This is a genomic window from Pseudomonas mandelii, from assembly GCF_900106065.1.
GTDB classification, from domain to species: Bacteria; Pseudomonadota; Gammaproteobacteria; order Pseudomonadales; family Pseudomonadaceae; genus Aquipseudomonas; species Aquipseudomonas mandelii.
This window is the reverse complement of sequence record NZ_LT629796.1, coordinates 1,455,349-1,686,034: the sequence shown is the minus strand read 5'-3', so window position 1 is coordinate 1,686,034 and position 230,686 is coordinate 1,455,349. Positions and strand designations below refer to the sequence as shown.

The window sequence follows — 230,686 nt, the reverse complement described above, 5'->3', positions numbered from 1 at the left end:
ATTGGTTGATTGCTGAGAGTTGATGGCTGATCAGATGGATTGATGGCGTCTGATCGGACGCCTTCGCGGGCAAGCCTCGCTCCTACAGGGATCGATATCTGAGCACAATTTTGTGATCGACATAAATCCCTGTAGGAGCGAGGCTTGCCCGCGAAGCTTTTCAGGGCCCGAGAGTTAGATCGGGCAGGTAACGCCCGTACCACCAATCCCGCAATACCCTTCAGGGTTCTTCGCCAGGTACTGCTGGTGATACGCCTCGGCGAAGTAGAACGTCGGCGCTTCTTCGATTTCGGTGGTGATTTCGCCTTTCCCGGCCTTGGTCAACTCAGCCTGGAACACGTCCTTGCTGTGCTTGGCGGCGGCCAGTTGCGTCGGGTTGGTCGCATAGATCACCGAGCGGTACTGAGTGCCGATGTCGTTGCCCTGACGCATGCCTTGCGTCGGGTTGTGCAATTCCCAGAACATTTTCAGCAGTTCTTCGTAGCTGACTTTGGCCGGTTCGTAGACCACCAGCACCACTTCGCTGTGGCCGGTCAGGCCCGAACAAACTTCTTCATAGGTCGGGTTCGGGGTAAAACCGCCGGCATAACCCACCGCCGTGCTGACCACGCCTTCACGTTGCCAGAACTTGCGTTCCGCGCCCCAGAAGCAGCCCAGGCCGAAGATCGCGAAATCCACGTCCATCGCGAACGGGCCCAGCAGTGGGGCGTCGTGGACGAAGTGTTTTTCCGGCACGGTCATCGGGGTTTCACGGCCGGGCAGAGCTTGTTCTTTGGTAGGTAGCACGTTTTTGTTCACCAGGATTTCCGAGCGCAAGACCATCATCAGTCCCCTCAGTCAGGTTGAATGTAAATTGTCAGACACGCAGTTTGCCCAATGCCGGCCGGTTACGCACTACCCCTGTGCGAGCGTGCCTGCTTGCGATAGCGGCGGGACATTAAACATTGATGGCGACTGACACACCGCTATCGCGAGCAGGCTCGCTCGCACAGGGGATTACGGTGTTCCACAGGGATTTTGTGGTGTGCTGTCAGACGAGCGGGCCGCGTGGGTAGCGCTTGAGCTTTTCGATCAGCTCGGCGCCGGGGATGGGGCGGTCGAACAGGTAGCCCTGGCCGACATCGCAGCGGTGGCGACGCAAGAACGCAAGCTGCTCGGCCGTCTCGATCCCTTCCGCCACAACTTTGAGTTTCAGGTTGTGAGCCATGGCGATCACCGCGGAGGTGATTTCCATGTCGTCCTGGTTGTCCGGGATTTCGTGGATGAAGCTTCGGTCGATCTTGATGATGTCGATCGGGAATTTTTTCAGGTAACTGAGCGACGAGTAACCGGTGCCGAAATCGTCCATGGCCAGGGTCAGGCCCAGGCGCTTGAGTTGATCGAGCTGCAAGTGGGTGTCTTCGGTGGCTTCCAGCAGCAGGCCTTCGGTCAGTTCCAGCTCCAGCAGGTTCCCCGGCAGCGCTTCTTCCTTGAGGATGTTGGCGATGGACGCCACCAGGTCCGGGTCGGAGAACTGCTTGGGCGACAAGTTGATCGCCACTTGAAGATTGCCCAGGCCGGCGGCGGTCAGGTCTTTGCTCATGCGGCAGGCCTGGCGGGCGATCCATTTGCCGATCGGGATGATCAGGCCGGTTTCTTCGGCAACGCTGATGAACTGGTCCGGGCGGATCATGCCTTTTTCTGGATGGTTCCAGCGCAGCAGCGCTTCCATGCCCAGCAGGCGACCACTGCGCAGGCACAGTTTGGGCTGATAGAACACGTCCAGCTCATTCTGGGTCAGGGCGCGGCGCAGGTTGTTTTCCACGAACAGCTTGTAGCTGGCCTCGGCGTTCAGTGCTTCGGTGAACACTTGGACCTGGTGTTTGCCATTGGCCTTGGCCTTGTGCAGCGCCAGGCCGGCGTTGCGCATTAATGTCTGTGGATCGCGACCGTGCAGCGGCGCGCAGGCCAGGCCCACGGAGCCGGTGACGCTGATCAACTGGTTGTCGACGAACATCGGCTTGTCGAGGGTCGCCAGCAATTGGTTGGCGACGTGCTGGCCCATCGCGAGGTCGGTGTTGTCCAGCAGCACGGCGAATTCGTTACTGGCGAATCGCGCCAGGCTGCCGCTCGGGCTCAGGCTGTTGCGCAGGCGCCGGGCCAGGCTGATCAGCAGTTTGTCGCCGGTCTGGTGGCCGAGGCTGTCGTTGATGCGCTTGAAGTTGTCGATGTCCACCAGGAGCAGGCTGATCGGCGTATCGCTGTCCCGGGCGAAGCGTTCGTCGAGGTTGCGGATGAACGCCGGGCGGTTGCCGAGGTTGGTCAGATTGTCGGTGTAGGCCAGGCGCTCGATGCGCTGCTGGGCGAGCTTGGTCTGGGTGATGTCTTCGTAGATGCCGATGTAGTGCGTCAGCTCTCGGTTGTCGCCATAGACCTTGGAAATCGACAACTGGCCCCAGTAGGGTTCGAGGTTTTTGCGCCGGCTCTTGAACTCGCCCTGCCAGCTGTTGCTCTTGGCCAGCGCCGACGGTGCGTCGAACAGCAGTTCGCTGAGGTTCTCCAACGCAGGCAGTTCCGATAGCCGCTGGCCGTGGACTTCCTCGGTGGTGTACTGGGTGATCGCCGTGAAGCTCGGGTTGACGTATTCCACCACGCCATCGCAATTGACCAGCAAAAACGCGTTGGCGCTTTGCTCGACCGCCCGCTGGAACAAGTGCAAGGCACTCGTGGCGGTGCGGCGGTTGTGGTTGTTGATGACTTGGGCGAACTGATCGGCCAGCTCGCCGGCGAAGGCGATTTCATCCGACTGCCAGGCACGGGTCGCGCCAGTCTGTTCCAGGCACAGCACGCCGACCACTTGGCCGTCGACGCGGATACTGGCGTCGAGCATGGCGTTCACATCGCGCGGGCGCAGGTGTTCGGCCATTTCCCGGGTACGCGGATCGCGAATGGCGTTGTGCGCATCGATGGCGCGGCTGCCGTGCAAGGCGTCGAGGTAATCCGGGAAGCCGCTGACGTCGATCGGTTCCGGCAGCTGATATTCCCCGGAGGTGCGGTGATAGGCCGAGATCGGCACCAGCAGCGAGCCTTCGAGGTTCCACAGGCTGGCGCAGTCGATTTCATAGATGTCGCAAGCGCTGCGGGTAATCAGTTCGGCGGCTTCTTGCAGGGAATTGTTGGTGCTGTAGCGCTGGCGGGTCAGCAGCAGGATCAAGTCTTGCTGGGCGCGGACCCGATCCAGATGCTGCAGTTGTTCCAACTGGGCGCGCTGATTGAGTTCCAGGGCGATTTGCAGGCGCGAGTTCTGGGTTTCCAGGTCCAGCGACGGCAGCAGCGGTTCACCCTCGAACAAGCCGTCCACGACCATCAGGTAACCGCGCAGAAGGTGTCGATTGTGTTGTCGGTAGGCTTCGCCCAGTTCGAGCAGGCTCAAGGAGCCTTTGGCGGTGTGCAGGTTGTAGCGGATCAGGTAATGCGGGCTCTCTCTGAGTTGCTGCTGAATCGCGTCGTGCAGTTGATAGCGCGCTTCAGGCTCCATCAGGCTGGCATAAGGCGAGTCGACCAAGGCACAAAGCTCCACGGCCGGCAGACCAAATTGTCGTTCGCAATTGGGATCGAGAAACAGGAGTGCCCAGCTAGCTTCATTCAGCCGTTCGAAACGCAGCATGCCGAGCCGCGAGGGCACAGGCAATTGCGTCACTACCTCGGCCACCATACGGCTGGCGGCATCAGGTTGGCTTTTCATTGAGGGAAACTCGCTTCGAATGTGCTGATCGCGCCGGGCTCTCGCCCTCTTTACTGTTGCCTGCGGCAAGGTTGCATCATTGCGACACTGACTGACAAGAGACATGAAGGCCAAGTGCTATAAGAATATGTCGGCAGGGGCGAGGATTTCTCCAGCCAGGGCCGAAAACTAATGCATTTGGCCTTCATTTTCCTTAGTGCAGCGGGATGTTGATCGATTGCAGGCGCCGGCCGTTCCGGTCGTGGTAACTGACCTGAATCTGCTCCCGATCCACCACCAGATGAGCAAAGTTGTCTTCGCTGACCACCTTGCTGGTCAGTTCATGTCGATAATCTCCCGCTGCGGTACGTGCCAGCGCCTGGTTCAGAATGAAGGTGGACTCGGAGGCATAGGGCAGCAATTTGCTGTTGCACAGCGGGGACGAGACGATGGTGTGCACGTCGAAGTCCGGATCCTCGCTGTGGGTCAGGCGACTGGTCAGTGAGCCGTGGACATCGCCGGAAACGAAGATGACGTTCTTGATGCGATGCGTGCGAATCGTCTCCAGCAACCGCAGGCGTTGTTCCGGGAAGGCTTTCCAGGCGTCATCGCCGTTGAGTTTGCGGTCGGGGTAGAACATCACGCTGGTGACCACGAACTTGACCCGGGCCGGGCTGTGGATCAGCCATTTGCACAGCGCCTGTTCCTGCTCATCGTCGAGGATGCGTCGATCATTGGGCGACAAGTTACGACGGGTTCGGCTGTCGGTGACAAACCATTCAATATCGCCTTCGGCGAACTGATACCAATACTGTTCCAACTTTCGGCTTACTTGACCGTTGGGTAATAAGTCATGCGCCGGACTGTGGCTGGCTTGGTATATCTCATAGGCTGCCATGGCGTTCTTATATAAATAGGCATCGGCCTTGCTTTCGTTGGCGGGCCAGTTGTCTTCTATTTCATGATCGTCGAGGATCATATAAGTCGAGGTGTTGGACATTAATCGGGCGATGTTCGGTTGGGAAAACGCCGCGCGATATTTGCTGAGTATTTCCTTGTATTCCCGGTCGGGAGCAATAACGTTCAGATCATCGACGTAAATTTGATCACCCGTCATTAACATCGCGCTGATGGGCGGCTCGGCCTGCTGCGCAAGTTCGGTGATCGAGGCAAAAATACGGTCGCCCAGATGAGGCGCCGAAGGGATGCCTGCGGTCATGCGCAGGTAGCGGCATGAGCCGACGATGTACGCCCTCGGTGTGTTGGCCTTGCTGGACAGGGTGCGAAAGCGATAAATCTCCCGTGGCCATTGCAGCGGCAGTTCCTGAACGGTCTCCACGGTGTGCACCGGGCTCATGGGGCTGAACCATCCGGCCTGGTATTCATAGTCGGTATCGGTGGCGAGGTTATTGAGTGCAATCACATCGGACATATCGCGCAAGATCGACAGTTTGGCAAAGACACCTTGCGACCAACGCTCTTCCCCCGCGCGCCGATAACGAATGCCGGCAAATACCAGCGAGTTGTCTTGACGTTCTCCCCGCAAAAAAATACGTACGTGGTTAGTTGTAGTGTGGCCAATAATAGGGCCGACAGTTGGTTTAAACATGTTCGAATCCGTTCGAAATAACGTTAACTAAGCAAATGAGGTTTTCAGTATTTAAAAGAAAATGCTGTCGAACTAAGCCTAGTTATTAAACGGCAAAAAATATCGAGCGAAAGCCGCCATGAGTTGTGGGCGATGTAAGCCACGACTGTAGGAAATTACTTTGTTCAAGGCAAAAAAAGCCCCGCCAAATTGGCGGGGTTGAGGTACGAGCGTGGCGCTCGGAAAACATGGAACGCGACGGGCCCTCCGATGAAGGAGGGCCGGCCGGTGTTACAGCAGGATGGTACGGATGTCCGCCAGCAGGCTGCTCAGACGCTGGGTGAAGCGTGCAGCAGCAGCGCCGTTGATCACGCGGTGATCGTAGGACAGCGACAGTGGCAGCATCAGTTTCGGCTGGAAGGCTTTGCCGTCCCAGACTGGCTGGATGGTTGCCTTGGAAACACCGAGGATCGCCACTTCCGGCGCGTTGACGATCGGCGTGAAGCCGGTGCCGCCAATGTGGCCGAGGCTGGAAATGGTGAAGCAGGCGCCTTGCATGTCGTCAGCGGTGAGCTTTTTGTCGCGGGCTTTGGCGGCCAGCGCAGCGGCTTCGGCTGCCAGTTGCAACAGGCTCTTCTGGTCGACGTTCTTGATGACCGGTACCAGCAGGCCTTCAGGGGTGTCGACGGCGAAGCCGATGTTCACGTACTTCTTGCGGATGATCGCCTTGCCGCTTGGCGCCAGCGAACTGTTGAAGTCCGGCAGCTCCTTGAGCAGGTGCGCGCACGACTTGAGCAGCAGCGGCAGGATGGTCAGCTTGACGCCGGCCTTCTCTGCGACTGCTTTCTGAGCGATGCGGAACGCTTCCAGGTCGGTGATATCAGCCGAATCGAACTGAGTCACGTGCGGGATGTTCAGCCAGCTGCGGTGCAGGCTCGACGCGCCGATTTGCATCAGGCGAGTCATCGGCACTTCTTCGGTTTCACCGAAGCGGCTGAAGTCCACGACCGGAATCGGCGGGATGCCCGCGCCGCCGGTTACGCCGGCAGCAGCGGCCGGTGCTTCCTTGGCCTTCTGCATCATCGCTTTGACGTAAACCTGCACGTCTTCTTTGAGGATGCGACCGTGCGGGCCACTGGCGCCGACGGCGCTCAGCTCGACGCCGAATTCACGGGCCAGTTGGCGTACAGCCGGGCCAGCGTGAACCTTGGCGCCCGGCTTGGCCGGTGCAGCCGCGGGTGCGGCAGGTGCCGGAGCAGCAGGTGCTGCGGCGGCCGGAGTAGGAGCGCTCGGTGCAGCAGCGGCTGGAGCCGGAGCAGCGGCCGGCGCAGCGCCTTTGACTTTCAGCTTCAGAATCAGGTCGCCAGTACCGACTTCGTCATCCAGCTTGATGGAAACGCTTTCCACCACGCCAGCGGCAGGCGATGGAATTTCCATGCTCGCCTTGTCGGATTCCAGTGTGATCAGCGACTGGTCGGCGGTGACGGTGTCGCCGGCCTTGACCAGTACTTCGATGATCTTGGCCTTGCCCGACGAACCGATGTCCGGGACATGAATGTCCTGGACGCTATCGGCAACCGGTGCGGCCGGGGCCGCAGCGGCTGGCGCCGGAGCAGCGGCAGCAGGCGCAGCAGCCTGGGCTGGCGCGGCAGCAGCAGGGGCCGCAGCACCCGCCACTTCCAGATCCAGAATCAGGTCACCCGTACCGACTTCGTCGTTGAGCTTGACGCTGATGGCCTTGACCACGCCAGCGGCAGGCGATGGGATTTCCATGCTGGCCTTGTCGGATTCCAGGGTGATCAGCGACTGATCAGCCTCGACGGTGTCGCCGACCTTGACCTGGATCTCGATGATCTGGGCCTTGCCCGCCGAACCGATATCCGGCACGTGCACTTGCTGAACCGAAGCGGCAGCAGGCGCGGCTGCTGGCGCTGGAGCAGCGGCGGCGGCAGGCGCAGCAGCCGGTTTCTCTTCAGCTTTCGCAGCCGGCGCAGCGGCAGCCGCAGGGGCCGCATCAGCGGCACCTTCGACTTCCAGCTCCAGCAGTTCGTCGCCTTCTTTCAGGCGATCGCCCAGCTTCACTTTCAAACTTTTGACGATGCCGGCCTTGGGAGCAGGGACTTCCATGCTCGCCTTGTCCGATTCCAGCGTCAGGATGCTCTGTTCGGCTTCGATACGGTCGCCGACCTTCACAAACAGTTCAATTACTTCACCTTCACCGCTGCCGATGTCAGGTACGCGAATGAGTTCGCTCACAGAGTGTCTCCTCAGCAGTCCAGTGGGTTGCGTTTTTCCGGGTTGATCCCGAACTTGGCGATGGCCTCGGCCACCACTTTAGGTTCGATGTCACCACGGTCAGCCAAGGCTTCCAGGGCTGCCAACACCACGAAATGACGGTCGACTTCGAAGAAGTGACGCAGCTTCTTGCGGCTGTCACTGCGGCCGAAACCGTCGGTGCCCAGGACTTTGAATTCCTTGGACGGGACCCACTGACGAATTTGCTCAGCGAACAGCTTCATGTAGTCGGTAGACGCGATGACCGGACCTTTACGGCCGTTCAGGCACTCTTCGACATAGCTCAGTTTAGGCTTCTGGCCCGGATGCAGACGGTTGGTGCGCTCGACGGCCAGGCCATCGCGACGCAGTTCGTTGAAGCTGGTAACGCTCCAGACGTCGGCGGCAACGTTGAACTCTTCACGCAGAATCTTCGCCGCTTCACGGACTTCACGCAGGATGGTGCCGGAGCCCATCAGCTGAACGTGGTGCGCCGCTTCGCGGGTGTCTTCTTCGAGCAGGTACATGCCCTTGATGATGCCTTCCTCGACACCGGCCGGCATGGCTGGCTGCTGATAGGACTCGTTCATCACGGTGATGTAGTAGAAAACGTCCTGCTGCTCTTCGGTCATCTTCTTCATGCCGTCCTGGATGATCACCGCCAGCTCGTAGCCGTAGGTTGGATCAAAGGTGCGGCAGTTCGGGATGGTGGCAGCCAGGATGTGGCTGTGACCGTCTTCGTGTTGCAGGCCTTCGCCGTTCAGCGTGGTCCGGCCGGCGGTGCCGCCGATCAGGAAGCCACGGGTACGGCTGTCGCCTGCAGCCCAAGCCAGGTCGCCGATGCGCTGGAAGCCGAACATCGAATAGAAGATGTAGAACGGCAGCATTGGCTGGTTGTGGCTGGAGTACGAAGTACCGGCTGCAATGAAAGAGCTCATGGCGCCCGCTTCGTTGATGCCTTCTTCGAGGATCTGGCCCTTCTTGTCTTCCTTGTAGAACATCACCTGGTCTTTATCGACTGGCTCGTAGAGCTGGCCGACGGACGAGTAGATGCCCAACTGACGGAACATGCCTTCCATACCGAAGGTACGGGCTTCGTCCGGGATGATCGGGACGATGCGTGGGCCGATTTCCTTGTCCTTGACCAGCTGCGCGAGGATCCGCACGAAGGCCATGGTGGTGGAGATTTCACGGTCGCCCGAACCATCAAGAATCGCCTTGAGGGTATCGAGTGACGGCGTCGGCACGCTGAAGCTTTGCGCGCGGCGCTGTGGCACGAAACCGCCCAGTGCAGTGCGGCGCTCGCTCAGGTAGCGGGCTTCGGCGCTGTTTGGCTCTGGCTTGAAGAACGGCAGGTTTTCCAGCTCTTCGTCTTTGACCGGAATGTCGAAGCGATCACGGAACAACTTCAGGCTGTCGACATCGACTTTCTTGGTGTTGTGCGCAGTGTTTTTCGCTTCGCCGGCACCGGTGCCATAACCCTTGATGGTCTTGGCCAGGATGACGGTCGGTTGTTCTTTGTGGTTGACCGCTTCGTGGTACGCCGCGTAGACCTTGTACGGGTCGTGGCCGCCACGGTTGAGTTTCCAGATCTCGTCGTCGGACAGATCAGCAACCATCGCCTTGAGTTCTGGCGAGTTGAAGAAGTGTTCACGCACGAACGCGCCGTCTTTGGCTTTGTAGTTCTGGTACTCGCCGTCGATGACTTCGTCCATGCGACGTTGCAGGATACCGTCGACGTCTTTGGCCAGCAGTGGGTCCCAGAAACGGCCCCAGATGACTTTGGTCACGTTCCACTGAGCACCGCGGAACACGCCTTCGAGTTCCTGGATGATCTTGCCGTTGCCGCGAACCGGGCCGTCGAGGCGCTGCAGGTTGCAGTTGATGACGAAGATCAGGTTGTCGAGCTTCTCGCGGCCAGCCAGCGAGATCGCGCCCAGGGATTCTGGCTCGTCGCACTCGCCGTCGCCCAGGAAGCACCAGACTTTCTGTTTGCCTTCAGGGATGAAGCCACGGGCTTCCAGGTACTTCATGAAACGTGCCTGGTAGATCGCCTGGATCGGGCCTAGACCCATGGATACGGTCGGGAACTGCCAGAAATCAGGCATCAGCCAAGGGTGCGGATAGGAAGACAGGCCTTGACCATCGACTTCCTGGCGGAAGTTGTTCATCTGGTCTTCGGTGATGCGGCCTTCCATGAACGCACGGGCGTAAACGCCTGGCGAGGTGTGGCCCTGGAAGTAGATCAGGTCGCCGCCGTGTTCATCGGTCGGGGCCTGGAAGAAATAGTTGAAGCCGATGTCATACAGGGTGGCGCTGGAGGCGAAGCTGGAGATGTGACCGCCCAGGTCCGAATCTTTCAGGTTCGTGCGCATCACCATGGCCATCGCGTTCCAGCGTACCAGCGAGCGAATGCGGCGTTCCATGAACAGGTCGCCAGGCATGCGTGCTTCGTGGGTAACGGGAATGGTGTTGCGGTATGGCGTGGTGATGGCGTAAGGCAACTGCGAACCGCTGCGGGTTGCGAGTTCGCCCATACGGGTCATCAGATAGTGAGCGCGGTCTTCGCCTTCTTTGTCGAGAACCGATTCCAGGGCGTCCAGCCATTCCTGGGTTTCGACGGGATCGAGGTCTTGCATGGCTTGCTCCAGGGCGGAAAGGCTTCCAGAATCGGTTGCCTGAGTTTGCGACTGGCCTTGTGGGCAGACGATATAAATTCTTGGATTGCCGAGTGGTAGGTTCCGGCGGCGTGTAGTTTTACTACAAATCATCGGGCATTTCAGCTATCTGGATGTATATACGAGTAGTAAAACTACAGATGAGCGGCTTGTGGCCTCCGGCTGCGTTGTGAGAATAATCGTTAAGGTTGGTCTTTTGCCAACCGAAAAAGGTGAAAGCTTGATGCTGCCTGCCAAAAACAAAGAAATTTCAGCTATTTCTAACCTTTGTTCGACAGTCGATCACGTAGTGCGTTTTGAAAAATCACTACATGCCGCCCTCTTCACGCCGATCAAGGATAGACCATGAGCCTCCCACCGCTTGCCGAACTGCCCGGCATTCTCCTGCCGTTTGTCACCCGCGCCGAGCAGTCGTTCCGTACCGCCGTTGCCGAGTTGGAAGATGACCATGGCCTGTCTGCCTGGACAGCTGAGCGCTGGGCGCAATTCGCCCGCGTCACCGCCGCCAGCGATTTCGTGACCGAACAGAGTGTGCGTGACCCCTTGATGTTGCTGGCGCTGGTGCAGTCCGGCGAACTGGATCGCAGCTTCGCACCGGGCGAGTTGTGCGGGCAGATCGCGGCAGCGGTGAATGCGGCCGAAACCGATGACGAGCTCGGTCGCGCCTTGCGCCGTCAGCGCACGCGTCAGCAAGTGCGGATCATCTGGCGCGACCTGACTCGTCAGGCTGATCTGGTCCAGACCTGCCGCGACCTCTCGGACATGGCCGATGCGAGCATCGATCAGGCCTATCAGTGGTTGTACTCGCGGCATTGCCAGCAGTTCGGCGTGCCCACCGGCCGGCGCAGCGGCGAGCCGCAGCAGATGGTCATCCTCGGCATGGGCAAGCTCGGCGCGGTGGAGCTCAACCTGTCATCGGACATCGACCTGATCTTCGCCTACCCCGAGGGTGGCGAAACCGTCGGCGTGAAACGCTCGCTGGATAACCAGGAATTCTTCATTCGTCTCGGCCAGCGCCTGATCAAGGCGCTGGACCCGATGACCGTCGACGGTTTTGTGTTCCGGGTCGACATGCGTCTGCGGCCTTACGGCTCGGCCGGTGCCCTGGTGTTGAGCTTCAACGCGCTGGAGCAGTATTACCAGGACCAGGGCCGCGACTGGGAACGCTACGCGATGATCAAGTCGCGGGTGGTGGCTGGCGATCAAGTGGCCGGCGCGCAACTGCAAGAGATGCTGCGCCCGTTCGTTTACCGGCGTTACCTCGACTTCTCGGCGATCGAAGCGCTGCGCACCATGAAGCAGCTGATCCAGCAGGAAGTGCGGCGCAAAGGCATGGCCGACAACATCAAGCTCGGCTCGGGCGGCATCCGCGAAGTGGAGTTTATCGCCCAGGCGTTCCAGCTGATCCACGGCGGTCGCGACCTGAGCCTGCAGCAACGCCCTCTATTAAAAGTACTGAGCACCCTGGAAGGTCAGGGTTACCTGCCGCCGGCGGTGATCAGCGAGCTGCGCGAAGGCTATGAATTCCTGCGGTACACCGAGCACGCGATCCAGGCGATTGCCGACCGCCAGACCCAGATGCTGCCGGACGGTGCGCAGGATCAGGCGCGCATTGCCTTTATGTTGGGCTTCGCTGACTGGGAGGCTTTCCATGCGCAGCTTATGTATTGGCGAGGCCGCGTGGCCTGGCACTTTGGACAAGTGATCGCCGATCCCGATGAAGAGGAAGGCACCGAAAGCGAAGTGGTGGTCGGCGGTGAATGGCTGCCGCTGTGGGAGGAGGCCCAAGATGAAGAAGCCGCCTGCCGCCAGTTGGAAGAGGGCGGTTTTGCCGATGCCACCAAGGCACTGAAAGCGTTGGCCGGTTTGCGCAGCAGCCCGCAGTTGCGCGCGATGCAGCGTTTGGGGCGCGAACGCCTCGATGCATTTATTCCGCGTTTGCTGGCTCAGGCGGTCGAGCATGCCAATCCGGATCTGGTACTTGAGCGTGTGCTGCCGTTGGTTGAAGCGGTGGCCCGTCGCTCGGCGTATCTGGTGCTGCTGACCGAGAACCCCGGCGCGCTGCGACGTTTGCTGACCTTGTGCGCGGCAAGCCCATGGATCGCCGAGCAGATCACCCGCTTCCCGCTGCTGCTCGACGAATTGCTCAATGAAGGTCGATTGTTCAAGCCCCCACTGGCGCCGGAACTGGCCGCCGAGTTGCGCGAGCGCCTGACGCGGATTCCCGAAGACGACCTCGAACAGCAAATGGAAGCCCTGCGCCATTTCAAACTGGCGCACCGCTTGCGGGTCGCCGCTTCGGAAATCGCCGGCAGCCTGCCGTTGATGAAAGTCAGCGATTACCTGACCTGGCTGGCTGAAGCGATCCTCGCACAAGTACTGGCCCTGGCCTGGCGCCAGACCGTGGCCAAATATGGCACGCCATTGCGCACCGACGGCACCTTGTGCGATCCGGGTTTCATTATTGTCGGTTATGGGAAAGTCGGCGGACTGGAATTGGGGCATGGTTCGGACCTGGACCTGGTGTTCATCCATGACGGTGATCCGCAGGCGGAAACCGACGGAGCGAAACCTATCGACGGCGCGCAGTTTTTCACCCGGTTGGGGCAGCGGATCATTCATTTGATTACCACCCAGACCAACTCTGGCCAGCTGTATGAAGTCGATATGCGCCTGCGGCCGTCCGGCGCCTCGGGGTTGCTGGTGAGTTCGGTCGGGGCGTTTGCCCGCTACCAGGAAAACGAAGCCTGGACCTGGGAACATCAGGCACTGGTGCGGGCCCGGGTGCTGGTGGGCAGCCAGGATGTCGGCCAGGCATTCGAGAAGGTGCGCGCGACGATATTGGGCAAACACCGGGACCTGGCGACCTTGCGTCAGGAGGTGAGCGAGATGCGCGCCAAGATGCGCGATAACCTCGGTAGCAAGAGCACCGCAGCCGGCACGGCGGCAAATGCCTTCGAGGCCACGGCGCCATTCGATCTCAAGCAGGACGCCGGAGGTATCGTCGATATTGAATTTATGGTGCAATACGCGGCCCTGGCGTGGTCCGAAACACACCCGCCATTGCTGCGCTGGACGGATAACATCCGCATTCTGGAAGAGCTGGAACACGAAGGGCTGATGCCTGCCGAAGACGCCAGCCTGCTACGCGAGGCCTACAAGGCCTACCGTTCCGCCGCCCACCGGCAGGCCTTGCAGAAGGACCCCGGGGTGATACCGGGTGACCAGTTTGTCGATGAGCGTCGGCAGGTATTGCGGATCTGGCGTGAACTAGGGTTAAGCTGAAACGCGCGAGTTGAAGCAACAAGATTCAAATGTGGGAGCGAGCCTGCTCGCGAAGGCGGGGTGTCAGTCGCCATCGATGCTGGATGTGACGGCCCCTTCGCGAGCAGGCTCGCTCCCACAGTAGATCTGCTTTGTATCGCAGAACGATGCACACCAAATCCCAATGTGGGAGCGAGCCTGCTCGCGATAGCGGAGTGACAGTCGACAGCAATGTTGAAGGTGATGACCCATCGCAAGCCGACAGGCTCCCGCAGTGATTCTCGAGGCGGGGAGGCGTATGCCTCCCCGGTTCGTTTATGGAAACCACATGAAAATTCTGATCGTTGGGCCCAGTTGGGTCGGTGACATGGTGATGGCGCAGACACTGTTTCAGTGTCTCAAGCAACGCCACCCGCAATGCGAAATCGACGTCCTGGCCCCCGAATGGAGCCGGCCGATCCTGGAGCGCATGCCCGAAGTCCGTCAGGCCTTGAGCTTTCCGCTCGGCCATGGCGCCTTGGAGCTGGCGACGCGTCGGCGCATCGGCAAATCCCTGGCCGGCCAGTACGATCAGGCGATCCTGCTGCCAAACTCCTTGAAGTCGGCGCTGGTGCCGTTCTTCGCCGGCATCCCGAAACGCACCGGCTGGCGCGGCGAGTTCCGCTACGGCCTGCTTAATGACGTGCGCACGCTGGATAAAGAACGTTATCCGCTGATGATCGAGCGCTTCATGGCGCTGGCATTTGAGCGCGGTGCCGAACTGCCGACACCGTATCCACGGCCAAGCCTGCAGATCGACCCGGTCACCCGCGAGGCGGCGCTGGCCAAGTTCGGCCTGACCCTCGACCGCCCGGTGTTGGCCCTGTGCCCAGGTGCAGAGTTCGGCGAATCCAAGCGCTGGCCGTCCGAGCATTACGCCAAGGTCGCCGAAGCGAAGATCCGCGAAGGCTGGCAAGTCTGGCTGTTCGGTTCGAAAAACGATCACGCGGTCGGCGAAGACATCCGCGCACGGCTGATTCCCGGCCTGCGCGAAGAGTCGGTCAACCTCAGCGGCGGCACCTCCCTGGCCGAAGCTATCGACCTGATGTCCTGCGCCGATTCGGTGGTGTCCAACGACTCCGGCCTGATGCACGTCGCCGCTGCGCTCAACCGCCCGCTGGTGGCCGTCTACGGTTCGACATCGCCGGGCTTCACGCCACCCTTGGCCGAGCACGTCGAGATTGTGCGCCTGGGCCTCGAATGCAGCCCGTGCTTCGATCGCACCTGCCGCTTCGGTCATTACAACTGCCTGCGCCAGCTCATGCCGCAAGCGGTGAACGAAGCCTTGCAGCGGTTGCAGGGCACTGTGGTCGAGGTCAAATAGCTTGCGCGTTCTGTTGATCAAGACATCTTCGCTGGGCGACGTGATTCACGCGTTGCCCGCGTTGACCGACGCGGCGCGGGCGATCCCCGGCATCACGTTCGACTGGGTGGTGGAAGAAGGCTTCGCCGAGATCCCGACCTGGCACCCGGCCGTGGGCAAGGTGATCCCGGTGGCGATCCGTCGCTGGCGCAAGAACCTCTGGCAAACCCTCAAGAGTGGCGAGTGGAAGCGCTTCAAACAAAGCGTTCGCGCCACCCGATACGATCTGGTGATTGATGCCCAGGGCCTGCTCAAAAGCGCCTGGTTGACGCGCTATGTCAAAGCGCCGGTCGCCGGGCTCGACAAGGACTCGGCGCGCGAGCCCATCGCCGCACGTTTCTATTCCCGTCGTCTGGCCGTGGGCCGTGGACAACACGCGGTAGAGCGGGTGCGTCAATTGTTCGCTCTGGCCTTGGGCTACGACCTGCCCAAAGGCCTGGGCGATTACGGCTTGAACGTCGAGCGCCTGGTGGAACTGCCGCGCAAGAACCCTTATGTGCTGTTTCTGCACGGCACCACGTGGGACACCAAGCACTGGCCGGAAGCCTATTGGCGCGAACTGGCCGAGCGCGTTGGCTATCTCGGTGTTGCCGTGAAGCTGCCGTGGGGCAATCCGGTCGAGAAGGCCCGGGCCGAACGCATCGCCGCCGGGTTCCGGCATGTCGAAGTGCTGCCCAAACTGAACCTGGCCGGTGTCGGCAAAGTATTGGCTGGCGCTCAAGCCTGCGTGGCCGTGGACACCGGCCTCGGTCATCTGGCCGCCGCGCTCGACGTACCGACCCTGTCGCTGTTCGGTCCGACCAACCCGGGCCTGACCGGCGCCTACGGCAAGGCGCAGATTCACATCGCCAGCGATTTCCCCTGCGCGCCGTGCCTGCAAAAGAAATGTACGTATCAACCGACGGCCGAAGATGCCCGTCAGTTCGACCTGAAACGCGAGTGGCCCCTGTGCTTCACGCGTCTGAATCCCGAGCGTGTCGCGACCCGACTGAGCACGTTGTTACTGGCTGAGGAGCTGCGCTGATGCAATTGGCATTCGTCTTGTACAAGTACTTTCCGTTCGGGGGGTTGCAGCGCGATTTCATGCGCATTGCCCTGGAGTGCCAACAGCGCGGCCATCAAATTCGCGTCTACACGCTGATCTGGGAAGGCGATGTCCCGCCGGGTTTCGAAGTGCTGGTGGCGCCGGTCAAGGCGTTCTTCAATCATCGCCGTAATGAAAAGCTCAGCGAGTGGATGGAGGCGGACCTGGCCAAGCGTCCTGTGGACCGTCTGATCGGCTTCAACAAGATGCCGGGCCTGGACGTTTACTACGCCGCCGATGGTTGCTTTGAAGACAAGGCGCAGAACCTGCGCAACTCGCTGTACCGTCGTTGGGGCCGCTACCGGCACTTCGCCGAGTACGAGCGCGCGGTGTTCGCCAAGGACGCCAAGACGGAAGTGCTGATGATTTCCGAAGTCCAGCAGCCGCTGTTCATCAAGCATTACGACACACCGCTGGAACGCTTCCATTTGCTGCCGCCGGGGATCTCCCAGGACCGTCGCGCACCCGCCAATGCCGCCGAAATCCGAGCCGATTTCCGTCGTGAATTCAACCTCAAGGACGATGAGCTGCTGCTGGTGCAGATCGGCTCCGGGTTCAAGACCAAGGGGGTGGATCGCAGCCTCAAGGCGCTGGCCGCGTTGCCCGCTGATCTGAAGAAACGCACCCGGCTGTTTGTAATTGGCCAGGATGACCCCAAATTATTCCAGATGCAGAGCGCCACTTTGGGGCTCGGCGACAACGTGACGTTCCTCAAGGGGCGCAGCGATATCCCACGTTTCCTGCTGGGTGCCGACCTGCTGATTCATCCGGCGTATAACGAAAACACCGGGACTGTGTTGCTCGAAGCCCTGGTGGCCGGGTTGCCGGTATTGGTGAGCGCGGTCTGTGGTTACGCCCATTACATCGCCGAGGCCGACGCCGGCCTGGTGTTGGACGAACCGTTCGATCAGGCGCAACTGACGCAGTACCTGACCGGCATGTTGAACGACGCTCAAGCACGGGCGGCCTGGAGCCGCAACGGTCTGGCCTTCGCTGAGACGGCCGACCTCTACAGCATGCCGCAGCACGCGGCCGATGTGATTCTGGCGGAGCACGCTTAATGAAGTTGATGCTGGCTGAACCGTTCAAGAGCCTTTGGGCTGGGCGCGATGCGTTCACCGAAGTCGAAGGCTTGCAGGGCGAGGTTTACCGTGAACTGGAAGCGCGCCGGACCTTGCGCACTGAAGTAAACGGCAATGGCTTTTTCGTGAAGATCCACCGTGGCATCGGCTGGGGCGAGATCTTCAAGAACCTGCTGACGGCCAAGCTGCCGGTACTCGGCGCGGGTCAGGAGTGGAAGGCCATTCAGCGCCTCAAAGAAGTCGGCGTACCGACTATGACCGCCGTCGCTTATGGCGAAAAGGGCAGCAACCCGGCGGATCAACACTCGTTTATCGTCACCGAAGAACTGGCGCCCACCGTCAGCCTCGAAGACTTCAGCATCGACTGGATCAAGAACCCGCCCGAGCCCAGACTCAAGCGCGCGCTGATCGCCGAAGTCGCGCGCATGACCGGCATGATGCACCGCGCCGGGGTCAACCACCGCGACTGCTACATCTGCCACTTCCTGCTGCACACCGATAAACCGGTGACGGCTGAAGACTTCAAGCTCTCGGTGATCGACCTGCACCGCGCCCAGACCCGCCCGGCCATTACTCAGCGCTGGCGCAACAAGGATCTGGCGGCGTTGTACTTTTCGGCCCTGGACATCGGTCTGACCCAACGCGACAAACTGCGATTCCTCAAAGGCTACTTCCAGCAGCCATTGCGCCAGATTCTGGCTGAAGAAGCGCCGCTGCTCGCCTGGCTTGAAGGCAAAGCCAACAAACTTTACGACCGTAAACAGCGATACGGGGATGCGCTCTGATGCCCGGTTGGAAGCTGGAACCTGCTTACAGCGATCTGACGGAAGATTTTGGCAGCCTGGAAGCAGTGTTTGCGCTTCAGGGTGAACGCCTGACCCGCGACCCGTTGTCCGAGGTCATCCGCGTCAATCGCAACGGCGTCAATTATTACGTCAAGCGCTACGTGGGTGCCGGCAAAGGCCTGCGCCGCTACCTGGGCAAACCCCGGGTCAAGGCCGAATGGCAGAACCTCAAGCGCTTCGCCAAGTGGGGCATTCCGACCGCTGAAGTGGTTGCCTGGGGGCTGGAGCGGCGAGGCGCGGCGTATGCTCGTGGCGCGATGATCACCCGCGAACTGCCCAACACCGAAGACTTGTCGGCCCTCGCCGACCGCCACGATCCCAAGCTGGCGGACCGCGCCTGGGTCGATTCCGTCAGCCGTCAGTTGGCCGGTTACACCCGGACCATGCACGACAACCGTTTCACCCATAACGATTTGAAGTGGCGTAATCTGCTGATCGACGATGAGGCCAAGCTGTTCCTGATCGATTGCCCCAACGGCGATTTCTGGCGCGGCTTCTGGCTCAAATACCGGATCACCAAAGACCTGGCCTGCCTCGACAAGGTGGCGAAATATCACCTGTCGGCCACCCAGCGCCTGCGCTTTTACCTGCAATACCGCCAGCGTGACCGGCTGAATGCCGACGACAAAAAACGCATCCGGCACGTGGTGAGATTTTTCGAGGGGCGCGAATGACTGATTTCCTGGCCGCTGAAGACCGTGCGCTGCTTGAGCGCCATGGCCTCGGCACGTTCGATGCACTCTGGGACAAGCAACTTGAGGCGGTGGATGAGCCCAACACCGTCAGTGGCGGCTGGAGTAGCGTGTTTCGGCTGGATCTGGAAGGTCATGGCTACTACCTCAAGCGCCAGAGCAACTACCTGACGCGCACCTTCCATGCGCCGTTCGGCGAACCGAGTTTTGCCCGCGAGTTTCGCAACATCAGTCGTTATCAGAAGCTGGGTATTCCGGCGCTGAAAGCGGCGTTTTTTGGTGAGCGCAAAGTCGATGGGGAAGTGCGGGCGGTTCTGCTGACCCGTGCGTTGGACGGTTGGGATGACCTGGATTCGCTGTTACAGCGCTGGTCGGACCTGAGCGAAGCGCAACACACGGCCATCATGAAAGCCTGTGGCGAGCTGGCGCGGCGCCTGCACGGCGTGCGCCAGCTTCACGGCTGTTTCTACCCCAAGCACATTTTCCTCCAGGCCACGGGTGAGGGTTATCAGTCGCAGTTGATCGACCTGGAAAAAACCCGGCCGTTGCTGTTCGGCCAGCGTGACCGGGTCAAGGACCTGGAACCGTTGCTGCGCCGCGCGCCGGAGTGGACCGAAGCGCAGTTGCGCGAATTGCTGGCGGTTTATGTGGATCAGCCACGGGACAGTTCGCTGGTGGACAGTTGGGTTTCGCGCCTCACCGCGCGACGCAGTCACAAGGAGGCGCGCTGATGCGTTTGTCCGAATTGAAAGGCGCGGGCCGCAGCCCGAGCCTGCCGATGAGCATTTCACTGGCCGATGCTGCCGGTCCCGCCGAGTTGCAGTTGCTGAGCTTGTTGCGCGTATTGCCGGGGCAGCGTTATGTCGGCGCCGGCGTGTGGCGCGGCCGGCCGGTGCTGGCCAAGTTGTTGGTCGGCGGCAAGGCGGCGCGGCATTTTCAGCGTGAACTGGACGGCGTGCGTTTGCTCGCCGATCAAGGGCTGACCACGCCGCAGTTGCTGGTGGACGGCCTGAAAGAGGGCGAGGGCGGTTGGCTACTGTTCGATTTCCTTGAAGGCGCCGAGAGCCTGGGGGAGACCTGGAAAAAAGTCGAACACTTGCCGGTGCTGGCTGATATGCAAGGGGCCGTGCTGGCCGAGGCGTTGGGCGCTATCGGCCAAATGCATCGCAAGGGGCTCTGGCAGGAAGACCTTCATCTGGACAATCTCCTGCGTCAGCGAGGTCGGCTGTACCTGATCGATGGCGGCGGAGTCTGTGCTGAGACCCCGGGCCAGCCGCTGTCTCGGCAGAAAGTCCTGGAAAACCTCGGCGTGTTTTTCGCCCAGTTGCCCAAGTCTTTGGAACCGTTCACCGAAGAATTGCTGGTGTATTACCTGCTGAGTAACGGCGAACACGCCTTGCCGATGGAAGCGTTGCAGAAGCAGATCGACAAGGTTCGCAGCTGGCGCTTGAAGGACTACCTGATCAAGGTGGGGCGCGAGTGTTCGTTGTTCAGCGTCCAGCGCGGGCCTTTTGGCTTGCGGGCTATTCGTCGTGAAGAAGAGGCGGCGATGCTGCCGGTGCTGGAACAGGCCGATGCCTTGCTCGATCAGGGCCATCTGTACAAGACCGGCGGTGCAGCGAGTGTAGGAAAAGTCGAGGTTGGTGGTCGGACGCTGGTGATCAAGCGCTACAACATCAAAGGCTTTGCCCACTGGCTCAAACGCTTCTGGCGCCCGAGCCGTGCCTGGCACTCGTGGCGCGAAGGCAATCGCCTCGCGTTCCTCGGCATCGCCACGCCCAAACCGCTGGCGTTGCTGGAGAAGCGTTTTCTCTGGCTGCGCAGCCGGGCGTACTTGATCACTGAGTATCTGCCGGGGCCGGACATCATCGAGCGCTTTGCGCCGTACGTTGAAAAGGGTGATGCGCCCGAGGCTGAATTGGTGGCGCTGGATCATTTGTTTGCCGAGCTGATCCGCGAGCGCATCAGCCATGGTGATTTCAAGGGGCACAACCTGTTCTGGCAGCAGGATCGCTGGGCGCTGATCGATCTGGATTCGATGTGTCAGCATGGCTCGACAAGCAGCTTTGCCCCGGCGTATGCGCGGGACCGGGCGCGGTTCATGCGTAACTGGCCCGAGAGCAGTGCGCTGTATCAGGTCATTGACCAGCGTCTGCCCAAAGACATCTCTGGCGCGGCCTGAATCGGGTCTTCGACCCTATCGTCGGAACGCCGCCCGGAGCCGGCTCGCTCCCACAGGGGCTCTGTGTTCACCGCAGATCAAATGTAGGAGCGAGCCTGCTCGCGATGGGGCCAGAACAGACACCCGAGATTAAGAGGACAAGTTCTTGTGAACCGTCCTACATGATCCACAGACCCCGTGAACTGTGCGCTGAAGAGCCGCGATGCTAGTTTCGCCTGACGTTCACGGAGGGCAAACCTTGACCATAAAAACGGCTGTTGCAATCGGTACATTCTCACTGGCTTTATCGGGATGCGGGACCGCGCTGACGGTGCTGCAAGATGACGAAGACGCCGCTCGCGGCCTGCGAAAACAAAAAACCTACTGCCAGTCCATCCCCCGCATCTACAGCGGCCTGGCCTACGACTTCTGCATCCTGAATGCCCCGCCAGATCCCACCGGCTTCCTCGTCCCCTTTGTGTTGCTGGACCTGACCCTGTCAGGGGTCATGGACACCGTTTCCTTGCCCTATACGATTTACCGCCAGGCTATCGACGGCAATCTGAGTATTTACTGGCGAGCAGGCCGCGGGTAGCGCTTTTGTAATCCGGCGGGTGATGTGTCTAGTCCTGAAACAGGTTTTCCCTGTTTCAGAAAGCGAAAAGCCCCGATGAACTCACCGAGGCTATAGCGCCGACCGGGATCTCCCAGTCCATTTGAGCAGGAGCCTATGTCGACGTCTTTCTGCTGTCAACGCGTGAGCTTGCTGCTTGCCACTTCCCGCTAGAGGCTTGCCGTCGCTTTTAAGCTATAATCCCGCCCTTTAGCTGTCTCTCGCCCCTTGCGAGGGGCACATCAATTTTTGAGGCGCTTGTCGCCTGCATGCAGACTAAAGAGGCTAGACCCCTGTGGCATTGACGATTCTTGGCCTGTCCGGCGCCCTTAGCCATGATCCTTCAGCAGCCTTGTACATCGACGGCAAGCTGGTCGCGGCGGCTGAGGAAGAGCGCTTCGTACGCGATAAACATGCAAAGAACCGCATGCCTTACGAATCGGCGAAGTTCTGCCTGGAGCAGGCAGGCATCAAGCCGTCCGACGTTGACGTGGTCGCGATTCCGTTCGCCCCGATCAGCATTTTCGGCAAGGCTCGCTGGCAGTACGCCAAGCGTTACTGGTACGCCCCGGACCGCGCACTCGACGCGATCCTGATGGGCAACCGTCGCTACAAGCGCTATCGCAACAAGATCGTCTGGTGCCTGGAGCAACTGGGCTTCGATCCGAAGAAAATCAAGATCGAGCCGGTTGAACACCACCTGGCCCACGCTTCCAGCGCTTATCACTGCTCGGGTTTCAAAGAGAAAACCGCGATCCTCGGCATCGACGGCAAGGGCGAGTACGCCACGACCTTCTTCGGTTATGGCGAAAACGGCAAGATCCACAAGATCAAGGAATTCTTTGATCCGGACTCCCTCGGCGGCCTGTACGGCGCGATCACCGAGTTCCTCGGTTTCGACATGCTGGACGGTGAGTTCAAGGTCATGGGCATGGCGCCGTACGGCGATGCCAGCAAATACGATTTCTCGCGTCTGGCCTCGTTCGAGAACGGCGAACTGGTGATCAACACCGACTACGCCAACGTGATCGGCCTGCGCCGTTATAAAGAGAAGGGCAAGGGTTACTACTTCTCGCCGAAGCTGATCGAGTGGCTGGGGCCGAAGCGCGAAGGCGACATCGCCGACGAGCCGTACATCCACTACGCCGCCAGCATTCAGGCGCTGTTCGAAAAAATTGCGCTGCAGATGATCGACTACTACCTGGGCGACGTGCTCAAGGAAACCGGCAAACTGGCCTACGCCGGTGGCTGTGCGTTGAACGTCAAGCTCAACCAGAAAATCATCGCCCGTGACGACGTCAAGGAGCTGTTCGTACAGCCTGCTTCCGGCGATGCCGGCACCGCAGTCGGCGCAGCAGCCTACGTGTCCAATGCCCGTGGCGTGCCGGTCGAGAAGATGGAACACGTCTACCTCGGCCCGTCGTACAGCAACGAAGACGTGGTCGCCGCGTGCGCCCGTCATCCGAGCAAGCCGGTCTGGCGCAAACTCGAAAACATGCCGGAAAACATCGCCAAAATCATGGTCGACGGTAACCCGGTAGCCTGGTTCCAGGGCCGCATGGAGTTCGGTCCGCGGGCCTTGGGCGGTCGTTCGATCATCGGTTGCCCGAGCGCTGTCGGCGTGGCTGACCGGATCAACCACCAGATCAAGTTCCGCGAGCGCTGGAGGCCTTTCTGCCCGTCGATGCTCGACACCGTGGCCCCGCAGATGATCAAGATCGATCACCCGGCGCCGTTCATGACCTTCACTTTCGAAGTGGCTGAAGAATGGAAGACCCGCGTGCCGGAAGTCGTCCACGAAGACGGCACGTCCCGGGCCCAGGTGCTCAAGCGCGAATACAACCCGCGTTATTACGACATGATGAAGGCGCTGGAAGTGCTGACCGGCAACGGCGTGTCGCTGAACACCTCGCTCAACCGTCGTGGCGAGCCGATGATCTGCTCGCCGACCGACGCGCTGAACATGTTCTTCGGTTCCGATCTACAGTATCTGATCATGGAAGACATCCTGGTGGTCAAAGAGGGCGCCAACGCTTATGACACGCTCGGCTGAACGCCATGTGTTGCAGTTCTGCCACGGCTATGACGGGCCGTTCCTGGACTGCGCCCGGCAGTACGCCAGCCTGTTCGCGGGGACCGGTTATCGGGTGACCACGGTCTTTTTGACCGGGGCCGCCGATAGCGAAGTCGCCGCGAACTGCGCTTCCGATGAAGTGCTGTTCATGGAATACAGCTCCAAGGCCATTCGTGGCCTGAAGCTGGGCGCCATCAGCGATCTGCGCAAGATCGCCGCCTCGCGCAATTTCAGTTTCTGCATTGCTCACCGCTTCAAGCCGATCTACATCGCCTTGCTCGGCACCTCGCTGCCGGTGATTGGTGTGCATCACGCGTTTGGCGATTACAAACGCGGCACCCGCAAACTGTTCGCGCATATTTTCCGCAAGCGCCTGAGCCTGCTCGGGGTCTCCGATGCGGTGCGTGACGACATGCGCCGTTGCCTGCCGAAATGGCCGGCCGGGCGGATTCAGACGCTGTATAACCGTGTCGATGTGCCGGCGTTGCAAACCAGCCAGGTGTCGGTGCGCGAGGCCCGGGAAACCCTCGGCCTGTCGGCGGATGCCTGGATTGTCGGCAACGTCGGACGGCTGCACCCAGACAAAGACCAGACCACGCTGCTGCACGGATTTGCCGAGGCATTGCCGGGCTTGCCGGGCAACAGTCAACTGGTGATCCTCGGCAGTGGTCGCCTGGAGGAGGACCTCAAGGCTCTGGCCCGGGAACTGGGTATCGGCGACCGCGTGTTGTTCCTCGGTCAGGTGCCGGATGCCCGTCGTTATTTCCGTGCCTTCGATGTGTTTGCCCTGAGTTCTGATCACGAACCGTTCGGCATGGTGCTGCTGGAAGCCATGGCCGCCGGTGTACCGTTGCTCGCCACCGCGTGCGGTGGGGCCAAGGAAGTCGTCGAAGGCGTCGGCATTCTGTTCCCGTTGGGCGATGCCGAACGCCTGGCCCAAGGGCTGCAACACCTGGCCGCGATGGACGACCAGCAACGTCACCAGTGTGCCGAGCTGATGCTCGATCGCCTGCGTGAGCGTTTCTCCGACCGCGCGGTACGCGATGCTTTCTGGCATTTGCCGCACGTCACTGAACTGGCACCGAGGGGCTGATGCTCAACCGATTTCAAGGCTGGCGCGAACGGGGCTGGGCGGTGGTCGACGCCTCGACTTATGCACAGGCCTGGCAACGTTTTGGCGGCAGCGTCGCGACCCATCCTCTGGTAGTTGAACGTCTGGCACAGTTGGCCGGGATCCCGGTGCGTTACCTGGCCTGGGAAAAAAACGGTGAAGTTAAAGCCGCCATCCCGACCTGGGGCCGCGACCTGGCGCTGTCCAAAGACGTACTCAAGCGCCGTGGTAAAAAAGGCTTGTTCGACCTCGGCAATGCCGAGTTGATCCTGCCGGCCGCCGCCGATGCGCAGGCGCCGCTGCGCCATCGCGGACGTTATTTGTCGGCGCTCAATGAAGGCCGTTTCACCGGCATCAAGCTGCAGACTGAGCAACTGGCGATGGCCCGCACGCCCGAAGAGTTGTCGAAGAAGTTTCGCTACAACCAGCGCCGTGAATTGCGTCTGCTGGAAGAGGCGGGCGGGGTGGTGCGGCCGGTCGCCGAGTTCTCCAGCGCTGAGCTGGGCGCGATCTATTGCGACCTGTTCCAGCGTCGCTGGGGCTTCCCGGCCACCGGCGCCGAGCGCATGGGCGAGGTGATCGAGCTGCTGCGGGACTTGCTGATCGGCTCGGTGATTTTCCTCAACGATGCGCCGATTGCGATTCAACTGGTGTACCGCGTCGAGGCGCCGGAGTGGATCAGCGTCGAGTACATCAATGGCGGTGTCGATCCCGAAACGCGCGAGTTCAGCCCCGGCAGCGTGCTGAGTTTTCTCAATACCCAAAGTGCCTGGGAACACGCCCGCGCCCTGGGTAAACCCTTGCGGTTCTCCTTCGGCCGCGCCGACCGGGAATACAAGGACCGCTGGTGCAATCCCGTGCCGGTCTTCACCGTGTGAGTGAACCCATGAGCCGCAAACAGCAACTGCTCAAGCGCCATCGGCGCAACAAACGCATCGGCCTGTTGATCGCGCTGGTGCTGTTGATTGCCATCGGCGTGCTGGTGGCGTGGTGGTTGCCGCTGGTACTCGCGGTGCTGGGCTGGATTGCCCACGAGGCATGGTTCGCCGACCATTTGTTCTATTCGCCCAAAGACGATTACCAATACAGCTTCCCGCCCTACACCCCGCAGCCCAAGGTGCATCTGGACGGTGAGCGGTTACGCCTGGACGAAGGCGTGATGCTGGTCGACGACGCAACGCTGGTGTTGGCGCTGCGGGTAAAAAGCACGTGGCTGGGGCGCTTTATCGACCCGGTGGTCGAGTTGTTGGGTGGCGACAATCCGGACCGGCAAACCTTTGAGCGCGGTGTGAATGGCCTGCGTTACCTGAACCTCAGTGGTCAGGCGCAAGTATTGTCGCGGGGCGAGTTGCGCCTGCACGGACGCTTCTGCCGCTTGCTCGGTGAGCCTGTGCTGTGGGCGCTGGAACAACCGAATTACCGCCGCCAGCGCGTAATGGTGATCGCCCCTCATGCCGATGACGCCGAACTGGCCGCCTATGGTTTATACAGCCAGGCCGATGAAGCCTGGATCGTGACCCTCACCGCCGGTGAAATCGAAGCCGAGCATTATCAGCAGATCGGCCTGAACAAGGTCGAGGCGGCGCGGCTCAAGGGCCGTTTGCGCGCCTGGGACAGCATCGCTGTGCCGCGTTGGGCTGGCGTGCCTGAAGCGCATTGCGTGCAACTGGGTTATTTCTGCCTGCAACTGGCTGCGATGCAGGCCGCACCGGCGAAGCCGATGGGTTCCCGTGAAGCCGAATTGAGCGACACCCGCGTGTATCGCCAGTTGAATCCATTTGCCCTGCCGGGCGACGTCGACGGTGCTCCGACCTGGAACAACCTGCTGGCCGATCTGCGTGAACTGATACTGCGCGCGCGCCCTGAAGTGATCGTGCTGCCGCACCCGACGCTCGACCCGCATCCCGATCATCTCTGTGCCCAGCAAGCGGTCCTCGAAGCCTTGCGAGGCCTGGAATGGCAACCGACCACCTTGCTCGGCTACGCCAATCATCTGCACGATAACGATCGCTGGCCGATGGGCGATGCGGGGCATGGCATCGCGCTGCCGCCGGCCTTCGACTCGACCACACCGATGCAGCCTTGCTGCCTGCCGCTGTCGCTGGACCTTCAGCGTGATAAAGCCATGGCACTGGGCATGATGCATGACCTGCAACCGCCCATGCCGTTCAAGCGACGTTTGCGTCGGTTGATACAGCGTCTGCTGGCCCGTAGAGTGCCGCCCCTTTATGGCGAAAACGAATTTTTTCGCAAGGCGGTCAGACGTCATGAATTGTTATGGCTTTTGAATCATGATGAAACATCTCGACAGCAGAAATGAAGCACTTCGCTGTCTAGCATGGCCGCGTCTTAAACCACTGCAGTGATTCTTCTGTGATCAACCCACGCCCGCGTATTGTTTTTCTGATTCCGTATTTCGGCCAATGGCCGTTCTGGATGCCGTTTCTCCTGGAAAGTTGTCGTCGCAATGCCGATATCGACTGGTTGCTGTTCAGCGATTGCGGCACGCCCGATAACCTGCCACCCAACGTCACCGTCGAGTTCATGACGTTCAGCGAATACTGCGGGTTGGTGTCAAAACGGCTGGGCATCGATTTTGCACCGGATACAGCTTACAAGCTTTGCGACATCAAGCCGGCGCTGGGGCATATTCATGCCGACCGCTTGCAAGGCTATGACTTCTGGGGGTTCGGCGATATTGATCTGGTGTATGGTGACCTGCGAAGTTACTTCACCCCTGATCGTCTGGCCGGTTATGACCTGTTCTCGACTCACGAGCGGCGGGTAGCAGGGCATCTCTGCCTGATGCGCAACAACGCCCGCAAACGTGAGTTGTTCATGCAGATGAAGGACTGGCGAAAGCGCTTCACCGATCAGGAGCATCATGCGCTGGACGAGGGCGCATTCAGTCGGATCTTTCTCTGGCGCAAGAATTTCCCCGAGCCTTTGTTCACTTTGGTGGGCAAGTTCAATCCGTGGCGTCGGCGCAGCGAATTCACCGAGGCGTTCAGCACGCCGGGTGGCTGTATCAAGTGGCACGACGGCACGGATGATTTTCCGCAACGCTGGTATTGGCGTAATGGCTGTTTGAGTAATGATCGCGATGGCGATCGCCGGTTTCCGTACTTTCATTTCGTTTGCTGGAAACGCAACGAGTGGTCACGGTTGCCTCCACCCGATCCAGCCGAGGTCAGGCGTATTGCCGCCGAACCGGCCTGGGTCATCGATGCGACAGGTTTTCACCGGGGAGAGTTATGAGTCAACGGTCAAAGGTTCTGCAATTGCAGCCTGACTACAACGTCAAAGCCCATGATTTTGCCGACCTCGCGGAGCAGATCGTCAAGGCGCTGCCGAGTGATCGCTATGAGGTCACGGCGGCATTCCTGCGTGGCAAACCCGGGCCGGGCGAGGCTGTGAGCCGGGCCGACCGTTCGGTGTACTTCGAGTTTTCCGACAAGTCCCTCAAGGGCATGCGCCTGCGGGCGATGTGGCAGCTGTACAAGTTTTGCCGCGCAGAAAAATTCGACGTGGTGATTTGTAACCGCTTCAAGCCGGTAAACATGATGCTGACGCTCAACCGCTGGTTGAAGGTCCCGCTGTGCATCGGCATTTCCCACGGTTTTGGCGAGTACGACCGGTTTTACCGGCGTCGCCAGACCCAGCGCCTGATCGATCGTCACTGGCGCTTCGTCGGTGTGTCGCCGGCGGTCAAGCAGTACCTGTTGGACTGTGACTGCGGTTTCACCGACCAGAATACCTACGCCATTACCAACGCCATCGACATCGAGCAGGCCGAAGGCTTGCAGCACAGCCGCGAGCGTGCCCGTGAACTGCTGGGCATCGATCCGTCGGTGCGCTTGATCGGGGCGCTGGGTCGCCTGGTGCCGGTCAAGGGTCACACCTATCTGTTGCAGGCGTTTGCTGCCCTCAAAGACAAATACCCCAATACCCAGCTGGCGATCATCGGTGCCGGCCGCGAAGAGTCGCGCCTGAAATCCGAAATCGAAAGCCTGGGCCTGACCGGTCGCGCGCACCTGCTGGGCTTCAAGGAAATCGCCTTGCAGTACATTCGCGCGTTCGACATCTGGACCATGCCGTCCCTGGCTGAAGGCCTGGGACTGGCGCTGCTCGAAGGCATGAGCGGGCATCTGCCGGTGATCGCCTCCAACGTGCCGGCCATGCTGCCGTTGATCGAAGGTGCCGGCGGGTTGTCGATTACGCCAAAAGACGTGCCGAGCCTGATCACGGCACTGGATAACTACCTCGGGCTGTCGGATGACGAGCTCAAGGTCAAGGGCGAGCAGTCCTTCCGTTATCTCCAGGAACAACATGACATCGAGGTGTTCCGCCAGGAATACCTGAACCTGATCGACTCCGGCCTGGAACAGGCCCGCAAGGAACAACCATGAGCGACGCGCAACCTCTCGTAACCGTCATCATCGCGTCGTACAACCACGCTCGCTACATCGAGGAAAGCATTCTCAGCGTCCTCAACCAGACCTATAAGAACATCGAGCTGCTGGTGGTCGACGACGGCTCCAAGGATGACAGCGTCGAGCGGATCAAGGTGTTGCAGGCGCAGTACGGTTTCGATTTCCAGGTTCAGCAGAACCAGGGGCTGACCAACACGCTCAATGGCGCCATTGCCCGTTCAAAGGGCAGCCTGATCGTGCCATTCGGTTCCGACGACATCATGCTGCCGGAGCGCATCGCGACTCAGGTGGCGTACATGGATGGCAAGCCCGAGGTCGGTATCTGCGCCGGCAACATCGAGCTGATCGACGCCGACGGCAATCTGTATCCCGAGAAGCGTCAGCGCCGTGATGTGCCGTTCCGTCGTCTGGATTTCGATGACATGTTCCTGGAGCGCAAACCCTATCCGCCCGCGCCAACCCTGATGATCCGCCGGGAAGCGCTGGACAAGGTGGGTGGGTTCGATCCGAACATCCGACTGGAAGACTTGCTGATCGAGCTGAAGGTGACCCGTGCCGGTTACTTTATCGATGGCCTGAATGTGCTGATGGCGCGCTATCGCAAGCACGCCACCAACTCCTACAAGAACCACCGCTTCATGGTCGACAACATCCTGCGCTCCTACGCGCTGTTCAGCGATCATCCGCTGTACGACGAGGTGCGTTACAAGTTCCTCAGTTCTATGTTCCTCAAGACCGCCAACCGTGACCGCAAGCTCGCCCGCGAGCTGCTGGCGCAGATCCCGTTCAGGGCCTGGAACAAGAAGACCTGGCGCGGTCTGGGGCGGCTGTATTTCTCGCCGCTGGAAAAAGACTAAGGTCGTATCGCGATCTGTGCAGCAGCTGGCGAAACCTGCGTCCGGTTTTGCCAGCTGCTACGGAGGATGCGTTATCAACTTTGGAAAGGGGGCTGTTCGCTTCAGCGAGCGACCTTCTCCGTCAGGCTCTTTTCGGCCTTTTTGCCTTGGCGCAGCCACTGCAAGAGTTTGCGGCCGGCCGACATGCCTGGCTTTTCTATGTACAAGAACGTCAGGCTACTGATGACAATCAGCAGGCACGTGCATACGGCCAGCAGCGACAGATAGGTCCAGGTGTCACGAGCGTCCAGGTCCATCACGAGCGGCAGGCGTTGCACCATCACCCAAAGCACGAACCCGTGCAGCAAATAGGTGCTGTAGCTGATTTCCCCGAGCCAGCGGATGCTGCGCGGCTTGAGAGCGCCGAACAGGGTGTTTCCAGAGGCCACGATGACAAAAAACAGGGAAAGCAGCAGCAGTGGCAGCAGGTTGAACGCGCGGTTGAATGCCGTAAAGGCAATCGCCAGCGCCAGCAACGCGATAATCCCCGCCTGTCGCGTCTGACCCCAGGCCATCAAGTGTGGGCGGCGTATCCAGTACGCCGCACCAATGCCGCCCAGGAAACTCGCCAGAAAGTGCTTCTTCAGTGAGTGCTCCCACCCGACCAATTGGTACAGAGCGTAAATGCCGATCAGGCACAGCACCACTTGCAGCCAGCTGCCGCGATAAATGAAGACCATGCCGGCCAATGGCAGCGCCAGATAGAAAAACACCTCGTAGCCCAGGGTCCAGGTGACGTTGGAGATCAGCATGCCGGTTTGGTGGTACTGGTTGACGTCCGGCCGGTCGAACGTCAGCCAGGCCAGTATCTGCCCGGCCAGTCGGATGCCGGGGTCCTTGAGTTCCCAGTCCTGCAAATAGAACACCGTGACAAATACAATCAGCATCAACGGCAGGTACAACGGGTAGAGGCGAAACACCCGAGAGACTGCGAAGGCCAGCCAGTCGTGTTGACGTCCCTGAGTGAGCAATCGGTTCCAGAACAGAAAACCGGTGATCATGAAAAACAGCGCGACGCTTCCCTGGCCCAGCTGCGAGTAGAAGTTGCTTGGCGGAAATTCGATAACGCCGGTGCGCAGGAAGATCCAGGTGATGACCGAATGGTGCACGAACACACCAAACGCCAGATAGCCGCGTAGTCCGTCAATGCTGGCATAGCGGCTTTCGCCGGAATGCTCCAGGTGACGGGTGATTTTCGGAACGGCGCGCAACAACAGGGCGGCGGTCACGATGGCCAGCAGGTAGGCTGCCAGCGCAATGAACGGATTGGTTTCAGTCATCAATGAGTCCGAGCCGGGGAACTCCCGGCCAGCACTTGCCTGTGCAGGTTATCGACAGCGGATTTCGACGCCATCATGGCGTATCCCTGGAGCAGTGCTTCGAAATGGTCTTCGAACAACCAGCGCTTATCCACCGTGTAGCGCTGCATATGGCGCAGATTACGCTGACGCAGGGACAGGCTCAGCGACGAAGGATAGATGCGCATGTCGGCGACATCGATCAGGCCGAACTCGCCATCTTCCAACACCAGCACGTTACCCAGATGCAGCGAGCGGAAATAGACGCCCTGTTCATGCAGTTGCGCCATGAACTTGCCGAACCGCTCCACCAGCGCCTGGCGTACCGCCGGTGCGGTAATGCCTTGCAGCACCTGACGCAACGTATTGCCCGGCAGTGGCGAGTAGTGCACGGCGCTGCTGCCATCGTCGAGCCGATACAGGTCAAGGATTTGCGGGGTGGGAATGCCGAGGTTGCGCAATTGCTCACTGTTGACCGCAAAGCGTTCGGAATAGGGGTTGAAGTTACCCGAGGTGTACCAGCGGCGGCGCCGGAACAGCTTGAGGAAGCTGCCATCGACCAGACGCAGCACTTTGGGGCCCAGACCATCTTCTTCAATCACCTGCGCATTGGCAGTCATCGTATGCATGACGGTCGATTTCAGTGACTTGACCGGCATCGCCAATAAACGTTTGGCGCGCTGGTTAATGCTCAGCGCAGCGATCAGCGCCAACGGAATCCACAGCAGGAACCAGTGTTCCTTCGGTCGGGAAATGATCCCGCCACCTTCGGTCAAACCCGCGCCGATGCCGAATACCAGCCAGGTGGATGCAATGATGAACAGCGGTTGCACGCGATGGCGCCAGCTGCTCAGCAAACCCCAGGCTTGAAAGAACAACCACGGCAGAAGGCCGAGAATGCCGACGTAATAGAGCACGCCCAATACAAAGCTGTGAGGCTCCTGAAAATTCGTACCAACCCCAGGGTCGATGGCCAGGTCCGCGTTATAGCCATGCCCGATCCACGGGTGATCAGCAATTTTGTTCAGGGCCAACTGCCAGATTTCAAAGCGATAGGAGTCGCCGCGTTCGATGATCATCTGCGAGAACAGTACGGTCACCGTTGCCCCACTGATGAGCAGCGCGCCGAGCAAGACCACGGACCTGCGACCCCAACAAATGAAACTCAGCCACAGTGACGCCAACGTCAGTGCAACCAGAGGCGTTCTTGACCCCGTTTCAAGCACCGCAGCGAACATGATGACCATCGCCGGGATGCTCAGCCAGAGCACTTTCCGGCACTTGCAGGTCATGCTCAAACTCAGCCAGTACGCGCAAAAAAAGCCGAAGATGTGAGAACTGAGCAAAGGATTGTCGAACGCGCCGCCACCTATCAGCCGCAGCCCGGGCTCGTAGACTCGAGCAAAGAGGCATAAGTAGTAAGCCGTGCCGATCAGGGCGACCATCGAGGCGCTGAACAACAGCGGCTGAACGATTTCACTGCGATAACGCACCAGCAAGTAACAGCCTGCAAACAACAACAATGTATGCAGTGGCGGCTTGAACTGACCGATGCTTTTGTTTTCAGGGCCCCAGCACAAACTCACCAGCGCCCAGGCTGCGAACACCAGCACTGCGACGAAGATCGGTTCGCGCAGCAATTCCTTGAATTCACGGGGCCGCAAGCAAAGGGCAATCAGCGCTGGAATGCTGAACAGGCCATAAAAAAGCTTGTGATGCAGACTTCGTCCCGGCAGGAAAAACAGCGCGCACAAAAGCAAAAAGTAGCCGACCGGAAGAATCCAGAGGCAAATGAAATCGAAGACTCGATTGGATACGCTATTGAAACCGCTGAGTTGCATGCTGAGAGATTCAATCCTGAAGTTGATCGGCCATTTTGGAGCGATGGCTATTTGATGCTTAATCTGACGCGTAACAATAACAGCCTTTATGCGATTGCCAGAACCCTGAGGAAGCTGTGCTAAAGTCAGCGTCCTTTTTATCGACATTCGCGTGATATGACCGACTCCAGTCTCTCCGCAAGCCCTTCGAGCTTGAAAATCTACTTCCGCCTGCTCGGCTATGTCCGGCCGTATATCAGCCTGTTTCTGATCAGCATCGTCGGTTTTCTGATTTTCGCTTCGACGCAGCCAATGCTCGGCTACATCCTCAAGTACTTCGTCGACGGCCTGTCCAACCCCGAGGCAGTGCTGTTTCCAACCGTGCCTTACCTGCGAGACCTGCAACTGCTGCAGGCGGTGCCGTTGCTGATCATCTTGATCGCCGCATGGCAGGGGCTGGGATCTTATCTGGGCAACTACTTTCTGGCCAAGGTTTCCCTCGGGCTGGTCCATGATTTACGTGTGCAGTTGTTTAATAACCTGCTGGTTTTGCCCAATCGGTATTTCGACAAGCATAACTCGGGTCATCTGATTTCACGTATCACCTTCAACGTGACGATGGTCACCGGGGCGGCAACAGATGCGATCAAGGTCGTAATCCGAGAAGGCATGACGGTCATCTTCCTGTTCGCCTCGCTGCTGTTCATGAACTGGAAGCTGACGCTGGTGATGGTTGCGATCCTGCCGTTGATCGCGGTGATGGTGCGCACCGCGAGCAAGAAATTCCGCAAGCAAAGCAAGAAAATCCAGTTGGCCATGGGCGACGTGACGCATGTGGCTTCGGAAACCATCCAGGGCTATCGCGTGGTGCGCAGCTTCGGCGGCGAAGTCTACGAAGAAAAGCGCTTTTACGAGGCCAGCCAGGGCAATACTGACAAACAACTGCGCATGACCCGTACCGGCGCCATCTATACGCCGTTGCTGCAACTGGTGATCTACAGCGCCATGGCGGTGCTGATGTTCCTGGTGCTGTACCTGCGCGGCGATGCGTCGGCCGGTGACATGGTCGCCTACATCACCCTGGCCGGCCTGCTTCCCAAGCCGATCCGTCAATTGTCCGAAGTCAGCTCGACCATCCAGAAAGGTGTGGCCGGTGCCGAGAGCATCTTCGAGCAGCTGGACGTCGCGCCGGAAATCGATACCGGCACGGTCGAGCGTGATGCCGTCAGCGGTCGTCTGGACGTGCGCCACTTGAGCTTCACTTACCCGGACACCGATCGCCAGGTACTCGACGACATCAGTTTCTCGGTCGAGCCGGGGCAAATGGTGGCACTGGTCGGGCGTTCGGGCAGCGGCAAGTCGACCCTGGCCAACCTGATTCCGCGTTTCTATCACCACGACAAAGGCGAGATCCTGATCGATGGCGTTGAAGTGGAGCAGTACAAATTGCTGAACCTGCGCAAGCACATCGCCCAGGTGACCCAGCACGTGACCCTGTTCAGCGACACCGTGGCCAACAACATTGCCTATGGCGATCTGGCGGGGGCGCCCCGTGAAGACATCGAAAAAGCGGCAAGAGACGCCTATGCGATGGACTTTATCGCGCAGTTGCCCGAAGGCCTGGACACTCAGGTCGGCGAGAACGGCGTGTTGCTGTCCGGCGGTCAGCGCCAGCGCCTGGCGATTGCCCGTGCGTTGTTGAAGAACGCTCCGTTGCTGATTCTCGACGAAGCCACTTCGGCCCTCGATACCGAGTCCGAGCGGCATATTCAGGCGGCACTGGACCAGGTCATGAAAGGCCGGACCACACTGGTGATCGCTCACCGCTTGTCGACCATCGAGAAGGCGGACCTGATTCTGGTCATGGACCAGGGCCGGATCGTCGAGCGCGGCACCCATGCCGAACTCCTGGCGCACAATGGCTACTACGCCCGACTGAATGCCATGGGCCTCGACGCCCCGGCGGAAGACATCGCCTGACCCTTGTTCACCGGGCATGCAATGCGCCCGGTGATTTGTATCAAGACCTTTACCTTCCTTGACCAAACCTGAATAAAACTACGCTTCGCGCTTGTTAATGTTCCTGAACGAACCTTGACTTCAATCGAGAGGGCCATCCCTTTCGCGCGGGTGCTTTCATGTTGCAACGTTATCTCTGGAAACTCCTGCCCAAGCCGCAACGGGCTTTCCTGCTGGGGCGCCTGTCGGTGGTCGACCGTCAGGTGGTGAACAAGTCAATGTCGGCCAACCTGCATTTTCCCAAGGCCTTCGAACAGCGCTCCTGTCTGTTCATTCATGTCCCCAAGTGCGCCGGAAGCAGCGTCTGCGCGGCGCTGTTCGATAACTGGAGCCCGGGTCACTTGCCGCTGTACTGGTACGAACAACAGTTTCCCGAGCAGTTCGCCGCCTGTTTCAAATTCGCTTTCGTTCGCGACCCGTTGGAGAGGGCCTATTCCGCCTACGCGTTTTTGCGAGGCAACGCGTTGGGACCGCGCGATCACGCGGCGCAGAAACTGGTCAGCCATTACCGCGACTTCGACGACTTTGTCGGTCGCTGGCTGCACCCTGAAACGATCCGCCAGCAGCTGCATTTCGCCGCGCAGACGGATTTTCTCACCGACTCCCTGGGGCATCTTGCGTTGGACTTCATGGGTTACCAGGAGCATCTGGAGCGGGACTTCCAGCTGGTCTGCGAGCAATTGGGACATTCGGCGTTGCTGCCGCACGTCAACAGTTCCCGGCAGCGGCAGTCGATGCCGGCCCGTGACTTCTGCTCGGTTCGGACCCGTCGGCTGGTACGGCGGGCGTACCAGCGTGATTACGAGCTGCTTGGTTATGAATGAGGTGCTATCCATGCCCGCTTGCGCCATCAGACCTTACAATTTGTCGCTGTCGAATGAAGCCCGGGCCTCGATCAAGTCCCAGCGACCGCGCTGCCTCTGGCTGACGGGGTTGTCGGGGGCGGGCAAGTCGACCCTGGCCAACGCCCTTGAGCTGCGGCTCAATCAGTTCGAGCTGCACACGTTTCTACTCGATGGCGATAACTTGCGCGCTGGTTTGTGCCGTGATCTGGGGATGGGAGCGGATTGTCGCCGGGAAAACATCCGGCGCATGGCCGAGGTGGCGCGGCTGATGGTCGATGCCGGCCTGATTGTGATCGTTGCGGCGATCTCGCCCTTTCGCGCCGAGCGTGAGGCCGCACGTCGTTTATTCGCCAAAGGCGATTTCATCGAGGTGTATGTCAGCACGCCGTTCGCGGTGTGCGCGCAACGCGACCCGAAAGGTTTGTATCAGGCTGCACGGGAAGGGCGCATCAAGGACTTCACCGGCATCGACAGCCCGTACGAGGCGCCGCTGTCGGCCGAGTGCGAGATCGATACCGAGGCACTGGGCCTGGCAGACGCTTGCCTTCGACTGACGGCATTTTTGCTCAATAATTGATCAGATTTACCTGTCGAATCATCCCGTTGCAGCCGTCGCGCAAGCCTGCGCCAACCCTGTGGTAATATCGCGCCCCTGTTCATTTTGTATGTGGGTTGCTCCATGAAGTTGTCCATGCCGCGATTCGATCAAGCCCCTGTCTTGGTGGTCGGCGATGTCATGCTCGACCGTTACTGGCATGGTGGTACCTCACGGATTTCCCCTGAGGCGCCGGTGCCGGTAGTCAAGGTCGAGCAAATCGAGGACCGCCCGGGCGGTGCCGCCAACGTTGCGTTGAACATTGCCGCCCTCGGCGCACCGGCCTCGCTGGTTGGCGTGACCGGCGACGATGAAGCTGCCGACAGCCTGGCCAATAGCCTCAAGGGCGCTGGCGTGCGGGCGTTGTTCCAGCGCATTGCGCACCAGCCGACCATCGTCAAGCTGCGGGTCATGAGCCGTCACCAGCAATTGCTGCGTATCGACTTCGAAGAACCCTTCGCCACCGACGCCCTGGCGCTGGGCGAGCAGGTCGACGAACTGCTCGAAGGCATCAAGGTGCTGGTGCTGTCCGACTACGGCAAAGGCGCACTGAAAAACCATCAGGTGCTGATCCAGGCCGCCCGTGCCCGTGGCATTCCGGTGTTGGCCGATCCCAAGGGCAAGGACTTCTCGATCTACCGTGGCGCGAGTTTGATCACGCCGAACCTCAGCGAATTCGAAACCATCGTTGGCGGTTGCGCCGATGAGCATGAGCTGGTCAGCAAGGGCGCGCAGTTGATGCACGACCTTGACCTCGGCGCGTTGCTGGTGACCCGTGGCGAGCACGGCATGACCTTGTTGCGCCCGGACCATCCGGCGCTGCACCTGCCGGCTCGTGCGCGTGAAGTGTTCGACGTGACCGGTGCCGGCGACACGGTGATTTCCACGCTGGCGGCCGCGATTGCCGCGGGCGAAGAGCTGCCACACGCGGTGGCCCTGGCCAATCTGGCGGCGGGCATCGTCGTCGGCAAGCTCGGTACGGCGGCGATCAGTGCCCCGGAACTGCGTCGTGCCATCCAGCGCGAAGAAGGTTCCGAGCGCGGTGTGCTGGGCCTTGAGCAGTTGCTGCTGGCGGTCGACGATGCGCGAGCACATAAAGAGAAGATTGTTTTCACCAACGGCTGCTTCGACATCCTGCACGCCGGCCACGTGACCTACCTCGAGCAGGCACGCGCCCAAGGCGATCGTCTGATCGTTGCGGTCAACGACGATGCCTCGGTCAGCCGCCTGAAAGGGCCGGGTCGTCCGATCAATAGCGTCGACCGTCGCATGGCCGTGCTGGCCGGTCTGGGCGCCGTGGATTGGGTGATCAGCTTCCCTGAAGGCACCCCTGAAAACCTGCTGCGCGAGGTCAAGCCGGACGTGTTGGTCAAGGGCGGGGATTACGGGATCGACCAGGTGGTCGGCGCGGACATCGTGACCGCTTACGGCGGAACCGTGAAAGTACTGGGGCTGGTGGCAAACAGTTCGACTACCGCAATAGTCGAAAAAATCCGCAATAACTGAAGACGACGCGGTCACTGTGGTGAGGGAGCTTGCTCCCTCTGGGCTGCGAAGCGGCCCCAAAACCATACACCGCGTGATTTCAGGGAATACTCGTTAGCCGGTGCGGCTACTGCGTAGCCGAGCGGGAGCAAGCTCCCTCGCCACACAAGCACTCTTGTTCCTATCGCACTGCCTTACGCGGCACAATCTTCTTCAGCAATTGCTTCGCCTTCCCGCGTAACCGGGCCAGACCCGAATCCTTCCCCGGCGGGCTCAACCCCTGCTGCCGTACCCAATCCTTCCAGCGAATCCGCTCATCGCGCACCAGCCAGCCTTCCTGCTGGGCAAAACTCTCTGCCAGGTACAGCCCGCGCGTACTCGCCGGGTACAGCTGATCCTTTTTCAAGGTATACAGCTCGGCCATCGGCTGGCCGTCCTGCAGCGGCATCAAATACAAATCGGGGCGCTTGCGATCGAGCCGGGCCACCAGCTGATCGCCCTCCAGTCGCTCATCGACATGAAACAGGCTCAGGGACTTGGCTTCCTTGGGTACGTCCAGGCGCAAGTCATAAATCAATTGCAGCGAAGCCGTCGGCAAATGCACGTAAGCCCGCGGACGTTCGATCAACTGCATCTTGGCGCAACGCACAGGCCGCGCGGAGCCGGACAACGGCGTCAGGCGAAAGGGTAATGCCTCGCGATAATGCAGCGCCGAGGAGTAGGGCGCCGGCAGCCAGGTGTCATTGAAGCGTCCACCGAGCCAGCCTTCGGGGGTTTCCAGCAGGCACTCTTCGGCGATCTCCTGGATCGCCGTATGCAGTGGCAGGTTCAGCTCGTGGGCTGGCACGTAACCGGAGATTAACTTGAGCACCACATCGCCGCGGTCTTGCCGGCGTTGACGCACCAAGACCCAGTAATCGCGATTCTGCCAATGCAGGGTCAGGCGCACCGAGACCCCAAGGTTGGCCAGTTCCAGCGAGAAGCGCTCAGTGTCGGGCACCGTCACCGGGCGGCGACGTTGCAGGGTCTGGGAGAAATTGAGCGGCATCCCGACGCTCTGATAGCTCAAGCCTTCGGGAGTCGCTTCGACGTACAACGGCAGGGTCTTGAAGTTGCTCGGGTTCTTTCTTATGAGCGTGCGCGGCATGTCGGCTCCTGCTTAAGGCCGCGTGGGCGGCATCAGTTTCTACGTAGGACCTGGGCAACGGTCGCGACGTTGTGGGCGAGGTGCAGCGGATTGATGGTCCCGACAATAGCACTGGCAACACCCGGATGTTCAAACAACAACTCGAAGCTGGCGCGCACCGGGTCCACGCCCGGACTCAGGCAGACGTGACCGCTGGCGAGGGCTTTTTTGACCAGAATGGCTTTGCCGTGAGCAGCAGCATAGTCAATGACCGGCTTCTCGCTCTGTTCGTTCAGATTGTAGGTGACCATGGCGCAATCACCCTGTTCCAGAGCCTTCAAACCCCCTTCGACGGTTTTGCCGGAAAAACCGAAGCCGCGAATCTTGCCTTCGGCCTTGAGCGCGGCGAGGGTCGCGTAGACCTCGCTGTCGTTGAGAATTGCCAGGTCGTTGCCGTCGGAGTGCACCAGCACCAGATCGATAACATCTGTTTCCAGGCGTTGCAGGCTGCGCTCCACTGAACGTCGAGTATGGGCGGCGCTGAAGTCGTGACTCGACTGGCCGTCGGCAAATTCTTCGCCGACCTTGCTGACGATTACCCAGTCCTCACGCTGACCACGCAACAGCGGGCCGAGGCGCTCTTCACTGCAGCCATAAGCCGGGGCGGTGTCGATCAGGTTGATGCCCATATCGCGCGCGAGTTTGAGCAGCATGCGCGCTTCGTCATCGCCGGGAATCTGGAAACCGTTGGGGTATTTGACGCCTTGGTCGCGGCCCAGTTTTACCGTGCCCAGGCCCAGGGGCGAAACCATCAGGCCAGTGCTGCCTAGGGGGCGGTGCAGGTCGTGCAGGGTCTTTATGCTCATGGCAGCAGTTGCTCCCAGGCTGGAACGCAAATCGGTGGTTTTGGCAAGTCGGGCAGCGGCGCTGGATGGCTTGGCTGGATGCCGTCACGCTGTAAAGACGCGATGACCCGGTCGGCGAAGTCCGGCGCCAGTGCCAGTTTGGTCGGCCAACCGACCAGCAGCCGGCCTTCTTCGGCAAGGAAGGCATTGTCTGGGCGCGTCAGTCCCGATTGCAGCGGTTCGGCGCGATCCACACGCAAGGTGGCCCATTGCGCGGTGCTCAGGTCGATCCATGGCAGCAACTGGCCGAGTTCTTTCTGCGCTGTGGCGATTTGCTCGGCGGGTTCACGGGCAACCCCTTCGGCTTCAGCGATATCGCCGCCCATGTACCAGACCCATTGGCCATCGGCGGCAGGATGGGTGGTCACGGTCAGGCGCGGTTTGGTGCCGCCGCCCAGGCAGTGGGCATACAGCGGTTTGAGGCTCGGGCCTTTGGCGATGATCATGTGCAACGGCCGGCGCTGCATGGCGGGCTGGCTCAGCCCCAGGGCGTCGAGCAGCGTCGCGGTGCCGGCACCGGCGCTGAGCACGATGCGCTGGGCGCGGATCTCACGTCCGTCGACCTTCAGGCCCACCAGAACCCCCGCCTCCAGCAACGGTTCGATCTTCTGACCGGCGAGCAGGCCATCACCGGCCAGGTCGGCCAGGCGCTGGATCAGGCTCGGCACGTCGATGACCAGTTCCGCCAATCGGTAAACCTTGCCCTTGAAGCGCTTGTCTTGCAGGGCCGGCGGCAGTTGGTCGCCCTTGACCTGATCGACACGGCCACGCACGGCTTTGCTGGCGAAGAAACTGGTGAGGTTGCCAGCGAGGGTGCCAGGGGACCAGAGGTAATGGGCTTCGGACAGCAAGCGCACGCCGGTCAGATCCAGCTCGCCGTCGCCGGCAAGGGCTTCACGCCAGCGGCGTGGCATGTCGGCGATGGCTTCCGAGGCACCGGTCAGGGCGCCATGCAGCGCGTACTTGGCGCCGCCGTGGATGATGCCCTGGGACTTCACACTCTGCCCGCCGCCGAGGCTGGCGCTTTCCACCAGCACGGTCGAAAAACCCTGGCGGCGCAGGCGCGCATTCAGCCAGAGGCCGGCGACACCAGCGCCGACAATCAGAACGTCGGTGGAAATAACGGATGGCATGCAGCGACCTCAGTGTTCAAGACGAGGGCGCAGTATACAGACTCGAAGATTGGAGGTTTTATTGCTGATCAACAGAGGCTATACGCAGGACCTGTGGCGAGGGAGCTTGCTCCCGTTGGGTCGCGAAGCGGCCCCCAAATCTAACGATGCGGTTATTCAGATAAACCGCATCAGGCTATTTACGACTGCTTCGCAGCCGAGCGGGAGCAAGCTCCCTCGCCACAGGGGATGGGGGTGACAGTCAGTGGCCAGCGGTTTTGGAGAAGAGCTGGATGACGACGACGCCCAATACGATCAACGCCATCCCCAGCATCGCCGGTACATCCAGTTTCTGCCCGTAGATAAACAGCGCCGCGATGCTGACCATCACGATGCCCAAACCGGCCCACACCGCATAAGCGACGCCCACCGGAACGCTGCGCACCACCAAGGTCAGCATCCAGAAGGCAATGCCGTAACCGACAATCACCAGAATCAGCGGCAGCGGGGTGCTGAAGCCTTTGACGGCTTTCATTGAAACGGTCGCGATCACTTCGGCGCAGATGGCAATGGCCAGGTAGTAGTAAGCGGTCATAGGTGCATCCTCGTGTGAAGTGTTGCTGTCTGAGTTCGGCATTCTAGAGATTCTCCAGATGCGGTAAAGTCATTACCTATCTGTTCTGAAGATGGGTTGACTCATGAGCATGCAATGGAATCTGGAGCAGCTGCGCCTGTTTGTCAGCGTAGCGGAGCAGCGTTCGTTTTCTGCCGTAGCACGGGTTCAGCGCAAGGCGCAGTCGGCGGTCAGCAGTTCGATTGCGCTGCTGGAGGAAGACCTCGGCGTCAGCCTGTTCGACCGCAGCAGCGGCCGGCAGCCGAAACTCACCGAGGCCGGCAATGCCTTGCTGGAGGAGGCGCGGGAAGTCTTGCGTCAGTGCGAGCGCCTGAACGGCCGGGCGCTGGCGATGATGCGCGGACAGGAAGCGCGTTTGCGCGTGGCTCAGGATGAGGCGATGCCCTATCAGCCGATCATCGAAAGCTTTGCAGCCCTGGCCGACAAATTTCCCAGCCTTGAAGTGCAGCTGACCAGTGCCGCTCAAGGTGATGTGGCGCGCAAACTGGTCGAGCGTCGGGCCGATCTGGGACTGTTGTTTTATCACGACCAGATCCCCGAAGCGCTTGAGCGTCGGGTGCTCGGCAGCGTCGAAATGCTCACCGTATGCGGCGTGCGTCATCCCCTGGCGAAACAGGCGCACGTTGATTGTCAGCAACTGGCGCAGCACCGTCAGTTGCTGATGTCCACGCAGTCCAGCGTCTATCCCGGCAGTGAGCCGGCCAGTCCGCAGGTCTGGCGGGCCGACAGCTTCTACGTGATGGCCGAATGGCTGGTGCGCGGCCTCGGCTGGGCCTGGCTGCCGCGGCACGTGGTGCAGTACCCGGCGTATCAGGACCTGATGGTCGAACTGGACAGCGAATGGACCCCGCCGGCGCTGGTTGTTGAACTGGTCTGGCGCCGTGATGAACCCCTCGGCCCGGCGGCTCGTTGGCTGGCAGAACGTTTTGCCGTGCATTTGCGGGCGATCGGCGAAAAAACCGATAAACTCCGCCGCCATGAATAGAACTCTCTACACCGCGCTGTTTTACTTGGGGCTGCCATTGGTAGCTATTCGGCTGTGGCTGCGTTCGCGCAAGGCGCCGGCGTATGCCAAACGCATTGGCGAACGCTTCTCCCTCGGCCTGCCGACGATGAAGCCGGGCGGCATCTGGGTGCACGCGGTGTCCGTGGGCGAGAGCATTGCCGCAGCGCCGATGATTCGCGCCCTGCTGCAACGTTATCCACAGCTGCCGATTACCGTGACCTGCATGACCCCGACCGGTTCGGAGCGCATCCATGCCCTGTTTGCCAACGAGCCGCGCATCCAGCACTGCTATTTGCCTTACGACTTGCCGTGCGCGGCGGCACGGTTTCTCGATCGGGTCCAGCCGAAACTGGCGGTAATCATGGAGACCGAACTCTGGCCGAACCACATCCATCAGTGCGCCAAGCGCGGGATTGCGGTGGCGTTGGCCAATGCGCGATTGTCCGAACGTTCGGCCAAGGGCTATGGCCGCTTCCGGAAACTCACCCAGCCGATGCTTGCCGAGATGAGCCTGTTCGCGGTGCAGACCGAAGCCGAAGCTCAGCGCTTCCTTAACCTGGGTGCGCGTGCGGACACTGTCGAAGTGACCGGCTCGATCAAGTTTGACCTGACCATCGATCCGCAATTGCTTCTGCGCGCCACCGAATTGCGCGCGCAATGGCAGGCGCAGGAACGCCCGGTGTGGATCGCCGCGAGTACTCACGAAGGTGAAGACGAAGTGGTGCTGGCGGCCCATCGTCAGTTGCTGGCCAATCATCCCGATGCGTTGCTGATTCTGGTGCCGCGTCATCCAGAGCGTTTCAACTCAGTGTTCGCCTTGTGCCAGCAGCAGGGATTCGCCACGGTGCGTCGTTCCTCCGGCGAGCCGGTCACGGCTAATACGTCGGTGTTGCTGGGCGACACCATGGGTGAGTTGCTGTTTCTTTATGCCTTGGCGGACAGCGCGTTTGTCGGCGGCAGCCTGGTGCCGAACGGCGGGCATAACCTGCTGGAACCGGCGGCGCTGGCCAAACCGGTGCTGTGCGGCCCGCACCTGTTCAACTTCCTCGAAATCGCCGCACAATTGCGCAGCGCCGGGGCGTTGCAGGAAGTGGAGGATGCCGAAGGCCTGGCGCTGGCGGTACAGCGGCTGTTCGAATTGCCGCGCGATGCGCAGCGAATGGCGGAGGCTGGGTTGAAAGTGATGCGCACCAATCAAGGCGCGTTGCAGCGGCTACTGGATGGGTTGGGGCGGTTGATCGACTTGACTTGATACCTGTGGCGAGGGAGCTTGCTCCCGTTCGGCTGCGAAGCAGTCGTCAGTCCGGCTTTCTCGGTGTGTCAGGAAACTGCGAGTTGCAGGAGTTGGGGCCGCTTCGCAGCCCAGCGGGAGCAAGCGGCCTCACCACAGAACCGGTTTTTACTGCGTTGGATTTGCCTTCAACTGCGCCGCCGCAGCCTTCGCCAGATCCGGTGGCAGGAAGTCCTTGTCCGGGTTGTAGTCGGCCTTGAGATAACGCGCCAGGTCCTGCAAATCCCCCGGGTTCAACGTGCCGGCAGCCTGCTTCAAACGCAGGTTGTCGAGGATGTAGTCGTAGCGGGTGTTGTTGTAGTTGCGCACCGAGGTGTACAGCTGACGCTGGGCATCCAGCACGTCAACGATATTTCGCGTGCCGACCTGATAACCGATTTCAGTCGCTTCCACCGCACTCTGGTTGGAGATGATCGACTGTTTGCGTGCCTGCACCTGCTCGACGTCGGTGTTCACCGCCCGGTGCAGGTTGCGGGTGCTTTCCACGATTTGCCGGCGCAGGGATTCACGTTGCTGCTCGGACTGGTCCAGTTGCGCATACGATTGGCGCACCTGGGAGTTGATCAGGCCGCCACTGTAGATCGGGATGTTCACTTGCAGGCCCACCGTCGTTTGTTCGACGTTGCCGCCATACGGCTGGCCAAAGGCGTTCGGGTTGCCGAAGCCCAAGGCGTCGTTATCACCTTTTTCGTACTTCGCCACGGCATCGAGGGTCGGTGCATGACCCGCCTTGCGCTGCTTGAGTGTTTCTTCGGCAGCACTGACAGCGTAGTTGCTGGCCAGCAAATTAAGGTTCTGCTTCGCCGCGGTATCGACCCAGGCCTTGGCATCATTCGGTGATGGCGGCAGGATCGGCAGTGTGTGGACAATGCCCTGGATCGAGTTGTATTGGCGGTTGGTCAGGGTGATCAACGCTTCGAACGCATCATCCACCTGGCGCTGGGCGAGGATCCGGTTGGCCCGTGCCGTGTCGTAGCTGGCTTGCGACTGCAGCACGTCGGTCTTGTCCGACAGGCCGACATCGAAGCGCTCGTTGGACTGGTCGAGCTGGCGTTTGAACGCCGCTTCCTCGGCCTTGGTCGAGGCCAGGTTGTCCTGGGTGCGCAGAACGTTGAAGTAGCTTTCGGCTGTCTGCAGGATCAGGTTCTGTTCAGTTGCCGAGAGTTGCAACGCGGCCTGTTCGTTGACGTCCTTGGCGGCCTGGAACTGGAACCAGCGATCGGCACGGAACAGCGGTTGTGCCAACGTCGCTTGATAGGAATGAGCGTTACGGTTGGCGGTGGCCGAAGGCTGATCGATCGCGGTGCGCACGTTGGCGAGCTCGGCGCCGCCCGAGAGATTGGGCAGCAGCCCGGCGCGGGCCTGGGGCACCACTTCTTTCTGGGCACCGTATTGGGCGCGGGCGGCAGCCAGGTCGGCGTTGTTGTCCACCGCTTCCTGGTAGACGCTGACCAGATCGGTTTTGGTCGATAAGGGCGCTTCTGCTGCCCAGGCCATTCCATTGGACGCACAAGACACGGCAAGGGCCAGTGATAGGTTGCGCAGCATGAGGCCATCCCTAAAATTACGCTGATAATTTGAGCGCCAAGGCTACGGCGCGGCCCATACAGCGTCAAGGCGCAGCATGGCTTGGCGAGTGTAATTGTCGCCAAGCACGGCAACAATCCGGTAATTGCGCCATTCATCATGGTGTTTACCGCGGTGTTGGCGTTCTTTGCCAGTTGTGTCTAGACTGGCCGGGTTCTTGTCGGGGTGCCTTGCTATGAGGCTGAGATCGAATAATTTCGGATCCCGTTGAACCTGATCAGGTTAGCGCCTGCGTAGGGAACAAGATTTCTCGTCACCCGGCGAGTCCTCTTGTGCTTCGTCCGGGATGTTGTTCGACAATCGAACACCCCTCGAGCACTGAGCACAGCACCAACGGCTTCGTTATGGCTGATTGGTCGCGTCCATTCGTTACAGGTTCGCTCCGACAAAATTCCACTGCCTGGATGCTGTCTGGAGAGCCCGTGATGACGATAAAACTAAAAAACACTACGAACCTGAGTGACTCGGCCCAAGTCGATCAACAATCGGTTCAGCCGTTTACTCGCTCGCAAAAAATCTATGTCCAGGGTTCCCGCCCGGACATCCTCGTGCCGATGCGCGAAATCAGCCTCGACGTGACCCCGACCGACTTCGGCGGCGAGATCAACGCGCCTGTCGTTGTGTACGACACCTCGGGCCCGTACACCGACCCCAACGTCATCATCGACGTGCGCAAGGGCCTGGCTGATGTGCGCTCGCCTTGGATTGAATCCCGTGGCGACACCGAGCGCCTGCCCGGCCTGAGCTCGAACTTCGGCCAGGAACGCCTCGCCGACGCCGAACTCACCAAGCTGCGTTTCGCCCACGTCAACAACCCGCGCCGCGCCAAGGCCGGGGCCAACGTCAGCCAGATGCACTACGCCCGCAAAGGCATCATTACCGCCGAGATGGAATACGTCGCCATCCGCGAAAACATGAAGCTCGAAGTGGCTCGCGCCGCCGGGCTGCTGGACCAGCAACATGCCGGTCACAGCTTCGGTGCCAGCGTGCCGAAAATCATTACGCCTGAATTTGTCCGTGACGAGATCGCCCGCGGTCGCGCGATCATCCCGGCCAACATCAACCACACCGAACTGGAACCGATGATCATCGGCCGTAACTTCCTGGTGAAGATCAACGGCAACATCGGCAACAGCGCCTTGGGTTCGTCCATCGAAGAAGAAGTGGCGAAACTGACCTGGGGCATTCGCTGGGGGTCGGACACGGTCATGGACCTGTCCACCGGCAAGCACATTCACGAAACCCGCGAGTGGATCATCCGCAACTCGCCGGTGCCTATCGGTACCGTGCCGATCTATCAAGCGTTGGAAAAAGTCGGCGGCGCCGCCGAAGACCTGACCTGGGAGCTGTTCCGCGACACGCTGATCGAACAGGCCGAGCAGGGCGTCGACTACTTCACCATCCACGCCGGCGTGTTGCTGCGCTACGTGCCGCTGACCGCCAAGCGCGTCACCGGGATCGTTTCCCGTGGCGGCTCGATCATGGCCAAGTGGTGCCTGGCCCACCACAAAGAGAACTTCCTCTACACCCATTTCGAAGACATCTGCGAAATCATGAAGGCCTACGACGTCAGCTTCTCGCTGGGTGATGGCCTGCGTCCGGGCTCGATTGCCGACGCCAACGACGCCGCGCAATTCGGTGAGCTGGAAACCCTCGGCGAGCTGACCAAGATCGCCTGGAAGCACGATGTGCAATGCATGATCGAAGGCCCTGGCCACGTGCCGATGCAGTTGATCAAGGAAAACATGGACAAGCAGCTCGAGTGCTGCGACGAGGCGCCGTTCTACACCCTTGGTCCGCTGACCACTGACATCGCACCGGGATACGACCACATCACCTCGGGTATCGGTGCGGCGATGATCGGCTGGTTCGGTTGCGCCATGCTTTGCTACGTGACGCCGAAGGAGCACTTGGGCCTGCCGAACAAGGATGACGTGAAGACCGGGATCATCACCTACAAGATCGCCGCGCATGCCGCCGATCTGGCCAAAGGGCATCCGGGCGCACAGATCCGCGACAATGCCTTGAGCAAGGCGCGATTCGAATTCCGTTGGGAAGACCAGTTCAACCTGGGCCTTGATCCCGACACCGCTCGTTCGTATCACGATGAGACCTTGCCGAAGGATTCGGCCAAGGTCGCGCATTTCTGCTCAATGTGCGGGCCGAAATTCTGTTCGATGAAGATCACCCAGGAAGTCCGCGAATACGCGGCTAACCAACGGATCGAAACCGTCGACGCCGAAGTCGCCCAGGGATTGGCGGACCAGGCTGAGCGGTTCAAGCAGGAAGGCAGTCAGCTGTACAAGAAAATCTAGCCACGAGCGACAAGCGACAAGCTGCAAGAAGAAGCGGATTGCTTCTAACTTGTAGCTTGCAGCTTGAAACTTGTCTCTGCTCTTATTTGAGATAACACCCTTGAGCATTCAACCCAGCACTTATTCCCCCGACATCGCGGTGCCCATGGACAAACGTGTCTTTGGCGGTCGCGATCTGTTTTCCCTGTGGTTCTCCCTCGGCATCGGCCTGATGGTGCTGCAGACCGGCGCCTTGCTCGCGCCAGGCCTGGGCCTGTCCGGCTCGTTGCTGGCGATCTTCCTCGGCACGCTGGTCGGCGTTCTGCTGCTGGCCGCCGTCGGCGTGATCGGCAGCGACACCGGCCTGTCGTCGATGGCTGCGCTCAAGCTCAGCCTCGGCAAACGTGGCGCGAGCCTGCCGGCCGTGCTGAACCTGCTGCAACTGATCGGTTGGGGTTCGTTCGAAATCATTGTGATGCGCGACGCTGCCAGTTTGCTGGGTGCGCGGGCGTTCAGCGAAGGCAGCCTGCTGTCGAATCCGCTGCTCTGGACCGTGTTCTTTGGTGGTTTGGCGACCTTGCTGGCCGTCAGCGGTCCGTTGACGTTCGTGCGACAAATCCTGCGCAAGTGGGGTATCTGGCTGTTGCTGGCCGCGTGCATCTGGCTGACCTGGAACCTGTTCGCCAAGGCCGATCTGACCGCGTTGTGGGCACAGGCCGGTGACGGTTCGATGCCCTTCGCCGTGGGCTTCGACATTGCCATTGCGATGCCGCTGTCGTGGCTGCCGCTGATTGCCGACTACTCACGCTTCGGCAAGCGTGCGAAAAACGTGTTCGGCGGCACCGCGCTGGGCTTCTTTATCGGCAACTTCTGGCTGATGAGCCTCGGCGTGGCCTACACCCTGGCGTTCGCGCCGAGCGGTGAAGTGAATGCCTTGTTGCTGGCGCTGGCGGGTGCAGGCCTGGGCATTCCGCTGTTGCTGATCCTGTTGGACGAGTCGGAAAACGCCTTCGCCGACATTCACTCGGCGGCTGTCTCCAGCGGGATTCTGTTGCGCTTGAAAGTCGAGCACCTGGCGTTGGCCATCGGCGTGATTTGCACACTGATCGCGTGCCTGGCGCCACTGGCGCAGTACCAGAACTTCCTGCTGTTGATCGGTTCGGTGTTTGCGCCGCTGTTCGGCGTGGTGCTGGTGGATCACTTCATTCTGCGCAAACGCAGTGCTCAGGTGGCGTCAGCCGCGTTGCGCTGGCCGGCGCTGCTCGCCTGGTTGGGCGGGGTGAGCACCTATCATTTGTTGGCCAATCTGTATCCGGACATCGGCGCAACCCTGCCGTCGTTGATTCTGGCAGGGTTGCTCCAGCTAGTGCTGGGCCGGGCCTTCAGTTACGGCCGGGAAACAGCTCGGGCTTGAGAATGCCGTTCAGGCGCGGGTAGGGGATCTTCAGTTCGACGTGGCCCAGCGCGTAAGGTGCGATGGTGCTCACTTCGTACTTGAGGATCACCCCGCCGTAGGTCAGCGCCACATTCTGGGTTTTCTGGAACGGCCACTGCTTCACGAACTCCGGTTCCTGATCGAGCTTGGTGCTGATCAGCCAGCTGTTGTGCGCCACTTGCGCGGCTTTCCAGAACGCCTCTTCCTGACCCGGCACCAACATGTCGGACAAGGTCAGCACTTTATGCTGCTGGCGCGAATAGTTGATGAAGCCGCGGCCTGGTGTGCCATGTGCGCCGCCGGTGTCCAGGTAGCTGGAAAACTCGACGATCACCAAGCCGTCATGCTGCTCACGTACCTTGGCTTGCAGGTAGCTGCTGTTACGCGGGCCAGCGGTGCGCAAAAACTCATCGCGATAGGCCGCCAGCGTCGGTGCCGCAGGGGCTTCGGGCGAGGTGCGGGTCATTTGCAGCAGGCGCTTTTCGACAATACCGTCAAGCTGAGGCTCGGCCGGGAAGCGCAGCGTATCGATGTTCACTAGCGGGCAGTCAGGCGTCGTGCAACCCGGTTTCAGCGTTTCGGTGGCGTCGCGGGTAGTTTCCAGCGGAGCTCGGTAGTTGGGTTGGAACAAACTCTGGCAGGCACCCAGGGTCAGGGCAATTGCGGCCACGGAGGCGATTTTAAAAAGCGACATGGGCGTCCTTCGTAAAACAGGGAAAGGCAAAAAGTTATCCGCTTCGACTCTCAACGAAGCAGTCAGTTCGCCACTAAGCTAATTAGAGTTGGTTTCGCCCTCACCGTCTATCTCGCTGACGGGAAAGGGGCTGCATCAAACGGCGCGGGCGCGTTAGGATGGCGCGAAGTCGAGGTTGGAGCCTCTTCATGGATTTGCAGTAAACGAGGATTGTCATGACTGATTTTGCCAACGCCATTCCGACCGCCGTTGATATCGTTCGGCGCGAAAAGTGCTACGAGGGCTTCTACAAGCTCGATCGTGTGCACTTGCGCCATGAGTTGTTTGCCGGTGGCATGAGTCGCGAGATCAATCGTGAAGTGTTTGTTCGCCATGATGCCGTGTGCGTGTTGCCATACGATCCGCAGCGCGATGAAGTGGTGCTGATCGAGCAGTTTCGCGTGGGCGCCATGGGCAAGACCGACAACCCGTGGCTGATCGAGTTGGTCGCCGGTCTGATCGACAAGGATGAAGTGCCGGAAGAAGTTGCTCACCGCGAGGCGCAGGAGGAAGCTGGGCTTGTGTTCGGGGCGCTCTGGCCGATGACCAAATACTTTCCATCGCCGGGCGGCAGCAACGAATTTGTGCACTTGTACCTGGGGCGTTGCGACAGCACCGGAGTCGGCGGCCTGCATGGGCTGGAGGAAGAAGCAGAAGATATCCGCGTTACGGTCTGGGCGTTCGAAGATGCCTTGCAGGCCGTCCGCGACGGACGTATTGCCAACGCGCCAAGCATCATTGCCTTGCAATGGTTGGCCTTGAACCGCGCTGAAGTGAGGGGGCTATGGTCGTAAACAAGCTGCGCGATCGTTACAGGGTGGACCTCGTGGGGCTGCAAGCCTCCTGCGAGGCCAACTACGCGCGCCTCATGCGACTGCTGCCGGACATGCGCAACGAACCCGAGGCGCGGCGCATTGCCGTGACCCACGGTGACCAGATGCTCGGCGTACTGGCTCTCGAAGTGCTGCAGGTCTGTCCGTACACCACGACCCTGCAAGTGCGCCAGGAACACAGCCTGCCGTGGCTGCCGGTGCCGCAACTGGAAGTGCAGGTCTACCACGATGCGTGCATGGCCGAAGTGGTCAGCGCCGAACATGCACGACGCTTTCGCGGCATCTATCCTTACCCGAATGCCTCAATGCATCAGCCGGATGAAAAGGCCCAGTTGAATATGTTCCTGGGTGAATGGCTGAGCCATTGTCTGGCGTGTGGGCATGAGTACGCCGTTGTGCGCTGAGTGTGAACTGCGTCAGATTCACAGGTTTCCTCTTTTGATCGTCCCCCAGCATAATTGCGGTACTCATCCAATCCCGTGATTCAGCCTGGGAGAACGCCTTGCCGAGCGTATCCACATTGACCACCGCCGATTCGGCGTTGCTGGTGCAACTGTCCGACAGTCATCTGTTTGCCGAAGCGGACGGGAAGTTGCTGGGCATGAATACCCGGGACAGCCTGCAAAAGGTCATTGAGCTGGTGCGCCTGCAGCAGCCGCAGATTGACCTGATCGTTGCCAGCGGTGATCTGTCTCAGGACGGGACGCTGGAGTCTTATCAGCTGTTTCGCGACCTGACCCGGCAGCTCGATGCGCCGGCGCGCTGGATTCCTGGCAATCATGATGAACCGCGGATCATGGCCGAGGCGGCGGTGCAAAGCGCGTTGCTGGAGCCGGTGGTGGATGTCGGTAACTGGCGGGTGACTTTGCTGGATTCGGCGGTGCCGGGGTCGGTGCCGGGCTATTTGCAGGATGAGCAGTTGCAGTTGCTGGCGCGTTCGTTGAGTGAGGCGCCGGAGCGGCATCATCTGGTCTGCTTTCACCATCATCCGGTGTTGATCGGCTGTTTGTGGATGGAGCCTATCGGCTTGCGTAATCCTGAGGCCTTGTTTGCGGTGCTGGATCGCTTTCCGCAGGTGCGTGCTGTTTTGTGGGGGCATGTGCATCAGGAGGTTGATCAGGTGCGCAAAGGGGTGCGGTTGATTGCTTCGCCTTCGACTTGCATTCAGTTTGAGCCTGGGAGTGATGATTTCAAGGTTGGGGAGCAGGCACCGGGGTATCGCTGGTTGCGGTTGTTGCCGGATGGGCAGATTGAAACGGGTGTTGAGCGGGTCACCGGGTTTGATTTTCAGGTTGATTTCGGGTCGAACGGGTACTGACTTTTCATCTTGGACTTGGCGGCCTGATAGCCGACCATGTTGCTGTTGACCGGGTGTATATCCATTCCTGTGGTAACGGCGGCTGGCGGTTTCGCCCTTACGGCGAGTCCCTTTTGTCAAACGCCACAAAAGGAACCAAAAAGTCTCGCCCCAAGCGTCCGGCCCCTCGCTAAGGCTCGGCGTACCTTCGCTCCGGTATCCATCCGGGGACACTGCCCTCCGGTCTGCTTCGCGACGACCTACATGCAGCGTGTTCGACTGCGTCGAACGGCGCTGCGCGCCACTCCCCGGATGAACACCTCCACTCAGCCTCCCGAAAGGGGCGGGTAGATCAAGATCAAGAGCTGCAGGCGAGCTAACGCTCGGCCTGATGAGTGGTGAAGAGCGAAGCGTGTACAGCGAACCCCTTGTAGGAGCGAGGCTTGCCCGCGAAGGCGGCCTGACAGCCGACCAATCTCTTGCAGGTACCCACACTCCACTGTAGGAGCGAGGCTTGCCCGCGAAGACGGCCTGACAGCCGACCAATCTCTTGCAGGTACCCCCATTCCACTGTAGGAGCGAGGCTTGCCCGCGAAGGCGGCCTGACAGCCGACCAATCTCTTTTACAGGTACCCCCATTCCACTGTAGGAGCGAGGCTTGCCCGCGAAGGCGGCCTGACAGCCGACCAATCTCTTTTACAGGTACCCCCATTCCACTGTAGGAGCGAGGCTTGCCCGCGAAGACGGCCTGACAGCCGACCAATCTCTTTTACAGGTACCCCCATTCCACTGTAGGAGCGAGGCTTGCCCGCGAAGACGGCCTGACAGCCGACCAATCTCTTGCAGGTACCGACATTCCCCAGTAGGAGCAAGACTGCCCGCAATGGCGTCTACCCAGCCCCTCATGCCCGCCATGCATATCCCGATCCCCCCGACTCCCTGTAAACTCCGCGTTCTTTACCGACGCACAGGGAGCTCAAATGTCCGGTTCGATCCTTTATATCCACGGCTTCAACAGCGCGCCTTCGTCAAAAAAGGCCACGCAGTTGGTGCAAGTGATGGACCGCCTGGGTTTGAGCGATCAGTTGCGCGTTCCTGCCTTGCATCACCACCCGCGCGAAGCCATCGGTCAGCTGAACAAGGCGATTGAAGAGCTTGGGCGGCCACTGCTGGTAGGCAGCTCACTCGGCGGCTACTATGCGACTCACTTGGCCGAGCGCCATGGCCTCAAGGCCCTGTTGATCAACCCTGCCGTCAGTCCGCACCGGATGTTTGACGGGTATCTGGGGACGCAGAAAAACCTGTATACCGATGAGGCCTGGGAATTGACCCACGACCACGTGACGGCCCTGGCCGAGCTGGAAGTGCCGGCGCCCCAGGATCCGCAGCGGTATCAGGTGTGGTTGCAGACCGGCGACGAAACGCTGGACTATCGCCTCGCCCAGCAGTATTACCGCGCCTGTGCCTTGCGCATCCAGGCCGGCGGCGACCATAGTTTCCAGGGTTTTGCCGCGCAACTGCCGGCAATGCTGAGTTTTGCCGGTATCGGCGCAGATTTGTATCAGGCGATCGATTTCACAGCACTGTGAGTCGTCGTCTCTTTTTCACAGAACACTTTTTTGACAGGCGGACGACGAGACCCCATGGCCACTCCCAGCGCTAGCTCTTATAACGCAGACGCCATCGAAGTCCTCTCGGGCCTCGACCCGGTGCGCAAACGCCCCGGCATGTACACCGACACCAGTCGGCCGAACCACCTCGCCCAGGAAGTCATCGACAACAGCGTCGACGAAGCCTTGGCCGGGCACGCAACGTCGGTGCAGGTCATCCTGCACGCCGATCACTCCCTGGAAGTCAGCGATGACGGCCGTGGCATGCCGGTGGACATTCACCCGGAAGAAGGTGTGTCGGGCGTCGAGCTGATCCTCACCAAGCTTCATGCGGGTGGCAAGTTTTCCAACAAGAACTACCAGTTCTCCGGCGGTCTGCACGGGGTGGGTATTTCGGTGGTCAACGCTTTGTCGACCGAAGTCCGGGTGCGCGTGAAGCGCGACGGCAACGAATACCAGATGACTTTCGCCGACGGTTACAAGAAAACCGAGCTGGAAGTGATCGGCACCGTCGGCAAGCGCAACACTGGCACCAGCGTGTTCTTCGCCCCGGACCCGAAGTACTTCGATTCACCGAAATTCTCCATCAGCCGCCTCAAGCACGTGCTCAAGGCCAAGGCCGTTCTGTGCCCGGGGCTACTGGTCAGTTTTGAAGACAAGGCCACCGGCGAGAAAGTCGAATGGCATTACGAAGACGGCCTGCGCTCCTACCTGGTTGACGCCGTCAGCGAATTCGAACGCCTGCCGGACGAGCCGTTCTGCGGCAGCCTGGCCGGTAACAAGGAAGCGGTCGATTGGGCGCTGCTGTGGTTACCGGAAGGTGGCGACAGCGTGCAGGAAAGCTACGTCAACCTGATCCCGACGGCGCAGGGCGGCACTCACGTCAACGGTCTGCGTCAGGGCTTGCTCGATGCGATGCGCGAGTTCTGCGAATTCCGCAGCCTGTTGCCGCGTGGTGTGAAGCTGGCGCCTGAAGACGTCTGGGAACGCATTGCGTTCGTGCTGTCGATGAAAATGCAGGAACCGCAGTTCTCCGGCCAGACCAAGGAACGTCTGTCGTCCCGTGAAGCGGCGGCGTTCGTTTCCGGTGTGGTCAAGGATGCGTTCAGCCTGTGGCTCAATGCTCATCCGGAAACCGGCATGCTGCTGGCGGAACTGGCGATCAACAACGCCGGCCGTCGTCTCAAGGCCAGCAAGAAGGTCGAGCGCAAGCGCATCACCGCCGGGCCAGCATTGCCGGGCAAACTCGCCGACTGCGCCGGGCAAGACCCGATGCGTTCCGAGCTGTTCCTGGTGGAAGGTGATTCCGCCGGCGGTTCGGCCAAACAAGCGCGGGACAAGGAATTCCAGGCGATCCTGCCGTTGCGCGGCAAGATTCTGAACACCTGGGAAGTCGACGGCAGCGAAGTGCTGGCCAGTCAGGAAGTGCACAACATCGCCGTGGCCATCGGTGTCGATCCGGGCGCGGCGGACATGAGCCAGCTGCGTTACGGCAAGATCTGCATTCTCGCCGACGCCGACTCCGACGGCCTGCACATCGCCACCTTGCTTTGCGCTTTGTTCGTCCAGCATTTCCGCCCGCTGGTGGATGCCGGTCACGTTTACGTCGCGATGCCGCCGCTGTACCGCATCGACCTGGGCAAAGAGATTTACTACGCCCTCGACGAAGCCGAGCGCGATGGCATTCTCGATCGCCTGGTGGCCGAGAAGAAACGCGGCAAGCCGCAGGTCACCCGATTCAAAGGACTGGGTGAAATGAACCCGCCGCAACTGCGCGAAACCACCATGGACCCGAACACGCGGCGTCTGGTGCAGTTGACGCTGGACGATTTCGAAGCGACCTCGGAAATGATGGATATGCTGCTGGCGAAGAAACGCGCCGGTGACCGCAAATCCTGGCTGGAATCCAAAGGCAACCTCGCCGAGGTTCTTGGCTGATGCGGGCTGGCTTTGCCCTGGCGTGTGCGTTACTTCTGACCTCCGTTTCGGCGCTTTCCGAACCGGCACCGCAGTTGCGCCTGTTGTCCGAGCATCCCGTCGACGGCATGCGCGGCGGCAATCTGTCGGGGCTGGCCCAGTGCGGCAAAGACTTGTGGACGGTCTCCGATCGCGACGATGACCAGATCTACCGTCTCGATACCCGCGACACGGTCTGGCAGGCCGAAACCGTGGGCATCGGCGTGCCGGCGGTGCCGGACAGCGGTTTGCCCTGGGGGTTGCGTTCGCGGGCCTGGGTCGCGGCGTTTGTACGGGGCGGGGACCTGGATTTTGAAGGCATCACTTGCGACAGCGCGGGTAATCGCTACATCGTCAGCGAGTCCCATGCCGCGATCCTGCAAGTGCCGCCCGTTGGGCCGTCGTCCTGGCTGAAGATCTCGCCGATGCTGGTTCGCGAAGCTCGGGCCAGTGGCATGCTGTTGCAGTTCAATGCGCTGTTCGAGGGGCTGGCGATCAATCCGGCGGGCGATCAATTGTGGCTCGCCGCCGAGCGTCAAAGCCGTGGCTTGTTGCTGATCAAGCGCAAACAGACGGTGTGGGATTGCGACGGTGGTTGCGTGCTGCTGAGCGAGGCGGGGAAAGAAATGCAGCCGGCACAGTTTCCACGGGCCAAAGCCGTGACTCGGGACTTTGCCGATGTATCGCTGTTCAACGGCAAGCTGTTTACCCTTGAACGCAACGCTTACCAGATCTGCCGCCGCGACCCGGAGACGGCCAAGGTCGAGCGCTGCTGGTCATTTGCCGATGAAGCCTTGCAGGAACACCGCCGCTATCAAAATCCGTTTGGTCTGACTGAAGCGTTGATTGTCGACGCCGAGGGTGCCTGGGTCGGCACCGACAACAACAACGATGCCCGCGCCGATGGCGAGGTTCGCCCGGTCGTTTGGCGCTTCGCCGCGCCTGAAGGTGGCTGGAGTGCCAAGCCGTGAGCCAGCAAACGCCGGGAAAGCGTGCCGGTCGGGTGTTCATGGTGCTGGCCTGGTGCGCGGCGCTGTTCCTGGCGACGCGGTTTTTCGGCCAGTGGGAGGATCGGCAGCAAAATCCCAATGTGGTCGTCAGCTCGGAGCAGGGCGAAGGTTTTATTGAAGTGAAACTGGCCAGCAACACCCAGGGGCACTTCGTCGCCAGCGGCCAGATCAATGGCCAGCCGGTGGATTTCATGCTGGATACCGGGGCAACCGATGTGGCAATCCCGGCGCAAATGGCCGAACGGCTGAAACTGGAACAAGGCTTCGGGGTGACCCTGAGCACCGCCAACGGTCGTACCGAGGGTTATCGAACCCGCGTCGACCGGCTGCAACTGGGCGACATTGTGCTGCGTGATGTGCGCGCCATCGTCGTGCCAGGCCTGGATGGCAAGCAAGTGCTGCTCGGTATGAGCGCGCTGAACAAACTTGAATTTACCCAGCGCGGTGGCACCATGCTGCTGCGCCAGACAACGAACCGATGAGGCCCGCATGAGCGACTCCCTTGATCTCAGCCTGGACGGTGTAGAACGCCGGTCACTGGCTGACTTCACCGAAAATGCCTACCTCAACTACTCCATGTACGTGATCATGGACCGTGCCTTGCCGCATATCGGCGACGGCCTGAAACCGGTACAGCGGCGCATCATCTATGCGATGAGCGAGTTGGGGCTGGACGCCGATTCCAAGCACAAGAAATCGGCGCGTACCGTCGGTGACGTGCTCGGTAAGTTCCACCCGCACGGCGACTCGGCGTGCTACGAAGCCATGGTTCTGATGGCCCAGCCGTTCAGCTATCGCTACACGCTGGTCGACGGCCAGGGTAACTGGGGTGCGCCGGATGATCCCAAGTCCTTCGCCGCCATGCGTTACACCGAGGCGCGGCTGTCGCGTTATTCCGAAGTGCTGCTCAGCGAACTGGGCCAGGGCACGGCGGACTGGGGGCCGAACTTCGACGGTACACTCGACGAGCCGCTGGTGTTGCCGGCGCGTTTGCCGAACATCCTGCTCAACGGCACCACCGGCATCGCCGTGGGCATGGCCACCGACGTACCGCCGCACAACCTGCGCGAAGTCGCGACAGCCTGCGTGCGCTTGCTCGATGAACCCAAAGCCACGGTCGAGCAGCTCTGCGAGCACATTCAGGGCCCGGATTACCCGACCGAAGCGGAAATCATCACGCCTCGTGCCGATCTGCTGAAAATGTACGAAACCGGCAAGGGGTCGGTGCGCATGCGCGCCGTGTACCACATTGAAGACGGCGACATCATCGTCACCGCGCTGCCGCATCAAGTCTCGGGCGCCAAGGTGCTGGAGCAGATCGCGGCGATGATGCAGGCCAAACCGTCCAAAGCCCCGCAGATCGCTGACCTGCGCGACGAATCCGACCACGAGAACCCGTGCCGGATCGTGATCATTCCGGGCGCGCGGAAGAATTTCGACCACGATGCGCTGATGCAACACCTGTTCGCCAGCACCGAGCTGGAGTCGAGCTACCGGGTCAACATCAACATCATTGGCCTGGACGGCAAACCGCAGCTGAAGAACCTGCGTGCGCTGCTGGTGGAGTGGCTGGAATTCCGCGTTCAAACCGTGCGTCGTCGTCTTCAATTCCGCCTCGACAAGGTCGAGCGTCGCCTGCACCTGTTGGACGGTTTGTTGATTGCCTACCTCAACCTGGATGAAGTGATTCACATCATCCGTACCGAGGAACACCCGAAAGCCGCGCTGATCGCACGGTTCGCCTTGAGCGAAATCCAGGCCGACTACATTCTCGACACCCGTTTGCGTCAGTTGGCGCGACTGGAAGAGATGAAACTGCGTGCCGAGCAAGATGAACTGCTCAAGGAACAAGCCAAGCTGCAAGCCCTGCTGAGCAGCGAAGCCAAGCTGAAAAAGCTGGTACGTACCGAGCTGATCAAGGACGCCGAAACCTACGGCGACGACCGTCGTTCGCCCATCGTCGAGCGCACCGAAGCCAAGGCCCTGACCGAGCACGATCTGCTGCCGAACGAGAAAGTGACTGTCGTGCTGTCGGAAAAAGGCTGGGTGCGTTCTGCCAAAGGCCACGAGATCGACGCCACCGGGCTTTCCTACAAGGCCGGGGATGGTTTCAAGGCGTTGGCACCGGGTCGCTCCAACCAGTTTGCAGTGTTTATCGACTCCACCGGTCGCAGTTATTCGGTGGCGGCCCACACACTGCCATCGGCCCGTGGCCAGGGCGAGCCGTTGACCGGCCGTCTGACGCCGCCGCCAGGGGCGAGTTTCGAATGCGTGCTGATGCCGGAAGACGATTCGCTGTACGTGATCGCCTCCGATGCCGGATACGGCTTCGTGGTCAAGGGTGAAGACCTGCAAGCCAAGAACAAGGCGGGCAAGGCGTTGTTGAGCTTGCCGAACAACTCGAAGGTCATTCTTCCGCGCCCGGTGACCGATCGCGAGAACAATTGGCTGGCCTCGGTGACCACCGAAGGTCGCCTGCTGATCTTCAAGATCAGTGATCTGCCACAATTAGGTAAGGGCAAAGGCAACAAAATCATCGGGATCAACGGTGAGCGTGTGGCCAGTCGCGAAGAATATGTCACGGACATCGCCGTACTGCCGGAGGGCGCCACGTTGGTGCTTCAGGCCGGAAAACGTACGTTGTCGCTGAAAGCGGACGACCTCGAACACTACAAAGGTGAGCGTGGTCGTCGTGGTAACAAACTGCCACGTGGCTTCCAGCGGGTCGATGCGCTGCTCGTCGAAAACCTCAATTAAGCGGCCTAGAGCGCTCGATCTACGATTTAACGCGTAGATCGACGCTTTGCCGCTGGAGTCGGAACGCATATTCACGGATGATATGGCCTTTCAAGCGCCGGCGTGGCCGAGCGTTCTTCATATTTATTGAGTATTTTCACTGTGGTTAGCCTTGTGGCAACCACCTGGATGGGACGATGACTGCTCTGCGCCTTCCTTTTATTTTGATGCTCGCTGGCGTTCTTGGCCTGGCGGGTTGCAGCGTTCACCAGCCGGTGTCGCTGTATCAGCTGGACAGCGGAAGTCCGGTTCAGCCTGCGCAAAGCGCCGGCATGGCGGTATTGCTCGGCCCGGTAACGCTTGCGGATTACCTGCAACGCGAAACCTTGTTGCAGCGACAGCCGGATGGCAGCCTTCAGGCGTCGACCGACGGTCGTTGGGCTGGAAGCCTGTCGTCGGACGTTGATCAGCTGTTGCTGCGTCAGGTGGCGGGCCATCTGGACAGTCAGCGGGTTGTGCTGGCGCCTGCGACCCTCGGCTTCACGCCGGATGTCCAGGTGCTGCTGACGATTACTCGTCTGGACTCGGGCGAATCGCAACCAGCGATCCTGGATGCGCAATGGCGCCTGATCGACCGTCGTGGCCAGGTTCGCGATAACCGCATCATTCACCTGCAGGAGCAGCACGCAGGCGGCACGGCGGCTCAGGTTCAGGCTCAGGGGGTGTTGCTGCAGCGTCTGGCCGAGCAATTGTCCGTGGCGCTCAAGCCACTGGCTAATCAACCGCCGATCGCTGAAGCACCCAAAAAGCCTGCTCCGAAGCCAGTGGCTCCCGCGGCAGAGCAAGAGAAACAGCCGAAGATCCCGATGGCCTCGCCGATCCGGACCGATATGGAAGTGTTCAGGTTCTAAGCCTGGATTGATCCAAGAACAAAGCCCGCAGTGATGTGGGCTTTGTTGTTTCTGCAGGGTGCAGATATCTGTCGCTTGTCCTGGCCTCTTCGCGAGTAGGCTCGCTCCCACAGGCCCTGCGTCGTTCGCGCGATAGGTGTACGACACAAAACCTGTGGGAGCGAGCCTGCTCGCGAAGAGGCCGGGACACAGGCAACAAAAAAGCCCGCAGACGATCACTCGTCTGCGGGCTTCTTCACTTCTGGGGTTTAAGGCTTACGCCCGACGCTCATGCATCCGCGCCAGTTGTCGCTCCAGCATCGACGGATAAGGCTCCATCAACCGCTCCACACAGCACGCACCCTCAGGGCTGGCAATCGGGCGGATCCGCGCACGCTGGCGTATCAGCGCGTCGTCACCGATCTTGCGCTCCACCAGCAGCAGGTTGCGGCTGTGTTGCGACAAGGCCAGGGCATCCTGAGCGGCTTCGGTCAGCAGCAGGTCGATCTGGCTCAGACCGAATAGCTCATCACCCAGCGTCAGGCCCAGCTGCAATTGCAGGGTGATGCCGCTGTCTGCAACTTCAATCTGCAACTGATGACCCAAGGCTCGCAGCAATTCACCGCAGCAGATTGCGTTGGTCAGGTAGTCATCGCCGCTGTCTTCGGTGTGGAACAGCATCAGCGTGCTGCCATCGTTCAGGGTGTGCAGTTCGCTCTGATAGAGCGAAGCTGCCTGATCGAGGCAGTCGCGATAGCGTTTCAGCAGTTCTTCCAGGCGGGTGCGAGGCAGACGACGCAGTTGATCTTGAGCGCCCAGTTGCACGGCCAGTACGGCGCTGTGCTGCGGCACGTTCGAAATCACCGGTTTGGCGAGCGGTTTAGGCGCAACGTCGGCCGATTCATCACGCAAGTCAGCAAACGCATCGTCGTCATCGTCGTCATCGTCGTCTTCAACGGTGCTGACACTGCGCCGTGGCGCTGGCTTGAGGCCAGCCACAGGTTTGCTTTCATCGAAACTCGGATCCCGCAGGTTGCGCACTTCGAAGGACGGCTCGTTATCGTCGGCGTCTTCATAGTCGCTGTCGTCGTATTCCGGCTCCGGCACGGGTTCCGGTTCGGCCGGCTCCGGCGCGAAGTTGGCGTGCAGCTGACGGGCCAGGTCGCCGATCTCGTCCTGGCGCTCGGTGGCCGGGGTGTATTCGTCGATATTGCGCAGCCACACGCGCAGTTGCAGCAGCGGCGTGGAGATGTGCCGGCCCAGGCGCAGGCTCAAGGCCAGGGACAGGGCCAGCAGAATCGCACTCAAAATGCCCATGCTTTGCAGGCTGATGGTCATGGGCTGCTGGAACTGATCCATGTCCAGGCTGATGCGCAGTTGCCCGGCGGTGACGTCCTGGAACGTGATCTTGCTCTGGTACATGCCCTCGGCTTCGCCCAGCAGGCTGTGCTTGGGGCGCTGACCGGCTTCGGCGAGGATGCGGTTATCCACGCTGTAAATGGCGGCGTGGGCCACCAGCTTGTTTTTGGTCAGGTTGTTGAGCAGCACGTTGAGGCTGAGGATGTCGTTGGACACCAACAGCTCCGTGGCGGACGTGGCAGTCTGCGTGGTCAGGCTTTCACCCAGCGCATCGGCCTGCTCGTGCATGGCCTGCTTGAACTGCAAACCCATCACGCAGGCGTAGATCACCAGGGCCAGAGCGACCAGGATCACGTTATGGCTGGCGATGCGCAATGCAATCGGTACACGGCGGTGGCGCAGTGCACGGAAGATCAGCAGAAAGAAGTTATCGGTTTTTACTGGCGTGGGCCGGTTCACTTGAGCTCGGCTCTTTTGTCCGTGAAGTTGACGCGCAGTATAGCGACAGGCCCTAGACCGGCAAAGCGCTCACGGTGCCCGATGGTCACTGAAAGTGGGTAGAATGCGGTTTTTTTCCACTTGCGGGGGTGCGCCTTGCGCGAAATCGTCCTGATAAACATCACGGGAGTCGACCGACCGGGTCTGACTGCGGCCATTACCGGCGTTCTGGCCCAGGGTGGTGTGAACATTCTCGACATTGGTCAGGCGGTGATCCACGACACCCTGTCGTTCGGCATCCTGGTTGAAATTCCTGATACCGAGCAAGGCAAGTCGGTGCTCAAGGACATCCTGTTCAAGGGGTACGAGCTCGATCAGCAGGTGCGATTCACCCCGGTGTCCGAAGGGGATTACCAGCAGTGGGTCGGCAATCAGGGCAAAAAGCGCCACATCGTGACGCTGTTGACCCGCAAAGTAACCGCCGGACAGTTGCAGGCCGTGAGCTCGATCACCGCCAAATATGGCCTGAACATCGACCACATCGATCGCTTGTCCGGGCGCATGCCGCTGGACACCCCGGCCGACAAGGGCAAGGGCTGCATCGAGTTTTCCGTGCGCGGCGAAGCGGCTGACCCGCAGGCGCTGCGGGCTGAATTCCTCAGCGTCGCCCAGGAACTGAACGTCGACATCGCCTTTCAGGAAGATTCGCTGTTTCGCCGTAACCGCCGCCTGGCGGTATTTGACATGGACTCGACGCTGATCGAAGCCGAAGTCATCGACGAACTGGCCAAGGCCGCAGGCGTGGGCGATCAGGTGTCGGAAATCACCGAGCGAGCGATGGCCGGTGAACTGGATTTTCGCGCGAGCTTCAAGGAACGCCTGGCCTTGCTCAAGGGGCTGGACGTCAGCGTGCTGGATTCGATCGGTGCTTCGTTGCGCCTGACTGAAGGCGCCGAAACCCTGTTTGCCGAGCTAAAGCGCCTGGGCTACAAGACCGCGATCCTGTCGGGCGGCTTCACCTACTTCGCCAAGCAATTGCAGGCCAAGTTGGGCATCGACTATGTGTTTGCCAACGAGCTGGAAGTGGTCGACGGCAAGGTCACCGGTGTGGCGGTCGAGCCGATTGTCGATGCGCAGCGCAAGGCGGATCTGCTGAAGGAGCTGGCGCACAAGGAAGGTTTGCGCCTGGAGCAGACCATTGCGGTCGGCGACGGTGCCAACGATTTGCCGATGCTGGCAATTGCCGGCCTGGGCGTGGCGTTCCGCGCCAAGCCGCTGGTGAAGCAGTCGGCAAAGCAGGCGATTTCCACCCTTGGATTGGATGGCGTGCTGTATCTGCTGGGCTTTCGGGATCGCGACGGGCAGCTCTGAGTCTCCCCAGGGCTGAAAGGCGCTTGTGGCGAGGGAGCTTGTCGGATCGCCGCACCGTCCCGCTGGGCTGCGAAGCGGCCCCGAAAAAGGACTGCTACGCAGTCCATACGGGAGCAAGATCCCTCGCCACAGGTATTGGATTCATCCTCAGAGCGACTTCCACAACGAATCGAAATCCTCCTCGACGCCGCTCCCCGCGGCGTTGTCGTTTCTGCTCGCCTCCAGCGAACGGTAGGCAAACTGATTGAAGCTGTTGGTGCTCGCCACCCGCCGATCCAGCCCGGCGCGGCGTTCCTGGCCGTTGGTGTTGATCAGCACTTTGCTGCCTTCCTGAAAGGGCAGGCGCGGAGCGAGCAACGTGGCGGGCAGGTCGATGGCGCTGATTTCCGGCAGCAACAGGCCGCGCAGATATTGACTGTGGTCGTCCCGCGTTCGCACCAGTTGCAACCCGCAAGGCTCGGCGTAAGGCGCGACCTGCTCGATCCCCATTTGCGTCCCGCCGCCGCGCACCTGACGAATCCAGCGCACCACCGCAATACTCCAGCCCTGATTGGCAGAGTCCTGGATGCCGATCATTTCGCCAGCCTGCAACTCAGCGGGCACTGCGTCGGGCCACGCCAGGCAATAACCGCCGGGGCTGTGGTTGATGACCGGCAGGGCGTAAGTCGGAAAGTGCCGATTGTTATCGGCCGCCTCCTGGCCGTCGTCGCTCTGGAGGTGCGGGTATTCAATTTCTTCGTAGGGCAGCAAGGTATCGGCGCTGCCGTGGGGGGCGGCGTCGAACGCGTGGTGCCATTGGTCCTTTCCCTGGTTCGTCGGGGACGTTGCCGAGAACTGCGCGAGTCGAGTACCGGGGTTTTTCAGAATATCGCTGAACGAACGTTGCCCGCCCAGGTAGAAGTGCAATGCGCTCATGCCCACACACAAGGTCAAGGTGCCTTGGCCAACCGTGCGCTGAAAACTGCGCTCGGCCGCCTGGCCCCAGGCAGCGTGCAGGTGTTGCAGGGTATCCAGGCTGAGCCCGGTCGGTACCGGCAGCGGCGGTGTGCCGTCATTGCCTTGCAGATGCGCTTCGATGGCGGCGACCAGCGGCTGCGGATCAATCCCCAGCAAACCGGCCTGCTGCTCGGCCCTGAATTTCGAACGATAGCGCGGCCCGGTGTCGAGGTCCGCCGCGACGGCAAACAATCCGTCTGCGGGTTGGCCGGGTTGCAACTTTATCCATTGGCTCCAGGGCTCCAAGACCTCGGCGAGCCGGGCGATCTGGTTCTGGCGCAGTTGATTGCAGCGGGAGGCGCCCAGCAGCAGGGCGGTTACATAAGTCTGTTCGACGCTCAGGGTTTTGGTCTGGCTGGCCAACTCATCGCGCAGGCTCAGGTGCTGGAGTTTGAGTGCGCAGGCGATCCGATACAGCTGATGCAGCTCCAGCCACAGGCCTTCCGGTACCGGGCAATACAGTTGAGTCGAGCGAATCAGCGGCCCGTTCAGGCAATGGATCGCCCGCTGCAACGCTTGGGTCAGCAGCGATGCTCGGTCCTTGCTGAAGCGCGGGGTGATGCGCACGACGATCTGTTTGTAACCAATCGCCAAGTGATTTTGCAGGGCCTGGCAGAGGTTGGCGATCTTGCGCGAACGCTCGTCGAGCACTATCGCCTGGTGCAGGAAATGCCGTTCCAGGTGTTTGCAGACGTAATACACCTCGGGTCGCAACAGTTCGAGCAGTTGCAGGCGATTGTCGCTGGGGGTGAGCAGCTGGTTGAGTTCGCTCAAGCCTTGATAGAGCAGGCGAGCGGTTTCACCGATGTTTGCTTTGGGCAGGTTGGCGATCCAGCGCTTGAGGTCGCGTGGCGTCGGTTCACAGAATGTCAGGCGCAATTGAGCCGGGATCGGGGCGCGTAGCAGCAGGTGAGGGCTGGTTTCATTCATGCCGTAGAAAAACTCCAACCGGGAAATGGGCAGTGAATGATCTGACTGTAGCAGTTACGGATGTCGACCGTTTGTCTGTCAGTCGAGTGCTGCCCGGGCGTACTACTAATCTGACACACGTGCGACTGGATACGCACGGTCGTGCGGCCTGCTGCCTACGCAGGGCAGGTCTCTTGTAACTTCAAGGAGATGAGGTTCATGTCTAGATACGTAGTGGCAAATCAATGGGGCGGTAGTTCGGCACCCTGGCATCCGGGCGGAGACTGGACGTTGGGTGCGAGGGACAACCAGAACGTGGTCGCGATCGAGATCAAATCGGGCGATGGCGGGAAGAGCTTCACCGGCACCATGACTTACGCGGGTGAAGGTCCCATTGGCTTCAAGGCTCAGCGCACGGGCCAGAACCAGTACAACGTGGAAAATCAGTGGGGCGGCAACGACGCTCCATGGCATCCGGGTGGCAAGTGGGTCATCGGCGGCCGTGATAATCAGAACGTTGTGGCGTTGAGCGTCACCTCCAGTGATGGAGGGAAAAACCTCAGTGGCACCAATACCTACGCCAACGAAGGGCCGATCGGCTTTCGTGGACAGATAGAGTAACGGCGCTACCGAAATGTCCGCCCCTTCGAAGACGTTCGACGGGGCGGATTAGCCAATCAGGCTGTTGGCAGGCCCAGTGCCTGGCCCATTTGTACTGGCGACAGGGCGCCGAGCCCTTCAGCCCACTTCACCTGATCCGGTCCGAACAGCACCACAGCGGTCGAACCCAGCTTGAAGCGACCCAGTTCCGCACCTTTTTCCAGATGGATTGGCGCGCGGGCGGCTTCGTCGTAACGGAAGGTTTTCAGCTCGCGTTTCGGCGGCGTCACCAGCCCGGCCCACACGGTTTCAATCGACGCCACGATCATCGCGCCCACCAGCACCACGGCCATCGGCCCGCGCTCGGTGTCGAAAATGCACGCCACACGTTCGTTGCGGGCAAACAGTTCCGGCACGTTTTCGGCGGTGGTCTGGTTGACCGAGAAAATCCGGCCCGGGATGTAGACCATCTCGCGCAGGGTGCCGGCCAGCGGCATGTGCACGCGGTGGTAGTCTTTCGGTGACAGGTAAATCGTCGCAAAGTCGCCGCCCATGAACGGCGCAGCATTGGCGGCATCACCGCCCAGCAATTCCAGCACGCTGAAACTGTGGCCCTTGGCCTGGAACACGCGGCCATGTTCGATCGGGCCGAGTTGGCTGACCGCACCGTCGGCCGGGCTGAGAATGGCGCCCGGGGTTTCATCGAGCGGGCGAGCGCCGTCTTTCAAGGCGCGGGTGAAGAACGCGTTGAAGTGCTCGTAAGCCGTCAGGTCTTCGACCAGCGCCTGGGACATGTCCACCTGATAGCGCTTGGCGAACCAGGCGGTAAAGGCATTCTTGAACCAACGCACGCGGCATTCGGCAATGCAGCCGGCCAGTCGCGAGAGCAAGTGGTGAGGCAGCAGGTATTGGCTGAGGATAAACAAACGCTTATTCATGGACTGTCCTTAAAAACCTTAAATCTCTACGGGCGTATCGGGGTGGTTGCCCCATTCGCCCCAGGAGCCGGCGTAGCCTTTGACCCGCGGATAACCGAGGGATTTGGCCACCAGATAAGTGAAGCCAGAGCGATGGTGAGTCTGGCAGTGGGTAATGACTTCTTTGTCTTTGGTGATACCGAGTTGTTCCAGGATCTGCGGCATGTCCGTGCGGATGCGCAGGTTGCGCGCTTGATCCATGCCGGCCGTCCATTCGAAATTCACCGCGCCGGGAATGTGCCCGGCCTTGGCTGCCAGGACTTTCTCGCCGGAGTATTCCAGTGGGCCACGCGCGTCCCAGATCGCCAGGTCGGCGGCACCGAGACGGCTTTGCAGGTATTCGCGGGTGGCGGTCGGCTCGTCGTGCAGGGTCAACGCAATCGGGCCGCCAGCGGGGGCCGGGATCTGGATCGACATGGGCATGCCTTCTGCCAGCCAGGCTGTCAGGCCGCCGTCGAGATAGTGGTAGTTGCGATGGCCGATGACATCGAGCAGCCAGATAAAGCGCCCGGCCCAGCCGCCGCCTTCGTCGTCATAGACCACGTAGGTGGCATTGGCGTTATGTCCCAACTCACCGAACAACGTTTCGAGTGCCGCTTGCGGCGGCATCAGCCCAGGCGCAGGCGCCTGGCCGAGTTGTGTGCGTTTGGGATCGACAAAGCGTGCACCGGGAATATGCCCTTCGGTATAGCGGGCACTGCTGGTCAGGTCCACCAGAATCAGTTCGCGGGACTCAAGGCGAGGGAGCAAGTCGCTCGGCTCGATGACCAGCGCCAAGCCAGAGAAGTCAGACATGTGAGGTCTCCAGAGCACAAAAGGGAGGATTGTAGCGCAGCATTCATTGACCGCGCTGGCTAAAGCTATGGAGTGCCTTTTCAATGCACTGCGCGGTTTTGCCGAAGGCTTGCACGGTGATTTCCGAGAACGGCCCGCCGCCCTGATCCGCCACAACGACCATGATCACCCGACCATTGTTGACCAGCGAGCGCAGCAGCAGGTGTTCGCCGCGAAACTGCGCACGCAGGCTGGCGGGTAGCAGCGCCGAGAACTGGGCGTTGTTGGCCGGGGTCAATCGCACCTGGGCCTGTTGCGAGAGCAACCGTTGCAGCACAGTGCTCTGACTCACGACCAGGTTTAGCCCCGCCGCTTCCTTCGCCAGCCCGGCCGTTTGATGCGCACGCAAATTGGCGTGGGTGCGGTCAGCCATCAATATCATCACTCGACGCATACCGCATGCGACCAGTGCGTCCCGGGCCGACGTGGTCAAGTGCATCGCATTGGTGAAGCGGCTCGGCTCAACCAGCAGTTCAGCACATTGTTTACGCCATGCCGTCAGGTTTTCGGTGGTCGGCGCCGGTGCCGGCAGCAACCCGGCGTGAATGCGGTTCACGCCCGAGGGCCAGATCAACGCTACGGCGGGGTGCCAGATGTCCGGCATGGCGTGCTGGTGCGCGCTGTTCACGGCTTGTTGATGCAGTTGTTGCTGCACGTCGCTCATCGGCATTTGCAGGTAAAGGCTGGTCAGGTATTGCCAGCGCTCGCTGTGCGGGCTGTCCCAGGCCTGTTGCGCCGACAGTGCCAGGCCATTGGCCAGCAACACGGTATTGGCCGGTTGGTTGAGCCAGCGACGCAAGGTCGGATCGTCATCGAGGCGATTTTGCTGGCGCAAGGGATGCTCGCTGTCCCGGGCAATACGCAGGACTTTGACCAGTTCGCGCTGCTCGTTGAGCAGCAGGCGATAACCTTGCTGCACCCAGATTGGCAGGCGCCAGATGTCCACCAGCGCCTGGCAGATGTCCAGCAGGCGAACGCCGAACAGGTCCTTTTCGACTTTGCGCGCTGACTCGCCTTTATGAATGACCCGCAGTTCCCATTCTTCGAGCAACTGCGGATGAGTCAGCGCCATCGGCCAGAGCGGCGAGAGAAATAGCAGGCTGCCCCAGTGGATGTCCTGCCAGAGCCGCGCCAGGCGAGCGGCAAAAAAACCGTTGGCCTGTTGGGTCGCGTGCTGGCTGATCATCTGCAGCTGACGCAACGCCACCGGGATCTGTGATTGCGGTTCGGCAGGCAACCGGGCGAGCAATTCCTCGGTGCGTTTCAACCCGAGACGATTGATCGCCACCTCAAGGTTTTCCGCCGGGTCGGTCATGCTGCCGTGGGTATGACGATTGGCTTCACGAATCACGCTCAAGGCCAGGGCCGGGCTGTCCTGCAACAATTCGGCGATGTCGCGAATCGAGCTGCGGTTGTCGGCGAGGGCCTTGCAGACACGGTCGTGACTGTCTTGCGGAACCGGCAGACGCACGCCATCGAGAAGCTTGACCCAGCCTTCAAGAGTGGTTGGTTTTGGGATCGGGGTGTTCGTTTCGTTAGCCATGGTTGGACGTGATCATCGTCTGCATTACCTATGCCCAGAGAGGGCTAAATTAGCTTTTCGCTTGAACTGGCTATAGTCTGGCGCAGTTTTGCCGATAAGTAGAAGAAGAGATTTTTTAACTTCCGAATATGACCTTGAACCCGACTCAGTAAGTGCTCTCCTACCTATGGCTAAAATAATCGGCATCATCGTCGTATTCGCGAGCGTGCTCGGCGGATACGTGCTTTCCCACGGCAAGATTGCCGCCCTGATTCAACCTTTCGAGGTGTTGATTATCGGTGGTGCGGCCCTCGGTGCATTCCTGCAGGCCAACCCAGGTCACATGTTCAAACTCGTTCTCAAGAAAGCGCTGGGAATGTTCAGTTCGCGGTTCAACCACACGTTCTATCTGGAAGTGCTGGGCCTGATCTACGAGATCCTCAACAAGAGCCGCCGCGAAGGCATGATGGCGATCGAAGGCGACATCGAAGACGCCGCCGCGAGCCCGATCTTCGCCAAGTACCCTGCGGTTCTGAAAGATGACCGCATGACCGCCTACATCTGCGATTACCTGCGCATCATGTCCTCCGGCAACATGGCGCCCCATGAGCTCGAAGGTCTGTTCGACATGGAACTGACCAGCCTCAAGGAAGACCTCGATCACCCGTCCCACGCCGTGAACGGCATCGCCGACGCCATGCCTGGCTTCGGTATTGTCGCGGCCGTATTGGGTATCGTGGTGACCATGGCCTCCCTGGGTGAAAGCGATCAGAAAATGATCGGCTTACACGTGGGTGCGGCACTGGTAGGTACTTTCTTCGGTATTCTCGCCGCCTACGGCTTCTTCGGCCCGCTGGCCCATGCCCTGGCCCACGAAGCCAAGGAGGAGCTGAACGTCTACGAAGCCATCAAGGCTTCGCTGGTTGCTTCGGCTTCCGGCATGCCGCCATCGCTGGCAGTGGAATTCGGCCGCAAGGTTTTGTACCCGGCGCACCGTCCTAGCTTCGCTGAGCTGGAACAAGCGGTTCGCGGTCGCTAAGTCATGGAAAACAACCAGCCGATAATCATCAAACGCGTAAAAAAATACGCGGCCGGACATCACGGGGGCTCCTGGAAAATCGCCTTCGCGGACTTCGCGACGGCGATGATGGCGTTCTTCCTGGTGCTGTGGTTGCTGTCTACCGCCACGCCGGAACAGAAGATTGCCATCGCCGGTTACTTCAAGGACCCGGTCGGTTTTTCCGAAAGCGGCACGCCATACATCATCGATCTGGGCGGCTCCCCGACCCTGGCGCCGGAGAACACCCTCAACCCTGAGGTGAAGTCTCAGCCGCAGCCGGACCGAGTCACCGTCGACACCGACCAGGTCGAAGGCATGGCCGAACAGGTGGAGAAGGAACGCCTGGAACTGTTGTTGCAAGAATTGCAGAACAAGGTTGATGAAAACCCGCAGCTGCAAAAATTCAAGGACCAGATCCTGTTCGAAATCACACAGGACGGCTTGCGCATCCAGATCATGGACGCGGAAAACCGGCCTATGTTCGACTCAGGCTCAGCGCGTCTGAAACCGTATTTCGAAGACATCCTGCTGGCCATGGCCGACACCATCAAAGCGGTGCCGAACAAGATCAGCATCAGCGGCCATACCGATGCCAAGCCGTACTCGGGCACCGGTGATTTTGGTAACTGGGAACTCTCAGCCAACCGTGCCAACGCCGCCCGCCGTGCCCTGGTCGCCGGCAGCTATCCGGATCAGCAAGTGGCGCGGGTGGTCGGTTATGCCTCGTCCGCGCTGTTCGATCGCGAGAACCCGTTCAACCCGGTCAATCGCCGGATCGACATCGTAGTGCTGACCAAAAAGGCCCAACGCGCCATCGAAGGTTCGCAAGGCGTTGAACCGGCACCTGCGCCAACGCAAGGGCAGGGCGGTCCGGGCGAAGTGCCGGCCACGCCGGTCGATCCGAACGCATTGCCGGCGGATAAACAACCGCTGCCGGCCCATGAGCTTCGTGAGCGATTGAATATCTTCGAAGACCCGGCACCGAAACCGGTGGAGCCGCCGAAGCAGTGACCCATAACAATCAAGCCGACAGAGATGTCGGCTTTTTTGTGCGGCTTTCACGGGGTTGGCCGTCTCTGCATTTTTAGCGTGGGAATGGTCCCTGTGGGAGCGAGCCTGCTCGCGAAGGCTTTGTGTCGGGCGACGGGGGGAGGGCGGTGTACATATCCGTTTCTGCGGTAACGGCCGCCTATGGTTTCGCTCTTGCAGCGAGTCACTTGGAAAATCCCCAAGTAACCAAGGGCTCTTGCCCCTGATGTTCGGTGCCTCGCCCAGGCTCGGCATGCCCTCGCTCCGGTCCTGCTCCGCGGGCCCGCCGCCATCGGCCATTCATGGCCAGGGGCGGCTAACCCGGCATCCATGCCGGGTTGCCCACTACGCAGAACCTCCACTCGGCCTCTCGAGGGGGCGTGCACCGCAACAGCGCCGCGAGGCGGCCTGATAGCCGACCTGATTGTCAGGAGGTGTTTCCCTGTCGGAACCGGTTTGCTGGTGAGATTAGAAGTTGTAGGAACGGTCTGAAATTTTGTGGCGGGGTTCTCAGACTTGCGGGCGTCTGCCTATAGTTTCGCTGTCGCCGACAAATCGGTGATCGACTTTAGCCGGTCGTATCAGATGATGCACAAGCGCCCGTATAATCGCGGCGTTTTTGCTGCCTGGCATCTATGTCTATGGTGGCTGTGCGTGGGACACCTCAGGGTGTGCCGGGTTCATCTGTCCGGTCGGCTAACCCGCGCACAGCTACCACCCCAATTCGTTTAGCCGCGAAAGGGTGGGAGTTTCACCTATCAGATGAGATTCAAGTCATGTCCAAATATCACCCGCTCCAAGGCAATTTCAGCGTCGGTCCGACGCTGTTCATCGACACCGAAGCCAAAGTTTCCGACCTTTTGGAAACCGCTACTCACCGAATCAAAGCCGCCCGTAACCTGCTCAACAGTGTCACGTGCCTGTGCGTCAAAGACGCCGAAGGTCACGACCTAGAGCATTTCGCCAATGCTGCGCATATGTTGTTGCAGGATGGGTGTGACGCCTTGGATGCGTTGGGCTGGAGGCTGGAAAAAGCAGCCCCCTGAAACCAGAAAGCCGCGAGATGATCGCGGCTTTTTTGTGGAGCATGCCTTTTGAGTACGACTTTTATTATTCGTAGCGCAGAGTAATCCTCTGGCTTAGCGACGATGGCAGAATGCACGATTTTATGATTGGAGATATGGAATGAATTCTACGCAAGTGGTTGACGCTGTTACGGCTCAAGTCCAATCGGCCAAAGATCGTGGACATCAAGAAGTCACTATCGAGAGCTTAGAAACCTACCTTGAAGCCCTAAAGCAGCACATTGAAAGCCAAGCGCCGTTGATGCAGGCAAACATCGATTTTCAAAGGCAAGCCAATGAATACGCTCATCAGTCAGAACAAGAGATGTTTCGCTCTGTGATTGTCAGTGGGCAGATTGCTTTAAAAACAAGTCTTTTGATCGGCGGTGGTGGAGCAGCGGCACTGCTCGCTTTCGCCAGTTCTGCTTGGAAAAGCTTAAAGCCAGAAGGGCTGGAGCTTCTTGGATTGACGGTGTTTCTTCTTGGGGTTGGGGTGCTGCTCGTAGGGATTGCAGCTGGCACGACTTATCTTTCCCAGAGTTTTTACCACGACGGACTAGGCAAGCCGGATAAGTGCTTGGAAGATAAAATCGCTGATCGACTTAGAGTGGCGGCTTGCGCCTTTGTTGTTTTGTCTTATTTGGTGTACGGGTGGTCGTGCTGGAACATATTTCGGATGATGAAAAGTTTTTCGATTGAGGCATTCATTCCTGTGAGTTGAGTTCTCCATTTTTGGAACACAATCGTTAAACGAGGATGACTCCGATCTGAAGTGTCAATTCGTCTACTCGATTGAGCCAAATCTTTGCTGGGGTGATTTGGTAGGACGAGGCGAAGTTCCACTGAGGCAAAAAAAAGCCGCGGGATAATAGCGGCTTTTTTGTGCCTGTCAGTAACCGCGACGAATGCGGTTTTTGAGCTGGTCGTGGAACAGGTCGGCATTACTCTTGTAGGTACCTCGAGCGGATTCACTGAAGGACTCTATTCCTGTCGAGCGCTCCAGCATGGCCTCTTTGCGGTACGCATCGATAAAAAAGTCGAGATCGGTATCACCACTCAGCTTCGGCCATTTATCGAGGTATAGCGGCAGCGCGCTGGCCCCGATCTTGTAAGAGCAGATCCTGCGATCACTGATGGTCGCCTCACCGATTTCGAACGGCACCCACCAGGACATGGCGGTCTCCTGCGAGACCACCGCCAGCAAGTGCGTGCATTCGGTAATGTTGCGGGTGATGACGGCGGTAATGTCGTCGGTCTGCTGGGATTCTGTGTCCAGCACATCGAGATAGGTCTTGATATTCGCCAGTTTCAGGCGCGCATTGATGGCCATCGCCTGGACGCGGTCGGTGTGGCGGTAACTAATAAATACAGGCATCAGAAATGTCCCTTGATCGCGAGTTCGCGGTAATAGGCGCCGAGGGCCGTGAGGCGGCAGCCGGTGGAATGGATGGCGGCGTAGTACATGTGCTCGGCGTCCACCGGTTCGATCAGGCTGTGGCGATTGCACTTTTGCAGCTGGGCGAAGACTTCGCCGTGGTCCGGGTCAAACGATGTTTCGGTGGGTTCGTAGCTGGGGTCGAGCGCAAAGACATGGCTGGGCTCCGGGAACCAATCCTTGAGTTTGCGCAGGGTCTCTTCGGCGATCAGTGGCGTGACCTCGCGCAAGGGGACAAATTGCGAGACGTTGGTCTTGAACACCGGCCGTTGTTCCCACGCCCCCAGCGCATTGTCGACGAACGAATACACGCTGCCGGGAGTGACCTTGCCCAGTACGTTGGCGGCCCCGCCGTGCAGTGCTTGCAGCAGCAGATCGGTAAACACGCCGTGACCGCGTCCTTCGAGCGCAACCTGGTCTTTTTTGCAGGCGGTGAGGATGGTCATGCCTTCGCCGATGACGCTGCTGCCGCCGCGTAACCCGCGCATCGCGGCGGCTGCGCCGGCCTGGCAGCAGTCGAGGATGATGATTTTGTTCTTGATGTGAGGGGCGTTGTCCGCCCAACTCAATATGTCGCTGATACGAATGCCATCGCCACCCGGTGCAAAGTCCTGAGGAATCAGCAGTCCTTCGTCGATGCTGGTATCGAACTGGCCGTGGCCGGCGAAATACAGCAGCGCCACATCACAATCGCCGGAAAACAGACTTTGGATGTGCTGCTTCATGGCCGTCAGCGAAAGGTCATCTTCGGCTGAGGTCAGCACCTTGCTGCTGAAATTCGGTCGCCCGTTGGCGTGACGCTCCAGCACTGAGGCCATGGCCATCGCGTCGTTGTTGCATCCGCTCAATGGGGAGACGTGGGCGTAATGGTTGATCCCGATGAACAATCCCTTGCGCATGGCTCATCCCGCCGCGTGAGTGCGAATGGCACTGATGATGCTGTTGGTGTTCCAGGCACACTCAGCATGTGCGGCCTGGCGTACTACGGCAGAAATCCGCTCTGCACCAAAGGGTTTGACCGCAATGATCACCTTGCCCATGCGCCGGGCGATCTCGATTTCCTTGTTGATCCACTTGCTGTAGGTGGAATACATACCCGCCATGATCAGCACCGCCGAGCAAGGCCTGATCTTGTTCTCGATGGCTTCTTCCAGTTGTTTATCGGTCTGGGCGCCGATGATCGGGTTGTCCGTCGGCACTGAAAAATTTTTGAACGTGAAGCCGGGTTTGGCGTTGAGCAGGCGCACGAGGTTGTCGTGGGCGTGGGGATAACTCCACGAGTGGCTGATGAACAAATGATAGGTTTGCATGGATGTCCCTCGGTATCGCCGGAATGCGAAGAGGGCTTGAATGTATGCACTTGGATGGCCGCAACAAGGGCTGCGCGGTTAAAGAGACGGGTCCTTCAAGCAGGCGCGCAAATGCCCTACAGAGCTGTCTGACGTTTAAAAGGCGGGGGATTTTCAGGGCGCAACGAACAATCCGCCGCCCCGTGTGCATCGGAGCGGCTGGACTGTCTGTTTAGTAGCTGGTTTCGGGCAGGCTGGCGATGATCGAGCGATAGCTGTTCATCCGCTGCTGCTGCACGCGGCCTTCTTCCAGCGCCTTGAGCAGGGCGCAACCCGGCTCGCGGTCGTGCTTGCAGTCGCGGAAGCGGCAGGTGCCGATCAAGTCGTTGAACTCGATGAAACCGGCTTCGACGTCGGCACGGCTGACGTGGCCCAGACCGAATTCGCGGATACCCGGGGAGTCGATCAACTCACCGCCACCGGGGAAGTGGAACAACCGCGCGGTCGTGGTGGTGTGGGTGCCCTGGCCGGACAGCTCGGACAGCGGGCCGACACGGGCTTCGACTTCCGGCAGCAGGCTGTTGACCAGCGAGGACTTGCCGACGCCGGACTGGCCGACGAATACGCTGATGCGTCCGTCCAGCTGTTTTTGCAGCTGTTCCATGCCGTTGCCGTGGTGCGCCGAGACCTCCAGCACCGGGTAACCCAGCGTGCGGTAAACCGCCAGCAAGGCATTCAGCGCCGGGGCGTTCTGCTCGTCGATCAGGTCGAACTTGTTGAGCAGCAGCAGCGGACGAATCCCGGCGTGCTCAGCAGCGACCAGGTAACGGTCGATCAGGTTCGCGTGTGGCTCGGGCAGCGGGGCGAAGACGATGACGATCATATCGACGTTGGCTGCAACGGGCTTGAGCTGGCCACGGCTGTCCGGACGGCAAAGTTCGGTTTTACGCGGCAGTTGCGCCACGATTACCCCGATGCCTTGGTTGCCGGCACGCCAGACCACCTGATCACCAGTCACCAGCGCCGGCAGGTTGGCGCGCAAATGGCAGCGGAACACTTCGCCGGCCAGTTCGCCCTCAAGGGCTTCGACTTCGACCTGCACACCGAAGTGCGCGATCACCAGGCCCGTCTGTTCCGGACCCAGGTCGCCGCCCTCAAGTGCCTCGACAGCCGAGGACTCGCGTTTGGCGGCGCGGGCAGCGCGTTCACCTTGGATCTTTTCGATGCGCCAGTTTTGACGACGATTGAGTTGGCGTTTGGCCATGGGTGTTCCGTATCAAGAATGCAGCGATTAGGTAAAACGGCCGCGAGTTTAGCACGCCCGGGCGCCGCCCTAGGCTAAACTGCGCAGCATTGCCTAGGAGCCGACACATGCAAAACCCGCAGAATCTGATCTGGATCGACCTGGAAATGACCGGTCTGAACCCTGATACCGACGTCATCATCGAAATGGCGACCATTGTCACCGACAGTGACCTGAACACCTTGGCCGAAGGGCCGGTGATCGCCATTCACCACAGCGACGAGATCCTCGCCGGCATGGACGAGTGGAACACCCGTCAACACGGCGGCTCGGGCCTGACCCAACGGGTGCGCGACAGCCGCATCAGCATGGCCGAAGCCGAAGCCGAGACCATTGCCTTCCTGGAGAAATGGGTGCCAAAGGGCAAGTCGCCGATCTGTGGCAACAGCATCTGCCAGGACCGTCGCTTCCTTTATACCCACATGAAATCCCTGGAAAGCTACTTCCACTACCGCAACCTCGACGTGTCGACCCTGAAAGAGCTCGCCGCACGCTGGGCACCGGACGTGCGCGACAGCTTCAAGAAAGGCAGCACCCACCTGGCCCTGGACGACATCCGCGAATCCATCGCCGAGTTGCAGCACTACCGCAAGCATTTCATCAAGTTCTGAAGGGTGTCGGGCCTTTGTGGCGAGGGAGCTTGCTCCCGCTCGGCTGCGAAGCAGTCGTAAAACCTGCAAATGCGGTGTGACTGGAAGAATGCCGGGGAGCGCTTCGCGCTCCAGCGGGAGCAAGCTCCCTCGCCACAGGTTGCGTGTAATGCGTTCTCTTGCCCTCTTTTGGTGCCGGGACTAAATGGCTAGACTGCGCGCCTTTCTGCAAGGACCGCCACCATGTTGCTGATGCTCTACCTGATCGCCATCACCGCCGAAGCCATGACCGGTGCCCTGTCCGCTGGTCGTCGCGGCATGGACTGGTTTGGTGTGGTGCTGATCGCCTGCATTACGGCGTTGGGCGGCGGTTCGGTGCGCGACGTGCTGCTCGGTCACTACCCGCTGACGTGGGTTAAACACCCGGAATACCTGGTGCTGACATCGATTGCAGCCATGTTCACGGTTTTCGCTGCGCGCTGGATGCGTCACTTGCGCTCACTGTTTCTGGTGCTCGACGCCGTGGGGCTGGTGGCATTCACCCTGATCGGCTGCATGACCGCCCTGGAAATGGGTCACGGCATGCTGGTGGCCTCGGTCAGCGGCGTGATCACCGGGGTGTTCGGCGGCATCCTGCGCGACATCTTCTGCAACGACATCCCGCTGATCTTCCGCCGCGAACTCTACGCCAGCGTCTCGTTCGCTGCGGCGTGGTGCTACATGCTGTGCATCTACCTGCAATTACCCGGCGAACAGGCGATTTTGATCACGTTGTTTGGCGGTTTCCTGTTGCGGTTGCTGGCGATTCGTTTCCACTGGGAAATGCCGAAATTCGTTTATAACGACGAAGCCTGACGCTCGGCGTGTTGTTTCAGCGCCCACTCGACGTGTTCCCGCACCAGTTCCGACGGATAGTCGCGCCGCGCTTTCAATGCTTCCAGCACCGGAATGCTCGAGGGTGCGTTCCCTAGCCCGACGGCGAGGTTACGCAACCAACGCTCGTAACCGGCACGGCGCAATGGTGAACCTTCGGTGCTGCTGAGGAACCTGTCCTCATCCCACATGAACAGTTCGGCCAGTTCGGCGTTGTCCAGGTTATGCCGTGGCTTGAAGTCGCTTTCGCCGGACGGGCGGGCGAAGCGGTTCCACGGGCAGACGATCTGGCAGTCATCGCAACCGAACACCCGGTTGCCGATCAACGGGCGCAAATCTTCGGGGATCGCGCTTTTCAGTTCGATGGTCAGGTAAGAAATGCAGCGCCGGGCGTCCAGCACATAGGGGCCGACGAAGGCGTTGGTCGGGCAAATGTCCAGGCACGCAGTGCAGCGTCCGCAATGTTCGGTGCTGTGCGGTGGATCGACTGGCAGCGGCAGATCGACAAAGAGTTCGCTGAGGAAGAAGTAACTGCCGGCCTTGCGATTCAACACCAGGGTGTTTTTGCCGATCCAGCCCAGGCCGGCCTTTTCTGCAATGGCCTTTTCCAGCACCGGCGCGCTGTCGACGAAGGCGCGGTAGCCGAACGGCCCGATGACCGCCTGAATTTTTTCTGCCAGTTGTTGCACACGTTTACGGATCAATTTGTGGTAATCGCGGCCCAAGGCATAACGCGATACGTATGCTTTTTCCGGTTGGGCCAGTAATTGCGCCATTTGGGTATCGCCGGGCAGGTAGTCCATGCGCAGGGAAACTACGCGCAACGTACCGGGGACAAGCTCTTCGGGATGCGAGCGTTTGCTGCCGTGGGCGCCCATGTAATCCATTTCGCCGTGGTAGCCGGCCGCCAGCCAGCGCTCCAGGTGCTGCTCATGCTCGGCCAGGTCGAGGCCGCTGATGCCGACTTGCTGAAAGCCAAGCTCGCGGCCCCAGTCCTTGATGGATTGGGCGAGGGCGGGCAGGTCTGTAGTAATAGCGGGCATGAGGCGAGAGAAACCGGAGCTGAGGTGCGTATAATTCTGCCAGACATCGGAGCCCGAAGACGCATGCCGCACACTAAAGATGATTTACCCGACGCGCTGTACAGCGCCGCGCACGTGCGAGCCCTTGATGCGAATCTGATCGCGGCCGGCACGCCGGGCTTCGAATTGATGCAGCGTGCAGCGCGAGCGACCTGGCGTGGACTCGTCCGTCAGTGGCCGTCGGCGAATGAATTGACAGTCGTGGCCGGTCGCGGCAATAACTCCGGTGACGGTTATCTGGTGGCGGTGCTGGCGCGACGTGCCGGTTGGCATGTCCGGGTCTTGGCGGCTGGCGATCCCCAGCGTTTGCAGGGGGACGCGGCGCTGGCCCATGCCGCGGCGGTGTCCGAGGGCATTGCGGTTCAAGCCTTCACTGCGCAGTCGGAATTGCGTGGAATCGTGCTCGACGCCTTGCTCGGTACCGGTTTGACCGGCGAAGTGCGAGAGCCCTTCGCCAGCGCGATCACCGCAATCAACGCCAGTGGACTGCCGGTGGCGGCGGTGGATATCCCTTCGGGTTTGTGCGCCGATACGGGGCGCATATTGGGCACGGCTGTCCGAGCTGATCTGACCGTGACCTACATTGCCTTGAAGGTGGGATTGTTCACGGGGGACGCCGCGGATGTGGTCGGCGAGCTGGTGTTCAACGATCTGCAAGCCAGCGCCGAGTCGTTTAACGGGGTCGACATTGATGCACGGCGCCTGACAGCCGGTAATTTGCCGCGTCTGGCAGGCCGCGTGCCAACCGCCCATAAAGGCAAATTCGGTCACGTCTTGCTGATCGGCGGTGATCGTGGCTTCGGCGGTGCCATTCTACTGAGCGCGCAGAGCGCATTGCGCAGTGGTGCGGGGATGGTGTCCGTGGCCACACGCAGTGAACATGTGCCTGCGGCGTTGGCGAGAATTCCTGAAGCGATGGTGTTGGGCACTTCCTCGGCCAATCAACTGATGGAACTGCTGCAAAAGGTTTCCGTGTTGGTGGTCGGCCCGGGCTTGGGTCAGGCTGCCTGGGGGCGCAGTCTTTTGTCGGCGGCGGCCAACGCGCCGTTGCCGCAAGTCTGGGATGCCGATGCGTTGAATTTGCTGGCTTCAAACCATGTGAGCTTGCCCAAGGACTGCGTGATCACGCCGCATCCGGGTGAAGCGGCGCGGTTGCTGGGGATCAGCACCGCCGAAGTCCAGGCTGATCGCCCGGCGGCAGCTCATGCATTGAGCAAAAAATATACAGCTGTTGTGATTCTTAAAGGCGCCGGCAGTCTGATCGCCAGCCCCGACGGGCGCCTGGCGTTGTCTCATCAAGGGCATCCGGCCATGGCCACCGCGGGTTTGGGTGATGTGCTGGCCGGTCTGGTCGGCGCGTTGCTGGCCCAAGGCATGGACGCGTTCAACGCTGCTTGTCTGGCGGTCTGGCTGCACGCCAATGCCGGCGAGCAACAAGGTAAATCGGGCCGCGGGCTGGCGGCCAGTGATTTGATCCCAGCCATTCGTCAGTTGTTGGAGGAGCAAGCACCGTGTCTGAAGTAACCCTGTACCTGGCCGATGAAGAGGCGATGACCGCATTTGGCGCACGCATCGCACAAACCACCCAAGGGCACGGTCTGATTTTTCTGGAAGGCGATCTGGGGGCGGGGAAAACCACGCTGTCACGGGGCATTATCCGTGGCCTGGGGCATGTGGGGGCGGTAAAAAGTCCGACGTTCACCCTGGTCGAGCCTTACGAAATCGGCGACATCCGGGCCTTCCATTTCGACCTCTATCGACTGGTTGATCCGGAAGAACTGGAGTACCTCGGTATCCGCGACTACTTCGAAGACGACGCGCTGTGCCTGATCGAATGGCCCCAGAAGGGTGCAGGCTTTTTGCCAAAGCCCGACCTGACCATTACCATTAGCCCGCAAGACAGCGGGCGTTCGCTGAAAATTTTGTCCCAGGGCTCGCGCGGCGAGTCGTGGTGTGCCGCTTTGGCATTGGAATCCAATTAAATGATGGGGTCAGGTATGCGCTTTCGCGCGATGGTAGCTGCCGTAGGGATGTTGTTTTTGGCGGTGACCGTCGACGCTGTGGCCGAGACTAAGGTCAACAGCGTTCGCCTGTGGCGGGCGCCGGATAACACACGGTTGGTGTTCGACCTGACCGGGCCGGTGCAACACAGCGTTTTCACCCTGACCTCCCCGGATCGGCTGGTGATCGACATCAATGGCGCCTCCCTTGGCTCGCCGCTGAACGTCAACACCTCGAACACTCCGATTACCGCCATGCGCTCGGCCCAACGCACGCCGACCGATTTGCGGGTGGTCATCGACCTGAAAAAAGCTGTTACGCCAAAAAGCTTCACCCTGGCGCCAAATGCCCAATACGGCAATCGACTGGTGGTCGACCTGTTCGATAACGCTGCCGATGCCGCGCCAATACCGGCGCCAACCAACGTCGCGACGGTGGCCCCAGTGCCGGTCACGCCGGTAGAGCCTCCGGTGAAGCTGCCGCCTGCGCCTGCCGGCAAACGCGACATCATCGTGGTGATCGACGCCGGCCACGGCGGCGAAGACCCGGGTGCCTCGGGGTCTCGCGGTCAGCGTGAAAAAGACGTGGTGCTGGCCATCGCCCGCGAATTGCAACGCCAGGTCAACGGCATGAAAGGCTTCCGCGCCGAACTGACCCGTACCGGCGACTACTTCATTCCATTGCGCGGCCGTACCGAAATCGCCCGCAAGAAAGGCGCCGACCTGTTCGTGTCGATCCACGCCGATGCCGCCCCTTCGGCTGCGGCGTTCGGTGCGTCGGTGTTTGCCCTGTCTGATCGCGGCGCCACCTCGGAGACGGCCCGTTGGCTGGCCGATAGCGAAAACCGTTCCGACTTGATCGGCGGTGCCGGCAACGTCAGCCTCGACGACAAGGACCGCATGCTCGCGGGCGTGCTCCTCGATCTGTCGATGACGGCTTCCCTGACGTCCAGCCTGAACGTTGGCCAAAAAGTCTTGAGCAACATCGGTCGCGTCACGCCGCTGCACAAACAGCGCGTGGAGCAGGCCGGGTTCATGGTGTTGAAGTCGCCGGACATCCCGTCGATCCTGGTCGAAACCGGGTTCATCTCCAACGCCAACGAAGCGTCCAAACTGGCTGCCGCGAACCACCAGCAGGCGCTGGCGCGTTCGATCAGCAGTGGCGTGCGCCAGTTCTTCCAGCAGAACCCGCCGCCGGGCACCTACATCGCCTGGCTGCGTGATTCCGGCAAGATCGCTCAAGGCCCACGTGACCACAGGGTAAACCCGGGTGAGACGCTGGCGATGATTGCCGTGCGTTACCAAGTGTCTCCGGCCACATTACGCAGCGCCAATAACCTGAAAAGCGACGAGCTGAAAATCGGTCAGACCCTGACCATTCCCGGCACAGAACTGGCGTCCAAAGAATGAATCAGGTGTTGACCCATGCGGCTCGCATCGAGCTGCTCAGCCCGCGACTGGCGAACCAGATTGCCGCCGGTGAGGTGGTTGAACGCCCGGCCTCGGTGATCAAGGAGTTGCTGGAGAACAGCCTCGACTCCGGCGCCAAACGCATCGACGTCGATGTGGAGCAGGGTGGCGTCAAGCTGTTGCGGGTGCGCGATGACGGCAGCGGCATTTCGGCCGATGACCTGCCGCTGGCCCTGGCGCGACATGCCACCAGCAAGATTCGCAACCTGGAAGACCTCGAGCAGGTCATGAGTCTCGGGTTTCGCGGTGAAGCCCTCGCCTCGATCAGCTCCGTGGCGCGTCTGACCCTGACGTCCCGGACCAAGGATGCCGACCAGGCCTGGCAGGTCGAGACCGAAGGCCGGGACATGGCGCCCCGGGTTCAACCCGCTGCCCACCCGGTGGGCACCTCGGTTGAAGTGCGCGATCTGTTCTTCAACACCCCGGCGCGGCGCAAATTCCTCAAGACTGAAAAAACCGAATTCGATCACCTGCAAGAAGTGATCAAGCGTCTGGCGCTGGCGCGTTTCGACGTGGCGTTTCATTTGCGTCACAACGGCAAAACCATCCTCAGCCTGCACGAAGCCCATGACGACGCGGCCCGTGCGCGGCGAGTGGCAGCGATTTGCGGTTCAGGTTTCCTGGAACAGGCGCTGCCGATCGAAATCGAACGCAATGGCCTGCATTTGTGGGGTTGGGTCGGGTTGCCGACGTTCAACCGCAGCCAGGCGGACTTGCAGTATTTTTTTGTGAACGGCCGTGCCGTGCGCGACAAACTGGTGGCCCACGCGGTGCGCCAGGCGTATCGCGACGTGCTGTTCAATGGTCGGCACCCGACGTTCGTGCTGTTTTTCGAGGTCGATCCGGCCGGTGTCGACGTCAACGTGCACCCGACCAAACACGAAGTGCGCTTCCGTGACGGGCGTATGGTCCACGACTTTCTCTACGGCACCTTGCACCGCGCCTTGGGCGATGTGCGACCGGATGATCATCTGGCTGCACCGGTGGCGACGGCGATCGTTCGACCGACCGGCATAGACGCCGGTGAATTCGGTCCCCAGGGCGAAATGCGCCTGGCGGCCAATGCCCTGCTGGAGCAACCTCAGGCGCAGCCGTCGTTCAATACGACGGCAGGCTCGGGCGCTGGCGCCGGTTATCAGTATCAATACACGCCGCGTCCCCAGTCCGGCGTGCCAGCGGCTGAAGCCCAGGCGGCGTACCGGGAGTTTTTTGCACCTTTGCCAGAGGCAAATGCCGTCGCGCTCCCGGCCGGTCAGGATGATATTCCTCCATTGGGCTATGCATTGGCGCAGCTCAAAGGTATCTACATTCTCTCGGAAAACGCCCAAGGCCTAGTGCTGGTGGACATGCACGCCGCCCACGAACGGATCATGTACGAGCGCCTGAAAATCGCGATGGCCAGCGAAGGCCTGAGCGGCCAGCCGCTGTTGGTGCCGGAATCGTTGGCGGTTAGCGAACGCGAAGGCGATTGCGCCGAAGAAAACGTCGCGTGGTTCCAGCGTCTGGGCTTTGAACTGCAGCGCCTCGGCCCGGAAACACTGGCGATCCGGCAGATTCCAGCCTTGCTCAAGCAAGCTGAAGCGAATCGATTGGTGAGTGATGTGTTGGCCGATCTGATGGAATACGGCACCAGCGACCGTATCCAGGCGCACCTCAACGAACTGCTTGGCACCATGGCCTGCCACGGCGCTATTCGGGCAAACCGGCGTCTGGCGCTGCCGGAAATGAACGGTCTGCTGCGGGACATGGAAAACACCGAGCGCAGCGGTCAATGCAACCATGGCCGACCGACCTGGACCCAATTGGGCCTGGACGATCTGGACAAACTGTTCTTGCGCGGTCGTTGATGAGCCAGCTGCCACCTGCGATTTTCCTGATGGGCCCGACCGCAGCGGGCAAGACTGATCTGGCCATCGAACTGACCAAAGTGCTGCCTTGCGAGCTGATCAGTGTCGATTCGGCGCTGGTCTACCGCGGCATGGACATCGGCACCGCCAAGCCTTCGAAAGAGATTCTGGCCGAGTTTCCGCACCGTTTGATCGATATTCTTGATCCGGCCGAGAGCTATTCGGCGGCGGATTTTCGCCGTGATGCGCTGGAGGCGATGGCCGAGATCACTTCGCGAGGCAAAATTCCGCTGCTTGTAGGCGGCACGATGCTCTACTACAAGGCTTTGGTCGAAGGACTGGCAGAAATGCCGGCGGCGGATCCCGAGGTTCGTGCGCAGATCGAAGAAGAGGCTGCACGCCTTGGCTGGCAAGCCCTGCACGAACAATTGGCGCTCGTAGACCCGGTTTCGGCGGCGCGAATTCATCCGAACGATCCGCAGCGACTCAGTCGAGCGCTGGAAGTTTATCGCGTCAGCGGTCAGAGCATGACCGAGCTGCGGCTGAGACAAAGTGCGCAAAGTACTGAAGCAGCCGCTTCGGGACTGCAACAATTGCCCTATACTGTCGCGAACTTGGCCATTGCTCCGGCAAATCGCCAGGTACTGCACGAGCGAATTAAACAAAGATTCACAGTTATGTTGGAACAGGGATTCATTGACGAGGTCGTAGCCCTGCGTAAGCGAAGTGACCTGCATTCCGGGTTGCCGTCTATACGTGCGGTAGGCTACCGACAAGTCTGGGACTACCTGGATGGCAAGCTGACCCAAGCCGAGATGCAGGAGCGTGGAATCATTGCCACGCGCCAATTGGCAAAGCGTCAGTTCACCTGGCTGCGCAGCTGGGCTGATTTACACTGGTTGGACAGCCTGGATTGCGACAATCTGCCGCGCGCCTTGAAATACCTGGGGACCATCTCCATATTGAGCTGAGTCCTTGCAATTGCCGTCTATCCTTGGGGGTGTGACGGCCACAAGCCATCTGTTTACCTATTTTTTATATTGAATCCTTAAAGGAGTGCGGCACATGTCAAAAGGGCATTCGCTACAAGACCCTTACTTGAATACTTTACGTAAAGAGAAAGTTGGGGTGTCCATCTACCTGGTGAACGGGATCAAACTGCAAGGCACGATCGAGTCTTTCGACCAGTTCGTTATCCTGCTGAAAAACACCGTCAGCCAGATGGTTTACAAACACGCTATCTCTACAGTGGTGCCGGTTCGTCCAATTCGTCTGCCTAGCGCAACCGAATCCGAAGCAGGTGACGCTGAGCCAGGTAACGCCTGATAGGAGTCTCCTTTGTTCTTTGAGCGCCACGGTGGTGGTGAGCGAGTGATCCTCGTTCACTTGGATGGACAGGACCCTGAGGCGCGCGAAGATCCGCAGGAGTTTCAGGAGTTGGCTAATTCGGCTGGCGCCGAGACCGTTGCGTTTTTTAACGTGCCGCGTCATCGGCCAACCGCCAAATTCCTGATTGGCAGCGGCAAGGTCGAGGAACTTCGCGACCTGGTCCATGCCGAGAAGGCAGATCTGGTGATCTTCAATCACATCCTCACGCCCAGTCAGGAACGTAACCTCGAACGTGTTTTCGAGTGTCGCGTGATCGACCGCACGGGTCTGATTCTCGATATTTTCGCCCAGCGCGCCCGTACCCATGAAGGCAAGCTCCAGGTAGAACTGGCCCAGCTTGACCACATGAGCACCCGGCTGGTTCGTGGCTGGACTCACCTTGAGCGTCAAGGTGGCGGTATCGGCATGCGTGGCCCGGGTGAAACCCAGCTGGAAACCGACCGCCGTTTGCTGCGGGTACGCCTGCGACAGATCAAGGGCCGACTGGAAAAAGTGCGCAGTCAGCGCGAGCAGTCACGACGCGGCCGTTCGCGTGCGGATATTCCTACCGTGTCCCTTGTGGGCTATACCAACGCCGGCAAATCCACGCTCTTCAATAACGTGACGAAATCCGACGTGTACGCGGCTGACCAGTTGTTTGCCACGCTGGACCCGACCTTGCGCCGTCTGGAGCTCGACGACCTGGGGCCGATTGTCCTGGCCGATACGGTGGGTTTCATACGCCACTTGCCTCACAAACTGGTTGAGGCATTTCGGTCTACGCTCGAAGAGTCGAGCAACTCAGACCTGCTGTTGCACGTGATCGATGCGGCCGAACCGGATCGCATGTTGCAGATCGAGCAGGTGATGGTGGTGCTGGGCGAGATCGGTGCCCAGGACTTGCCGATCCTCGAGGTCTATAACAAACTCGATTTGCTTGAAGGCGTTGAGCCACAAATCCAGCGCGACGAAAACGGCAAGCCCCAACGGGTCTGGCTGTCGGCGCGTGATGGCAGTGGTCTGGAATTGCTTGAGCAAGCCATTGCCGAGTTGCTGGGCGGTGATTTGTTTGTTGGCACCTTGCGCTTGCCGCAACGTTTTGCTCGACTGCGTGCGCAGTTTTTCGAACTCGGTGCGGTGCAGAAAGAAGAACACGACGAAGAAGGCATCAGCCTGCTGGCCGTTCGCTTGCCACGGGTTGAGTTGAATCGACTGGTGAGTCGCGAAGGTCTGCAACCGATGGAATTCATCGAACAACACACTTTGCAATAAAAGCCTGAAAAAGCGGTTGTGCCGCGGTGACAGGCATTCTGTAGCATTGGTCGGCGCGCCGTGGGTGCGTCTTTGCTTTATCAGATGGAGAGCGCTATGGCTTGGAATGAGCCGGGTGGCAACTCGAATAATCAGGATCCTTGGGGTGGCAAGCGCCGCAATAACGGCGACCGCAAGGGACCACCGGATCTCGACGAGGCCTTCCGAAAGCTGCAGGAAAGCCTGAACGGGTTGTTCGGTGGTGGTAAGAAACGCGGTGATGACGGCGGTGGTTCGGGCAAGAGTGGCGGCTTCGGCGGCCTGCTCGGCATCGGCCTGGTCGTGTTGGCGGCCGTATGGCTGTACAGCGCGGTCTACGTAGTCGACGAGCAGGAGCAAGCCGTGGTGCTGCGCTTCGGCAAGTACTACGAAACCGTCGGCCCGGGTCTGAACATCTACTTCCCGCCGATCGATCGCAAGTACCTGGAAAACGTCACGCGTGAGCGTGCCTATACCAAGCAGGGTCAAATGCTCACTGAAGACGAGAACATCGTCGAAGTGCCGCTGACCGTGCAGTACAAGATCAGCAACCTGCAGGACTTCGTGCTGAACGTCGATGCGCCGGAAATCAGCCTGCAGCACGCGACCGAAAGTGCCTTGCGCCATGTGGTGGGTTCCACCGCGATGGACCAGGTGCTGACCGAAGGTCGTGAGTTGATGGCCAGCGAAATCAAGGAGCGTCTGCAACGCTTCATGGATACCTATCGCACCGGTATCACCATCACTCAGGTGAACGTACAGAGCGCAGCGGCACCGCGCGAAGTACAGGAAGCCTTCGATGACGTGATCCGTGCCCGTGAAGACGAGCAGCGTTCGCGCAACCAGGCTGAAACCTACGCCAACGGCGTCGTGCCGGAAGCCCGTGGTCAGGCCCAGCGTATCCTCGAAGATGCCAACGGCTACCGTGACGAAACCGTCTCGCGTGCCAAGGGTGAGGCTGATCGCTTCACCAAACTGGTGAGCGAGTACCGCAAGGCCCCTGAAGTCACCCGCGAGCGTCTGTACCTGGACACCATGCAGGAAGTCTTCACCAATACCAGCAAGGTCCTCGTGACCGGCAACAAGAATGGCCAGAGCAATCTGCTGTACTTGCCGCTGGACAAGATGGTCGAAAGTGGTCGCAACACCAGCACTCCGGTGACCGGTGCGGCAGCCACCAGCAATGAAGCGAATGCGCGTGCGGCAGCTGATCTGCAGCAACAGCAAGCACGTACCAGGGAGAGTCGCTGATGAGCAATAAATCGCTGATCGCCCTTATTGTCGGCGTCGTCGTGGCCATCGCTGCCTGGAACTGCTTCTACATCGTGGCTCAGACCGAGCGTGCGGTGCTGCTGCAGTTCGGTCGGGTGGTCCAGGCCGATGTTCAGCCGGGCCTGCATGTGAAAGTGCCTTACGTTAACCAGGTGCGCAAATTCGACGCACGCCTGATGACGCTGGATGCACCGACGCAACGCTTCCTGACGCTGGAAAAGAAAGCCGTGATGGTCGATGCCTACGCCAAGTGGCGCGTGAAAGATGCCGAGCGCTTCTACACCGCGACTTCCGGCCTCAAGCAGATTGCCGATGAGCGTCTTTCCCGTCGTCTGGAGTCGGGCCTGCGTGACCAGTTCGGTAAGCGTACGCTGCACGAAGTGGTGTCCGGTGAGCGTGATGCGCTGATGTCCGACATCACTGCCTCACTGAACAAGATGGCGGAAAAAGAGCTGGGTATCGAAGTTGTCGATGTCCGGGTCAAGGCCATCGATCTGCCGAAAGAAGTAAACCGCAGTGTGTTCGAGCGTATGAGCTCCGAGCGTGAGCGTGAAGCTCGCGAGCACCGCGCCAAGGGTAACGAGCTTGCAGAAGGCATTCGTGCCGACGCCGATCGTCAACGCCGTGTGCTGCTGGCTGAAGCCTATCGTGAATCTGAAGAGGTTCGCGGTGATGGTGATGCCCAGGCCGCTGCGATCTACTCCAAGGCCTACGGCCAGGATCAGGAGTTCTACGGTTTCTACCGTAGCCTGCGCGCCTACCGTGAAAGCTTCGCGAACAAATCCGACGTCATGGTCCTGGACCCAAGCAGCGACTTCTTCCGTTACCTGGAAAAAGCCAAGCCTTGATACGACGTTGACCTGAATCATCCCCCGCCTGGCGGCTAAAGCCTCGGGCGGGGTGATCCTTTGGGAAAACGTGTGTATGATGCGGCAGCCGGGAAATTCCCGGCTTTTTTGCGTCTGCACGTTTGATTGCTGTTTTTAGCGGGCGCCCGAGTTGAATGACTCGACAGGTTTTTCGAGGAAAGTGGTTGGCGAAGCCGGTTTCAGGCTTTTCGCCACGTTGTTTATGCGCGTGGTTTGCACATGCGCCGACCATTTTCTGCTTCACTCAAGGCTCGCCCAACGGCTGGCCGCCCGGATCATAGGGGAATGGCGTAATGGCAACGGTAGACCGCTGGCTGCTGCCAGATGGCATCGAAGAAGTACTGCCACCAGAGGCGGCGCGCATTGAAGTCGCGCGTCGTCAGGTGTTGGATCTGTTCCAGAGCTGGGGTTACGAGTTTGTCGTGACTCCCCATATCGAGTACCTGGAATCCCTGCTGACCGGCGCGGGCTCGGACCTCGATCTGCGGACCTTCAAGGTCATCGACCCGCAATCGGGCCGGCAGATGGGGTTCCGTGCCGACATCACGCCGCAAGTGGCGCGCATCGATGCGCACACCCTGCGCCGTGAAGGCCCGAGCCGCCTGTGCTATGCCGGCAGCGTGCTGCATGCCCAGCCGCGCGCCCTGTCGTCCTCACGCAGCCCGATCCAGCTGGGCGCCGAGTTGTATGGCGATGCCAGCCCGAGCAGCGACGTGGAAGTCATCAGCCTGATGCTGGCCATGCTGCAACTGGCCGATGTGCCGGATGTGCACATGGACCTCGGTCATGTCGGCATCTACCGCGGCCTGGCCCGTGCGGCCGGTCTGTCTGGCGAAGTTGAGCAGCAGTTGTTCGATGCGTTGCAACGCAAGGCCATCGACGAGGTCATTACCTTGACCGAAGGCTTGCCTGCCGATCTGTCGGGCATGTTGCGCGCGTTGGTCGATCTGTGTGGCGGCCGTGAAGTATTGAGCGCTGCTCGCGAGCGTCTGGCGCATGCGCCAGCGCCGGTTCTGGCGGCGCTGGACGATTTGCTGGCGATTGCCGAGCGTCTGTCCACGCGTTTCCCGGAGTTACCGCTTTATTTCGACCTGGGCGAGTTGCGCGGCTATCACTACCACACCGGTGTGGTGTTCGCGGTGTTCGTACCGGGTGTTGGCCAGTCCATTGCCCAGGGCGGTCGTTACGACGACATCGGCGCCGACTTCGGTCGCGCTCGTCCGGCAACCGGCTTCTCCACCGATTTGAAAACCCTGGTGACCCTGGGGCGTGCTGAGATCAAGCTACCGTCTGGCGGTATCTGGATGCCTGACAGTACGGATGCGGCACTCTGGCAGCAGGTTTGTCAGTTGCGCAGTGAGGGTCAGCGTGTCGTTCAGGCGTTGCCTGGACAACCTTTGGCCGCCGCCCGTGAAGCGGACTGCGACCGGCAATTGATTCAGCAGAACGGGCTTTGGCAAGTATCGCCACTGGCTTCTTGAGTTTTCCTGTCGGCTGCGGCCGGCACCAAGTTTGCGCGAATGAGGACAAGTGTTATGGGTAAGAATGTCGTAGTCCTGGGCACCCAATGGGGTGATGAGGGCAAAGGCAAGATCGTTGATCTGCTGACCGAACATGCTGCCGCCGTAGTGCGCTACCAGGGTGGCCACAACGCGGGTCACACCCTGGTGATCGACGGCGAAAAAACCGTCTTGCACCTGATTCCGTCGGGCGTGTTGCGCGAAGGCGTGCAGTGCCTGATCGGCAACGGCGTGGTGGTTGCACCCGACGCTCTGCTGCGGGAAATCATCAAGCTGGAAGAGAAAGGCGTACCGGTGCGTGAGCGCCTGCGTATCAGCCCGTCCTGCCCGCTGATCCTGTCCTACCACGTCGCGCTGGACCAGGCCCGTGAAAAGGCCCGTGGCGAGCTGAAGATCGGTACCACCGGTCGCGGCATCGGCCCGGCTTATGAAGACAAGGTTGCACGTCGCGGTCTGCGCATCGGTGACCTGTTCCACCGTGAGCGTTTCGCCGCCAAGCTGGGTGAGTTGCTGGATTACCACAACTTCGTCCTGGTCAATTACTACAAAGAGCCTGCGATCGACTTCCAGAAAACACTCGACGAGTGCATGGAATACGCCGAGCTGCTGAAGCCGATGATGCTCGACGTCACCGCCGAGCTGCACGAGTTGCGTCGCGCTGGCAAAGACATCATGTTCGAAGGCGCCCAAGGCTCCCTGCTGGACATCGACCACGGTACCTACCCGTACGTCACCAGCTCCAACACCACCGCGGGCGGCATCGCTACCGGTTCGGGTTTTGGTCCGATGTACCTGGATTACATCCTGGGCATCACCAAGGCGTACACCACTCGCGTGGGTTCGGGTCCGTTTCCGACTGAGCTGTTCGACGACGTGGGTGCATTCCTGGCCAAGCGTGGCCACGAGTTCGGCGCTACCACCGGTCGTGCCCGTCGTTGCGGCTGGTTCGATGCCGTCATCCTGCGTCGCGCTATCGACGTCAACAGCATCTCGGGCCTGTGCCTGACCAAGCTGGACGTGCTGGACGGTCTGGAAACCATCAACATCTGTGTTGGCTACAAGAACCAGGATGGTGCAGTGATCGACGCGCCGACTGACGCCGACAGCTACATCGGCCTGGAGCCGGTGTACGAAGAGATGCCAGGCTGGACCGAATCCACCGTCGGTGCCAAGACGCTGGAAGAGCTGCCGCAAGCTGCTCGCAACTACATCAAGCGCGTCGAAGAGTTGGTCGGTGCGCCGATTGACATTATTTCGACGGGCCCGGACCGCAACGAAACCATCGTTTTGCGTCACCCGTTCGCTTAATAAGTTGTTGATGTAGAAAGCAAAGGGCCCTTGATTGGGCCCTTTGTCGTTTATACCTGCCGGACGGCATGACCTTTGCTGTGATGTTGAATAAAAGCATCGCTTCCAGTGCGCCATCAATTTAATGGCGCCAAAGCAGAGGGATTCCAAGTGTCGGCCGTTCTCTCATTGTTACAAAGCCGTTTGTTGCGGCCTGTGTTCGTTACCCTTGGTATCGCCCTTTTGGTGCAGGTGCTGGTGGCTGTTGCTCTGACTCGGAGCACGGTGACTGCGCTTGAGGCTGATCTTGGTGTGCGTCTGGGTGTCGACAGCCAAAAACTGTCTGGAGAGCTTGAGCAGGCGGGGCGTGAAGTCACGTCGAGCCTGGACAACCTCTCTACCAGCACCCGTCAGCGACTCACTGCCGGCTTGTCTACGCGATTGAAAGACGAGCAGGTGCAATTGCGTGCAACGTTGGAAAAGGATCTCAAGGATTCGGCCAACGACATGGCGCAACTGCTGGCCTCGGTCGCTCCGCGTGCCATGTGGGACAGCGACGTTCCAACCCTGTCCGAATTTGCCCGCCGGGCCCAGCGCAATCCCAACGTGTTGTTCGTGGTGTATGACGACGCGACGGGTCAGCACCTGACGCGCTACCTCAACCGCGAAAACCCGATCAACAAGGCGCTGCTGGAGAAAGGCCAGGGCGAGCGTGCGCTGGACAAAGTGCTGGACGCGGCGAAGAACGATCCATCGGTCTACTACCTCGAAGCATCGATCAACCCCAACGGCGTGGAAATCGGCAAGGTCTTGATGGGTGTCTCGACCGCCTCGGTGGAAACTGATCTGGCGGCCCTGGATAAACGTTTTGCGGCGCTGATCGCCAGCGGAGATCAACTGGTTGGCGACAGCCTAAAAGGCGCGGCCGCCGACAGCGCCACGGCGATGCGTGCGCGTCTGACGTCTGCGCAGGCTACGGCCTCTGAAATGAAAGCCAACACCACCAGCACCGTGCAGGAAGCTGCGGCGACGTTACGCTGGCGCATCGGGATGTTTCTGGCGCTGGTCGGTTGCGGTGTGCTGCTGTTGCTCGCGGTGGTGCTGGGCCGTCGCGTGGTCAATCGCTTGAAAATGCTCATCGCCGCCATGGATGACCTGGCGGCGGGTGAGGGCGACCTGACCAAGCGCGTGCAGATCAATAGCAAAGATGAGATCGGCGATATGGCCGCGGCGGTCAACCGCTTTGTGGATAAGTTGCAGCCGATCGTGCGCGAAGCGGGCGATGTGGCCCAGCGTACCGGTGTGGAAATCGGCGCCATGACCCTGCGCAATGCCGGAGCTGATGCGGCGGCGGGCATGCAGCGTGATGAAGTGGCTGAGAGCCTGCGCGCGTTGTCGCAGATGGCCGATGAAGCCCAATCGGAAAGCAACGCCATGCAGGCTGCGTTGCAGCAAGTGGTGGATATTCGTTCGGCCACCGATGAGAACACTCGAACTTCGGCGAAGGTCGGTAGCCTGATCGAGGCGTTGGCCGGGCAGGTCGATACCGGGGCGAAAGTCATCGAGCGTCTGGCGCAGCAGAGCGAGCAGATTGAAGTGGTGCTGACGGTGATTCACGGGATCGCCGAGCAAACCAACCTGCTGGCACTGAACGCCGCCATCGAAGCGGCGCGTGCCGGCGAAACCGGTCGCGGCTTTGCGGTGGTGGCGGACGAAGTCCGGGCGTTGGCGAGCAAGACTCAAAGCTCCACCGGCGACATCCAGGCGCACATCGTGGCCTTGCAGCAAGGTGCACGTGAAGCGGTGGCAGCGATCGGCCAGGCCGGGCGTCAGGCCAATGAAGGTTTGCTGGTATTGCGTGACAGCGCACGGTTGCAGCAATCGGTGCAGGCATCGGTCGAGCAGGTGCATGCGGCGATTGGTCTGGCGACCCAGGCAGCGGCGCATCAGGCGCAAGGTGCGCAGGCGGTGCGGGGTCGGGTTGAGACGATTCATGCACAGGCTGAGAAAGCGGCTCAGGCGGTGGTGGAAACCACGGCCAGCGGCAAGGTGCTGGATGGGTTGGCGGCGCAGCTGAAGGCGAGCCTGGGGCAGTTCAGGGCGTAAGATTTGTATTGGTTGAGCTGACGTCATCGCGAGCAGGCGCGCTCCCACGGGTTTGTGGGTGGGCACAGAATTTGTGACCACCTCAGATCAAATGTGGGAGTGAGCCTGCTCGCGATGGCGATCTCAACGGCTCAAATACATCCGGGTTGTTAACAGGTAAACCGGCAGCCCCGACACCAGAATCAACAACGCCGCATAAGGCGCCGCTGCCGCGAACTCCACGTTCGCGGTATGCGCCCAAACCTCCGTCGCCAGCGTATTGAGCCCGGTCGGACTCAACAGCAGCGTCGCCGTCAGCTCCTTCATCGCATCCAGAAACACCAGCGCAAACGCTGCACCCAGTGCTGGAAAGATGATCGGCAGCGTCACCCGGCAAAACGCACTGAAAGACGATGCCCCCAGCGTGCGTGCCGCCTCTTCCAGTTGCGGCGCGGCCTTGTTCAGCGCCGTGCGAATCGGTGCCTGCGCCAATGGCAAAAACAGTAGCGCATAAGCGATCAGCAGCAGTGCCGAAGTCTGGTACAGCACCGGCACGTAATGCAGGGCGAAATACACCAGCGTCAGCGCAATCACCAAGCCTGGCAGTGCGTGCAGCAGATAGGGCAAGCGCTCGGCCCAGATCGCCAGCCGGCCTTTGTGCCGCACCACCAGCAATCCCACCGGCACCGCCAGCACCAGGCACAGTGCAGCGCCACCCAGCGACAACGCCAGGGATGACAGTAGCGCTTCGCTGATTGCTGCCACCGGGAATGCTGCCGACGAACCTACCGCCAGCCAGTACGCCAGCATCCCCAGCGGAATGCCGCTGCCGATGATTGCCAATGCCAGGCAGTAAACCTGTCCGGCAACCGTCCACGGCCCCAGTCGAACCTGTTCCGCCTGCCGCGCTGCGCCCTGGCCGGTGCGCACGTGCCGGCCTTTGCCGCGTACTCGCAACTCAAGCCACAACAGCACCAGGCACAGCGCCAGAAGCACCGCCGACAGCATCGCCGCGTTGGCGTTGCTGAATTCCAGTTCGAACTGCTGATAAATCGCGGTGGTAAAGGTTTGCAGGCCGATGATCGACAGGGCGCCGAACTCCACCAGCATGTGCAGGGCAATCAACAGCGAACCTGCAAGCAGGGACGGCCAAAGCAGGGGGAGGGTAATCCTGAAAAACACGCCCCACCGATTCTGTCCCAGCGTGCGGGCTGACTCTTCCAGGGACGGATCGAGGTTGCGCAGGGTTGCTGCAACGGGCAGAAAGATCAGTGGGTACTTGGACAGGGTCATCACCAGGATCGCCCCGCCCAGGCCTTCGAAATGCGCGCTCAGGGATACCCAGGTAAAACTGCTGACGAACGCCGGCACGGCGAACGGCAAGCACAGGATAACGCCCCACACTCGCCGTCCCGGCAGATTGCTGCGTTCCAGCAGCCAGGCAAGGGACAAACCGATCACGCCGCAGGCGACGGTCACGCCGATCATCAGCGCCAACGTATTGCGCAGCAGCCCGAACACATAAGGCCGCCACAGCAAATGCAGCGCCTCGGCCCAGCCGGCCTGCCAGGTCTTGAGCCCGACATACACCAGCGGCAAAAGGCTGAGCACCACCAGCAGCAAAACCGGCAGCAGCAGCCAGATCGACGGCCGCTTGCGCCGTGGCACGTAACCCCCGCGCGAGGCGGGGGCGGATAACGATGCGCTCATCAGTTCAAGCCAACGTCACGTTCCAGGTCCAGGGCTTCTTCGGCGTTGCCGAGGTCGGCCGGGGTGACTTTCGGTGCCTCCAGTTCGCTGAACGGCTTGAGACCGCGATCCGATTCCATGCCTTTGTGCAGCGGGTATTCGGCGGTGGTCTGGGTGATCACGCGCTGACCTTCTTCGCTGGCCATGTAGGCGAGAAATTGCTGGGCTTCTTTTGGATGCTTGCTGGATTTCAGCACGGCGGCGCTGGAAACAGTGATCAAGCCGCCGACGTCGCCGCCGGTGAAGTAATGCAGTTTCGAGTCGAGCTGGCCTTTTTCCCGTTGCAAGGCGAACCAGTAGTAGTTGTTCACCAGCACGGTGGCGACTTCGCCGTTTTCCACCGCTTTCAGCGCAACCATGTTGTTGCTGTAAGTCTTGCCGAACGCGCGCAGGCCGGTCAGCCATTCTTCGGCCGCGTCCATGCCATGCACTTTGATGATTGCCACGGCCTGTTCCTGGAACGCGCCGCTGGTAGGCACGAAACCGACCTTGCCTTGCCATTTCGGATCGGAGAATTCCATCACCGACTTGGGCAGGTCTTTTTCATCGATCAGTTTCGGGTTGAAAGCGACCACGCGGACCCGGGCGGTGATGCCGATCCAGGTGCCATTACCGGCGACGTAGTCTTTCGGCAGAACGGCGAGGGTGGCTGCGTCGGTCTTGGCCAGCAGGCCCTGTTCGCCGAGTTTGTTCAGCGGAGGCGATTCTTCTGTGTAGATCACATCGGCGGGAGAGCGGTCGCCTTCTTCGACGACCTGGCTGGCGAGCTGATTGCTGCTGCCTTTGCGCACGTTGACGTGAATGCCGGTCTTGGCCTCGAAGGCTTTGGCGATGGCGTCGCCGACTTCCTTGTGTTGGCCGTTGTAGAGGGTCAGGGAAACTGGATCAGCAGCCTGGGTGAGGGGAGTGGCGAGTGCCAGGCCGAGCAGGGTGAAGGTCAGGCCGCGGCGCAGGGTATTTCGAAACATCATTCGCAGGGTTCCTCACTGTCGCATTGCAAAAACTTGAAACAATGATAAACGATATTGTTTCTCAAGTGCGCCTTGCGGGGCGCAGAGGGTTTTGCTAGAGGGGGTGCGATCTCTGTGGCGAGGGAGGAGTAATGGCTTGGAGTTTTTAAATGCCAGAAACGCAAAAACCCGCTTTCGCGGGTTTCTGTGAAATCCAAGATCGAAACCTTGAATTTGAATTGGTGCCCAGAAGAAGACTCGAACTTCCACGACCTTGCGGTCACCAGCACCTGAAGCTGGCGTGTCTACCAATTTCACCATCTGGGCATAATCTTCAGCGTCGCCGCTGTTGATGTGGCGCACTATACGGAGAGCGTTTTGATCTGTAAACCCCTGATTTAGATTTAATAAATCAGATGTTTAGAATGCAAAAACCCGCTTTCGCGGGTTTTTGTGTGAGCCTTGAAATTGATCTAATCTCAAGCTCGTAATTGGTGCCCAGAAGAAGACTCGAACTTCCACGACCTTGCGGTCACCAGCACCTGAAGCTGGCGTGTCTACCAATTTCACCATCTGGGCAGTATCGGCAACGCTAGTGCGTCGTCGATGGCGCGCACTATACGGAGCGTCTTTTTAACTGTAAACCCCTGGCATCAAAAAAACCTGGAAAATTTTACCAGCGGCATTTAAATCAGCTTTGCGCTGTCGATATAAGGCTTTAGATAGGCTGTCGCAGCCTGAAATTTCCCGTTTCATTACGCCTATGCCAAACTAACCCGCATATAGACAAGGTGAAAACTCTCTAATGGCCGATTGGCAGTCCCTCGATCCCGAGGCCGCTCGTGAAGCGGAAAAATATGAAAACCCTATTCCTAGCCGCGAACTGATCCTTCAGCACCTTGCTGATCGGGGTTCGCCTGCTAACCGCGAGCAGTTGGTGGAAGAGTTTGGTCTGACCACGGAAGACCAGATCGAAGCCCTGCGTCGCCGCCTGCGCGCCATGGAGCGCGACGCTCAACTGATCTATACCCGTCGCGGCACCTATGCGCCTGTGGATAAGCTCGACCTGATCCTGGGCCGCATCAGCGGTCACCGTGACGGCTTCGGCTTCCTGGTCCCGGACGACGGCAGCGATGACCTGTTCATGAGCCCGGCGCAAATGCGCCTGGTGTTCGATGGTGACCGAGCCCTGGCCCGTGTGTCTGGCCTCGACCGTCGCGGTCGTCGCGAAGGCATGATCGTCGAAGTGGTGTCCCGTGCCCACGAGACCATCGTCGGTCGCTACTTCGAAGAAGGCGGTATCGGCTTCGTGGTGGCGGACAATCCGAAGATCCAGCAAGAAGTGCTGGTCACTCCGGGTCGTAACGCCAACGCGCAGATCGGTCAATTCGTCGAAGTGAAGATCACGCACTGGCCGACCCCACGCTTCCAGCCGCAAGGCGACGTGGTCGAGGTCGTGGGCAACTACATGGCGCCGGGCATGGAAATCGACGTTGCCCTGCGCACCTACGATATTCCTCACGTCTGGCCCGAGGCGGTGCTCAAAGAAGCCGCCAAGCTCAAGCCTGAAGTTGAAGAGAAAGACAAAGAGAAGCGCATCGACCTGCGTCATCTGCCGTTCGTGACCATCGACGGTGAAGATGCGCGCGACTTCGATGACGCGGTTTACTGCGAAGCCAAGCCTGGCAAGCTGCGCCTGTTCTCCGGCGGCTGGAAGTTGTACGTGGCGATTGCCGACGTTTCCAGCTACGTGAAGATCGGTTCGGCACTGGATAACGAATCCCAGGTTCGCGGCAACTCGGTGTACTTCCCCGAGCGCGTCGTGCCGATGCTGCCGGAGCAGCTGTCCAACGGCCTGTGCTCGCTGAATCCGCACGTCGATCGCCTGGCCATGGTTTGCGAGATGACCATCTCCAAAACCGGCGAGATGACCGACTACTGCTTCTATGAAGCGGTGATTCACTCCCACGCCCGCCTGACCTACAACAAGGTCAGCGCGATGCTGGAAACGCCGAAACTCACAGAAGCGCGTCAGCTGCGTGGCGAGTACACCGACGTCCTGCCACACCTCAAGCAGCTTTACGCACTGTACAAAGTGCTGCTGGCTGCTCGTCACGTGCGTGGCGCGATCGATTTCGAAACGCAGGAAACCCGGATCATTTTCGGTACCGAGCGCAAGATTGCCGAAATCCGTCCGACCGTGCGTAACGATGCGCACAAACTGATCGAGGAATGCATGCTGGCGGCCAACGTGGCCACCGCCGAATTCCTGAAAAAGCACGAAATCCCTGCGCTGTATCGCGTCCACGACGGTCCGCCACCGGAGCGTCTGGAAAAACTGCGCGCCTTCCTCGGCGAGCTCGGCCTGTCCTTGCACAAAGGCAAGGACGGCCCGTCGCCGAAGGATTACCAGGCCTTGCTGGCCAGCATCAAGGACCGTCCGGATTTCCACTTGATCCAGACCGTCATGCTGCGCTCGTTGAGCCAGGCGGTGTACAGCGCCGATAACCAGGGCCACTTCGGCCTGAATTACGAAGCCTATACCCACTTCACCTCGCCGATCCGCCGCTACCCGGACTTGCTCACGCACCGGGCGATCCGCAGCGTCATCCATTCCAAGCAGAACACCCCGCACGTTCGCCGTGCCGGCGCGATGACTATTCCGAAAGCGCGCATCTATCCATACGACGAAGCGGCGCTGGAACAGCTCGGCGAGCAATGCTCGATGAGCGAACGCCGTGCCGACGAAGCCACCCGCGACGTGGTGAACTGGCTCAAGTGCGAGTTCATGAAAGACCGTGTGGGCGAATCGTTCCCGGGTGTGATCACCGCAGTGACCGGTTTTGGTCTGTTCGTCGAGCTGACCGACATCTACGTCGAAGGCCTGGTGCACGTCACCGCGCTGCCGGGCGATTACTACCACTTCGACCCTGTGCACCACCGCCTCGCCGGTGAGCGTACCGGTCGCAGCTTCCGCCTTGGCGACACCGTTGAAGTGCGCGTGATGCGCGTTGACCTCGACGAGCGCAAGATCGACTTCGAGATGGCGGAAAAAACCATCAGCGCGCCGATCGGCCGCAAAAAGCGCGGAACTGAAAAGACCGAGCCAGCCGCCAAGACATCGGCCAAAACCGCAGCAGAACCGGCACCGGCAAAAACCGGTCGTCGTCCTGCCAAGGAAAAGGCTGTCGAAGCCTATCGCCCAAGCGATGCTGCGGCGAAAAATGCCGAGTTGCGTAAAAGCCGTGAATTGAAACAGGCGTTACTGTCTGAAGCAAAAAGCGGCGGTAAAGCGGCGTCTGGGGGAAAGACCGGACGGTCGGCGCCTGACAAGGCCCCCGGCAGCAAGCCAAGCAAACACCGTAAAGGCCCGCCGAAAGCGGGTTCGGCCCCAGCCAAAAGCGGCGGTGCGCGAAAACCTAAGGCCAAGTCATGAGTAATTTGGAAAAGATCTACGGCGTGCACGCTGTAGAAGCATTGCTGCGTCACCACCCGAAACGCGTCAAGCAAATCTGGCTGGCTGAAGGCCGCAGTGATCCGCGGGTTCAGACACTGATCGCCCTGGCTGCGGAAAATCGCGTGGCCGTCGGCCAGGCCGAGCGCCGTGAGCTGGATGCCTGGGTTGAGGGTGTGCACCAGGGCGTCGTGGCGGATGTGAGCCCGAGCCAGGTCTGGGGCGAAGCGATGCTCGACGAGTTGCTCGATCGCACCGAAGGCGCGCCGCTGCTGCTGGTGCTCGACGGCGTGACCGATCCGCACAATCTGGGCGCTTGCCTGCGTTCGGCCGATGCGGCCGGTGCGCTGGCGGTGATCGTGCCGAAGGACAAGTCAGCCACCCTGACCCCGACGGTACGGAAGGTGGCTTGTGGTGCGGCGGAAGTGATTCCGTTGGTCGCCGTGACCAACCTGGCGCGAACCCTGGAAAAACTCAAGCAGCGTGGCTTGTGGGTTGTCGGTACGGCGGGCGAGGCTGAGCAGAGTCTGTATCAGCAAGACATGACCGGCCCGACCATCCTGATCATGGGCGCGGAAGGCAGTGGCATGCGTCGCCTGACTCGCGATCTTTGCGACTACCTGGTGCATCTGCCGATGACGGGCAGCGTCAGCAGCCTCAACGTGTCTGTGGCGACTGGCGTTTGCCTGTTCGAGGCCCAGCGCCAGCGCAGCGTCAAAGCTGCGGCGGGTGGCAAGAAGTCTTAAGCCGGTTGTAATCCCTGTGGGAGCGCACCTGCTCGCGAAAGCGGAGTAACATTCAGCATCAATGTTGAATGTCATGCCCCCTTCGCGAGCAGGCTCGCTCCCACAGTGGTTTGTGTCAGGGCGAAAAGTTGCGGTGCGAACGAACTGTTCAAATAATCACCAATTGCCTTGCACCTCTTCTATCCCTTCTCTACAATTGCGCCCCTTGCTGTGACGGCAGGCACTCACGTGTCTATCGCAAGCAAGTCCATAAGTGTCATTCACTCCTTGTCTGACCGTTTTTGAACGGCAGGCTACAACCCGTAAGGAGCATTCATGCGTCATTACGAAATCATCTTTTTGGTCCACCCGGATCAAAGCGAGCAAGTCGGCGGCATGGTTGAGCGTTACACCAAGCTGATCGAAGAAGACGGCGGCAAAATCCACCGTCTGGAAGATTGGGGCCGTCGTCAACTGGCCTACGCAATCAACAATGTTCACAAGGCTCACTACGTGATGCTGAACGTTGAGTGCACTGGCAAGGCCCTGGCCGAGCTGGAAGACAACTTCCGCTACAACGATGCAGTGATCCGTAACCTGGTCATCCGTCGCGAAGAAGCCGTTACCGGCCAATCCGAGATGCTCAAGGCTGAAGAAAACCGCAGTGAGCGCCGTGAGCGTCGCGACCGTCCTGAGCACGAAGGCGCTGAAAGCGCTGATAGTGATGACAGCGACAACAGCGATAACGCTGACGAGTAATCCACGGACCTTTTAAGGAGCCTATCAAATGGCACGTTTCTTCCGTCGTCGTAAATTCTGCCGCTTCACCGCTGAAGACGTGAAAGAGATCGATTACAAAGATCTCAACACTCTGAAAGCCTACGTATCCGAGACCGGCAAAATCGTTCCAAGCCGCATCACCGGTACCAAAGCTCGTTATCAGCGTCAGCTGGCCACCGCTATCAAGCGCGCCCGCTTCCTGGCCCTGCTGGCCTACACCGACAGCCACGGCCGCTGAGACCGGGCAGTCGACACGTAGCAAAGGATTGAATGCATGCGCGCCTTAGCTGAGTTCATCATGCGCGGCCGTATGCAGGCCACTCTGGTAGTGGCTGGATGCGCAATACTGCCGTTGTTGTATTGGTTGGGTGCTGCCGCCGGATGCCTTGTGCTCCTGCGGCGCGGATTGAAGGACGCCATTGGCGTACTTGCTCTGGGGCTGCTGCCGGCGTTGATCTGGTGGCTTTACTCCGATGACCCACGGGCACTTCTGGTGCTGCTGGGGTCTTCGAGCCTTGCGTTGGTTTTGCGCGCAAGCGAGTCCTGGAACCGCGTGCTGCTGGTCAGCATAGCGATGGGAGTGGTGTTTGCAGTGGTGCTGGGGACAGTTTTTGCTCCCCAAATCGAGATGCTGGCGCAGGCTTTGATAAAAGTCATGCCGTCGCTACTCGGTGATGTCTACCAGAAGTTGTCGGTAGACGAGCAAGCGCATTTTGCGTCCCTGATTGCACCGGTCCTGACCGGCCTGATTGCGGCCTTGTTGCAAATCGTCAGTGTGCTGAGCCTGATTGTCGGGCGCTACTGGCAGGCGTTGTTGTACAACCCGGGTGGTTTTGGTCGCGAGTTTCGCGCTATCCGATTCCCGCTTTTACCAGCGATGTTGCTGCTGGCGTTCATGCTTCTGGGACCGAACATCGGTCCACAGATGGCCATGTTGACGCCGTTGTGCAGCGTACCGCTGGTGTTCGCCGGGCTGGCCCTGATTCACGGGCTGGTGGCGCAAAAGCGACTGGCCAGGTTCTGGCTGGTGGGGTTGTACGTCACGCTGTTGCTGTTCATGCAGCTGATCTATCCGTTGCTGGTGGTCTTGGCCATCGTCGACAGCCTGATTGATTTTCGCGGTCGTTCGACGCCGAAAGACGTCGATAGCGCGAACGGTGAAGGTTAAAAGTTAAGAGGATTTTCACATGCAACTGATCCTTCTGGAAAAAGTCACCAACCTGGGCAACCTGGGTGACAAAGTAAACGTTAAGGCTGGTTACGGTCGTAACTACCTGCTGCCTTACGGCAAAGCTACCGCTGCGACCGCTGCCAACCTGGCTGCGTTCGAAGAGCGTCGCGCTGAGCTGGAAAAAGCCGCAGCAGACCGTAAAACTTCGGCTGAAAGCCGTGCCGCCCAACTGGCTGAGCTGGAAGTGACTATCACTGCCACCGCTGGTGACGAAGGCAAGCTGTTCGGTTCGATCGGTACTCACGACATCGCTGATGCACTGACCGCCTCTGGCGTTGAAGTGGCAAAAAGCGAAGTTCGTCTGCCGAACGGCACCATCCGCAACGTAGGCGAATTCGACGTAGCCGTGCACCTGCACGCCGAAGTTGAAGCCACCGTACGCGTTGTCGTGGTAGCAGCTTAAGCAGCACTTGTCGGCTGGCACCCTCGGGTGCTTGCCGGTAACATCGGGCACGATCCTGTTTACAGGTCGTGCCCTTTGTCTTTCTGAAACCCCCAATTTCTAGTGGCCATGAACGATATCTCCGCTCCCGAGCAATACGATCTGCAAACCGCTGCCCTGAAGGTGCCGCCGCATTCCATCGAGGCCGAACAGGCCGTGCTCGGTGGTTTGATGCTGGACAACAACGCCTGGGAACGCGTGTTGGATCAAGTGTCGGACGGCGATTTCTATCGGCATGACCACCGTTTGATCTTCCGCGCGATCGCCAAGCTCGCCGACCAGAACTCCCCCATCGACGTCGTGACCCTTGCCGAGCAATTGGACAAGGAAGGTCAGACCTCGCAGGTCGGTGGTCTCGGTTACCTGGGGGAGCTGGCGAAAAACACGCCGTCCGTCGCCAACATCAAGGCTTATGCCCAGATTGTTCGTGCGCGGGCAACCTTGCGCCAACTGATCGGCATTGCCTCCGAAATTGCCGACAGTGCCTTCAACCCGGAAGGCCGTACCGCTGAAGAGATTCTCGACGAAGCCGAGCGCCAGATCTTCCAGATCGCTGAGGCCCGGCCAAAGACCGGCGGCCCGGTGAGTGTGAATGACCTGTTGACCAAGGCTATCGACCGCATCGACACCTTGTTCAACACCGACAACGCCATTACCGGCCTGTCCACCGGTTACACCGACCTCGACGGAATGACCAGTGGCTTGCAACCGTCTGACCTGATCATCGTCGCCGGCCGTCCATCCATGGGTAAAACCACCTTTGCGATGAACCTGGTGGAAAACGCCGTATTGCGCAGCGACAAGTGCGTACTGGTGTACTCGCTCGAGATGCCAGGCGAATCGCTGATCATGCGTATGCTGTCGTCCCTCGGCCGTATCGACCAGACCAAGGTTCGTGCCGGTCGCCTGGACGACGACGATTGGCCGCGCCTGACCTCGGCGGTCAACCTGCTCAACGATCGCAAACTGTTCATCGACGATACGGCCGGCATCAGCCCGTCGGAAATGCGTGCGCGGACCCGACGCCTGGTGCGTGAGCACGGCGACATCGCCCTGATCATGATCGACTACCTGCAATTGATGCAGATCCCGGGTTCGGGCGGTGACAACCGGACCAACGAGATTTCCGAGATCTCCCGTTCCTTGAAGGCCCTGGCCAAGGAATTCAACTGCCCGGTGGTGGCGTTGTCCCAGCTCAACCGCTCCCTGGAGCAGCGACCGAACAAACGGCCGATCAACTCCGACCTCCGGGAATCCGGAGCGATCGAGCAGGATGCGGACGTGATCATGTTCGTTTACCGGGACGAGGTGTACCACCCGGAAACCGAGCACAAAGGCATCGCCGAGATCATCATCGGCAAGCAGCGGAACGGCCCGATCGGCACGTCGCGGCTGGCGTTCATCGGCAAGTACACCCGCTTCGAAAACCTTGCACCGGGCAGCTACAACTTCGACGACGAGTAACGCCCAGGCAGGACGCTTGCCTGTGGCGAGGGAGCTTGCTCCCGCTCGGCTGCGCAGCAGTCGCAAAGCTGAGGAATGCGGTCCGTCTGGAAAAATTCGGTCGAAGGTTTTGGGGCCGCTTCGCTGCCCAGCGGGAGCTAGCTCCCTCGCCACAAGGGTTGCGCCTGGCCTCTGGATCTTTGCGCGAAACGGGCGCCGCAATTTCCGACTATAGCCGTCGGAATTGGTTGTTTTTTGTGCTATATTCCGCGCCCGCGATTTTTCATCTCAACACCGGTCATCGTCATGCAAACAGCCAAGCCGTTATTTGACTATCCCAAGTACTGGGCCGAATGTTTCGGCCCGGCGCCATTCCTGCCGATGAGCAGGGAGGAGATGGATCAGCTTGGCTGGGATTCCTGCGACATCATCATCGTCACCGGTGATGCGTACGTTGACCATCCGTCGTTCGGCATGGCAATCATCGGCCGGCTGCTGGAGTCGCAAGGCTTCCGCGTCGGGATCATTGCCCAGCCAAACTGGCAGTCCAAAGACGACTTCATGAAGCTCGGCGAGCCGAACCTGTTCTTCGGTGTCGCGGCCGGCAACATGGATTCGATGATCAACCGCTACACCGCCGACAAGAAAATCCGTTCCGATGACGCCTACACCCCGGGTGGCCTGGCGGGCAAACGTCCGGACCGCGCGAGCCTGGTTTACAGCCAGCGCTGCAAGGAAGCCTACAAGAATGTACCGATCGTGCTCGGCGGCATCGAAGCTTCCCTGCGTCGCATCGCCCACTACGATTACTGGCAGGACCGGGTGCGCAACTCGATCCTGATCGACGCCTGCGCCGACATCCTGCTCTACGGCAACGCCGAGCGTGCGATCGTCGAAGTCGCCCAGCGTCTGTCCTTCGGTCACAAGATCGAAGACATCACCGACGTGCGCGGCACCGCGTTCATCCGTCGTGACACGCCGAAAGACTGGTACGAAGTCGATTCCACGCGCATCGACCGTCCGGGCAAGGTCGACAAGATCATCAACCCGTACGTGAACACCCAGGACACCCAGGCCTGCGCGATCGAGCAGGAAAAAGGCCCGGTTGAAGACCCGAGCGAAGCCAAGGTCGTGCAGATCCTGGCCAGCCCGAAAATGACCCGTGACAAAACCGTGATTCGTTTGCCTTCGGTCGAGAAAGTCCGTGGCGATGCGGTTCTGTACGCTCACGCCAACCGCGTGCTTCACCTGGAAACCAACCCGGGCAACGCCCGCGCCCTGGTGCAGAAGCATGGCGAAGTCGACGTCTGGTTCAACCCGCCGCCGATTCCGATGACCACTGAAGAAATGGACTACGTGTTCGGCATGCCTTACGCACGGGTTCCGCACCCGGCGTATGGCAAGGAAAAAATTCCTGCCTACGACATGATTCGCTTCTCGGTGAACATCATGCGTGGCTGCTTCGGTGGCTGCACCTTCTGCTCCATCACCGAGCACGAAGGTCGGATCATCCAGAACCGTTCCGAAGAGTCGATCATTCGCGAAATCGAAGAGATCCGCGACAAGGTTCCAGGCTTCACCGGCGTGATTTCCGACCTCGGTGGCCCGACTGCGAACATGTACCGCATCGCCTGCAAGAGCCCGGAAATCGAATCCGCGTGCCGCAAGCCGTCGTGCGTGTTCCCGGGCATCTGCCCCAACCTGAACACCGATCACTCATCGCTGATTCAGCTGTACCGCAGCGCCCGTGCCTTGCCGGGTGTGAAGAAGATCCTGATCGCGTCCGGCCTGCGCTACGACCTCGCGGTCGAGTCGCCGGAATACGTCAAAGAGCTGGTGACTCACCACGTCGGTGGTTACCTGAAGATCGCCCCGGAACACACCGAGGAAGGTCCGCTCAACCAGATGATGAAACCGGGCATCGGCAGCTATGACAAGTTCAAGCGCATGTTCGAGAAGTACTCCAAGGAAGCCGGGAAAGAGCAGTACCTGATTCCGTACTTCATCGCCGCCCACCCGGGCACCACCGACGAAGACATGATGAACCTGGCCTTGTGGCTCAAGGGCAACGGCTTCCGCGCCGACCAGGTGCAGGCGTTCTACCCGTCGCCGATGGCCACTGCCACCGCGATGTACCATTCGGGCAAGAACCCGCTGCGCAAGGTCACTTACAAGAGCGACGCCGTGACCATCGTCAAGAGTGAAGAGCAGCGTCGCCTGCACAAGGCGTTCTTGCGTTATCACGACCCGAAAGGCTGGCCGATGCTGCGTGAAGCGTTGACCCGCATGGGCCGCGCCGACCTGATCGGGCCGGGCAAGAACCAGTTGATCCCGCTGCATCAGCCGGCGACCGACAGCTACCAGAGCGCCCGTCGCAAGAACTCGACGCCGGCCGGCAGTCACAAGGTTGCAGGGGAAAAAACCACCAAGATCCTGACCCAGCACACCGGCCTGCCACCGCGTGCCAGCGATGGCGGCAATCCGTGGGACAAGCGTGAACAGGCCAAGGCGGCGGCATTCGCCCGCAACCAACAGGCGGCCAAAGATCGCAAGGACGCGGCCAAAGGCAAGGGACCGAAGCCTGCGCGCAAGCCGGTAGTGCCGCGCTAAACGCTGACCGCTGATAACAGAACGCCAACCTTCGGGTTGGCGTTTTTTATTGTCTGCTGATCGTTCCCGCGCTCTGCGTGGTAATGCCTCAAGGGACGCTCCGCGTCCAGTGACGCGGAGCGTCACGGACTGCATTCCTACGCAGAGCGTGGGAACGATCGTAGGTATCTCGCCACATTTGCGTGCAATCCTCTCAAACCAATTTCCCGCATCGCCCGATTTTGGTGCTGTACTGCCTCAAGCAATCGAAGAAAGCGCCAGCGCTGCTGGATGGCATAAGTCTTGCGCGCTTTCCCAATACGCTTAAGGCTCGCAGGAGGCACGCCGTGTCGATTCATGTCGCATTGCACCACGTCACGCATTACCGCTACGACCGCGCCGTCGAGCTCGGTCCGCAGATCGTTCGCCTGCGCCCGGCCGCCCACAGTCGCACGCGGATTCTGTCCTATGCGCTGAAAGTTTCCCCCGAGCAGCATTTCATCAACTGGCAGCAGGACCCCCAGGGCAATTACCTGGCGCGGTTGGTGTTCCCGGAGAAAACCGCTGAGCTGCGCATCGAGGTCGATCTGCTGGCGGAGATGGCGGTGTTCAATCCGTTCGACTTCTTCCTTGAGCCCTACGCGGAAAAGATCCCGTTCACCTACGCCTCGGATGAGCGCAAGGAACTGGCGCCGTACCTGGAAACTTTGCCCCTGACGCCGAAGTTCAAGGCCTATCTGGACGGCATCGACCGCACGCCGCTGCCGAGCGTCGACTTCCTCGTGGCGCTCAATCAGCGCCTGAGCGAAGACATCGGCTACCTGATCCGCATGGAGCCGGGGGTGCAAACCCCCGAGCACACCCTTGAACATGCGTCCGGTTCCTGCCGTGACTCGGCGTGGTTGCTGGTGCAGTTGCTGCGTAACCTCGGGCTGGCGGCGCGTTTCGTCTCTGGTTATCTGATCCAGCTGACCGCCGACGTCAAAAGCCTCGACGGTCCCTCGGGCACGGAAGTGGACTTCACCGACTTGCACGCCTGGTGCGAGGTCTATTTGCCTGGCGCCGGCTGGATCGGCCTGGACGCGACGTCAGGGCTGTTTGCCGGTGAAGGGCACATTCCGTTGGCGTGCAGCCCCGATCCGGGCTCTGCAGCACCGATCAGTGGCCTGGTGGAACCGTGCGAGTGCGAGTTCACCCACGAAATGTCCGTGGAGCGGATCTGGGAAGCGCCGCGAGTAACAAAGCCCTACACCGAAGATCAGTGGTTGGCGATCCAGGCGCTGGGGCGGCAGATCGATGCCGACCTGCTGGAGGGTGACGTGCGCCTGACCATGGGCGGCGAGCCGACGTTTGTTTCCATTGACGATCCGGACGGCGCCGAGTGGAACACCGCCGCACTTGGCCCGGACAAGCGTCGGCTGTCCGCCGAGCTGTTCCAGCGCATGCGCAAACACTACGCGCCCAAAGGCCTGGTGCATTTCGGTCAGGGCAAGTGGTATCCCGGCGAACAACTGCCACGCTGGTCGCTGAACTGCTACTGGCGGCGCGATGGCGTGCCGATCTGGCACAACAGCGCACTGATTGCCGATGAGCAGGAAGACTACGGCGCCGATGGCGAACTGGCCGGGCGTTTTCTGTCGAGTGTCGCCGAACGCCTGAAAATTCCGACACGCTTTGTTTTCCCCGCCTACGAAGACAATTTCTATTACCTCTGGCGCGAAGGCACGTTGCCGCTGAACGTCAGCGCCGAAGACTCGCGTCTTGAAGAACCGCTGGAGCGGGCCCGCCTGCGTAAAGTCTTCAGCCAGGGCCTGGACAAGGTGATCGGTCAGGTCCTGCCGCTGGCGCGCACCGCCAAGGGTGATCAATGGCAGAGCGGTCGCTGGTACCTGCGTGACGAGCACTGCCGACTGGTGCCCGGTGATTCACCGCTGGGCTATCGGCTTCCGTTAGGCTCGCAGCCATGGGTAAAAGCGGCGGAGTATCCGTTCATCCATCCTAACGATCCGAATCAGGCATTCCCCTCGCTACCAGACACTCAGCAGTTGAACAGTCCGGGAGCACCGGCCGAACCGGTCGAGCGGGAACTGAAAGTCGATGAATCCGCCGACTGGCTGACCCGCACCGCATTCTGCGCCGAGGCACGGGAAGGTCGGTTGTACCTGTTCATGCCGCCGCTGGAGCGGGTCGAGGATTATCTGGAACTGGTCACCGCGATCGAGGCCACGGCGCAGGAACTGCATTGCCCGGTGCTGCTGGAAGGCTACGAGCCGCCGAGCGATCCGCGCTTGAGCAACTTCCGTATCACCCCTGACCCGGGCGTGATTGAGGTCAATGTGCAGCCGTCCGCCACGTGGGATGAGCTGGTCGAGCGCACCGAGTTCCTCTACGAAGAAGCGCGCCAGACCCGACTGACCACCGAGAAATTCATGATCGACGGCCGGCACACCGGCACCGGCGGCGGCAACCATTTCGTCCTGGGTGGTGCGACGCCGGCTGACTCACCGTTTCTGCGCCGTCCCGACCTGCTGCGCAGCCTGATCAGTTACTGGCATAACCACCCGTCCTTGTCCTACCTGTTTTCCGGCTTGTTCATCGGCCCGACGTCCCAGGCGCCGCGTGTCGATGAAGCACGCAACGATGCCTTGTACGAACTGGAAATCGCCTTCGCCCAGATGCCGGAGCCGGGCGAGGAGTGTGCGCCGTGGCTGGTCGACCGGTTGCTGCGCAACTTGCTGATCGACGTGACCGGCAATACGCACCGCGCCGAGTTCTGCATCGACAAGCTCTATTCGCCGGATGGCGCGACGGGTCGGCTTGGATTGCTTGAGTTGCGCGCCTTTGAAATGCCACCGCATGCGCGCATGAGCCTGGCGCAACAGTTGCTGCTGCGGGCGCTGGTGGCGCGGTTCTGGCGCGAGCCGTATGCGCCGCCGAAACTGGCGCGCTGGGGCACTGAGCTGCATGACCGGTTCCTGCTACCGCACTTTATCGAGCAGGATTTCGCCGATGTGATCGTCGATCTCAATGCCGCCGGTTATCCCGTGCGCGCAGAGTGGTTCGCCGCGCATCTGGAATTTCGTTTTCCCAAGGTTGGCGATTACGCGGTCAGTGGCATCGAACTGGAAGTGCGTCAGGCGCTGGAGCCTTGGCATGTACTGGGTGAGGAGGGCGCGGTCGGCGGCACGGTGCGCTACGTGGATTCGTCGCTGGAACGCTTGCAGGTGAAGCTCACCGGTCTGGCACCGCAGCGTTATTTGCTGACGTGCAATGGCGTTCCTGTGCCGTTGCAGCCGACCGGCCGCGTCGGCGAGTTCGTTGCCGGCGTGCGTTTCCGCGCCTGGCAACCGGCCAACTGTCTGCAACCGACCATCCCGGTCCACGCGCCGTTGGTGTTCGACCTGCTCGACACCTGGATGCAGCGTTCGCTGGGGGGCTGTCAATACCACGTCGCCCATCCGGGCGGGCGTAATTACGACAGCTTGCCGGTGAATGCCAATGAGGCCGAGAGCCGACGGATGGCGCGTTTCTTCCGCATCGGACACAGCCCGGGGAAACTTCCGATACCGATTCTGGAAATTAATGACGAGCTGCCGATGACGCTCGATTTACGACGTTTCTAAACCGTACACGACGCTCGGATTTTTCGTCTATCCGGGCGTCATGAGCCTGCGTTAGTCTGAGCGTTCTTTGCTGTCTGCCGAGCTTTCCATGCCTGACCTGCTTGACCGCTACCCGCTGACGGCGGGCACTTATCACGAACTGCTCGACGACAGCGGCGCCGTGCGCCCGCACTGGCGCCGGTTGTTCGACCAATTGCAACGCAGCACACCAGCGCAATTGGTGCAGCGTCAGGCTTTGTTGACCCGGCAGATCCAGGAAAACGGCGTGACCTACAACGTCTACGCCGACCCCAAGGGCGCGGATCGGCCGTGGGAGCTTGACCTGCTGCCGCATGTGATTGCGGCAGATGAGTGGCAGCAGTTATCGGCCGGGATTGCCCAGCGAGCTCGGCTGTTGAACGCCGTGCTGGCAGACCTTTACGGCCCGCAGCGATTGATTGCCGAAGGGCTGCTGCCGGCGGAACTGGTATTCGGTCACAACAATTTCCTCTGGCCCTGTCAGGGCATTACGCCGCCGGACGGGGCTTTTCTGCATTTGTACGCCGTGGATCTGGCGCGCACGCCGGACGGTCGTTGGTGGGTGACGGCGGACCGGACTCAAGCGCCTTCCGGTGCCGGTTATGCGCTGGAAAACCGCACCATCGTTTCCCGAGCCTTTCCCGAGTTGTATCGCGACCTGAAGGTGCAGCACCTGGCCGGGTTCTTCCGCACGCTCCAGGAAACCCTCGTCCGCCAGGCGCCAAACGATGAAGACGCGCCACTGATCGTGCTGCTGACGCCGGGACGTTTCAACGAAAGCTATTTCGAACATCTCTATCTGGCGCGCCAGCTCGGTTATCCACTGGTGGAAGGCGGCGACCTCACGGTGCGCGATGCCACGGTCTACCTGAAGACCCTCAGTGGCCTGCGTCGGGTTCACGCGATCATGCGTCGGCTCGACGATGACTTCTGCGATCCGCTGGAACTGCGTACCGACTCGGCACTCGGTGTGCCGGGCTTGCTCGAAGCCGTGCGGCAGGGGCGCGTGCTGGTGGCCAATGCCCTCGGCAGCGGAGTACTCGAGTCGCCGGGGTTGCTCGGCTTTTTGCCGAAGATCAATCAATTCCTGTTCGGCGAAGAACTGATCCTTCCGTCCATTGCGACGTGGTGGTGTGGCGAAGCGCCGGTGCTGGCCCAGGCGCTGGAGAAACTGCCGGAGTTGCTGATCAAACCCGCCTTCCCGTCGCAAAGCTTCGCCCCTGTATTTGGCCGCGATTTGAGTGAAAAACAGCGTCAAGCCTTGGCTGAGCGCATGCAGGCGCGGCCTTATGCGTATGTTGCGCAAGAGCTGGCGCAATTGTCCCAGGCACCGATCTGGCAGGCCGAAGACGGTCAGCTGCAACCGCGAGCCATTGGGATGCGTATGTATGCGGTGGCCAGTCAAGACGGTTATCGGGTGTTGCCGGGCGGATTGACCCGGGTGGCCGCCGAAGCGGATGCGGAAGTGGTGTCGATGCAGCGCGGCGGTGCGAGTAAGGACACCTGGGTATTGGGGGATCGTCCGCCGAGCGGCGAGCAATGGAAAACCCAGCGCACGATCGGTGTGCATGATCTGGTTCGGCGCGATCCGTACCTGCCGTCGCGGGTGGTCGAGAACCTGTTCTGGTTTGGCCGCTATTGCGAACGCTGTGATGACAGCGCGCGATTGCTGCGGATCATGCTGGCGCGCTACGTCGATGGCGATGACCCGCAGGCCCTGGAAGCGGCGGTCGACCTCGGCGAGCGTCTCAATCTGTTGCCAGACGAAGGTGAGTTGCCCGAGCGGTTGTTGGCGGCGTTACTCGGCGATGATTGGCCCTTCAGCCTGCGCTCCAATTTGCAGCGCTTGCAGTGGGCCGCCTCGCAAGTGCGCGGCAAGCTCTCGCGGGAAAACTGGCAGGCGCTGGTGGAATTGCAGCGCGAAGCCATGGAGCTGGAAACCGAAGAGCCGGATTTCGGTGAGTTACTGGATTTCCTCAACCGGCTGGTGATGTCCCTGGCGGCACTGTCCGGTTTTGCCCTGGACGACATGACCCGGGATGAAGGCTGGCGTTTTCTGATGATCGGTCGGCGGATCGAGCGTCTGCAATTTCTCAGCGCCAGCCTGGCGGCGTTTCTGCGCGGTGCCGGTGCCTTCGATCAGGCTGGGCTGGAATGGCTGCTGGAACTGGGCAACAGCAGCATCACATACCGCTCGCGGTACCTGGCGGTGGCGCAGTTGATTCCGGTGCTCGATCTTTTGCTACTCGACGAGCAAAACCCTCATGCGGTGCTGTTCCAGTTAAAACTGGTGACCCGCACCCTGAAACGCTTGAACGATGATTTTGGCGTGCCTCGCGAAGCCGGTCTGCCGCAACTGGTGGAGCGCCTGGCGCGGTTCGATCTGGGCTGTCTGGAGAACTCGCTGTTCGGCGAAGCCAGCGTTCGCGCCGCCATCAACGGTCTGGCCGATTTGCTGCAAGAGATCGCCGATGCCAGCGGGCAAGTGTCGGATCGTCTGGCCTTGCGCCATTTCGCCCATGTCGATGATGTCAGCCAGCGCACGGTGTCCGTCTGATGAGCGCCCGTTACCAGATTCTCCACGACACCCATTATCACTACGACAGCCCGGTGTCCCTGGCCCAGCAACTCGCGCACCTGTGGCCACGTGTCTGTGCCTGGCAGCGTTGCTCTGAACAACACTTGCAGATCAGTCCCGACCCGACCTCGCGCCGGGATGAGCTGGATGTATTTGGCAATCCGCTCACCCGGTTGGCGTTTGAGCGGCCGCATGATGAATTGCTGGTCAACGCCCGGCTTACGGTCGAGGTGCTGGCCCGGCCAACGCTGGATTTCAATCAATCCCCCGCGTGGGAAGAAACCCGCAATGCGCTGACCTATAGCAGTCAGCCGCTTTCTACAGATTTACTGGAAGCGTGCCGTTACCGGTTTGAATCGCCCTATGTGCATCTGAAGCGCAACTTTGTCGAATTCTCGGAAAGCTGTTTTCCACCGGGACAGCCTTTGTTGCTGGGCGTCCAGGCGTTGATGGAGAAGATTTTCAGCGAATTCACCTTCGACGCCGAGGCGACTCAAGTGGCAACGCCGCTGGTGGAGGTGCTGGAGCGTCGGCGCGGGGTCTGTCAGGACTTCGCGCACCTGATGCTCGCTTGCGTGCGTTCCCGTGGACTGGCGGCGCGTTACATCAGCGGCTACCTGCTGACCCAGCCACCGCCCGGCCAGCCACGACTGATCGGTGCCGATGCCTCGCATGCCTGGGTTTCGGTGTTTTGCCCGGTGCTGGGCTGGGTGGATTTTGATCCGACCAACAATGTGCAACCGGCGCTGGAGCACATCACCCTGGCCTGGGGACGGGATTTTTCCGATGTGTCGCCGTTGCGTGGGGTGATTCTGGGGGGCGGCAATCACGACCCCGAGGTCCGCGTCACCGTGATGCCCCTGGACTAACAAAATCCCCTGTAGGAGCGGTGTAAGTCAGTTCGGGATGGGGTGTTTCAGGTTGGCCTGTGAGGGTCAGCAAGGAACTGCTGACCCTGGACACAGATCCGGTGGGCCTGATCAGATCATCGGGCCCTGAGGGTCTCAGGCGTCGGGCGCCTGATCTTTCGGTGCTTCAGTTTCGTCTGTAGCCACTTCGCCTTCGGCATCCGGGTTCAGTGCTGCTGCTTCTTCTTCAGCTGTAGCTTTCTTGCGCTGAAGCTTTTCCTCTTTCTTCTGCTCCTTGGCCAAGTCTCTCTGACGTTTGGCGAAGGAATAATTAGGTTTAGCCATGGGCGATCCTCTGGGGTCGAAGGTGAGGTTGAGCGGCGCATATTCTGCCCTGTATCGGGACCGAGCCGTTAGCTGGGTTTTTGCTCTGTCCATTTGGGCACCACTGTCGGCTGCCAAGCGTCCAGCGCATCGATCAGGGTTTGCGGCGATTCGCTCACTTGCAGCATGTCACGGTGCGCTTCGCGAACGAAGCCTTCGCCGACGATATGATCAAGAAAACCGGTCAATTTGCTATAGAAACCGTTCACTTCCAGCAACCCGAGCGGTTTGCCATGGTAGCCGAGCTGGCCCCAGGTCCAGACTTCGAACAATTCTTCCAGGGTGCCCAGGCCTCCGGGCAGCGCGATGAAGGCATCGCTGAGCTCGGCCATTCGCGCCTTGCGCGCATGCATGCCGTCGACCACTTCCAGACGAGTCAGGCCGCTGTGGCCGATTTCCTTGTCTTTGAGGCTTTGCGGAATGATTCCGATCACTTCGCCGCCGGCCGCCAGTGCCGCATCGGCGACGATGCCCATCAGCCCGACGGCACCGCCGCCATAAACCAGGGTCAGCTTGCGCTCGGCCAGTGCTCGCCCGAGGGCGACAGCCGCTTCACGATAAGCCGGACTGGTGCCGGTGCTGGCACCGCAAAATACACAAACGGACGCTAAAGACATGCCTTACTCCACGGTCAGGATGGCCATAGAGTAAAGGCAGGCGGGCGGCGCTCCAAGGTCTAAACTTCGCGTTCAGGTGTTTCGTAGGTGCCGCTGGCGCCACAGGCATAAGCGGCGAGCAAACTGCGCAACAGGCTGTTAAAGGACATGACAGGCGCTCCAGATCAGGGATGACGGCCTGATGATAGGGCCGGGCCAGACGTCTGGCTGGTAGATTGTTTCGATAGGTGTCATAGCCCGAAAGTTGTATACAATTTTTGATTCAGGTCATAGGAACTTGCGCAGTTTTCAGGCAGTCTTCTGTCCATTCGCACTTTTGTTAACCCCTGCCTTGGAGATTCACCATGTTTGCCAAACTTGTTGCGGTATCCCTGCTGACACTGGCCAGCAGCCAACTGATGGCTGCTGAATGCAAGGCCACTGTCGACTCCACCGATCAAATGACCTTCAACACCAAGGCCATCGAAATCGACAAAAGCTGCAAGACGTTTACCGTAGAACTGACCCACTCCGGCAGCCTGCCGAAAAATGTCATGGGCCATAACCTGGTGATCAGTAAAGCGGCAGATATGCAGCCGATCGCTACCGATGGCCTGGCAGCCGGTATCGACAAAAACTATCTGAAAGACGGTGATGATCGCGTTATTGCTCATACCAAAATCATCGGAGCCGGAGAGAAGGATACGCTGACCATCGATGTATCGAAGCTGACAGCGGGCACCGATTACGGCTTCTTCTGCTCGTTCCCGGGCCACATCTCGATGATGAAAGGTACGGTTACCCTGAAGTAATCGATTCGAGTACATAAAAAAGCGTCCCGATTGGGACGCTTTTTTTGTGCCTGACGAAAGACCGAGTCATCGTTCATCGTCGGAACGCCGCCCGGAGCCGGTTCGCTCCCACAGGTACAGCGTTGTCCTTGTGGGAGCGAGCCTGCTCGCGATGGCGTCAGTACAGACGCCGCAGCTTCAAGGCGCGAACGGCATCACGCGCTTGTGATGGGTCTTTTTATACGTATCGCAAATAATCCTGAACGCTTCCTCACGCACCGGCTGGCCGTGCAAGAACGCGTCGATCTCGGCATAGGTCACGCCGTGGGACGCTTCGTCGGGTTTGCCCGGCGACAGGTCTTCAAGGTCGGCGGTCGGGATTTTTTCCACCAGCGATTCCGGCGCGCCGAAACTGCGGGCGATGTCTCGAACCTGGTTTTTCACCAGGCCACTCAACGGGGCCAGGTCGCAGGCGCCATCACCGAACTTGGTGAAGAAACCCATCACCGCTTCCGCTGCGTGGTCGGTACCGATGACCAGCCCGTGCGCCGCGCCGGCGATGGTGTACTGGGCGACCATGCGCATCCGCGCCTTGGTGTTGCCGAGCACGAAATCCACCGAGACCGCGTGCTTGCCCTCGAAGGCCGCCACTTCATTGGCCAGGGCTTTCACCGCCGGGCCGATGTTCACGGTGTGACGTTCGTCCGGGGCGATGAAATCCACCGAGGCCTGGGCATCGTGTTCATCGAACTGGGTTTCATAAGGCAGGCGCACGGCGATGAACTTGTAGCTTTTGTCGCTGGTTTGCTCGCGCAACTCACGCATGGCGCGTTGGGCCAGCAGGCCGGCGGTCAGCGAGTCGACGCCGCCGCTGATGCCGAGTACCAGGGTCTTGAGCCCGGAATTGACCAGGCAATCCTGAATGAAGCTGACCCGCCGGGCGACCTCGGCCTCAAGGGCTGCGTGGTCGGCGAATGGCGGCTGAACCTTGAGCTGCTCAGCAATCTCACGCTGTACGGCTTGCATGAATTCACTCCTTGCTAGTGGTGCCAGATGTGCTGGAAAGGGCGGCAGGTACTTTGAAAACGTGTCGCAAATAGGCGACGAAATTCGGGTCTTTGCAGTGAGTCTTGCCAGGCTCATCGGAAATCTTTGCCACGGGCTGGCCGTTGCAGGCCGCCATTTTAAGCACGATGCTCATCGGTTCGACACCCGGAATATCACACGTCAGGTTGGTGCCGATCCCAAAGCTGACATTAATCCGACCGCGCAACGCCCGAAATATTTCCAGGGATTTTGGCAGCGTCAGGCTGTCGGAGAACGTCAGGGTCTTGCTCATCGGGTCGATGCCCAGCTTTTGATAATGGGCGATCGCCTTTTCTGCCCAGATCACCGGATCGCCGGAGTCATGGCGCAGGCCGTCGAAGAGCTTGGCAAAGAACAGGTCGAAGTCGTTGAGAAAGGCATCCATGGTGATGCAGTCGGTCAGGGCAATCCCCAGCAGACCCCGATACTCGCGCACCCAGCAATCGAGGGCGGCAATCTGGCTGTCGATCAGTCGGGGACCGAGTTGCTGGTGCGCCATGATCCATTCGTGGGCCATGGTGCCCAAAGGTTTCATGTCCAGTTCCCGTGACAGATGCACGTTGCTGGTGCCGACGAAACGCCCGGGGAAATCGTGCTTGAGCACGTTCACCACTTCTTCCTGCACGCGGAACGAGAAACGACGGCGTGTGCCGAAATCGGCTACCTGCAGTTCGGACAATTCGTCGCTGCTGGCGTTGGCGGTCAACCAGTCGAACTTGCGGTAGAGCTGCTCGCGAGCCTGTTCCAGAACAATTTCGCGGTAGCGATAGCGGTTGCGCACTTCGCTGACGATGGAAAGCAGCGGTACTTCAAACAGAATCACATGCAACCACGGCCCGCGCAGGCGGATGAACAGCTCGCCGTTTTCGATACCCGTGTGGACGTAACGCAGGTTGAAGCGGAACAGCCCGAGAAAACGCAGGAAATCCGGCTTCATGAAGCTGATGCGTTCCATGAAGCTCAACTGGTCGGCGCTCAGGCTCAACTCGGCCAGGCGTTCGATCTGGAAGCGGATTTCTGCCAGATACGGGCGCAGATCCTCACTGTTACGGCAACGAAACTCCCATTCGACTTCCACGTTCGGGTAGTTGTGCAGCACCGCCTGCATCATCGTCAGTTTGTAGAAATCGGTGTCGAGCAGGTTCTGCACAATGCGATCGCCAAACACGCTCTCGCTCATAACGGGGTTCTCCAGGCGGGCCGCGGCCTGTGGTCGCGACGTTTCAGCTGTTTCTATGAATGGGGCTAGTGGCGCATATCAGAGGCAGTTATTGCCAGCGATTTTTTAGACAGTACATATCCTTGTGGCGAGGGAGCTTGCTCCTGCTGGGGTGCGAAGCGCCCCCAATACAGGACTGCTGCGCAGCCCAACGGGAGCAAGCTCCCTCGCCACAAGAATTAGCCGGGGCTTCAAATCTACGGCGCATCCGGGCTGTCGATCTGCTCGAGCATCCACTTCACAAAATCGCGCACCTTGGGCACTTCCGCCGAGTGCTCGGGATACGCCAGGTAATAGGCATCCGTGCTTGGCATCGCGTGTTTCCAGGGGATAACCAGTTTGCCGTCCGCCAACTCTTCTTCCACCAAAAACCTTGGCAACAGCGCCACGCCGCAGCCGACCTGGGCGGCGCGGATGCACATATAAAACGTTTCGAAGCGCGGGCCGTGGTAGCTGTGTTCAGTGTGGTAGCCCTGGCTGTCGAACCAATCGTGCCAGGCCTGGGGCCGCGAGGCGTTTTGCAGCAGGACGAGGTCGGCGAGCTGCGTAGGGTCGGTGAACGGCGTGTCCGGCAGGCTGCCCGGCGCGCAGACCGGCACCAGCTCCTCGCCAAACAGCTTCAGGCATTCGGTGCCGGGCCGCGAGCCTTGGCCGAAGTAGAACGCCAGGTCGCTGCGACCTTGCAGCAAATCGTCGGCTTCCTGCTCGCTGCACAGGTCCAGATGGATTGATGGATGGCGCAGGCGCCAGCCTTTCAGGCGTGGCACCAGCCAGCGCGCGCCGAAGGTCGGCGGCGTCGAAACCCGCAAGACTTCGGTTTCGCCGCCGTAGGAACGCAGGTAATGGGTCGACATCTCGACCTGGGTGAGGATTTTTCGTACTTCCACCAGGTACAAATCACCGGCCGGGGTCATTTGCAGGCGTCGGCGCACCCGGCGGAACAGCAAGTGCTGCAACAACTCTTCGAGTTGCGCAACCTGTTTGCTGACGGCGCTCTGGGTCAGGTTCAGCTCTTCGGCGGCCCGGGTGAAGCTCAAATGCCGGGTCACGGCCTCGAAACACTGCAGTGCGGTGATCGACGGCAAATAGCGTTTATTCAGCATGGACGGTCCTTTTTCTTGTTTCTTTTACTGCCAGCAATTCAAAGCATGAATAAACGGAATGATATCTCTCTTAAAGGTCGTTTGTTGGGTAACCTCCGGGGAGCTAAAACTACAGGTCTGATCAGCCGTGAATGTCCGGCTGTACGTTTTCTGTTTTTTGCTCGAGGAGTGACCCATGGTTGCCGCATTGCTTGATCGTCTTGGTGTGAACCCGGCCCTGTACCAGAACGGCAAAGTGCCGGTGCATTCGCCGATCGATGGCAGCCGGATCGCTGCCGTGAACTGGGAAGGCGCCGCTGAAGTCGAGCAGCACATCAGTCGTGCAGATCATGCGTTCGAATTGTGGCGCAAGGTCCCGGCCCCGCGCCGTGGCGAACTGGTGCGTCAACTGGGCGACATCCTGCGCGAATACAAGGCTGACCTCGGCGAGCTGGTGTCCTGGGAAGCCGGCAAGATCACCCAGGAAGGCCTGGGTGAAGTTCAGGAAATGATCGACATCTGCGATTTCGCCGTCGGCCTGTCCCGTCAGCTGTACGGTCTGACCATCGCGTCCGAGCGTCCTGGCCACCACATGCGCGAAACCTGGCACCCGCTGGGCGTCGTCGGCGTCATCAGCGCCTTCAACTTCCCGGTTGCGGTCTGGGCCTGGAACACCACGCTGGCGCTGGTCTGCGGCAACCCGGTGATCTGGAAACCGTCCGAGAAAACCCCGCTGACCGCACTGGCTTGTCAGGCGCTGTTCGACCGCGTACTGAAGAACTTCAGCGACGCACCTCCACACCTCAGCCAAGTGATCATCGGCGGCCGCGATGCCGGCGAAGCGCTGGTCGATGACCCGCGTGTCGCGCTGATCAGCGCCACCGGCAGCACCCGCATGGGCCGTGAAGTGGCGCCAAAAATCGCCGCACGTTTCGCCCGCAGCATTCTGGAGCTGGGCGGCAACAACGCCATGATCCTCGCCCCAAGCGCCGACCTGGACATGGCCGTCCGCGCCATCCTGTTCAGCGCCGTCGGCACCGCCGGTCAGCGTTGCACCACGTTGCGTCGCCTGATTGCCCATGAGTCGGTGAAGGAAGAAATCGTCACTCGCCTCAAGGCTGCCTATTCCAAGGTCCGCATCGGCAATCCGCTCGAGGGCAACCTGATCGGTCCGCTGATCGACAAAAACAGTTTCGAAAACATGCAGGACGCGCTGGAACAAGCCCTGAGCGAAGGCGGCCGGGTGTTTGGCGGCGAACGCCAGCTGGAAGACAAATACCCGAACGCTTATTACGTCTCGCCGGCCATCGTTGAAATGCCGGAGCAGAGCGATGTGGTCTGCAATGAAACCTTCGCACCGATCTTGTACGTGGTCGGTTACAAGGACTTCGACGAAGCGCTGCGTCTGAACAACTCAGTGCCACAAGGCCTGTCCTCGTGCATCTTCACCACCGACGTGCGTGAAGCCGAACAGTTCATGTCGGCGGTGGGCAGCGACTGCGGCATCGCCAACGTCAACATCGGCCCGAGCGGTGCGGAAATTGGCGGCGCGTTCGGTGGCGAGAAAGAAACCGGTGGTGGGCGTGAGTCGGGCTCCGATGCATGGCGCGGCTACATGCGCCGCCAGACCAACACCGTGAACTACTCGCTGGAGTTGCCGTTGGCTCAGGGCATCACGTTCGACTGATCCTCGAGTCGAACAGTGATCCCCTGTAGGCGTGAGCCTGCTCGCGATTGCGGTCTATCAGTCAACATAGATGTTGAATGTTAAATCGCTATCGCGAGCAGGCTCACTCCTACATTTTGAACTGTGTGTTGGTTAGGTTTCTGTTGGAGTCTGGCAATGCCGTTACGCGAAGAGTGTCTGTGGGAAAAACTGACGCCGCAAAGGCCCGACAATGCCGCGCTCAAGGGCGAAGTTACCGTCGATGTCTGCGTCATTGGCGCCGGTTTCACCGGCCTGTCGGCGGCGGTGCATCTACTTGAAAAAGGTAAAAAGGTCTGCGTGCTCGAAGCCCATCGCGCCGGTCACGGCGGTTCGGGGCGCAACGTCGGTCTGGTCAACGCCGGGATGTGGATTCCACCGGACGAGATCGAAGCCGGGTTCGGCGAAGCGGTGGGCAGTCAGCTCAATCGCATGCTGGGTGCAGCGCCATCGCTGGTGTTCAGCCTGGTCGACAAATACAACATCGATTGCCAGTTACGCCGCGAAGGCACGCTGCACATGGCGCACAACGCCCGTGGCGAAGCCGATCTGCGCAGTCGCGAAGAACAATGGAAACGTCGCGGAGCACCGGTCGAACTGCTGACCGGGCAATCCTGCGAACAAGCGACGGGTACCAAAAAGATTGCTGCCGCGCTGCTCGACAAGCGTGCCGGCACGATCAATCCGATGGCTTACACCACGGGGCTGGCCAAAGCGGCCATCAGCCTCGGGGGCCAACTGTTCGATCATTCTCCGGTGACCCGACTCGAACGTCAGGGCCAACGCTGGTCGGTGCAAACCGCTCAGGGATCAGTGCTCGCCGAGCAAGTGGTCATCGCCTCCAACGCTTATACCGAAGGTGACTGGACGGAGTTGCGGCGCAATTTCTTCCCCGGTTATTACTATCAAGTGGCGTCGGTCCCGCTGACCGAAGACGCCGCGCAGCAAATTCTGCCCGGCGGGCAGGGTTCCTGGGACACGCGCCAGGTACTGAGCAGTATTCGTCGCGACAAAGACGGCCGTCTGTTGCTGGGCAGCCTCGGTAACGGCAATCAGAAACCGGCCTGGTTCCTCAAGGCCTGGGCCGATCGGGTGCAGCAGCACTATTTCCCCTACCTCAAACCCGTGGAATGGGAATGCACCTGGACCGGTTGCATCGCGTTTACCCCGGACCATTTGATGCGTTTGTTCGAGCCGGCGCCCGGTTTAGTGGCAGTCACCGGTTACAACGGCCGGGGCGTGACAACGGGGACGGTGGTCGGCAAAGCCTTTGCCGATTATCTGTGTAACGGAAATCCTGAGGCGCTACCCATTCCCTTTGCCCCCATGCAGCCATTGGCCGGGGTGGGTTTGCGCAGTTGTTTGTACGAGGCCGGTTTCTCGCTGTATCACGCAGGCCAGTGCTTGCGGATCGTTATTTGATTGTTGAAATTTGTTGCTGGGAGCGGCGCTTTTTCGCGCAGCGACTAGCCTGTAAAAGGTGCGGGTTGTAGCAGTTCCGCACCAGCAGTGTGCACTTCGGTGACGCACGTTGTTACAGGCTGGTTGCACTTCGTTTGGCGCCGCGGTTGCAATGATGGCGCACGCGGGTTGCGCCTTTAAAAATAAATGGTTTCACCTTCTGCGGTTTAGACGGTTGCACGCCCAATGAAAATGGGATCGAAACAGTCGAAATAACAATAAAGCAGCGACTTTTTTCAGAATAAAAAACCGATGGCACGGCCCTTGCTCTGAGCATTCAGAGAAGTCGCAGTGCCAACTAAAAAAAACCTTGGAGCACCACCTCATGTCCCAGACGTTTTACAAGAAAGGCTTTCTGGCCCTCGCAGTGGCAACTGCGTTGGGTGTTTCTGCGTTTGCACAGGCTGATGTGAAAATCGGTGTGGCGGGTCCGATGACAGGCGCCAACGCGGCATTTGGCGAGCAGTACATGAAGGGTGCACAGGCTGCAGCCGACGCGGTCAACGCGGCGGGCGGCGTTAACGGGGAAAAAATCGTACTGGTGAAGGGCGATGACGCCTGCGAACCGAAACAGGCTGTGACGGTCGCCAAGGACCTGACCAACCAGAAAGTCGCCGGCGTAGTCGGTCACTTCTGCTCCTCGTCGACCATCCCGGCCTCCGAGATCTACGACGAAGCGGGCATCATTGCAATCACTCCGGGTTCCACCAACCCAGCGGTTACCGAACGCGGCCTGAGTGCCATGTTCCGTATGTGCGGGCGTGACGATCAGCAAGGCATCGTGGCCGGTGACTACATCGTCGACGTGCTCAAGGGCAAGAAAGTCGTTGTCCTGCACGACAAGGACACCTACGGCCAGGGCCTGGCGGACGCTACCAAGGCCCAACTGGAAAAACGCGGCGTGAAGCCTGTGCTGTATGAAGGCCTGACCCGTGGCGAGAAAGACTTCAGCACCATCGTCACCAAGATCCGCGGCGCTGGCGCCGATGTCGTCTACTTCGGCGGTCTGCACCCGGAAGCCGGTCCTCTGGTCCGTCAACTGCGTGAGCAAGGCCTCAAAGACGTCAAGTTCATGTCCGATGACGGCATCGTGACCGACGAACTGGTCACCACTGCTGGCGGTCCGCAATTCGTTGACGGCGTACTGATGACCTTCGGCGCCGACCCACGCCTGCTGCCAGACAGCAAAACCGTGGTGGACGAGTTCCGCAAGAAAGGCACCGAGCCTGAAGGCTACACCCTGTACGCCTACGCTTCGGTCCAGACCCTGGCCGCAGCTTTCAACGGCGCCAAGTCCAACAGTGGCGAGAAAGCCGCCGAGTGGCTGAAGAAAAACCCGGTCAAAACCGTGATGGGCGAGAAGACCTGGGACGCCAAGGGCGACCTGAAAGTCTCCGACTACGTCGTTTACGAGTGGGACAAGGACGGCAAATACCACCAGCTGGAAAAACAGAAGTGATATGACCTGATCTGCCCGGTGCCTGTTGCACCGGGCAGTCTATGAACATGTCCGTGCAGTACCTGTCTTTTCTCGTAGAGCTGCACACAACCGTGTTGCCCCGGCGGCTGAACCCCGGTCCGTTGCACCCGGCTTCTGTGCAGTCTCTCAAATGCGTGAGATTGCGTTATGGATGGTATTTTCCTGCAGCAACTGGTCAACGGCCTGACCCTCGGGTCGGTCTATGGCCTGATCGCCATCGGCTACACAATGGTCTATGGCATCATTGGCATGATCAACTTCGCCCACGGCGAGGTTTACATGATTTCCGCTTACCTCGCGGCAATCAGTCTGGCTCTGCTGGCGTACTTCGGTATTGAATCCTTCCCGCTGTTGATGCTCGGCACCTTGATCTTCACCATCGTGGTCACGGCGGTGTATGGCTGGGTCATCGAGCGCGTCGCCTACAAGCCCCTGCGCAACTCCACCCGACTGGCACCGCTGATCAGCGCCATCGGGATTTCGCTGATCCTGCAAAACTATGCCCAGATCGCCCAAGGTGCCAAGCAACAGGGCGTTCCGACCTTGTTGACGGGGGCCTGGCGCGTCGAAATCGGCACCGGCTTCGTGCAGTTGACCTACACCAAGGTGTTTATCCTGATTGCCGCATTCGCCGGCATGGCCCTGCTGACCTACATCATCAAGTACACAAAGCTCGGCCGCATGTGCCGCGCCACCCAGCAAGACCGCAAGATGGCCTCGATCCTGGGGATCAACACCGACCGCGTGATTTCCTACGTGTTCATCATCGGTGCAGCGATGGCGGCCCTGGCCGGCGTGCTGATCACCATGAACTACGGCACGTTCGACTTCTATGCCGGCTTCATCATCGGCATCAAGGCGTTCACGGCCGCGGTACTTGGCGGCATCGGCTCGCTGCCTGGTGCGATGCTTGGCGGGATCATTCTCGGGATCTCCGAGTCGCTGTTCTCAGGTTTGGTCAACTCGGACTACAAAGACGTTTTCAGCTTCTCGCTGCTCGTTCTCGTTCTGGTCTTTCGGCCCCAAGGCCTGCTCGGCCGTCCTCTTGTGTCGAAGGTGTAAGCGATGTCTTCAACCACTAAAAAAACCATTGATCTCAAAAGAAGCCTGGTTGACGCGATTCTTGCCGGCCTTGTCGCCCTGATTGTGTTCGGCCCGATTGTCGGCGTGGTCCTCGACGGCTACGGCTTCAATCTGGAAACGACCCGGGTGGCCTGGATTGTCGCCATCGTCATGGCTGGCCGGTTTGCCCTGAGCCTGTTCCTGCAAACGCCCAAGGGTCTGAAAATCCTTGAAGGCTTTGAAAGCACTGGTTCCGGGGTTCATGTACTGCCGCCTGATTACAAATCCCGCCTGCGCTGGATCATCCCGCTGGTGATCCTCGTTGCCGTGGTGTTCCCGTTCTTCTCCAACTCCTACCTGCTGGGCGTGGTCATTCTCGGGCTGATCTACGTATTGCTCGGCCTGGGCCTGAACATCGTGGTCGGCCTGGCCGGCCTGCTCGATCTGGGTTACGTGGCGTTCTACGCCATCGGTGCCTACGGCCTGGCGCTGGGTTATCAATACCTCGGCCTGGGTTTCTGGACGGTGCTGCCGCTGGCGGCTATCACCGCGGGCCTTGCCGGTTGCATCCTCGGGTTCCCGGTGCTGCGATTGCACGGTGACTACCTGGCGATCGTGACCCTGGGATTCGGTGAAATCATTCGCCTGATCCTCAACAACTGGTTGTCCCTGACCGGCGGCCCGAATGGCATGGCGGCTCCATTGCCAACCTTCTTCGGTCTCGAGTTCGGCAAGCGCGCGAAGGAGGGGGGCGTCCCGTTCCATGAGTTCTTCGGCATCGCCTATAACCCGGACGTGAAGTATTACTTCATCTATGCGGTGTTGTTCCTGGTGGTGCTGGCCGTGCTGTACATCAAGCATCGTCTGGTCAAGATGCCGGTCGGCCGCGCTTGGGAAGCCTTGCGTGAAGACGAAATCGCCTGCCGCTCCATGGGCCTGAACCACGTACTGGTCAAGCTCTCGGCGTTCACCATCGGTGCCTCGACGGCCGGCCTGGCCGGGGTGTTCTTCGCCACGTATCAAGGCTTCGTCAACCCGACCTCGTTCACCTTTTTCGAATCGGCTCTGATCCTCGCCATCGTGGTCCTCGGCGGTATGGGCTCGACCATCGGCGTGGTGATTGCAGCCTTCGTGCTGACCGTTGCCCCGGAACTGCTGCGCGGCTTTGCGGAATATCGCGTGCTGCTGTTCGGCGTGCTGATGGTGTTGATGATGATCTGGCGACCGCGCGGCCTGATTCGGATCAGCCGTACCGGTGTGACCCCGCGTAAAGGAGTAGCGCCATGAGCGAAGTCGTACTCTCGGTCGAGAAGCTGATGATGCACTTCGGCGGCATCAAGGCGTTGAGCGATGTCAGCCTCAAGGTGCATCGCAACTCGATCTTTGCCCTGATCGGCCCCAACGGCGCCGGCAAGACCACCGTGTTCAACTGCCTGACCGGTTTCTACAAGGCCTCCGGTGGCAGGATCGAACTCAATACCCGCGGCGAACGCACCGATGTCATCCAGCTGTTGGGCGAATCGTTCAAAGCCACGGATTTCGTTTCGCCGAAAAGCTTCATCACCCGGATGCGCTACAAAATGTTCGGCGGCACCCACCTGGTGAACCGTGCCGGGCTGGCGCGCACCTTCCAGAACATTCGCCTGTTCAAGGAAATGTCGGTACTTGAAAACCTGCTGGTAGCCCAGCACATGTGGGTCAACCGCAACATGTTGGCCGGCATCCTCAATACCAAGGGCTACCGCAAGGCCGAAAGCGACGCGCTGGACCACGCCTTCTACTGGCTGGAAGTCGTGGACCTGGTGGACTGCGCCAACCGTCTGGCCGGTGAACTGTCCTACGGCCAACAGCGCCGCCTGGAAATCGCCCGGGCCATGTGCACCCGGCCGCAGATCATCTGCCTCGACGAACCGGCGGCCGGCCTCAACCCTCAGGAAACCGAAGCGCTGAGCGCGATGATCCGTCTGCTGCGCGACGAGCACGATCTGACCGTGGTGCTGATCGAACACGACATGGGCATGGTAATGAGCATTTCCGACCACATCGTGGTGCTGGACCACGGCGTCGTCATCGCCGAGGGCGGACCTGAAGCGATTCGCAACGACCCGAAAGTGATTGCGGCCTATCTGGGCGCTGATGAAGAGGAAGTGGTGCTATGAGTCAACCCATCCTCGAACTCAAGGATCTGGATGTGTTTTACGGGCCGATCCAGGCTCTGAAAAAAGTCTCGCTGCATATCGAAGAAGGTGAAACCGTCAGCCTGATCGGCTCCAACGGCGCCGGTAAATCGACCTTGCTGATGTCGATCTTCGGCCAGCCGCGAGCGGCTAGCGGGCAGATCATTTATCAGGGCGTGGACATCACCCACAAGTCGTCGCACTACATCGCGTCCAACGGCATCGCACAGTCGCCTGAAGGCCGACGGGTGTTCCCCGACATGACCGTCGAGGAAAACCTGCTGATGGGCACCATCCCTATCGGTGACAAGTACGCTGCCGAGGACATGCAGCGCATGTTCGAGTTGTTTCCACGGCTTAAGGAGCGCCGTAACCAACGGGCCATGACCATGTCCGGCGGTGAGCAACAGATGCTCGCCATCGCCCGTGCGTTGATGAGTCGGCCCAAGCTGCTGTTGCTCGATGAACCGAGCCTTGGACTGGCGCCGATTGTGGTGAAACAGATCTTCGCGACCCTGCGGGAACTGGCGAGTACCGGCATGACCATCTTCCTGGTCGAGCAGAACGCCAACCACGCGTTGAAGCTGTCGGACCGGGCATACGTGATGGTCAACGGCGAGATCCGCATCACGGGCACCGGCAAGGAGCTGCTGGTCAACGAGGAAGTGCGTAACGCCTATCTCGGCGGGCACTGACACGCTGCCGAAATATCCACACCCCCGACGAGCAATCGCCGGGGCTTTTTTACACCTCGAATACACCACGAATCCCCCTGTGGGAGCGAGCCTGCTCGCGAAAGCGGAGTGCCAATCGACAGGTGTTCAATGGCCCACCGCTTTCGCAAACAGGCCTGCTCCTGCAAGGGCCAAGTGTGCTTTCCGGAAATTGTGGAAAACAATATTCACAAGCTCTCAAAGCGCGACATAAAGCCGCTGCAAATAGTTGTTTTGTCACGCTTTTGACTTGTCCCCGTTTACTGTGGAGCTGGCTGTGAATAACGTGGGAGTAGCTGTCTGAGAGCCTTTGAATTCGTGGCTTGTAGCGATGTGGTTGTTTTTTGATCAGGCGTTTTTGCTTGACCCGGAACAGGCTTTGTCAACCTTTTTGTTGGATGGCAAAGTGGCTGGAAATGCAATGGGCCAGCCTGTGGATAAGTCTGTGGTTAAACTCTGGAAAGACTCGGCTGAGGGCCGTAGTTACTGGCTTGGCGCCATCGTCGGTTTGCCCATCACATCGTGCAAAATGCCATGGGCTACACAGCTGGTACCCAAGGGTCAAGCAAAAAACTTTGTAATCTACCCGCAAAGCCTTGTGGATAGCGGCTTGCAGCTTTTCCACTTGCCCCCGGAAACTGTGGACCGGCCTGTGGATAAGGTGCGTGTACATGGCTGCAAGCCACGGTGCCTGTGGCTTTGGAAGGCCTGGTTGTTTTTTGTACAGTTTTTGCGGCGGTTGCCGCTGTGGGCAAGGCCGGGCATGCTGCCAGCTGATTTTCTATTCCAATGGCTGTCGATCAGCCGAAGCAAGGAGAACACGATGTCCAACACCCTGTTTATTACCGGCGCGACCTCTGGTTTTGGTGAAGCCTGTGCCCGTCGTTTTGCCGAGGCCGGCTGGAAACTGGTGCTGACAGGCCGTCGTGAAGAACGCCTCAATGCCCTGTGCGCCGAGTTGTCGAAGCAGACCGAGGTGCATGGCCTGGTGCTCGACGTGCGTGATCGCAAGGCCATGGAGGAGGCGATCGCCAACTTGCCGCCGTCCTTTGCCAAGCTGCGCGGGCTGATCAACAACGCCGGTCTGGCGCTGGGCGTTGACCCGGCACCGAAGTGCGATCTCGACGATTGGGACACCATGGTCGACACCAACATCAAAGGCCTGATGTACGCCACTCGCCTGCTGTTGCCACGCCTGATCGCCCACGGCCGCGGTGCCGGTATCGTCAACCTCGGCTCCGTCGCCGGCAACTATCCGTACCCGGGCAGCCATGTTTATGGTGGGACCAAAGCATTCGTTGGCCAGTTCTCGCTGAACCTGCGTTGCGACCTGCAAGGCACTGGCGTGCGTGTCAGCAATATCGAGCCGGGCCTATGCGAGAGCGAGTTCTCGCTGGTGCGTTTCGCCGGTGACCAGGAGCGCTACAACGCGACCTACGCCGGTGCCGAGCCGATCCAGCCGCAGGACATCGCCGATACCATTTTCTGGGTGCTTAATGCCCCGGCGCACATCAACATCAACAGCCTCGAATTGATGCCGGTGAGCCAGACGTGGGCCGGGTTTGCGATTGAGCGTAATGCCAAGGGTTAAGGCCGCATAACGGCTTTCGCGGGCACGCCGCGCTCCCACAAGACTTGCGTTGAATCGTCATTTCGCGAACGACAAAAAACCTGTGGGAGCGGCGGTGCGGCGATCCGAATTGCCCGCGATAGCTATCTGTCAGTCAGCCGAGATAATCGACCAGCCCTCGATAGCAAGTGGCCAAGTGATAAGGCGTGGTCGATGGCATGTCCTTGCGGCTGACTTCGCCCTGCTCGTCGCGACATTCATACCACCCCCTCGCATGCAAAAAGCGTTGCTGCAATGCTTGCAATTGGCGTTGCACCGAGCCTTCGCTATTTGGACGCAAGGTCAGGGCGCGCAGGTATTCAGCCTGGGCCCAGATGCGTTGAGTGGCATCCTTGGCAGAGCCATTCAGATCGAGCATCGCCGTCACCGCACCCGTTTGTGGATCAACGCCCAGTTGTTCGGTGAGTACAAACGCGCGCTCCAGCGAAGCATGCAGTTTTGAGCCGTGCAGCAGTGGCGAAGACTCCAGCAGGAAATACCACTCGAACTGATGCCCCGGTTCAAACCAGTTATCCACAGCGCCCAGCGGTTTTTCCATCAGCACGCTGTGGTGCGGGTCAATAAAACGCTTCTGCATGGCTGTGCATAACTCGACCAGCGCGCGCTGTACGGCGATGTCTTCTCGCACCGACAGGGTCGCGAGGAAAGCTTCGGCCAGATGCATCAAGGGATTTTGCAGGGGGCCGGAGTCGAGCGAGGACCAGTCGCGGTCGAGGCTGGCTTCGTACAGGCCGTCGCCTGTGGCGAAGCGCTGCGCCAGCACTTCCAGTGTCGCGTTGAGGACCGATTCCACCAGCGGCTCGCGCACCTTGCCCCAGTAATGGGCGCAGGCGAACAGGATAAAGGCGTGGGTGTAGAGGTCTTTGCGCTGATCCAGTGGCGCACCTTGCGGGTCGATGCTGTAGAACCAGCCGCCGTGCTCGGCGTCGTGAAAATGCTGTTGCAAGGAACGGAACAGCGCCGCGGCGCGTTCCTCGGCGGCCGGCACCTGGCCGATCAGGCTGGAAAACAGATACAGCTGCCGCGCGCAGGCCATCGCCCGATAGCGTTGGGGCGGCAGCGGTTGATGCCCGGCGTCCAGCGCTTCATAAGGCAACGCCATGTCGGCATTCCAGCCGGGGCCTTGCCAGAGCGGCACGATCACGTCCTGGAAATGCTGTTGCACCGAGGCGAACAGAGCTGTCAATTCAGGCTGGGAGGCAGAGCGGGAAACAGGCGGCATTGGCTGGCGTCGTCACGGCAGGGTTGATTGCGCGACATGTTAGCAGGCCTGAGAGATGCGGTGTCTGTCAGGCCGTCTTCGCGAGCAGGCTCGCTCCCACAGGTGTACGCATTCCAATGTGGGAGCGAGCCTGCTCGCGAAGGGGCCATCACAGGCAATAAAAGATCAACCTGCGAGCAACCACGCACCAGTCGCCGCCGAAGCCGCACCGGCCAATCGAACCAACGGCGCCGCCGCTTGCGGCAACACGCGCACCACGGCATAACCCGCGGCATGCAACGCCGCCGTCGCCGCCACAAACCCTGCGGCATACGCCCAAGGGCTCGACATGTCCGGCAACTCCAGCCCATGGGCCACACCATGGAACAGCGCAAACAAAGCCGTCGCACCGACCGCCACGCTCAGCGGCGGACGCACGGCCAGGGCCACGGCCAGGCCCAGCGCCAGCACCGATGCCGCAATGCCGCTTTCCAGCGCCGGCAGGTTCAATCCTTCAAAACCCAGCAGTCCGCCAATCAGCATGGTGCCAACGAAGGTGCACGGCAGCGCCCAGCGCGCGGCGCCTTTCTGCTGCGCCGCCCACAAACCCACCGCCACCATCGCCAGCAAGTGATCAAGGCCGCCAATCGGGTGGCTGATGCCGGCGATCAAACCGTTGTCGCCATGACCCGGGTGCGCGAAGGCGATGGCCGGGGTCAGCAGCAGGGCCAGGGTGCCCAGGATGCGTTTCAGTGTCATGGATAAGCTTCCTTGTTGATAAGTCGTGATCAGGCTGCGGTCAGCAGGCCTTGGCGTTCGATGAAGGCGATGATTGCTTCCAGGCCCAAGCCGGTTTTCTGATTGCTGAAGACAAACGGCTTGCCGTTGCGCATGCGCGTGGTGTCGCTGTCCATCAGTTCCAGCGACGCGCCCACCAGCGGCGCGAGGTCGACCTTGTTGATCACCAGCAAGTCGGACTTGCAGATCCCCGGCCCGCCCTTGCGCGGCAGCTTGTCGCCCGCCGAGACGTCGATCACGTAAATGGTCAGGTCGGACAGTTCCGGGCTGAAGGTCGCCGACAGGTTATCGCCGCCGGACTCCACCAGAATCAGATCCAGCCCCGGAAAGCGGCGGTTCAGTTGATCCACCGCTTCGAGGTTGATCGAGGCGTCTTCGCGGATCGCCGTGTGCGGGCAGCCGCCGGTTTCCACGCCGATGATGCGCTCAGGGGCCAGGGCTTCGTTGCGCACCAGGAAGTCGGCGTCTTCGCGGGTGTAGATGTCGTTGGTGACGACGGCCAGGTTGTAGCGGTCGCGCAGGGCCAGGCAGAGCGCCAGCGTCAGGGCGGTTTTACCGGAACCGACCGGTCCGCCGATGCCGACGCGCAGGGGTTGTGTGTTCATGTGATTCTCCAAGTAAAAAGGCCCTAGGAACGGAACAGACGGCTGTACTGGCGCTCATGGGCCATGCACGCCAGGGACAGGCCGAACGCGGCGCTGCCGTAGTGTTCGGGGTTGATTCGGGTGGCGTCCTGCTGGGCTTGTTGCAGCAGTGGCAGCAGTTCGCTGGTCAGGCGTTGCGCGGCTTGCTGGCCCAGGGGCAGGGTTTTCATCAGCACCGCCAATTGATTTTCCAGCCAGCTCCAGAGCCACGCCGCCAGCGCATCTTGCGGGCTGATCTGCCAGGCGCGAGCGGCAAGCGCCCAGCCGAGGGCCAAATGCGGCTCAGGGCGCTGCTGGAGAAAGGCGCGGGCCGGCGCATCGAGTTCCGGCAAGCCGTTGAGCAGTTGTTGCAATGAATAGCCCATCTGCCGGCTTTCCTGATGCAGCTCGCGGGTTTCCCGGCTGGCACGATGTTCTTCGCAGCGTTGCAGCAACTGGCCCCAGTTCTCATCAAAGGCAGCGGTGCAATGGGCGAGCAGCAGCGGCGCTTCGAAGCGTGCCAGGTTCAGCAACAACTGATCGCTGATCCAGCGTCGCGCGCTGTCTGCATCGTTCACCCGGCCGTTATCCACCGCCATCTCCAGGCCTTGCGAATAGCTGTAGCCGCCAATCGGCAGTTGTGGGCTGGCCAGGCGCAGCAGCGCCCAGGCCGGGTTCATAACCGGACGCCGAACTGGTGCAATTTCGGCGGGTAGTTGAAGTCCTCGTCGCCGTGGCGGGAATGGTGATGGCCGCCCCCATAGGCGCCGTGTTCCGGCTGGAACGGTGCCTCGATGTTGTCGACGTTGGCCTCCAGCTGTTCGAGCATGGCCTTGAGCACGTAATCATCGAGCAGGCGCAACCAGCCATCACCGACTTGCAGGGCGACGTGGCGATTGCCCAGGTGATAGGCCGCGCGAGTCAGTTCGAACGCGTTGGCGCACGTAACGTGCAGCAATTGTTCGGGGCGGGCGCAGACGCGGACGATGCGCCCATCTTCGGCTTGCAGGCACTCACCGTCATACAGTGGCGGCTGACCGCGCTCCAAAAACAAACCGACGTCCTCGCCTTCGGCACTGAAACAGCGCAAACGGCTTTTGCTCCGGGCCTCGAAAGTCAGGTGCAACTCGGCGGCCCAGACGGGTTGAGGGTCGATTCTGCGATGAATCACCAGCATCGGAAGGCTTCCAGCAATGGACGATGTTCAGGCTAGAGCAAGGGGCTTGCCAATCGGGCGATACGTAGGAAATACCTGTCGGAGCGTAGTGGGTGGCTCAGGCTGTTGCGGGATTTTGAACTGGAATGGTGCGGGGATTTTTCGGTGGCACCAAATTGATGCCTTGACTGGTTTTGTGGACGTGAGCCTGCTCGCGATAGCGTCGGCACAATCAACATTTGATGTGGCTGACATTCCGCTATCGCGAGCAGGCTCGCTCCTACAGGGTTTATTCAGTGCTGCCGAGGCCTTGCCAATGCTTGAGGCCGATGAAGATGAAGCGCAGTTGTTGAGTGATTTTTGCCTGTGGCGTCAGGTGCTCAGGCAGCGCCTCGGCCGGTGGATCGATAATGTCCGGCAAGGTCGCGAACACACTTTTGACGATCAGGTCCGCCATGACGCTGAGGCCGGCGATGTCCAGATGCTGCAATTTCGGCATCAAGGACAGGTCGGCCGCGAGGTCCGAGCTGATGTCTTCCCGCAGGCGACCAATGGCCTGGCGCACGGGCAGCGATCCGCCGTACTGCTCCCGGGCCAGAAACAGGAACTGCGAGCGATTGGCCGAGACCACGTCGAGAAAGATCCGAACCGAAGCGTCAATGATGCCGCCCATGACGAACTCGTTATGGCGCACCAGGCGAATGGTCTCGCGAAAGGTCTGGCCGACTTCGCTCACCAGTACCAGGCCCAGTTCGTCCATATCGGCGAAATGCCGGTAGAAACCGGTGGGCACGATCCCGGCGGTTTTCGCCACTTCGCGCAGGCTCAGGCTGCCGAATCCTCGACCACATTCCATCAGGTGACGGGCAGCGTCCATCAGGGCGTTGCGGGTTTGTTGTTTCTGTTCGGCGCGGGGCAGCATCGCAAGGGTGTTTTTCTGGACAGGGACAGCGGCGCACTCTAGCAAATCGGCTTCGCTGGCGTCGAACGACTATCGGGGGATCAAGCGGGGATGTACAACTTCCAATGAGGCAAAACCCTATAAAGTCAAAAGCCCAATCCGGGGATTGGGCTTTTTTTCAGGGCCGCCATGGGCTCAGCTCACAGCGCTGTTGCGTTCGATGACACGGTCACCACCACCTTCGGCGAGTGTTTGGCCTGGAGTGCGGTCGGAACCATCGGCAGCCAGTGTTTGACCTGGGGTGCGGTCGGAACCATCGGCAGCCAGTGTTTGGCCTGGGGTGCGGTCGGAACCATCGGCAGCCAATGTTTGGCCTGGAGTGCGGTCGGAACCATCGGCAGCCAGTGTTTGGCCTGGGGTGCGGTCGGAACCATCAGCGGCGAGAACCTGGCCTTGTGGCGTTTTGTCATAACCGTCTTCAGTGATCAGGCCTTTTTCTTTCAAGCGATCATTGCCACCTTCGGCAAGGGTCTGGCCTTGTGGAGTGCGGTCGGAACCATCGGCAGCGACGGTTTGGCTGAACACCGAGCGGCTGTCTTTGACTTGTGGAGTGGCCTGGTCAGCAGCAGGCAGAGCGAAAGCGGTGCTGGCCAGCATTGAGAGGGTAAGGCTAAGCAGTAATTGGCGTTTCATGATGGGTTGCTCCTTGGGGGGGCGATAAAGTGGGTACGAGGGCAATGCTACTCTCGATAAGTCGATATAAAAGTTCATAAACGCAATGGTAATAATCAACGGAATTGATTGTTCTGCCGAAGCGCTCTAGAACGGGTGTCTCCGGCGATCGCTTTTGCACTGGAGTGGGTATTTTCGACCCACTGATGCCGCACAAAAGTGCGGGGGCGGTAACGCTGGATTCGGGGGCAGTCTCTCCCCGGTCGATTATTTGAGGATTAATCGATGTTTCGGTTAAACCTGCGGGCCGTTTTTCAGTCGTAGATTCCATGGCAGGCCGGTTCTGGCCTGTCGTTTCACACGTGCGTCGCAGTCAGGGCGCTCAGTCGTATCAGGAGCCCTGTGCAATGACGCGCACTCGTAAAATTGTTACCTGGACCTTCGCCAGCCTGATTGTCTTGCTGGCGGTATTGGTTCTGATCATCGCGTTCTTCGATTGGAACCGGATCAAACCGCCCCTTAACGCCAAAGTTTCTGAAGAGCTGCATCGTCCGTTCGCCATTAATGGCAACCTCGCGGTGGTCTGGCAGCGCGAGCCCGACGAGGGCGGTTGGCGGGCCTGGGTGCCGTGGCCGCACGTGGTGGCCGAAGACCTGAGCCTGGGTAACCCGGACTGGTCGAAAAAACCACAGATGGTCACCCTCAAACGCGTCGAGCTGCGTATTTCACCCTTGGCATTGCTGGCGCAACGGGTGGTGATCCCGCGTATTGACCTGACCGAGCCGAATGCCGACCTTCAGCGCCTGGCCGATGGCCGTGCCAACTGGACGTTCCAGTTCGACCCCAAAGACCCGAACGCCGAGCCTTCGAGCTGGGTGGTGGACATCGGTGCCATCGGCTTCGACAAGGGCCACGTCACCCTCGATGACCAGAACCTCAAGACTCAGCTCGATGTGCTGATTGATCCGTTGGGCAAACCTATTCCGTTCAGCGATATCGTCGGCGACAAAGCCGCAAAAACCGCGCAGGAGAAAGGCGCGGCTCCCCAGGATTACGCGTTCGCGCTGAAGGTCAAAGGCCAATACCACAATCAGAAACTCGCGGGCGAAGGCAAGATCGGCGGGTTGCTGGCATTGCAGGATGCGGCCAGGCCGTTCCCGCTCCAGGCGCAAGTGAAGATCGCCGATACCAGTGTCGAACTGGCCGGAACGCTGACCGATCCGCTGAACCTCGGCGCCCTGGACCTGCGCCTGAAACTGGCCGGTACCAGCCTGGGCAATCTCTATCCGCTGACCGGTGTGACGCTGCCGGATACGCCGCCCTACGAGACCGACGGGCATTTGATCGCCAAACTGCATGAGCCGGGTGGTGCGGTGTTCCGCTATGAAGCATTCAACGGCAAGATCGGCGAGAGCGACATCCACGGCAGCCTGGCCTATGTCGCCAGCCAGCCGCGGCCGAAACTCAGTGGTTCGCTTGTTTCCAACCAACTGCTGTTCGCCGACCTGGCCCCGTTGATCGGTGCTGACTCCAACGCCAAGCAAAAGGCCCGTGGCGGCGAAAGCAAGCAGCCGACGGACAAGGTGTTGCCGGTCGAGGAGTTCAAGACCGAGCGCTGGCGTGACATGGACGCCGACGTCGAATTCACCGGCAAGCGCATCATCCACAGCGAAAAATTGCCGTTCAATGACCTCTATACGCACCTGGTGCTGACCGACGGTGTTCTCAGTCTGGAGCCTCTGCGTTTCGGCGTGGCGGGCGGCAACCTGGATGCGCAGATTCGCCTCAATGGCCGCACCGAGCCGTTGGAAGGCCGGGCCAAACTGACCGCGCGCAAGTTCAAGCTCAAGCAGCTGTTCCCGACCTTTGAACCGATGAAAACCAGTTTCGGCGAACTCAACGGTGATGCCGACATCACCGGCCGTGGCAACTCGGTGGCCAAGCTGCTGGGCAGCGCCAATGGCAATCTGAAAATGCTGATCAACGATGGCGCCATCAGCCGCGAGTTGATGGAGCTGGCCGGGCTCAACGTCGGCAACTATGTGGTGGGCAAGATCTTTGGCGACAAGGAAGTGAAGATCAATTGCGCGGCGGCCGACTTCGATATCAAGACCGGTTTGGCCACCACCCGACTGTTCGTCTTCGATACCGAGAACGCGATCATCTATATCGACGGCACGGCGAACATGGCGACGGAGCAGTTGGACCTGACGATCACCCCGGAATCCAAAGGCTGGCGGTTGATTTCGTTGCGCTCGCCGCTATACGTGCGGGGCAAGTTCATCAAGCCGGATGCGGGCGTGAAGGCGGTGCCGCTGATTTTGCGTGGCGCCGGGATGGTTGCATTGGGCGTGATTGCAGCGCCAGCGGCGGGGCTGTTGGCGTTGGTGGCACCGAGTGGGGGTGAGCCGAATCAGTGTGCGCCATTGTTGGAACAGATGAAGGCAGGCAAGGCGCCGGTGACCGTTAAACCAACGAAATAATGGGGTGTCAGTGTGGCTGCCTTCGCGGGTAAGTCTCGCTCCTTCAGGAGAATACTAAACCTGTAGGAGCGAGGCTCGCCCGCGAAGGCGATCTGAAAGGCCCTAAAGATCTTTCAGAATGTCGGCCATGTCATCCGCATGCTCTTCTTCCTGAGCCAGGATGTCTTCAAAGATGCGCCGGGTGGTCGGGTCTTTTTCGCCGATGTACTGAATGATCTCGCGGTAGCTGTCGATGGCAATCCGCTCGGCGACCAGGTCTTCGTAGACCATCTCTTTCAGTGAATTGCCCGCCACATATTGCGCGTGGGAGTTCCTCGACAGCAGGTCAGGGTTGAACTCCGGCTCACCGCCCAGTTGCACGATGCGCTCGGCCAGTCGGTCGGCGTGCTCGGCTTCCTGGGTTGCGTGCTCGAGGAATTCGTCGGCCGCGACGTTGGCTTTCAAGCCGCTGGCCATGAAGTAGTGGCGCTTGTAGCGCAACACGCAGACCAGTTCCGTGGCCAACGACTCGTTCAGCAGGCGCAATACTTCTTCACGGTCAGCGCTGTAGCTTTCGGTCACCGCGCCGTTCTCGACGTTCTTGCGGGCCCGTTCGCGAAGGGTGGTTACGTCAGACAAATGCATGTCACTCATCTCGTTCTCCTGGAGGCTAATCCGGTTTGCGTCACCTTCTGGGGAAGTGATCGCTACTTAAGGTGTGAGTGATGAGCGCGGCGAAAAGTTTTATGCCATTTGTCCATCGTAAAAAGCGCCCGAAATGGTCACGCCAACCCATGCCCGGACAGCAGCGCCTCCTCGCGCAGCCACGCAAAAAACGCCCGCACCGGCGGATGCCGTTCGCGTCCCGGCACACAGAGTGCGCTATAGCCGGCGCCATCGACCTGGACCTCGCCCCGGTAGGCGACCAGTAAACCGTTGGCCACGCTTTCCGACACCAGGATATTGCTCGCCAGCACCAGCCCCTGCCCGGCGATCGCGGCTTGCAGGGCGTAATGCTCTTCGTCGTATTCACGGACCGCCGGTTGGCCTGTCAGCCAACTTTCGCCGGACTGCGCGCACCAGGCCGCCCAGCCGTGGGCGTAGAGTTTGGAGTTGTGCCAGCGCACGCTGATCAGCGTGGGTGCCCGCTCGGCCGCCAGGGCCACCTGCCCGGGCGAGCCATAGACGCCGAACGATTCGTCGAACAGGCACAGCCCATAAAGGTTCGGGTAATCACCCAGGCTGTAGCGCACCACCAAATCGACGCTGGCGTCCTGATGCAGATCGATGACTTCGCAGTGGGTGTCCAGGCGCAGGTTGATGTTCGGATGGCGGGCGTAAAACCGACCCAGACGCGGCACCAGCCACAACGCCGCGAAGGCCGCCGTGGTGGAGATCGTCAGGCTCGCGCCGCTGCGTTGCGGGCGCAGGGTGTCGACGCTTTGCGCCACTTCCAGCAGCGCGCCGTGCAGGCTGCGGAACAACCGTTCGCCGCCGTCGGTGAGGCGCACCTGCCGTGGCAGCCGCTCGAACAGCGGCACGCCGAGCCAGTTCTCCAGCGAACGAATCTGGTGCGACACCGCTGTGGGCGTCACCGAAAGTTCTTCGGCGGCGGCCTTGAAACTCAGCAGGCGCGAGGCGGATTCGAAGGCGCGCAGGGCGGTGAGCGGCAACGAGGCAAACATTCAAATACTCCATGGATGAAATGGATTCATCCAGACTGATTTCTACTCAGTTGAAGAAGGGCGGCTGTGAGCTTCAATCTGCAAGCCACAGGCAGTTTAGCCCTTAAGGAGATTCAGATGAGCAAGATTCTTGCGATCCATGCCAGCCCCCGTGGCGAGCGTTCCCATTCCCGGCGTCTGGCGGAAGTGTTTCTTGGCGCTTGGCAAGCGCGACATCCTCAGTCGCAGCTGACTCGCCGGGAAATAGGTCGGGCATTGATACCGCCGGTTAACGAGGCCTTTGTGGCCGCGGCCTTTTACCCCGAGCCCCAAGCGCGTCCCTTGTCGATGCAGGCCGACCTGGCGTTCAGCGATGAGCTGGTCGGCGAGTTGCTCGGTCACGATTTGCTGGTGATTTCCACGCCGATGCACAACTTCAGCGTACCCAGCGGCCTCAAGGCCTGGATCGATCAGATTGTGCGGCTCGGGCTGACGTTCAATCACACCCTGGACAATGGCGTGGCGCAGTACGAGCCGTTGGTGCACGGCAAAAAAGCCCTGATCGTCACCAGTCGCGGCGGCTTCGGTTTCGGGCCGGGCGGCGAGCTGGAGGCGATGAACCATGCCGATCCGTTGCTGCGCACCGCGCTGGGGTTCATCGGCATCACCGACATCACCGTGGTGGCTGCCGAAGGCGAAGAGTCGGCTGAGCGCACGTTCGAGATTTCGCTGGCCGAAGCCGAGCAGCGTTTGCTGACGCTGGCCCGGGAGTTCTGATGGCCTGGCTGTTTCTGCTGATCGCCGCCGGGTTCGAAGTTACCTTCGCCATGGGCATGAAGTACGCCGAAGGCTTTACCCGGCTCTGGCCATCGCTGATCACGGTGGTGGCCGCCGTCGGCGGGATTTACTTCCTGACCCTGGCCATGCGCGAGTTGCCGGTAAGCATCGCCTACCCGATCTGGACCGCCATCGGTTCGCTGGGCACGGTGTTTCTCGGCTTTGCGCTGCTGGGTGAAAGCCTGACGGCGATCAAGCTGGTGTCGGTGGGGCTGATCGTGGCAGGCGTGGTGGGGCTGAAGTAGGGTGGATGTCATAGACTGGTCGTCGAGTTGTCATCTTGGGTGACGATGCTTGGCTGACGTCTTGCATCGCGCCTTGCTTCATCTCACCGATCACAAGGATGTCCGTCCATGTCGCAAGGTTCTGCCACGCGTTATCCGTTGGTGCTGGTCCCGGGAATGCTCGGGTTTATCCGTCTGGTGCTGTATCCGTACTGGTACGGAATCATTTCGGCGTTGCGCCGGGGTGGGGCGACGGTGTTTGCGGTGCAGGTCTCGCCGCTCAATTCCAGCGAGGTGCGCGGCGAGCAGTTGCTGGCGCGGATCGAGGAGATTATGCGGGAAACCGGGGCCGAGAAGGTCAACCTGATCGGCCACAGCCAAGGCTCGCTCACAGCCCGTTACGCGGCCGCCAAACGTCCGGATCGCGTGGCGTCCGTCACGTCGGTCGCAGGGCCGAATCATGGCTCGGAGCTGGCGGATTATCTGGAAAAGCATTACCCGGCCGACACGTTCAAAGGACGGGTTCTCAGCGTGTTGTTGCGCTGGATCGGCGCGTTGATGAGCCTGCTGGAAACCGGCTATCGCGGGCCGAAGTTGCCTGTGGATATCCCGGCTTCGCACCATTCGCTGACCACTCAAGGCGTGGCGCTGTTCAATCAGCGTTATCCACAGGGCCTGCCTGAAACCTGGGGCGGGCACGGGCCGGAAGAGGTCAACGGCGTGCGCTATTACTCCTGGTCCGGGACGTTGCAACCGGGCAAGACGGACCGCGGCGGTAACCGGTTCGACGGCACGAACCGCAGTTGCCGGCTGTTTGCCAGAACCTTTGTGCGCGAAACCGGGCATTGCGACGGGATGGTCGGGCGTTATAGCTCGCACTTGGGGACGGTGATTGGCGATGAGTATCCGATGGATCACTTCGACATCGTCAATCAGTCGCTGGGGCTGGTGGGGAAAGGGGCGGATCCGGTGCGGTTGTTTGTCGAGCATGCGGCCCGATTGAAAGCGGCTGGCGTGTAAACGTCAGTTGGACCGCGAAGGCGTCGGGTCAGGCAACGCTGACCTTACGGCCCAACACGGTAGTCCAGCGCTCCGAAAGCACCACCCCACCCAGCGTCAACACCCCACCCACCAGGTGATACATCGCCAACTGTTCATTCAGTACCACCGCCGCAATCAACGCCGTAATCAACGGCAGCAAATTGAAAAACAGCGTGGTCCGGCTCGGTCCCAGGCGCACCACGGCCTGCATCCACGCCAATGGCGCCAGCATCGAAGCCAGCAAACAGGCATAAAGCACCAGCGGAATATTCTGCAAGGTCAGTCCGACCTTCGGTGAAGCGACAAACAGCGGAAACAGCACCACCACCGCCACCAGCACCTGCAAATACAACAACACCAGTGGCGGCAAGCGCAGCTGCCATTTTTTCAGCAGCGTGCTGTAGATCGCGTAGGCCAGCGTGGCGATCAGCATCATCGCGTCGCCCAGGTTCACGCCGTGCTCAAGCAGTGCGCCGAGGCTGCCGGACGACACCACCACCAATACGCCGGCGAACGACAACACCGCGCCGGCCAATGCGCCCGCAGTCAGGCGCTGACCGAGGCTGACAATTGCCATGGCCAGCGACATCAAGGGCATCAGCGACAAGATGATCCCCATGTTGGTGGCTGTAGTCAGCGTTGCGGCGAAGTACGCCAGGCTCTGATAGACGGCCATGCCGAGCACGCCAAGGATGAAAATCTTGCCCAGGTTCGGGCGAATCTGGGGCCAATGCGCGATCACCGGTTTGAGCATGAACGGCGTGAACAGAATCCCGGCCAGCAGCCAGCGATAGAAGCCGATTTCCGCGGGGAAGATCGCGCCGACAGCCAGTTTGTTGATCACGGTGTTGCCGGCCCAAATGAAAATGGCCAGCAGGGGATAAGCGTATTGCATCAGAAAAACCATCAACGTTAGTGAGGAGCGATTATCCGCCTGTCTGGATGCAAGCCTATACTTCAATCCAGACAACCTGCCCTTGATGACGGACAGCATGACCAGTAAACACATCGACCTGCTCGATTTCGCAGAATTGCCGTCCCCGGTCTATTTCCGTTATGCCGACTTCGACACCCATGAATATGCCTCGACCCACCGTCACCCGTGGGGGACTCTCGAGTATTCGGCCAACGGTGTGTTGCACATGGAAATTGGCAGCAGCCGCTTCATGTCGCCGCCGCAATACGCGGTGTGGGTGCCGCCGCAGACCGAGCACAGTTTCTACAGCAATCAACCGATCAACTATCGCGCGGTCTGCCTGGCGCCGGTGTTGTGCACCGCGTTGCCACAACAAGCGTGCACGCTGGCAATCAGCGACATTCTCAAGGCGATCCTCAAGGACTTCGCCGCCCGCGACGTGAAAATTCCCGACCACGATGCGGACAAACGTCTGGCGCAGGTGTTGGTGGACCAGTTGCAACTGGCACCCATCCAGGAGTGTTATTTGCCTTACGCCAGCAGCTCGGGATTGCTCGTAATACTTGAAGCCCTGCAAGCCGAGCCCGGGGACAATCGGCCATTGGCGCACTGGGCCGCGCAGATCCATGTCAGCGAACGCACCTTGGCGCGGCAGTTTGTCCGTGAGCTGGGCATGAGTTTCGGCGAGTGGCGGCAACGCTTGCGTTTCCTCGCGGCGATCGAAGCGCTGGACAGTCAACGCAGCATTCAAAACATTGCCTTCGACATGGGTTACAGCACCGGTTCGGCATTTATTGCGATGTTTCAACGCCAGGCCGGGTGTACGCCTGAGCAATATCGTCGGCAACGAATTATCTGAGATAAATAAGTCAGTGGGTGTTAGAAGTTTTAAGTGGTGAAGTTTCTTACAGGCTAATCGGAATTGAACTTCATTTGATTGAGTGATTAACGTTGTACGCTAGTTGCATAAGCCGTTTCTGTTCAGCAAACTTATGCAGAGTATCAATGTGACCACTTCAATCCGGATCGATGAAATATCAGCAACCGCAATACAACAAAAAAGCAAACATCACGAACTTATAAAAAATGCTATCCCGGAATGGATACGCCAAACTTCACCCCACAGAATCAGCGCGTTAAAAACCGTGATAGCCCCACTTCCGGAATGGATTAGCACCGCTTCACCGATGCAGCTCGCAGCCCTGCAGCGCGCCTCGGAGGAAAGCTGGCGGGCTCAAAACGATGTCGACCAGATGCTGAGCGAGGCGCAAGATGTCTACGCCTTTGCTGAACCGCTGCTTCGTCAGGCGCTGAAAGATCAATACGGTGTAGACGTCGATGTAAAGGAAACTTTCTTGCAGTTGTTTTCTCCGCCCCATTTATCCCCTTGGGCCAACAATTTCAATAACGGCGTGGAATCGCGCATTGTTTCGTTGCTGGATGCGGCATTACATAACTTTTCGGATAAAGAAGTATTAACCTCTGATTCGCAGTTTATTACCCGGCCGGACAAATCGAATCGATTCGATATAACCGGTGTTCGTAACAACATGAGTGTCGACCAATTCAAGACACTTTGCCGCACTCTGGATATCGGCGCTCACTATAAAGCCCATCTTGAAGGCTATGTGCGCCCTGTCGATGGGCTGGCGCGTGGTGTGGTGCAGCAAACAGTCATAAAAAGCCAAAAGGCTGCGTTAAAAGCAGCCCTGTATCTGGCCAGCCTTAAAAATGACATCTCGGCCAGTGGCTACCTGGCCGTACAAAGCCTGCTCAAGGATATTAAAGCGTGGAAGATGGATGGCCTTCCCGTTCATTACTATCAGCTGAAAATTCTCGATGTCCAGTTGAGAGGCATCGTGCTGATCGCCCCTGATCTGCATATCCACGACAGCGCCGCCCGGCGAGTCATTGTCTATGTGCCACATGACCCGGAGCATCCACTGAAAGAGTACGCCTCGAAGGCCGAGTTCGCCCGTGAGCTCACTCGCCAATTGCGGGATGCCCCAAGGAATTCCACAAACAGTTATCAGCAGTTCTTCAGCCGTTTTGTCGACCATCAACAACGGGGGCGCTTCTTCTCGGCACTCAATGCCGCGCTGGTGGAAATAACCCAACACGACAAAATTCCGGGTGTCGATAAGCCGGTATGGCGCGAAACGCCCATCGAGAATCCGCGCCTGCACTTTGAGCACGTTCGGTTCGAGAACGACATCCATACCTTTTTTACGGGCGACCCTTGGCTTTATCTCTACCAGCAACAGCAAAACAAAATCCTGAACGATGCCCGGGAGATGGTCATCTCGACGCAAGATGCCGATCGTATGGAGCGTTGGGCGTGGTTCGACAACCTGGAAAAAATGCTTTCCGACGTCTTCAATGCCGCGTTAATGGTGGTGGGGCCTTTCATACCCTTTGTGGGCGAGGTAATGATGGGTTACATGGTTTATCAGTTGGTCAGCGAGGTCGTCGAAGGCATTGTGGATCTGGCTGAAGGTCTCTATCTGGAAGGGGCCGAGCACATCATTGGGTTTGTCGAAAGCCTGGTCCAGTTGGTGGCCTTCGCCGGCGGCATGAAAATCGGCAGTGAGGTGGTACTGCCCAAGTTGTCATCGTTCATCGAGTCGACAACACCGGTCACGCTGGCCAACGGCGCCAAACGCCTGTGGAGCCGCGACCTTGAGCCCTATCAAAAACAAAACCTGACCCTGACTGCGGATTCAAAGCCTGATGAAACCTGGCTGCACCGGCACGAGGGCAAGCCGATTCTCAAACTGGACACCCGGCACTTCGAACTGACGAAAGATCCACAGAACGGTAAACACAGGGTTAAACATCCGACCCGCTCCGACGCCTATCAACCCGTGGTGGAGAGCAACGGCGAAGGTGCCTTCGTGATTGAAGGCGAGCAACCCCATAGGTGGGATGACTCGACCTTGATGGCGCGACTCGGCCCGGACATGGGTGAGCTGGCCGACGCCTACGGCGACATCCGCACGGTCAGCCAGACCGATGCCAGCGCGATCCGCCAAATGTATGCCGACAATGAGCGGCCATCGCCGTTGCTCAGCGATACCGTGACCCGGTTTCGTATCGACCGTGACATTCAGACCTTCATCGAGCAGATGGGCAGCGAGCGTGCGCAAGATTACTCAAGCGCCGATCCCGAGATGCAATTTCAGCTGCTCGATGGTCTGTGGCCCGGCAATGCGATTGAGCTGGTAGACGCCAGGGGCGAAGTGCTTCGGGTCATCGGTCGCGCGGGCGGGCCGGGTGTCCAGATAAACAGCAATCGTCTGGCTGACGTCGATCTGCTCAAGACGCTGTTATCGCACCTGGATGAAGCACAACTGAACACCTTGTTGGACGTCGAGTTTCATATCACGCCCAGCACGCTGGAGCTGAACGCCAAAAATCTGCGGGCCGAGTTGGCGAAACGGGCCAGGAGCAAGCGCACGTCGCTGTTCGATGCACGTTATCGTCGTGTCGAAGCTGCCACGAGTGACAGCGCAAAAACGATCCAGGCCCAAGTGCCGGGCCTGCCTGGCACTGTCGCCCGCGAGTTGCTGTCCATCGCCACGCCCTCCGAAGTCCAGGCGATTGAGCGCGGGCAGTTGCCCGCAAGGCTGGAAAACCTCGCGCGTTGGGCGCTGCGAGACGTGCGCATGAGCCGTGCTTATGAAGGTTTTTACCTCGACTCGGTCGACAGTCCCGACATGGACCGGCTGGCGTTGCACTCCCTTGAGCATCTTCGCGGCTGGAATCCCGATGTGCGCATTGAGGTCCGACGGTTCGAGTACGACGGAACCCTGCTCGACAGTATCGGCCAGGACGACGCAGGGATTCGCCGTACGCTCGTCGAGCTTCATGACTCGACATTCGTCGCTTATGACGAAGACGCAAATGCCCTGCATTCGGGCATGGATCTGTTTTCCGCTATTTTGCAGGCGTTGCCGGACGCCGAGCGTAACGCGCTGAACATCTATATCGGCCAGGGGGCCAAACTGAAGCTGGCCCTGCGCGACAACGCATTGCAGCCCTATCAGTTGCTGAAGGTGCTGGACGGTCTGCCGGTTCTTGACCCGCTCACTTACGATCCTCAATTGATGCGCCTGCGTGGTGGCTCGCCGGGCGCGGGCGGCGAACGTGCAGTCCTGGAAGACATCGGCGGCCAATACAGCGACCTGGTCACGGTAGCGTTCCATCCTTCTGTTTCGGCATTCAAGCGATTCGATTATCTGCGCGGCCTGAAACTGATTCACGACAGCCTTCCACAGGATTATCTTTTCGACCTTTTCGAGGCGCTGAACGCAGCCAATGCGACCGGAGAGGCCGGGCCAGGCCTGCGGATCGTCCAAAGTATCGAGGCGTTGCCTGATCTGCAGAAGCTGATGCTGCCAGAGCAGTTCAACGCGTTGACCGGGCGCCTGTTTACCAAAGAGGGCCTGGTGCCGCTCACGGAACTGGAACGAAACCTGGGGTTGAATGCGCGCAATCTGGAACAGACCGGGCGGGCCAATGCCTACCAGGCGCTGCTACATTCAGTCCGGGAGAACGGTGTAACGCCAAGTCCGGAGCTGGCTGATTTAAGCAGCTATGGGGAGTGGTTTTCCCAGGCCGTGGTCGAGACCGAAGGGCCGGTTCAGGTATCGCCTCAAACCATGGCCAATTTGAAAATGGCGCAGGACGCGATCTATCGAGCCAAGGAGCTCCTGCCGTTATCGGGGAATCAGTTGCCAAGCATGTGGGAAAACGGCGGTTCGGCGATTGCCAAAATCAAAGGCCTGCGAGGGATGGACCTTGAGGAGGGCGGATTCTCCGCAAAACTGACCACCGCTGAGGCCGCTCGCAAAGCCATTGATATCAAGGGCGGGAATTGTTCGGAGAACTCGAAGGTTACGTTTTCGATTCTCGCCAGCCAGCCCCGGACGTCCAGCATTCACATTGTCAGGGCCACCCGTTTTGATCATCAATATGTAGTGATAGGAGATGATCTGAGCAATCTCGATGCTCTGGTCGTCGCTGACTCGTGGCCGGAATTTCCCGCAGCGCACTTGGCCAGCAATGCACACTTCAATTTCGAAATGCCGCCGGTGACCACACTGACCCCCGGGCCGGCCGTGGTCGAGTACGCCTTTATCAATGAAGCCGCGCCAGGGCCGGCGGTATTGCCTGCGGTTTCCGAGGCGAACACGTTCCGGCAGATAAAAATCAACAAGCTCTATGAGGAGGGTGCGGCATATGCCCAATGGACGTCGTTGCGTGAGCTTGGACAGACTTATGCGGTCGAGGGGGGCACGCCGGTCTTGTTCGAGCGGATGCCCGCGTCGGTCATTGATAACCGGGTTGATGCTTATCAGCGATACCGGGAAGCCTTTAAAGATCTTCTGGAATCGGAGGTTGATTGAGGGCCATCGGTTGCGGCGGTGGATGAATGTGTAACAGGGGTTGTCTACACTCCAGATTGAGGCCGCGCCCCTCGGTGCGGCAACAAGGAGAAAACTCCATGATGATGTTGCGTGTCCCTTTGTTGATGATCGGTTTGCTGCTTAGTGCCCAGGGCTTCGCCGCCACTGAGCAACAGAACAAGATGACCACCTGCAACGCTGACGCTACCGCGAAAGGCCTCAAGGGCGACGAGCGCAAAGCCTTCATGAGCACCTGCCTCAAGGCGGCGCCGGCCGCCAATGACGCCAAGACCTTGACCCCTCAGCAAGAGAAAATGAAAACCTGCAACGCCGATGCGGCGACCAAAGCGCTTAAGGGTGATGAGCGCAAAGCATTCATGAGTGATTGCCTGAAGAAAAAATAAATAACTGAGTCATAACGGGCGGCAGATTGTGATGGCTGTGAGGGCCCCTTTGCGAGCAAGCCCGCTCCCACAATGGAACTGTGTTCGCAGGACTGATGTGGGAGCGAGCCTGCTCGCGAAGGGGCCAGCATGGCCGCTATAAAAAATCGCCCACGCCCCACTAAGGTCGCCCTACACAATCCCTAGTGCTGGCCTGCGAACGCTGGCAGACTGCCAATCCTTTTACGTCGTTCGTTTTGAGGCTGTATGCCAACGTTTTCTCAACGCCACGTTTTGCTGCTGATCAGTTGGGTCATCATCTTTGGTGGTTTGCTGCTGGTGATCCCGCTGCGACTGCTGCCTAGCCTGCTGGCCGGGTTGCTGGTGTTCGAACTGGTCAACATGCTCACCCCGCAGTTGCAGCGGCTGATCGAAGGTCGACGCGCGCGCTGGCTGGCGGTGGCGTTGCTGGGGACGTTAGTGGTCAGCGTGTTGACCCTGATTTTTGCCGGCGCCATCAGCTTTTTGCTGCACGAGGCGGAAAACCCGGGCGCATCGCTCGACAAATTCATGCACGTGGTTGACCGCGCGCGCGGGCAGCTGCCGCCGTTCATCGACGCCTATCTTCCGGCCAGTGCCGCGGAGTTTCGCGTGGCCATCGGCGAGTGGATGAGCAAGCACCTGAGCGACTTGCAACTGGTCGGCAAGGACGCGGCGCACATGTTTGTGACGCTGCTGATCGGCATGGTGCTCGGGGCGATCATCGCCTTGCAGCGCATACCGGACGTGACCAAGCGTAAGCCGCTGGCTGCCGCGTTGTTCGACCGCCTGCACCTGCTGGTCCAGGCGTTTCGCAACATCGTCTTCGCCCAGATCAAGATTTCCCTGCTCAACACCTTCTTCACCGGGATCTTCCTGGCGGTGATCCTGCCGATGTTCGGCGTCCAGCTGCCGCTGACCAAAACCCTGATCGTGCTGACCTTCCTGCTCGGTCTGTTACCGGTGATCGGCAACCTGATGTCGAACACGCTGATCACCATCGTCGGCTTGTCGCTGTCGATCTGGGTCGCCATGGCGGCGCTGGGTTATCTGATTTTTATCCACAAGCTCGAATACTTCCTCAACGCGCGCATTGTCGGCGGGCAGATCAGTGCCAAGTCGTGGGAGTTGCTGCTGGCAATGCTGGTGTTCGAGGCCGCGTTCGGCCTGCCGGGGGTGGTGGCGGGGCCGATTTATTACGCGTACCTGAAGAGCGAGTTGAAGCAGGTGGGAATGGTGTAACCACCCCATGATCGTTCCCACGCTCTGTGGTGGGAACGATCACTTCCTCGGGTTGCGAATCAGTCCATCGTGCCGTAACGCTTCATCGCCTCGATCGCCAACCCGCTGCCGATGCTGCCGAAGATGTTCCCTTCCACATGCCGCGCATTCGGCAACATCGCCGACACGCTTTGGCGCAGCGCCGGAATGCCGCTCGAACCGCCCGTGAAGAACACCGTGTCGACCTGATCGACCCGCACGTTGGCGTCGTTCAGCAGTTGGGTCACGCTGTTGCGCACGCGCTCCAGCAGGTTGTCGATGGCCGACTCGAACAGTGCGCGACTCAGCTCAACGCTCAAGCCCGGCTCGATGCGGTCCAGCGGCACATGGCGGCTGTCGGCGTGGGTCAGCTGGATCTTGGTTTCTTCTACTTCCATGGCCAGCCAGTGTCCGGCGCGCTGGTCGATCAGCTTGAACAGGCGATCGATACCGCCGGTGTCTTCGATGTCGTAGCGCATGCTGCCCAGGGCCAGGGTCGACTTCTGCGAGTACACCGAGTTGATGGTGTGCCAGGTCGCCAGGTTCATGTGGTGGCTGGTGGGCATGTAGGCGCCGCTCTTCATGCGGCTGCCGTAGCCGAACAACGGCATCAGGCCTTGCAGGCTCAACTGCTTGTCGAAGTCGGTCCCGCCGATGTGCACGCCGCCGGTGGCGAGGATGTCGTCGTGACGGTTGTCGTGGGTGCGGCGCTCCGGGGACAGGCGCACCAGCGAGAAGTCGGAGGTACCACCGCCGATGTCGACGATCAGCACCAGCTCTTCCTTTTCGATGGTCGACTCGTAGTCGAATGCCGCCGCAATCGGTTCGTACTGGAACGACACATCCTTGAAGCCGATGGCGCGCGCCACGTCCACCAGGGTGTTCTCGGCTTCTTGGTCGGCCATTTCGTCGTCATCGACGAAGAACACCGGGCGGCCCAGCACCACTTCCTCGAATTCCCGACCGGCGGCCGTCTCGGCGCGCTTCTTCAACTGGCCGATAAACAGCCCGAGCAGGTCCTTGAACGGCATCGCCGTGCCGAGGACGCTGGTGTCGTGCTTGATCAGCTTGGAGCCCAGCAGGCTCTTGAGCGAGCGCATCAGCCGGCCTTCGTAGCCTTCCAGGTACTCGTGCAGCGCCAGCCGACCGTACACCGGGCGGCGTTCTTCCATGTTGAAGAACACCACCGACGGCAGGGTGATCTTGTCGTCCTCCAGCGCGATCAGCGTTTCCATGCCGGGGCGCAGCCAGCCGACGGTGGAGTTGGACGTGCCGAAGTCGATACCACAGGCACGGGCTGGAGATGCGTTTTTCATGACTTTCAGGTTCCGGTTAAAAAACGGCCGCGCAGTGTATGTCAGTGCGGCGCAGATTCGAAGGCCGACTATCCGCTAAATACACCAATGGCGCCTTGATAAGATGGCCGGATGCCCCAAACTTGTCTGCATTGAGCCTGGCAGCCATCGGACGGTCGCAAGAACCGCCCACTGCTGCCGATAAACTTCTGACGCGCTACCCGGTCACAAACTTGAGATCGGTCAACCCGGCGCCTGGAAATACGCGCAGACTACGGTGACGGCGCGATATCGATAACGGATGGTGATCCTTAGATGGACTTCAAAGACTATTACAAGATTCTCGGTGTGGAACCGACCGCGGACGATAAGACGATCAAGGCGGCTTATCGGAAACTGGCGCGCAAATACCACCCCGATGTCAGCAAGGAAAAGGACGCCGAGGCCAAGTTCAAGGACGCCTCGGAAGCTTATGAAGCGCTGAAAAGTGCCGACAAGCGCGCCGAATATGACGACTTGCGCAAATACGGCCAGCACGGCCAACCGTTCCAGGGGCCGCCGGGTTGGCAGGGCCGTGGCGGCGGTGGGTTCGGCGGTGGTCAGGACACGGGCGATTTTTCGGACTTCTTCAGTTCGATCTTCGGCAACCGTGGTCCGGGTTTTGGTGGTGGACAGTCGGGCCGCAGTGCCGGGCGCCGAGGGCAAGACGTGGAAATGGAACTACCGATTTTTCTGGAAGAAAGCCTGTCGAACGAGTCGAAGAAGGTCTCCTTCCAGGTGCCGCAGTACAACGCGGCCGGCCAGCACGTCAGCAACACCAGCAAAAGCCTGAACGTGAAAATCCCGGCCGGTGTGACCGACGGCGAGCGCATCCGCCTCAAGGGCCAAGGGGCGCCGGGCATCGGTGGCGGGGCCAACGGCGATCTGTTCCTGATCATTCGCTTTGCGCCGCACCCAAAATTCGACGTTGAAGGCGAGAACCTGATCATTACCTTGCCGCTGGCGCCCTGGGAGTTGGCGCTGGGTACCGAAGTCGCCGTGCCTACACTGACCGGCAAGATCAACCTCAAGGTCCCGGCCGGCAGCCAGAACGGCCAGCGCATGCGCGCCAAGGGGCACGGTCTGCTGAACAAGGCGGGCGAGCGTGGCTACCTGTTCGTGCAATTGAAGGCCGTGATGCCCAAGACTTCGAGCGACGAGGTCAAGGCGCTGTGGGAAGAACTGGCGAAAAAAGCCGCTTTCGACCCGAGAGAAAATTTCTGATCCAAGAGACGGAGTAGCCCATCATGAGCAACCCCCTGATCGTTCAACTGGACATGGCAGAATTCTGTGAGGCGACCGAGCTGTCGGACGTCTACGTGATCGAAATCGTCGAGCACGGCATCCTCGAACCTCAGGGCAAGCAGCCCAAGGATTGGGTTTTCAACGATTACGAGCTGGCTCTGGCCAAGCGCGCCGCCAAGCTGCGGCGCGATCTGGAGCTGGAGTGGGAAGGCGTCGCCCTGGCGCTGGACCTGCTTGAAGAGGTCCAGCAGCTGCGGGCGGAGAATCGCATGCTCAAGCAGCGGTTGGGGCGGTTGGTCGTCGAGTAGTGTTCTGCTGGTTTTGTGTCGTTTGACACGGCCCCTTCGCGAGCAGGCTCGCTCCCACATTGGATCGGGTTCTTCCAGAAGGAATACGGTCAACAGTGGGAGCGAGCCTGCTGGCGATGAACGATGACGCGGTCCGTGGTATTAAACCTTGCGCGGCAACACCACGGTAAACAGCGTGCCTTCCGCTTCGCTGGAACTGACCTCGATCGTCCCGCCGTGTGCATCGACCACTTCCTTGACGATAAACAACCCCAAACCAAGGCTGGTGGAGGGTTGGCCGAGCTGCTCGTCAGCGCTGCGCACCAGCGGATCGAAAATCGTGCCGATCGCTTCCTCGGGGATCGGAGCGCCATAGTTATGCACCGTGAGGCGAACCGTGTCCGGCTCGCCCGTCAGGGTCACCGTCACGTCACGCTTGTTCAACCCATGCTGCAAGGCGTTGCCGATCAGGTTCTGCAACAGTTGACTCACTCGTCCGGCATCCCAGGCGCCTCGGGTGTCACCCTTTACGTGGACCGTCGGATCGCACTCGGGGTTACCGGCGCAGGCTTCGGCAATCGCCGCATGGGCGGCATCGGCCAGGTCCATGGGGGCCCGTTCGATCGGCAGGCTTTTACCCAGGCGACTGCGCACCAGCTCCAGCAAATCGCCGACCATCGCCGCCATGTGCCGCGCGCCGTGCTTGATGTTGACCGCGCAGGTCAGCGCATCGCCTTCAAGCTTGGCTTTGCGCAGCAGTAATTCGGTGGACATGCTCACCGCTTGCAAGGGTGCCCGCAGGTCATGCCCCAGGATCGCCAGAAAGATATCCCGCGAACGATTGACCTGCTCGGCGTAGGCCGCGGTGGATTCGGCGAGTGCTTCGTCAATGGCTTCGTTGAAACGGATCATGTCCTGGAAATAGGCAATGTCCGGAGACGCCAGGCTGTCGACCCACAAACGGATGACGCAGGCACGCAAATGACGGAATTCCGATGTCATCTGTACCAGATCAAACCCCACGGTATGCCGCAGTTCGCCATGACTGGCACCGGCCTCGTCCAGGCTCGGGGTTTTTTCCGGGCCTTCGCCCTTGGCCTTGGCCATCTGTTCGCTGGAGGTTTGCGCGGTGGTCATGTCACGCGCGGCGGCCAGCAAAATGACCTTGGCGTGATCGCGCAGGGCGACCTTGTCCATGTGCTCGGCCGCCGGAGTAATGGTGCTGGCGAACTGCTCCCATTCATCGACGATACGGTCTACGTGTTGCCTGATGAAATCGGGTAGGCGCATGTCCGGTTTCCTGATGGGAATTCTGGCGCATCTTAGCCCCTTTGCTGTCCGCTAAAAACTACCATTACGCGGGGGAGCACTTTTGCACGGGGTTCGGGTGGTAATTGCCTGTTTTTTAGATTCTTAAATCGAATGCGACGTTGATGTATTCGTGATTTTGGCGTTGTTTTTTGAGCTTTTGTTTTCGTCGCCAGCCAATAATCTGGTGGTTCAATTCGTCGCATAAGGATTTGCGAAATGAGTGAACGTTCGGACCGCCCGGGTCGGCCAGCCATTGCCGGGCAGGCAAGAGAAGTGAATAACAATGTGTATCGTGATTATCTGCTGGGCAAACTGCCCGCGCCGGTCAAAGACGCGCCCGCCTCACGCCTGGTTGCCTTTGCCCATTCGAAACCGGAGTTTCCTGAGTGGTATTTGAATTCAAGCGCCATTGATCGCCAGTACCTCAAGGAGTTGATCGACGAGCGCTGGCGCCTTCAGGGGCCATTGGACGAGGCGCTGAAGAATGTACAGCAGGACATTCTTGCCTTCGCCGAGCCCTTGCTGGTCCAGGCATTGAAAGAGCATTTGAGCCTGGAGCTGGACGTCAACGCGACGCTGATTCGGCTGTACGTCCCCGCCAATCTGGCCATTGGCATCGATACCCATGCCAGTCGGCTCAGGCAATCATCATTGCTGGAAGCGGCCCTGCACAATTTCGAGGCCCCCGAAACGCAGGAGGGCGCGTTTCGCGATGGCTCGGGCATCTTCATCAGGGACGACGAAAACGAACTTCAGCGGCATACGCTGACGGTCGAAAGATTTGCCGCCCTGTGCCGCACGCTCGATATCGGTGCGCACTATCAGCGTCACATCAAGGCATTGCTGATGCCCGAAGAGGTGACGGCCAGAGCGAACGTCGTGAATCAATGCACGGCCAGTGAAAAAGCCGCGTTTCACGAATCGGCGCTGATCGCGTATCTGAAAAAAGACATCACGTCCTATGGCTACGGGAAACTCCGGCAGATTCGTGACAACGAACAAGGCATTTTGATGGGCCGTCGGCCCCTGCAATGCCACCGGCTGGCGATCATGGGGTTCAGGCTGTCCGGCATTGTGTTGTTCAGTGCAGTGGCGGACCCTTCAAAAATCAAACGGGTTTACGACGCGCTGATTCCACAGCATCAACGAACGATGCTGGAATGGTCGCGACGTCTGACACTGCTCCCGGGGCAGGAGTTTGATCAGTTCAAGTTGCTCCAGGCGTTTTTCGCCAATGGCCCCAGCGGTCTCGTTGAGGCCATGTTGCAACGGGACGATGCTTATCAACAAAGTCGTCTGGAGGGGACGCTGATTGCGTATGTCCCCGATGATCCCGACCACCCCTTCAAGGAATACGAGTCCTTCACTGACTTCATGAAGGCGCTGACGAGCCAGTTGCGCTCGCCGGGTTATCAACAGTTTTTCAGCCGTTTTGTCGCGCAAAAAGACCAGGGCAAGTTTTTTGCCCGGGTTCGCGAGCGCCTCTCGACCTTCACCTGGAAACAGCGCGAGCCGCTGGACATGGGGCCGTGGTGGCGGGAGAGCGCCGTTGAAAATGCCAACGCAGAGCCTGTCACCCATATCATTTCGGGCGATCTCTGGGCGCAAACAAGTCTTTGGCGCAGGGAGAAAGCGATTGCCGATGCGCGGCACATCGCTGTGCCGACCGGCGATGAAGACGCCACCACCCGTTGGAACCGGCTGATCAGCTATCTGAACATCGGCTGGAACGTGTTCAATTTCGGCGCCATGCTGGTGCCCGGCCTGGGCGAAGCGATGCTGGCCGCCATGGTCGGGCAGATGGTCCTGGAAACCCTGGAAGGCTTCGAAGACTGGAGCAAGGGCGACAAGGAAGACGCGGCGTCCCATCTCACCGGCGTCATGATCAATTTCGCGCAGTTGGCCATTATGGGCGCCGGGCATGTCTTGCCGGCCGGTGCGGCGGCGTCGGTCAAACCATCGGCGTTTATCAACCGGTTGAAAAAGGTTGATCTGGCCAACGGCCAGACGCGCCTCTGGAAGCCGGACCTTTCACCCTACGCCCATGACATGGTGTTGCCCGCCGAGGCGAAGCCAAGCGAGCAGGGTCTGTATCGGCACAGCGAAAAGGACTTCCTCAAGCATGAAAACCAACACTTCGAAGTGATCAGCGATTCACGCACCGGCCAGCCACGCTTGCAACATCCGGCCCGGCCACAGGCTTATCAGCCGACACTGGAGCACAACGGTGGCGGCGCGTGGAAAACCGAACTCGACCGTCCCATCGAGTGGGACAAAACCACCCTCATGCGGCGCCTGGGCCCGACGGTTGAGGACTTTTCTGATAACACCCTGGAGCATATTCGTCTCGTCAGCGGCATGGAGGAGGACGAATTGCGTCGCTTGCATGTGGTCAGCGAACCGCCGCCCGCGTTGCTGACCGACACGATCGAACGCTTCCAGGCCTGGGCCGAAGTGCAAAAACTGCCCGGGCAGATAAGGCTCAACGAGGTTCCGCAAGCATTCGTCGAGCAGGTGCCCCGCTTGCTGGTTGAATGGCCCGGATGGCCTGAGCAAAAAGGCATCGAGCTGTTTGACGGCCCTGGGCATAGCGGGCGCTCGATCAAATTCGGCAACGTCGATGCTCTGCCCGCCGACACGCTGAAGATAAGTCGTGCCGAGGTTCGTTCAGGGAAACTGCCGGAGCGTGCCGTGAAGTTTGCGAACGAGGCCGACATCCACGCGCTGCTCGGGCAGGGCATTTCAACGGACGAGCAAGTCCGCATCGATGCCTTGAAAAACCTGCTGGCCGGGCGAGCAGACAGTCGCCGCGCAACTCTGTTTGACGCGCTGAGTCGCCGTTTGCAGCAAACCGACAACCCGCAGGTGCAGGTGCTTCAGGATGCGTTCAATGGGCTCCCCGCTGCGGTAGCCCGGGAACTGCTCGCCGACATCGAGCCGCAAGACCGGCTCGACATCACCGAGCCGTCGCGCATCCCCTTGCAACTCAGGGAGCGGGTAGGAGTGGCCTTGCGGGCCATACGAACCGCGCGCGCTTATGAAGGGCTCTTTCTCGACGCGGCGTTCAGTGTGGACACCGAGCGGCTGGCGTTGCACTCGATGCAGGCGCTACCCGGCTGGCCCGAAAACGTGAGGATCGAAATCCGTGAGTTTTCATTCGATGGCCCGTTGCGCGACAGCGTCGGCCCGACGGACGCCACCCACCGCAGAATCCTGGTCAGCGAGGACGGCCAATACCAGGCGCGCGATACCGATGATCTGCAATTGCACGGGGCCGATGATTTATACGCGTCGGTGTTGCATGCGTTGCCGGATGCCGAACGAAACGCGCTGGGGTATCACGTCAACCAAGGTGCCACGCTCAAGTCCGCCATTCAAAAAACGCCATTGCCACGGGAAAGGTTCAGCGCGCTTCTGGGCGATAACCCTGTACGCAAACCGGCGTATGACCCCGTCACGATGCGCCTGCGTGGCGGCATGCGCGGGGTGGCTCATGGGCTAAGTCGAATCAACGAACCCATGACGCCGCAAGAGCGGGTGCGTGTTGTCCGCCCCGGATGGACGGAGGCCGAAGCCTTGGCCTATCTGCAGATGAGTGGCAGCGAACTCAGTCTGGAGCAGAGGGCCAGCGCACTCGAAGCGGAATTCGATCGGCTCAACGCCAATTTTCAACGCTGGTTGAAATCGCCGACCGAAGCGTACAGCTTCACGCCTGCCGGCGTCGCCGAATGGCAAGCCAGAAACGCTTTATACAAAGAGATCAGGGAATGCTGGCAGCACACCGGGTTGCGCCACGTGGATTCATTCGGTCATCTGCAGGGCGTTGTGCTCGACCTGGAAAACATCCCGCTGGGGCGTCATCTGCGCACCATGCCTGCCCTGGAAGGTAATTTCGATCACGTCACGCGCCTCAATCTGACCCTGTCCGAATTGACCGACGCACACAGTTCCTTTCTCGATCATTTTCCCCGCTTGCGTTCGCTCAACCTCAACGGCAATGCGTTCTCCGCTGTTCCCGGTGCCATCCGCCGCATGCGCGCGCTGACGGAACTCAACATGCGAGGCAACCGTATTGTCCTGGATGCACAAGGCGTCGCGGACCTGCGCAACCTGACACGACTGGAGGTCCTGGACCTGTTTGGCAATCCGTTGGGGCAAGTCCCGGATATTGGCGGCATGAGAAGGTTGCATACGCTGATCCTGGCGGACACCGGCGTGCACACCTGGCCGCAGGGGCTGTTCGCACAACCGCGGTTCCGGCATTTTTTCCTGGATTTGCAGCGCAACGAAATCACCCACATTCCGGCAGTGCCCCCTGGCTCCGCTCAGGCGGAATTGCTGGCGCGCACCTTGCTGAGCCGAGAGCCGCAGTGGTTGGCCGAGGCCAATCTGCAAACGCTCAGGGACTACATCGAGTCCATCGGCATGGACCCCGATCGACCTTATCCTCCCCGTGGTGTGCGTGACAGTCTCGACTGGGAGGAGGGCATGACACGGCCGGAATGGGTGGCGAAGCAAGCGGTCTGGAACAGTGTCGAGGATGAGCGCGGATCGGTCGGTTTTTTCAACGAAATCCGCAAACTCACCGAGTCGGGGCACTTCAAGCACGACCTCGGGTTTCGGGTCGATATGACCGCCAAGGTCTGGCGCATGCTCGAGGCGATGTCGAAAAATACCGAGCTTCGGCAAAAACTCTTCACCATGAGTACGGTGCCCACAACGTGCGTCGATGCGGGCGCGCAGCTGTTCAATGCCATGGGCCTGGAGGTGCTGATTCATGAAGCCTATGAGTTGGCCAATCCTTCGCTGGTGGAGGGTGAACTGGTCACGCTGGCGCGAGGCAAGTCACGTCTGGATGAACTGAGCAGGATTGCCCGCAAAACCATTTCCGAACGCGAGGCGATGGGCGAGGAGTTCAGGCGTGTCAATGCCATGGGGGAGGTGATGGGCACGATCGATGAGGTGGAAGTTCACCTGGCGTTCATGACCGATCTTGCCGAACGGCTGGACTTGCCCTGGCAGTCTCGAAACATGCAGTTCCGAGGGATCGCGGGTGTCACCTCGGCGATGACCGACAATGCTTACCTGCGTGTGCTCGACCTTGAGGAAGGTGAGCTGCTCGGTGATTTGCTTGTCGAGCAGCCGTTCTGGTCATCCTATGTCGAGGGTGTCAACCGACGGGCTTTCAAAGTGTTCAGGCGCCGGATCGATGCCACGACAGACTTCTATATGGCCTTGGACCAGCGTGCGAACGACACAACGCTGACCCTTGAGCAAAAGGCTCGGCTGAAGGAAGCGCTCAGGGTGCTCGGCGCGGAACTGAACAAGCCGGAAAGCGACTTTGCACCGGGACGCATCATGACCGATGCGCAATACGCTGCTGAGTTGAAGACGATCGATGAAGAGCAAAAGGCGTTGCTCAAAACCTTCACCCAACAGGCGATCGACCGGGCAAAACTGCAAAGGGTAGAACTGCCCTTTGTCGTGCAGCCGGACAGTTGATTGCACCTGTTTTTCCCGGGGGGCTGGTACGCCAGGCCGCCGGGATTGTCAGGCAGACAGAACGATCAAAACAGGAAATATCGCTGAGCCATCGGCAGCACATCGGCGGGCTCGCACCACAGCAGGACACCGTCAGCCTTGACTTGATAGGTCTGCGGGTCGACATCGATGGTCGGCAGATAGTCGTTGTGGATCAAGTCGGTTTTCTGCACCTCGCGGCACCCTTTGACCACTGCGATTTTCTTCTTCAAACCCAAGGCCTCGGGAAGGCCTGCTTCTTGGGCTGCCTGGCTGATGAAGGTCAGGCTGGTGGCGTGCAACGAGCCGCCGTAGCTGGCAAACATCGGACGGTAATGCACCGGTTGCGGGGTCGGAATGGAAGCATTGGCATCGCCCATCAGGCTGGCCGCAATGGCCCCGCCCTTGAGGATCAAGGTCGGCTTGACGCCAAAAAACGCCGGACGCCAGAGCACCAGATCCGCCCATTTACCCACTTCCACCGAGCCCACCTCATGGCTGATGCCATGGGTGATCGCCGGGTTGATCGTGTACTTGGCGATGTAGCGTTTGGCGCGGAAGTTGTCGTTGCCTTCGCCATCCCCGGGAAGCGGGCCGCGCTGCTTTTTCATCTTGTCGGCGGTCTGCCAGGTGCGCGTGATGACTTCACCGACGCGGCCCATGGCCTGGCTGTCGGAGCTGATCATCGAGAACGCGCCGAGGTCATGCAGGATGTCTTCGGCGGCGATGGTTTCGCGGCGGATGCGGCTTTCGGCGAAGGCCACGTCTTCGGCAATGCTCGGGTCCAGGTGGTGGCAGACCATCAGCATGTCGAGGTGTTCGTCAATGGTGTTGCGGGTGAACGGCCGGGTCGGGTTGGTCGAGCTCGGCAGCACGTTGGCAAAGCCGCAGGCCTTGATGATGTCCGGGGCATGACCGCCCCCCGCGCCTTCGGTGTGATAGGTGTGGATGGTGCGACCCTTGAAGGCGGCGAGGGTGGTTTCGACAAAGCCCGACTCGTTGAGGGTGTCGGTGTGGATCGCCACCTGCACATCGTACTGGTCGGCGACGTTCAGGCAGTTGTCGATGCTCGCCGGGGTGGTGCCCCAGTCTTCGTGCAGCTTGAGGCCGATGGCGCCGGCCTTGACCTGCTCGATCAACGGCTCCGGCAGGCTTGCGTTGCCCTTGCCGGTAAAGCCAATGTTCATCGGGAATGCATCGGCAGCCTGGAGCATACGCGCCAGGTGCCACGGCCCGGACGTGCAGGTGGTGGCGTTGGTGCCGGTGGCCGGGCCGGTGCCGCCGCCGATCATGGTGGTGACGCCGCTCATCAATGCTTCTTCGATCTGTTGCGGGCAGATGAAATGGATGTGTGTGTCGATGCCGCCAGCGGTGAGGATCATGCCTTCACCGGCAATGACTTCGGTGCTGGCGCCGACCGCGATGGTCACGTCCGGCTGGATGTCCGGGTTGCCGGCCTTGCCGATGGCGGCGATGCGGCCGTCTTTGAGGCCGACGTCGGCTTTGACGATGCCCCAGTGGTCGATGATCAGCGCGTTGGTGATCAAGGTGTCGACCACTTCGGCGGCCAGTAATTGACTCTGCCCCTGGCCATCACGGATGACTTTGCCGCCACCGAATTTCACTTCTTCGCCGTAGGTGGTGAAGTCTTTTTCCACTTCGATCCACAGCTCGGTATCGGCCAGACGGACCTTGTCACCGACGGTGGGGCCGAACATGTCGGCGTAGGCCTGACGGGAAATCTTCATTCGTTCGCCTTGAGATTCAATTGAATTTGAAATCGTTCGCTGCGCTCACTCTCGCGAGCAGGCTCGCTCCCACAGGGGAGTGCGATCAACTGTGGGAGCGAGCCTGCTCGCGATGGGGTCGGTGCAGACACCGCATTCCTTAGAGGTCGCCCATGATCCTGCCGGCAAACCCGAACACCCGACGATGCCCGGCCAGGTCCACCAGCTCGACCTCGCGACTCTGCCCCGGCTCGAAGCGTACGGCGGTGCCGGCGGGGATGTTCAGGCGCATGCCGCGACTGGCGGCGCGATCGAAGGTCAAGGCGTCGTTGGTTTCGAAGAAGTGGTAGTGCGAGCCGACCTGGATCGGCCGGTCGCCACTGTTGGCCACTTTCAGGCTGACAGTGCGACGGCCAACGTTGAGTTCGATGTCGCCGGGCTGGATCTGGTATTCACCGGGAATCATCAGTGGGCTCCCTGAAGAATCTTGTAGTAGAGGGCGGTCGGTTTGTATTGGCCGCTCGGGTCGCAGGCGTAATCAGGGATTTGACCTGCCTTGGTGTAACCCAGGGCCTTGTAGAAGTCTTCGGCGGGGGAGCCGGCTTCGGTGTCGAGGTAAAGCATGCCGCGTTTGTGCTGGAGCGCGGCCTGTTCCAGCGCGCTCATCAATTGTTGGCCCAGACCACGGCGGCGCGCATGTTCGCGCACCAGCAGTTTCTGCACTTCGGCACGGTTCAGGCCGTTGGCTTTCTGGCATAGGGTGAGTTGTACGCTGGCCTGCACTTGCTCGTCTTTGACCACCACCCACAGCAGTACGTTGCCCTTGTTCAGGTTGTCCTGAACCTCATCGAAATAGGCGCGGGCCTGAGTGGCGTCCAGATTGGCCATGAACCCGACACTGGCGCCATAGCCGACGGCGTCGAGCAGCAAATCAATCAAACCCTGACGGTAGTGCGCAAAGCTTTCAACATTGACGCGGCGCAGTTGGGCAGCGTTCATCGGCAATTACTCCTTGTTGGCGGGTGGCGGCTCCGCGCCAGGATTGAGGGTCAGTTGCATGAAGGTCAGGTCCAGCCAGCGGCCGAACTTGGTGCCCACCTGCGGCATTTGCCCGGTGGTCACGAAACCGGCCCGTTCATGCAAACGGATGGAAGCGGCATTGCCGCTTTCGATGGCAGCGACCATGACATGTTTGTCGCAGTCTTTGGCGCGCTCGATCAGCACCGTCATCAATTGCGGGCCGAGACCGTTGCCACGCTGGTCGCTACGCACGTAGACCGAGTGCTCGACGGTGTGGCGGAAACCGTCGAACGGCCGCCAGTCACCAAATGAAGCGTAGCCCAGCACACTGTTATCGCCGTCGACGATCACCAGGATCGGATAACCCTGGGCTTGCCGGGCGCTGAACCATGCCTGACGGTTGCCCAGGTCCACGGCCTGTTCGTTCCAGATCGCTGTGGTGTTGAGCACGGCGTCGTTGTAGATGTCGCGGATCGCCGGCAGATCGGCGTGCAGCGCGTCGCGGATGTGATAGGTCATGACGCGTCCTCAGGCGATGGGTTGGTGAACGGTGACCAGTTTGGTGCCGTCGGGGAACGTCGCTTCGACCTGGATCTCCGGGATCATTTCCGGGATGCCTTCCATCACTTGTTCGCGGCTGAGCAGGGTGGTGCCGAAGTGCATCAGTTCGGCCACGGTCTGGCCGTCACGCGCGCCTTCGAGCAGCGCAGCGGAGATGTAGGCCATGGCTTCCGGGTAATTGAGTTTCACGCCGCGCGCCAAACGCCGCTCGGCCACGAGGCCTGCGGTGAAGATCAGCAGCTTGTCTTTTTCGCGTGGGGTCAGGTCCATCGTTTGGAATCCATCAGGGCAGTTAAAAAGGTCATTGGAACTGTGAGTACAAACCTTGTGGGAGCGAGCCTGCTCGCGAAGGCGGCGGGCCAATCAGCATCTATGTTGAATGACACCGCGCCTTCGCGAGCAGGCTCGCTCCCACATTGGAAAGTGTTTCAGGTGCTCCATATTCTGGGTGGGACCGCTTCCCTGCCGAGCAACGCAGGTCTCAGCAACCGCCACAAATCAATCATCCAGCCCCGCGCCAACAGCGCCTCACTGGCCAGACACCGAGCCACCAGAAGCCCCGGCAATTGCGTCAGATCGCCGCGCACTTCATTGGGCAGCGAGCGACAGGTTTCCAGCAGTTCGCCATCGATCTCACCCGTGACCAGCAACGTCGCAAACACCGGCTGCCCATCCAGGCCAATCGGCGAGTCGAGCAGCCCGTCATCCCCGACAATGCGCTGGCGTTCGTGCCAGAGCAACTGGCCGTCGCGGCGGATGTCCAGTTGCGCCTGAAAATGCCCGAGGTCGAAGCGCTCGCCACTGGCCGGGCGACCCAGCGCCACGACGTCCCAGTAAAACAGCCGGGCGTCGCCCTCCAGATCAATAGAGGTGCCGAGTTCGGCCTGGGCGTCGCTGAAGATAATCGTCTCTTGCGGCAGCCATTCCAGTGTCGCACCGCACGCCACTTTCAACGTCAGCTGCTGATAGGCGGGCCCCGCCGCGCGATACCATTTGGCAGCGCCCGGGCTGGTGATTTGCGCCCAGGCATCCGGGCCGACGCTGGCCGAGATGTCCAGTCGATCACCGCCTGCGATGCCGCCCGGCGGATGAACGATGATGTGCTGGCACACTTGCGGCCCTTCGGCATACAGGTGCTTCTGCACCCGTAGCGGGCCTTTATGCCGGCGCTGGACCGGGCGCGTGCTGTCGCCGAACCGGGCGTAGCCCAATTCCAGCTCGGCATGCCAGCTCGGGGTAAACAGGGCAGTGGGGAGAGGTAAGTTCATGTCTTCTAGTTATCGTCAGGACGCTTCAGATTAGATCGTAACCAGACCGCGTACACCCTCGGCTTCCATATTTTCGCCGCGACCTTGCTGCACGATCTCGCCGCGGGACATCACCAGGTACTGGTCGGCCAGTTCGGCGGCGAAATCGTAGAACTGCTCGACCAGCAGAATCGCCATGTCGCCCCGGGCCGCGAGCTTCTTGATCACCACGCCGATCTCCTTGATCACCGACGGCTGGATGCCTTCGGTGGGCTCATCGAGAATCAACAGCCGTGGACGGCTGGCCAGTGCGCGACCAATCGCCAATTGCTGCTGTTGGCCGCCGGACAAGTCACCGCCACGCCGTTGCTTCATTTGCAGCAATACCGGGAACAGCTCGTATATGAAGGCCGGCACTTCCTTGGCTTCAGAACCAGGAAATCGCGAAAGGCCCATCAGCAGGTTTTCTTCCACGGTCAGGCGGCCGAAAATTTCGCGGCCCTGAGGCACATAGGCGATCCCGGCATGCACCCGCTGGTGCGGCTTGAACGTGGTGATCGGTTTGCCTTCCCAGTTCACTGCGCCTTCCTTGGCCGGCAGCAAACCCATCAGGCATTTGAGCAGGGTGGTCTTGCCCACGCCGTTGCGCCCCAGCAGGCACGTCACTTCACCGACCTTCACGTCAAACGTCAGGCCCCGCAGGATGTGGCTACCACCGTAATACTGGTGCAGTTTGTCGACTTGCAGCATCTTCAAATTCCCCTCAAATCCCCTGTAGGAGCGAGGCTTGCCCGCGAAGGGGGCCTCGAGGCCGCCAAAAGCTTCGCGGGCAAGCCTCGCTCCTACGGGAGCACAATCATCTTCCGAGATAAACCTCGATTACACGCTCGTTTTCCTGCACCTGTTCCAGCGACCCTTCGGCCAGCACGCTGCCCTGGTGCAACACGGTGACGTGGTCGGCAATCGAGCCGACAAAACCCATGTCGTGCTCCACCACCATCAGCGAATGCTTGCCGGCCAGGCTTTTGAACAGTTCGGCGGTGAACTCGGTCTCGGCATCGGTCATGCCCGCCACCGGCTCGTCGAGCAGCAGCAGTTGCGGGTCTTGCATGAGCAGCATGCCGATCTCCAGAAACTGCTTCTGGCCGTGGGACAACAGACCCGCCGGGCGATTGACCGAGGCCGTCAGGCGAATGGTTTCCAGCACCTCGCTGATGCGATCTTTCTGTTCGCCACTGAGGCGAGCCCGCAGGCTGGCCCACACCGACTTGTCGGTTTTCTGCGCCAGCTCCAGGTTCTCGAACACGCTCAAGGCTTCGAACACCGTCGGCTTCTGGAACTTGCGGCCGATGCCGGCCTGGGCAATCTGCACTTCGCTCATCGACGTCAGGTCCAGGGTTTCACCGAACCAGGCTTTGCCGTGACTGGGGCGAGTCTTGCCGGTGATGACGTCCATCAGCGTGGTCTTGCCCGCGCCGTTGGGGCCGATGATGCAGCGCAATTCGCCGACGCCGATGTACAGGTTCAGAGCGTTGAGCGCCTTGAAGCCATCGAAGCTGACGCTGATGTCTTCCAGGGTCAGGATCGTGCCGTGGCGTGTGTCCAGGCCAGGGCCGACACGTTGCCCGAGGCCGATGGCATCGCGGCTGCTGCCGGCGTCCTTGTTGGGCTCCACAGGAAAAAATGCCGGTTCGAGCATGAATTCAGCCGTCGCAGTGACTCTCATTGCTCACCTCTCTTTTTCAGCAGACCGATCACGCCTTTGGGCAGGTACAAGGTCACGACGATGAACAGTGCGCCGAGGAAGAACAGCCAGTATTCGGGGAATGCCACGGTGAACCAGCTCTTCATGCCGTTGACCACACCGGCGCCGAGCAGCGGACCGATCAGCGTGCCGCGACCACCGAGGGCCACCCATACGGCCGCTTCAATGGAGTTGGTCGGCGACATTTCACTCGGGTTGATGATTCCGACTTGCGGCACGTACAGTGCGCCAGCCAGACCACACAGCACCGCACTCAAGACCCAGACAAACAGCTTGAAACCCCGCGGGTCGTAGCCGCAAAACATCAGGCGGTTTTCCGCATCGCGCAACGCGGTCAGCACCCGGCCGAACTTGCTCTGCGCCAGGCGCCAGCCAATAAACAGGCTCGCCACCAGCAACACCACCGTGGCGAAAAACAGCACCGAGCGCGTGCCCGGCTCGGTAATGCCAAAGCCGAGAATGGTGCGGAAGTTGGTGAAGCCGTTGTTGCCACCAAACCCGGTTTCGTTGCGGAAAAACAGCAGCATCCCGGCGAAGGTCAAGGCCTGGGTCATGATCGAGAAATACACGCCCTTGATCCGCGAACGGAAGGCGAAAAACCCGAACACCAACGCCAGCAACCCCGGCGCCAACACCACCAGGCACATCGACCAGAGAAAGCTGCTGGTGCCGGTCCAGTACCACGGCAGTTCGGTCCACGACAGGAAGGTCATGAACGCCGGCAAGCCATCGCCTGAGGCCTGGCGCATCAAGTACATGCCCATCGCATAGCCGCCGAGGGCGAAGAACAGGCCGTGGCCGAGGGACAACAGCCCCGCGTAACCCCAGACCAGATCGAGGGCGAGGGCGACGATGGCGTAGCAAAGGATTTTTCCCACCAGCGTCAGGGTGTAGGCCGAGACGTGGAACACACTGTCCGGCGACAACAGTGAGAGCAGTGGCAACGCCAGCAGCAGAACCAGAATCACCGCGCCAACAGCGATGGTGACTTTGGGACCGACCTTTTGGCTGGCCGTGAGCATCAGAGGCTGGTTCATCAGTCGATCACCCGTCCTTTCAGTGCGAAGAGGCCTTGCGGACGCTTCTGGATGAACAGAATGATCAGCGCGAGGATCAGGATCTTGCCGAGCACGGCGCCGATCTGCGGTTCGAGAATCTTGTTGGCGATGCCCAGGCCGAAGGCGGCCATGACGCTACCGGCCAACTGACCGACACCACCGAGCACCACCACCAGGAACGAGTCGATGATGTAGCTCTGGCCAAGGTCCGGGCCGACGTTGCCGATCTGGCTGAGCGCTACGCCACCGAGCCCGGCGATGCCCGAGCCGAGGCCGAACGCGAGCATATCGACCCGCCCGGTCGGCACGCCGCAGCACGCGGCCATGTTGCGGTTCTGGGTGACGGCGCGCACGTTCAAACCCAGGCGCGTCTTGTTCAGGAGCAGCCAGGTCAGCACGACCACGAACAAGGCGAAGGCGATGATCACGATGCGGTTGTACGGCAGCACGAGGTTGGGCAGCACTTGAATCCCGCCCGAGAGCCAGGCCGGGTTGGCCACTTCGACGTTCTGCGCACCGAACACCAAACGCACCAGCTGAATCAGCATGAGGCTGATGCCCCAGGTCGCGAGCAGGGTTTCCAGCGGGCGGCCGTAGAGGTGACGAATCACCGTGCGCTCCAGCGCCATGCCGATTGCGGCAGTGACGAAAAACGCCACCGGCAACGCGATCAGCGGGTAGAACTCGATGGCTTGCGGGGCAAAGCGCTGGAACATCAGCTGCACCACGTAGGTCGAGTACGCGCCGAGCATCAGCATTTCGCCGTGGGCCATGTTGATCACGCCGAGCAAACCGAAGGTGATCGCCAGCCCGAGGGCGGCGAGCAGCAGGATCGAGCCCAGGGACATGCCGCTGAACGCTTGCCCGAGGATTTCGCCGATCAGCAGTTTGCGTTTGACCTGGGCCAGGCTGGTCTCGGCAGCGGTGCGCACGTTGGCGTCTGTTTCAATGCCCGGCTCCAGCAGGCTTTCGAGGCGGGTGCGGGCCAGCGGATCGCCTGTTTCGCCGAGCAGGCGCACCGCCGCGAGGCGCACGGCCGGGTCGGTGTCGACCAGTTGCAGGTTGGCCAGCGCCAGGCTCAGGGCTGCGTGGACGGTTTCATCTTTTTCGCCGGCCAGTTGTTGGTCGAGGAATTTCAGCTGGGCCGGTTTGGCACTTTTCTGCAATTGCTGCGCGGCGGCCAGACGGATTTTGGCGTCGGCGGCGAGCAATTGGTGGCTGGCCAGCGCGGTGTCGATCAGACCCCGCAGACGATTGTTCAGGCGCAGGGTTTTGGCTTGGCCGTCGACGGTCAACTCGCCTTGTTGCAGGGCGTTGATCAGTTCGATGCGGGCAGGATCGGGCTGCGCAGCCCAGGACTCCAGAAGCTTGGCTTGCTGCACGGGATTGGCGGCGACGAAGTCTTCGGCGTCGCCGGAATGCGCGGCCATCGGCAGTAAGAGCGCGAGTGCAAAGATCAAGCGGTAAAGGGCGGTGGGCATATGTAAGGCCTTGCGCGGGCTGAATGTAGGAGTGAGCCTGCTCGCGATAGCGGTCTATCAATCAACAGGTCTGTTGTCTGTCCCACCGCTATCGCGAGCAGGCTCACTCCTACAGGGATTTGTGTCGGTCCTGAATGAAGTGCTCAGGCCGACATCCAGTGACTCAGTTGCTCTTCACCGCATAATCCGGCTTCTTGTCGTTACCCGAAATGAACGGGCTCCAAGGCTGGGCACGGATCGGCCCTTCGGTCTGCCACACGACGTTGAACTGACCGTCGGCCTGTATTTCGCCGATCATCACGGGCTTGTGCAGGTGGTGGTTGGTCTTGTCCATGGTCAGCGTGTAACCCGACGGCGCGGCAAAGGTCTGGCCGGCGAGCGCTTCGCGGACTTTGTCGACGTCGGTGGATTTGGCTTTCTCAGCCGCTTGCGCCCACATGTGGATGCCCACGTAAGTGGCTTCCATCGGGTCGTTGGTCACCGCTTTGTCGGCGCCCGGCAGGTTGTGTTTCTTCGCGTAGGCTTTCCAGTCGGCCACGAATTTCTTGTTCGCCGGGTTCTCGACCGACTCGAAGTAGTTCCAGGCCGCGAGGTTGCCCACCAGCGGTTTGGTGTCGATGCCGCGCAGTTCTTCTTCGCCGACCGAGAACGCTACAACCGGAACGTCGGTGGCTTTCAGGCCCTGGTTGGCCAGTTCTTTATAGAACGGCACGTTGGAGTCGCCGTTGACGGTGGAAATGACCGCTGTCTTGCCACCGGCCGAGAATTTCTTGATGTTGGCCACGATGGTCTGGTAATCGCTGTGGCCGAACGGGGTGTAGACCTCTTCGATGTCCTTGTCCGCTACGCCTTTGGAGTGCAGGAACGAGCGCAGAATCTTGTTGGTGGTGCGCGGGTAAACGTAGTCGGTGCCCAACAGGAAGTAACGCTTGGCGCTGCCGCCTTCTTCGCTCATCAGGTACTCCACCGCCGGGATCGCCTGTTGGTTCGGCGCGGCACCGGTGTAGAACACGTTCGGCGACATCTCTTCGCCTTCGTATTGCACCGGGTAGAACAGCAAGCCGTTGAGTTCTTCGAACACTGGCAACACCGATTTACGCGACACCGACGTCCAGCAACCGAACACCACGGCGACCTTGTCCTGGGTCAGCAACTGACGACCCTTTTCCGCGAACAGCGGCCAGTTCGACGCGGGGTCCACGACCACCGGTTCCAGCATCTTGCCGTTCACGCCGCCCTTGGCGTTGATCTCGTCGATGGTCATCAGCGCCATGTCTTTGAGCGAGGTTTCGGAGATCGCCATGGTCCCGGACAACGAGTGCAGAATACCGACCTTGATGGTCTCGGCGGCCTGGACGGTCCAGGTCATGCCCATCGCGGCAATGCTTGCCGTGAGTGTGAAAGCCTTGATCAAGCTACGACGCTTCATTGTGCGATCTCCATGAACATTAGAATTTTTTCTGGGTTGGCAGATGCGGACTACTGAAGGGTCTTTAGCAAGGGCTGTGCCTGTTCGGAAAAGGCAGGGAAATATTGAAATAGAGCCCTCGGTGAACGTGATGACGCACCAGACTGGGGCTTGATGAAGGCGCGGGTGCACCGCCGTGCGCAGCATTGGTGCCGGGTGCGGCAAAGCAAAAAAACGGTAGCGATATATATGTACCACCTGCCGCGCTCGGGGATCTTGATCATCGTGGCTTCTCAGTTGAGTGAGCAGCGCATGAACGGCATCTCTATCAGTACACCTTCAGCACCCCGACGCGGGGCAACCTTTCCTGCCCTGGGGCCGACCTTCATCAGCGCGGATGACGCGGCCTACTGGGCTCACCGGCAGATCGGCGCGCGCCATGACAAGACTTACGGCGGTGTGATCTTGCAGCGTGGCGACGGAAAATTTCAGCCCACATTGCCGGTGGCGGGAAGGATGAGGCATTTCGATTTCGACTTTCTGTCATCTTCTGAAAACCCCCAAGAGCTGTTTGCCCCACCCGGCTACAGGGGCGCGGCGTATTACTTGTCCCACGCGGCCAGTCACGCTGACGTCCAGCGTATTCATCCGCGCTGGACGACTGAGGAGATCACGTTGAGCCTCGGATTTTTTTCCAGAGCACATCTCCTGAGTCACATGCAGGACCCGGGCGCCTATGGCCAGCGTCATTATTTGTCGGGGCCGGATGGCTCGTTGATCAAGTACGAGTCCACTCAGCCGGCAGAAGAGGAAGAACTCATTGAGCTGGGCGTCAAGGCTTTCGGGCCGTTCTCCGACGTTGAGCAACTGATTCAGAAAGTCGCCCAGACCGGCACCCTGAGCGTACTGGTAGCCAATGCACCGTGGGGAGGCGTGCGAGGAAACGTGCCGACGAACTGGACGCTCGGTACGGCTGCGGTGAGAAGTTCGACGTCGGTACAGCCGTTTTTTTGTGCGGTGTTCGACCAGGTGGACAAGGCCATCGAAGCGGCCGCCGCCACGGTAACCGCATCCACCGGCAGCGTTTATCTGGGGTTTGTCGTGACCTCTGCCGGCAGCGCGCAGTGCATGGCGACCTATCCGGTGCTTTCCAGCGAGCCGGCAGCCGAACTGTTCAAGTCCTTCCCGATGAATGCCGATCGCACGCTGGAGCGCCTGCTCGATTTCGACCTGAACGGCGTCTACTTCATGCCGCAGGGTGATGCGTCTCAGAGCGCCGGCGAGCCCTGGCTTTATGAGCGCTTTTTTTCACCGCAGGAGTTGGCTACGGGCATCAGGTTTTCGCTGGAAGATGTCCACCGGCAGGAGTACCCGGACTACCTCAAGGTGTACGCACGGACCCGGGACGGCGCCGTGTTGCAATACCGACCTTCGGCGCACCTGCGTGAAGTACCGTTGGAGGACAGCGCGGATCTCAACGTGCGACTGAAGACCGGTACGCTCAAGCCTGCGGAGTACATCGGACAGGTGGCAGCGGCTGGCGAGCTGACGGTGCTGAAGGACAGCGCGCTTTGGGATGTTGTCGGGATCGTGGGGCCTGACTGGCAACCCTATGCCCGGTCGAGGCGCTTGAGTCCCGCTTTCCTCAGGGCGGACGATGCCGCCCGTTTTGCTCATGAATATATTGGCAGCCGGCGTGAACAGGGCTTCGTCGGGATGGTTTTGCAGGATCGAAACCAACGTTTCGTCGCCACCGAGCCGGTGTTTGCCGCAAAACGGTTTGCACTGGACAGGCTCTGCCCCCTCGACGCTACCGGGGCACCGATCGTGTTGGTCGAGGGTCACTCTTTTCATGGGCTGTACGCCTCGCGTTGGCAAGCGGATGCCGGAGCCATTGTGCGTACTGACTTGCAAGAGCAACTGATCCACGCACAAATGTTCACCACCGAAGACATTCGCTCGGTGCTCGACAAGCGTGCGCATGTTGTTGATTTCTACCTGTCCGGTTCAGCCGACGCCCTGTTGGTTTACAGCCCCGATGTATCGAAAGTGGCGGCTCGCAACCGCCTGCAACAGCGGGCGGCCGTACTCGCCGATGGCAAAACGCTGATAGACCAGGAGCTGGCAGCCGGCACACTTGAGCCCAGTGCAGTGGTCGACGAACTGGCCGGCACCGGCAGATTACGCGTGGTGGTCGGCAGCGACGTGTGGGGGCCGCGGGGAACGGTGCTGGGTGATCAGTCAAATAACGAGGCCGCCCGCACAGACATTGCCGCTCCCGTGCTGGGGGCGATTTTTACCAGTGCCGAAGACGCCGTGTTGAACGCCCGCCATCGTGCCCGGCATGACTACCGCGCAGCCGCGGCGGGTTGGGGATTCATCCTCAAGCACAAGGCGCGCGAGGAGTACGTGGCGACCGAAACGGTTACGCCCAGGGGCCTGGGGGCGCTGAACCAGGCAAGCGACTTTGGCGCTCCGGTATTGATCGACGAGTTCAGGACCCTTGGGCTTTATTACGCGGCAAGCTGGATGCCTAAAGGGTTATCGACCACGGAGGCCTGGTTTGCCCGGCATTTTGCGTCCATCAGCGATTTGGCTGCAGCGATCTACGACGACAAGGGCACGCAACGTCTGACGCATTTTCAGGACCTGAACATTTTTATCGCAACACTGGATGGGGCATTGTTGCGTTACCAGTACTCGGCCTCCTCAACACAACTCGACAATCAGGGTGTGCAGCAACTGACGTCAGCATTGGGCAAGGACACACGACCCTATGCCAACGTCATTCAAATGCTCGCCAAGGCCGGAGAACTGAAGGTGCTGCGCACCAGTGAGCTGTGGGACGAGCCGGGGAGTGTCGGACCTGACTGGACACCTTTCGTGCAGATCCAGCGGCGAGCCCTCAGTCCGGTCTTTGTGTCGCAGGACGATGCCGCGGGCTATGCGCTGGCGCAGTTGGGCTCACGGCGTGAGCGGGTCTACGGCGGCCTGGTGCTGCGTCGCGCCGATGGTTTGTTTGTCGCAACGTTGCCGGTGGCCGTGGAGGTCGAGAACTTCCCTGCCAACTGGATTCGTCTGGATGAATTGATTGAACAGGGTTTGTTTCTGACCGAGAGTACGGTCGTCGCCCGGTACCATTCCAGAATTCCGGTCGAACCGATTTTCGCGCTGTCGGACCGCGAGCGGGACGTGTACCAGGCGATGTTTTCCACGGATTTTCTGGCGGACATTCTGACCGGTTCGGGGGGTTCCCCGTCTCTGTCGCCCGGCAAGGAATACCTGCTGGGGCTCGACGGCAGCCTGATCAGCTACACCCTCAGTGCAAGCGCCAGCGAAAAGCAACTCGCCCGGGCATTGGCGCCACCCAGCCAATTGCAGCGCCGGCATACCCCGATAGAACTGCAGATGCGCAACGGCACGCTAACACCGAGCGAGTATGTCAATCAGGTTGCAAGGGCCGGCCGGTTGCAAGTGATTCGGGGGAGCCGACTGTGGGGCGAGGCCAGGCAACTGTCGCACTGGAGTGCTTATCCGGGGATTATCTCGTCGGACGTGCATCGATTTGCCATTACCGAGCCGGCGCTCAGCCCGGTCTTCACGCAGGTAGACGATGCCATGCGCCATGTCCATCGCACGGTAGGCGCCCGTGCCAGCCTGATGTTCGGCTTTGTGCTCAAGGGACTGAACGGTGAACGGTACGTGACGACGCTGCCGATCGACGGGCGGCAAGGGCATCTCACGGTCGAGCGGGTATTTCCCCAAGGGTTGCTACCGTTGGGGTATCGAGTCGAGGGCATTTATTTGTGTCCGTCGACAAGCCCGGGACGATTGCCCCATGACGTGACGCAGAGCTTCATCTCGCCTCGAGACCTGTCCTACGGGCTGGGCGCTGTCGGTGTGCGCACGGCTGAAGGATCCACGTACCTCAACGTCTACATCTCCTGCGCCGACGGCGCCTTGTTGCGCTATGCCCCCAGGGCCAAGGCACCTGAGTGGACCCTGTTTCATGCCACGGTGGCCTACGAGAAAATCCTGCAATCAGGCCGGGAATCGCTGATTGACTACCTGCGCAAAGTCATCGCCAACGGTGAGTTGCAGGTCGTGGTGCGCAGCGCTTTCTGGTCGCCGCTCAGGGTTGATGCCCGGGGTGTCAAAACCGGCATCGAGCTGATCAAGTGGGAGCAGGACAACCGGTTTGCGCTCGGCCCCGTCTTCGCCCATGCCGATGATGCGGCTCGCTTGGCGCAGCGATTGATTGGCGAGTACGTCGGCCAACCGTATCTGGGTGGCGTGCTGATCCATCAGGCGTCTTCTTCGTTCGTGGCCGTCGAGCCGCATGAGGACGGCGTCAACAGTGGGGCTGCCAGTACGCTGTTTTACTCAGGGCCGGGTGGGCCCATTGCACCGGTCACGGTGCCGGGTGCGCAGCCTTTGCCGTTGCCGGTTTTTCCGCAGGACTACAAATGGGCGGCTGTTCATCAGTTCTACAAACGCTTCAACCTGTTCGTGAAGGCCCCCACCGCGTCTGATCGATTACTGATGGATAACCTGGCCTTGGCCGACCTGTGGTTCTGCAGAGACGTTGTGAAAAAGAGCGGTGTCTCCGGGGGCTGTTGCTATTTCACCGGTCGTGGCGGGGCCCTGTTCAAATTCACCCCCAGCTTCTCGCCACAGGAAACGGCCTTGTTCAACGAGGAGGCGAAGGACGGGGTCGCTGCGTACCTCGCCGCGCTCGCCAGTGTCGGATTGCTTGAGGTACTGGACACCGATGGTTACTGGCAACGTCGCGGGCGATTGAATGCGACCTGGCAGCCCCCTGTGCAACCGGCGACGAAGTCAGATCGTGACGAACTGTGAAGTGCAGCGTTCATTGATCTGAGCGCCGGATGAGCCGTGCCCCCCTCCGGTTGGCATGGCTCAGCGACGCTGCATGAGGCCGATGAAAAACAACCCGCCAATCGCCGCCGTGGCCACGCCAATCGGCAAGTCCTCGGGGGCGATCAGGGTGCGCGCGGCGACGTCGACCCACACCAGAAACACGCTGCCCAGCAATACACACGCCGGTAACAATCGCCGGTGCTCGGCCCCGACCAGTCGACGGGCAATGTGCGGCACCATCAGCCCGACAAACCCGATCGACCCGCTGATCGACACCAATACGCCGGTCATCAGCGATGCAATCAGAAACACCCGCAAGCGCACGGTACGCGCATTCAAACCAAGGGTGACGGCAGTCTGTTCGCCGGCCATCAGCGCATTCAACGGTCGGGCCATGCCTAGCAGCAAGACCAATCCCAGCAACACGCTGGCGGCCGGCACCGCAAGCAACTCCCAGCGCGCCAACCCGAGCCCGCCGAGCATCCAGAACATCACCGCCGAACTCGCCCGGTGGTCGCCGAGGAACAGCAGCAAATTGGCAATCGCCATCATCACGAACGACACCGCCACGCCGCACAGCAGTAGCCGGTCACTGTCCAGACGACCGTTGCGATTGGCGATCATCAGCACGGTCAACATGCTCAGCAGCGCGCCTATAAACGCCGCGATCGGCAAGGTCAGCAGGCCGACGATTTCACCGACGTGCAGCACCACAATCACCGCGCCAAGGGTCGCACCGGAAGTGACCCCTAGCAGGTGCGGGTCGGCCAATGGATTGCGCGTCACCGCTTGCAGCACCGCGCCGATCAGCGCCAGGCCAGCACCGACCAGCGCACCGAGCAGCATGCGCGGCACGCGGATCAGCCAGACAATGTGCTCCTGCCCTGCAGTCCAGCTCACTTCACCCACACCGAACACCTTGTGCAGCAAGATCCGCCCCACCACGTCCACCGGAACCCGCGCCGGACCGAAGCCCAGCGACACCACGCACGAGACCAGCAACAGCGCGCTGAGCATCACCAGCAGCAAGACATAGCGACGATCCATCATTCGCCGTGGAAACCTTTGGCCAGGGTTTCAACCGCCAGCACGTTGTCGATGCCCGGCGTGGCTTGCACATACGGAATCACGATGAAACGCTGGTTCTTGATCGCGTCCACCGATTGCAGCGCCTTGTTGCTGAGCAGGAATTGCTCCTTCTGTTCGGCGGTGACTTCGCCGTAGTCGACGATCACGATCACCTGAGGGTTGCGCTCGACCACGTCTTCCCAGTTGACGCGGGTCCAGCTCGCCTCGACGTCGTCCAGAATGTTGCGCCCGCCCGCGGCATCGATCAGTGCCTGCGGCATGCCTAGGCGGCCGGACGTCATGGCGCGGTCTTCGCCACTGTCGTAAAGGAACACCCGCGGTTTATCGGCGGGCAGCCCCTTGCGCACCTCGGCGACTTGCGCCTGCATTTGGGCGATCAAGGCATTGGCGCGGTCCTGCACGTCGAAGATCTTGCCGAGGTTGCGCAGGTCGTTGTAGGTGTCTTCCAGGCTGGCCGGTGGACGCTTCATGACAAAGGCGCAGGACTCGGTCAGCTCGTAGACATTGATGCCCAGCGGTTGCAACGTTTGAGGCGTGAGGTCGCCACCCACGCGCATGCCGTAATCCCAGCCGGCGAAGAAGAAGTCGACGTTGGCATTGAGCAGGGGTTCCACCGACGGGTATTTGGCTGCCAGCTCGGGCAAGCCGTCGAGGATGGTCTGCATCTCGGGCGTGACTGACTTCCAGCCGGACACGCCGCTGTAGCCGGCCATGCGCGGTTTGAGGCCAAGGGCGAGCATCATCTGGGTCATGTTGATGTCGTGGCTGACCGCGTGTTTCGGCGCCTGCGTGAAGGTCACTTCGCGGTTGCAGCTCTGGATCGTCAACGGGTAGTTCGTGGCCTCGGCCAACGCGTGGGCACTGCCCAGCAACAGCGTGAAGCAAAGCAGGGAACGCAAAGTCATGGTTGGGTTATCCAGGTAATTCGTGGGTAGCCGTGCAAGGGGTGTTCATCGATCAGCGCTTCGACGCCGAACACGTCGCGCAGCAGCGGGGCGCTCAGGACTTCTTTCGGCGTGCCGCTGGCGACGATGCGACCGTGATGGATCACGTACAAACGATCGCAGAAAGCGGCCGCCAGATTGAGGTCGTGGATGCTGGCCAGGGTGCCGATTTTCAGGCGTTTGACCAGTTGCAACAGTTCCAGTTGATAGCGTGGGTCGAGGTGGTTGGTCGGCTCGTCGAGGATCAGCAATTGCGGTTGCTGAGCCAGGGCGCGGGCGAGGATCACACGTTGTTTTTCACCGCCGGAGAGGGTGGCGAAGGCGTGGTCTTCGAAGCCTCTGAGGCCGACGGACTCCAATGCTTGAGTTGCCAGATTCCGGTCTTCAATCGTGTCGCCACCAAACAGGCCTTTGTGCGGTGTGCGGCCCATGGCGACCACTTCGTCGACGGTCAGACCGAAGGCATCGGGGAACTCCTGCAACACCACGGCGATGCGTTGGGCGCACCAGCGCGAGGATTGCTTCCAGACGTTATGGTGGTCGAGCCGGACCTCGCCGCTCTCGGGCTTGCTGAAGCGATAAGCGCAGCGCAGCAGGCTGGTCTTGCCGCTGCCGTTGGGGCCGATCAACCCGACGAACTCACCGGCGGCCACCTGCAGGGACGCCTCACGCAGCTGGAACTGGTGATGGCAGTGGCCGTGGCCCAGGGGTGTCCAAGCGAGGTTTGAGAGGTTAAGCGAGGTCATGCAGTTGCTCTGAGAGAGTGGGTGATGCTGATGACGCCATTACGGGCAAGCGCGCTCCCACAGGGATCGCGCAAATCCTGGGGGCGCGGGCCTGCTGATCAAAACACTGTATTTGAGTTATACAGTAACACTAGAGATGATGCCGAGCTAAGCGCGGCAAGTCTACAGATTCGTCTAAATCGCGCATCTCGCCTGCTTCATGAAGAAGGTGAGGCCGATTCAGTTTGCCGGGTGAATCGCGAAAACAGCACGCGATCCAGCACCCACACCATCACCAGCGAAGCCCCCACCAACGGAAACGCCACGGCCAGAGCGAACATGATGACCATCGCAGTTTTCCATCTCGGCAGGTCGTGGCGCAGCGGTGGAACACCGAACTTGCCTTGTGGACGACGTTTCCACCAGATCACCACGCCGCTCACCGCGCTGAGCAAAATCATCAGGCAGATCAGCAGCACGACGATCTGGTTGAACACGCCAAACATCTTGCCTTCATGCAACATCACGCCGATTTCCGTTGCGCGGGCGACGGTCCCGTATTGCTCGTAGCGCACGTCGGCGAGGACATCGCCGGTGTACTGGTCGACATGCAAAGTGGCGTCATTGCGCGGGTCGTCCGCGAACACGGCGATGGTGAACACGCCGGTGTCGGTGGTCGGGAAGGTGATGCTGTAACCAGGCTCGACCTTGCGTTGCACGGCGATGTTCTGCACGTCTTGCAGGCTGATGGTCGGTGCGGCGGGGCCGGCTTTGGCGCCATCGTGGGCCATGTGTTCGGCGTGGTCGCCGGACATCGGCATCGGCGTGTTTTCCATCGCCCATGGCACGGTCTGGCGAGTGGCAGTGTTGAGGCTGCGGGCCTCGACATCGGATTTGGGCACGTTGTCCCACATTGCCGCCGGAAACACGTTCCACACCTGCGCATATTTCTGGCCCCAGAACCCGGTCCAGGTCATGCCGCTGAGCAGCATCACCAGCAGCAACGATGCGCCCCAGAACCCGGTCACAGCATGCAAATCACGCCACAGCACCCGACCGCGACTGGTCAGGCGCGGCCACAAAATACCGGCCGCCTGGCCACGCGGCCACCACAGGAACACGCCGGAAACCACCAACACCACGCCCCAGCCAGCAGCCAGTTCGACCAATCGATCACCGACGGTGCCGATCATCAATTCACCATGAATCGCTCGCGCCACCGCTTGCAGATTCTTCTTGGCGTCTTGCTCGCCGAGGATGTCGCCCTGATAGGGATCGACGAATACGTTGAGTTCGCTACCGCCATTGATCACGACAAACTGAGCGCTGCGCTCGGCGTTGACCGGCGGCAGGTACTGTTTGATCGTGGCGTGTGGGTACGCTTGTTTCACCCGTTTGAGCAGGTCATCGGCCGGGACGCTGTGATGCCCGGCCGGTACGTTCATCAGGCTGCCGTACATCATCGGATCGAGTTGCGGCTTGAACAGGTAGATGACGCCGGTCAAGGCCAGCATCACCATGAATGGCGCGACGAACAGACCGGCATAGAAATGCCAGCGCCAGGCCAGGTTGTAGAAATTTACTTTGGGCTGTTTCATCACGTGTGCTCCGCTTTGGCATGGTTCTTTTAGTTGTTTGTTTTGCGGTTGCTGCGCAACCGATCGCGAGCAGGCTCGCTCCCACAGGTTCTCCACTGTCCATGTGGGAGCGGGCTTGCCCGCGATACTCTTAGAAGCTCATGTCCACCTTGGTCCAGAGCGTTCGCCCCGGTTCTTTGATGGCCTGCGGGTCATTAGCCGGATAGCCAAAACCGGCGTTGCCGGCCAGGTTCAAATGCTCGGCGTAAGCCTTGCCGAACAGGTTGTCGACGCCACTGCTGACCTTCCAGTTTTTGTTGATACGGTAGGCGCCATTGAGCGAGAACACGCCAAAGCCGGAGGTCTTGTCGAAGTCCTTGCCGACCACGTTGCCCTTGTTCTGGTCGATGCGGTTTTGCGCCGCGACCACTCGCCACAGGGCACCGGCACTCCAGTTGTCTTCGCTGTAGGTCAGGCCGAAACGCGCGTCCAGCGGCGGCATTTGCGGCAATGCGTTGCCATCGCTGCTGTTCTTGCCCCAGGCGTAGGCCAGGGTCGCGTCGGCCTTCCAGTTGCTGGTCAGCTGGTAGGCCGCGCCGAGTTCGCCGCCCATGATTCGCGCGTCGATGTTCTGCGCCTGGGAGGTGGTGCCCATCATGGTCGGGGTGTAGTTGAACAAGATGTAATCGCGCACCTGGCCGACATAACCCGAGGCCCAGGCTTCGAGGTCCTCGGTCTTGTATTGCAGGCCGAAATCGAGCTGGGTGGTTTTTTCAGGCTTGATCGAATCGAAGGCATTCACCGATCCGGCGGGGCCGGACTTGGGCGAAAACAGTTCCCAGTAATCGGGGAAACGCTGGGTGTGACCGAGGCCGGCGTAGAGCGTGGTCGGGCTGTCGGCGAGGTCATGCTCGTAGCGCAGGAAGCCGCTTGGCAATGTGTCGGCGCGGGTTTCGTCGGCGGTCGGGTTGGGGCGAGTCATCATCCCGGAACCGGTGGTCTGCCGGTAATCCTTGGCCGATGCACGGTCCAGGCGTGCACCAGTAATCAACCGGTCACGGTCGGCGGCGTACCAGGTCAGTTCGCTGAACACGCCATAGTTATGGAAGTCGGCGTCCTTGGTATACGGCAGGTCCTTGTAGGTATCGACGCCCATGCTGCCGCGTTGGCGATGCTCGTTGGTCTGCGCATCGATGCCGCTGATCAACTGCACATCGGCCCAGCGCCAAGTCGCCTTGATCCTCGCGCCGAGGGTGCGGCGGTCGACGTTGGAAGCCATTGGGCCGGCCATCATCCCGGTGCCCGATGGCGTGCGCAGCGTGTAGTTGTCCATCACGTGGTCGGCGTAGTTGTAGTAGATCTGCGCTTCGACCTTGTCCAGCACCTCGCCGATGTTCGATTTTTCGAACCGCAGGCCCAGGCTTTCACGCTTGAACTGCGAGCCGTCCATGCCGCGCCCGGCGTAACGGGCCTCGCCATCGCCTTTGCCGGCGGTCAGCTCCAGCAGCGTGTCGGCGTCCGGCGTCCAGCCGAGCGCCACATCGCCGTTCCACTTGTCGTAGCGCGACGGCACGGTGTCGTTGTTGCCGTCCTTGTAGTCGTCGGCGTGCGCGGTGTTGCCGATCACGCGCACGTAGCCCAGCGGCCCGCCGGCAGCGGCGTCCACCACTTTGTCAAAACGGCCGTTGGAGCCGGCCAACACGCTGGCGTTCACGCGGGTACCGAGTTCGCCGAAGCTTTCCGGTTCACGCTCGAACAAGATCGTGCCCGCCGATGCGCCCGGTCCCCACAGTACGGTTTGCGGACCTTTGATGACGGTGAGTTTGTCGTAGGTTTCCGGCGAGATGTAGGAGGTGGGCGCGTCCATCCGGCCGGGGCAGGCGCCGAGCAATTGGCCGCCGTTGGTGAGGATGTTCAGTCGCGAACCGAACATGCCGCGCAGCACCGGATCACCGTTGGTGCCGCCGTTGCGTACCAGGGCGAAGCCGGGGATGGTTTTCAGGTAGTCGCCACCGTCGCTGGCCGGAACGGGTTGGCGCGGGTCCTTGGGGTTGGTGACGATGGTCAGCGGCGAACTCGGGGCAATGGCGGTGATCACCGTCGGGCTCAGTTCTTCACCGTGGCCCGCGTGTTCGTTGGCCAGCACCGTGGATGTCAGCAATGCGCTGCAAAGGACGGCGGTGGCGTGCCTGAAACGAATACTCGATTCGTTCGGGGCAAAAGAAGCTTGGGCAGGGCTCAAGCGTGTGTCAGCAGCAAACCTGGACATGACAATTTCCATCGAGCAGTCGTAAACGACACGGCGGACAGCCTGTGGCTGTCTGCAAAACCGTGTGAAATCAGAGGTGCGTGTTTACGCGACGATGGGTGGGGCGCGGGTTCGGGCGCCGGGGAAGACGGTGTACTGGGCATGGCCCAGGCGAGGGGAGGGAGTGGTGAAGGTGGTGGCTGTTGGTGTGTCGAACGCGACGAAGGTCTGGCCGCCGGTCAGCGCCGGGCAATTGAACAGCAGGCTGCAATAGCCGCATTTTTCCCAGAGCGCGTGGTGCGAGGTTTTGGGCGGGCAGTGCTCGGCGGCGGGTTGCGCGCCGTGGTTGGCGTGCTCCATGGCCGACATGTCCATGCTCATGTCCATCGACATGCTCATCGACATCGACGAGGCGCGTTGATCCATCGGCATCGACTGAGAAATCAGCGGGCCGATAAAGATCATCAGCATGGCGAACAGGCTGATCCAGCTGCCGTGCGTCAGGCTTGACGACTGACGACGGTGTGCGGATGACCTGGCGCTAAGCGGGCGCATGGGTATGTTCAGCTCAGTGATTTACTGGGCGTGGGTGTGCATCTGCATGACTTCTGGTGGCTTCTTCTGCACCGCGACTTCGACCGTCACGTCACCGGATTTTTCGAAGTGCAGGGTCAGCGGGAAACGCTTGCCGTCGCTCAGCAGGTTGCGGTCTTTCAGATTCACCAGCATCACGTGATAGGCCATTGGCGCAAACGTGACGTTGCCACCGGCAGGAATCTCGACGCTCGGCACTTGCTGCATTTTCATCAGGTCGTTTTGCATGATGTGCTCATGCAATTGCGCTTCACCGGCAATCGGCGAGTCGACGCTGAGCAGGCGGTCGGCGGCTTTTCCGGTGTTCTGAATAACAAAATAGGCCGCTACGGTTGGCGCGTTGGGCGGCAACTCCTGGGACCACGGATGAGCGATCTGCAGTTCGCCGACCTTGTATTCGTGGGCATTGGCAAAGCAGGCAGGCAGCAGCAACGCAGCCAGAACGATGAGTTTGTTCAACATGGCAGTTCTCCAGAGCGATTCAAGACGCAGTTCAATTGCGAGAAGGAATCACACCAGAGGGGACGCGCGGGGGTTGAGGCTCGGCCATTGCTGGCGCGGGGTGGGGGTGTCGAGAGCGGTGGCAGGCACGCTTCGATTGGCTTCGAAACGAGCGAAATACAGTTGTGGCGCATGCCCCGGCAACGCCACCAACGGCGCGGAGCCGGAACAGCACCAGCAATGCTGCATGTTGGAATGGTCGTCGTTCTGCGGGGCTTTTTGATCAAGGTCGCCCAGGGAAATCGCCACCATCTTCGTGCCGCTGGACGTACAGAAACTGCCCCACAACAATTGCTCGGCGGGTGATTTCGCCGACTGCGCCATGGCTCCGGTCATCGGCATGGCGAGCATGTTGAACAGCACTGCGAAGCAGGCGATCCAGGCAATTGCTAGCCGTTGTCGGGACATGGGACAAAATCCGTTGGGTGGGCGATCAGTCGCGGCTATTTAGCCTGATCAGGGCCGATAAGTAAAAAAGCGGCGTGCGGTGTGGTGTCGCAGTGCACTTTCAAAAGAGAGTAGTGGCTCTGATTCGAAATGCCGGATGAATTGCGTTCGGCATACAACCCTATGGCGAGGGAGCAAGCTCCCTCGCCACAATTACTTAGGCGTCCGGCAGATTGCATTCCGCCAGTGCAGCAAACAACTCACTCACCGATCCAAACTCCCGATCCACCCCCGGCAACACCGGCCGCTGCAACACAATCACCGGCACCCCACGCTCCCGCGCCACTTCCAGTTTCGGTTCGGTCGCGGTGCTGCCGCTGTTCTTGCTGATCAGCACATCAATCTGCCGACGTTCAAACAGCTCCCGTTCATCCTCGATCAGAAACGGCCCGCGCGCGCCGATGACTTCGCAGCGTTCGTTGCCCGGGTAAGCGTCCAGGGCGCGCAAGGTCCAGAATTGCTCCAGCGGAATTTCGTGCAGGTGCTGCAACGGTTCGCGGCCGAGGGTGAACAGCGGTCGGCGGAAGGGTTTCAGGGCTTCGATCAGTTCGGCCCAATCGCTGACGTCGCGCCAGTCGTCCCCGGCCTGTGGCTGCCAGGCAGGGCGGCGTAACGCCCAGCATGCAATGCCGCTCAGCTGCGCGGCGGCCTTGGCGTTGTGGCTGATTTGTGCAGCGTAGGGGTGGGTCGCGTCCAGCAGCAGATCGATCCCTTCATCGCGAATGAACTGCGCCAGGCCTTCGGCACCGCCGTAGCCGCCAACGCGCACCTGGCAGGTCAGGTCCGTCGGCACGCGACCGACACCGGCCAGGCTATAGATGTGTTCCGGCCCCAGCGTGCGGGCGATGGCCAAGGCTTCGGTCACGCCGCCCAGCAGCAAAATACGCTTCATTGAAAAGCACCTGCATGGCCGACAATTCCGCCCTGGCGATCGATGGCAAAGACTTCAACCTGAACCTGCGCCGGCACCACGCTGCGGGCGAAGTCCAACGCGTGCTGACACACCGCATCTCCAAGGGCGATGCCCGCCGCGCTGGCCATCGCCAAGGCTTGCTGGCTGGTATTGGCGTCGCGAATGCCTTGCTGCAGCGCCTTGTCGGCGCCCATTGTGGCGGCCCATTCGGCCAGTTGCGGCAGGTCGATGCTGGAATGCCGGCTGTGCAAATCCATGTGCCCGGCCGCCAGTTTGCTGATCTTGCCGAAGCCGCCGCACAGGCTGAGTTTATCCACCGGCACTTTGCGCAAGTGTTTGAGCACGGCGCCGACGAAGTCGCCCATTTCGATCAGGGCGATTTCCGGCAGGTCGTAGACGCGGCGCATGGTGTCCTCGCTGGCGTTGCCGGTACAGGCGGCGATGTGCAGGTAACCGTTGGTTTTGGCCACATCGATGCCCTGGTGGATCGAGGCGATGTAAGCCGCACAGGAAAACGGCCGGACGATGCCGCTGGTGCCGAGGATCGACAACCCGCCCAGAATGCCCAGTCGTGGGTTCATGGTTTTCAAGGCCAGCGCCTCGCCGTCCTCGACGCTGACCGTGACCTCGAAACCGCCGCCATAGCCGAGTTCTTCGGCCAACAACGTCAGGTGCTCGGTGATCATTTTGCGCGGCACCGGGTTGATTGCCGGCTCGCCGACGCCCAGCACCAGCCCCGGCCGGGTGACCGTGCCGACGCCACGCCCGGCGCTGAAACGGATACCCGGCTCGTCGCGCAGTCGCACCTGGGAATACAGCAACGCGCCATGGGTCACGTCGGGGTCATCCCCGGCATCCTTGATCGTCCCGGCTTCGGCGCCGTCGTCGATCAGGCGGCAGAATTCCAGGCGCATCCGCACCTGCTTGCCCTTGGGCAGCACGATCTCCACGGCGTCAGCGCTCATCCCTCCCAATAACAAACGGGCCGCTGCCAGACTGGTCGCGGTGGCGCAACTGCCCGTGGTCAGGCCGCTGCGCAGCGGGGCGGGTTGTTCGGCGGTTTCGTCACGCATCGAGGGGCTTCGTCACGTCCAGCAAGGTAATCGGCAGCGCCTGACGCCAGGTGTCGAACTCCCCCAGCGGCTGGGCCTGGGCAACGTGAATGCGGGTCAGCTCGCCGCCGTGGCGTTCGCGCCAGGTCATCAGGGTGACTTCGCTTTGCAACGTGACGGCGTTGGCGATCAATCGGCCACCGGGTTTGAGTTGCGCCCAGCAGGTGTCGAGCACACCTTCACGGGTGACCCCGCCACCGATAAAAATCGCATCCGGGAGTTCGAGCCCGGCCAGGGCCTGCGGCGCACTGCCGCGAATCAATTGCAGACCGGGCACGCCGAGGGCATCGCGATTGTGTTCGATCAACAGCTGCCGACCTTCATCGGATTCGATGGCCAGCGTGCGGCAACTGGGGTGGGCGCGCATCCATTCGATGCCGATCGAGCCGCTGCCGGCGCCGACATCCCACAGCAGTTCGCCGGGTACCGGGGCCAGGCGCGCAAGGGTGATCGCGCGGACGTCGCGTTTGGTCAGTTGACCGTCGTGCTGGAAGGCCGAGTCTGGTAGGCCGGCCAGTCGTGAGAGCCGCGGGGTGTCCGGCGCGGCGATGCATTCGATGGCGATCAGGTTCAGATCGGCGACCGCTGGATCGTTCCAGTCATTGGCCACCCCATCGATGCGCCGTTCGTTTGCGCCGCCCAAATGTTCCAGCACGCTGAGACGGCTCGGACCGAAACCGCGTTCACGCAACAATGCCGCAACGGCGGCCGGGCTTTGGCCATCGTTGCTCAGCACCAGCAAACGCACGCCGCTGAACAACTGCGCGTTCAGTGCGGCGAGGGGCCGGGCTACCAACGAAAGCGTCACCACCTCCTGCAAGGGCCAGCCCATTCGCGCCGCCGCGAGTGAACAGGAGGAGGGCGCGGGCTGGATCAGCATTTCAGCGTCAGGCACTTGCCGGGCCAGGCTGGCGCCGACGCCGAAGAACATCGGATCACCGCTGGCCAGCACGCAGACCGGTTCGCCACGCAGCGCCAGAACGGGGTCAAGGGAAAACGGACTGGGCCACAACTGCCGCTCGCCACGAATGCACGCTGGCAACAAATTCAGTTGCCGCTGGCCGCCGAAGATTCGCGAGGCGCCCAACAGGGCGCGCCGGGCATTCTTGCCCAGGCCCTTGAAGCCGTCTTCACCGATTCCCACAACCGTTAGCCAGGGTGCCATGCCGTTCCTTAATCCAGGGTTCATGTTCAAGGGCGGCATGATAACGCGGCTTCTGTTATCTGGCGCTGCTCCATTGTCGGAGCAGACGGCGTTTTTTTGAAAACTTATGTGGTTGAAAACTTGTTGGGTGTTGGGTTGGTTTTGTTATTTTTGTTTTTGGGTCAAGTTTAAAATTTGCTGTAAGGCATGCTTGATTTGTTTTCGAGTAACTACTTTTTAAGTTGGATGGATAGTCGCCTTTATGGCGTTAATGGATATGGATATGACTGTGATAACGGATGATGTGAAACATAATGCAGCCCTGGTGGGGGATATCTTGCTGACCGGTGTTCAAGGACAGTCGCGCGAGGATTATCGTTTCGCATTGAATTGTACTTATCTGGCACAGCGGCAAGCGGACAATACATACAACAGCGCAATCCGGCCCGGGCGCTGGATCGATTATTACGCTGATGTACTGTGGTCGCATGGCTGGAATCGTGATCATCCGCCGATTGAGCATGTTCAAACACAGTTTTATGGAAGTGTGCGGCAGGTCTGGTCGAAGCTGGCTTCTCCTATTCTCAGCCGTGACCAGGTGGAAGGGGTGAATCTGGGACTTGCTGCACTGGAAAAAGACGTTGAACTGTTAAAGAAGGTCAAGGGGGTGAGTGGGAAGGCCTTCGACTTTAAGATAATGCCGATTAGCTACAACGCAAATGGGGATATGGAGTTAGTAGTCAGTAATATCAGGTTCATCAAGTCAAGCATGAATACCGAATACCTTTTTTGGGATATATCGCAAGTCATGAATCAGCTGGATGTCCTGGCTCGAAAGGTAGTGATCTCACGGCGGGTGATGGACGCTCGTCGATCCAGCGTGGAAGAGGCGCTGGCAGGCATTAAATTCAACTTCGAGGACTATGAGCTGTAAACCGCCCAAGGGACGGGGGAGTTCGTTACGCTTTCGGATGGCCTGAAACACGAATTCCGACCGGCAGGCATTTTCATGCGCTCGGGCAAAGCAGGCATAATGGCGACCTTTCGCCCACCACGGCGCTGCCAGCCAGCCGGTCCATCCCTTGAACGAACGCCCGATGTCCACCGCTTTACGCCCCTCGGCCTGTCCGGGGTTGTTGCGTATCGTCCAGGCACTGGACGGCGGCATCTGCCGGATCAAGTTGAATGGCGGTTCGATCAGCGCGGCTCAGGCCGAAGCGGTGGCGAATGCGGCCGAGCATTTCGCCGGCGGAGTGATCGAGGCAACCAACCGCGCCAACCTGCAGATTCGCGGGATCGGCAGTGAGCACGCTGCCTTGATCGACAGCCTGATGGCGGCCGGACTCGGCCCGACCAGCGCGGCGGGCGATGACGTGCGCAATCTGATGCTCAGCCCCGGCGCCGGCATTGATCGGCAGATGCTGATCGATACGCGCCCGCTGGCTGAACAGATCCTCGCCACGCTGCAAAGCGATGAACGCTTTCACGACCTCAGCGCCAAGTTTGCGGTGCAACTGGATGGCGGCGAAGGGCTGGCAATGCTCGAACACTCGCATGATCTTTGGTTGTCCGCTGCTGAACGAGGCGGTGAGCGAGTGTTTGTGTTCGGCCTGGCGGGTTGCCTTGTCGACCTGCCCGCAGGCGCGGTGTCGCTGGAGCAGGGGCATGCGCTGGTAGTTGCGGTGCTGGAGCTGTTTCTGGAGCTGGCGCGCCCCGAGCAGACTCGCATGCGACACCTGCTCGCCGAATGTTCGCTCGACGTGTTTCTCGTGCGTCTCGCCGAGCGAGTGCCGTTGATGCCCATCGAGGCGTGGCGGCGCGAGGCAAATCCAGATGCGTTGCACATCGGCGCTCATCCACAGCGTGATGCCGGTCGTGTCTACATCGGCGCAGTGCCGCCGCTGGGCCGCCTCAACCCAGCGATGCTCCGAGGCGCTGCACAACTGGCCCGCGAACAGGGCGACGGCACGCTGCGTTTCACGCCCTGGCAAAGCCTCTTGGTGCCCGGCGTCCATGGCAGCAAGGCGCCTCACGTTATCCACAACCTTGAACACCTCGGCCTGCGCTGCTCGGCCGACGATGCCCTGGCGCATCTCATCGCCTGCACCGGCTCGACCGGCTGCGGCAAAGGCCTGGCTGACACCAAGGGCGATGCCCGGCAACTGGCGACGCTGTTGCAACGTCACGGCCAGACGCTGAACGTGCACCTGTCCGGCTGCCCGCGTTCCTGCGCGGCGGCGCACATCGCGCCGGTCACGTTGCTGGCGGTTTCTTCCGGTCATTACGACCTCTATTTTCGCGATGCAGCGCAGCCGGGTTTCGGCGCGCTGCACGCACGCAATCTTACTATTGAAGCGGTCGCGGCCTTGCTCGACGCCCGCTCACGGAGCCCCTTAGATGCTTGATTACATCCGCGACGGTCAGGAGATCTATCGCAACTCCTTCGCGATCATTCGTGCCGAGGCCAACCTCGGGCGAATCCCGGCCGATCTGGAAAAACTCGCGGTGCGGGTGATCCACGCCTGCGGCATGGTCGACGCCATCGACGGCCTGCAATTTTCGCAAGGCGCGGGCAAGGCCGGGCGTGAGGCGCTCGCCGCCGGTGCGCCGATCCTGTGCGATGCACGGATGGTCAGCGAAGGCGTGACCCGCACGCGGTTGCCGGCCAACAACGAAGTGATTTGCACCCTGCGAGATGAAAGCGTCCCAGCGTTGGCCCGAGAGTTGGGCAACACCCGGTCCGCCGCCGCCCTGGAGCTGTGGCGTCCGCATCTGGAAGGCAGCGTGGTGGTGATCGGCAACGCCCCGACCGCGCTGTTCTATTTGTTGGAAATGCTCGATGCCGGCGCCCCCAAGCCGGCGCTGATCCTCGGCTTTCCGGTCGGCTTCGTCGGCGCTGCCGAATCCAAGGCAGCGCTGGCGGCCGACAGTCGCGGCGTGCCGTTTGTCATCATGCAAGGCCGGCTGGGCGGCAGCGCCATGGCCGCCGCCGCCGTCAATGCCCTCGCCACGGAGATCGAATGATGCAGCAGCCTGGACGCTTGATCGGCCTGGGCGTCGGCCCCGGTGACCCGGAGCTGATTACCGTCAAAGCCCTGCGCTTGCTGCGCGAGTCGCCCGTGGTGGCGTACTTCGTCGCCAAGGGTAAAAAGGGCAACGCCTTCGGCATCATCGAAGCGCATTTGCAGGACGCACAAACGCTGCTGCCGCTGGTGTATCCGGTGACCACTGAAGCGTTGCCGGCGCCGCTGTCTTATGAGCAAGTGATCAGCGATTTCTACGATGCGGCGGGCGAAGAACTCGCCGCGCATCTGGATGCCGGTCGCGACGTGGCGGTGATCTGCGAAGGTGATCCGTTCTTCTACGGCTCCTACATGTACTTGCACGATCGTCTGGCTGAACGGTACGAAGCCGAAGTGGTGCCGGGTGTGTGCTCCATGCTCGGCGGCGCTTCGGTGCTGGGCGCGCCGTTGGTGTATCGCAATCAGAGCCTGTCGGTGCTCTCGGGCGTATTGCCGCACGAGGACCTCAAGCGTCGCCTGGCCGATGCCGATGCGGCGGTGATCATGAAGCTGGGACGCAACTTTCCCAAGGTTCGTCAGGTGCTCGAAGAACTGGGGCTGGCGGAGCGGGCGCTGTACGTCGAGCGCGCGACCATGGCCAATCAGAAGATCGTGCCGCTGGATCAGGTCGAGCCGATGTCCTCGCCGTACTTCTCGTTGATCATCGTTCCCGGCGAACGGTGGCAAGGTTGATGGCCCGTCCAGTTCCGGCGATTGTCATTCTTGGCAATGGCAGCCTCGCGACCGCACGCAAGCTCCAGCAGGTCTACCCCGGCGCCTTGATTCATGGCCTGGCCGGGCGGGTTGAAGGCGCGGACCGTGTCTATCACGAGTTTGGCGCGACCGTGCGCGAGTTCTATCAGCAGGACACGCCGATCATTGCCTTGTGCGCGGCCGGGATCGTGATCCGCACCCTGGCGCCGTTACTGCTGGAGAAGGGCGCCGAGCCGCCCGTGCTGGCCGTGGCCGAAGACGGCAGTGCCGTGGTGCCGCTGCTGGGTGGCCTCGGTGGCGTGAACGTCATGGCGCGGGAGATTGCTGCCGGTCTTGAGGTGGCGGCGGCGATCACCACCAGCGGTGAACTGCGCTTCGGCACCTGCCTGCTCAATCCACCCAGCGGCTACGCCCTCGGCGATCTGGAACTGGGCAAACGTTTTGTCTCGGATCTGCTCGCCGGCCAAAGTGTGCGCATCGAAGGCACCGCGCCGTGGCTGGCGCAAGCGCAGCTGCCGGAAGATCCGCAGGCGCCGTTGTCGATTCATGTCGGCAGTGCCGAGCGCACGCCGGCGGCCAATGAATTGTTGATCTACCCGCGCAGTGTGCTGGTGGCGGTGAACGCCGAGGTGGCGGATCTGCCGAACGCGATTCGCGGGGCGCTGCATCAGGCAAACATCGCCGTGCAATCGCTGGCGTGCCTGCTGGCCAGCGATCTGCACATGGCCAACCCTGCGTTACGCGACGCGGCGCTTGAGCTGGGTGTGCCGCTGCGGTTTGCCTCGGTCAGCGGCGGCGTCAGCGAGCTGGCCCGCGACACCGCGCCGAACGCTACCGTCGTGGCGGCGGATACCGGCATCGCGATCGCGGTGGCCAGTCAGCCACTGGAGGTTGCACAGATCGGGCGTGCGCGCGGTCGTCTGGCCGTGATCGGCCTGGGCCCTGGCGCCGCCGAACTGATGGTGCCGGCGGTGAAGGATGAACTGGCGCGCGCCAATGACGTGCTGGGTTATGAAACCTACGTGCGCATGGCCGGGCCATTTCGCGCCGATCAAGTGCTGCATTGCACCGACAACCGCGAAGAAATGCAGCGCGCTCGCCACGCCTTTGAACTGGCGGCCCAAGGGCGGTCGGTGGTGGTGGTTTCGTCGGGAGATCCGGGCGTATTCGCCATGGCGGCCGCCGTGCTCGAAGCGCTGCACGAGTCGAGTGAGCCAGGTTGGCACAACGTCGATCTGGAGATTCTTCCAGGCGTCTCCGCATCCCTGGCAACGGCCGCCCAGGCCGGCGCGCCATTGGGGCACGACTTCTGCGTGATGTCCCTGTCGGACAACCTCAAGCCTTGGGCAATCATCGAGAAGCGGCTGGACCTGGCGTCTCAGGCCGACCTGGCGCTGGCGTTCTACAACCCGATCTCGCGGTCGCGTCCTTGGCAACTGGGTCGGGCACTGGAGATTGTCGCGCAGCACCGCACCGCTGAAACGCCGGTGGTGTTGGGGCGGGACATTGGTCGTCCAGGCCAGACATTGCGTGTCACCACGCTGGGTGATCTGACCCCCGATCAGGTCGACATGCGCACCATGGTGCTGGTCGGCTCTTCCACCACCTGCGTGTTTCCGCGTGCCGAGGGTGGCCAGTGGGTGTATACGCCTCGTTGGTACGGCGACAAGCCAGTCGGGTAAGTCTTGGCGGCCAGCGGTGCTGGCCGCAGTTCCGCCCCCCTTCCAGTGCGTAAGATTTTTCACCGCGCATCGACCGAAAGATTCCTTGATGCCCGCCGTACTTTAACTGGGCTCACCCGGAAAGTGCGTGCGAGTGCCTCAGACAATTCAATATCCGCGTTTCATGTTCTGATACAACCGACGCAGGCCGTTTGATTCGCGGCTGTGCGCAGTGTGTTAGTAACCGTTTCCGACAAAGATAAAAGTTACACTTGTTTGTCCGGCTTAAGTGTAATTAATTAATTGCGCTGTTGTTGGATTGAGGTTGTTATTTTTATCGCATAGTATTTTTTGGGTGGGCAGCTTGGGCAGTTTTTTGCCTGCTGTTTCTGTGGTTAGCGTATTAGCAATGCCAGTGCTTTCGGCGCTGGTTTTAAATATCAGTTCAGGTTCGCAAACATCGACGGATGGCGTGTGCGCGACGCTGTGGGCTACGTGTATTTCAAGTTTGTTATAAGGGCATGGATGTGATGAATCAATATCAGGGATCAAACACGGCGGGTAAGTCGTTTCTTCAGTATTTCAGACTCGATGATATTCAAGCACTCTCGAACGAGTTTCGCGCCGCGCCGGAGTATGAAGCGCTGGTTGGCTATTACTCAGCGTGCGCAAAAGATCAGCCATGGGCTGACCAGATGGCGCCATTGTTATTGCTCAAAGAGACGCTCGACTCACTGATTGGCCAGCACGCCGGACCGATTTCCGCCGCGTTGGCCGACCTCTCTGCGCGGCTTGAAAACTATACAAACCGGCTGGTCCAGACCGTGCGAATGTTGAATCCGGTTGCGCCCGAAGTGCCGAAAATAATGCACTTCGTTTGGGTCGGCGGGAGCGCGGTTGGCGCTATTCAGCGAGACTACATCAATATATGGAAGGCGGTCATGGTCAAGGAAGGCCATACGTTCAACCTCTGGTACGACAGTGATGCAGTACTGGCCTTCGAGATGAATCGAGTGATCCTGGAAAGTGCCAGGGCGCATGCCATGGAGTCAGGGGGAGCCACTATCGCCACGCCTGTGGAGCTGGCCCGGATGATCGAACATCGAGCCCGGGTGCTGAAAATGCAAATGTCGGCTCACCTCAGGCAGGAGCGCTGGGCCGGAAAGGCGGATGAAGCGCGTATTGATCTGATGGTTCGCGCCTATGGCAAGGACGAAGCCACCCTCATTGCGTTCAGACAAAAATGCCTGGACAGCCACTTGGCCATGGTTGATCAACATCTGCGGTTACGCGACGTGCGTGAGGTCTTCAAAGAACACTTGTTATGGGATGTCTATGAGCGCGAAGTGGCAGGGCGAGGCAACTTTGCTGCGGCCAGCGATGTGGTTCGCCTGCAGGTCGAAGCACTGGAGGGCGGTCGCTACAGTGATGTGGATTACTTGCCGCAACTGAAAAACGTATTGGGCGGAGTCGATATTACGGCGTTCGATGAAAGTGCGCGAATTGGCGTATTACAACTCCTGCTCAATAACAACGAATCGCTGATGCCAGGGCGCGACCCCAGTCGATACCCTGACCGCACAATGAGTATTCCTGAACAGCACAGGACAGCATTAAACGAGTTTGCACTGCAGCGTCCGGGGCCCTCCGACATATTTTCTGCGCCGGGCAATAGTCAAACGCCCACGGACGGTATTCGCATGGCCATCCAGATCAACAGTGAAATGAACTCTCATATCGTTGCGCATGCCGGCGCTGGCTCGACCCAGGCGATTATCGAGTTGATCAGGTTCAACTACGACTTCCTGTCAGAGTTTGAGTCTCGATTGAACGCGACGGCTGTGGACTGGAGCGACAGTGCAGCCGTACAAGATATTCTCGTGGCGATGGTGAATGAAAAGATTGCCGAGGTGCCTGGACTGTCGAAAACGCGCCGAGGGTATTTAGGCAAGCTGGTTAGCGCCATTGGCGCTTACTACAGTGACGGTATTCGTTATGAATCCCGTGGGACCATTGATTTGACCGGGCCTGGAGCGGCGATTACAGGGCTTGAGGAGTATGTGGAAAAGCATCTCCTGATTGATGGGAAAAACGAAATACGAGACCGATTGAAATTGTCGGATGGCTACAACGTGGCCACCGAAGAAGAGAAGGTTTCTGGCTGGACGATCAACGCTACACCGCAAGAATGGCTGCAAAAAGAACAAGCAAACTGGGCCGACGGCAAATTACAAACACGCTATCAGGGGACTTTTTCCGAGCTGTTGAAAGGGCGCACCATCAGCTTCGAAAAAGGCTGGCCGATCATGGAAGGGCGCCCGGTTTTGTTGACCGCCATCCTGCAGCGCTGGATGGATGAGTTGGGGGAGCCCTTCATCCGTGCGATGAACGAAAAGCTCAGCGGTGAGTTGAATTTCGCTAAACCTTTTTCCCTGGACTTTGATGACCGGCAAAGGATTCTGAACCAGCCTGTAGCCGAGCTACCGGTTTCCCATGGTTTCTATCCGATTGGCAATCTGAATGAAATGATCGTTCGCATCGGTCATGGGACTCTGCCGCTCGATCAGTTGAGTCCGGTACATCGGGTGGTGCTCGGTGGCCTTTTCGGCGCATCGACGCTGGACGAAACCGGTTTCGCCGACGCCTGGCAGCAGCTCGGCGCGCTCGCGGAAAGTACGGCCGACCGGGGTATATCCGAGCGGTACATGTCTATCGAGCAGGTGTTGCTTTCGCTCAAAAGTCCCGAGTTCGAAACGGCGTTTGCCGCCGTCAAAACGCCAGTTGACCCCTCCACGGAGAGCGCTCAGGTACTCAAGATTCTTTCATTCGAGAATTCGTTGACGCTTCGTCAATGGGGCGAGAGCGTGGCTCGCATCAGGCACCAGACGGACTACGAGCTACGCCGATACATTCTCCAGCGCAGTGCCTCGGTGCGTAAAACGCTCCTGGAGGCGGGCGCGTCAATGGCCAAGTTAATGCCTCAGGGGTTGCTGGTCAGGGGCGATGGCGACCCCGGAAGACGCTGTTATCCACTGGCGCTGCTGATGGCGGCGGCGACTCATCAGGGCCGCGATGCGGTACAGGCACTCAGCGGCAGACTGGCCAATGCGCATTTCTCGCCCGGTGAAAGTGATACCCATGCATTTCTTCAGGCGCTCGACGAATTGCGCGCCATACCCCAGGCTGATTTTGGCGACAAGCTCGGCCCGTTGAGTTTCGATGGCATCTTTGAGGTGTTGGCGGCTAAACCTGCACCTTGCACGTTGATGCTCAATACCGAAAACCATTCAATGATGGTGGCCAGGACCGGGACGGCCGAACACAGTAGCTGGTCTTTCTACGATCCCAATTTCGGTGTCTTTGGTTTCGATCGGATAGACCACCTCAAGCTTGGGATGAAGGCCCTGTTCAACACGTCCGACCTGGCCAGGCAGTATGCGATCGAGTCGACGGATCGCTCGCCCTTCAATGTGATCGAGCTGGACGGCGATCGCCTCGCCAGCAAGCACTTACCGTCGGAACTGCCAGTGTCGAAGCTGTTGGGCAATGAATCCTTGAGCTCAGGAAAAAGCATCGCACCCTGGTCCCATCACGCCCAATTACGCTCACGCGCGCTGTCTGAAAATGCGCGATTGGGACGGGGTCTTTCCGAACGGGATGCCAGCGTCTGGGCGAGCAAAATCGATCAGGTGACAAACCGGGTGAGATCGGCGAACGGACTCGGGAGCGAGTACGTCCCCGTGTTCGCAACCCTGCAGGCTCAACCGGATGACGGTTACGCACTGTCGTTCATGGACATCAAAACGCAACAGATCCGCGTGGTGAAAACCAACGAACTGTTTCTCGGGCGAATCAAGTCGTTCCTGGACACGAGTATCGAGTACCTGGCCGGCAGCAACGATGGACATAAACCTGTTGATCCAACGGATGTTTCCGAGGGGAGCCGGCTGAGTTTTGCGTTTGGTTTCCAGGCGTTGATCACCGAACTTCGAAACCGCGATCAACTGGCGCAGCCTGGAACAGAATCGAACCTGGCCGTCGCCGTTCGCCTTCATGGCTACCTGGGCCATGCACAGTTAGTCCACGGTATCGGCCTCGACACGCTGCAAATGGCGAACCTGGTTCGACAGCTGGTGAACGCCGAGCGAGCGATAGCGGTCAGGACCGCTTCGGCGGGCGGGCGACTCCTGGCGCGAATCGCTGGCCCGGGGTTGGGGCAGGTATTGGGCGTGGTCAATATCGGTTTTGATATTTACGAGTTCTACAACGCCGAAAACCACGAGCAGCAAGCGCGTTTCGGCACTCAACTGCTGTTCGATGTCAGTGCGCTTGTGCTCGACGGCGTTGCGCTGGTAGTCGGCGGGACGGCGGGTGCGGTCGCAGGTTTTCTGTCGGTGCCGTTGCTTGGCATCGGAATCGGCGTCACGGCGATTGCCGGCAATCTCGGGCAAATCATGGACAAGGCAGAGAAAGTTGCCGAATTGTTTACCCGGTTCAAAACGGCGTACAGCCCGCAGGCTTTCTCGGTCAAGCAAGGGGTCGTATCGATCATGCCCGAGTCGGTGGTGGACACGCTTGATCTTCGCGAAGGGGTCATCGTGTTCGGCAGCCAGGGGCTCTTTCGCTCGCTGGGTGGCTCGGGGCTCCCACGGCCCGATGGGAACAAACAGAACGCTATTGTCGTTCGAGAAAGCATGGGGCTGCCAAAACAGGTCGCGATTCCTGGCCCGCGTGTTCATGGTCGATTTAACGCTGTGCCGGCAGAATCGGCCTTGCTGCTTCCGGGTACTCCAAAATGTTATTACGGCTACGAATATCAACTGGGTTCCGATCCGCAGGTCTTTGAGTGGAGCGACCTGCTCCTGAACGTTGTCGGCGGCTCGAGCTTCCTGCCTCGTAAGATGTATCCGCAATATGACGTGTTGCGTGAACTTGAAGCCAGGGAGGAAGGCTTTTTCTTTACCCACGCCAGACCTTTCCCGCACATCCTGTACAAACTCAATCCTGTCTATGAGCCCACGAGCATTACCGTGCGCGTTGGAAATGAAACCCGGGCGCTGTACGTTCCTGAATTACCGCGAGAGATGCGGGGCAGGGTTTCTTACCGCATCGACACGCTGAGGGGGGCTTACTCCCTCGCACTTAAACCAGGACTCGTGTCGGTCCACCTCAGCGCACTTCCCGGTGACGGAAGCGTGAGCTGGGTGTTGATCGCCGACTGGATCACGCCACAACACATCAGTGTCGGCGCGGCGGGGTTGAACATCGACGGTATCGAGCTGAGCATCGAGGCCGACATCGACGTATATGTTCGAACAAAAAACCTCGAAACCTACCGTGTTGACCGCGAACATCGGCAACTGTACCTGGCGTCACTTCAAGCGGCCGACGGACATTACTCGCAGGCGGAGCTTGACCGTTTGAAGGTGCTTCACCGGCAGCAGCGCATGGGCAATGCCTTAATTCCTGCGGGCAAGTTTCTGCTGCCTTTTGGCAATCCAGAAAAGCCGCAATACACCGCCGGTTGGTACGAAGTGGCAAAGGAACGGTTCGTTTATGGCCGTCAATTCCTGGGTCCGGTCAGCGAGAAACTTCAACTGGCGGCAGTGCAAGACGATCACGCTTACTTCTATCACCCGGATCAACCCCTGATATGGCGCGTCAATGCCGTCACAGGTTTGACTACTTGGCGCTACAGCGTTTTCAATCGTGGAAGTGAAGAGGCGCAGATCATTGGCTGCCTTGATCGGGGCGCTGGCGTTGTTCAAGTCACTCAGCGGGTACGCCTGAGCAAGACCCAGCGTTACGTGGTGATTTATCTGATTCACGGCGAGGAAATCTCGTTGGTTTCGGTATCGAGCGAACCACCTGACTATTTCGATACCTTGAAGGACGTCATTGCCCTGTTACAGCAGGTTGATATTGCGGTTGTTGCTGAGGGCGCCGACGCCGAACGGCAAACGTCCTGGAGGCCTGCGTCCTTTGTGACGGTAACGTCCGGCGACCTCGACAAGCCGTCGCTGCCGAGATGGATCAACGGGCAGAGCCACCAACTCCTGACCCCGCACTTGCCCGTCAGCGAAACCGCCTCGGCGCTGCCCCAGATAAGCTTGCTGCCACCGAATGATCCTGATGCTGCAGCGTTCCTGTTTCACGACGCACACAGTCAAAACCTCTATCACCAACCCTTTACCGGCGATGAGGCACAACGGGTGCCATTGCCAGGCAGCGTCAAGCTCAGGATCAGCGACGGCGGGTACCTGGTTGTCAATGAGTCCGGGCTGATGTTTGACGTTCGTCAGGACGCGAGCTTTTTCCTTAGCGGCGTGACGGGGGATTGGCTGGATGCCCATCCATTGTGGATGAGCGATCTGGAGGCCCTTGGCAAGGAGCATGCGGTTTCGCTGATTTCGCTTTCCGGATTATCGGACGTCACCGGCCAGGTGCCTGTCTACGCGCGCTACCTGAACAACAAGCTGTTGGTAACCGACCTGATGGCTGAAAAAGGTTGCCGTCTGTTGTCCGTCACTCGTGATGGCAAGCACGCCTGGTTACTTGGCCTGAGCAGCGGCCACCTTTATCGTCAGGCGTTTATCGAGCCTGAGCAGCTGAGCCGCGCGTTCGGCAGTGGCAGGCGGCTGATCAATGCCGACGCGCTGCCACGACCAGAAAAGGTCTGGGGAACCTGGGCATTTTCTGACGTGCTGCCTTACGGCACCGGTTTGCGGGGCCGCACTCGGGACGGGGTCAATTTCGAACTGATTGAAGGTGAGCCGGCCCGAATCATCAGTGTCGAGAATGCCTGGTCTTATCGTTACAGGGAGTCGCCTGAAGCGCTGACAAAACGCCTGAACGATTTAGTGTCCGGTCAGGCTCATGCGCCTTTTTTGCCGATTGGCCACTCGACCAACCGTTACGCGTATTACGTACCCGAACTCAATCGTGTCTTTGAGGTTAACGGCAGAGCGGATGGGCAGTGGGCAAACTTCCTCGGGACGAAACAAGGGAGTGTTCCGCTGTTGTTTGATCCGGTGGACGGCGTGATCTTCAACCGCAATACAAAAGAGGTTGTGTGGGTGGCGGCGAACAAGGCCAGTCGAGAGGGGGATGTCATGACGCTGGAGATCGCGGGAGAGGTAAAAGACCTGCTGGCTCTGGTGCCCGACGGTGTCAGTTCATTGATTCTGGGAGGCGCTGAAACGGGGTCGATTTACCACGTGTCGGAGACCGCCTGGCAGCACCTCGATTGCATCGTGGTCGATTGCACTGACTGGCCGGACATTGACGCCATACCCTCGCGGCTGATTCTGGCGACCGGAGCGCAGGATGACTGGCGTGTCGATCGGGCAGACAACCATCTGCTGCTCACCGACCCCGACAACGGCAGCAGCCTGGTTTTTCGTTCGGCACAATCTGAGGAGTGGGCATTGGCCCAGTCGCTGAACCTGAGTGTGCAAGTTCTTGGCAATACGCTTGAGGTCAGCGTCCATGAACTGTGGCAAACGATGTTCGATCTTGGGGAAAGCAGCCTTGAGTTAAAAGTGCTCGTCGAGAAGTTGAGCTCGGTCTAAAAAACCGAGGGTGGAGATCCGGGTTCCGAACGTTTCGCAACGTTGTCAATTCACAACGTTGCGCTCCCTGGCTGATCAGGGCACCAGGTAACCCTTTACGCCCGTGAAGATAATCTGTGCCGCCAGCGCGCACACAAACAATCCCATCAGCCGGCTGACAATCTGCAAGCCCTGGTCACCGAGAATCCGTTCGATGCGGCTGGACAAATAAAGGACCACGCCAACCGTAAAACTGGCCAGGGCAATGCTGAGAATGGCCGTGAGTTTGTCGTCCCAATGTGGCTGGCTCACGCCCATAACCAACAAGGCACCGATGGTGCCGGGGCCGACCGTCAATGGAATCGTCAGCGGGACGATCGTCACGTCCTGCTGCACATTGTCGGTCTGCACCGCCGACTTGCCTTGGGCCATGCCCAGTGCCGAGATAAACAGCACGCTGCCGGCGCCGATGCGGAACGCGTCCACGGTGATGCCGAAGACACTGAAAATCACCCGTCCGAACAAGTACAGCAAGACGCTGGACACCAGCGTGGCGGTGGCCACTTTCCAGGCCAGTCGACGTTGTTCCTTGCGTGAATAACCGCGGGTCAGGCTGATGAAGCAGGACAACACGAAGAACGGGCTGTAGAGCACCAGCATCTTCAGGTAAACGCTGAATAACACGTGGAGCATGGTTTCGGCTCGCATCAGGAGTGAGGATGACGAGGAGTCTATCAGTCAGTTAATTGTTTGTGGGTGTGAGTTGTGACAGGCGCGTCAGTTAATTTTGCGGTTGGGTGCTTTTGTTAGTTGCTTGGGTGTTGTTGTAACTTATGTTTATTGAATGGATATGGTGTTACAGGTTTTAGTTTGTCGTTGTTCGTTTGTTTGGTTATTGTTTTATCGCAAGTTCATGAGGAACTTGTCTGGTATTTTTATAAGGAATTCATTGTGTATAATCAAGCTATTCGTGAAAGTTATGTCGCTGCCTGTATTGAAGCGATTGAAGCGTGTGATATCGACGAGCAGATCATTATCCGCCCTCGTGGTCTTATGGTTGTGGGCGACGAGATCGAAGCACCGTCGAAAGGCTCCGTTGTGGGTGAAGGCACGTTGGGTTTTTCTGGCAAGCTCAGTGCTGAAAACAAGTCGGACGCTCAAAACGCCTTTCTCTTTGCATCCCGTGCAGCGAACAAACTATACCCTGAAGAACATCAGGGCAAAGAGTGGTACTTGAGGTTCCGGGAAGTCATGACCCTCGCAGGCTGGACGCCTGTCAGCAAGTACTACAGCGATCTGCACGTCAGCGGCACCAGCGTCCGCATGGACAAACTGGTGCTGGAGATTCTCGGTGCGGTGGTTGCCGGCGTTGCATTGCCTGGTCCGACGACTGCGTTGATGCTCAAGGTGGCGGGTGATGCGATCGCGGCCCTGCAAAAGCGTGACACGGCTGCCCTGACTGTTTATGAGCGAAATCTGCTGGAAAATGGCGTCGGGGGAATCTCGGCAGGTGCGTGTGTCGAAGTCGAGGGTGAGGCAATCATGGCTGTGGGTGCAGTGCGTTTTCTTCGCAAGAACAGCTCCACCCAAGTAATGTTTACGGATGTGGATATCCGAAATGTGAACTTGTATCGCGGCGAAACGGTATTTGCCAAAAATACATTGGTCGCTGATGCAGTCCGTGAGTCCATCAAGAGCAAACTTGTCCCACATAAAGACCAGATCGTAGACATTGATATCTAACTGATCTAAATCGGCAGCCGGTTGTCGGCTGCCTTTTTTATTGTCGAGGGAGTTGATATGAGTTGCGAATATTCTGTGTTGATCGTTGGCGCTTGTGTCGTGATTATTCCGGCTGCGGATGGGGCGGCGCACTATAAGGATCTGGTCGATTCCGTGTTGCTGGCGCAATTGATTGCCAATAAGAAGATTGAAAAAGCCCCGGATGTCGACTGGTACAACGCTTATGTGGAATTTCTGGATGACTACTGGCTGCGACGTACAAGAGCGCGACAGGAATGGCTGATTACCCAGGACAGTGTCGAGTCTGTCAGCGACTGGGTCATTGCAGCGATTTCACAAGGTGCTGTGGATAAAGGAGGCGCTACGGCGGCAACAGTGCAGCGGCTGGCAAGGTTGTCCGGCAACGAGCCCGCAATGGGTTTGCTGCGCGATCACATGCAGAAAATATCCACGGACGAGTCGGGTGATGTTCTTGCGCCCGCAAAGGCTGTGCGTTTGCTGGTGGTTATAGCGCAGACGCCGACATCGCTCACAAGTGTGTACATCGAGCTTAAAACCCGCCAGATCATCAGTGCCAATCCGCTGGCCCAGCGACATCTGGCCGAGGATGTACAAGGCAGCGTTTGCATGCGCTACGCCAGTGCTGACTTGTCCGGAATCCTCTACGGCCCCGTGCGCGACGCCATTGCCTTGAAGATCAGGGACAGGTATCAGGACAACGTCGCGATGTTGACGTTGACCGATGATGCTTCGACCATGGAGATCTGCGCAGCAGATTGAGTCATGCCGGAGTTAATTGCCCTACACGCCTGCCTGGAGCGTGGAGGTCGTGCGATTCTGCTGATCACGCTGGGCAACCCAATGCTCGATCAGATCGCGCAGTTGCGACAGCTCGACCGGTTTGGCCATGTGCCCGTCCATGCCGGCCTGGCGCGCGCGTTCTTTGTGCTCGGCGAGGATGTGCGCGGTCAACGCCACAACCGGGGTGCGAATCCGCTGGTTGCCGACTTCCCAGGCACGTAACTGCTGGGTGGCAGAGAAGCCATCGAGGATGGGCATTTCACAGTCCATCAGGACCAGGTCATAGCGCTGGGCTTTCATTGCCTGCAAGGCTTCTTCGCCATTGCTGGCGGTGTCAGGTTGCAGGTTGAGCTTGCCGAGCATGCCGCGAATCACCTTGGTCGAGATGTTGTTGTCTTCGGCCACCAGAATGCGGAAATCACTCGGAACCTTGACCGGAAGCGTCGGACCGGAGGGCTGGTACGGCGAGACGGTAGGGCCCTTGTTGCGCTGGTTCAGTTCATCCGCCAGGGTGGTCTTGAGGGTGTAGCCGGCCACCGGTTTGGCGAGGATGCGTTTGATCCCGGAGTTGCGCGCGATGATCTTGCTCGGCGCGTTGCTGATGCCAGTGAGCATGATCAGCAGAATGTCGTGGTTCAGGCTCGGGTCTTCCTTGATCTTGGCCGCCAGTTGCATGCCGGTCATGCCGGGCATGTTCTGGTCGAGCAGGACCACGTCGAAATAATCGCGCAGGTGAGATTTGGTGCGCAGCAATGCCAGTGCCTCTTTACCGGACGGCACGGCACTGACGTTCAGGCCCCAGGCGCTGCATTGCTGCACCAGCACTTTGCGGCACGTGTCGTTATCGTCCACCACCAGCACACGCGCACCTTGCAGCGGGCCGTCGAGGTCGGAGGTCGGGTGCTCGAGACGATCAGGGTCCAGCGGCAGGGTCAGCCACAACGTGCTGCCTTGGTTGGCGCCAATCTTGATGCCGAATTCGCCCTGCATAAGGCGGATCAACTGACGGGCAATCACTAGCCCCAGGTTGCCGCCCAGGCTGGTTGCCGAGAGGAAATGTTTGCTGTGCAGCTCGGCGTGCATCAGTGCGTCGCGTTCTTCGGCCTCCATCGGCACGCCGCTGTCTTGCACGGCGATGCGCAGGCGCGGTTGGGCGCTGCGTTCGTCAAGGGCGACGACGATCAGGATCTCGCCCTCGTCGGTTTTCTTCAGGGCGTTTTCCAGCAGGCTCAGCAAGGTCTGGCGCAGACGCGTCGGGTCGCCGCTGATGACGCGTGGCACTTGCGGCTGGATGAAACTGATCAGCTCGACGTTCTGCTGTTCGGCCTTGGCGCGGAAGATGCTCAGGCAGTCTTCGATCAAGGCATTGAGATCGAATTGAACGTCGTCCAGTTCTATCTGCCCGGACTCGAGCTTGGAGATGTCGAGTATCTCGTTGATCAGGGTCAGCAGTTCGTTGCCGGCGCTGTGGATCGTCTGCACATAGTCACGCTGCTTGACCGACAACGGTGTGCCCAGCAGCAGTTCAGTCATGCCCAGCACGCCGTTCATCGGGGTACGGATTTCGTGGCTGATCTTCGCCAGGAACTCGGCCTTGGCGTTGATCTCGGCATTGCTGGCCGCCAGGTCGCGACTGACGCTGAAACGATCTTCGGTGATGCTGCGCTGACGTTCGCTCAGCGCAATGCTCATCAGCACGCCGCTGATGCAGATAAACCCCAGCAGCGTCATGATCAAGCCCTGCGGCGCGACCAGCGTCAGCCCCAGCAGGGCCGGCAACATGATCAGCGTGCCAATGTTGAACACGACCATCGCCGCGACGAACAGGCGCGCCGGGCGATAACCTTTTTGCCAGTGATAGGCACTGACGAACAACATGCTCAGACCTGCCAGGGCGACCAGGGCGTAGGTCATGATGTTCAGCGGCAGCGTATTGACGAACAGCAGCAGCAAGCCGCACATCACGATGAACAGAATGTCACCCAGCAGCAGCTTGTTCAGCGGGTGCGGGCCGAGTGGCGCAAAGAAACGATAGGCGAACATCAGGCCGCACGGCGCGGTCAGCAGCAGGGCGAGGTAGGCGCCGGGTGTCTGCACCGCGTGCCAGTTTGGCAGCCAGGGCCCCGCCAGATTCAGCAACAGCAGCAGGCTGAGCATCAACAGTGCTTCGCATGCGGCCAGCCAGAGACTGCTGCGCGAGCGCGTATAGGCGTAGCGGACGAGGCTGTGCAGGATCAGCATCCCGAGGCAACCGAACAGAAGGCCGTAAATCAGCATCTGGTTCTGATTGGCCGCGGTCATGATCGCCGATTGCAGGGTGATGTACGGCCGTAACTGGTGTTCGGACACCAGCCGCAGGTAGACGTCGAGGGGTTTGTCGCTTTGTGGCAGCGGCAACATGAATTCGCTGCTGGGCAGGGGACGGTCAGCCTGGGGCTGCCCGGTGCCGGTGTTCAATTGATCGATCAGCGTGTCGCCGTCGAGCACGTACAGATTGAGGCGCGACAGGTCGGGGGCGAACACTCGCAGCAATTGCTCGTGCTTGCCGGGTGCGAGCCGGAAGCGCAGCCACAATGCACCTTCGGGCTCGGCCGCGGTGAGGCGGTCAAGTTCGATGGGGCTGAATTGATTGGTGTAGCGCGCGGAACGGATGTCGCTCAGCTGCAGGTCGCCCTGTTCGTCAAGCAATACCGCCCAGCCACTGCCTTGCGCGGCTTGGGCCGGGAGCATGCAGAGCAAGGTCAGCAGCGTGACAGTGAAACCTATGGCAATCCTGAGCCAGCGCACGGCGAAATCCCTTCGTAGGTTGATGCCAGATTATAACTATGCGCGGCGCCGGAACAGTCCGGCAAGGGCCTGAAGCACAAGCCCTGCCGAACGGATCGCTTATTCCTGATTTTCGCCACGTTCGCGGGCAATGGCACGGTAACCAATGTCCTTGCGATAGAAACAGCCTTCCCAATCAATCTTTGCCGCCAGTTTGTAAGCCTGTTGCTGGGCAGCATCAACGCTGGCGCCCATGGCGGTAGCGCAAAGCACACGACCACCGGCGGTCACCACTTGACCGTCCTTGAGCGCAGTGCCGGCGTGGAAGACTTTGCCTTCCAGTGCGGCGGCTGCATCCAGGCCGTTGATGGCGACGCCTTTAGCGTAGTCGCCAGGATAGCCGCCAGCCGCCAGCACGATGCCGACGCTCGGACGTGGATCCCATTGCGCTTCGACCTTGTCCAGGGCTTGCGCCAGGGCCGCTTCGACCAGCAACACCAGGCTCGACTGCAAACGCAGCATTACCGGTTGGGTCTCAGGATCACCGAAACGGCAGTTGAACTCGATAACTTTTGGGTTACCAGCCTTGTCGATCATCAGGCCGGCATACAGGAAACCGGTGTAGACGTTGCCTTCATCGGCCATGCCGCGCACGGTCGGCCAGATCACCAGGTCCATGACGCGCTTGTGGACTTCAGCGGTCACGACCGGGGCAGGGGAGTAGGCACCCATGCCGCCGGTGTTCGGGCCGGTGTCGCCGTCGCCGACGCGTTTGTGGTCCTGGCTGGTGGCCATCGGCAGTACGTTCTTGCCGTCGACCATGACGATGAAGCTGGCTTCTTCGCCGTCCAGGAACTCTTCGATCACAACGCGCGAGCCGGCGTCGCCGAATGCGTTGCCCGCGAGCATGTCGCGCACGGCGTCTTCCGCTTCGGCCAGGGTCATGGCAACGATCACGCCTTTACCGGCGGCCAGGCCATCGGCCTTGATCACAATCGGCGCACCTTTTTCACGCAGATAAGCCAGGGCCGGCTCGATCTCGGTGAAGTTCTGGTAATCGGCGGTCGGGATCTTGTGGCGAGCCAGGAAGTCCTTGGTAAAGGCTTTCGAACCTTCCAGCTGGGCCGCACCGGCCGTCGGGCCGAAGCAATCCAGGCCACGGGAGCGGAACAGGTCGACGACGCCAGCGACCAGCGGCACTTCCGGGCCAACGATGGTGAGGGAAACGTTTTTCTCCGCGAAATCTGCAAGCTGCTCGAGGGCCAGCACGTCGATAGCGACGTTCTCGCACTTGGCTTCAATGGCGGTGCCGGCGTTGCCCGGGGCAACGAATACTTTCTGCACACGCGGATCCTGAGCCACTTTCCAGGCCAGGGCGTGTTCACGGCCACCGCTGCCAATGATCAAAACATTCATTTCAAAAACCTCGGATGACGCTAATTCTGTGGGGGCAGCCTGAGCTGCCTGGCTAACGGTACGCGGCATCCGCCACCACCGAACCTGTAGGAGCGAGGCTTGCCCGCGAAGGGATCGCCTCGGTCTTGTTGATACACCGTGGCGAGCCCTTCGCGGGCAAGCCTCGCTCCTACAAGAGCGAAAAATCAGTGACGGAAGTGGCGCATGCCGGTGAAGACCATGGCGATGCCGGCTTCATCAGCAGCGGCAATCACTTCCGCATCACGCATCGAGCCACCCGGCTGGATCACCGCGGTGATACCGACCTTGGCCGCGTTGTCCAGGCCGTCGCGGAACGGGAAGAACGCATCGGAGGCCATCACCGAGCCTGCCACTTGCAAACCGGCATGTTCAGCCTTGATCGCGGCGATACGGGCGGAGTTCACGCGGCTCATCTGGCCAGCGCCGACGCCGATGGTCTGACGGTTCTTGGCGTAGACAATGGCGTTGGATTTAACGTATTTGGCGACTTTCCAGGCGAAGATCAGGTCGTTGATTTCCTGCTCGGTCGGGGCACGCTTGGTCACGACTTTCAGGTCGTCGGCGCTGATCATGCCGATGTCGCGGCTCTGTACCAGCAAACCGCCGTTGACGCGTTTGTAGTCCCAGGCAGCGGCGCGATCAGCCGACCACTCGCCGCAGGCCAGCAGGCGCACATTGGCTTTGGCCGCCACGATGGCGCGGGCTTCTTCGCTGACGCTAGGGGCGATGATCACTTCGACGAACTGACGCTCGACGATGGCCTTGGCGGTTTCAGCATCCAGCTCGCGGTTGAAGGCGATGATGCCGCCGAACGCCGACTCGGTGTCGGTGGCGTAAGCCAGTTCGTAAGCCTGACGGATACCGCCTTCTGCGTCCGGGCTGACCGCAACGCCGCACGGATTGGCGTGCTTGACGATCACGCAAGCCGGCTTGACGAAGCTTTTCACGCATTCCAGCGCGGCGTCGGTGTCGGCCACGTTGTTGTACGACAGCTCTTTGCCCTGCAGTTGGGTCGCGGTGGCGATACCGACTTCGGCAGGCTTGGCTTCCACGTAGAACGCCGCGCTCTGGTGCGGGTTCTCGCCGTAGCGCATTTCCTGAGCCTTGACGAACTGGCTGTTGAAGGTGCGCGGGAACTCGCTGCGACCGGAGGTCGAGAGGGTGTCAGCGGACTGGTTCACGGTGCCCATGTAGTTGGCGATCATGCCGTCGTAGGCCGCGGTGTGTTCGAAGGCCTTGAGCATCAGGTCGAAACGCTGAGCATAGGTCAGGCCGCCAGCCTTGAGGCTTTCAAGGACGCTGGCGTAGTCGCTGGCATTGACCACGATGGCCACGTCTTTATGGTTTTTTGCCGCCGAGCGGACCATGGTCGGGCCGCCGATGTCGATGTTTTCGATGGCGGTCGGCAGGTCGCAGCCTGGCTTGTTGATGGTGGCTTCGAACGGGTACAGGTTGACCGCGACCAGGTCGATCGGCTTGATGCCGTGCTCGTTCATGATGGCGTCGTCGATACCACGACGACCGAGGATCCCGCCGTGGATTTTCGGGTGCAGGGTTTTCACCCGACCGTCCATCATTTCTGCGAAACCGGTGTAGTCCGCGACTTCCACTGCGGCAACACCGTTGTCGCGCAGCAGCTTGAACGTTCCGCCGGTGGAGAGGATCTCGACGCCCAGGGCTTCAAGCTCTTTGGCGAATTCGAGGATCCCGGTCTTGTCGGAAACGCTGATCAAGGCGCGGCGGATCGGCAGGCGGGTAGTCTGGTCGGTCATTTCAATTTCCATCAAAAGCAAAGGAGTCAGCAAAAAGGCGACCGTTTTTACGCGGGCGCCTTTCTGGTTTGATTGAATGCTTACAGCAAATCGTACTGCTTGAGTTTCTTGCGCAGCGTGCCTCGGTTCAACCCGAGCAGCTCGCTGGCCTTGGTCTGGTTGCCCTTGACGTAGTTCATCACGCACTCGAGCAGGGGCGCCTCGACTTCGGAGAGCACCAGGTTGTACACATCCGTGACGGCAGCGCCCTCAAGGTGGGCGAAATAATTGTGCAGCGCCTTCTCGACACTCCCGCGAAGGGTCTGACCTTCTTCGCTCGGCGTATTGAGGTGCTGTTTCAAATTCACGTTGTCGCTCACGGGTGTTGTTCCACTCACTAAAGTCTCGGTCATCATCGTCATGCGGCCACCCCTTCTCCGTCCCCTGTCAGGCTCTTGTAACGTTCGGCGAAGAAGCCCTGAACGTTGGCGCATTGTGCTTCCGTATCTTCCAAACGATTGAAGTGGGCGCGAAACTCCCTGGCGCCCGGCAAGGTTGCGAGATACCAGCCCACATGCTTTCGAGCGATACGGACGCCCATCACGTCTCCATAGAAGACGTGCAGTGCAGCCAGATGCTCTAGCAGAATGCGTTCCACCTCGATCAATTCCAGCGCCGGGAGTTTTTCGCCAGTACGCAGGAAATGATCGATCTCACGAAAAATCCACGGCCGCCCCTGGGCGGCCCGGCCTACCAGCAGGCCATCGGCACCGGTCGCATCGAGCACGTACCGGGCCTTCTCGGGTGAATCGATGTCGCCGTTGGCAAAGACCGGCATCGACACCGCCTGCTTGATCGCGGCAATGGTGTCGTACTCGGCTTCACCGGTGTACAGGTCGGCACGGGTGCGGCCATGAACCGCCAACGCCGTAATGCCCGCTTGCTCGGCGATCTTCGCCACCGTCAGACCGTTCTTGTTGTCCCGGTCCCAGCCGGTGCGGATCTTCAAGGTGACCGGCACATCAACCGCAGCCACGACGGCTTGCAGGATCTCGGTCACCAATGCTTCATCCTTCAACAGCGCGGAACCGGCGGCCTTGTTGCAGACCTTCTTCGCCGGACAGCCCATGTTGATGTCAATAATCTGTGCGCCCAGTTCGACGTTCGCCCGGGCCGCATCCGCCAGCATCTGTGCATCACCCCCGGCGATCTGGACCGAGCGGGGCTCGGGATCACCTTCGTGGATCATGCGCATCCGCGATTTGCGGGTGTTCCACAAGCTCATGTCGCTGGTGACCATTTCCGAGACTACAAGCCCTGCGCCCAGTCGCTTGCACAGCTGACGAAAGGGCTGGTCGGTGACGCCCGCCATGGGGGCGAGGATCAAGCCGTTGTGCAATGTATATGGACCGATGCGTACCGCCGACATAGGACTTCCCTGTTGTGGGGCCGGATCATGAGAGTTCGAAAAAGGGTTGGCATGATACCCGCTCTCGATGACTGGATAAAGGCTGAATTGAACAAAATCTGAACAGTAATTCTGTTATCGCCAGCGGTTTGGTATGAGCGGTCAAAGTCAGAAATATGCCGTCAATGCCGTAACACTGAAGCGTTTCACTCGGGCGAATGAAAGCTCAGGCTGTAATTCACCGCTTTGGAGCCTGGATCAAGGATATCCAGTGCGATGTGGATCGGCGTTTGCGGCGGCATCTCTGCCAGGCCTTCGAGGTCGCCGTTGAGGTACTCGCCGGGTTTGAAGCGCCGGCTGGCGATCAGGTGGCCGTTAAGGTCGGCGAAGCGCAGTTCCAGCAGCGGGAAGGGCTGGGAGAAGGGCGCGCGGTTGTAGATGATCGCATCGACCACCAGTGCACCGTTGAACTCAGGGTGACTGCGGACCACCAGGTTGCTGCTTTTGATTTTCGCGATATCAACTTTCGATGGCACCGTGCAGCCGACTTGCGGGCACAGTTGCTGGAACCATGGACGGTATTGATCCTGGCGCGCCAGTTCGTCGAAGTGGTAAGCGATGTATTGGCCGGCGAGAGCACCGGCACCGATCAGGACCAGCAGCAGCCAGAAAAGCCGTCGGCCCCAGGGGGAGCGACGTTTTTGCCAATCCAGTTGCAGCGGATCGTCGGTCAGGTCCTGCAGGGCGTCGGCACGTTCGGTCGACTCGCTGCGTTCGTGTCGCTTGCGCAGAGGGGCAATCGGGGGCAGGTCGTCGTCAGGTGCATCGGTTGCCGACAGGCGATCATGGTGCAGGGGCGTGTCGAGCGGATCATTCAGGCGCAGTTGCGGCACCTGGGGTTCGTCGTCCAGATCAACCGGTTCCAGCGAGAATGACGGTTCGGTGCGCGAGTGCTTGCTCGGTACTGGCTGCGTTTCCCGTGGTTCGGCTTCGACCGCCTGGGCACGATCGGCCGCCGATTCGCTGAAGAGGCTGTCGGACCAGGGTTCATCGTCGTGCTCGACAGAGTCGCGGCGAGCACTGAGACCGTTTTCGCGGTGCTGGCCGAATTCCGTGGTGGGCTGGATTTCCCGCTGTTCGAGCCGGGCGAGTTCTTCGTCCAGGTCCAGGCTGTCCAGATCCATTTCGGCGGCGGACCATTGCTTTTGGCTGATGGCGCGCTGTACCGGCGGTTCGACAATGGCCGGGGCTACCGGCTGGACAGTTTCCTTGGCGCCCCGTTGCTCAAGCAGCTGCTTGGCGGCGTTGAACACCTGCAAGCACGAGCCGCAACGAACCACTCCACGGGCCACGCTCAATTGAGCATGGCTGACGCGGAAGCTGGTTTGGCAATGCGGGCACTGGGTGACGAAGCTGTCGGTCATGCGGCGATCCGGTTTATGCAGGCGTTCATTCTAGCGCCGACGGCCAGTGATGCGCACCCAGCCATCGCGATTGGCGATCGGGTCCAGATCGAAGTCTTGAGCGTAGGCTTTGGCGACTTCTTCGCCTTGCTCGGCGAGGATGCCCGACAACGCCAGACGACCGCCAGGCTTGACCAGGCTGGACAATTGCGGCGCCAGGGACACCAGCGGTCCGGCCAGAATGTTGGCCACCAGCACATCGGCTTGAACCTGTGGCAGATCTTCCGGCAGGTACAGCGGGAAGAGCGCGTCGGCAATATTGTTGCGCCCGGCGTTGTCGCGGGAAGCTTCCAGCGCCTGCACGTCGATGTCGGTGCCGACGGCTTCCTTGGCGCCCAGCAGCAGGGCGGCAATCGCCAAAATCCCCGAGCCGCAACCGAAGTCGAGGACGTGGCAGTCCTTGAGGTCCTGACCATCGAGCCATTCCAGGCACAGTGCAGTGGTCGGGTGGGTGCCGGTGCCGAACGCCAGGCCCGGGTCGAGCAGAATGTTCACAGCGTCGGGTTCAGGGGCAGCGTGCCAGCTTGGGACGATCCACAGGCGTTGACCGAAGCGCATTGGCTGGAAGTCGTCCATCCAGCTGCGTTCCCAGTCCTGGTCTTCGATGACTTCGCTGTGATGCTCGGGCAGCGGGCTGCCGGTCAGCAACTCAAGATGAGCCAGCACACTGGCCGCTTCAGTGCCGCCTTCGAACAGGGCCAGCAGATGAGTGTGCGACCATAACGGCGTGGTGTTGAGTTCAGGTTCGAAGATCGGCTGATCTTCGGCGTCCATGAACGTCACCGACACGGCGCCCACTTCAAGGAAAGCGTCTTCGTAGGTTTCGGCTTGTTCTGGGCTGATGGCGAGACGGACTTGCAGCCAAGGCATGGCGGGCACCTTTGAAAAATATTGATTGCAGCCTAGCGGGCTGCGAGAAGCGCGCAAGTTTACGCGAGCGCGCGGCAGAAGACGACAAGGCCGACACTGGTATGCAGTTTGTAGGAGCGAGGCTTGCCCGCGAAGCGCGATGACGCGGTGATGCGGTGAGTCTGCAATACCTCGGCGTATGGTTTGCGGGCAAACCTCGCTCCTGCAGGAGTTGTAACCTCCAGAAACAACAAAGCCGCCCGAAGGCGGCTTTGTTGGACGGGCTAAAGCTTAATGCTTGTCGCCAGCCAGCTTGTGTTCCAGGTAGTGGATGTTGATACCACCTTTGCAGAAGCCTTCATCGCGGACCAGGTCGCGGTGCAGCGGGATGTTGGTCTTGATCCCGTCGACAACGATTTCGTCCAGCGCATTGCGCATGCGCGCCAATGCTTCGTCACGGGTTGCGCCGTAGGTGATCAGCTTGCCGATCAACGAATCGTAGTTCGGCGGAACGGCATAACCGCTGTACAGGTGCGAATCGACGCGAACGCCGTTGCCGCCTGGAGCGTGGAAATGCTTGACCGTGCCTGGGCTCGGCATGAAGGTTTTCGGGTCTTCGGCGTTGATCCGGCATTCCAGGGCATGGCCGCGGATAACCACGTCTTCCTGGGTGTACGACAGCTTGTTGCCAGCGGCGATGCTGAGCATCTCCTTGACGATGTCGATGCCAGTGACCATTTCCGAAACCGGGTGCTCAACCTGAACGCGGGTGTTCATTTCGATGAAATAGAACGCGCCGTTCTCGTACAGGAACTCGAAAGTACCCGCGCCACGGTAGTTGATGTCGATGCAAGCCTTGACGCAGCGTGCGAGGACTTCAGCCCGTGCCTTCTCATCGATGCCCGGTGCCGGCGCTTCTTCGAGAACCTTCTGGTGACGACGTTGCAGCGAGCAATCGCGGTCGCCCAGATGGATGGCGTGACCCTGGCCGTCGGAAAGCACCTGGACTTCCACGTGACGTGGGTTAGTCAGGAATTTTTCCAGATAGACCATCGGGTTACCGAACGCCGCGCCTGCTTCGGTGCGGGTCAGTTTGGCGAAGGAGATCAGGTCTTCTTCTTTATGCACAACGCGCATGCCGCGACCACCACCGCCGCCAGCGGCTTTGATGATCACCGGGTAACCGACTTCGCGACCGATGCGCAAAGCGGTTTCTTCGTCTTCAGGCAACGGGCCGTCGGACCCCGGAACGGTTGGAACGCCAGCAGCGATCATGGCGTGCTTGGCCGATACCTTGTCGCCCATCAGGCGAATGGTGTCGGCTTTCGGGCCAATGAACGCGAAGCCGGAGTTCTCGACCTGTTCAGCGAAATCAGCGTTTTCCGCAAGGAAACCGTAGCCTGGGTGAATGGCGGTGGCGCCGGTCACTTCGGCCGCGGCGATGATGGCCGGAATGTGCAGGTAAGAGTGGGCGGCCGAGGCCGGACCGATGCAGACGGATTCGTCTGCCAGGCCCAGGTGCATCAGCTCTTTGTCGGCCTTGGAGTAAACGGCGACAGTCTTGATGCCCATCTCTTTGCAGGCACGCAGGATCCGCAGGGCAATCTCACCGCGGTTGGCGATCAGAACTTTTTCCAACTTCGCAGTCATCAAAGTTTCTCCGCGTTTCAAACGATGGTGAACAGCGGTTGGTCGTACTCAACCGGCTGGCCGTCTTCGACGAGGATGGATTCGATCACACCGCTGGTTTCAGCTTCGATGTGGTTCATCATCTTCATGGCTTCGACGATGCACAGAGTGTCGCCTTTCTTCACGGTCTGGCCGACTTCAACGAAGGACGGCGAGCTTGGCGAAGATTTGCGATAGAAGGTGCCGACCATCGGCGAACGGGCAACGGTGCCGTTCAGCACTGGCGCGACGGGAGCCGCAGGCGCTGCAGCGGCAACCGGAGCAGCAGCCACTGGCGCAGGCGCCTGTGCATGCATCGGAGCCGGTGCGTAGAACTGCTGAGCCGGGGTCTTGCTATGACGGCTGATGCGTACGGACTCTTCGCCTTCCTTGATCTCGAGCTCGTCGATGCCGGACTCTTCCAGCAGTTCGATCAGTTTCTTAACTTTACGGATATCCATGAATCATCAACTCCCAAGGGTCGGTCAGGGGCGTATAGCTTGTTGTTCAAGCTGTTCCAGGGCGGCCTCCAGGGCCAGTCGATAACCGCTGGCGCCAAGGCCGCAGATCACTCCCACCGCTACGTCGGAGAAGTAAGAGTGATGGCGGAAAGGTTCGCGTTTGTGCACGTTAGACAAATGCACTTCGATGAATGGGATGCTCACCGCCAGCAGCGCGTCACGTAATGCGACACTTGTGTGCGTAAAAGCTGCTGGGTTGATCAGAATGAAGTCCACACCTTCGCCTTTTGCGGCGTGGATGCGGTCAATCAATTCGTACTCGGCGTTGCTTTGCAGGTACAGCAGATGATGGCCGGCTTCACGGGCACGGCGTTCCAGGTCCTGGTTGATCTGCGCCAGTGTCGTAGCGCCATAGGTGCCCGGTTCGCGGGTGCCGAGCAAGTTCAGGTTGGGTCCGTGCAGAACCAATAGCGTCGCCATCTGCTGTTCCTTGTTATCTGTGTGCAGTTGTCAGAACCCGGCGACTATGCCGCAAAGCCTTTGTGACTGTCCAGTTCTATGCAAAAGCCAGCACGATGGCCGATGTTTGCGCGAAATATGTGACCGGCCTGTTAAATCCGGTCATTTGCTTTCGCAACACGTTCGGCGAAGTCTGTCGCGCTGATCTCGCCGATCACTCGCACATCGGCGCGTTCGACACCGTCCTTGCCGAAAAACATCAGGGCCGGAGGGCCGAACAGTTTGTAGCGATCGAGCAGGGCACGTTGTTCGGCGTTGCTGGCAGTGATATCGAAACGCACGAGGCGATAGCCTTTCAGACGTTCGATGACGGTGGCGTCGTTGAGCACTTCGCGTTCGATGACTTTGCAGCTGATGCACCAGTCGGCGTACCAGTCGAGCAGCAGCGGGGTGTTGGCGGATTTGGCCTCGGCGAGGACGCGATCCAGGTCTGCCGGAGTGCTGATGGTTTGCCAGGCGCTGGTGTTTTGCGGCTGTTCGGTGCCGGCAATGATGCGCGGTTGGCCAATCGGGTTGAACGGGTCGGTCTGCCCGCTGAACGCCCCGAACCAACAGGCCAGTGCGTAAAACAGCAGAAACATCCCGAGCAGTTGGCCGAGGCGTTTTCGTGGCGGTTTGTAGACGAATTCCAGCGCGCCCATGAACAAGCCGACGCCACCGGCCAGCAAACCGATCAGCAGCAAGGTGATTTGCCCCGGCAATACGCGACTGACCAGCCCGATTGCCAATCCCAGCAACAACACGCCAATGGCATTTTTTACATAGACCAGCCACGGCCCGCTTTTCGGCAGCCAGGCTGCGCCGCCGGTGGCCACGAGTAACAACGGCGCCCCCATGCCGAGGCCGAGCATGAACAGTTTCAAGCCTCCCCCCAGTGCATCGCCGCTGGCGCTGATATAAAGCAATGCACCGGCCAGCGGCGCCGATACGCAAGGCGACACCAGCAGGCTGGACACCACGCCCAGGACCGCGGCGCCCCATAACGAACCGCCTTCGGTACGCCCGGCGATCCGGTCCAGGCGACTGCTGATGGCATGTGGCAGCTTGAGTTCGAACACGCCAAACATCGCGAGGGCAAACACCGCAAAAAACATCGCGAACGGCACCAGCACCCACGCCGATTGCAGACGCGCCTGAAGGTTGAGCTGGGCGCCGAACATTCCCATCAACGCACCCAGCAGGGCGAAGCAGGCGGCCATGGGCAGTACATACGCGAGCGACAGATTGAAACCGCGCAACCCACCGATCTGGCCGCGCAACACCACGCCGGAGAGGATCGGCAGCATCGGCAGTACGCACGGGGTGAAGGTCAGGCCCAGACCCGCAAGGAAGAACAAGGCGAGCTCGCGCCAGCTCCAGCTCTGGGCCGTGGCGGGCGTCGTTGCGCCAATGCCATCTATGTTCAGTCGTTCGGTTTCGGGCGGATAACACAGGCCTTTGTCGGCGCAGCCCTGATAGGTCACGGCCAGCGTGAAGGCGCGGGGATCGGTGCGCGGCACTTCGACGTCGAGCACGCCGTGATAGACCTCGACGTCGCCAAAGTACTCATCGTGCTTTTGTTCGCCCTTGGGCAATTGCGCCGCGCCAAGGCCAACTTCGGCCGGTTCGGCGCGAAACTGAAAGCGGTGTCGATAGAGGTAGTAACCCTCTGTGGCGACAAAACGCAGCTTGATCGATTGCGGCGTGCTGTCGACCAGGCTCAGCTGAAATGCCTCGCGCACCGGCAGGAAGTCGGCACTGTTGTTGATCGAGCCCAGGGTGGAACTGGGTCGACTCTCCAGCAACCCGGCGGCGTTTGCCGGCAGGGCGAGCACTAAAAGCAGCAGGCAGAGCAAACGGCGCATGACAATCTCGCGTATCGGAATTGGGGGCATGATAGCGGACAGTCGCGCGGATTGCCCCGCCCCTGTAGGCGCGAGGCTGTCCCGCGAAGGACGATGACGCGGTTTGCCTGAATGACCGCATCGAATGGTTCGCGGGCAAGCCTCGCTCCTGCGGGGCATGGCGGTCTATCAGACGCGGAAAGCTTGAACGGCGGTATGCAAGCGTGCGCCCAACACCAGCAGGTTCTCCCCTTGTACGCGCCCCTCGCCAATGCGCAACAAATTATCCCCACCCAGCTTGTGGATACGTTCGCTGTGATCACGGATCTCACTGACCGCACCACTCTGCTGCGCAGTGACATCGGCAATGCGCACGGCGGTGTCGGAAATGGTCTGGATCGCCCCGACGATTTTATCCAATGCACCGTCGGCAGCCTGAGCCTGATTGGCCGTGGCTTCGGCGTGTTCGACCTGGGCGCGCATGCCTTCCACCGATTGCCGCGCGGCGGTTTGCAGGCCGGCGATCAAGGTCTGGATCTCTGCGGTGGCCCCGGCCGTGCGTTGCGCCAACGAGCGAACCTCTTCCGCCACCACCGCAAACCCACGACCCATTTCCCCGGCGCGGGCGGCTTCGATGGCGGCGTTCAGGGCCAGCAGGTTGGTCTGGTCGGCAATCGAGCGGATGACCGTCAGAACGCCGCCGATGGTCGCCGATTCTTCTGCCAGGTGTTCGATCATCTGCGCATTGCCTTGCACTTCACCCACCAGCGCATGCAGGCCGGTGAGGCTCAGGCCGATAACTTTCTGGCCATGCTCGACCGCGATTCCGGCATGACGACTGGCGTCGGCGGCCTGGCTGGCATCGCCAGCAACTTGTTGGATCGTTGCTTCCAGTTCGCCGAGAGAATCGCGGATCAGCGCGGTGTCGCCGGCCTGATGTTCGGCGCCGCTGTGCAAGTCGTTGCTCAACTCGGCCAAAGTGCGGCTACTGCCGGCGACCTGCTCGGCATTGAGACGAATAGTCCCGACCAGGTCCGCCAGGTACGCGCGCAAGCGGTTGAGCGAGGCTTCAATGTCGTGCAGTTCGCGATTGGTCTTGCCCAATTGAATTTCCTGGCTGAAGTCGCCTTCGGCCCAGGTCGACAGGGCCGGAGCGAGGTTGGTCAGTGTCCGGGCCAGCTTGCGTTGCAAGGTGTCGATCAACAAGGCGATCAGCAGAATCAGGCCGATCATCACGCCCTGCATCAAGCGTACTTCGCCCTGGATCTGCCCGTGCTGGGCGCGGACCACCGGCTCCAGTCCGGCAATGGCCTGCTGTACGTCGGCGATCTTCAGGTGCGTCGCGGTGCTGAGGTCGGTGCGTTTCTGGATTTGCTCGCGAGTGCGCGCCAGTTCAGCGGGGTAACGCGTCAGCAAGCTGTTGAGTTCCCGTTTGAGGGCGACACCGGCATCTTCGGCGACGGTTTTTTCGGTGTTCTCCAGCCCCATCATCGCGGCGAAATCATCGGTGCCGGATTCGCTGCTGGCGGCCACCCCGAGCAGCGGCAAGGCGCCTATCAGCTCGGCCTGCGCACGAATGCTGGCGACTTCGCGTTCGACATCGGCGGCCAGTTCACTGCGACCGCTGCTGACCAGTTTGTCCCGCGCCAGCGACAGTTTACCCAGGTGCTGGGACGCGGCGAGCAAGGGAGCGAGGTACGCTGCGTTCCCGCTGGCGTATTGGCTGAGCTGATCGAGGCTGGCGCCGAGTTCACGTTCAGCTTGCAGCAGCAAGGCTTGAGGGTCCCCGGCAAGTTTGCCGGCAGCCAGCAGGTCGGTCTTGCTGAATTCACTCAGGTTCGACAGGCTCGGACGCAAGGTGTCGGCCAGGGCTGGCGGTAATTCACCGAGTTCCTTTTGCAGGCTGTCGATGGCCTGGCTGGCGCTGCTCAGGCGCAGGGCATCGCCGCTGGCGAGATAATCCTCGACGTTGCGCGCCACTTCATTTTGAAATTGCTGGGACAAACCGAGGTAACGCTCCATCAGCAGATAGGGGCGTTCGAGGGCTTTTTGCGACCACCAGAGCGTCGCGCCAAGGGCCACGCACACGGCGACTAAAAGGAGGGTGTTGAGATTGGTCAGCAGCTTCAGGCGCATCGCGGGTCTACCAACGGCAGAATGGTAAGCGCCTGAAGTTATTGCGTTTCTGTTACAGGGTTATGACCGAATGGGTCCATTCCGATGAAAAAGTGGCACTTTGCTTTGACGTCCGCGCAGCCTGCACGCGGTTACGTCCACCGTCCTTGGCGCGGTACAGCGCTTCGTCCGCCTGGCTGGCCATCATCAGGCTGTCGGAGTGGTCGCACAGCTCCACCACTCCGGCGCTGAACGTGCACCACAAATCCTGGGGCTGGGCCGGGTAGTGGATTTCGGCAAACCGCTGACGGATTTCATCGAGCACTCTGTGGGCCGCTTCGAGATCGGTGTCCGGCATGACGATGGCGAATTCCTCGCCACCGTAGCGGCCGATGAAATCTGTTTTGCGCAACCGCTGCTTGAGAAACAGCGCCAGGCTCTTGATGACCCGGTCGCCCATGGGGTGGCCGTGGCTGTCGTTGACCCGTTTGAAGTGGTCGATGTCGAGCATCGCAAAACTCAACGGCTTGCTCTCGCGGCGGGCGCGGAAGCTGCAGTCCTCGAGCAATTGCAGGATGTGGGTGTGGTTGTACAAACCGGTCAGGCTGTCGCGCACCATCCGTGCTTTCAGATTGCGTGCCCGCGCCGCGCGGTTGCGCACAGTGGTGATCAGGTGCCGCGGCTTGATCGGTTTGGTCAGGAAGTCGTCGCCGCCTTCGCTCATGGCGTCGAGTTGCTTGTCCAGATCATCTTCGGCGGACAGGTAAATGATCGGTACGCTCACGTAGCGGTCGTTGTGCCGGATCACCTTGGCCAGTTCCGTGCCGGTGCAGGTCGGCATGTACATGTCGAGGATGATCAGGTCCGGCTGAAAGTCCGCCAGTTCGGCCATGGCCTGAATCGGGTCGATCAGGGTGCGCGTGACGATTCCGGCGCTGTTCAGCAGGCGCTCGGTGTGCAAGGCCTGGGCGCGGGAGTCGTCGATGATCAGCACTTTATAAGGTTCGTACTGGGCGACACAGGTCAGGACTTCGATCTTCTCCAGCAGGCTTGAGGCTTCGAGGGTGCCGGTGAGAAACTCCTGGCCACCGGCGCGCACGGCGGCGAGGCGGGTGGGAGTGTCTGTTTCGAGCAAGCTGAAGAACAACAGCGGTAAAGGCTCATCCAGTCCGACCTGGGCTTCGGCGGCCAGTTTCAGGCCGATGCCGGCGCCACTGAAGTCCACGTCCATGACGATGGCGGCGGGCAGGCGCTCGATCATAGAGGAGCGAAACGCCGCAACGCTGTCCAGGGATTGGGCGCTGAGCCCGAAAAACTCCAGCTGCTTGGCCAGGCGCTCGGCGCGGTCGTGATCCTGCAACATCACGTAGATCGGCTTGCGCAGCGGTGGCAGAAAGGTTTGTTCGAGCTGATCGCCGTGGCGCAGGCCGGTGCGCGACAGACGCTGCATCAAGCGATTGAGGTCGGTGATCAGGCCACTGCTCAGGCGTCCGCGATTGGCGTCGACAGCCTCCAGCGACTGGCCGATGTGACGCGCCAGTTGCGTGTGTTCCGGTTGTTCGAAACGTTCGGCAAAGCGCAGCAGGCGCAGGTTGGCCTCGCTCAGTTCCGACAAATCGGTGTTGGACCACTCGCTGCGTTGCAGGCGCTGCCATATCTCAAGAATCTGACGTGCCTGATGAATTACCCGCTGGGCAAAGTGGTGCTTGAGGCGCTCACGGCTGGGGTCTTCTGGCTCGGTCATATCCTGACTACTAGTTAGGGTGCATGCTGAGATCGACTGGTGGCTCTATGCTAGCACCTCTTTTCAATCCCATGAGCATCGTGTGTCAATAATCTGCAAAGCGGCCTTATTCAGTTTCTGACTGGATGGTCGCATAGGCTCGCGGCTGTGCTTCATTTATAGTGGCCCCTGATCGCGGTCATTGTAAGTCCCGCCATTTCCCGCAGGATTTAATGCGCGGCAAACGAGGCACGATGGCGTAGGGTTGTGGTCGAACCGATGAACTCAAGTGATTGAAAGGATATCGCCATGCTGGACTGGAAGAATCGCGCGGGCAGCGCGCCTGAACGTGCCGCTGAACCGAAATCGGCCACCCGCAGTTACGTCGGCGGCCTGTTGTTCAGCCGGGCGCTGGCGACGCTGATTGGCCTTTACCTGCTGGTGACGATCGGGCTGGGCTGGTATTGGAGCCAGGAGCCGGCACTGTTCCCGGTTCAACAGAATGCGCAAGTGGCGGCCGAGAAAGAAGGCAAGCAAATGGTGGTCGGGTACACCACGGTGGAAACCCTCAAGACTGTCGCTGGTACATTGCTGAGCAAGCCAGGTGGCTATATTTCCAACGACCGTTTCCCGCCGGGTCTGTGGATGGACAATACGCCGAGCTGGGAATATGGCGTGCTGGTCCAGGTTCGCGACCTGAGTCGTGCAATGCGTAAGGACTTCGCCCGTTCCCAGTCGCAGTCCACCGAAGACGCTGACCTGGCCAAGGCCGAGCCGCGTTTCAACTTCGACAACAAGAGCTGGGTGCTGCCCTCCAGTGAGTCCGAATATCAGGAAGGCATCAATTCCCTGAGCCGTTACCAGGCACGCCTGTCCGATCCGAGTCAGAAAAGTGCGCTGTTCTATGCCCGCGCCGACAACCTGAACAACTGGCTGGGCGATGTCGGCACCCGTCTGGGTTCGCTGTCGCAACGGCTGTCGGCCAGCGTGGGCCGAGTCAAGCTCAACACCGCGCTGAAAACCGAAGTCCTGGCGCCGGGTCAGGTGCCACAGGTCGATGAAGAAATCGTCGAAACCCCGTGGATGCAGATCGATAACGTGTTCTATGAAGCCCGCGGCCAGGCTTGGGCGCTGTCCCATTTGCTGCGCGCCATCGAAGTCGATTTCGCCGATGTGCTGGCCAAGAAGAACGCCACGGTCAGCGTGCGTCAGATCATTCGTGAGCTGGAAGCCTCGCAAGAGCCGGTCTGGAGCCCGATGATCCTCAACGGCAGCGGCTTCGGTGTGCTGGCCAACCATTCGCTGGTCATGGCCAACTACATCTCCCGTGCCAACGCGGCAGTGATCGATCTGCGTCAATTGCTCAATCAGGGCTGAGTCATGGTCGATAACGCCAAAGAGGCTGCCCATCGCGCGGCCTCGGATGCCGAACACATCGCCTGGGTCGACGAACAGGACAACCTGCTCGGCGCCCTGGTCCGTTCCGACCTGCGCGAGCGGGGGCTGATCGGGCGTGGCACCTACATCATGCTGTTCAACTCGGTCGGTGAACTGTGCGTTCACCGTCGAACCCTGAGCAAAGCCATTTACCCCGGTTACTGGGATGTGGCGGCGGGCGGCATGGTGCTCGCCACCGAGACGTACGTCGAATCGGCTGCCCGTGAGCTGGAAGAAGAGTTGGGCGTGAGCGGTGTGGAATTGACCGCCCATGATCACTTCTTCTTCGAGGACACCGGCAATCGTCTCTGGTGTTCGGCGTTTTCGGCGGTGTGGGACGGCCCGTTGATCCTGCAACCGGAAGAGGTGCTTGAAGCGCGTTTCATCCCCATCGAGCAGGTCATGCTGGAAATCCAGCAAAAGCCTTATTGCCCGGACTCCCTGGCCGCGTTGAAGCGTTATCTGTGCGCCCTTGGGAAGGGCGTCGCAAAAGAGCAGTAAATTGGCGCCGATTGGCTCTTAGCAAGTCGGCTTTTTGCCGTTACACTGCGCGACCTTTTCAAACTGAGCCAGCGTTGTCTGGCCCAGTAGCGCTGCCCCTGCCTGAGTGGGGCTTCGCGGTCGATGGCAGCTTCCCAAGTTGCCGCGACCAGTCTTTGTCCTCCCAAGAGGATTGCCGGTGGCCAAAAAAGCCGCATCCTTCGCCGCCCTTGGTGGCCTGGTATTTTCCACCGACGCAGGTCGTCATTGCCCGGATTGCAGTAAACCGGTGGACGCCTGCATCTGCAAACAGACCGTTATCCCGGCTGGCGACGGCATCGCTCGCGTGCGTCGCGAAAGCAAGGGGCGTGGCGGCAAGACGGTGACCACCATCACCGGCGTGCCGTTGGCGGAAGAAGCGCTCAAGGACCTGGCCACCACGTTGAAGAAACGCTGTGGCACCGGGGGTGCGTTGAAAGACGGAATCATCGAAATCCAGGGCGATCATGTCGAGCTACTCTTGGCTGAACTGATCAAGCTGGGTTTCAAAGCGAAGAAGTCCGGCGGCTAGCAGCCTCTGTGAAAACCACCCTCGGCTTGATCCAGTCCTGATTCAACTCTGGCCTGGCGTCGTCTACATGGTTTTCACAGAGCCTGTTCTGACCGGTTTCTAAACTCAGCGCTGAATGTGAGGTCTATGGCCCTTGCATGCAGGCTAATCGTCATTTTCATTCTTTAGACTGCGCCGGCCTGAACCCAGGCGACGCTCTATGACTTCTTTATAGGGGACTTCAATGTCCGTACGACGCACACGCAAAGACGATGGCAGCCAATGGACAGTTGCGGACAGCCGCAGTGTTTACGGGATTCGCCATTGGGGGGCCGGGTATTTCGCGATCAATGACGCCGGTCGCGTCGAAGTTCGTCCGAACGGTCCGACCAGTTCGCCTATCGACCTCTTCGAGCAAGTCGACCAGCTGCGCAAAAGCGGCCTGTCCTTGCCGCTGCTGGTGCGTTTCCCTGACATTCTGCAAGACCGCGTGCGTCAGCTGACCGGCGCGTTCGACGCCAACATCGAGCGCCTGGAATACCAGAGCAAGTACACCGCGCTGTACCCGATCAAGGTGAACCAGCAGGAAGCGGTGATCGAAAACATCATCGCCACCCAGGATGTGTCCATCGGCCTGGAAGCCGGCTCCAAGCCTGAGCTGCTGGCCGTATTGGCCCTGGCGCCAAAGGGCGGCACCATCGTTTGCAACGGTTACAAGGACCGCGAGTTCATCCGACTGGCGCTGATGGGCCAGAAGCTGGGCCACAACGTGTTCATCGTGATCGAGAAAGAATCCGAAGTCGGCCTGGTGATCGAAGAAGCCGCCTCGCTGAAGGTCAAGCCTCAAGTCGGCCTGCGCGTGCGTCTGTCGTCCCTGGCCTCAAGCAAGTGGGCGGACACCGGCGGTGAGAAGTCCAAGTTCGGTCTGTCGGCGGCGCAGCTGTTGTCGGTGGTCGAGCGTTTCCGCGCGGCTGGCCTGGATCAAGGCATTCGCCTGTTGCACTTCCACATGGGCTCGCAGATCGCCAACCTGGCGGACTACCAGCACGGCTTCAAGGAAGCGATTCGTTACTACGGCGAACTGCGTAACCTCGGCTTGCCGGTTGACCACATCGACGTCGGTGGCGGTCTGGGCGTCGACTACGACGGCACGCACTCGCGCAACGCCAGTTCGATCAACTACGACATGGACGATTACGCCGGTGTCGTGGTCGGGATGCTCAAGGAGTTCTGCGATGCGCAGAGCCTGCCGCACCCGAACATCTTCTCCGAAAGCGGCCGCTCGCTGACCGCTCACCACGCCATGCTGGTGGTGCAAGTGACCGACGTCGAGAAGCACAACGACGACGTGCCGAAGATCGACAACAAGGAAGAGCTGCCGGAGACCGTGCAGTGGCTGGTTGACCTGTTGGGCCCGACCGACATCGAGATGGTCACCGAAACCTACTGGCGCGCCACGCACTACATGAGCGATGTGGCCACCCAGTACGCCGATGGCAAGCTGACCCTGGCCGAGAAAGCCCTGGCCGAGCAATGCTACTTCGCCGTGTGCCGTCGCCTGCACAACTCGTTGAAGGCGCGTCAGCGTTCGCACCGTCAGGTGCTCGATGAACTCAACGACAAGCTGGCCGACAAGTACATCTGCAACTTCTCGGTCTTCCAGAGCCTGCCGGACACCTGGGCCATCGGCCAGGTCCTGCCGATTCTGCCGCTGCACCGTCTCGACGAAGAGCCGCTGCGCCGCGCCGTGCTGCAGGATCTGACCTGTGACTCCGACGGCAAGATCAAGCAATACGTCGACGAGCAGAGCATCGAAACCAGTCTGCCAGTCCACGGTTTGAACGAAGGCGAGGACTACCTGCTGGGTATTTTCCTGGTCGGCGCCTACCAGGAAATTCTCGGCGACATGCACAACCTGTTCGGTGACACCGACTCGGTGAACATCTACCAGAACGCCGACGGTAGCGTGTATCACGCGGGTATCGAAACCCACGACACCATCGAAGACATGCTGCGTTACGTGCACTTGTCGCCGGAAGAACTGATGACCCACTACCGCGACAAGTGCGCAAGTGCGCGCATCACTGCCGCCGAGCGCACCCAGTTCCTCGACGCTCTGCGCCTGGGCCTGACCCGTTCGTCTTACCTGTCTTCTTGAGGTAAGGCACTGGTCTCATCAGGTTGTCGGAAAATGTTCCGCGCGCTGCGGAAATTTCAGATGACCTGGTGGGACGCCTCCCTGAATTCAAGCGAAATGGCTCACATCCTCGCTATCCAAGCGACGTGGTCCTTTTTTCGCGTAGGTCATTTCCTAAGTTGTACTTCGGCTCTCTACTCGGCCAACTCTCTCGGAGAGAATCCCCGGCCGCCCCTCCTGTAGAGAATCGCCGATGTTCGATCCAGTCAACGAGCCGTCATTTCGTCTGGATGTAGAGGGTCTGCCCGACCCCGTTGAGGTCTTGGCCTTTACCGGCAGTGAAGCGATCAGCGAACCCTTTGTGTTTGACGTGGATCTGCTGATCGAAGACCCGACACTGGACCTGGCAAGCCTGCTGTACCGTCCAGCCTTTTTGCATTTCGGGCCGCCGGGGACCGGTTTTCACGGGCAGTTGCATGAGCTCGTCCAGACGGGTCATGGTGCTGCGCCCAGGCTTTGCCGTGTGCGCCTGAAGCCGAAACTGGCTTGCCTGGCCCAGCGTTTCAGCCAGCGCATCTTCAGCAGCCGTTCAGTGCCCGAAATCCTCGCCCAGGTGCTCAAGGAGCATGGCATTACCGGTAAGAATCGGCGCTTTGATTTGAGCGGCGATTACCCGCCGCGTGATTTCTGTACGCAGTACCGGGAATCGGATCTGCAGTTTCTCCAGCGCCTGTGTGCCCAGGAGCGGCTCCATTACCACTTCGAGCATCACCCGCGCGGGCACTGTCTGGTAGTTGGTGATAAGCAGGGGCCCTTTCAGCAGGGCGCCGAGATGGTTTTTGCACCCGACCCCGAACAGCCTGGGGTGCGCCGCTTCAAGGTTCACGGCAACACGCAGGCGGGCGAAGGTCAGACGAATTTGACCACGTTGCGCAGCGGCCAGCGGGTTCTGCTGTCCGGCCATCCGTGTACGGACTGGAACCGTCGCTGGCTGCTGATCCAGGTCGAGCATCAGGGTGGGCAGACACCGGGGTTTGCCTACGGCAACAAGATCCGCGTTGTCGGGGCGGTACCGCTTGCGGCGCCTCATTCGGTCATGAACCCCAGGATGCACAGTCTGCAGCGGGCGTGGGTGGTCGATGTCGATGAGCCGCAACCCGATTCAACCAGGCCCGTTGCCGTGCAATTTGACTGGGTCTATCAGGGCGAAGGCGCTGCGCCCAGCCACTGTTGGCTGCCATTGGCGCCGGAGTTGGGCGGCGCGCATGCCAAGCCGTTGAGAGAAGGCGCGCAGGTACTGGTGAGCTTTATCGAAGGCGATCCGGATCAACCGTTAATCACCGGGTATCTTCCCGGCCCCTCTTTCACCCACGCGTCAGGCTTGTCCGAACTTCCACCCACCACGACAACAGATGCCGACACTGCCAGTGTCGGATTGCTGCGTTTGTTGCAATCCAGCGAACCGATCGTGCTGCTGTGTCTGTTGCCTGGCGGGGGTAGTTTCAGCCATTGCGCGCAAGCCTTTTGCACCTGCCGGGCCGCGACAAGGCTTGGCCAGAGCGGTGCGGCATGATCGTCGCTCAGGCGCCGGACTCAACCGCACAATGGCTGTTGCTCGACGTACCGGGGCAGCCCCGCGCCGGCGCGAGGCTGATCCAGCAGTTTGCGCAGGCCCGACGGTTCTGGCTGTTCGATAGCACCGAGTTGCAGCCGTTACGCGAGCACGGTCCGGTGTTGGTCGACCTCAAGGGATGCCCGGCGCTGGCCGAGCTGTGCCTGCGCGAACCGCACCTCTGGAGCGGTTTGTTATTGGTCAGTGAGGTTTCGCCGTCGCAGTTGCTCGAGCATTTGCGTCGCATGCTGACCGTCACTTTTGGCCTGCATCACCGTGCTTTGTTGAGTTACTACAACCCCCACACCGCCAGTTACTTTTTTGATGCCTGCGATGCCCTGGAATTGAGTCGCTGGCTGGGGCCGATCAGTCAGTTGCGCTGGTTCGGCGGAACCTGGGCCGACCGGGCAATCGGCAGTCAGGGCTGGCAGCAGTTGTTCAATCCCGGGCTTGCCGTCAGCCCGTTGGCCATCGAAGAAAACCTCACGCCCCGGCAGCGTGACACCTTGCAAACCTGCCTGCTGGAACAGCACGTCTGGCATTGGAGCCGGTCCACCGGGACCGACTACAACAGTCTGTGGGCCCTCGTGCAGGAAGGGCTGGCGCTGGGTTTCAGCGAACGCCCGGTGCTCGATGGCTGGTTATGGCTACGTTTGCAGTATCCCGACGCTTCACCCGTGCAGCCGCTACCGGGTATCACTCAGCAGGAACGTCTCGATAGCTTGCGCAATCTATGGCAGAACGATCAACCCTGAACACGAGGTTCGACATTGATGGCGAGCACAACCCGCTGGCTGTTCGGCCTGACCATGGGCATTTGTTTGCTGACCGTGATAACGGCGTGTTCACCGCTGAAAATGCTCAATGCGCTGACCCCCGACAGCACGTTCGACAAGACCGAAGGGATTGCCTATGGCGATGATCCGCGGCAGAAACTCGATGTGTATGTGCCTCGTCACCCTCTGGAGAATGCCCCGGTGGTGGTGTTTTTCTACGGCGGCAGCTGGAACAGCGGTTCACGCAGTGATTACTCTTTTGTCGGCGAGGCGCTGGCGTCGCGCGGAGTGGTTGCGGTGCTGGCGGACTATCGACTGTATCCACAGGTACGCTATCCCTTGTTCCTGGAGGATGGCGCTAAAGCCGTGGCCTGGACTCACGATCACATCCACAGGTTTTCCGGTGACCCGCAACGGTTGTACCTGATGGGCCACAGCTCCGGGGCCTATAACGTCGCGATGCTGGCGTTGGACCCCGGTTTGCTGGGGGCCGTGGGGATGTCGCCGCACGATCTGCGCGGCTGGATCGGTCTGGCCGGGCCTTATGATTTTCTGCCCATCCAGAATCCGGACGTGCGGCCCGTGTTTTTCTGGCCGGATTCTCCGCCGCAGTCGCAACCGATCAATCACGTCAGTCGAGGCGCGCCGCCGGCGTTGTTGATGGCTTCGCGCGACGACGATCTGGTCAACCCGACGCGTAACACTGGCGGCCTGGCGCGCAAGCTGCGCCAGGCCGGAGTGCCGGTTCAGGACTTCTATTTCGCCCGCACCGGCCACGCCACGCTGGTGGCGACACTGTCTCGGCCCATGCGGGGTTTGGCGCCGGTGCTGGATGAGGTCAGCGCCTTCATCAGAGCCACGCCGACTCAGTAAACCTTGCCCGCGAACCAGCCGTCGTTCTTGCGCAAGTACCAGGCGAAAGCACCGAGGGTCAGGCTGCGCAGCAACATGAACAACAGGAACGTTATCCACAGCCCATGGTTGCCAAAACCTTGCAGTGCCCAGGCGAACGGCAGCAGCAGAACGACCGTCAGCAGCATGCCGTTGCGCATTTCCCGGGCCCGCGTGGCGCCGATGAACAGTCCGTCGAGCAGGTAACTCCACACGGCAATCAGCGGCAGCGCGGCGAGGTAGGGCAGGTAGATAAACGCGGTGTCGCGCACGCTCTGGATGTCGGTCTGCATCTCGATGAACAAATGCCCGGCGAAGGCGAACAGCACGGCAAAACCCAGGCTCGCCAGCAACGACCAGCCGCAGGCGACCACCAATGAGCGACGCAGCGCCTCTCGATCGCGCGCGCCGATGGCATGCCCGCACAGGGCTTCCACGGCATGGGCCAGACCGTCCAGCGCGTGGGCCGTCAGCAGCAAGCCGTTGAGCAGCAGGGCGTTGGCGGCGACGGTGGCATCACCGAGCCGTGCGCCCTGCACGGTGATCAGGAAAAACACCGATTGCAACGCCAGGCTGCGGATGAAAATGTCGCGGTTGACGGCCAGCAGTGGCCGCCAGCTCTGCCACAGCGCCAGCGCGGCCCAGGCGATGTGGCCGGGATAAGCGCGCAGGGCTTTGCGGGTCATGAACAGGCCGATCAGGGCCCCGGTCCATTCGGCGATCACCGACGCCCGGGCTGCACCGACCACGCCCCAGTCCAGTCCGAGCACGAACCACAGGTTCAGCGCGATGTTCACCAGGTTGGTGCTCAGTAGAATCGCCAGCGGGGCCCGGGCGTTCTGGGTGCCCAGGAACCAGCCGACCAGCGCATAACTGGCCAGCGCCGCCGGCAGGCCGAATAGCCTTGTATGGAAAAATTCGCGGGTGAGTTGGTCAAGCTCGGCGGAGGGTTGCATGAAGTGCAGCGCGACGCCGCTCAACGGAACGCCCAATGCGCCCAAGACAATCGCCAGCCCCATCGCCAGCAACAAGCCCTGCAACAAAATCTGCCGCAACGCCGCGCCATCCCCGCGCCCGGCGGCCTGGGCGGCAAAACCGGTAGTGCCCATGCGCAGAAAGCCCATGCCCCAGGCCAGAAAGGTATACAGGCTGGCCCCGACCGCGACGGCGCCCAACTGATGGGCGTGGGGCAGGTGGCCGATGACGGTACTGTCGACCAGTGCCACCAGCGGAACGGAAATGTTCGAAAGAATCATCGGCGCAGCCAGCGCCCAGACCCGACGATGGGTAGGGCGGTCGCGCCAGTCGGCAATCAGGTTGGACATGCAGGCTCCTTGAGGAGCGGGCATTGTAGCGGGAGGTGTCGTACTAATGTGGGAGCGGCGGTGTCAGTGGATGATCCAGCTCAGCAGCCAAAGGCCCAACACCAACCAGATAATCCCCATGATGATCGACGCATTCATGAACGCCCGGATCGCCGACCACAACAGCATCAGCCCCAGGATCAGCGCAATGATGCTGATGATCGATGTGTCCATGCCCAGTGCCCGGGACAAGCCTTCGACAAAATTGCTGCCGGCATGGCTCAGCAGGTTGAACAAGCCGCTGAGGCCATCAACGATAAACCGGATGACCGAACCGAGTGCCTGGCCGAGCCATTCGAAGAAACTTTCTACCTGCATGTCGTGAACGTCCTGATGTAAGTGGTGGCGTGCTTGCCGGACTTGGGCCATGGATTACGGTGCCGAGTTCCCCACAAGCATAGAGCGTTGCATCGACCCTGTGGGAGCGAGCTTGCTCGCGATGGCGTTTTGTCAGTCAACATCCGGGCTGGATTAAGTCCGCGCTCTCACATTCAACTGCCCACTTGCCATCCCCGGTCATCCCCCCGAAGCTATACGCCTTCAGGAGAGCCCGATGAACCTTGTTGAACTGACCGAACGCCTGCACGCCATCCGTGACCGCAACGACTGGCGGCAATTTCACAGCCCGAAAAACCTGGCCATGGCCGCGAGCGTGGAAATGTCCGAGCTGGTGGAGATTTTCCAGTGGCTGACCGAAGACCAGTCGCGCCAGTTGCCGGCGGACAAACTGGCCCACGCCGGGCAGGAAGTGGGTGACATCGTCCTCTATCTATTGCTGCTGTGCAGCGAGTTGGGGCTGGACATGAATGAAGTGGTACGCAACAAACTCGCTGACAGCGAAAAGAGGTTCAGCTGATGAGCGATCGTCATTTCGATCAACTGGCGACCCGGTTTGCCGAAAAAATCTACGGTGGGGCGAAAGGTGCGATCCGCCTGGCGGTGCTTCAGGCCGACCTGGCCGAAACCCTGCCGGACCGGCCGCTGCGCGTGTTGGATATCGGCGCGGGCCTGGGCCACATGTCGTTGTGGCTGGCCCAGCGTGGCCATGACGTCACGCTTGCCGAACCCGCCGAACCGATGCTCGAAGGCGCCCGCCAGCGGTTCGCCGACGCCGGGCAGAGCGCCACGTTCATTCAGGCACCGTGGCAGGAATTGCTCGGCCAGCTCACCGAGCCCTATGACCTGGTGCTGTGCCATGCCGTGCTGGAATGGCTTGCCGAACCCCATGCCATCCTGCCGGTGCTGCATCAACTGACCAAACAGGACGGCTGGCTCTCCCTGGCCTTCTACAACCGCGACGCGCTGATCTACCGCAACCTGCTCAAAGGCCATTTCCGCAAGATGCGCAAGAACGACATGGCCGGCGAGAAGCAGAGCCTGACCCCGCAGCAACCTCTCGATCCGCGCGAACTGGCGGCGCAACTTGAGGGCCTGTGGCAGGTCGAAAGCCAGAGTGGGGTGCGGGTTTTCCACGACTACATGCCAGTGGAATTCCAGGCCCGCGCCGAACTCGTGGACTTGCTCGAAATGGAGCTGGCCCACCGCCGTCACCCGAGCTTTGCCGGGCTTGGGCGCTATTTGCACTGGATCTGTCGGCCGGTCTGATCGGAGCGAAACATGAAAAGTCGTTCAGGGTTACTGGTGATCTGTCTCGGGTTGGCGGCCTGCCAGGGCAGCAATCCCTATGTGGCGACCTCCAAGCCCTTGCCGCCGGCACCGCCTCAGGCGGCCAACACCTTCGACCGCAGCGCCTACCCGGCACCGCCGCGTGACTATGGGCGTTACCGCAGCTGGGCCTGGCTCAACGGGCAGCTGCCACCGGGCAGCGCCTGGGCAGACTCGGCCCAGGTCGCCGAAGCGGTCAGCAACGCCCTCGATCAGCGCGGCCTGCGTCCGCTGCACGACAACACCCGCCCGGCCGACCTGTTTGTCAGCGCCGATCTGCACCTGGAAACCCGGTTGCGCCAGGTTCGGGACGACTACGGTTATTACGGCGGTGGTTATGGCGGCTACAACCGCTACGGCACCGGTTATGGCATGTACAACACGGTGCCGATCGTGCGCACGTATCAGGAACAGGTCGTGGTGGTGCGAGTGGATCTGTTCGATGCGGGCACAGGCCAGCCAGTGTGGAGTGCCAGCGCCGAAACCGGCAGTCGGGGCAGTCAGAGTGAGCGTGGCGATGCGATACGTGAGGCTGTGGAAAAGGCCATGTCGGCGTATCCTCCC

The 230,686-nt window shown here is 60.2% G+C and carries 186 protein-coding genes, 2 tRNA genes and 1 riboswitch (2 of these 189 running past the window's edge); of the genes, 106 read left to right on the top strand and 82 right to left on the bottom strand.

The features are described from left to right. Positions 1 to 23 carry the final stretch of a 23S rRNA (adenine(2030)-N(6))-methyltransferase RlmJ gene (locus tag BLU63_RS07605; protein ID WP_010464314.1) on the top strand. The gene continues 817 nt to the left of window position 1, outside the view, so the window shows 23 of its 840 coding nt (coding positions 818-840); its start codon lies off the left edge, out of view; it ends in the stop codon at positions 21 to 23. A gap of 151 nt (positions 24 to 174) precedes the next feature. Here BLU63_RS07605 and msrA read toward each other — a convergent pair whose 3' ends face one another. The 5 genes from msrA to aceE all read right to left on the bottom strand — a co-directional run bounded on the left by msrA (position 175) and on the right by aceE (position 10,204). Beyond that, positions 175 to 822: a peptide-methionine (S)-S-oxide reductase MsrA gene (gene msrA / locus BLU63_RS07600; protein ID WP_083377249.1), complete on the bottom strand. Its 648-nt coding sequence runs from the start codon at positions 820 to 822 to the stop codon at positions 175 to 177. A 208-nt stretch (positions 823 to 1,030) separates the two neighbouring features. Continuing rightward, positions 1,031 to 3,724, bottom strand: a complete 2,694-nt coding sequence (locus BLU63_RS07595) for a sensor domain-containing phosphodiesterase (protein WP_083375203.1) — start codon at positions 3,722 to 3,724, stop codon at positions 1,031 to 1,033. 193 nt (positions 3,725 to 3,917) lie between these two features. Further along, positions 3,918 to 5,312, bottom strand: coding sequence for an alkaline phosphatase D family protein (locus BLU63_RS07590; RefSeq protein WP_083375202.1), 1,395 nt, complete (start codon positions 5,310 to 5,312; stop codon positions 3,918 to 3,920). Positions 5,313 to 5,582: 270 nt separating this feature from the next. Then, positions 5,583 to 7,547: a dihydrolipoyllysine-residue acetyltransferase gene (gene aceF, locus BLU63_RS07585; RefSeq protein ID WP_083375201.1), complete on the bottom strand. Its 1,965-nt coding sequence runs from the start codon at positions 7,545 to 7,547 to the stop codon at positions 5,583 to 5,585. Positions 7,548 to 7,558: 11 nt separating this feature from the next. Continuing rightward, positions 7,559 to 10,204, bottom strand: a complete 2,646-nt coding sequence (aceE, locus tag BLU63_RS07580; RefSeq protein ID WP_083375200.1) for a pyruvate dehydrogenase (acetyl-transferring), homodimeric type — start codon at positions 10,202 to 10,204, stop codon at positions 7,559 to 7,561. Positions 10,205 to 10,466: 262 nt separating this feature from the next. On the opposite strand from aceE, the gene BLU63_RS33535 reads away from it, so the two are divergent. From BLU63_RS33535 to BLU63_RS07500, 17 genes are all read left to right on the top strand, one after another. After that, entirely contained in the window at positions 10,467 to 10,592 is a 126-nt protein-coding gene (locus BLU63_RS33535; RefSeq protein ID WP_255311810.1) for a hypothetical protein, read from the top strand. Next, a complete protein-coding gene (gene glnE, locus BLU63_RS07575) occupies positions 10,589 to 13,528 on the top strand; it encodes a bifunctional [glutamate--ammonia ligase]-adenylyl-L-tyrosine phosphorylase/[glutamate--ammonia-ligase] adenylyltransferase (RefSeq protein ID WP_077747646.1) in 2,940 nt (979 codons plus the stop codon). The genes BLU63_RS33535 and glnE overlap by 4 nt, the downstream gene beginning before the upstream one ends. A 307-nt stretch (positions 13,529 to 13,835) precedes the next feature. Beyond that, positions 13,836 to 14,870 carry a lipopolysaccharide heptosyltransferase II gene (gene waaF, locus BLU63_RS07570; protein ID WP_010464302.1) on the top strand — a complete coding sequence of 345 codons (1,035 nt, stop codon included), beginning with the start codon at positions 13,836 to 13,838 and terminating at the stop codon, positions 14,868 to 14,870. A gap of 1 nt (position 14,871) precedes the next feature. Beyond that, positions 14,872 to 15,933 carry a lipopolysaccharide heptosyltransferase I gene (gene waaC / locus BLU63_RS07565; protein WP_077747648.1) on the top strand — a complete coding sequence of 354 codons (1,062 nt, stop codon included), beginning with the start codon at positions 14,872 to 14,874 and terminating at the stop codon, positions 15,931 to 15,933. Next, complete coding sequence (locus BLU63_RS07560) at positions 15,933 to 17,054, top strand: glycosyltransferase family 4 protein (protein ID WP_077747649.1); 1,122 nt, start codon at positions 15,933 to 15,935, stop codon at positions 17,052 to 17,054. Before waaC ends, BLU63_RS07560 begins: the two co-directional genes overlap by 1 nt. After that, positions 17,054 to 17,860 (top strand): lipopolysaccharide core heptose(I) kinase RfaP, encoded by an 807-nt coding sequence (rfaP, locus tag BLU63_RS07555; RefSeq protein ID WP_077747650.1) that lies wholly within the window; start codon positions 17,054 to 17,056, stop codon positions 17,858 to 17,860. Before BLU63_RS07560 ends, rfaP begins: the two co-directional genes overlap by 1 nt. Next, complete coding sequence (locus tag BLU63_RS07550; RefSeq protein ID WP_010464295.1) at positions 17,860 to 18,594, top strand: lipopolysaccharide kinase InaA family protein; 735 nt, start codon at positions 17,860 to 17,862, stop codon at positions 18,592 to 18,594. The genes rfaP and BLU63_RS07550 overlap by 1 nt, the downstream gene beginning before the upstream one ends. Then, entirely contained in the window at positions 18,591 to 19,343 is a 753-nt protein-coding gene (locus BLU63_RS07545) for a lipopolysaccharide kinase InaA family protein (protein ID WP_083375199.1), read from the top strand. The genes BLU63_RS07550 and BLU63_RS07545 overlap by 4 nt, the downstream gene beginning before the upstream one ends. Further along, complete coding sequence (locus BLU63_RS07540; protein ID WP_083375198.1) at positions 19,343 to 20,794, top strand: lipopolysaccharide kinase InaA family protein; 1,452 nt, start codon at positions 19,343 to 19,345, stop codon at positions 20,792 to 20,794. The genes BLU63_RS07545 and BLU63_RS07540 overlap by 1 nt, the downstream gene beginning before the upstream one ends. 238 nt (positions 20,795 to 21,032) lie before the next feature. Next, complete coding sequence (locus BLU63_RS07535) at positions 21,033 to 21,368, top strand: YceK/YidQ family lipoprotein (protein WP_083375197.1); 336 nt, start codon at positions 21,033 to 21,035, stop codon at positions 21,366 to 21,368. A 313-nt stretch (positions 21,369 to 21,681) separates the two neighbouring features. After that, positions 21,682 to 23,439 (top strand): carbamoyltransferase family protein, encoded by a 1,758-nt coding sequence (locus BLU63_RS07530; RefSeq protein ID WP_010464288.1) that lies wholly within the window; start codon positions 21,682 to 21,684, stop codon positions 23,437 to 23,439. Continuing rightward, positions 23,423 to 24,553: a glycosyltransferase gene (locus BLU63_RS07525; RefSeq protein ID WP_083375196.1), complete on the top strand. Its 1,131-nt coding sequence runs from the start codon at positions 23,423 to 23,425 to the stop codon at positions 24,551 to 24,553. Before BLU63_RS07530 ends, BLU63_RS07525 begins: the two co-directional genes overlap by 17 nt. After that, on the top strand, positions 24,553 to 25,449 hold the full coding sequence (locus BLU63_RS07520; protein WP_083375195.1) for an antimicrobial resistance protein Mig-14: 897 nt from the start codon (positions 24,553 to 24,555) through the stop codon (positions 25,447 to 25,449). The genes BLU63_RS07525 and BLU63_RS07520 overlap by 1 nt, the downstream gene beginning before the upstream one ends. Before the next feature lie 8 nt (positions 25,450 to 25,457). After that, positions 25,458 to 26,891 (top strand): PIG-L deacetylase family protein, encoded by a 1,434-nt coding sequence (locus BLU63_RS07515; RefSeq protein WP_083375194.1) that lies wholly within the window; start codon positions 25,458 to 25,460, stop codon positions 26,889 to 26,891. A 53-nt stretch (positions 26,892 to 26,944) separates the two neighbouring features. After that, positions 26,945 to 27,829 carry a DUF6625 family protein gene (locus tag BLU63_RS07510; RefSeq protein WP_083375193.1) on the top strand — a complete coding sequence of 295 codons (885 nt, stop codon included), beginning with the start codon at positions 26,945 to 26,947 and terminating at the stop codon, positions 27,827 to 27,829. After that, on the top strand, positions 27,826 to 28,980 hold the full coding sequence (locus BLU63_RS07505) for a glycosyltransferase family 4 protein (RefSeq protein WP_077747658.1): 1,155 nt from the start codon (positions 27,826 to 27,828) through the stop codon (positions 28,978 to 28,980). The genes BLU63_RS07510 and BLU63_RS07505 overlap by 4 nt, the downstream gene beginning before the upstream one ends. Further along, a complete protein-coding gene (locus BLU63_RS07500) occupies positions 28,977 to 29,861 on the top strand; it encodes a glycosyltransferase (RefSeq protein ID WP_010464275.1) in 885 nt (294 codons plus the stop codon). The genes BLU63_RS07505 and BLU63_RS07500 overlap by 4 nt, the downstream gene beginning before the upstream one ends. Before the next feature lie 101 nt (positions 29,862 to 29,962). Here BLU63_RS07500 and BLU63_RS07495 read toward each other — a convergent pair whose 3' ends face one another. Continuing rightward, positions 29,963 to 31,180, bottom strand: coding sequence for an acyltransferase family protein (locus BLU63_RS07495; RefSeq protein WP_077747679.1), 1,218 nt, complete (start codon positions 31,178 to 31,180; stop codon positions 29,963 to 29,965). Beyond that, positions 31,180 to 32,862, bottom strand: coding sequence for a bifunctional O-antigen ligase/aminoglycoside phosphotransferase family protein (locus tag BLU63_RS07490; RefSeq protein ID WP_231990946.1), 1,683 nt, complete (start codon positions 32,860 to 32,862; stop codon positions 31,180 to 31,182). Before BLU63_RS07490 ends, BLU63_RS07495 begins: the two co-directional genes overlap by 1 nt. A gap of 51 nt (positions 32,863 to 32,913) precedes the next feature. On the opposite strand from BLU63_RS07490, the gene BLU63_RS33280 reads away from it, so the two are divergent. The 5 genes from BLU63_RS33280 to hldE all read left to right on the top strand — a co-directional run bounded on the left by BLU63_RS33280 (position 32,914) and on the right by hldE (position 37,983). After that, the gene (locus BLU63_RS33280; protein WP_224795494.1) at positions 32,914 to 33,162 is read left to right on the top strand and encodes a hypothetical protein; all 249 of its coding nucleotides are present in this window, start codon (positions 32,914 to 32,916) and stop codon (positions 33,160 to 33,162) included. Between the two features lie 33 nt (positions 33,163 to 33,195). Continuing rightward, positions 33,196 to 34,998, top strand: coding sequence for a lipid A export permease/ATP-binding protein MsbA (msbA, locus tag BLU63_RS07485; RefSeq protein ID WP_083375191.1), 1,803 nt, complete (start codon positions 33,196 to 33,198; stop codon positions 34,996 to 34,998). Positions 34,999 to 35,156: 158 nt separating this feature from the next. Further along, entirely contained in the window at positions 35,157 to 35,861 is a 705-nt protein-coding gene (locus tag BLU63_RS07480; protein ID WP_077747661.1) for a sulfotransferase family 2 domain-containing protein, read from the top strand. Then, positions 35,854 to 36,459, top strand: coding sequence for an adenylyl-sulfate kinase (gene cysC / locus BLU63_RS07475; protein ID WP_083375190.1), 606 nt, complete (start codon positions 35,854 to 35,856; stop codon positions 36,457 to 36,459). Before BLU63_RS07480 ends, cysC begins: the two co-directional genes overlap by 8 nt. A 102-nt stretch (positions 36,460 to 36,561) precedes the next feature. Continuing rightward, positions 36,562 to 37,983, top strand: coding sequence for a bifunctional D-glycero-beta-D-manno-heptose-7-phosphate kinase/D-glycero-beta-D-manno-heptose 1-phosphate adenylyltransferase HldE (gene hldE / locus BLU63_RS07470; RefSeq protein ID WP_010464267.1), 1,422 nt, complete (start codon positions 36,562 to 36,564; stop codon positions 37,981 to 37,983). 160 nt (positions 37,984 to 38,143) lie between these two features. Here hldE and BLU63_RS07465 read toward each other — a convergent pair whose 3' ends face one another. The 4 genes from BLU63_RS07465 to BLU63_RS07450 all read right to left on the bottom strand — a co-directional run bounded on the left by BLU63_RS07465 (position 38,144) and on the right by BLU63_RS07450 (position 41,700). After that, a complete protein-coding gene (locus BLU63_RS07465) occupies positions 38,144 to 39,109 on the bottom strand; it encodes a hypothetical protein (protein ID WP_010464265.1) in 966 nt (321 codons plus the stop codon). Between the two features lie 32 nt (positions 39,110 to 39,141). Next, entirely contained in the window at positions 39,142 to 39,954 is an 813-nt protein-coding gene (locus BLU63_RS07460; protein ID WP_083375189.1) for an aldo/keto reductase, read from the bottom strand. Beyond that, positions 39,951 to 41,126, bottom strand: coding sequence for an NAD(P)/FAD-dependent oxidoreductase (locus BLU63_RS07455; RefSeq protein ID WP_010464260.1), 1,176 nt, complete (start codon positions 41,124 to 41,126; stop codon positions 39,951 to 39,953). Before BLU63_RS07455 ends, BLU63_RS07460 begins: the two co-directional genes overlap by 4 nt. Before the next feature lie 241 nt (positions 41,127 to 41,367). Further along, positions 41,368 to 41,700, bottom strand: a complete 333-nt coding sequence (locus BLU63_RS07450) for a DMT family transporter (RefSeq protein WP_010464258.1) — start codon at positions 41,698 to 41,700, stop codon at positions 41,368 to 41,370. Between the two features lie 103 nt (positions 41,701 to 41,803). Between BLU63_RS07450 and BLU63_RS07445 the strand changes: the two genes are divergently transcribed. Next, entirely contained in the window at positions 41,804 to 42,724 is a 921-nt protein-coding gene (locus tag BLU63_RS07445; protein WP_077747665.1) for a LysR family transcriptional regulator, read from the top strand. Then, positions 42,717 to 43,997, top strand: coding sequence for a lipid IV(A) 3-deoxy-D-manno-octulosonic acid transferase (gene waaA, locus BLU63_RS07440; protein ID WP_010464254.1), 1,281 nt, complete (start codon positions 42,717 to 42,719; stop codon positions 43,995 to 43,997). The genes BLU63_RS07445 and waaA overlap by 8 nt, the downstream gene beginning before the upstream one ends. Before the next feature lie 147 nt (positions 43,998 to 44,144). On the opposite strand, the gene BLU63_RS07435 is transcribed toward waaA, so the two are convergent. Next, positions 44,145 to 45,584, bottom strand: coding sequence for a TolC family outer membrane protein (locus BLU63_RS07435; RefSeq protein ID WP_083375188.1), 1,440 nt, complete (start codon positions 45,582 to 45,584; stop codon positions 44,145 to 44,147). A 190-nt stretch (positions 45,585 to 45,774) separates the two neighbouring features. Then, a riboswitch (TPP riboswitch) is annotated at positions 45,775 to 45,880 on the top strand. Between the two features lie 168 nt (positions 45,881 to 46,048). Here BLU63_RS07435 and thiC point away from each other — a divergent pair. Together thiC and cytX are read left to right on the top strand one after the other, a co-directional pair. Further along, the gene (thiC, locus tag BLU63_RS07430) at positions 46,049 to 47,938 is read left to right on the top strand and encodes a phosphomethylpyrimidine synthase ThiC (protein ID WP_010464250.1); all 1,890 of its coding nucleotides are present in this window, start codon (positions 46,049 to 46,051) and stop codon (positions 47,936 to 47,938) included. 100 nt (positions 47,939 to 48,038) lie between these two features. Then, entirely contained in the window at positions 48,039 to 49,331 is a 1,293-nt protein-coding gene (cytX, locus tag BLU63_RS07425) for a putative hydroxymethylpyrimidine transporter CytX (RefSeq protein WP_083375187.1), read from the top strand. Here cytX and BLU63_RS07420 read toward each other — a convergent pair. Further along, positions 49,300 to 50,046, bottom strand: a complete 747-nt coding sequence (locus tag BLU63_RS07420; protein ID WP_010464245.1) for an RsiV family protein — start codon at positions 50,044 to 50,046, stop codon at positions 49,300 to 49,302. The genes cytX and BLU63_RS07420 overlap by 32 nt on opposite strands. Before the next feature lie 215 nt (positions 50,047 to 50,261). Between BLU63_RS07420 and BLU63_RS07415 the strand changes: the two genes are divergently transcribed. The 9 genes from BLU63_RS07415 to BLU63_RS07370 all read left to right on the top strand — a co-directional run bounded on the left by BLU63_RS07415 (position 50,262) and on the right by BLU63_RS07370 (position 60,438). Next, positions 50,262 to 50,879, top strand: coding sequence for an NUDIX domain-containing protein (locus tag BLU63_RS07415; protein ID WP_010464243.1), 618 nt, complete (start codon positions 50,262 to 50,264; stop codon positions 50,877 to 50,879). Then, positions 50,870 to 51,322 carry a DUF1249 domain-containing protein gene (locus BLU63_RS07410; RefSeq protein WP_008153350.1) on the top strand — a complete coding sequence of 151 codons (453 nt, stop codon included), beginning with the start codon at positions 50,870 to 50,872 and terminating at the stop codon, positions 51,320 to 51,322. Before BLU63_RS07415 ends, BLU63_RS07410 begins: the two co-directional genes overlap by 10 nt. 98 nt (positions 51,323 to 51,420) lie before the next feature. Further along, positions 51,421 to 52,236 (top strand): 3',5'-cyclic-AMP phosphodiesterase, encoded by an 816-nt coding sequence (gene cpdA, locus BLU63_RS07405; RefSeq protein WP_083375186.1) that lies wholly within the window; start codon positions 51,421 to 51,423, stop codon positions 52,234 to 52,236. 959 nt (positions 52,237 to 53,195) lie between these two features. Beyond that, entirely contained in the window at positions 53,196 to 53,804 is a 609-nt protein-coding gene (locus tag BLU63_RS07395; RefSeq protein WP_083375184.1) for a YqiA/YcfP family alpha/beta fold hydrolase, read from the top strand. A gap of 54 nt (positions 53,805 to 53,858) precedes the next feature. After that, positions 53,859 to 55,763 carry a DNA topoisomerase IV subunit B gene (gene parE / locus BLU63_RS07390; protein WP_010464236.1) on the top strand — a complete coding sequence of 635 codons (1,905 nt, stop codon included), beginning with the start codon at positions 53,859 to 53,861 and terminating at the stop codon, positions 55,761 to 55,763. Beyond that, positions 55,763 to 56,752, top strand: coding sequence for an esterase-like activity of phytase family protein (locus BLU63_RS07385; protein WP_083375183.1), 990 nt, complete (start codon positions 55,763 to 55,765; stop codon positions 56,750 to 56,752). Before parE ends, BLU63_RS07385 begins: the two co-directional genes overlap by 1 nt. Beyond that, on the top strand, positions 56,749 to 57,273 hold the full coding sequence (locus BLU63_RS07380; RefSeq protein ID WP_077750229.1) for a retropepsin-like aspartic protease family protein: 525 nt from the start codon (positions 56,749 to 56,751) through the stop codon (positions 57,271 to 57,273). Before BLU63_RS07385 ends, BLU63_RS07380 begins: the two co-directional genes overlap by 4 nt. Positions 57,274 to 57,280: 7 nt before the next feature. Then, positions 57,281 to 59,548 (top strand): DNA topoisomerase IV subunit A, encoded by a 2,268-nt coding sequence (gene parC / locus BLU63_RS07375; RefSeq protein ID WP_010464231.1) that lies wholly within the window; start codon positions 57,281 to 57,283, stop codon positions 59,546 to 59,548. Positions 59,549 to 59,724: 176 nt separating this feature from the next. Further along, positions 59,725 to 60,438, top strand: a complete 714-nt coding sequence (locus BLU63_RS07370; RefSeq protein ID WP_010464228.1) for a PqiC family protein — start codon at positions 59,725 to 59,727, stop codon at positions 60,436 to 60,438. 255 nt (positions 60,439 to 60,693) lie between these two features. Here BLU63_RS07370 and BLU63_RS07365 read toward each other — a convergent pair whose 3' ends face one another. Beyond that, the gene (locus BLU63_RS07365; protein WP_083375182.1) at positions 60,694 to 62,235 is read right to left on the bottom strand and encodes an AhpA/YtjB family protein; all 1,542 of its coding nucleotides are present in this window, start codon (positions 62,233 to 62,235) and stop codon (positions 60,694 to 60,696) included. Positions 62,236 to 62,370: 135 nt separating this feature from the next. Between BLU63_RS07365 and serB the strand changes: the two genes are divergently transcribed. Next, positions 62,371 to 63,585 (top strand): phosphoserine phosphatase SerB, encoded by a 1,215-nt coding sequence (gene serB, locus BLU63_RS07360; RefSeq protein ID WP_010464223.1) that lies wholly within the window; start codon positions 62,371 to 62,373, stop codon positions 63,583 to 63,585. A gap of 147 nt (positions 63,586 to 63,732) precedes the next feature. On the opposite strand, the gene BLU63_RS07355 is transcribed toward serB, so the two are convergent. Beyond that, positions 63,733 to 65,511: a molecular chaperone gene (locus BLU63_RS07355; protein WP_083375181.1), complete on the bottom strand. Its 1,779-nt coding sequence runs from the start codon at positions 65,509 to 65,511 to the stop codon at positions 63,733 to 63,735. A 198-nt stretch (positions 65,512 to 65,709) separates the two neighbouring features. On the opposite strand from BLU63_RS07355, the gene BLU63_RS07350 reads away from it, so the two are divergent. Further along, positions 65,710 to 66,111, top strand: coding sequence for a lectin OAA family protein (locus BLU63_RS07350; protein WP_042932429.1), 402 nt, complete (start codon positions 65,710 to 65,712; stop codon positions 66,109 to 66,111). A 56-nt stretch (positions 66,112 to 66,167) separates the two neighbouring features. Here the strand turns inward: BLU63_RS07350 and asd are convergent, their stop codons facing one another. The 3 genes from asd to BLU63_RS07335 are packed head-to-tail and all read right to left on the bottom strand — an operon-like array spanning position 66,168 to position 69,444. After that, positions 66,168 to 67,028, bottom strand: a complete 861-nt coding sequence (gene asd, locus BLU63_RS07345; RefSeq protein ID WP_083375180.1) for an archaetidylserine decarboxylase — start codon at positions 67,026 to 67,028, stop codon at positions 66,168 to 66,170. Between the two features lie 18 nt (positions 67,029 to 67,046). Further along, positions 67,047 to 67,862 carry a rhodanese-like domain-containing protein gene (locus BLU63_RS07340; protein ID WP_010464217.1) on the bottom strand — a complete coding sequence of 272 codons (816 nt, stop codon included), beginning with the start codon at positions 67,860 to 67,862 and terminating at the stop codon, positions 67,047 to 67,049. 43 nt (positions 67,863 to 67,905) lie between these two features. Further along, positions 67,906 to 69,444, bottom strand: a complete 1,539-nt coding sequence (locus tag BLU63_RS07335) for an HDOD domain-containing protein (RefSeq protein WP_083375179.1) — start codon at positions 69,442 to 69,444, stop codon at positions 67,906 to 67,908. 166 nt (positions 69,445 to 69,610) lie between these two features. On the opposite strand from BLU63_RS07335, the gene motA reads away from it, so the two are divergent. The 4 genes from motA to BLU63_RS07315 all read left to right on the top strand — a co-directional run bounded on the left by motA (position 69,611) and on the right by BLU63_RS07315 (position 73,297). Continuing rightward, positions 69,611 to 70,462 (top strand): flagellar motor stator protein MotA, encoded by an 852-nt coding sequence (gene motA, locus BLU63_RS07330; protein WP_077750234.1) that lies wholly within the window; start codon positions 69,611 to 69,613, stop codon positions 70,460 to 70,462. Positions 70,463 to 70,465: 3 nt separating this feature from the next. Further along, complete coding sequence (gene motB / locus BLU63_RS07325) at positions 70,466 to 71,494, top strand: flagellar motor protein MotB (protein WP_010464211.1); 1,029 nt, start codon at positions 70,466 to 70,468, stop codon at positions 71,492 to 71,494. 794 nt (positions 71,495 to 72,288) lie between these two features. After that, positions 72,289 to 72,558, top strand: coding sequence for a hypothetical protein (locus BLU63_RS07320; RefSeq protein ID WP_083375178.1), 270 nt, complete (start codon positions 72,289 to 72,291; stop codon positions 72,556 to 72,558). Positions 72,559 to 72,697: 139 nt separating this feature from the next. Continuing rightward, positions 72,698 to 73,297, top strand: coding sequence for a hypothetical protein (locus BLU63_RS07315; RefSeq protein ID WP_083375177.1), 600 nt, complete (start codon positions 72,698 to 72,700; stop codon positions 73,295 to 73,297). A 168-nt stretch (positions 73,298 to 73,465) separates the two neighbouring features. Here BLU63_RS07315 and BLU63_RS07310 read toward each other — a convergent pair whose 3' ends face one another. The 4 genes from BLU63_RS07310 to rsgA all read right to left on the bottom strand — a co-directional run bounded on the left by BLU63_RS07310 (position 73,466) and on the right by rsgA (position 76,564). Then, on the bottom strand, positions 73,466 to 73,951 hold the full coding sequence (locus BLU63_RS07310; RefSeq protein ID WP_010464209.1) for a toll/interleukin-1 receptor domain-containing protein: 486 nt from the start codon (positions 73,949 to 73,951) through the stop codon (positions 73,466 to 73,468). Beyond that, positions 73,951 to 74,910: a caspase family protein gene (locus BLU63_RS07305; protein ID WP_010464207.1), complete on the bottom strand. Its 960-nt coding sequence runs from the start codon at positions 74,908 to 74,910 to the stop codon at positions 73,951 to 73,953. The genes BLU63_RS07310 and BLU63_RS07305 overlap by 1 nt, the downstream gene beginning before the upstream one ends. Before the next feature lie 3 nt (positions 74,911 to 74,913). Beyond that, positions 74,914 to 75,321, bottom strand: coding sequence for a TIR domain-containing protein (locus BLU63_RS07300; protein ID WP_010464205.1), 408 nt, complete (start codon positions 75,319 to 75,321; stop codon positions 74,914 to 74,916). A gap of 211 nt (positions 75,322 to 75,532) precedes the next feature. Beyond that, positions 75,533 to 76,564 (bottom strand): small ribosomal subunit biogenesis GTPase RsgA, encoded by a 1,032-nt coding sequence (gene rsgA, locus BLU63_RS07295; RefSeq protein ID WP_010464204.1) that lies wholly within the window; start codon positions 76,562 to 76,564, stop codon positions 75,533 to 75,535. A 107-nt stretch (positions 76,565 to 76,671) separates the two neighbouring features. Here rsgA and orn point away from each other — a divergent pair, with 107 nt between their 5' ends. Together orn and BLU63_RS07285 are read left to right on the top strand one after the other, a co-directional pair. After that, the gene (orn, locus tag BLU63_RS07290; RefSeq protein ID WP_007995036.1) at positions 76,672 to 77,214 is read left to right on the top strand and encodes an oligoribonuclease; all 543 of its coding nucleotides are present in this window, start codon (positions 76,672 to 76,674) and stop codon (positions 77,212 to 77,214) included. A gap of 222 nt (positions 77,215 to 77,436) precedes the next feature. Next, positions 77,437 to 78,048, top strand: coding sequence for a trimeric intracellular cation channel family protein (locus BLU63_RS07285; protein ID WP_007945604.1), 612 nt, complete (start codon positions 77,437 to 77,439; stop codon positions 78,046 to 78,048). Here BLU63_RS07285 and queG read toward each other — a convergent pair. Further along, the gene (gene queG / locus BLU63_RS07280; RefSeq protein ID WP_083375176.1) at positions 78,030 to 79,109 is read right to left on the bottom strand and encodes a tRNA epoxyqueuosine(34) reductase QueG; all 1,080 of its coding nucleotides are present in this window, start codon (positions 79,107 to 79,109) and stop codon (positions 78,030 to 78,032) included. The genes BLU63_RS07285 and queG overlap by 19 nt on opposite strands. Before the next feature lie 63 nt (positions 79,110 to 79,172). Between queG and BLU63_RS07275 the strand changes: the two genes are divergently transcribed. From BLU63_RS07275 to BLU63_RS07220, 12 genes are all read left to right on the top strand, one after another. Continuing rightward, positions 79,173 to 80,672, top strand: coding sequence for an NAD(P)H-hydrate dehydratase (locus BLU63_RS07275; protein ID WP_083375175.1), 1,500 nt, complete (start codon positions 79,173 to 79,175; stop codon positions 80,670 to 80,672). Further along, the gene (tsaE, locus tag BLU63_RS07270) at positions 80,660 to 81,130 is read left to right on the top strand and encodes a tRNA (adenosine(37)-N6)-threonylcarbamoyltransferase complex ATPase subunit type 1 TsaE (protein ID WP_077750238.1); all 471 of its coding nucleotides are present in this window, start codon (positions 80,660 to 80,662) and stop codon (positions 81,128 to 81,130) included. Before BLU63_RS07275 ends, tsaE begins: the two co-directional genes overlap by 13 nt. 48 nt (positions 81,131 to 81,178) lie before the next feature. Beyond that, positions 81,179 to 82,558, top strand: a complete 1,380-nt coding sequence (locus tag BLU63_RS07265) for an N-acetylmuramoyl-L-alanine amidase (RefSeq protein WP_370654465.1) — start codon at positions 81,179 to 81,181, stop codon at positions 82,556 to 82,558. A gap of 8 nt (positions 82,559 to 82,566) precedes the next feature. Next, positions 82,567 to 84,465, top strand: coding sequence for a DNA mismatch repair endonuclease MutL (gene mutL / locus BLU63_RS07260; RefSeq protein ID WP_010464199.1), 1,899 nt, complete (start codon positions 82,567 to 82,569; stop codon positions 84,463 to 84,465). Next, complete coding sequence (miaA, locus tag BLU63_RS07255) at positions 84,465 to 85,436, top strand: tRNA (adenosine(37)-N6)-dimethylallyltransferase MiaA (protein WP_010464198.1); 972 nt, start codon at positions 84,465 to 84,467, stop codon at positions 85,434 to 85,436. Before mutL ends, miaA begins: the two co-directional genes overlap by 1 nt. Before the next feature lie 94 nt (positions 85,437 to 85,530). Next, positions 85,531 to 85,791, top strand: a complete 261-nt coding sequence (gene hfq, locus BLU63_RS07250; RefSeq protein ID WP_007902656.1) for an RNA chaperone Hfq — start codon at positions 85,531 to 85,533, stop codon at positions 85,789 to 85,791. 12 nt (positions 85,792 to 85,803) lie between these two features. Then, on the top strand, positions 85,804 to 87,105 hold the full coding sequence (gene hflX, locus BLU63_RS07245; protein ID WP_010464197.1) for a ribosome rescue GTPase HflX: 1,302 nt from the start codon (positions 85,804 to 85,806) through the stop codon (positions 87,103 to 87,105). Between the two features lie 96 nt (positions 87,106 to 87,201). After that, positions 87,202 to 88,374 carry an FtsH protease activity modulator HflK gene (gene hflK / locus BLU63_RS07240; RefSeq protein ID WP_010464196.1) on the top strand — a complete coding sequence of 391 codons (1,173 nt, stop codon included), beginning with the start codon at positions 87,202 to 87,204 and terminating at the stop codon, positions 88,372 to 88,374. Further along, on the top strand, positions 88,374 to 89,243 hold the full coding sequence (hflC, locus tag BLU63_RS07235) for a protease modulator HflC (RefSeq protein WP_010464195.1): 870 nt from the start codon (positions 88,374 to 88,376) through the stop codon (positions 89,241 to 89,243). The genes hflK and hflC overlap by 1 nt, the downstream gene beginning before the upstream one ends. A gap of 314 nt (positions 89,244 to 89,557) precedes the next feature. Then, a complete protein-coding gene (locus tag BLU63_RS07230; RefSeq protein ID WP_010464194.1) occupies positions 89,558 to 90,745 on the top strand; it encodes an ATP phosphoribosyltransferase regulatory subunit in 1,188 nt (395 codons plus the stop codon). Positions 90,746 to 90,799: 54 nt separating this feature from the next. After that, a complete protein-coding gene (locus BLU63_RS07225) occupies positions 90,800 to 92,092 on the top strand; it encodes an adenylosuccinate synthase (protein ID WP_010464193.1) in 1,293 nt (430 codons plus the stop codon). 150 nt (positions 92,093 to 92,242) lie between these two features. Beyond that, a complete protein-coding gene (locus BLU63_RS07220) occupies positions 92,243 to 94,177 on the top strand; it encodes a methyl-accepting chemotaxis protein (RefSeq protein WP_077750241.1) in 1,935 nt (644 codons plus the stop codon). A 123-nt stretch (positions 94,178 to 94,300) separates the two neighbouring features. Here BLU63_RS07220 and BLU63_RS07215 read toward each other — a convergent pair whose 3' ends face one another. The 4 genes from BLU63_RS07215 to BLU63_RS07200 all read right to left on the bottom strand — a co-directional run bounded on the left by BLU63_RS07215 (position 94,301) and on the right by BLU63_RS07200 (position 97,434). Further along, positions 94,301 to 95,866 (bottom strand): ABC transporter permease, encoded by a 1,566-nt coding sequence (locus BLU63_RS07215; RefSeq protein WP_077750242.1) that lies wholly within the window; start codon positions 95,864 to 95,866, stop codon positions 94,301 to 94,303. Next, a complete protein-coding gene (locus BLU63_RS07210) occupies positions 95,866 to 96,876 on the bottom strand; it encodes an iron ABC transporter substrate-binding protein (protein ID WP_083375174.1) in 1,011 nt (336 codons plus the stop codon). Before BLU63_RS07210 ends, BLU63_RS07215 begins: the two co-directional genes overlap by 1 nt. A gap of 219 nt (positions 96,877 to 97,095) precedes the next feature. Next, a tRNA-Leu gene (locus BLU63_RS07205) sits at positions 97,096 to 97,182 on the bottom strand. Between the two features lie 165 nt (positions 97,183 to 97,347). Continuing rightward, positions 97,348 to 97,434, bottom strand: a tRNA-Leu gene (locus BLU63_RS07200). A 226-nt stretch (positions 97,435 to 97,660) separates the two neighbouring features. On the opposite strand from BLU63_RS07200, the gene rnr reads away from it, so the two are divergent. The 11 genes from rnr (at position 97,661) to BLU63_RS07145 (ending at position 114,607) form a co-directional block, all read left to right on the top strand. Next, positions 97,661 to 100,291: a ribonuclease R gene (gene rnr, locus BLU63_RS07195; RefSeq protein WP_010464189.1), complete on the top strand. Its 2,631-nt coding sequence runs from the start codon at positions 97,661 to 97,663 to the stop codon at positions 100,289 to 100,291. After that, positions 100,288 to 101,055, top strand: coding sequence for a 23S rRNA (guanosine(2251)-2'-O)-methyltransferase RlmB (rlmB, locus tag BLU63_RS07190; RefSeq protein ID WP_010464188.1), 768 nt, complete (start codon positions 100,288 to 100,290; stop codon positions 101,053 to 101,055). The genes rnr and rlmB overlap by 4 nt, the downstream gene beginning before the upstream one ends. 315 nt (positions 101,056 to 101,370) lie before the next feature. Continuing rightward, on the top strand, positions 101,371 to 101,793 hold the full coding sequence (gene rpsF, locus BLU63_RS07185) for a 30S ribosomal protein S6 (RefSeq protein ID WP_003217491.1): 423 nt from the start codon (positions 101,371 to 101,373) through the stop codon (positions 101,791 to 101,793). 28 nt (positions 101,794 to 101,821) lie between these two features. Beyond that, the gene (gene rpsR, locus BLU63_RS07180) at positions 101,822 to 102,052 is read left to right on the top strand and encodes a 30S ribosomal protein S18 (protein ID WP_002551829.1); all 231 of its coding nucleotides are present in this window, start codon (positions 101,822 to 101,824) and stop codon (positions 102,050 to 102,052) included. Between the two features lie 36 nt (positions 102,053 to 102,088). Next, positions 102,089 to 102,982, top strand: a complete 894-nt coding sequence (locus BLU63_RS07175; protein ID WP_010464187.1) for a YybS family protein — start codon at positions 102,089 to 102,091, stop codon at positions 102,980 to 102,982. A gap of 19 nt (positions 102,983 to 103,001) precedes the next feature. Beyond that, positions 103,002 to 103,448: a 50S ribosomal protein L9 gene (rplI, locus tag BLU63_RS07170; protein WP_003197251.1), complete on the top strand. Its 447-nt coding sequence runs from the start codon at positions 103,002 to 103,004 to the stop codon at positions 103,446 to 103,448. 108 nt (positions 103,449 to 103,556) lie between these two features. Next, positions 103,557 to 104,951 carry a replicative DNA helicase gene (dnaB, locus tag BLU63_RS07165; protein WP_010464182.1) on the top strand — a complete coding sequence of 465 codons (1,395 nt, stop codon included), beginning with the start codon at positions 103,557 to 103,559 and terminating at the stop codon, positions 104,949 to 104,951. A gap of 285 nt (positions 104,952 to 105,236) precedes the next feature. Next, a complete protein-coding gene (locus BLU63_RS07160; protein ID WP_077748929.1) occupies positions 105,237 to 107,540 on the top strand; it encodes a YgiQ family radical SAM protein in 2,304 nt (767 codons plus the stop codon). A gap of 326 nt (positions 107,541 to 107,866) precedes the next feature. Further along, on the top strand, positions 107,867 to 111,142 hold the full coding sequence (locus BLU63_RS07155) for a transglutaminase family protein (protein ID WP_083375173.1): 3,276 nt from the start codon (positions 107,867 to 107,869) through the stop codon (positions 111,140 to 111,142). Positions 111,143 to 111,230: 88 nt separating this feature from the next. Next, complete coding sequence (locus tag BLU63_RS07150) at positions 111,231 to 113,717, top strand: circularly permuted type 2 ATP-grasp protein (RefSeq protein WP_010464173.1); 2,487 nt, start codon at positions 111,231 to 111,233, stop codon at positions 113,715 to 113,717. After that, a complete protein-coding gene (locus tag BLU63_RS07145) occupies positions 113,717 to 114,607 on the top strand; it encodes a transglutaminase family protein (protein ID WP_083375172.1) in 891 nt (296 codons plus the stop codon). Before BLU63_RS07150 ends, BLU63_RS07145 begins: the two co-directional genes overlap by 1 nt. 135 nt (positions 114,608 to 114,742) lie before the next feature. On the opposite strand, the gene BLU63_RS07140 is transcribed toward BLU63_RS07145, so the two are convergent. Next, positions 114,743 to 114,931, bottom strand: coding sequence for a hypothetical protein (locus BLU63_RS07140; protein ID WP_007947526.1), 189 nt, complete (start codon positions 114,929 to 114,931; stop codon positions 114,743 to 114,745). 68 nt (positions 114,932 to 114,999) lie between these two features. After that, positions 115,000 to 115,587 carry an LOG family protein gene (locus BLU63_RS07135; protein WP_010464168.1) on the bottom strand — a complete coding sequence of 196 codons (588 nt, stop codon included), beginning with the start codon at positions 115,585 to 115,587 and terminating at the stop codon, positions 115,000 to 115,002. A gap of 344 nt (positions 115,588 to 115,931) precedes the next feature. Between BLU63_RS07135 and azu the strand changes: the two genes are divergently transcribed. After that, positions 115,932 to 116,378, top strand: a complete 447-nt coding sequence (azu, locus tag BLU63_RS07130; protein ID WP_027921968.1) for an azurin — start codon at positions 115,932 to 115,934, stop codon at positions 116,376 to 116,378. A gap of 177 nt (positions 116,379 to 116,555) precedes the next feature. On the opposite strand, the gene nadE is transcribed toward azu, so the two are convergent. The 3 genes from nadE to BLU63_RS07115 form a co-directional block, all read right to left on the bottom strand. Further along, a complete protein-coding gene (gene nadE, locus BLU63_RS07125) occupies positions 116,556 to 117,383 on the bottom strand; it encodes an ammonia-dependent NAD(+) synthetase (RefSeq protein WP_010464159.1) in 828 nt (275 codons plus the stop codon). Positions 117,384 to 117,387: 4 nt separating this feature from the next. Then, positions 117,388 to 118,623 carry a nicotinate phosphoribosyltransferase gene (pncB, locus tag BLU63_RS07120; protein WP_010464157.1) on the bottom strand — a complete coding sequence of 412 codons (1,236 nt, stop codon included), beginning with the start codon at positions 118,621 to 118,623 and terminating at the stop codon, positions 117,388 to 117,390. A gap of 236 nt (positions 118,624 to 118,859) precedes the next feature. Beyond that, positions 118,860 to 119,765, bottom strand: a complete 906-nt coding sequence (locus BLU63_RS07115; RefSeq protein ID WP_083375171.1) for a LysR family transcriptional regulator — start codon at positions 119,763 to 119,765, stop codon at positions 118,860 to 118,862. Positions 119,766 to 119,940: 175 nt separating this feature from the next. Between BLU63_RS07115 and amaB the strand changes: the two genes are divergently transcribed. From amaB to BLU63_RS07075, 8 genes are all read left to right on the top strand, one after another. Beyond that, complete coding sequence (gene amaB, locus BLU63_RS07110; RefSeq protein WP_010464154.1) at positions 119,941 to 121,431, top strand: L-piperidine-6-carboxylate dehydrogenase; 1,491 nt, start codon at positions 119,941 to 119,943, stop codon at positions 121,429 to 121,431. A gap of 156 nt (positions 121,432 to 121,587) precedes the next feature. Beyond that, on the top strand, positions 121,588 to 122,871 hold the full coding sequence (amaA, locus tag BLU63_RS07105; RefSeq protein ID WP_010464152.1) for an L-pipecolate oxidase: 1,284 nt from the start codon (positions 121,588 to 121,590) through the stop codon (positions 122,869 to 122,871). Positions 122,872 to 123,235: 364 nt separating this feature from the next. Further along, positions 123,236 to 124,369, top strand: a complete 1,134-nt coding sequence (locus tag BLU63_RS07100) for an ABC transporter substrate-binding protein (RefSeq protein WP_010464151.1) — start codon at positions 123,236 to 123,238, stop codon at positions 124,367 to 124,369. Positions 124,370 to 124,537: 168 nt separating this feature from the next. Then, positions 124,538 to 125,452, top strand: a complete 915-nt coding sequence (locus tag BLU63_RS07095; protein WP_010464150.1) for an ABC transporter permease subunit — start codon at positions 124,538 to 124,540, stop codon at positions 125,450 to 125,452. 3 nt (positions 125,453 to 125,455) lie between these two features. Then, positions 125,456 to 126,739 (top strand): high-affinity branched-chain amino acid ABC transporter permease LivM, encoded by a 1,284-nt coding sequence (gene livM / locus BLU63_RS07090; protein WP_010464149.1) that lies wholly within the window; start codon positions 125,456 to 125,458, stop codon positions 126,737 to 126,739. Continuing rightward, a complete protein-coding gene (locus BLU63_RS07085) occupies positions 126,736 to 127,611 on the top strand; it encodes an ABC transporter ATP-binding protein (RefSeq protein WP_010464147.1) in 876 nt (291 codons plus the stop codon). The genes livM and BLU63_RS07085 overlap by 4 nt, the downstream gene beginning before the upstream one ends. Continuing rightward, positions 127,608 to 128,324 carry an ABC transporter ATP-binding protein gene (locus BLU63_RS07080; RefSeq protein ID WP_083375170.1) on the top strand — a complete coding sequence of 239 codons (717 nt, stop codon included), beginning with the start codon at positions 127,608 to 127,610 and terminating at the stop codon, positions 128,322 to 128,324. The genes BLU63_RS07085 and BLU63_RS07080 overlap by 4 nt, the downstream gene beginning before the upstream one ends. An 841-nt stretch (positions 128,325 to 129,165) precedes the next feature. Continuing rightward, complete coding sequence (locus tag BLU63_RS07075) at positions 129,166 to 129,933, top strand: SDR family oxidoreductase (RefSeq protein ID WP_010464142.1); 768 nt, start codon at positions 129,166 to 129,168, stop codon at positions 129,931 to 129,933. A gap of 133 nt (positions 129,934 to 130,066) precedes the next feature. On the opposite strand, the gene BLU63_RS07070 is transcribed toward BLU63_RS07075, so the two are convergent. The 7 genes from BLU63_RS07070 to BLU63_RS07040 form a co-directional block, all read right to left on the bottom strand. Continuing rightward, on the bottom strand, positions 130,067 to 131,194 hold the full coding sequence (locus BLU63_RS07070) for an AGE family epimerase/isomerase (RefSeq protein WP_010464140.1): 1,128 nt from the start codon (positions 131,192 to 131,194) through the stop codon (positions 130,067 to 130,069). Between the two features lie 165 nt (positions 131,195 to 131,359). Next, positions 131,360 to 131,932, bottom strand: coding sequence for a HupE/UreJ family protein (locus BLU63_RS07065; RefSeq protein WP_083375169.1), 573 nt, complete (start codon positions 131,930 to 131,932; stop codon positions 131,360 to 131,362). 29 nt (positions 131,933 to 131,961) lie between these two features. Continuing rightward, complete coding sequence (ureG, locus tag BLU63_RS07060; RefSeq protein WP_010464137.1) at positions 131,962 to 132,576, bottom strand: urease accessory protein UreG; 615 nt, start codon at positions 132,574 to 132,576, stop codon at positions 131,962 to 131,964. 23 nt (positions 132,577 to 132,599) lie between these two features. Further along, on the bottom strand, positions 132,600 to 133,274 hold the full coding sequence (locus BLU63_RS07055) for an urease accessory protein UreF (RefSeq protein ID WP_083375168.1): 675 nt from the start codon (positions 133,272 to 133,274) through the stop codon (positions 132,600 to 132,602). After that, on the bottom strand, positions 133,271 to 133,771 hold the full coding sequence (gene ureE / locus BLU63_RS07050; protein WP_010464135.1) for an urease accessory protein UreE: 501 nt from the start codon (positions 133,769 to 133,771) through the stop codon (positions 133,271 to 133,273). The genes BLU63_RS07055 and ureE overlap by 4 nt, the downstream gene beginning before the upstream one ends. A gap of 268 nt (positions 133,772 to 134,039) precedes the next feature. After that, the gene (locus tag BLU63_RS07045) at positions 134,040 to 134,672 is read right to left on the bottom strand and encodes a TetR family transcriptional regulator (RefSeq protein ID WP_010464134.1); all 633 of its coding nucleotides are present in this window, start codon (positions 134,670 to 134,672) and stop codon (positions 134,040 to 134,042) included. Positions 134,673 to 134,846: 174 nt separating this feature from the next. Then, on the bottom strand, positions 134,847 to 135,344 hold the full coding sequence (locus tag BLU63_RS07040; protein WP_077748940.1) for a hypothetical protein: 498 nt from the start codon (positions 135,342 to 135,344) through the stop codon (positions 134,847 to 134,849). Positions 135,345 to 135,730: 386 nt separating this feature from the next. Here BLU63_RS07040 and BLU63_RS07035 point away from each other — a divergent pair, with 386 nt between their 5' ends. Further along, the gene (locus BLU63_RS07035; RefSeq protein WP_083375167.1) at positions 135,731 to 137,806 is read left to right on the top strand and encodes an AsmA family protein; all 2,076 of its coding nucleotides are present in this window, start codon (positions 135,731 to 135,733) and stop codon (positions 137,804 to 137,806) included. A 102-nt stretch (positions 137,807 to 137,908) separates the two neighbouring features. Here the strand turns inward: BLU63_RS07035 and BLU63_RS07030 are convergent, their stop codons facing one another. Continuing rightward, the gene (locus tag BLU63_RS07030; protein ID WP_077748942.1) at positions 137,909 to 138,439 is read right to left on the bottom strand and encodes a ferritin-like domain-containing protein; all 531 of its coding nucleotides are present in this window, start codon (positions 138,437 to 138,439) and stop codon (positions 137,909 to 137,911) included. A 128-nt stretch (positions 138,440 to 138,567) separates the two neighbouring features. After that, complete coding sequence (locus BLU63_RS07025) at positions 138,568 to 139,470, bottom strand: LysR substrate-binding domain-containing protein (RefSeq protein ID WP_083375166.1); 903 nt, start codon at positions 139,468 to 139,470, stop codon at positions 138,568 to 138,570. Positions 139,471 to 139,587: 117 nt separating this feature from the next. Here BLU63_RS07025 and BLU63_RS07020 point away from each other — a divergent pair, with 117 nt between their 5' ends. From BLU63_RS07020 to BLU63_RS07010, 3 genes are all read left to right on the top strand, one after another. Next, entirely contained in the window at positions 139,588 to 140,226 is a 639-nt protein-coding gene (locus BLU63_RS07020) for an FMN-dependent NADH-azoreductase (protein WP_010464126.1), read from the top strand. After that, on the top strand, positions 140,226 to 140,531 hold the full coding sequence (locus BLU63_RS07015) for a DMT family transporter (RefSeq protein WP_007947555.1): 306 nt from the start codon (positions 140,226 to 140,228) through the stop codon (positions 140,529 to 140,531). The genes BLU63_RS07020 and BLU63_RS07015 overlap by 1 nt, the downstream gene beginning before the upstream one ends. A gap of 108 nt (positions 140,532 to 140,639) precedes the next feature. After that, positions 140,640 to 141,530, top strand: a complete 891-nt coding sequence (locus BLU63_RS07010; RefSeq protein WP_083375165.1) for an esterase/lipase family protein — start codon at positions 140,640 to 140,642, stop codon at positions 141,528 to 141,530. Positions 141,531 to 141,558: 28 nt separating this feature from the next. Here the strand turns inward: BLU63_RS07010 and BLU63_RS07005 are convergent, their stop codons facing one another. After that, positions 141,559 to 142,446 (bottom strand): DMT family transporter, encoded by an 888-nt coding sequence (locus tag BLU63_RS07005; RefSeq protein ID WP_083377248.1) that lies wholly within the window; start codon positions 142,444 to 142,446, stop codon positions 141,559 to 141,561. A gap of 97 nt (positions 142,447 to 142,543) precedes the next feature. Here BLU63_RS07005 and BLU63_RS07000 point away from each other — a divergent pair, with 97 nt between their 5' ends. The 4 genes from BLU63_RS07000 (at position 142,544) to BLU63_RS06985 (ending at position 149,539) form a co-directional block, all read left to right on the top strand. Next, complete coding sequence (locus tag BLU63_RS07000) at positions 142,544 to 143,326, top strand: AraC family transcriptional regulator (protein ID WP_172962163.1); 783 nt, start codon at positions 142,544 to 142,546, stop codon at positions 143,324 to 143,326. 148 nt (positions 143,327 to 143,474) lie between these two features. Further along, positions 143,475 to 147,875: a dermonecrotic toxin domain-containing protein gene (locus BLU63_RS06995; RefSeq protein ID WP_231990945.1), complete on the top strand. Its 4,401-nt coding sequence runs from the start codon at positions 143,475 to 143,477 to the stop codon at positions 147,873 to 147,875. A 98-nt stretch (positions 147,876 to 147,973) separates the two neighbouring features. Further along, complete coding sequence (locus BLU63_RS06990) at positions 147,974 to 148,279, top strand: PsiF family protein (protein WP_010464113.1); 306 nt, start codon at positions 147,974 to 147,976, stop codon at positions 148,277 to 148,279. 246 nt (positions 148,280 to 148,525) lie between these two features. Further along, positions 148,526 to 149,539, top strand: a complete 1,014-nt coding sequence (locus BLU63_RS06985; protein WP_010464112.1) for an AI-2E family transporter — start codon at positions 148,526 to 148,528, stop codon at positions 149,537 to 149,539. A gap of 59 nt (positions 149,540 to 149,598) precedes the next feature. Here BLU63_RS06985 and BLU63_RS06980 read toward each other — a convergent pair whose 3' ends face one another. Further along, positions 149,599 to 150,873: an Hsp70 family protein gene (locus BLU63_RS06980; protein WP_077748947.1), complete on the bottom strand. Its 1,275-nt coding sequence runs from the start codon at positions 150,871 to 150,873 to the stop codon at positions 149,599 to 149,601. Between the two features lie 294 nt (positions 150,874 to 151,167). Here BLU63_RS06980 and BLU63_RS06975 point away from each other — a divergent pair, with 294 nt between their 5' ends. Both BLU63_RS06975 and BLU63_RS06970 read left to right on the top strand, forming a co-directional pair. Next, positions 151,168 to 152,115, top strand: coding sequence for a DnaJ C-terminal domain-containing protein (locus BLU63_RS06975; RefSeq protein ID WP_010464109.1), 948 nt, complete (start codon positions 151,168 to 151,170; stop codon positions 152,113 to 152,115). Between the two features lie 23 nt (positions 152,116 to 152,138). Next, complete coding sequence (locus tag BLU63_RS06970) at positions 152,139 to 152,444, top strand: chaperone modulator CbpM (protein WP_077748948.1); 306 nt, start codon at positions 152,139 to 152,141, stop codon at positions 152,442 to 152,444. A 141-nt stretch (positions 152,445 to 152,585) separates the two neighbouring features. Here BLU63_RS06970 and BLU63_RS06965 read toward each other — a convergent pair whose 3' ends face one another. Next, positions 152,586 to 153,713 (bottom strand): sensor histidine kinase, encoded by a 1,128-nt coding sequence (locus BLU63_RS06965; protein ID WP_083375163.1) that lies wholly within the window; start codon positions 153,711 to 153,713, stop codon positions 152,586 to 152,588. A gap of 237 nt (positions 153,714 to 153,950) precedes the next feature. On the opposite strand from BLU63_RS06965, the gene BLU63_RS06960 reads away from it, so the two are divergent. After that, positions 153,951 to 159,236 (top strand): NEL-type E3 ubiquitin ligase domain-containing protein, encoded by a 5,286-nt coding sequence (locus BLU63_RS06960; RefSeq protein ID WP_083375162.1) that lies wholly within the window; start codon positions 153,951 to 153,953, stop codon positions 159,234 to 159,236. A 65-nt stretch (positions 159,237 to 159,301) separates the two neighbouring features. Here BLU63_RS06960 and ureC read toward each other — a convergent pair whose 3' ends face one another. The 11 genes from ureC to urtA form a co-directional block, all read right to left on the bottom strand. Beyond that, the gene (gene ureC, locus BLU63_RS06955) at positions 159,302 to 161,002 is read right to left on the bottom strand and encodes an urease subunit alpha (RefSeq protein WP_010464104.1); all 1,701 of its coding nucleotides are present in this window, start codon (positions 161,000 to 161,002) and stop codon (positions 159,302 to 159,304) included. 139 nt (positions 161,003 to 161,141) lie between these two features. Beyond that, positions 161,142 to 161,447 carry an urease subunit beta gene (locus BLU63_RS06950; RefSeq protein WP_008146494.1) on the bottom strand — a complete coding sequence of 102 codons (306 nt, stop codon included), beginning with the start codon at positions 161,445 to 161,447 and terminating at the stop codon, positions 161,142 to 161,144. Next, positions 161,447 to 161,980 (bottom strand): GNAT family N-acetyltransferase, encoded by a 534-nt coding sequence (locus BLU63_RS06945; RefSeq protein ID WP_010464097.1) that lies wholly within the window; start codon positions 161,978 to 161,980, stop codon positions 161,447 to 161,449. Before BLU63_RS06945 ends, BLU63_RS06950 begins: the two co-directional genes overlap by 1 nt. 6 nt (positions 161,981 to 161,986) lie before the next feature. Continuing rightward, positions 161,987 to 162,520, bottom strand: a complete 534-nt coding sequence (locus BLU63_RS06940; protein ID WP_010464096.1) for a GNAT family N-acetyltransferase — start codon at positions 162,518 to 162,520, stop codon at positions 161,987 to 161,989. A 9-nt stretch (positions 162,521 to 162,529) separates the two neighbouring features. Next, the gene (ureA, locus tag BLU63_RS06935) at positions 162,530 to 162,832 is read right to left on the bottom strand and encodes an urease subunit gamma (protein ID WP_007907366.1); all 303 of its coding nucleotides are present in this window, start codon (positions 162,830 to 162,832) and stop codon (positions 162,530 to 162,532) included. A 158-nt stretch (positions 162,833 to 162,990) separates the two neighbouring features. Further along, entirely contained in the window at positions 162,991 to 163,830 is an 840-nt protein-coding gene (locus BLU63_RS06930; protein WP_083375161.1) for an urease accessory protein UreD, read from the bottom strand. A gap of 30 nt (positions 163,831 to 163,860) precedes the next feature. Further along, positions 163,861 to 164,559, bottom strand: coding sequence for an urea ABC transporter ATP-binding subunit UrtE (gene urtE / locus BLU63_RS06925; protein WP_077748951.1), 699 nt, complete (start codon positions 164,557 to 164,559; stop codon positions 163,861 to 163,863). Positions 164,560 to 164,665: 106 nt separating this feature from the next. Then, a complete protein-coding gene (gene urtD / locus BLU63_RS06920) occupies positions 164,666 to 165,535 on the bottom strand; it encodes an urea ABC transporter ATP-binding protein UrtD (protein WP_010464089.1) in 870 nt (289 codons plus the stop codon). Continuing rightward, entirely contained in the window at positions 165,532 to 166,611 is a 1,080-nt protein-coding gene (gene urtC / locus BLU63_RS06915) for an urea ABC transporter permease subunit UrtC (protein ID WP_083375160.1), read from the bottom strand. The genes urtD and urtC overlap by 4 nt, the downstream gene beginning before the upstream one ends. After that, on the bottom strand, positions 166,611 to 168,113 hold the full coding sequence (gene urtB, locus BLU63_RS06910; protein ID WP_083375159.1) for an urea ABC transporter permease subunit UrtB: 1,503 nt from the start codon (positions 168,111 to 168,113) through the stop codon (positions 166,611 to 166,613). The genes urtC and urtB overlap by 1 nt, the downstream gene beginning before the upstream one ends. Positions 168,114 to 168,276: 163 nt before the next feature. Further along, positions 168,277 to 169,542, bottom strand: a complete 1,266-nt coding sequence (gene urtA / locus BLU63_RS06905; protein WP_010463931.1) for an urea ABC transporter substrate-binding protein — start codon at positions 169,540 to 169,542, stop codon at positions 168,277 to 168,279. A 291-nt stretch (positions 169,543 to 169,833) separates the two neighbouring features. On the opposite strand from urtA, the gene BLU63_RS06900 reads away from it, so the two are divergent. Beyond that, complete coding sequence (locus BLU63_RS06900; RefSeq protein WP_167362271.1) at positions 169,834 to 174,381, top strand: DUF4329 domain-containing protein; 4,548 nt, start codon at positions 169,834 to 169,836, stop codon at positions 174,379 to 174,381. 60 nt (positions 174,382 to 174,441) lie between these two features. Here BLU63_RS06900 and BLU63_RS06895 read toward each other — a convergent pair whose 3' ends face one another. The 11 genes from BLU63_RS06895 to cbiE form a co-directional block, all read right to left on the bottom strand. Continuing rightward, the gene (locus tag BLU63_RS06895; RefSeq protein WP_083375157.1) at positions 174,442 to 175,452 is read right to left on the bottom strand and encodes a FecCD family ABC transporter permease; all 1,011 of its coding nucleotides are present in this window, start codon (positions 175,450 to 175,452) and stop codon (positions 174,442 to 174,444) included. Further along, a complete protein-coding gene (locus tag BLU63_RS06890; RefSeq protein ID WP_083375156.1) occupies positions 175,449 to 176,396 on the bottom strand; it encodes an ABC transporter substrate-binding protein in 948 nt (315 codons plus the stop codon). Before BLU63_RS06890 ends, BLU63_RS06895 begins: the two co-directional genes overlap by 4 nt. Beyond that, positions 176,393 to 177,181, bottom strand: coding sequence for an ABC transporter ATP-binding protein (locus BLU63_RS06885; protein WP_083375155.1), 789 nt, complete (start codon positions 177,179 to 177,181; stop codon positions 176,393 to 176,395). The genes BLU63_RS06890 and BLU63_RS06885 overlap by 4 nt, the downstream gene beginning before the upstream one ends. A gap of 197 nt (positions 177,182 to 177,378) precedes the next feature. After that, positions 177,379 to 178,758: a PepSY-associated TM helix domain-containing protein gene (locus tag BLU63_RS06880; protein WP_083375154.1), complete on the bottom strand. Its 1,380-nt coding sequence runs from the start codon at positions 178,756 to 178,758 to the stop codon at positions 177,379 to 177,381. Between the two features lie 130 nt (positions 178,759 to 178,888). Continuing rightward, positions 178,889 to 181,006: a TonB-dependent copper receptor gene (locus BLU63_RS06875; RefSeq protein WP_083375153.1), complete on the bottom strand. Its 2,118-nt coding sequence runs from the start codon at positions 181,004 to 181,006 to the stop codon at positions 178,889 to 178,891. Between the two features lie 84 nt (positions 181,007 to 181,090). Beyond that, positions 181,091 to 181,540 (bottom strand): DUF2946 domain-containing protein, encoded by a 450-nt coding sequence (locus tag BLU63_RS06870; RefSeq protein ID WP_083375152.1) that lies wholly within the window; start codon positions 181,538 to 181,540, stop codon positions 181,091 to 181,093. A gap of 21 nt (positions 181,541 to 181,561) precedes the next feature. After that, positions 181,562 to 182,041, bottom strand: a complete 480-nt coding sequence (locus tag BLU63_RS06865; RefSeq protein ID WP_077748960.1) for a copper chaperone PCu(A)C — start codon at positions 182,039 to 182,041, stop codon at positions 181,562 to 181,564. A gap of 48 nt (positions 182,042 to 182,089) precedes the next feature. After that, positions 182,090 to 182,488: a DUF2946 domain-containing protein gene (locus tag BLU63_RS06860; RefSeq protein ID WP_083375151.1), complete on the bottom strand. Its 399-nt coding sequence runs from the start codon at positions 182,486 to 182,488 to the stop codon at positions 182,090 to 182,092. A 196-nt stretch (positions 182,489 to 182,684) separates the two neighbouring features. Then, positions 182,685 to 183,419, bottom strand: coding sequence for a cobalt-precorrin-6A reductase (locus tag BLU63_RS06855; protein WP_083375150.1), 735 nt, complete (start codon positions 183,417 to 183,419; stop codon positions 182,685 to 182,687). Continuing rightward, the gene (locus BLU63_RS06850; protein WP_083375149.1) at positions 183,416 to 184,513 is read right to left on the bottom strand and encodes a cobalt-precorrin-5B (C(1))-methyltransferase; all 1,098 of its coding nucleotides are present in this window, start codon (positions 184,511 to 184,513) and stop codon (positions 183,416 to 183,418) included. The genes BLU63_RS06855 and BLU63_RS06850 overlap by 4 nt, the downstream gene beginning before the upstream one ends. Continuing rightward, the gene (cbiE, locus tag BLU63_RS06845) at positions 184,506 to 185,717 is read right to left on the bottom strand and encodes a precorrin-6y C5,15-methyltransferase (decarboxylating) subunit CbiE (RefSeq protein ID WP_083375148.1); all 1,212 of its coding nucleotides are present in this window, start codon (positions 185,715 to 185,717) and stop codon (positions 184,506 to 184,508) included. The genes BLU63_RS06850 and cbiE overlap by 8 nt, the downstream gene beginning before the upstream one ends. A 241-nt stretch (positions 185,718 to 185,958) precedes the next feature. On the opposite strand from cbiE, the gene BLU63_RS06840 reads away from it, so the two are divergent. The 6 genes from BLU63_RS06840 to BLU63_RS06815 all read left to right on the top strand — a co-directional run bounded on the left by BLU63_RS06840 (position 185,959) and on the right by BLU63_RS06815 (position 198,704). Then, positions 185,959 to 186,630, top strand: a complete 672-nt coding sequence (locus tag BLU63_RS06840) for a hypothetical protein (protein ID WP_083375147.1) — start codon at positions 185,959 to 185,961, stop codon at positions 186,628 to 186,630. Between the two features lie 163 nt (positions 186,631 to 186,793). Further along, the gene (cobG, locus tag BLU63_RS06835; RefSeq protein ID WP_083375146.1) at positions 186,794 to 188,101 is read left to right on the top strand and encodes a precorrin-3B synthase; all 1,308 of its coding nucleotides are present in this window, start codon (positions 186,794 to 186,796) and stop codon (positions 188,099 to 188,101) included. After that, a complete protein-coding gene (locus BLU63_RS06830) occupies positions 188,094 to 188,720 on the top strand; it encodes a precorrin-8X methylmutase (protein WP_083375145.1) in 627 nt (208 codons plus the stop codon). The genes cobG and BLU63_RS06830 overlap by 8 nt, the downstream gene beginning before the upstream one ends. After that, positions 188,720 to 189,451, top strand: coding sequence for a precorrin-2 C(20)-methyltransferase (locus BLU63_RS06825; RefSeq protein ID WP_010463910.1), 732 nt, complete (start codon positions 188,720 to 188,722; stop codon positions 189,449 to 189,451). The genes BLU63_RS06830 and BLU63_RS06825 overlap by 1 nt, the downstream gene beginning before the upstream one ends. Beyond that, the gene (gene cobJ, locus BLU63_RS06820; RefSeq protein ID WP_083375144.1) at positions 189,451 to 191,154 is read left to right on the top strand and encodes a precorrin-3B C(17)-methyltransferase; all 1,704 of its coding nucleotides are present in this window, start codon (positions 189,451 to 189,453) and stop codon (positions 191,152 to 191,154) included. Before BLU63_RS06825 ends, cobJ begins: the two co-directional genes overlap by 1 nt. A gap of 509 nt (positions 191,155 to 191,663) precedes the next feature. Next, the gene (locus tag BLU63_RS06815) at positions 191,664 to 198,704 is read left to right on the top strand and encodes a TcdA/TcdB pore-forming domain-containing protein (RefSeq protein ID WP_159454566.1); all 7,041 of its coding nucleotides are present in this window, start codon (positions 191,664 to 191,666) and stop codon (positions 198,702 to 198,704) included. A gap of 75 nt (positions 198,705 to 198,779) precedes the next feature. Here BLU63_RS06815 and BLU63_RS06810 read toward each other — a convergent pair whose 3' ends face one another. Further along, a complete protein-coding gene (locus BLU63_RS06810) occupies positions 198,780 to 199,376 on the bottom strand; it encodes a MarC family protein (protein ID WP_010463905.1) in 597 nt (198 codons plus the stop codon). Positions 199,377 to 199,634: 258 nt separating this feature from the next. Here BLU63_RS06810 and BLU63_RS06805 point away from each other — a divergent pair, with 258 nt between their 5' ends. After that, the gene (locus BLU63_RS06805; protein ID WP_083375142.1) at positions 199,635 to 200,426 is read left to right on the top strand and encodes a hypothetical protein; all 792 of its coding nucleotides are present in this window, start codon (positions 199,635 to 199,637) and stop codon (positions 200,424 to 200,426) included. A gap of 57 nt (positions 200,427 to 200,483) precedes the next feature. Beyond that, on the top strand, positions 200,484 to 201,206 hold the full coding sequence (locus tag BLU63_RS06800; protein WP_083375141.1) for a hypothetical protein: 723 nt from the start codon (positions 200,484 to 200,486) through the stop codon (positions 201,204 to 201,206). A 21-nt stretch (positions 201,207 to 201,227) separates the two neighbouring features. Here BLU63_RS06800 and BLU63_RS06795 read toward each other — a convergent pair whose 3' ends face one another. From BLU63_RS06795 to gcbA, 13 genes are all read right to left on the bottom strand, one after another. After that, a complete protein-coding gene (locus BLU63_RS06795; RefSeq protein ID WP_083375140.1) occupies positions 201,228 to 204,014 on the bottom strand; it encodes a hybrid sensor histidine kinase/response regulator in 2,787 nt (928 codons plus the stop codon). 99 nt (positions 204,015 to 204,113) lie between these two features. After that, positions 204,114 to 205,409, bottom strand: a complete 1,296-nt coding sequence (gene purD, locus BLU63_RS06790) for a phosphoribosylamine--glycine ligase (protein WP_083375139.1) — start codon at positions 205,407 to 205,409, stop codon at positions 204,114 to 204,116. Between the two features lie 185 nt (positions 205,410 to 205,594). Then, entirely contained in the window at positions 205,595 to 207,202 is a 1,608-nt protein-coding gene (gene purH / locus BLU63_RS06785; protein ID WP_083375138.1) for a bifunctional phosphoribosylaminoimidazolecarboxamide formyltransferase/IMP cyclohydrolase, read from the bottom strand. A gap of 80 nt (positions 207,203 to 207,282) precedes the next feature. Further along, complete coding sequence (gene fis, locus BLU63_RS06780; RefSeq protein ID WP_007907419.1) at positions 207,283 to 207,603, bottom strand: DNA-binding transcriptional regulator Fis; 321 nt, start codon at positions 207,601 to 207,603, stop codon at positions 207,283 to 207,285. Next, positions 207,600 to 208,610 carry a tRNA dihydrouridine synthase DusB gene (gene dusB / locus BLU63_RS06775; protein ID WP_010463890.1) on the bottom strand — a complete coding sequence of 337 codons (1,011 nt, stop codon included), beginning with the start codon at positions 208,608 to 208,610 and terminating at the stop codon, positions 207,600 to 207,602. Before dusB ends, fis begins: the two co-directional genes overlap by 4 nt. Positions 208,611 to 208,795: 185 nt before the next feature. Then, the gene (locus BLU63_RS06770; RefSeq protein ID WP_083375137.1) at positions 208,796 to 210,013 is read right to left on the bottom strand and encodes a DUF3426 domain-containing protein; all 1,218 of its coding nucleotides are present in this window, start codon (positions 210,011 to 210,013) and stop codon (positions 208,796 to 208,798) included. Between the two features lie 30 nt (positions 210,014 to 210,043). After that, the gene (gene prmA / locus BLU63_RS06765) at positions 210,044 to 210,922 is read right to left on the bottom strand and encodes a 50S ribosomal protein L11 methyltransferase (protein WP_010463886.1); all 879 of its coding nucleotides are present in this window, start codon (positions 210,920 to 210,922) and stop codon (positions 210,044 to 210,046) included. 270 nt (positions 210,923 to 211,192) lie between these two features. Further along, positions 211,193 to 212,551, bottom strand: a complete 1,359-nt coding sequence (accC, locus tag BLU63_RS06760) for an acetyl-CoA carboxylase biotin carboxylase subunit (RefSeq protein WP_010463885.1) — start codon at positions 212,549 to 212,551, stop codon at positions 211,193 to 211,195. 17 nt (positions 212,552 to 212,568) lie between these two features. Next, positions 212,569 to 213,030 carry an acetyl-CoA carboxylase biotin carboxyl carrier protein gene (accB, locus tag BLU63_RS06755; RefSeq protein WP_010463882.1) on the bottom strand — a complete coding sequence of 154 codons (462 nt, stop codon included), beginning with the start codon at positions 213,028 to 213,030 and terminating at the stop codon, positions 212,569 to 212,571. Positions 213,031 to 213,054: 24 nt separating this feature from the next. Beyond that, positions 213,055 to 213,510 (bottom strand): type II 3-dehydroquinate dehydratase, encoded by a 456-nt coding sequence (gene aroQ / locus BLU63_RS06750; protein ID WP_010463880.1) that lies wholly within the window; start codon positions 213,508 to 213,510, stop codon positions 213,055 to 213,057. A gap of 131 nt (positions 213,511 to 213,641) precedes the next feature. Then, entirely contained in the window at positions 213,642 to 215,393 is a 1,752-nt protein-coding gene (locus BLU63_RS06745; RefSeq protein ID WP_010463878.1) for a protein-disulfide reductase DsbD, read from the bottom strand. A gap of 168 nt (positions 215,394 to 215,561) precedes the next feature. Further along, positions 215,562 to 216,605: a methyl-accepting chemotaxis protein gene (locus BLU63_RS33720; protein ID WP_370655148.1), complete on the bottom strand. Its 1,044-nt coding sequence runs from the start codon at positions 216,603 to 216,605 to the stop codon at positions 215,562 to 215,564. A 955-nt stretch (positions 216,606 to 217,560) separates the two neighbouring features. Then, on the bottom strand, positions 217,561 to 219,231 hold the full coding sequence (gene gcbA / locus BLU63_RS06735; protein WP_010463874.1) for a diguanylate cyclase GcbA: 1,671 nt from the start codon (positions 219,229 to 219,231) through the stop codon (positions 217,561 to 217,563). 288 nt (positions 219,232 to 219,519) lie between these two features. On the opposite strand from gcbA, the gene BLU63_RS06730 reads away from it, so the two are divergent. From BLU63_RS06730 to BLU63_RS06700, 7 genes are all read left to right on the top strand, one after another. Next, a complete protein-coding gene (locus BLU63_RS06730; RefSeq protein ID WP_010463871.1) occupies positions 219,520 to 220,587 on the top strand; it encodes a DUF2333 family protein in 1,068 nt (355 codons plus the stop codon). A 3-nt stretch (positions 220,588 to 220,590) separates the two neighbouring features. Next, complete coding sequence (locus tag BLU63_RS06725; protein WP_010463869.1) at positions 220,591 to 221,148, top strand: NUDIX hydrolase; 558 nt, start codon at positions 220,591 to 220,593, stop codon at positions 221,146 to 221,148. 178 nt (positions 221,149 to 221,326) lie between these two features. Next, complete coding sequence (locus tag BLU63_RS06720; protein WP_010463867.1) at positions 221,327 to 221,698, top strand: translation initiation factor Sui1; 372 nt, start codon at positions 221,327 to 221,329, stop codon at positions 221,696 to 221,698. 223 nt (positions 221,699 to 221,921) lie between these two features. After that, on the top strand, positions 221,922 to 223,835 hold the full coding sequence (speA, locus tag BLU63_RS06715) for an arginine decarboxylase (protein WP_010463866.1): 1,914 nt from the start codon (positions 221,922 to 221,924) through the stop codon (positions 223,833 to 223,835). A gap of 232 nt (positions 223,836 to 224,067) precedes the next feature. Next, positions 224,068 to 225,387, top strand: a complete 1,320-nt coding sequence (locus BLU63_RS06710) for a type VI secretion system Vgr family protein (RefSeq protein ID WP_083375135.1) — start codon at positions 224,068 to 224,070, stop codon at positions 225,385 to 225,387. Then, positions 225,384 to 226,181, top strand: a complete 798-nt coding sequence (locus tag BLU63_RS06705; protein WP_083375134.1) for a DUF4123 domain-containing protein — start codon at positions 225,384 to 225,386, stop codon at positions 226,179 to 226,181. The genes BLU63_RS06710 and BLU63_RS06705 overlap by 4 nt, the downstream gene beginning before the upstream one ends. Before the next feature lie 18 nt (positions 226,182 to 226,199). Continuing rightward, the gene (locus BLU63_RS06700) at positions 226,200 to 227,075 is read left to right on the top strand and encodes an alpha/beta hydrolase (protein ID WP_077748978.1); all 876 of its coding nucleotides are present in this window, start codon (positions 226,200 to 226,202) and stop codon (positions 227,073 to 227,075) included. Here BLU63_RS06700 and BLU63_RS06695 read toward each other — a convergent pair. Then, positions 227,069 to 228,418, bottom strand: a complete 1,350-nt coding sequence (locus BLU63_RS06695) for an MATE family efflux transporter (protein WP_083375133.1) — start codon at positions 228,416 to 228,418, stop codon at positions 227,069 to 227,071. The two genes, BLU63_RS06700 and BLU63_RS06695, sit on opposite strands and share 7 nt — an antisense overlap. A 63-nt stretch (positions 228,419 to 228,481) precedes the next feature. Further along, positions 228,482 to 228,775 carry a hypothetical protein gene (locus BLU63_RS06690; protein ID WP_010463857.1) on the bottom strand — a complete coding sequence of 98 codons (294 nt, stop codon included), beginning with the start codon at positions 228,773 to 228,775 and terminating at the stop codon, positions 228,482 to 228,484. A gap of 235 nt (positions 228,776 to 229,010) precedes the next feature. Here BLU63_RS06690 and BLU63_RS06685 point away from each other — a divergent pair, with 235 nt between their 5' ends. The 3 genes in view from BLU63_RS06685 to BLU63_RS06675 are tightly spaced (at most 12 nt apart) and all read left to right on the top strand, a layout consistent with a single transcriptional unit that may run on beyond the window. Then, the gene (locus BLU63_RS06685; RefSeq protein WP_010463855.1) at positions 229,011 to 229,313 is read left to right on the top strand and encodes a MazG-like family protein; all 303 of its coding nucleotides are present in this window, start codon (positions 229,011 to 229,013) and stop codon (positions 229,311 to 229,313) included. Continuing rightward, positions 229,313 to 230,062: a methyltransferase domain-containing protein gene (locus BLU63_RS06680; protein ID WP_010463853.1), complete on the top strand. Its 750-nt coding sequence runs from the start codon at positions 229,313 to 229,315 to the stop codon at positions 230,060 to 230,062. The genes BLU63_RS06685 and BLU63_RS06680 overlap by 1 nt, the downstream gene beginning before the upstream one ends. 12 nt (positions 230,063 to 230,074) lie before the next feature. Then, on the top strand, positions 230,075 to 230,686 hold the 5' portion of the coding sequence (locus BLU63_RS06675; RefSeq protein ID WP_010463851.1) for a DUF4136 domain-containing protein. It continues 6 nt past the right edge of the window; only the first 612 of its 618 coding nucleotides appear in the window; it begins with the start codon at positions 230,075 to 230,077; the stop codon falls past the right edge of the window.

Bases quoted from the DNA above. Each gene is read 5' to 3' on its own strand.
- msrA (WP_083377249.1), bottom strand. From the start codon at position 822: ATGGTCTTGCGCTCGGAAATCCTGGTGAACAAAAACGTGCTACCTACC.
- BLU63_RS07595 (WP_083375203.1), bottom strand. From the start codon at position 3,724: ATGAAAAGCCAACCTGATGCCGCCAGCCGTATGGTGGCCGAGGTAGTG.
- BLU63_RS07590 (WP_083375202.1), bottom strand. From the start codon at position 5,312: ATGTTTAAACCAACTGTCGGCCCTATTATTGGCCACACTACAACTAAC.
- aceE (WP_083375200.1), bottom strand. From the start codon at position 10,204: ATGCAAGACCTCGATCCCGTCGAAACCCAGGAATGGCTGGACGCCCTG.
- BLU63_RS33535 (WP_255311810.1), top strand. From the start codon at position 10,467: ATGCTGCCTGCCAAAAACAAAGAAATTTCAGCTATTTCTAACCTTTGT.
- glnE (WP_077747646.1), top strand. From the start codon at position 10,589: ATGAGCCTCCCACCGCTTGCCGAACTGCCCGGCATTCTCCTGCCGTTT.
- waaF (WP_010464302.1), top strand. From the start codon at position 13,836: ATGAAAATTCTGATCGTTGGGCCCAGTTGGGTCGGTGACATGGTGATG.
- BLU63_RS07560 (WP_077747649.1), top strand. From the start codon at position 15,933: ATGCAATTGGCATTCGTCTTGTACAAGTACTTTCCGTTCGGGGGGTTG.
- rfaP (WP_077747650.1), top strand. From the start codon at position 17,054: ATGAAGTTGATGCTGGCTGAACCGTTCAAGAGCCTTTGGGCTGGGCGC.
- BLU63_RS07550 (WP_010464295.1), top strand. From the start codon at position 17,860: ATGCCCGGTTGGAAGCTGGAACCTGCTTACAGCGATCTGACGGAAGAT.
- BLU63_RS07545 (WP_083375199.1), top strand. From the start codon at position 18,591: ATGACTGATTTCCTGGCCGCTGAAGACCGTGCGCTGCTTGAGCGCCAT.
- BLU63_RS07540 (WP_083375198.1), top strand. From the start codon at position 19,343: ATGCGTTTGTCCGAATTGAAAGGCGCGGGCCGCAGCCCGAGCCTGCCG.
- BLU63_RS07525 (WP_083375196.1), top strand. From the start codon at position 23,423: ATGACACGCTCGGCTGAACGCCATGTGTTGCAGTTCTGCCACGGCTAT.
- BLU63_RS07520 (WP_083375195.1), top strand. From the start codon at position 24,553: ATGCTCAACCGATTTCAAGGCTGGCGCGAACGGGGCTGGGCGGTGGTC.
- BLU63_RS07515 (WP_083375194.1), top strand. From the start codon at position 25,458: ATGAGCCGCAAACAGCAACTGCTCAAGCGCCATCGGCGCAACAAACGC.
- BLU63_RS07505 (WP_077747658.1), top strand. From the start codon at position 27,826: ATGAGTCAACGGTCAAAGGTTCTGCAATTGCAGCCTGACTACAACGTC.
- BLU63_RS07500 (WP_010464275.1), top strand. From the start codon at position 28,977: ATGAGCGACGCGCAACCTCTCGTAACCGTCATCATCGCGTCGTACAAC.
- BLU63_RS07495 (WP_077747679.1), bottom strand. From the start codon at position 31,180: ATGACTGAAACCAATCCGTTCATTGCGCTGGCAGCCTACCTGCTGGCC.
- BLU63_RS33280 (WP_224795494.1), top strand. From the start codon at position 32,914: ATGCAGACTTCGTCCCGGCAGGAAAAACAGCGCGCACAAAAGCAAAAA.
- msbA (WP_083375191.1), top strand. From the start codon at position 33,196: ATGACCGACTCCAGTCTCTCCGCAAGCCCTTCGAGCTTGAAAATCTAC.
- BLU63_RS07480 (WP_077747661.1), top strand. From the start codon at position 35,157: ATGTTGCAACGTTATCTCTGGAAACTCCTGCCCAAGCCGCAACGGGCT.
- cysC (WP_083375190.1), top strand. From the start codon at position 35,854: ATGAATGAGGTGCTATCCATGCCCGCTTGCGCCATCAGACCTTACAAT.
- hldE (WP_010464267.1), top strand. From the start codon at position 36,562: ATGAAGTTGTCCATGCCGCGATTCGATCAAGCCCCTGTCTTGGTGGTC.
- BLU63_RS07465 (WP_010464265.1), bottom strand. From the start codon at position 39,109: ATGCCGCGCACGCTCATAAGAAAGAACCCGAGCAACTTCAAGACCCTG.
- BLU63_RS07460 (WP_083375189.1), bottom strand. From the start codon at position 39,954: ATGAGCATAAAGACCCTGCACGACCTGCACCGCCCCCTAGGCAGCACT.
- BLU63_RS07455 (WP_010464260.1), bottom strand. From the start codon at position 41,126: ATGCCATCCGTTATTTCCACCGACGTTCTGATTGTCGGCGCTGGTGTC.
- BLU63_RS07450 (WP_010464258.1), bottom strand. From the start codon at position 41,700: ATGACCGCTTACTACTACCTGGCCATTGCCATCTGCGCCGAAGTGATC.
- BLU63_RS07445 (WP_077747665.1), top strand. From the start codon at position 41,804: ATGAGCATGCAATGGAATCTGGAGCAGCTGCGCCTGTTTGTCAGCGTA.
- waaA (WP_010464254.1), top strand. From the start codon at position 42,717: ATGAATAGAACTCTCTACACCGCGCTGTTTTACTTGGGGCTGCCATTG.
- BLU63_RS07435 (WP_083375188.1), bottom strand. From the start codon at position 45,584: ATGCTGCGCAACCTATCACTGGCCCTTGCCGTGTCTTGTGCGTCCAAT.
- thiC (WP_010464250.1), top strand. From the start codon at position 46,049: ATGACGATAAAACTAAAAAACACTACGAACCTGAGTGACTCGGCCCAA.
- BLU63_RS07420 (WP_010464245.1), bottom strand. From the start codon at position 50,046: ATGTCGCTTTTTAAAATCGCCTCCGTGGCCGCAATTGCCCTGACCCTG.
- BLU63_RS07415 (WP_010464243.1), top strand. From the start codon at position 50,262: ATGACTGATTTTGCCAACGCCATTCCGACCGCCGTTGATATCGTTCGG.
- BLU63_RS07410 (WP_008153350.1), top strand. From the start codon at position 50,870: ATGGTCGTAAACAAGCTGCGCGATCGTTACAGGGTGGACCTCGTGGGG.
- BLU63_RS07395 (WP_083375184.1), top strand. From the start codon at position 53,196: ATGTCCGGTTCGATCCTTTATATCCACGGCTTCAACAGCGCGCCTTCG.
- parE (WP_010464236.1), top strand. From the start codon at position 53,859: ATGGCCACTCCCAGCGCTAGCTCTTATAACGCAGACGCCATCGAAGTC.
- BLU63_RS07385 (WP_083375183.1), top strand. From the start codon at position 55,763: ATGCGGGCTGGCTTTGCCCTGGCGTGTGCGTTACTTCTGACCTCCGTT.
- parC (WP_010464231.1), top strand. From the start codon at position 57,281: ATGAGCGACTCCCTTGATCTCAGCCTGGACGGTGTAGAACGCCGGTCA.
- BLU63_RS07370 (WP_010464228.1), top strand. From the start codon at position 59,725: ATGACTGCTCTGCGCCTTCCTTTTATTTTGATGCTCGCTGGCGTTCTT.
- BLU63_RS07355 (WP_083375181.1), bottom strand. From the start codon at position 65,511: ATGAATGAAACCAGCCCTCACCTGCTGCTACGCGCCCCGATCCCGGCT.
- BLU63_RS07350 (WP_042932429.1), top strand. From the start codon at position 65,710: ATGTCTAGATACGTAGTGGCAAATCAATGGGGCGGTAGTTCGGCACCC.
- asd (WP_083375180.1), bottom strand. From the start codon at position 67,028: ATGAATAAGCGTTTGTTTATCCTCAGCCAATACCTGCTGCCTCACCAC.
- BLU63_RS07340 (WP_010464217.1), bottom strand. From the start codon at position 67,862: ATGTCTGACTTCTCTGGCTTGGCGCTGGTCATCGAGCCGAGCGACTTG.
- BLU63_RS07335 (WP_083375179.1), bottom strand. From the start codon at position 69,444: ATGGCTAACGAAACGAACACCCCGATCCCAAAACCAACCACTCTTGAA.
- motA (WP_077750234.1), top strand. From the start codon at position 69,611: ATGGCTAAAATAATCGGCATCATCGTCGTATTCGCGAGCGTGCTCGGC.
- motB (WP_010464211.1), top strand. From the start codon at position 70,466: ATGGAAAACAACCAGCCGATAATCATCAAACGCGTAAAAAAATACGCG.
- BLU63_RS07320 (WP_083375178.1), top strand. From the start codon at position 72,289: ATGTCCAAATATCACCCGCTCCAAGGCAATTTCAGCGTCGGTCCGACG.
- BLU63_RS07315 (WP_083375177.1), top strand. From the start codon at position 72,698: ATGAATTCTACGCAAGTGGTTGACGCTGTTACGGCTCAAGTCCAATCG.
- BLU63_RS07310 (WP_010464209.1), bottom strand. From the start codon at position 73,951: ATGCCTGTATTTATTAGTTACCGCCACACCGACCGCGTCCAGGCGATG.
- BLU63_RS07305 (WP_010464207.1), bottom strand. From the start codon at position 74,910: ATGCGCAAGGGATTGTTCATCGGGATCAACCATTACGCCCACGTCTCC.
- BLU63_RS07300 (WP_010464205.1), bottom strand. From the start codon at position 75,321: ATGCAAACCTATCATTTGTTCATCAGCCACTCGTGGAGTTATCCCCAC.
- rsgA (WP_010464204.1), bottom strand. From the start codon at position 76,564: ATGGCCAAACGCCAACTCAATCGTCGTCAAAACTGGCGCATCGAAAAG.
- orn (WP_007995036.1), top strand. From the start codon at position 76,672: ATGCAAAACCCGCAGAATCTGATCTGGATCGACCTGGAAATGACCGGT.
- BLU63_RS07285 (WP_007945604.1), top strand. From the start codon at position 77,437: ATGTTGCTGATGCTCTACCTGATCGCCATCACCGCCGAAGCCATGACC.
- queG (WP_083375176.1), bottom strand. From the start codon at position 79,109: ATGCCCGCTATTACTACAGACCTGCCCGCCCTCGCCCAATCCATCAAG.
- BLU63_RS07275 (WP_083375175.1), top strand. From the start codon at position 79,173: ATGCCGCACACTAAAGATGATTTACCCGACGCGCTGTACAGCGCCGCG.
- BLU63_RS07265 (WP_370654465.1), top strand. From the start codon at position 81,179: ATGTTGTTTTTGGCGGTGACCGTCGACGCTGTGGCCGAGACTAAGGTC.
- miaA (WP_010464198.1), top strand. From the start codon at position 84,465: ATGAGCCAGCTGCCACCTGCGATTTTCCTGATGGGCCCGACCGCAGCG.
- hfq (WP_007902656.1), top strand. From the start codon at position 85,531: ATGTCAAAAGGGCATTCGCTACAAGACCCTTACTTGAATACTTTACGT.
- hflK (WP_010464196.1), top strand. From the start codon at position 87,202: ATGGCTTGGAATGAGCCGGGTGGCAACTCGAATAATCAGGATCCTTGG.
- hflC (WP_010464195.1), top strand. From the start codon at position 88,374: ATGAGCAATAAATCGCTGATCGCCCTTATTGTCGGCGTCGTCGTGGCC.
- BLU63_RS07230 (WP_010464194.1), top strand. From the start codon at position 89,558: ATGGCAACGGTAGACCGCTGGCTGCTGCCAGATGGCATCGAAGAAGTA.
- BLU63_RS07225 (WP_010464193.1), top strand. From the start codon at position 90,800: ATGGGTAAGAATGTCGTAGTCCTGGGCACCCAATGGGGTGATGAGGGC.
- BLU63_RS07215 (WP_077750242.1), bottom strand. From the start codon at position 95,866: ATGAGCGCATCGTTATCCGCCCCCGCCTCGCGCGGGGGTTACGTGCCA.
- BLU63_RS07210 (WP_083375174.1), bottom strand. From the start codon at position 96,876: ATGATGTTTCGAAATACCCTGCGCCGCGGCCTGACCTTCACCCTGCTC.
- rnr (WP_010464189.1), top strand. From the start codon at position 97,661: ATGGCCGATTGGCAGTCCCTCGATCCCGAGGCCGCTCGTGAAGCGGAA.
- rlmB (WP_010464188.1), top strand. From the start codon at position 100,288: ATGAGTAATTTGGAAAAGATCTACGGCGTGCACGCTGTAGAAGCATTG.
- rpsF (WP_003217491.1), top strand. From the start codon at position 101,371: ATGCGTCATTACGAAATCATCTTTTTGGTCCACCCGGATCAAAGCGAG.
- rpsR (WP_002551829.1), top strand. From the start codon at position 101,822: ATGGCACGTTTCTTCCGTCGTCGTAAATTCTGCCGCTTCACCGCTGAA.
- BLU63_RS07175 (WP_010464187.1), top strand. From the start codon at position 102,089: ATGCGCGCCTTAGCTGAGTTCATCATGCGCGGCCGTATGCAGGCCACT.
- rplI (WP_003197251.1), top strand. From the start codon at position 103,002: ATGCAACTGATCCTTCTGGAAAAAGTCACCAACCTGGGCAACCTGGGT.
- dnaB (WP_010464182.1), top strand. From the start codon at position 103,557: ATGAACGATATCTCCGCTCCCGAGCAATACGATCTGCAAACCGCTGCC.
- BLU63_RS07160 (WP_077748929.1), top strand. From the start codon at position 105,237: ATGCAAACAGCCAAGCCGTTATTTGACTATCCCAAGTACTGGGCCGAA.
- BLU63_RS07150 (WP_010464173.1), top strand. From the start codon at position 111,231: ATGCCTGACCTGCTTGACCGCTACCCGCTGACGGCGGGCACTTATCAC.
- BLU63_RS07145 (WP_083375172.1), top strand. From the start codon at position 113,717: ATGAGCGCCCGTTACCAGATTCTCCACGACACCCATTATCACTACGAC.
- BLU63_RS07140 (WP_007947526.1), bottom strand. From the start codon at position 114,931: ATGGCTAAACCTAATTATTCCTTCGCCAAACGTCAGAGAGACTTGGCC.
- BLU63_RS07135 (WP_010464168.1), bottom strand. From the start codon at position 115,587: ATGTCTTTAGCGTCCGTTTGTGTATTTTGCGGTGCCAGCACCGGCACC.
- azu (WP_027921968.1), top strand. From the start codon at position 115,932: ATGTTTGCCAAACTTGTTGCGGTATCCCTGCTGACACTGGCCAGCAGC.
- nadE (WP_010464159.1), bottom strand. From the start codon at position 117,383: ATGCAAGCCGTACAGCGTGAGATTGCTGAGCAGCTCAAGGTTCAGCCG.
- pncB (WP_010464157.1), bottom strand. From the start codon at position 118,623: ATGAGCGAGAGCGTGTTTGGCGATCGCATTGTGCAGAACCTGCTCGAC.
- BLU63_RS07115 (WP_083375171.1), bottom strand. From the start codon at position 119,765: ATGCTGAATAAACGCTATTTGCCGTCGATCACCGCACTGCAGTGTTTC.
- amaB (WP_010464154.1), top strand. From the start codon at position 119,941: ATGGTTGCCGCATTGCTTGATCGTCTTGGTGTGAACCCGGCCCTGTAC.
- amaA (WP_010464152.1), top strand. From the start codon at position 121,588: ATGCCGTTACGCGAAGAGTGTCTGTGGGAAAAACTGACGCCGCAAAGG.
- BLU63_RS07100 (WP_010464151.1), top strand. From the start codon at position 123,236: ATGTCCCAGACGTTTTACAAGAAAGGCTTTCTGGCCCTCGCAGTGGCA.
- BLU63_RS07095 (WP_010464150.1), top strand. From the start codon at position 124,538: ATGGATGGTATTTTCCTGCAGCAACTGGTCAACGGCCTGACCCTCGGG.
- livM (WP_010464149.1), top strand. From the start codon at position 125,456: ATGTCTTCAACCACTAAAAAAACCATTGATCTCAAAAGAAGCCTGGTT.
- BLU63_RS07085 (WP_010464147.1), top strand. From the start codon at position 126,736: ATGAGCGAAGTCGTACTCTCGGTCGAGAAGCTGATGATGCACTTCGGC.
- BLU63_RS07080 (WP_083375170.1), top strand. From the start codon at position 127,608: ATGAGTCAACCCATCCTCGAACTCAAGGATCTGGATGTGTTTTACGGG.
- BLU63_RS07075 (WP_010464142.1), top strand. From the start codon at position 129,166: ATGTCCAACACCCTGTTTATTACCGGCGCGACCTCTGGTTTTGGTGAA.
- BLU63_RS07070 (WP_010464140.1), bottom strand. From the start codon at position 131,194: ATGCCGCCTGTTTCCCGCTCTGCCTCCCAGCCTGAATTGACAGCTCTG.
- BLU63_RS07065 (WP_083375169.1), bottom strand. From the start codon at position 131,932: ATGACACTGAAACGCATCCTGGGCACCCTGGCCCTGCTGCTGACCCCG.
- ureG (WP_010464137.1), bottom strand. From the start codon at position 132,576: ATGAACACACAACCCCTGCGCGTCGGCATCGGCGGACCGGTCGGTTCC.
- BLU63_RS07055 (WP_083375168.1), bottom strand. From the start codon at position 133,274: ATGAACCCGGCCTGGGCGCTGCTGCGCCTGGCCAGCCCACAACTGCCG.
- ureE (WP_010464135.1), bottom strand. From the start codon at position 133,771: ATGCTGGTGATTCATCGCAGAATCGACCCTCAACCCGTCTGGGCCGCC.
- BLU63_RS07045 (WP_010464134.1), bottom strand. From the start codon at position 134,672: ATGCTGCCCCGCGCCGAACAGAAACAACAAACCCGCAACGCCCTGATG.
- BLU63_RS07040 (WP_077748940.1), bottom strand. From the start codon at position 135,344: ATGAAACGCCAATTACTGCTTAGCCTTACCCTCTCAATGCTGGCCAGC.
- BLU63_RS07035 (WP_083375167.1), top strand. From the start codon at position 135,731: ATGACGCGCACTCGTAAAATTGTTACCTGGACCTTCGCCAGCCTGATT.
- BLU63_RS07030 (WP_077748942.1), bottom strand. From the start codon at position 138,439: ATGAGTGACATGCATTTGTCTGACGTAACCACCCTTCGCGAACGGGCC.
- BLU63_RS07025 (WP_083375166.1), bottom strand. From the start codon at position 139,470: ATGTTTGCCTCGTTGCCGCTCACCGCCCTGCGCGCCTTCGAATCCGCC.
- BLU63_RS07020 (WP_010464126.1), top strand. From the start codon at position 139,588: ATGAGCAAGATTCTTGCGATCCATGCCAGCCCCCGTGGCGAGCGTTCC.
- BLU63_RS07015 (WP_007947555.1), top strand. From the start codon at position 140,226: ATGGCCTGGCTGTTTCTGCTGATCGCCGCCGGGTTCGAAGTTACCTTC.
- BLU63_RS07010 (WP_083375165.1), top strand. From the start codon at position 140,640: ATGTCGCAAGGTTCTGCCACGCGTTATCCGTTGGTGCTGGTCCCGGGA.
- BLU63_RS07005 (WP_083377248.1), bottom strand. From the start codon at position 142,446: ATGCAATACGCTTATCCCCTGCTGGCCATTTTCATTTGGGCCGGCAAC.
- BLU63_RS07000 (WP_172962163.1), top strand. From the start codon at position 142,544: ATGACCAGTAAACACATCGACCTGCTCGATTTCGCAGAATTGCCGTCC.
- BLU63_RS06990 (WP_010464113.1), top strand. From the start codon at position 147,974: ATGATGATGTTGCGTGTCCCTTTGTTGATGATCGGTTTGCTGCTTAGT.
- BLU63_RS06985 (WP_010464112.1), top strand. From the start codon at position 148,526: ATGCCAACGTTTTCTCAACGCCACGTTTTGCTGCTGATCAGTTGGGTC.
- BLU63_RS06980 (WP_077748947.1), bottom strand. From the start codon at position 150,873: ATGAAAAACGCATCTCCAGCCCGTGCCTGTGGTATCGACTTCGGCACG.
- BLU63_RS06975 (WP_010464109.1), top strand. From the start codon at position 151,168: ATGGACTTCAAAGACTATTACAAGATTCTCGGTGTGGAACCGACCGCG.
- BLU63_RS06970 (WP_077748948.1), top strand. From the start codon at position 152,139: ATGAGCAACCCCCTGATCGTTCAACTGGACATGGCAGAATTCTGTGAG.
- BLU63_RS06965 (WP_083375163.1), bottom strand. From the start codon at position 153,713: ATGCGCCTACCCGATTTCATCAGGCAACACGTAGACCGTATCGTCGAT.
- BLU63_RS06960 (WP_083375162.1), top strand. From the start codon at position 153,951: ATGAGTGAACGTTCGGACCGCCCGGGTCGGCCAGCCATTGCCGGGCAG.
- ureC (WP_010464104.1), bottom strand. From the start codon at position 161,002: ATGAAGATTTCCCGTCAGGCCTACGCCGACATGTTCGGCCCCACCGTC.
- BLU63_RS06950 (WP_008146494.1), bottom strand. From the start codon at position 161,447: ATGATTCCCGGTGAATACCAGATCCAGCCCGGCGACATCGAACTCAAC.
- BLU63_RS06945 (WP_010464097.1), bottom strand. From the start codon at position 161,980: ATGAACGCTGCCCAACTGCGCCGCGTCAATGTTGAAAGCTTTGCGCAC.
- BLU63_RS06940 (WP_010464096.1), bottom strand. From the start codon at position 162,520: ATGACCTATCACATCCGCGACGCGCTGCACGCCGATCTGCCGGCGATC.
- ureA (WP_007907366.1), bottom strand. From the start codon at position 162,832: ATGGACCTGACCCCACGCGAAAAAGACAAGCTGCTGATCTTCACCGCA.
- BLU63_RS06930 (WP_083375161.1), bottom strand. From the start codon at position 163,830: ATGAACTTACCTCTCCCCACTGCCCTGTTTACCCCGAGCTGGCATGCC.
- urtE (WP_077748951.1), bottom strand. From the start codon at position 164,559: ATGCTGCAAGTCGACAAACTGCACCAGTATTACGGTGGTAGCCACATC.
- urtD (WP_010464089.1), bottom strand. From the start codon at position 165,535: ATGAGAGTCACTGCGACGGCTGAATTCATGCTCGAACCGGCATTTTTT.
- urtC (WP_083375160.1), bottom strand. From the start codon at position 166,611: ATGAACCAGCCTCTGATGCTCACGGCCAGCCAAAAGGTCGGTCCCAAA.
- urtB (WP_083375159.1), bottom strand. From the start codon at position 168,113: ATGCCCACCGCCCTTTACCGCTTGATCTTTGCACTCGCGCTCTTACTG.
- urtA (WP_010463931.1), bottom strand. From the start codon at position 169,542: ATGAAGCGTCGTAGCTTGATCAAGGCTTTCACACTCACGGCAAGCATT.
- BLU63_RS06900 (WP_167362271.1), top strand. From the start codon at position 169,834: ATGAACGGCATCTCTATCAGTACACCTTCAGCACCCCGACGCGGGGCA.
- BLU63_RS06895 (WP_083375157.1), bottom strand. From the start codon at position 175,452: ATGATGGATCGTCGCTATGTCTTGCTGCTGGTGATGCTCAGCGCGCTG.
- BLU63_RS06890 (WP_083375156.1), bottom strand. From the start codon at position 176,396: ATGACTTTGCGTTCCCTGCTTTGCTTCACGCTGTTGCTGGGCAGTGCC.
- BLU63_RS06885 (WP_083375155.1), bottom strand. From the start codon at position 177,181: ATGACCTCGCTTAACCTCTCAAACCTCGCTTGGACACCCCTGGGCCAC.
- BLU63_RS06880 (WP_083375154.1), bottom strand. From the start codon at position 178,758: ATGAAACAGCCCAAAGTAAATTTCTACAACCTGGCCTGGCGCTGGCAT.
- BLU63_RS06875 (WP_083375153.1), bottom strand. From the start codon at position 181,006: ATGTCCAGGTTTGCTGCTGACACACGCTTGAGCCCTGCCCAAGCTTCT.
- BLU63_RS06870 (WP_083375152.1), bottom strand. From the start codon at position 181,540: ATGCGCCCGCTTAGCGCCAGGTCATCCGCACACCGTCGTCAGTCGTCA.
- BLU63_RS06865 (WP_077748960.1), bottom strand. From the start codon at position 182,041: ATGTTGAACAAACTCATCGTTCTGGCTGCGTTGCTGCTGCCTGCCTGC.
- BLU63_RS06860 (WP_083375151.1), bottom strand. From the start codon at position 182,488: ATGTCCCGACAACGGCTAGCAATTGCCTGGATCGCCTGCTTCGCAGTG.
- BLU63_RS06855 (WP_083375150.1), bottom strand. From the start codon at position 183,419: ATGAAGCGTATTTTGCTGCTGGGCGGCGTGACCGAAGCCTTGGCCATC.
- BLU63_RS06850 (WP_083375149.1), bottom strand. From the start codon at position 184,513: ATGCGTGACGAAACCGCCGAACAACCCGCCCCGCTGCGCAGCGGCCTG.
- cbiE (WP_083375148.1), bottom strand. From the start codon at position 185,717: ATGGCACCCTGGCTAACGGTTGTGGGAATCGGTGAAGACGGCTTCAAG.
- BLU63_RS06840 (WP_083375147.1), top strand. From the start codon at position 185,959: ATGGCGTTAATGGATATGGATATGACTGTGATAACGGATGATGTGAAA.
- cobG (WP_083375146.1), top strand. From the start codon at position 186,794: ATGTCCACCGCTTTACGCCCCTCGGCCTGTCCGGGGTTGTTGCGTATC.
- BLU63_RS06830 (WP_083375145.1), top strand. From the start codon at position 188,094: ATGCTTGATTACATCCGCGACGGTCAGGAGATCTATCGCAACTCCTTC.
- BLU63_RS06825 (WP_010463910.1), top strand. From the start codon at position 188,720: ATGCAGCAGCCTGGACGCTTGATCGGCCTGGGCGTCGGCCCCGGTGAC.
- cobJ (WP_083375144.1), top strand. From the start codon at position 189,451: ATGGCCCGTCCAGTTCCGGCGATTGTCATTCTTGGCAATGGCAGCCTC.
- BLU63_RS06815 (WP_159454566.1), top strand. From the start codon at position 191,664: ATGAATCAATATCAGGGATCAAACACGGCGGGTAAGTCGTTTCTTCAG.
- BLU63_RS06810 (WP_010463905.1), bottom strand. From the start codon at position 199,376: ATGCTCCACGTGTTATTCAGCGTTTACCTGAAGATGCTGGTGCTCTAC.
- BLU63_RS06800 (WP_083375141.1), top strand. From the start codon at position 200,484: ATGAGTTGCGAATATTCTGTGTTGATCGTTGGCGCTTGTGTCGTGATT.
- purD (WP_083375139.1), bottom strand. From the start codon at position 205,409: ATGAATGTTTTGATCATTGGCAGCGGTGGCCGTGAACACGCCCTGGCC.
- purH (WP_083375138.1), bottom strand. From the start codon at position 207,202: ATGACCGACCAGACTACCCGCCTGCCGATCCGCCGCGCCTTGATCAGC.
- fis (WP_007907419.1), bottom strand. From the start codon at position 207,603: ATGACGATGATGACCGAGACTTTAGTGAGTGGAACAACACCCGTGAGC.
- dusB (WP_010463890.1), bottom strand. From the start codon at position 208,610: ATGTCGGCGGTACGCATCGGTCCATATACATTGCACAACGGCTTGATC.
- BLU63_RS06770 (WP_083375137.1), bottom strand. From the start codon at position 210,013: ATGACCGACAGCTTCGTCACCCAGTGCCCGCATTGCCAAACCAGCTTC.
- prmA (WP_010463886.1), bottom strand. From the start codon at position 210,922: ATGCCTTGGCTGCAAGTCCGTCTCGCCATCAGCCCAGAACAAGCCGAA.
- accC (WP_010463885.1), bottom strand. From the start codon at position 212,551: ATGACTGCGAAGTTGGAAAAAGTTCTGATCGCCAACCGCGGTGAGATT.
- accB (WP_010463882.1), bottom strand. From the start codon at position 213,030: ATGGATATCCGTAAAGTTAAGAAACTGATCGAACTGCTGGAAGAGTCC.
- aroQ (WP_010463880.1), bottom strand. From the start codon at position 213,510: ATGGCGACGCTATTGGTTCTGCACGGACCCAACCTGAACTTGCTCGGC.
- BLU63_RS06745 (WP_010463878.1), bottom strand. From the start codon at position 215,393: ATGCGCCGTTTGCTCTGCCTGCTGCTTTTAGTGCTCGCCCTGCCGGCA.
- BLU63_RS33720 (WP_370655148.1), bottom strand. From the start codon at position 216,605: ATGATCGGCCTGATTCTGCTGATCGCCTTGTTGATCGACACCTTGCAA.
- gcbA (WP_010463874.1), bottom strand. From the start codon at position 219,231: ATGACCGAGCCAGAAGACCCCAGCCGTGAGCGCCTCAAGCACCACTTT.
- BLU63_RS06730 (WP_010463871.1), top strand. From the start codon at position 219,520: ATGCTGGACTGGAAGAATCGCGCGGGCAGCGCGCCTGAACGTGCCGCT.
- BLU63_RS06725 (WP_010463869.1), top strand. From the start codon at position 220,591: ATGGTCGATAACGCCAAAGAGGCTGCCCATCGCGCGGCCTCGGATGCC.
- speA (WP_010463866.1), top strand. From the start codon at position 221,922: ATGTCCGTACGACGCACACGCAAAGACGATGGCAGCCAATGGACAGTT.
- BLU63_RS06710 (WP_083375135.1), top strand. From the start codon at position 224,068: ATGTTCGATCCAGTCAACGAGCCGTCATTTCGTCTGGATGTAGAGGGT.
- BLU63_RS06705 (WP_083375134.1), top strand. From the start codon at position 225,384: ATGATCGTCGCTCAGGCGCCGGACTCAACCGCACAATGGCTGTTGCTC.
- BLU63_RS06700 (WP_077748978.1), top strand. From the start codon at position 226,200: ATGGCGAGCACAACCCGCTGGCTGTTCGGCCTGACCATGGGCATTTGT.
- BLU63_RS06695 (WP_083375133.1), bottom strand. From the start codon at position 228,418: ATGTCCAACCTGATTGCCGACTGGCGCGACCGCCCTACCCATCGTCGG.
- BLU63_RS06690 (WP_010463857.1), bottom strand. From the start codon at position 228,775: ATGCAGGTAGAAAGTTTCTTCGAATGGCTCGGCCAGGCACTCGGTTCG.
- BLU63_RS06685 (WP_010463855.1), top strand. From the start codon at position 229,011: ATGAACCTTGTTGAACTGACCGAACGCCTGCACGCCATCCGTGACCGC.
- BLU63_RS06680 (WP_010463853.1), top strand. From the start codon at position 229,313: ATGAGCGATCGTCATTTCGATCAACTGGCGACCCGGTTTGCCGAAAAA.